The organism is Lentzea sp. CA-135723, from assembly GCF_050936595.1.
In the GTDB taxonomy this organism is placed as follows: Bacteria; Actinomycetota; Actinomycetes; order Mycobacteriales; family Pseudonocardiaceae; genus Lentzea.
Genome location: NZ_JBNJMK010000001.1, coordinates 4205218 through 4431036, shown reverse-complemented (window position 1 = coordinate 4431036; position 225819 = coordinate 4205218). Strand labels below are relative to the sequence as shown.

211 protein-coding genes, 4 tRNA genes and 2 pseudogenes (2 of these 217 cut by a window edge) are annotated in these 225819 nt (G+C 69.2%); 103 read left to right on the top strand and 114 right to left on the bottom strand.

The window, feature by feature from the left end; translation table 11 throughout:
- The 6 genes from ACQEU1_RS19790 to ACQEU1_RS19765 form a co-directional block, all read right to left on the bottom strand.
- Positions 1–341 carry the start of an NACHT domain-containing protein gene (locus tag ACQEU1_RS19790; protein WP_433203558.1) on the bottom strand. The gene continues 1291 nt to the left of window position 1, outside the view, so only the first 341 of its 1632 coding nucleotides appear in the window; it begins with the start codon at positions 339–341; its stop codon lies beyond the left edge, outside the window.
- Positions 342–351: 10 nt separating this feature from the next.
- Positions 352–690 (bottom strand): DMT family transporter, encoded by a 339-nt coding sequence (locus tag ACQEU1_RS19785; protein ID WP_093598737.1) that lies wholly within the window; start codon positions 688–690, stop codon positions 352–354.
- A 284-nt stretch (positions 691–974) separates the two neighbouring features.
- Positions 975–1442 (bottom strand): thioredoxin-dependent thiol peroxidase, encoded by a 468-nt coding sequence (gene bcp, locus ACQEU1_RS19780; protein WP_433203554.1) that lies wholly within the window; start codon positions 1440–1442, stop codon positions 975–977.
- A gap of 27 nt (positions 1443–1469) precedes the next feature.
- Complete coding sequence (locus ACQEU1_RS19775; RefSeq protein WP_433203551.1) at positions 1470–1997, bottom strand: hypothetical protein; 528 nt, start codon at positions 1995–1997, stop codon at positions 1470–1472.
- Between the two features lie 338 nt (positions 1998–2335).
- Complete coding sequence (locus ACQEU1_RS19770; RefSeq protein ID WP_433203548.1) at positions 2336–3364, bottom strand: LLM class flavin-dependent oxidoreductase; 1029 nt, start codon at positions 3362–3364, stop codon at positions 2336–2338.
- A 7-nt stretch (positions 3365–3371) separates the two neighbouring features.
- The gene (locus tag ACQEU1_RS19765) at positions 3372–4127 is read right to left on the bottom strand and encodes a hypothetical protein (RefSeq protein ID WP_433203545.1); all 756 of its coding nucleotides are present in this window, start codon (positions 4125–4127) and stop codon (positions 3372–3374) included.
- A gap of 94 nt (positions 4128–4221) precedes the next feature.
- Here ACQEU1_RS19765 and ACQEU1_RS19760 point away from each other — a divergent pair, with 94 nt between their 5' ends.
- Entirely contained in the window at positions 4222–5319 is a 1098-nt protein-coding gene (locus ACQEU1_RS19760; RefSeq protein WP_433203542.1) for an FAD-dependent oxidoreductase, read from the top strand.
- A gap of 447 nt (positions 5320–5766) precedes the next feature.
- Here the strand turns inward: ACQEU1_RS19760 and ACQEU1_RS19755 are convergent, their stop codons facing one another.
- Both ACQEU1_RS19755 and ACQEU1_RS19750 read right to left on the bottom strand, forming a co-directional pair.
- The gene (locus tag ACQEU1_RS19755) at positions 5767–6381 is read right to left on the bottom strand and encodes a DedA family protein (protein ID WP_433203539.1); all 615 of its coding nucleotides are present in this window, start codon (positions 6379–6381) and stop codon (positions 5767–5769) included.
- 94 nt (positions 6382–6475) lie between these two features.
- Positions 6476–9079, bottom strand: coding sequence for a glycoside hydrolase family 97 catalytic domain-containing protein (locus ACQEU1_RS19750; protein WP_433203536.1), 2604 nt, complete (start codon positions 9077–9079; stop codon positions 6476–6478).
- Positions 9080–9205: 126 nt separating this feature from the next.
- Here ACQEU1_RS19750 and ACQEU1_RS19745 point away from each other — a divergent pair, with 126 nt between their 5' ends.
- Entirely contained in the window at positions 9206–10315 is a 1110-nt protein-coding gene (locus ACQEU1_RS19745) for an ATP-binding protein (RefSeq protein WP_433203533.1), read from the top strand.
- A gap of 13 nt (positions 10316–10328) precedes the next feature.
- Here the strand turns inward: ACQEU1_RS19745 and ACQEU1_RS19740 are convergent.
- A tRNA-Leu gene (locus tag ACQEU1_RS19740) sits at positions 10329–10402 on the bottom strand.
- Between the two features lie 109 nt (positions 10403–10511).
- Here ACQEU1_RS19740 and ACQEU1_RS19735 point away from each other — a divergent pair.
- Positions 10512–10733, top strand: a complete 222-nt coding sequence (locus ACQEU1_RS19735) for a DUF3618 domain-containing protein (RefSeq protein WP_285638153.1) — start codon at positions 10512–10514, stop codon at positions 10731–10733.
- Here ACQEU1_RS19735 and ACQEU1_RS19730 read toward each other — a convergent pair.
- The gene (locus ACQEU1_RS19730; RefSeq protein WP_355298867.1) at positions 10730–11344 is read right to left on the bottom strand and encodes a TetR/AcrR family transcriptional regulator; all 615 of its coding nucleotides are present in this window, start codon (positions 11342–11344) and stop codon (positions 10730–10732) included. The two genes, ACQEU1_RS19735 and ACQEU1_RS19730, sit on opposite strands and share 4 nt — an antisense overlap.
- Before the next feature lie 238 nt (positions 11345–11582).
- Here ACQEU1_RS19730 and ACQEU1_RS19725 point away from each other — a divergent pair, with 238 nt between their 5' ends.
- On the top strand, positions 11583–13844 hold the full coding sequence (locus ACQEU1_RS19725; protein WP_433203529.1) for a glycosyl hydrolase family 95 catalytic domain-containing protein: 2262 nt from the start codon (positions 11583–11585) through the stop codon (positions 13842–13844).
- Positions 13845–13897: 53 nt separating this feature from the next.
- Positions 13898–15529, top strand: a complete 1632-nt coding sequence (locus ACQEU1_RS19720; RefSeq protein ID WP_433203526.1) for an NPCBM/NEW2 domain-containing protein — start codon at positions 13898–13900, stop codon at positions 15527–15529.
- A gap of 15 nt (positions 15530–15544) precedes the next feature.
- On the opposite strand, the gene ACQEU1_RS19715 is transcribed toward ACQEU1_RS19720, so the two are convergent.
- The gene (locus ACQEU1_RS19715) at positions 15545–15763 is read right to left on the bottom strand and encodes a hypothetical protein (protein ID WP_433203523.1); all 219 of its coding nucleotides are present in this window, start codon (positions 15761–15763) and stop codon (positions 15545–15547) included.
- Positions 15764–16316: 553 nt separating this feature from the next.
- Positions 16317–17444, bottom strand: a complete 1128-nt coding sequence (locus ACQEU1_RS19710; RefSeq protein WP_433203520.1) for a carboxylesterase family protein — start codon at positions 17442–17444, stop codon at positions 16317–16319.
- Positions 17445–17556: 112 nt separating this feature from the next.
- Here ACQEU1_RS19710 and ACQEU1_RS19705 point away from each other — a divergent pair, with 112 nt between their 5' ends.
- On the top strand, positions 17557–18591 hold the full coding sequence (locus ACQEU1_RS19705; RefSeq protein WP_433203517.1) for a zinc-dependent alcohol dehydrogenase family protein: 1035 nt from the start codon (positions 17557–17559) through the stop codon (positions 18589–18591).
- Here the strand turns inward: ACQEU1_RS19705 and ACQEU1_RS19700 are convergent.
- Complete coding sequence (locus ACQEU1_RS19700) at positions 18575–20047, bottom strand: flavin-containing monooxygenase (protein WP_433203514.1); 1473 nt, start codon at positions 20045–20047, stop codon at positions 18575–18577. The two genes, ACQEU1_RS19705 and ACQEU1_RS19700, sit on opposite strands and share 17 nt — an antisense overlap.
- Before the next feature lie 115 nt (positions 20048–20162).
- Here ACQEU1_RS19700 and ACQEU1_RS19695 point away from each other — a divergent pair, with 115 nt between their 5' ends.
- Positions 20163–20738: a TetR/AcrR family transcriptional regulator gene (locus ACQEU1_RS19695; protein ID WP_433211597.1), complete on the top strand. Its 576-nt coding sequence runs from the start codon at positions 20163–20165 to the stop codon at positions 20736–20738.
- On the opposite strand, the gene ACQEU1_RS19690 is transcribed toward ACQEU1_RS19695, so the two are convergent.
- The 4 genes from ACQEU1_RS19690 to ACQEU1_RS19675 all read right to left on the bottom strand — a co-directional run bounded on the left by ACQEU1_RS19690 (position 20704) and on the right by ACQEU1_RS19675 (position 25363).
- Positions 20704–21411: a type 1 glutamine amidotransferase gene (locus ACQEU1_RS19690; RefSeq protein ID WP_433203511.1), complete on the bottom strand. Its 708-nt coding sequence runs from the start codon at positions 21409–21411 to the stop codon at positions 20704–20706. The genes ACQEU1_RS19695 and ACQEU1_RS19690 overlap by 35 nt on opposite strands.
- Positions 21404–22651, bottom strand: a complete 1248-nt coding sequence (locus ACQEU1_RS19685; protein ID WP_433203508.1) for a MurT ligase domain-containing protein — start codon at positions 22649–22651, stop codon at positions 21404–21406. Before ACQEU1_RS19685 ends, ACQEU1_RS19690 begins: the two co-directional genes overlap by 8 nt.
- 77 nt (positions 22652–22728) lie before the next feature.
- Entirely contained in the window at positions 22729–23214 is a 486-nt protein-coding gene (locus ACQEU1_RS19680; RefSeq protein WP_433203505.1) for a helix-turn-helix domain-containing protein, read from the bottom strand.
- 115 nt (positions 23215–23329) lie between these two features.
- On the bottom strand, positions 23330–25363 hold the full coding sequence (locus ACQEU1_RS19675; protein WP_433203502.1) for an LCP family protein: 2034 nt from the start codon (positions 25361–25363) through the stop codon (positions 23330–23332).
- Positions 25364–25449: 86 nt separating this feature from the next.
- Between ACQEU1_RS19675 and ACQEU1_RS19670 the strand changes: the two genes are divergently transcribed.
- Positions 25450–28380 (top strand): glycine--tRNA ligase, encoded by a 2931-nt coding sequence (locus ACQEU1_RS19670; RefSeq protein WP_433211594.1) that lies wholly within the window; start codon positions 25450–25452, stop codon positions 28378–28380.
- 58 nt (positions 28381–28438) lie between these two features.
- Here the strand turns inward: ACQEU1_RS19670 and ACQEU1_RS19665 are convergent, their stop codons facing one another.
- The 5 genes from ACQEU1_RS19665 to ACQEU1_RS19645 form a co-directional block, all read right to left on the bottom strand.
- Positions 28439–29227: a chitosanase gene (locus ACQEU1_RS19665; protein WP_433203499.1), complete on the bottom strand. Its 789-nt coding sequence runs from the start codon at positions 29225–29227 to the stop codon at positions 28439–28441.
- Between the two features lie 175 nt (positions 29228–29402).
- Entirely contained in the window at positions 29403–30188 is a 786-nt protein-coding gene (locus ACQEU1_RS19660; RefSeq protein WP_433203496.1) for a chitosanase, read from the bottom strand.
- 115 nt (positions 30189–30303) lie between these two features.
- Complete coding sequence (locus ACQEU1_RS19655) at positions 30304–31764, bottom strand: alpha/beta hydrolase (RefSeq protein WP_433203493.1); 1461 nt, start codon at positions 31762–31764, stop codon at positions 30304–30306.
- Between the two features lie 53 nt (positions 31765–31817).
- Positions 31818–32534, bottom strand: a complete 717-nt coding sequence (locus ACQEU1_RS19650; RefSeq protein ID WP_433203490.1) for a MerR family transcriptional regulator — start codon at positions 32532–32534, stop codon at positions 31818–31820.
- A gap of 170 nt (positions 32535–32704) precedes the next feature.
- Positions 32705–34405, bottom strand: coding sequence for a S8 family serine peptidase (locus ACQEU1_RS19645; protein ID WP_433211591.1), 1701 nt, complete (start codon positions 34403–34405; stop codon positions 32705–32707).
- A 230-nt stretch (positions 34406–34635) separates the two neighbouring features.
- On the opposite strand from ACQEU1_RS19645, the gene ACQEU1_RS19640 reads away from it, so the two are divergent.
- Complete coding sequence (locus tag ACQEU1_RS19640; protein WP_433203487.1) at positions 34636–35733, top strand: sugar ABC transporter substrate-binding protein; 1098 nt, start codon at positions 34636–34638, stop codon at positions 35731–35733.
- Between the two features lie 4 nt (positions 35734–35737).
- On the opposite strand, the gene ACQEU1_RS19635 is transcribed toward ACQEU1_RS19640, so the two are convergent.
- Together ACQEU1_RS19635 and ACQEU1_RS19630 are read right to left on the bottom strand one after the other, a co-directional pair.
- Complete coding sequence (locus tag ACQEU1_RS19635; protein WP_433203484.1) at positions 35738–36442, bottom strand: hypothetical protein; 705 nt, start codon at positions 36440–36442, stop codon at positions 35738–35740.
- A gap of 74 nt (positions 36443–36516) precedes the next feature.
- The gene (locus ACQEU1_RS19630) at positions 36517–36729 is read right to left on the bottom strand and encodes a hypothetical protein (protein WP_433203481.1); all 213 of its coding nucleotides are present in this window, start codon (positions 36727–36729) and stop codon (positions 36517–36519) included.
- Between the two features lie 239 nt (positions 36730–36968).
- Between ACQEU1_RS19630 and ACQEU1_RS19625 the strand changes: the two genes are divergently transcribed.
- From ACQEU1_RS19625 to ACQEU1_RS19605, 5 genes are all read left to right on the top strand, one after another.
- On the top strand, positions 36969–37175 hold the full coding sequence (locus ACQEU1_RS19625; protein WP_030468404.1) for a cold-shock protein: 207 nt from the start codon (positions 36969–36971) through the stop codon (positions 37173–37175).
- A gap of 110 nt (positions 37176–37285) precedes the next feature.
- The gene (locus tag ACQEU1_RS19620; RefSeq protein WP_433203476.1) at positions 37286–38164 is read left to right on the top strand and encodes a glutamate ABC transporter substrate-binding protein; all 879 of its coding nucleotides are present in this window, start codon (positions 37286–37288) and stop codon (positions 38162–38164) included.
- Entirely contained in the window at positions 38161–38775 is a 615-nt protein-coding gene (locus ACQEU1_RS19615) for an amino acid ABC transporter permease (protein WP_433203473.1), read from the top strand. The genes ACQEU1_RS19620 and ACQEU1_RS19615 overlap by 4 nt, the downstream gene beginning before the upstream one ends.
- A complete protein-coding gene (locus ACQEU1_RS19610) occupies positions 38775–39542 on the top strand; it encodes an amino acid ABC transporter permease (RefSeq protein WP_433203470.1) in 768 nt (255 codons plus the stop codon). Before ACQEU1_RS19615 ends, ACQEU1_RS19610 begins: the two co-directional genes overlap by 1 nt.
- A complete protein-coding gene (locus ACQEU1_RS19605; protein WP_433203467.1) occupies positions 39523–40422 on the top strand; it encodes an asparaginase in 900 nt (299 codons plus the stop codon). Before ACQEU1_RS19610 ends, ACQEU1_RS19605 begins: the two co-directional genes overlap by 20 nt.
- Here ACQEU1_RS19605 and ACQEU1_RS19600 read toward each other — a convergent pair.
- A complete protein-coding gene (locus ACQEU1_RS19600) occupies positions 40419–40859 on the bottom strand; it encodes an ester cyclase (RefSeq protein ID WP_285638208.1) in 441 nt (146 codons plus the stop codon). The two genes, ACQEU1_RS19605 and ACQEU1_RS19600, sit on opposite strands and share 4 nt — an antisense overlap.
- 68 nt (positions 40860–40927) lie before the next feature.
- Between ACQEU1_RS19600 and ACQEU1_RS19595 the strand changes: the two genes are divergently transcribed.
- Complete coding sequence (locus ACQEU1_RS19595; protein WP_433203463.1) at positions 40928–41560, top strand: TetR/AcrR family transcriptional regulator C-terminal domain-containing protein; 633 nt, start codon at positions 40928–40930, stop codon at positions 41558–41560.
- Here ACQEU1_RS19595 and ACQEU1_RS19590 read toward each other — a convergent pair.
- From ACQEU1_RS19590 to ACQEU1_RS19575, 4 genes are all read right to left on the bottom strand, one after another.
- Entirely contained in the window at positions 41557–43554 is a 1998-nt protein-coding gene (locus tag ACQEU1_RS19590; protein WP_433203460.1) for an NPCBM/NEW2 domain-containing protein, read from the bottom strand. The two genes, ACQEU1_RS19595 and ACQEU1_RS19590, sit on opposite strands and share 4 nt — an antisense overlap.
- A gap of 125 nt (positions 43555–43679) precedes the next feature.
- Positions 43680–45368, bottom strand: coding sequence for an acyl-CoA dehydrogenase family protein (locus ACQEU1_RS19585; RefSeq protein WP_433203457.1), 1689 nt, complete (start codon positions 45366–45368; stop codon positions 43680–43682).
- Positions 45369–45423: 55 nt separating this feature from the next.
- The gene (locus tag ACQEU1_RS19580) at positions 45424–46392 is read right to left on the bottom strand and encodes a zinc-binding dehydrogenase (protein WP_433203454.1); all 969 of its coding nucleotides are present in this window, start codon (positions 46390–46392) and stop codon (positions 45424–45426) included.
- Positions 46393–46461: 69 nt separating this feature from the next.
- Positions 46462–47928, bottom strand: coding sequence for an aromatic amino acid ammonia-lyase (locus ACQEU1_RS19575; RefSeq protein WP_433203451.1), 1467 nt, complete (start codon positions 47926–47928; stop codon positions 46462–46464).
- A 30-nt stretch (positions 47929–47958) separates the two neighbouring features.
- On the opposite strand from ACQEU1_RS19575, the gene ACQEU1_RS19570 reads away from it, so the two are divergent.
- Together ACQEU1_RS19570 and ACQEU1_RS19565 are read left to right on the top strand one after the other, a co-directional pair.
- Positions 47959–50931, top strand: coding sequence for a DEAD/DEAH box helicase (locus ACQEU1_RS19570; RefSeq protein WP_433203448.1), 2973 nt, complete (start codon positions 47959–47961; stop codon positions 50929–50931).
- A complete protein-coding gene (locus tag ACQEU1_RS19565) occupies positions 50924–51751 on the top strand; it encodes an SWIM zinc finger family protein (protein WP_433203445.1) in 828 nt (275 codons plus the stop codon). Before ACQEU1_RS19570 ends, ACQEU1_RS19565 begins: the two co-directional genes overlap by 8 nt.
- Here the strand turns inward: ACQEU1_RS19565 and ACQEU1_RS19560 are convergent.
- The 4 genes from ACQEU1_RS19560 to ACQEU1_RS19545 all read right to left on the bottom strand — a co-directional run bounded on the left by ACQEU1_RS19560 (position 51748) and on the right by ACQEU1_RS19545 (position 57134).
- Complete coding sequence (locus ACQEU1_RS19560) at positions 51748–53931, bottom strand: esterase-like activity of phytase family protein (RefSeq protein WP_433203442.1); 2184 nt, start codon at positions 53929–53931, stop codon at positions 51748–51750. The two genes, ACQEU1_RS19565 and ACQEU1_RS19560, sit on opposite strands and share 4 nt — an antisense overlap.
- A gap of 1228 nt (positions 53932–55159) precedes the next feature.
- Complete coding sequence (locus ACQEU1_RS19555) at positions 55160–55432, bottom strand: GlsB/YeaQ/YmgE family stress response membrane protein (protein WP_433203439.1); 273 nt, start codon at positions 55430–55432, stop codon at positions 55160–55162.
- A 62-nt stretch (positions 55433–55494) separates the two neighbouring features.
- Positions 55495–55977, bottom strand: coding sequence for a hypothetical protein (locus ACQEU1_RS19550; protein ID WP_433203436.1), 483 nt, complete (start codon positions 55975–55977; stop codon positions 55495–55497).
- A gap of 110 nt (positions 55978–56087) precedes the next feature.
- Positions 56088–57134, bottom strand: a complete 1047-nt coding sequence (locus tag ACQEU1_RS19545; RefSeq protein ID WP_433203433.1) for a DUF2786 domain-containing protein — start codon at positions 57132–57134, stop codon at positions 56088–56090.
- A 62-nt stretch (positions 57135–57196) separates the two neighbouring features.
- Between ACQEU1_RS19545 and folP the strand changes: the two genes are divergently transcribed.
- Genes folP through ACQEU1_RS19530 form a run of 3 tightly spaced genes read left to right on the top strand, consistent with a single transcriptional unit; the run spans position 57197 to position 59307 of the window.
- Entirely contained in the window at positions 57197–58021 is an 825-nt protein-coding gene (gene folP, locus ACQEU1_RS19540; protein ID WP_382445762.1) for a dihydropteroate synthase, read from the top strand.
- 14 nt (positions 58022–58035) lie between these two features.
- Complete coding sequence (locus ACQEU1_RS19535; RefSeq protein WP_433203429.1) at positions 58036–58974, top strand: hypothetical protein; 939 nt, start codon at positions 58036–58038, stop codon at positions 58972–58974.
- A gap of 48 nt (positions 58975–59022) precedes the next feature.
- A complete protein-coding gene (locus tag ACQEU1_RS19530; protein WP_285638247.1) occupies positions 59023–59307 on the top strand; it encodes a hypothetical protein in 285 nt (94 codons plus the stop codon).
- Here the strand turns inward: ACQEU1_RS19530 and ACQEU1_RS19525 are convergent.
- The gene (locus ACQEU1_RS19525; protein ID WP_433203426.1) at positions 59264–60316 is read right to left on the bottom strand and encodes a cytochrome P450 family protein; all 1053 of its coding nucleotides are present in this window, start codon (positions 60314–60316) and stop codon (positions 59264–59266) included. The genes ACQEU1_RS19530 and ACQEU1_RS19525 overlap by 44 nt on opposite strands.
- 84 nt (positions 60317–60400) lie before the next feature.
- Between ACQEU1_RS19525 and ACQEU1_RS19520 the strand changes: the two genes are divergently transcribed.
- From ACQEU1_RS19520 to ACQEU1_RS19510, 3 genes are read left to right on the top strand one after another with little or no spacing between them, the layout of a single operon-like run.
- Positions 60401–62683, top strand: a complete 2283-nt coding sequence (locus ACQEU1_RS19520; protein WP_433203423.1) for a LuxR C-terminal-related transcriptional regulator — start codon at positions 60401–60403, stop codon at positions 62681–62683.
- Between the two features lie 31 nt (positions 62684–62714).
- Complete coding sequence (locus ACQEU1_RS19515; RefSeq protein ID WP_433203420.1) at positions 62715–63215, top strand: exonuclease domain-containing protein; 501 nt, start codon at positions 62715–62717, stop codon at positions 63213–63215.
- Positions 63212–63730, top strand: a complete 519-nt coding sequence (locus tag ACQEU1_RS19510) for a hypothetical protein (protein ID WP_433203417.1) — start codon at positions 63212–63214, stop codon at positions 63728–63730. The genes ACQEU1_RS19515 and ACQEU1_RS19510 overlap by 4 nt, the downstream gene beginning before the upstream one ends.
- Here ACQEU1_RS19510 and ACQEU1_RS19505 read toward each other — a convergent pair.
- From ACQEU1_RS19505 to ACQEU1_RS19485, 5 genes are all read right to left on the bottom strand, one after another.
- Positions 63714–67490 carry a TIGR02680 family protein gene (locus ACQEU1_RS19505; RefSeq protein ID WP_433203414.1) on the bottom strand — a complete coding sequence of 1259 codons (3777 nt, stop codon included), beginning with the start codon at positions 67488–67490 and terminating at the stop codon, positions 63714–63716. The genes ACQEU1_RS19510 and ACQEU1_RS19505 overlap by 17 nt on opposite strands.
- The gene (locus tag ACQEU1_RS19500) at positions 67483–68532 is read right to left on the bottom strand and encodes a TIGR02678 family protein (RefSeq protein ID WP_433203411.1); all 1050 of its coding nucleotides are present in this window, start codon (positions 68530–68532) and stop codon (positions 67483–67485) included. Before ACQEU1_RS19500 ends, ACQEU1_RS19505 begins: the two co-directional genes overlap by 8 nt.
- A complete protein-coding gene (locus tag ACQEU1_RS19495) occupies positions 68529–69932 on the bottom strand; it encodes a TIGR02677 family protein (protein WP_433203408.1) in 1404 nt (467 codons plus the stop codon). Before ACQEU1_RS19495 ends, ACQEU1_RS19500 begins: the two co-directional genes overlap by 4 nt.
- Positions 69933–70013: 81 nt before the next feature.
- Positions 70014–71903, bottom strand: coding sequence for a DNA/RNA helicase domain-containing protein (locus tag ACQEU1_RS19490; protein ID WP_433203405.1), 1890 nt, complete (start codon positions 71901–71903; stop codon positions 70014–70016).
- 103 nt (positions 71904–72006) lie between these two features.
- Positions 72007–73875 carry a DNA/RNA helicase domain-containing protein gene (locus ACQEU1_RS19485; RefSeq protein WP_433203402.1) on the bottom strand — a complete coding sequence of 623 codons (1869 nt, stop codon included), beginning with the start codon at positions 73873–73875 and terminating at the stop codon, positions 72007–72009.
- Between the two features lie 184 nt (positions 73876–74059).
- Between ACQEU1_RS19485 and ACQEU1_RS19480 the strand changes: the two genes are divergently transcribed.
- The 5 genes from ACQEU1_RS19480 to ACQEU1_RS19460 all read left to right on the top strand — a co-directional run bounded on the left by ACQEU1_RS19480 (position 74060) and on the right by ACQEU1_RS19460 (position 80247).
- The gene (locus ACQEU1_RS19480) at positions 74060–74692 is read left to right on the top strand and encodes a hypothetical protein (RefSeq protein ID WP_433203399.1); all 633 of its coding nucleotides are present in this window, start codon (positions 74060–74062) and stop codon (positions 74690–74692) included.
- Between the two features lie 115 nt (positions 74693–74807).
- A complete protein-coding gene (locus ACQEU1_RS19475) occupies positions 74808–76121 on the top strand; it encodes a purine-cytosine permease family protein (protein ID WP_433203396.1) in 1314 nt (437 codons plus the stop codon).
- Between the two features lies 1 nt (position 76122).
- The gene (locus ACQEU1_RS19470; RefSeq protein WP_433203393.1) at positions 76123–77652 is read left to right on the top strand and encodes a hydantoinase/oxoprolinase N-terminal domain-containing protein; all 1530 of its coding nucleotides are present in this window, start codon (positions 76123–76125) and stop codon (positions 77650–77652) included.
- 10 nt (positions 77653–77662) lie between these two features.
- The gene (locus ACQEU1_RS19465) at positions 77663–78724 is read left to right on the top strand and encodes a DUF917 domain-containing protein (protein ID WP_433203390.1); all 1062 of its coding nucleotides are present in this window, start codon (positions 77663–77665) and stop codon (positions 78722–78724) included.
- Positions 78721–80247 (top strand): helix-turn-helix domain-containing protein, encoded by a 1527-nt coding sequence (locus ACQEU1_RS19460; RefSeq protein ID WP_433203387.1) that lies wholly within the window; start codon positions 78721–78723, stop codon positions 80245–80247. The genes ACQEU1_RS19465 and ACQEU1_RS19460 overlap by 4 nt, the downstream gene beginning before the upstream one ends.
- Here ACQEU1_RS19460 and ACQEU1_RS19455 read toward each other — a convergent pair whose 3' ends face one another.
- Together ACQEU1_RS19455 and ACQEU1_RS19450 are read right to left on the bottom strand one after the other, a co-directional pair.
- A complete protein-coding gene (locus tag ACQEU1_RS19455) occupies positions 80248–81303 on the bottom strand; it encodes a sensor histidine kinase (RefSeq protein WP_433203384.1) in 1056 nt (351 codons plus the stop codon). It abuts the gene before it with no gap.
- Positions 81304–81389: 86 nt separating this feature from the next.
- A complete protein-coding gene (locus tag ACQEU1_RS19450) occupies positions 81390–82100 on the bottom strand; it encodes a class I SAM-dependent methyltransferase (RefSeq protein ID WP_433203381.1) in 711 nt (236 codons plus the stop codon).
- A 141-nt stretch (positions 82101–82241) separates the two neighbouring features.
- Between ACQEU1_RS19450 and ACQEU1_RS19445 the strand changes: the two genes are divergently transcribed.
- Positions 82242–83765, top strand: coding sequence for an ABC-F family ATP-binding cassette domain-containing protein (locus ACQEU1_RS19445; RefSeq protein WP_433203378.1), 1524 nt, complete (start codon positions 82242–82244; stop codon positions 83763–83765).
- Here ACQEU1_RS19445 and ACQEU1_RS19440 read toward each other — a convergent pair.
- Positions 83725–84096 (bottom strand): nuclear transport factor 2 family protein, encoded by a 372-nt coding sequence (locus tag ACQEU1_RS19440; protein WP_433203375.1) that lies wholly within the window; start codon positions 84094–84096, stop codon positions 83725–83727. The two genes, ACQEU1_RS19445 and ACQEU1_RS19440, sit on opposite strands and share 41 nt — an antisense overlap.
- A 42-nt stretch (positions 84097–84138) precedes the next feature.
- On the opposite strand from ACQEU1_RS19440, the gene ACQEU1_RS19435 reads away from it, so the two are divergent.
- Complete coding sequence (locus tag ACQEU1_RS19435; RefSeq protein WP_433211588.1) at positions 84139–84594, top strand: MarR family winged helix-turn-helix transcriptional regulator; 456 nt, start codon at positions 84139–84141, stop codon at positions 84592–84594.
- On the opposite strand, the gene ACQEU1_RS19430 is transcribed toward ACQEU1_RS19435, so the two are convergent.
- Positions 84591–85421, bottom strand: a complete 831-nt coding sequence (locus ACQEU1_RS19430) for a DUF4082 domain-containing protein (RefSeq protein ID WP_433203372.1) — start codon at positions 85419–85421, stop codon at positions 84591–84593. The genes ACQEU1_RS19435 and ACQEU1_RS19430 overlap by 4 nt on opposite strands.
- 110 nt (positions 85422–85531) lie before the next feature.
- Here ACQEU1_RS19430 and ACQEU1_RS19425 point away from each other — a divergent pair, with 110 nt between their 5' ends.
- From ACQEU1_RS19425 to ACQEU1_RS19375, 11 genes are all read left to right on the top strand, one after another.
- Positions 85532–87745 (top strand): molybdopterin cofactor-binding domain-containing protein, encoded by a 2214-nt coding sequence (locus ACQEU1_RS19425; RefSeq protein WP_433203369.1) that lies wholly within the window; start codon positions 85532–85534, stop codon positions 87743–87745.
- A 9-nt stretch (positions 87746–87754) separates the two neighbouring features.
- Entirely contained in the window at positions 87755–88213 is a 459-nt protein-coding gene (locus tag ACQEU1_RS19420) for a (2Fe-2S)-binding protein (protein WP_433203366.1), read from the top strand.
- Between the two features lie 90 nt (positions 88214–88303).
- The gene (locus tag ACQEU1_RS19415; protein WP_433203363.1) at positions 88304–89545 is read left to right on the top strand and encodes an SLC13 family permease; all 1242 of its coding nucleotides are present in this window, start codon (positions 88304–88306) and stop codon (positions 89543–89545) included.
- A gap of 2 nt (positions 89546–89547) precedes the next feature.
- Positions 89548–89979 carry a universal stress protein gene (locus tag ACQEU1_RS19410; protein ID WP_433203360.1) on the top strand — a complete coding sequence of 144 codons (432 nt, stop codon included), beginning with the start codon at positions 89548–89550 and terminating at the stop codon, positions 89977–89979.
- Between the two features lie 55 nt (positions 89980–90034).
- Entirely contained in the window at positions 90035–91021 is a 987-nt protein-coding gene (locus ACQEU1_RS19405; RefSeq protein WP_433203357.1) for a hypothetical protein, read from the top strand.
- A gap of 43 nt (positions 91022–91064) precedes the next feature.
- A complete protein-coding gene (locus ACQEU1_RS19400) occupies positions 91065–91850 on the top strand; it encodes a TIGR02452 family protein (RefSeq protein ID WP_433203354.1) in 786 nt (261 codons plus the stop codon).
- A gap of 190 nt (positions 91851–92040) precedes the next feature.
- The gene (locus tag ACQEU1_RS19395) at positions 92041–92562 is read left to right on the top strand and encodes a ribbon-helix-helix protein, CopG family (RefSeq protein WP_433203351.1); all 522 of its coding nucleotides are present in this window, start codon (positions 92041–92043) and stop codon (positions 92560–92562) included.
- 69 nt (positions 92563–92631) lie between these two features.
- Positions 92632–93474: a DUF4097 family beta strand repeat-containing protein gene (locus tag ACQEU1_RS19390; RefSeq protein ID WP_433203348.1), complete on the top strand. Its 843-nt coding sequence runs from the start codon at positions 92632–92634 to the stop codon at positions 93472–93474.
- A gap of 11 nt (positions 93475–93485) precedes the next feature.
- The gene (locus ACQEU1_RS19385; protein ID WP_433203345.1) at positions 93486–94421 is read left to right on the top strand and encodes an ATP-binding cassette domain-containing protein; all 936 of its coding nucleotides are present in this window, start codon (positions 93486–93488) and stop codon (positions 94419–94421) included.
- Positions 94418–95200, top strand: a complete 783-nt coding sequence (locus ACQEU1_RS19380) for an ABC transporter permease (protein WP_433203342.1) — start codon at positions 94418–94420, stop codon at positions 95198–95200. Before ACQEU1_RS19385 ends, ACQEU1_RS19380 begins: the two co-directional genes overlap by 4 nt.
- Positions 95201–95231: 31 nt before the next feature.
- Positions 95232–96407, top strand: a complete 1176-nt coding sequence (locus ACQEU1_RS19375; RefSeq protein ID WP_433203339.1) for a cytochrome P450 — start codon at positions 95232–95234, stop codon at positions 96405–96407.
- A 3-nt stretch (positions 96408–96410) separates the two neighbouring features.
- Here ACQEU1_RS19375 and ACQEU1_RS19370 read toward each other — a convergent pair whose 3' ends face one another.
- The 4 genes from ACQEU1_RS19370 to ACQEU1_RS19355 all read right to left on the bottom strand — a co-directional run bounded on the left by ACQEU1_RS19370 (position 96411) and on the right by ACQEU1_RS19355 (position 100311).
- The gene (locus tag ACQEU1_RS19370) at positions 96411–97112 is read right to left on the bottom strand and encodes an SDR family oxidoreductase (protein ID WP_433203336.1); all 702 of its coding nucleotides are present in this window, start codon (positions 97110–97112) and stop codon (positions 96411–96413) included.
- 51 nt (positions 97113–97163) lie between these two features.
- Positions 97164–98996, bottom strand: coding sequence for a hypothetical protein (locus tag ACQEU1_RS19365; protein ID WP_433203333.1), 1833 nt, complete (start codon positions 98994–98996; stop codon positions 97164–97166).
- Between the two features lie 72 nt (positions 98997–99068).
- Entirely contained in the window at positions 99069–100073 is a 1005-nt protein-coding gene (locus ACQEU1_RS19360; protein WP_433203330.1) for a fatty acid desaturase family protein, read from the bottom strand.
- Between the two features lie 31 nt (positions 100074–100104).
- The gene (locus ACQEU1_RS19355; protein ID WP_433212011.1) at positions 100105–100311 is read right to left on the bottom strand and encodes a hypothetical protein; all 207 of its coding nucleotides are present in this window, start codon (positions 100309–100311) and stop codon (positions 100105–100107) included.
- Here ACQEU1_RS19355 and ACQEU1_RS19350 point away from each other — a divergent pair.
- Both ACQEU1_RS19350 and ACQEU1_RS19345 read left to right on the top strand, forming a co-directional pair.
- A complete protein-coding gene (locus ACQEU1_RS19350; RefSeq protein ID WP_433203327.1) occupies positions 100286–101434 on the top strand; it encodes a 4-hydroxybenzoate 3-monooxygenase in 1149 nt (382 codons plus the stop codon). The genes ACQEU1_RS19355 and ACQEU1_RS19350 overlap by 26 nt on opposite strands.
- 19 nt (positions 101435–101453) lie before the next feature.
- On the top strand, positions 101454–103106 hold the full coding sequence (locus ACQEU1_RS19345) for a methyltransferase (protein ID WP_433203324.1): 1653 nt from the start codon (positions 101454–101456) through the stop codon (positions 103104–103106).
- Position 103107: 1 nt separating this feature from the next.
- Here ACQEU1_RS19345 and ACQEU1_RS19340 read toward each other — a convergent pair whose 3' ends face one another.
- From ACQEU1_RS19340 to sigK, 3 genes are read right to left on the bottom strand one after another with little or no spacing between them, the layout of a single operon-like run.
- Complete coding sequence (locus ACQEU1_RS19340; protein ID WP_433203321.1) at positions 103108–103458, bottom strand: VOC family protein; 351 nt, start codon at positions 103456–103458, stop codon at positions 103108–103110.
- A 52-nt stretch (positions 103459–103510) separates the two neighbouring features.
- The gene (locus ACQEU1_RS19335) at positions 103511–104236 is read right to left on the bottom strand and encodes an anti-sigma factor (protein WP_433203318.1); all 726 of its coding nucleotides are present in this window, start codon (positions 104234–104236) and stop codon (positions 103511–103513) included.
- A complete protein-coding gene (gene sigK, locus ACQEU1_RS19330) occupies positions 104233–104832 on the bottom strand; it encodes an ECF RNA polymerase sigma factor SigK (protein ID WP_433203315.1) in 600 nt (199 codons plus the stop codon). The genes ACQEU1_RS19335 and sigK overlap by 4 nt, the downstream gene beginning before the upstream one ends.
- Before the next feature lie 204 nt (positions 104833–105036).
- Between sigK and ACQEU1_RS19325 the strand changes: the two genes are divergently transcribed.
- Positions 105037–105687, top strand: coding sequence for a fasciclin domain-containing protein (locus tag ACQEU1_RS19325; protein ID WP_433203312.1), 651 nt, complete (start codon positions 105037–105039; stop codon positions 105685–105687).
- 86 nt (positions 105688–105773) lie between these two features.
- Here ACQEU1_RS19325 and ACQEU1_RS19320 read toward each other — a convergent pair whose 3' ends face one another.
- From ACQEU1_RS19320 to ACQEU1_RS19275, 10 genes are read right to left on the bottom strand one after another with little or no spacing between them, the layout of a single operon-like run.
- A complete protein-coding gene (locus ACQEU1_RS19320) occupies positions 105774–106667 on the bottom strand; it encodes a hypothetical protein (RefSeq protein WP_433203309.1) in 894 nt (297 codons plus the stop codon).
- Positions 106668–106689: 22 nt separating this feature from the next.
- Positions 106690–107937: a pyridoxal phosphate-dependent aminotransferase gene (locus ACQEU1_RS19315; protein ID WP_433203306.1), complete on the bottom strand. Its 1248-nt coding sequence runs from the start codon at positions 107935–107937 to the stop codon at positions 106690–106692.
- A complete protein-coding gene (locus ACQEU1_RS19310) occupies positions 107937–109502 on the bottom strand; it encodes an AMP-binding protein (RefSeq protein ID WP_433203303.1) in 1566 nt (521 codons plus the stop codon). The genes ACQEU1_RS19315 and ACQEU1_RS19310 overlap by 1 nt, the downstream gene beginning before the upstream one ends.
- Positions 109499–110608 (bottom strand): Glu/Leu/Phe/Val dehydrogenase dimerization domain-containing protein, encoded by a 1110-nt coding sequence (locus ACQEU1_RS19305; RefSeq protein ID WP_433203300.1) that lies wholly within the window; start codon positions 110606–110608, stop codon positions 109499–109501. The genes ACQEU1_RS19310 and ACQEU1_RS19305 overlap by 4 nt, the downstream gene beginning before the upstream one ends.
- Before the next feature lie 23 nt (positions 110609–110631).
- On the bottom strand, positions 110632–111195 hold the full coding sequence (locus ACQEU1_RS19300) for a type 1 glutamine amidotransferase (protein WP_433203297.1): 564 nt from the start codon (positions 111193–111195) through the stop codon (positions 110632–110634).
- An 11-nt stretch (positions 111196–111206) separates the two neighbouring features.
- Entirely contained in the window at positions 111207–111995 is a 789-nt protein-coding gene (locus ACQEU1_RS19295; RefSeq protein WP_433203294.1) for a hypothetical protein, read from the bottom strand.
- Entirely contained in the window at positions 111992–113041 is a 1050-nt protein-coding gene (gene argC, locus ACQEU1_RS19290; RefSeq protein ID WP_433203291.1) for an N-acetyl-gamma-glutamyl-phosphate reductase, read from the bottom strand. The genes ACQEU1_RS19295 and argC overlap by 4 nt, the downstream gene beginning before the upstream one ends.
- A complete protein-coding gene (locus ACQEU1_RS19285) occupies positions 113038–113889 on the bottom strand; it encodes an ATP-grasp domain-containing protein (RefSeq protein WP_433203288.1) in 852 nt (283 codons plus the stop codon). Before ACQEU1_RS19285 ends, argC begins: the two co-directional genes overlap by 4 nt.
- Entirely contained in the window at positions 113889–114074 is a 186-nt protein-coding gene (locus tag ACQEU1_RS19280) for a hypothetical protein (RefSeq protein WP_433203285.1), read from the bottom strand. Before ACQEU1_RS19280 ends, ACQEU1_RS19285 begins: the two co-directional genes overlap by 1 nt.
- Before the next feature lie 37 nt (positions 114075–114111).
- Positions 114112–115278 (bottom strand): hypothetical protein, encoded by a 1167-nt coding sequence (locus tag ACQEU1_RS19275; RefSeq protein WP_433203282.1) that lies wholly within the window; start codon positions 115276–115278, stop codon positions 114112–114114.
- A gap of 235 nt (positions 115279–115513) precedes the next feature.
- Here ACQEU1_RS19275 and ACQEU1_RS19270 point away from each other — a divergent pair, with 235 nt between their 5' ends.
- The gene (locus ACQEU1_RS19270; protein ID WP_433203279.1) at positions 115514–116245 is read left to right on the top strand and encodes a maleate cis-trans isomerase family protein; all 732 of its coding nucleotides are present in this window, start codon (positions 115514–115516) and stop codon (positions 116243–116245) included.
- Between the two features lie 60 nt (positions 116246–116305).
- Here ACQEU1_RS19270 and ACQEU1_RS19265 read toward each other — a convergent pair whose 3' ends face one another.
- The 4 genes from ACQEU1_RS19265 to ACQEU1_RS19250 all read right to left on the bottom strand — a co-directional run bounded on the left by ACQEU1_RS19265 (position 116306) and on the right by ACQEU1_RS19250 (position 120255).
- Positions 116306–116986 carry a response regulator transcription factor gene (locus ACQEU1_RS19265; protein ID WP_433203276.1) on the bottom strand — a complete coding sequence of 227 codons (681 nt, stop codon included), beginning with the start codon at positions 116984–116986 and terminating at the stop codon, positions 116306–116308.
- Between the two features lie 12 nt (positions 116987–116998).
- Positions 116999–118174 (bottom strand): IS701 family transposase, encoded by a 1176-nt coding sequence (locus tag ACQEU1_RS19260; protein ID WP_433203273.1) that lies wholly within the window; start codon positions 118172–118174, stop codon positions 116999–117001.
- Positions 118175–118508: 334 nt separating this feature from the next.
- The gene (locus ACQEU1_RS19255) at positions 118509–119693 is read right to left on the bottom strand and encodes an MFS transporter (protein ID WP_433203270.1); all 1185 of its coding nucleotides are present in this window, start codon (positions 119691–119693) and stop codon (positions 118509–118511) included.
- Positions 119694–119763: 70 nt separating this feature from the next.
- On the bottom strand, positions 119764–120255 hold the full coding sequence (locus tag ACQEU1_RS19250; RefSeq protein ID WP_433203267.1) for a hypothetical protein: 492 nt from the start codon (positions 120253–120255) through the stop codon (positions 119764–119766).
- Between the two features lie 106 nt (positions 120256–120361).
- Here ACQEU1_RS19250 and ACQEU1_RS19245 point away from each other — a divergent pair, with 106 nt between their 5' ends.
- The 7 genes from ACQEU1_RS19245 (at position 120362) to ACQEU1_RS19215 (ending at position 127744) form a co-directional block, all read left to right on the top strand.
- The gene (locus ACQEU1_RS19245; RefSeq protein WP_433203264.1) at positions 120362–123496 is read left to right on the top strand and encodes a BTAD domain-containing putative transcriptional regulator; all 3135 of its coding nucleotides are present in this window, start codon (positions 120362–120364) and stop codon (positions 123494–123496) included.
- A 266-nt stretch (positions 123497–123762) separates the two neighbouring features.
- Positions 123763–123951: a hypothetical protein gene (locus ACQEU1_RS19240; RefSeq protein ID WP_433203261.1), complete on the top strand. Its 189-nt coding sequence runs from the start codon at positions 123763–123765 to the stop codon at positions 123949–123951.
- Positions 123948–124388 carry a hypothetical protein gene (locus ACQEU1_RS19235; RefSeq protein WP_433203259.1) on the top strand — a complete coding sequence of 147 codons (441 nt, stop codon included), beginning with the start codon at positions 123948–123950 and terminating at the stop codon, positions 124386–124388. Before ACQEU1_RS19240 ends, ACQEU1_RS19235 begins: the two co-directional genes overlap by 4 nt.
- Positions 124378–125223 (top strand): ThiF family adenylyltransferase, encoded by an 846-nt coding sequence (locus ACQEU1_RS19230; protein ID WP_433203256.1) that lies wholly within the window; start codon positions 124378–124380, stop codon positions 125221–125223. The genes ACQEU1_RS19235 and ACQEU1_RS19230 overlap by 11 nt, the downstream gene beginning before the upstream one ends.
- Positions 125216–126298, top strand: coding sequence for a hypothetical protein (locus ACQEU1_RS19225; RefSeq protein ID WP_433203253.1), 1083 nt, complete (start codon positions 125216–125218; stop codon positions 126296–126298). The genes ACQEU1_RS19230 and ACQEU1_RS19225 overlap by 8 nt, the downstream gene beginning before the upstream one ends.
- 17 nt (positions 126299–126315) lie before the next feature.
- Complete coding sequence (locus ACQEU1_RS19220) at positions 126316–126987, top strand: hypothetical protein (RefSeq protein WP_433203250.1); 672 nt, start codon at positions 126316–126318, stop codon at positions 126985–126987.
- Positions 126988–127039: 52 nt separating this feature from the next.
- Positions 127040–127744: a DUF2695 domain-containing protein gene (locus tag ACQEU1_RS19215; RefSeq protein ID WP_433203247.1), complete on the top strand. Its 705-nt coding sequence runs from the start codon at positions 127040–127042 to the stop codon at positions 127742–127744.
- Positions 127745–128209: 465 nt separating this feature from the next.
- Here ACQEU1_RS19215 and ACQEU1_RS19210 read toward each other — a convergent pair whose 3' ends face one another.
- The 3 genes from ACQEU1_RS19210 to ACQEU1_RS19200 all read right to left on the bottom strand — a co-directional run bounded on the left by ACQEU1_RS19210 (position 128210) and on the right by ACQEU1_RS19200 (position 131271).
- Positions 128210–128824 (bottom strand): class I SAM-dependent methyltransferase, encoded by a 615-nt coding sequence (locus tag ACQEU1_RS19210; RefSeq protein ID WP_433203244.1) that lies wholly within the window; start codon positions 128822–128824, stop codon positions 128210–128212.
- Between the two features lie 99 nt (positions 128825–128923).
- Entirely contained in the window at positions 128924–130339 is a 1416-nt protein-coding gene (locus ACQEU1_RS19205; RefSeq protein WP_433203241.1) for an aldehyde dehydrogenase family protein, read from the bottom strand.
- A 44-nt stretch (positions 130340–130383) separates the two neighbouring features.
- On the bottom strand, positions 130384–131271 hold the full coding sequence (locus ACQEU1_RS19200; protein ID WP_433203238.1) for an oxidoreductase: 888 nt from the start codon (positions 131269–131271) through the stop codon (positions 130384–130386).
- 136 nt (positions 131272–131407) lie between these two features.
- Between ACQEU1_RS19200 and ACQEU1_RS19195 the strand changes: the two genes are divergently transcribed.
- Positions 131408–132109, top strand: coding sequence for a TetR family transcriptional regulator (locus tag ACQEU1_RS19195; protein ID WP_433203235.1), 702 nt, complete (start codon positions 131408–131410; stop codon positions 132107–132109).
- A gap of 9 nt (positions 132110–132118) precedes the next feature.
- Here ACQEU1_RS19195 and ACQEU1_RS19190 read toward each other — a convergent pair whose 3' ends face one another.
- Positions 132119–133777, bottom strand: coding sequence for a tannase/feruloyl esterase family alpha/beta hydrolase (locus ACQEU1_RS19190; RefSeq protein WP_433203232.1), 1659 nt, complete (start codon positions 133775–133777; stop codon positions 132119–132121).
- A 153-nt stretch (positions 133778–133930) separates the two neighbouring features.
- On the opposite strand from ACQEU1_RS19190, the gene ACQEU1_RS19185 reads away from it, so the two are divergent.
- From ACQEU1_RS19185 to ACQEU1_RS19175, 3 genes are all read left to right on the top strand, one after another.
- Positions 133931–135466 (top strand): GMC family oxidoreductase, encoded by a 1536-nt coding sequence (locus ACQEU1_RS19185; protein ID WP_433203229.1) that lies wholly within the window; start codon positions 133931–133933, stop codon positions 135464–135466.
- Between the two features lie 266 nt (positions 135467–135732).
- A complete protein-coding gene (locus tag ACQEU1_RS19180; protein WP_433203226.1) occupies positions 135733–135873 on the top strand; it encodes a hypothetical protein in 141 nt (46 codons plus the stop codon).
- A 262-nt stretch (positions 135874–136135) separates the two neighbouring features.
- On the top strand, positions 136136–136786 hold the full coding sequence (locus ACQEU1_RS19175; RefSeq protein ID WP_433203223.1) for a hypothetical protein: 651 nt from the start codon (positions 136136–136138) through the stop codon (positions 136784–136786).
- Between the two features lie 50 nt (positions 136787–136836).
- Here the strand turns inward: ACQEU1_RS19175 and ACQEU1_RS19170 are convergent, their stop codons facing one another.
- Complete coding sequence (locus ACQEU1_RS19170; RefSeq protein ID WP_433203220.1) at positions 136837–138375, bottom strand: hypothetical protein; 1539 nt, start codon at positions 138373–138375, stop codon at positions 136837–136839.
- A gap of 381 nt (positions 138376–138756) precedes the next feature.
- Here ACQEU1_RS19170 and ACQEU1_RS19165 point away from each other — a divergent pair, with 381 nt between their 5' ends.
- A complete protein-coding gene (locus ACQEU1_RS19165) occupies positions 138757–139758 on the top strand; it encodes a hypothetical protein (RefSeq protein WP_433203217.1) in 1002 nt (333 codons plus the stop codon).
- A gap of 406 nt (positions 139759–140164) precedes the next feature.
- Here the strand turns inward: ACQEU1_RS19165 and ACQEU1_RS19160 are convergent, their stop codons facing one another.
- Positions 140165–140398 carry a sigma factor gene (locus ACQEU1_RS19160; protein ID WP_433203214.1) on the bottom strand — a complete coding sequence of 78 codons (234 nt, stop codon included), beginning with the start codon at positions 140396–140398 and terminating at the stop codon, positions 140165–140167.
- Positions 140399–140518: 120 nt separating this feature from the next.
- Here ACQEU1_RS19160 and ACQEU1_RS19155 point away from each other — a divergent pair, with 120 nt between their 5' ends.
- The 11 genes from ACQEU1_RS19155 to ACQEU1_RS19105 all read left to right on the top strand — a co-directional run bounded on the left by ACQEU1_RS19155 (position 140519) and on the right by ACQEU1_RS19105 (position 150917).
- The gene (locus tag ACQEU1_RS19155) at positions 140519–140857 is read left to right on the top strand and encodes a YciI family protein (protein WP_433211585.1); all 339 of its coding nucleotides are present in this window, start codon (positions 140519–140521) and stop codon (positions 140855–140857) included.
- Positions 140854–142071, top strand: coding sequence for an RNA polymerase sigma factor (locus ACQEU1_RS19150; protein WP_433203211.1), 1218 nt, complete (start codon positions 140854–140856; stop codon positions 142069–142071). The genes ACQEU1_RS19155 and ACQEU1_RS19150 overlap by 4 nt, the downstream gene beginning before the upstream one ends.
- A 97-nt stretch (positions 142072–142168) precedes the next feature.
- Positions 142169–143020 carry an SAM-dependent methyltransferase gene (locus ACQEU1_RS19145; RefSeq protein WP_433203208.1) on the top strand — a complete coding sequence of 284 codons (852 nt, stop codon included), beginning with the start codon at positions 142169–142171 and terminating at the stop codon, positions 143018–143020.
- On the top strand, positions 143017–143910 hold the full coding sequence (locus ACQEU1_RS19140; RefSeq protein WP_433203205.1) for an ABC transporter ATP-binding protein: 894 nt from the start codon (positions 143017–143019) through the stop codon (positions 143908–143910). Before ACQEU1_RS19145 ends, ACQEU1_RS19140 begins: the two co-directional genes overlap by 4 nt.
- Positions 143907–144680: an ABC transporter permease gene (locus ACQEU1_RS19135; RefSeq protein ID WP_433203202.1), complete on the top strand. Its 774-nt coding sequence runs from the start codon at positions 143907–143909 to the stop codon at positions 144678–144680. Before ACQEU1_RS19140 ends, ACQEU1_RS19135 begins: the two co-directional genes overlap by 4 nt.
- A 153-nt stretch (positions 144681–144833) precedes the next feature.
- A complete protein-coding gene (locus ACQEU1_RS19130; RefSeq protein ID WP_433203199.1) occupies positions 144834–145295 on the top strand; it encodes a CBS domain-containing protein in 462 nt (153 codons plus the stop codon).
- Positions 145292–146584, top strand: coding sequence for an ArsB/NhaD family transporter (locus ACQEU1_RS19125; RefSeq protein WP_433203196.1), 1293 nt, complete (start codon positions 145292–145294; stop codon positions 146582–146584). The genes ACQEU1_RS19130 and ACQEU1_RS19125 overlap by 4 nt, the downstream gene beginning before the upstream one ends.
- Positions 146585–146616: 32 nt before the next feature.
- Positions 146617–147201 (top strand): TetR/AcrR family transcriptional regulator, encoded by a 585-nt coding sequence (locus tag ACQEU1_RS19120; protein ID WP_433203193.1) that lies wholly within the window; start codon positions 146617–146619, stop codon positions 147199–147201.
- On the top strand, positions 147198–148415 hold the full coding sequence (locus ACQEU1_RS19115; protein ID WP_433203190.1) for a glycosyltransferase: 1218 nt from the start codon (positions 147198–147200) through the stop codon (positions 148413–148415). The genes ACQEU1_RS19120 and ACQEU1_RS19115 overlap by 4 nt, the downstream gene beginning before the upstream one ends.
- Before the next feature lie 37 nt (positions 148416–148452).
- Positions 148453–149952: a molybdopterin-dependent oxidoreductase gene (locus ACQEU1_RS19110; protein ID WP_433203187.1), complete on the top strand. Its 1500-nt coding sequence runs from the start codon at positions 148453–148455 to the stop codon at positions 149950–149952.
- Between the two features lie 314 nt (positions 149953–150266).
- Positions 150267–150917, top strand: a complete 651-nt coding sequence (locus tag ACQEU1_RS19105; RefSeq protein WP_433203184.1) for a fasciclin domain-containing protein — start codon at positions 150267–150269, stop codon at positions 150915–150917.
- A 70-nt stretch (positions 150918–150987) separates the two neighbouring features.
- Here ACQEU1_RS19105 and ACQEU1_RS19100 read toward each other — a convergent pair whose 3' ends face one another.
- From ACQEU1_RS19100 to ACQEU1_RS19090, 3 genes and pseudogenes are all read right to left on the bottom strand, one after another.
- The gene (locus ACQEU1_RS19100; RefSeq protein ID WP_433203181.1) at positions 150988–151371 is read right to left on the bottom strand and encodes an NAD-binding protein; all 384 of its coding nucleotides are present in this window, start codon (positions 151369–151371) and stop codon (positions 150988–150990) included.
- A 43-nt stretch (positions 151372–151414) separates the two neighbouring features.
- Complete coding sequence (locus ACQEU1_RS19095) at positions 151415–151936, bottom strand: anti-sigma factor domain-containing protein (RefSeq protein WP_433211582.1); 522 nt, start codon at positions 151934–151936, stop codon at positions 151415–151417.
- Between the two features lie 99 nt (positions 151937–152035).
- Positions 152036–152173, bottom strand: a pseudogene (locus ACQEU1_RS19090) (hypothetical protein); the annotation flags it as partial.
- 550 nt (positions 152174–152723) lie between these two features.
- Here ACQEU1_RS19090 and ACQEU1_RS19085 point away from each other — a divergent pair.
- From ACQEU1_RS19085 to ACQEU1_RS19060, 6 genes are all read left to right on the top strand, one after another.
- Positions 152724–154277 (top strand): DUF4331 domain-containing protein, encoded by a 1554-nt coding sequence (locus tag ACQEU1_RS19085; RefSeq protein ID WP_433203178.1) that lies wholly within the window; start codon positions 152724–152726, stop codon positions 154275–154277.
- Between the two features lie 68 nt (positions 154278–154345).
- Entirely contained in the window at positions 154346–155641 is a 1296-nt protein-coding gene (locus ACQEU1_RS19080; protein ID WP_433203175.1) for a tetratricopeptide repeat protein, read from the top strand.
- Positions 155638–157008 (top strand): nickel/cobalt transporter, encoded by a 1371-nt coding sequence (locus ACQEU1_RS19075; protein ID WP_433203172.1) that lies wholly within the window; start codon positions 155638–155640, stop codon positions 157006–157008. Before ACQEU1_RS19080 ends, ACQEU1_RS19075 begins: the two co-directional genes overlap by 4 nt.
- An 8-nt stretch (positions 157009–157016) precedes the next feature.
- Positions 157017–157340, top strand: a complete 324-nt coding sequence (locus tag ACQEU1_RS19070) for a hypothetical protein (RefSeq protein WP_433203169.1) — start codon at positions 157017–157019, stop codon at positions 157338–157340.
- Between the two features lie 270 nt (positions 157341–157610).
- Entirely contained in the window at positions 157611–158435 is an 825-nt protein-coding gene (locus ACQEU1_RS19065) for a hypothetical protein (RefSeq protein WP_433203166.1), read from the top strand.
- A 61-nt stretch (positions 158436–158496) separates the two neighbouring features.
- Complete coding sequence (locus ACQEU1_RS19060) at positions 158497–160035, top strand: hypothetical protein (RefSeq protein WP_433203163.1); 1539 nt, start codon at positions 158497–158499, stop codon at positions 160033–160035.
- A gap of 66 nt (positions 160036–160101) precedes the next feature.
- Here ACQEU1_RS19060 and ACQEU1_RS19055 read toward each other — a convergent pair whose 3' ends face one another.
- Both ACQEU1_RS19055 and ACQEU1_RS19050 read right to left on the bottom strand, forming a co-directional pair.
- Complete coding sequence (locus tag ACQEU1_RS19055) at positions 160102–160734, bottom strand: anti-sigma factor family protein (RefSeq protein ID WP_433203160.1); 633 nt, start codon at positions 160732–160734, stop codon at positions 160102–160104.
- Positions 160731–161252 carry a sigma-70 family RNA polymerase sigma factor gene (locus ACQEU1_RS19050; protein WP_433203157.1) on the bottom strand — a complete coding sequence of 174 codons (522 nt, stop codon included), beginning with the start codon at positions 161250–161252 and terminating at the stop codon, positions 160731–160733. Before ACQEU1_RS19050 ends, ACQEU1_RS19055 begins: the two co-directional genes overlap by 4 nt.
- 143 nt (positions 161253–161395) lie before the next feature.
- Between ACQEU1_RS19050 and ACQEU1_RS19045 the strand changes: the two genes are divergently transcribed.
- Positions 161396–162247 (top strand): DUF4394 domain-containing protein, encoded by an 852-nt coding sequence (locus ACQEU1_RS19045; RefSeq protein ID WP_433203154.1) that lies wholly within the window; start codon positions 161396–161398, stop codon positions 162245–162247.
- A 30-nt stretch (positions 162248–162277) separates the two neighbouring features.
- On the opposite strand, the gene ACQEU1_RS19040 is transcribed toward ACQEU1_RS19045, so the two are convergent.
- Positions 162278–163354: an alpha/beta hydrolase gene (locus ACQEU1_RS19040; protein ID WP_433203151.1), complete on the bottom strand. Its 1077-nt coding sequence runs from the start codon at positions 163352–163354 to the stop codon at positions 162278–162280.
- Positions 163355–163694: 340 nt separating this feature from the next.
- Between ACQEU1_RS19040 and ACQEU1_RS19035 the strand changes: the two are divergent.
- Positions 163695–164908: pseudogene (locus ACQEU1_RS19035) on the top strand (IS110 family transposase).
- 127 nt (positions 164909–165035) lie between these two features.
- Here ACQEU1_RS19035 and ACQEU1_RS19030 read toward each other — a convergent pair.
- The 4 genes from ACQEU1_RS19030 to ACQEU1_RS19015 form a co-directional block, all read right to left on the bottom strand.
- Positions 165036–165109 (bottom strand) — tRNA-Lys (locus ACQEU1_RS19030).
- 77 nt (positions 165110–165186) lie between these two features.
- Positions 165187–165798 (bottom strand): lysoplasmalogenase, encoded by a 612-nt coding sequence (locus ACQEU1_RS19025; RefSeq protein ID WP_433203148.1) that lies wholly within the window; start codon positions 165796–165798, stop codon positions 165187–165189.
- A 38-nt stretch (positions 165799–165836) separates the two neighbouring features.
- The gene (locus tag ACQEU1_RS19020; RefSeq protein ID WP_433203145.1) at positions 165837–168104 is read right to left on the bottom strand and encodes a M4 family metallopeptidase; all 2268 of its coding nucleotides are present in this window, start codon (positions 168102–168104) and stop codon (positions 165837–165839) included.
- Between the two features lie 128 nt (positions 168105–168232).
- Complete coding sequence (locus tag ACQEU1_RS19015) at positions 168233–169771, bottom strand: flavin-containing monooxygenase (protein ID WP_433203142.1); 1539 nt, start codon at positions 169769–169771, stop codon at positions 168233–168235.
- A 101-nt stretch (positions 169772–169872) separates the two neighbouring features.
- Between ACQEU1_RS19015 and ACQEU1_RS19010 the strand changes: the two genes are divergently transcribed.
- A complete protein-coding gene (locus ACQEU1_RS19010) occupies positions 169873–170499 on the top strand; it encodes a TetR/AcrR family transcriptional regulator (RefSeq protein ID WP_433203139.1) in 627 nt (208 codons plus the stop codon).
- 89 nt (positions 170500–170588) lie between these two features.
- On the opposite strand, the gene ACQEU1_RS19005 is transcribed toward ACQEU1_RS19010, so the two are convergent.
- The 3 genes from ACQEU1_RS19005 to ACQEU1_RS18995 form a co-directional block, all read right to left on the bottom strand.
- Positions 170589–171371 carry a hypothetical protein gene (locus tag ACQEU1_RS19005; protein WP_433203136.1) on the bottom strand — a complete coding sequence of 261 codons (783 nt, stop codon included), beginning with the start codon at positions 171369–171371 and terminating at the stop codon, positions 170589–170591.
- Between the two features lie 156 nt (positions 171372–171527).
- Positions 171528–172718 carry an amidohydrolase gene (locus ACQEU1_RS19000; RefSeq protein ID WP_433203134.1) on the bottom strand — a complete coding sequence of 397 codons (1191 nt, stop codon included), beginning with the start codon at positions 172716–172718 and terminating at the stop codon, positions 171528–171530.
- Positions 172719–172728: 10 nt separating this feature from the next.
- Positions 172729–173166, bottom strand: a complete 438-nt coding sequence (locus ACQEU1_RS18995; RefSeq protein WP_433203131.1) for a MarR family winged helix-turn-helix transcriptional regulator — start codon at positions 173164–173166, stop codon at positions 172729–172731.
- A 46-nt stretch (positions 173167–173212) separates the two neighbouring features.
- Between ACQEU1_RS18995 and ACQEU1_RS18990 the strand changes: the two genes are divergently transcribed.
- Complete coding sequence (locus ACQEU1_RS18990; protein ID WP_433203128.1) at positions 173213–173782, top strand: TIGR03086 family metal-binding protein; 570 nt, start codon at positions 173213–173215, stop codon at positions 173780–173782.
- On the opposite strand, the gene ACQEU1_RS18985 is transcribed toward ACQEU1_RS18990, so the two are convergent.
- Positions 173765–174454: a class I SAM-dependent methyltransferase gene (locus ACQEU1_RS18985; protein ID WP_433211579.1), complete on the bottom strand. Its 690-nt coding sequence runs from the start codon at positions 174452–174454 to the stop codon at positions 173765–173767. The two genes, ACQEU1_RS18990 and ACQEU1_RS18985, sit on opposite strands and share 18 nt — an antisense overlap.
- A gap of 104 nt (positions 174455–174558) precedes the next feature.
- On the opposite strand from ACQEU1_RS18985, the gene ACQEU1_RS18980 reads away from it, so the two are divergent.
- Positions 174559–174939: a VOC family protein gene (locus tag ACQEU1_RS18980; RefSeq protein WP_433203125.1), complete on the top strand. Its 381-nt coding sequence runs from the start codon at positions 174559–174561 to the stop codon at positions 174937–174939.
- 58 nt (positions 174940–174997) lie between these two features.
- Here ACQEU1_RS18980 and ACQEU1_RS18975 read toward each other — a convergent pair whose 3' ends face one another.
- The 4 genes from ACQEU1_RS18975 to ACQEU1_RS18960 all read right to left on the bottom strand — a co-directional run bounded on the left by ACQEU1_RS18975 (position 174998) and on the right by ACQEU1_RS18960 (position 181773).
- A complete protein-coding gene (locus tag ACQEU1_RS18975; RefSeq protein WP_433203122.1) occupies positions 174998–176659 on the bottom strand; it encodes a cellulose binding domain-containing protein in 1662 nt (553 codons plus the stop codon).
- Between the two features lie 8 nt (positions 176660–176667).
- Complete coding sequence (locus ACQEU1_RS18970; RefSeq protein WP_433203119.1) at positions 176668–178944, bottom strand: cellulose binding domain-containing protein; 2277 nt, start codon at positions 178942–178944, stop codon at positions 176668–176670.
- 446 nt (positions 178945–179390) lie between these two features.
- Positions 179391–180308, bottom strand: a complete 918-nt coding sequence (locus ACQEU1_RS18965; RefSeq protein WP_433203116.1) for an NADP-dependent oxidoreductase — start codon at positions 180306–180308, stop codon at positions 179391–179393.
- A 73-nt stretch (positions 180309–180381) separates the two neighbouring features.
- The gene (locus ACQEU1_RS18960; RefSeq protein WP_433203113.1) at positions 180382–181773 is read right to left on the bottom strand and encodes a PLP-dependent aminotransferase family protein; all 1392 of its coding nucleotides are present in this window, start codon (positions 181771–181773) and stop codon (positions 180382–180384) included.
- Between the two features lie 303 nt (positions 181774–182076).
- Between ACQEU1_RS18960 and ACQEU1_RS18955 the strand changes: the two genes are divergently transcribed.
- Genes ACQEU1_RS18955 through ACQEU1_RS18945 form a run of 3 tightly spaced genes read left to right on the top strand, consistent with a single transcriptional unit; the run spans position 182077 to position 185619 of the window.
- Complete coding sequence (locus ACQEU1_RS18955; RefSeq protein ID WP_433203110.1) at positions 182077–183279, top strand: hypothetical protein; 1203 nt, start codon at positions 182077–182079, stop codon at positions 183277–183279.
- The gene (locus ACQEU1_RS18950) at positions 183276–184814 is read left to right on the top strand and encodes a substrate-binding domain-containing protein (RefSeq protein ID WP_433203107.1); all 1539 of its coding nucleotides are present in this window, start codon (positions 183276–183278) and stop codon (positions 184812–184814) included. The genes ACQEU1_RS18955 and ACQEU1_RS18950 overlap by 4 nt, the downstream gene beginning before the upstream one ends.
- Complete coding sequence (locus tag ACQEU1_RS18945; protein WP_433203104.1) at positions 184801–185619, top strand: hypothetical protein; 819 nt, start codon at positions 184801–184803, stop codon at positions 185617–185619. Before ACQEU1_RS18950 ends, ACQEU1_RS18945 begins: the two co-directional genes overlap by 14 nt.
- A 72-nt stretch (positions 185620–185691) precedes the next feature.
- Here ACQEU1_RS18945 and ACQEU1_RS18940 read toward each other — a convergent pair whose 3' ends face one another.
- A complete protein-coding gene (locus tag ACQEU1_RS18940; RefSeq protein ID WP_433203101.1) occupies positions 185692–186270 on the bottom strand; it encodes a TetR/AcrR family transcriptional regulator in 579 nt (192 codons plus the stop codon).
- Between the two features lie 107 nt (positions 186271–186377).
- Here ACQEU1_RS18940 and ACQEU1_RS18935 point away from each other — a divergent pair, with 107 nt between their 5' ends.
- Positions 186378–186557, top strand: coding sequence for a hypothetical protein (locus ACQEU1_RS18935; RefSeq protein ID WP_433203098.1), 180 nt, complete (start codon positions 186378–186380; stop codon positions 186555–186557).
- Between the two features lie 46 nt (positions 186558–186603).
- Positions 186604–187416, top strand: coding sequence for a DedA family protein (locus tag ACQEU1_RS18930; protein WP_433203095.1), 813 nt, complete (start codon positions 186604–186606; stop codon positions 187414–187416).
- A 137-nt stretch (positions 187417–187553) separates the two neighbouring features.
- Here the strand turns inward: ACQEU1_RS18930 and ACQEU1_RS18925 are convergent, their stop codons facing one another.
- Positions 187554–188597: a zinc-binding dehydrogenase gene (locus ACQEU1_RS18925; protein WP_433203092.1), complete on the bottom strand. Its 1044-nt coding sequence runs from the start codon at positions 188595–188597 to the stop codon at positions 187554–187556.
- A gap of 40 nt (positions 188598–188637) precedes the next feature.
- Positions 188638–189381: an SDR family oxidoreductase gene (locus ACQEU1_RS18920; RefSeq protein ID WP_433203089.1), complete on the bottom strand. Its 744-nt coding sequence runs from the start codon at positions 189379–189381 to the stop codon at positions 188638–188640.
- 86 nt (positions 189382–189467) lie between these two features.
- Here ACQEU1_RS18920 and ACQEU1_RS18915 point away from each other — a divergent pair, with 86 nt between their 5' ends.
- Positions 189468–190049, top strand: coding sequence for a TetR/AcrR family transcriptional regulator (locus tag ACQEU1_RS18915; protein ID WP_433203086.1), 582 nt, complete (start codon positions 189468–189470; stop codon positions 190047–190049).
- 10 nt (positions 190050–190059) lie between these two features.
- On the opposite strand, the gene ACQEU1_RS18910 is transcribed toward ACQEU1_RS18915, so the two are convergent.
- From ACQEU1_RS18910 to ACQEU1_RS18880, 7 genes are all read right to left on the bottom strand, one after another.
- On the bottom strand, positions 190060–191022 hold the full coding sequence (locus ACQEU1_RS18910) for an alcohol dehydrogenase catalytic domain-containing protein (RefSeq protein WP_433203083.1): 963 nt from the start codon (positions 191020–191022) through the stop codon (positions 190060–190062).
- 92 nt (positions 191023–191114) lie between these two features.
- The gene (locus ACQEU1_RS18905; RefSeq protein WP_433203081.1) at positions 191115–191843 is read right to left on the bottom strand and encodes an SDR family NAD(P)-dependent oxidoreductase; all 729 of its coding nucleotides are present in this window, start codon (positions 191841–191843) and stop codon (positions 191115–191117) included.
- Positions 191844–191966: 123 nt separating this feature from the next.
- Complete coding sequence (locus ACQEU1_RS18900; RefSeq protein ID WP_433203078.1) at positions 191967–192854, bottom strand: SDR family NAD(P)-dependent oxidoreductase; 888 nt, start codon at positions 192852–192854, stop codon at positions 191967–191969.
- A gap of 80 nt (positions 192855–192934) precedes the next feature.
- Positions 192935–193867, bottom strand: a complete 933-nt coding sequence (locus tag ACQEU1_RS18895; RefSeq protein WP_433203075.1) for an NADP-dependent oxidoreductase — start codon at positions 193865–193867, stop codon at positions 192935–192937.
- Positions 193868–193893: 26 nt separating this feature from the next.
- Positions 193894–194340, bottom strand: coding sequence for a nitroreductase family deazaflavin-dependent oxidoreductase (locus tag ACQEU1_RS18890; protein WP_433203072.1), 447 nt, complete (start codon positions 194338–194340; stop codon positions 193894–193896).
- Between the two features lie 12 nt (positions 194341–194352).
- Positions 194353–194748 carry an ester cyclase gene (locus tag ACQEU1_RS18885; protein ID WP_433203069.1) on the bottom strand — a complete coding sequence of 132 codons (396 nt, stop codon included), beginning with the start codon at positions 194746–194748 and terminating at the stop codon, positions 194353–194355.
- A gap of 4 nt (positions 194749–194752) precedes the next feature.
- Positions 194753–195343, bottom strand: a complete 591-nt coding sequence (locus tag ACQEU1_RS18880; protein WP_433203066.1) for an NADPH-dependent FMN reductase — start codon at positions 195341–195343, stop codon at positions 194753–194755.
- Between the two features lie 88 nt (positions 195344–195431).
- Between ACQEU1_RS18880 and ACQEU1_RS18875 the strand changes: the two genes are divergently transcribed.
- Positions 195432–195941 carry a MarR family winged helix-turn-helix transcriptional regulator gene (locus ACQEU1_RS18875; RefSeq protein ID WP_433203063.1) on the top strand — a complete coding sequence of 170 codons (510 nt, stop codon included), beginning with the start codon at positions 195432–195434 and terminating at the stop codon, positions 195939–195941.
- A gap of 1 nt (position 195942) precedes the next feature.
- On the opposite strand, the gene ACQEU1_RS18870 is transcribed toward ACQEU1_RS18875, so the two are convergent.
- The 3 genes from ACQEU1_RS18870 to ACQEU1_RS18860 are packed head-to-tail and all read right to left on the bottom strand — an operon-like array spanning position 195943 to position 198307.
- Positions 195943–196638 (bottom strand): CE1759 family FMN reductase, encoded by a 696-nt coding sequence (locus tag ACQEU1_RS18870; RefSeq protein WP_433203060.1) that lies wholly within the window; start codon positions 196636–196638, stop codon positions 195943–195945.
- A gap of 3 nt (positions 196639–196641) precedes the next feature.
- A complete protein-coding gene (locus ACQEU1_RS18865; protein ID WP_433203057.1) occupies positions 196642–197811 on the bottom strand; it encodes a CE1758 family FMN-dependent luciferase-like monooxygenase in 1170 nt (389 codons plus the stop codon).
- A gap of 22 nt (positions 197812–197833) precedes the next feature.
- A complete protein-coding gene (locus tag ACQEU1_RS18860; RefSeq protein WP_433203054.1) occupies positions 197834–198307 on the bottom strand; it encodes a MarR family winged helix-turn-helix transcriptional regulator in 474 nt (157 codons plus the stop codon).
- Positions 198308–198829: 522 nt separating this feature from the next.
- Here ACQEU1_RS18860 and ACQEU1_RS18855 point away from each other — a divergent pair.
- The gene (locus ACQEU1_RS18855) at positions 198830–199456 is read left to right on the top strand and encodes a hypothetical protein (protein WP_433211576.1); all 627 of its coding nucleotides are present in this window, start codon (positions 198830–198832) and stop codon (positions 199454–199456) included.
- Between the two features lie 201 nt (positions 199457–199657).
- On the opposite strand, the gene ACQEU1_RS18850 is transcribed toward ACQEU1_RS18855, so the two are convergent.
- Complete coding sequence (locus tag ACQEU1_RS18850; protein ID WP_433203051.1) at positions 199658–200344, bottom strand: hypothetical protein; 687 nt, start codon at positions 200342–200344, stop codon at positions 199658–199660.
- Here ACQEU1_RS18850 and ACQEU1_RS18845 point away from each other — a divergent pair.
- The 6 genes from ACQEU1_RS18845 to ACQEU1_RS18820 all read left to right on the top strand — a co-directional run bounded on the left by ACQEU1_RS18845 (position 200334) and on the right by ACQEU1_RS18820 (position 204412).
- On the top strand, positions 200334–201158 hold the full coding sequence (locus ACQEU1_RS18845; protein WP_433203048.1) for a transposase: 825 nt from the start codon (positions 200334–200336) through the stop codon (positions 201156–201158). The two genes, ACQEU1_RS18850 and ACQEU1_RS18845, sit on opposite strands and share 11 nt — an antisense overlap.
- A gap of 64 nt (positions 201159–201222) precedes the next feature.
- Complete coding sequence (locus ACQEU1_RS18840; RefSeq protein ID WP_433203045.1) at positions 201223–201693, top strand: hypothetical protein; 471 nt, start codon at positions 201223–201225, stop codon at positions 201691–201693.
- A gap of 393 nt (positions 201694–202086) precedes the next feature.
- Positions 202087–202431 carry a DDE-type integrase/transposase/recombinase gene (locus tag ACQEU1_RS18835; RefSeq protein WP_433203042.1) on the top strand — a complete coding sequence of 115 codons (345 nt, stop codon included), beginning with the start codon at positions 202087–202089 and terminating at the stop codon, positions 202429–202431.
- 150 nt (positions 202432–202581) lie between these two features.
- On the top strand, positions 202582–202851 hold the full coding sequence (locus ACQEU1_RS18830) for a hypothetical protein (RefSeq protein WP_433203039.1): 270 nt from the start codon (positions 202582–202584) through the stop codon (positions 202849–202851).
- A complete protein-coding gene (locus ACQEU1_RS18825) occupies positions 202848–203447 on the top strand; it encodes an RNA polymerase sigma factor (RefSeq protein WP_433203036.1) in 600 nt (199 codons plus the stop codon). The genes ACQEU1_RS18830 and ACQEU1_RS18825 overlap by 4 nt, the downstream gene beginning before the upstream one ends.
- On the top strand, positions 203444–204412 hold the full coding sequence (locus ACQEU1_RS18820; RefSeq protein ID WP_433203033.1) for a hypothetical protein: 969 nt from the start codon (positions 203444–203446) through the stop codon (positions 204410–204412). Before ACQEU1_RS18825 ends, ACQEU1_RS18820 begins: the two co-directional genes overlap by 4 nt.
- A gap of 172 nt (positions 204413–204584) precedes the next feature.
- Here the strand turns inward: ACQEU1_RS18820 and ACQEU1_RS18815 are convergent, their stop codons facing one another.
- On the bottom strand, positions 204585–205136 hold the full coding sequence (locus tag ACQEU1_RS18815; protein WP_433203030.1) for an ImmA/IrrE family metallo-endopeptidase: 552 nt from the start codon (positions 205134–205136) through the stop codon (positions 204585–204587).
- A gap of 81 nt (positions 205137–205217) precedes the next feature.
- On the opposite strand from ACQEU1_RS18815, the gene ACQEU1_RS18810 reads away from it, so the two are divergent.
- Entirely contained in the window at positions 205218–205724 is a 507-nt protein-coding gene (locus ACQEU1_RS18810; RefSeq protein WP_433203027.1) for a hypothetical protein, read from the top strand.
- 254 nt (positions 205725–205978) lie between these two features.
- On the opposite strand, the gene ACQEU1_RS18805 is transcribed toward ACQEU1_RS18810, so the two are convergent.
- Positions 205979–207391, bottom strand: coding sequence for an MFS transporter (locus tag ACQEU1_RS18805; RefSeq protein ID WP_433203024.1), 1413 nt, complete (start codon positions 207389–207391; stop codon positions 205979–205981).
- A 125-nt stretch (positions 207392–207516) separates the two neighbouring features.
- Here ACQEU1_RS18805 and ACQEU1_RS18800 point away from each other — a divergent pair, with 125 nt between their 5' ends.
- From ACQEU1_RS18800 to ACQEU1_RS18780, 5 genes are all read left to right on the top strand, one after another.
- Positions 207517–208398, top strand: a complete 882-nt coding sequence (locus ACQEU1_RS18800; RefSeq protein WP_433203021.1) for a helix-turn-helix transcriptional regulator — start codon at positions 207517–207519, stop codon at positions 208396–208398.
- A 150-nt stretch (positions 208399–208548) separates the two neighbouring features.
- Complete coding sequence (locus ACQEU1_RS18795) at positions 208549–209583, top strand: zinc-dependent alcohol dehydrogenase family protein (RefSeq protein WP_433203018.1); 1035 nt, start codon at positions 208549–208551, stop codon at positions 209581–209583.
- On the top strand, positions 209580–209957 hold the full coding sequence (locus tag ACQEU1_RS18790; RefSeq protein ID WP_433203015.1) for a DUF2255 family protein: 378 nt from the start codon (positions 209580–209582) through the stop codon (positions 209955–209957). Before ACQEU1_RS18795 ends, ACQEU1_RS18790 begins: the two co-directional genes overlap by 4 nt.
- Positions 209958–209977: 20 nt before the next feature.
- On the top strand, positions 209978–211000 hold the full coding sequence (locus ACQEU1_RS18785; RefSeq protein ID WP_433203012.1) for an aldo/keto reductase: 1023 nt from the start codon (positions 209978–209980) through the stop codon (positions 210998–211000).
- A gap of 10 nt (positions 211001–211010) precedes the next feature.
- Positions 211011–211439, top strand: a complete 429-nt coding sequence (locus ACQEU1_RS18780; protein WP_433203009.1) for a (R)-mandelonitrile lyase — start codon at positions 211011–211013, stop codon at positions 211437–211439.
- A 172-nt stretch (positions 211440–211611) separates the two neighbouring features.
- Here the strand turns inward: ACQEU1_RS18780 and ACQEU1_RS18775 are convergent.
- A tRNA-Lys gene (locus ACQEU1_RS18775) sits at positions 211612–211685 on the bottom strand.
- 283 nt (positions 211686–211968) lie between these two features.
- On the opposite strand from ACQEU1_RS18775, the gene ACQEU1_RS18770 reads away from it, so the two are divergent.
- Positions 211969–213105: a L,D-transpeptidase gene (locus tag ACQEU1_RS18770; protein WP_433203006.1), complete on the top strand. Its 1137-nt coding sequence runs from the start codon at positions 211969–211971 to the stop codon at positions 213103–213105.
- On the opposite strand, the gene ACQEU1_RS18765 is transcribed toward ACQEU1_RS18770, so the two are convergent.
- The 3 genes from ACQEU1_RS18765 to orn form a co-directional block, all read right to left on the bottom strand.
- On the bottom strand, positions 213106–214731 hold the full coding sequence (locus ACQEU1_RS18765) for an ABC-F family ATP-binding cassette domain-containing protein (RefSeq protein ID WP_433203003.1): 1626 nt from the start codon (positions 214729–214731) through the stop codon (positions 213106–213108).
- Positions 214732–214788: 57 nt separating this feature from the next.
- A tRNA-His gene (locus ACQEU1_RS18760) sits at positions 214789–214861 on the bottom strand.
- A 66-nt stretch (positions 214862–214927) separates the two neighbouring features.
- On the bottom strand, positions 214928–215533 hold the full coding sequence (gene orn, locus ACQEU1_RS18755) for an oligoribonuclease (protein ID WP_394613282.1): 606 nt from the start codon (positions 215531–215533) through the stop codon (positions 214928–214930).
- Positions 215534–215605: 72 nt separating this feature from the next.
- On the opposite strand from orn, the gene ACQEU1_RS18750 reads away from it, so the two are divergent.
- Entirely contained in the window at positions 215606–217126 is a 1521-nt protein-coding gene (locus ACQEU1_RS18750) for a helicase HerA-like domain-containing protein (RefSeq protein WP_433202999.1), read from the top strand.
- Here ACQEU1_RS18750 and ACQEU1_RS18745 read toward each other — a convergent pair.
- Positions 217058–218323 (bottom strand): MFS transporter, encoded by a 1266-nt coding sequence (locus ACQEU1_RS18745; protein WP_433202996.1) that lies wholly within the window; start codon positions 218321–218323, stop codon positions 217058–217060. The two genes, ACQEU1_RS18750 and ACQEU1_RS18745, sit on opposite strands and share 69 nt — an antisense overlap.
- Before the next feature lie 71 nt (positions 218324–218394).
- Here ACQEU1_RS18745 and ACQEU1_RS18740 point away from each other — a divergent pair, with 71 nt between their 5' ends.
- On the top strand, positions 218395–219330 hold the full coding sequence (locus tag ACQEU1_RS18740) for a GlxA family transcriptional regulator (protein ID WP_433202993.1): 936 nt from the start codon (positions 218395–218397) through the stop codon (positions 219328–219330).
- On the opposite strand, the gene ACQEU1_RS18735 is transcribed toward ACQEU1_RS18740, so the two are convergent.
- The 3 genes from ACQEU1_RS18735 to ACQEU1_RS18725 all read right to left on the bottom strand — a co-directional run bounded on the left by ACQEU1_RS18735 (position 219309) and on the right by ACQEU1_RS18725 (position 221592).
- On the bottom strand, positions 219309–220850 hold the full coding sequence (locus ACQEU1_RS18735) for a PH domain-containing protein (RefSeq protein ID WP_433202990.1): 1542 nt from the start codon (positions 220848–220850) through the stop codon (positions 219309–219311). The genes ACQEU1_RS18740 and ACQEU1_RS18735 overlap by 22 nt on opposite strands.
- On the bottom strand, positions 220847–221329 hold the full coding sequence (locus ACQEU1_RS18730) for a PH domain-containing protein (RefSeq protein ID WP_433211573.1): 483 nt from the start codon (positions 221327–221329) through the stop codon (positions 220847–220849). Before ACQEU1_RS18730 ends, ACQEU1_RS18735 begins: the two co-directional genes overlap by 4 nt.
- 119 nt (positions 221330–221448) lie before the next feature.
- Positions 221449–221592, bottom strand: coding sequence for a hypothetical protein (locus tag ACQEU1_RS18725; RefSeq protein WP_433202987.1), 144 nt, complete (start codon positions 221590–221592; stop codon positions 221449–221451).
- A 29-nt stretch (positions 221593–221621) separates the two neighbouring features.
- Between ACQEU1_RS18725 and ACQEU1_RS18720 the strand changes: the two genes are divergently transcribed.
- Positions 221622–222860 (top strand): helix-turn-helix domain-containing protein, encoded by a 1239-nt coding sequence (locus ACQEU1_RS18720; protein WP_433202984.1) that lies wholly within the window; start codon positions 221622–221624, stop codon positions 222858–222860.
- A gap of 228 nt (positions 222861–223088) precedes the next feature.
- Here the strand turns inward: ACQEU1_RS18720 and ACQEU1_RS18715 are convergent, their stop codons facing one another.
- Together ACQEU1_RS18715 and ACQEU1_RS18710 are read right to left on the bottom strand one after the other, a co-directional pair.
- The gene (locus tag ACQEU1_RS18715) at positions 223089–224399 is read right to left on the bottom strand and encodes a LuxR C-terminal-related transcriptional regulator (protein ID WP_433202981.1); all 1311 of its coding nucleotides are present in this window, start codon (positions 224397–224399) and stop codon (positions 223089–223091) included.
- 29 nt (positions 224400–224428) lie between these two features.
- Positions 224429–225819, bottom strand: the 3' portion of a protein-coding gene (locus ACQEU1_RS18710) for an AMP-binding protein (RefSeq protein WP_433202978.1). 109 nt of this gene lie beyond the right edge of the window; only the last 1391 of its 1500 coding nucleotides appear in the window; its start codon lies beyond the right edge, outside the window — the gene reads right to left on this strand; its stop codon occupies positions 224429–224431.

The window sequence follows — 225819 nt, the reverse complement described above, 5'->3', positions numbered from 1 at the left end:
ATGCGTTGGGCCAGAGCTTCTGGATCGGCGTCGTCTGCCAGGAGGGCCGCGTCGGACAGGTCTGCGGACGACAGCGCCTCCTCCACCGCGGTGAGGGAGGTGGCGATGTCGTTGTCGGGGAAGCGTTCCAGGGCCGATTCGAGTTGTTCGGTCACCTGGTGACCGATGTGTTGGATCAGGGTGTCGAGCTTGGCTCGTTGGGTGGGCTTGGTCAGTTCGGCCGCCGCCAACTCGGTCAGCGACAGGGTTCGCTCGTCGGTGTTGCTTGCCAGCCACTCGGTGGCGGCGCGCATGGCCACGGACTGGCCGAGACGGGAGACGGCCTGGATTTCTAAGCCCACCCAAACGAGATTAGACGGCCGCCTGGGCGTGGGAGGCCACCGACACGACGCAGACGCCTGCGGCGATCAGGGCCATGCCGGCGAGCATCGCCAGGTTGAGGGGGTCGGCGAAGAGCACGCGGCTGGTGATGGCGACCAGGGCTATGCCCGCGCCTGCCCAGATGGCGTAGGTGATGGCCACCGGGACGCCCATTCTGATCACCAGGGATTCCAGGTAGAGGGCGGTGAGGAAGCCCGTTGCGAGGCCGGCCACCGGCCAGGGTTTGGTGAAGCCGTCGGAGTATTTGAGGCAGAGGGTCGCGAAAACCTCCGCGCCTACGGCGAGGGCTAGCAGGATCCACTTGAGCATTGAATTTTCCCAGCACGAAATGCACGCAGCGCTAGGCGTGCGTGTTGAAGACAACGGTTGACGGTTGGGCAGAAAGCCCTGGTCAGCCGCCGCGCGTGGGGAAGTGGACTCGCAAGACGAAATCAGACGGGATGTCGGGACCGCTAGGTGCCGTCAAACGACACACGGTGTATCACCCTCACCGGAACAGAGGCGGCTTTGTTGCACGCCCTCGCCTCGACCATACCTCACGAAGATGCCGCCGTCGCAACCACAACGACGGCGGCATCAGAAAGTGGGGAAAATCAGGCCGGGAGTTCGCGCAGGAGCTTGGCCACGTGGCCGGTGGCGCGGACGTTGTACATGGCCTTGACGATCTTGCCGTCCGGGCCGACGAGGAACGTGGAGCGGATCACGCCCTGGACGGTGCGGCCGTAGTTCTGCTTCTCGCCGAACGCGCCCCACTCGGTGAGGACGGTCTTGTCCGGGTCGCCCAGCAGCGGGAAGGTGAGGCCTTCCTCGTCGCGGAACTTCGCGAGCTTCGCCTGCTTGTCGGGGGAGATGCCGACGACCTCGTAGCCCGAGTCGGCGAGGACGCCCAGGTTGTCGCGGAAGTCGCAGGCCTGCTTGGTGCAGCCCGGCGTGCTCGCGGCCGGGTAGAAGTACACGACCACGGACTTGCCGAGGTAGTCGGAGAGAGAAACCGGCTTGCCCTCGCTGTCGGGCAGCGTGAACGCGGGCGCGGTGTCTCCAGGTTCGAGACGACTGGTCATGCCCCAGAGACTATGCCCGCCGGCGCTCTACGCCTGGCCCTCGAAGATGGTCGGCGCGTTCTGGTCGTGGCCACCCGGCTGGATCGTCAGCGTCATGTGCACCGGTGTCTCCGGCACGGCGAACGCCAGCTGGAGTTGCGTGTCACGGCCAGGTGGGAGCTCGGCGATGGCCGAGGCGAGGCCGTTGAGGCCCTGCACGGAGTCGAGGAGCTCGGCGGCCTGCTGGTCGTCCGCTGTCGCCTTCACAGCGAGCTGGGACGGCCGGTAGGGCGTCTTGGAGCCGTTGTAGACGGTGATCGTGAAGACCGCGGTGCGCTTGGCCGGTGGGATCGCCGTCTCGGACGGTGAGAGGGAACGCGGGGCGGACACCACGACGGAGAGGCCCGAGGTCCACACGCGTTGCGTGCCGAAGGCGGCTGCGGCGGACGCGTTGGGCGTCTCGGCGCGCTGCTCGACTGTCAGGTTCTCGTCGGGGGTGACGGCGACACTGGGGCCCGCACATCCCGCCACGGCCAGCAACAGGCACAGGCCCGCGGCCGTTTTGGCGAACTTCACGAACTCCCCTTTCCCACCCCGGCGGTGGGTGTGAGCGACTCTCGTCAACTGTGACGGTGCCGAAGGGAGTAGTGCGAACGAAAGTGGCCTCTGAAGCGGACCTGGTGCCGGGCCGTGGCCGAAGTGTGATGGGCGGCGTGGGCGGCGCCACAGAGTGCGCCGGCCCCACGCCGTCCTAGTGGTCGAGACCACTGGGTGAAGCTAGGGAGCGCGTCGGGGGGCGTGCGCGCTCACACCGATCATCGCCCACTGTGTGCCACGCGCTACAAGCGGAGCCGTTTATCACCCGTTCAGAGCAGCGTCAGTCGTACGAAACGTGAAGGTCACGCCTGACCGACTCACGTACGTGCGGCTGAACGGCCCAGCGAAGGCGTCCGTTCGGCGATCTCGCTGAGGAGTTCGAACGAACGCAGACGGTCATCGTGCCCGTGCACGATCGCCGTCACCATGAGCTCGTCGGCCGCCGTCGACTCCAGCAACTCGTCCAGCCCGGAGCGGACCGTTGAGGGGGACCCGATGATCTGGTTGGCCATCCGGTCCTCGATCACGAGCCGGTCGATCTCGGTGTACGGGTAGTCCGCGGCCTCCTGCGGCGTGGCGAGCGGCTCCGGCCGGCCCTGGCGCAGCTTCACGAATGAGAGCGCTCCCGGACCTGCGATGAAGCGGGCCTGCTCGTCGGTGTCGGCGACGACCACGGACGCGCACACCATCGCGTACGGCTGGTCGAGCACCTCGGACGGCCGGAAGTGCCGCCGGTACAGCGCCAGCGCGGGCAGCGTGTTCTGGGCGCTGAAGTGGTGGGCGAACGCGAACGGCAGACCCAGCAGCCCGGCGGCCTGCGCGCTGTAGCCGGACGAGCCCAGCAGCCAGATCGGCGGCTTGTTGCCGGCGGCGGGCACGGCGTTGAGCTCGGCGGTGCCCTCGAAGTACTGGATCAGCTCGGTGAGCTCCTGCGGGAAGTTCTCCGCGGACAGCCCGGCCTCCGTGCGCCGCAACGCCCGCGCGGTCTTCTGGTCGGTGCCGGGGGCGCGGCCGATGCCGAGGTCGATGCGACCGGGGTGCAACGCCTCCAGCAGGCCGAACTGCTCGGCCACCACGAGCGGCGGGTGGTTGGGCAGCATCACGCCGCCCGACCCGACCCGGATCGTCTCGGTGGAGTCGGCGACGTGCCCGATGAGGACGGCCGGCGCCGACGAGGCGATGCCGGGCATGTTGTGGTGCTCCGCGTACCAGATGCGCTGGTAGCCGAGGCGTTCCGCGTGCTGAGCGAGTTCCCGCGCGTGCCGCAGCGCGGTCGTGGCGTCCGACCCCGACGTGATGGGCGCGAGGTCGAGAACGGACAGCGGGATCTCACTCAGACGGCTCATGTATCGATCAACACCGATACTTCGTGACTTCTTCCGTGAGCCGGGTAACTCGTTTCGCGGCTTTCTCGTACGTCGTGCCCTGCGGGTGCAGCGTCAGCACCACCACGACGCTGAACAGGCACGTCCCGGACGTGTGCAGAGCGGGCGACTTGGTGTCGAGCTCCCACTGGATCCGCGGCCGCGGCCGGTCCACGCACGGCTTCGTCGGGTCACCGAACCCCGACCAGCCCTGCTTGAACGCGGGGTGCCAGGTGGCCGACGGCAGCCCGAACGACTGGTCGAACCCGTCCGACGCGCACTTCTCGGCCCGCTGCAGGTGCCCCATGATCGTGTAGCGCACCTTCGGCTTCGCGTCCTCCAGCAGGTACCGGTAGACCTTCACCATGTCGGCGGCGCTCACCGCCGTGTAACCCCACATGCCCCGGTTCTCCGGCGGCCGCGTGTCGTCGAGCTTCAGGCGGTCGGCCACCCGCACGACGAGCTGCTCCCAGCCGTTCTCGACCCACAGCTCACTGGCCGCGTTGTCGTCGCTGACGCGCAGCATGGGTTCGATGCGCGGGTCGTCCCCACGCGTCTCCAACTGCTCGATCGCGATGAGGATCTTCACGAGCGAGGCGGATCTGATCTGCTTGTGCACGTCTCGTCCGGTCAACCTGTGCGTGATCCGGTCGTAGACCGCGTAGGACGCCGTGGTGGTGGTTACGGGGGCCGCGAGCGTGGTCGCGGGGGTCGCGAGCAACGCCATCGTCAGAAGTAGGTGCACGCCCCCGGAAGCTAGCGGTGGCTCTCACCTTTTGCCTGATGTTTTGTCGCTCACAGGGGAGAAGAAGTTCGCCCCTCCTTCCGTTGACGTGGTTGTGACGGATGTGGTGGTGATCGGCGCGGGACAGGCGGGGTTGTCCGCCTCCTACTTCCTGCAGCGGCGCGGTGTCGACCACGTGGTGCTGGACGCCAACGACTCTGCCGGCGGGGCCTGGCTGCACCGGTGGCCGAGCCTGCGCATGCGGACCGTGCACGGCATCCACGAGCTGCCGGGGATGCCGTTCGAGCAGCCCTCGCCCGAGGAACGCGCGAACGAGGCCATCCCGGCCTACTTCGCCCGCTACGAGCAGCTCTTCGACCTGCCCGTGGTGCGGCCGGTGAACGTCACGTCCGTGGCGAACGAGGGTTCGTTGGCCGACGAAGGCTCGTTGGCCGACGAGGGTTCGTTGGTCGGTGAGCGGCCCTTGCTCAGGGTCGAGACGTCCGCCGGTGTGTGGACCGCGCGCGGGCTGATCAATGCGACCGGTACCTGGCGGCGGCCGTTCTGGCCGTACTACCCGGGGCAGGAGACGTTCGCCGGTCGTCAGCTGCACACTGCTGATTACCAGGGGCCCGCCGAGTTCGCCGGCAAGAGGGTGGTCGTGGTCGGGGGTGGTGCTTCGGCTACCCAGTTGCTGTTGGAGCTGGCTCCGTTCGCGGCCGAGACCCGGTGGGTCACGCGCCACGAACCGGTGTGGCGTGAGGGGCCGTTCACCGAGGACTACGGGCGGTGGGTGATCGGGATGGTCGAGGAACGGGTGCGGGCCGGGCTCATTCCTCGCAGCGTGGTCAGTGTTACCGGGCTGGCGTTGAACGACGAGACCCGTGCGGGGATCGCTTCCGGGGTGCTGGATCGGAAGCCCATGTTCGACCGGATCACGCCTGACGGGGTGGAGTGGGGTTCTGGCGAGCGGTTCGATGCTGACGTGATTTTGTGGGCTACCGGGTTTCGGCACGACCTGGATCACTTGGCGCCGTTGCGGTTGCGTGGGGCTGGGGGTGGGATTCAGGTGGACGGGACTCGGGTTGTTTCGGATCCTCGGATCCATCTGGTGGGGTATGGGCCTTCGGCCAGCACCATCGGGGCGAATCGGGCTGGGCGGGCGGCTGTTCGGGAGTTGGTCGGGTACTTGGATGGGCTGAAGGTGGCTTAGGGCTGCCGTTTCTGTTGCGGGTGCTGGTTTTGTTGGTGTGGTCGCGTTCCAGCGGGGTTGGTTGCGATTTGTTGGTTGGGCCGTGGTTGCGAGGGTGGTCCGGCAGGTCCTGCCGAAGAGCGGGGTGGCGATTGGGGCTTGACTTCGGGGCCCTTGCGAGGTGCTTGTCGGACCGGAAAAGGCCGGGCTGAAAAGAGGCCCGGCCGAGCCACTAGTGGTAGCACCTCGCACCCAAAGTCAAGCCCCAATCGCAATCGGTGGGCTGTACCGCTGACCGGAGTGGGAACAGCCCGTTCGGGCTCGCCTGCGGCATCGCGTGCCAGGACTCGTAGGTGGTTGGGGTGCGTCGACGGCTGTCCGGTTGGGTGCGCGCGCCTGGTTTGCGTGCGTGGTTGGGTTGCGTTGACGACTGCGGTTGCGTGCGCGCGCTTTGGTGCTTGCGCTTGGTTAGGCCTTGGATTTGGTGCGGTTCTTGGTCAGGCGGGTCGCCACGAAGATGGCTACGGCTACTGCGGCCAGGGCCAGGACGATCTTTGAGCCGATGCCCACGTACTGCTCGACCAGGTGCCAGTTGTCGCCCAGCAGGTAGCCCGCCAGGATCAGGGCCGTGTTCCAGATCAGGCTGCCCGCTGCCGTGTAGGCGAGGAACGGGGCTAATCGCATGCGTTCCACGCCTGCCGGGATGGAGATCAGGCTGCGGAAGACCGGGATCATGCGGCCGAAGAAGACTGCTCGGTAGCCGTTGCGGAGGAACCAGGCCTCGGTTTTGTCCACATCGGACACCCTGACGAGGGGCATTTTTGCTGCTATTGCTCGTACTCGGTCGCGGCCCAGCAGGGCGCCGACCCAATAGAGGAGGAGGGCGCCTGCCACTGAGCCGAAGGTGGTCCAGAGGATGGCGTCCAGCAGGGACATCTTGCCTTGAGCGGCGGTGAAGCCTGCCAAGGGGAGGAAGACTTCGCTTGGTAGGGGTGGGAAGAGGTTTTCCAGCGCGATGGCCAAGGCCGCTCCGGGGGCGCCGGCCGTGTGCATCAGGTCGGTGACCCAGTCGACCAAGTTCATGCTTCCAAGTTACGGATGGTGGTGGGGGCCGACATTGGGGTAAACCGCAAAAGAGGGGTGGGGGAAACCCCACCCCTCTCTCAGGGTTGATCGCCTAGGTGCAGAGGATCCTTGCGTCCGCCCAAGAAGCGTGGTCGTTCTGGGTGCCGTCGTTGCCGTCCAGGACGCGCAGGGTGAGAGTCCTCACGTTGGTCAGGTCTGCGGTCATGTCGGTGACGGGGGAGCGCACGCCCAGCGTGGGCGTTGTGGTGAGCACTGCACCGTCGCCCAGTACCTGAAATGACACGGTGCCGCCTGCTTTTTGGCGGGCCACGTCCAGGCCCGCCTCGTCGTCCACGCCCACGGACGCGGAGAAGGTGGTGCAGCGGGCCGCCAGGTCGTAGGTGATCTCCGAGTTGGCGTGGGTGCCCAGGCCCTTGCCGTAGGTGGTGCGGCGCAGTGCGATTCCTCGGCCGTCGTTGGCAGCTGGGCCGCCGTTGGAGAGGTCCTTTTCCACCGGGCCGTCGCCTCCTGTCGCTGAGGACCAGGGGTGGTCCGAGAGGTAGGACCAGCCGTCCGGTAGTGGGCGCACCACGTGCACGCGGGCTGTTTTCTCCGACTCCGTGCCGTTGTTGAAGGACGCGACCACCGGGATGTCGAAGTAGCCCGCGGTTGCGGGAGGTACGACGGTCCAGTTGCCGGAGATGGCCTGGCCGGGGCGGAGAACCCTTGTGGTGACGGGGGATCCCTGGACCGACCAGCCGGTGGGCACGCGTGGTTCCAGCGTCACGTCGCGGACGTCGGCGGAGGTGGTGAAGAGGCCGGTCAGCGCGTAGCCGCGGGCGGAGGCCGAGACCGAGGTCCGCGGGATGGCGGGGATCGGGCGCGTGCAGGTGCGGGAGCCTGCTCGGCAGGCGATGGCCGTGAACCCGCCGTTGGTGGTCACGTCGAGGGTCAGGGTGTCGCCGGCCCGCATCGTGCGGGACTCCGCTACCAGGCCGGACGGGCCGTCGCGGGTGATCTCCACCAGCCAGCGGCCCGCGGGCAGGGAGAGCGGCACGGAGACGGTGCGGGCCTGGCCCGCGTAGCCGCCGCCGAGGAACCAGCGGTCGCCGGAGCGGCGGGCGAACACCGCGTGGTCTGCCGGGCGGCCGGACAGGAGGCGGGTCTCGTCCCACGTCGTGGGTACCTGGTCCACGAAGCGTTCGGCGATCGGGCGGGCCGCGTAGTCCTCTGGGCGTCCCGCCAGGTTGGCGAGGCCCGACTCGTAGAGCACGGTCAGCGCCAGTTCGTGGGCGTCGGACGTGGTGCGGGACGGGCGGTGCCAGGCCAGCGGCGTGTAATCCATGCCGCCGACCACGCCGCGGGTGAACGGCAGCGCGGTCAGGTGAGCGCCGGTCAGGCCGGAGGACTTCTCGCCGCCGTGGACGGCCTCCATCGTCATCACGTGCGGCCAGGTGCGGTGGACGCCGTGCGGGATGGTCGACCCGTGGAAGTTGACCAGCAGGTGGTGGGCAGCGGTCTCGGCGAGGATCCGGTCGTACCAGCGGTAGCGGTCCTGGCCGTCGGAGTCCATGAAGTCGATCTTCACGCCCGCCACGCCCCAGCGTTCGAACAGGGCGAGCCGCGTGGCGCTTTCCTCGGGGGTGTCGAGCTCGTCGTAGTGGACCCAGAGGTGGATCTTCACGCCGCGGGCGGCAGCGTACGAGATGAGGGACGGGATCCACGACGTCTGTTCCCACGTCGGGTCGTAGTCCCAGTTCGGGTCGAAGTACCACCCCGCGTCGACCAGTGCGTACGGCCAGCCGTGTGCTGCTGCGTAGTCCACGTACTGCTTCTGCATCGCGAGGCTCTGGCCCGCTTCACGGCCGCCCGCGAGCCAGCTCCAGAACACCTTGCCCGGCTTGATCCACGACGTGTCGCGCACCTTCGAGCGCGGCGCCAGGTCGTCCACCAGGGTCGACTCCGACACGTCCGCCAGCGAGCCCACGACGACGGTGCGCCACGGCGACTGCCAGGCGCCGTCCACCGCCACCCGCTCGTCCCAGTACCTGATCGAGTAGAGGCCGGATCCCGCGGTGTGCGCCAGGCGAGCGCCTGAGTGTCGTCCGTCCACAGAGGACTCGGTCAGCAGCGCGTACACACCGTTCGTCTCGAACAGTGCGGGATGGAGGTACTCGGCCGTCTCGGCGGCGGCCGCGTTCGTCTGCGCGAACGGGTTTTCGTAGTCACGCCGGTACTTCGCGATCCACCCGGTCGCGGCGGACGGAACGCGGAACGCCGACGTCTCGCGCAGCACGTCGCCCAGCCCTGCCGGGACCTCGTACCGGTACGCGACACCGTCCGCCGCGGTCCGCACGACAAGATCCAAACGGGCCGCTCCGGAGAACGAGTAGCGCTCCTCCCGGTGGACCACCGAGCGCTGCCGTTGCTTGCCGGACGACGCCGTGTAGTGCTCGACCACCCGCCGTTCGGTCCGTCCGGTCAACCGCAGACCCGACGAAAGATCCGCTCTTTCCGTCACCACGCCCAACGGACTCGGTTCCAGCACCGTGGTGCCGCCGCGCGTCACCGACAGGCTCGGGACGCCGTTCGACAGCGTCACGACAGCTTTCGGCCACGGGGAGTCTTGTGCTGCTGCTGTTGGAGTTATCGCGCTCACTGCGAGCGCGGCGACGAGTGCTCCCGCCACGCGTCGCCGCACGGTGGACAACCGCATGCCCAGTCCTTCCAGACGTCGGTCGCGGCGGCGACACATCCGATGTATACGCGGTCGAGGGCCATTGGTCCACAACCGGGGGAAAGGCCTTTCCGGCATGTAATCGTTTGACTACGATCGTGTTCGATGGCTGACCTGGTGGGGACGTGTGCGATCTGCGGCACCGCGACCGCCACCTCCCGGCGCAGACACGCGAGGTACTGCTCGAACGCCTGCCGGCAACGGGCCTACCGTCAGCGCGTCCACGAACCCGTTACGGCACTGGACAGTTTCATCGGCCGCGACGCCGAACTGGCCCGTCTCGCCAGGCTCACCACCCGCGTGCTGACGCTCGTCGGACCGGCGGGCGTCGGCAAGAGCCGGTTGGTCAGGGAGCTCGCGAAGGACGCGACCTGGGTCGAGCTCGACTCCGCCGGTGACGTCGCGCGGGCGTGCGCGGAGGCGTTGGGCGAACCCGCCGAACCGGTGCTGAGCACGCTCGTGGACGCCCTGGCGGCCCGCAGGACCGTGCTGGTGCTGGACAACTGCGAGCACGTCGCACGGGAGTGCGCGGCGCTGCTGGAACCGCTGCTGCTCGGCTGCCCCGGCCTCACGGTGATCGCGACGAGCCGCGAACCGCTGCGGGTGCCGGGCGAGGTCCTGTTCGCCGTGCAGCCGTTGTCGATCACCGACGCCGTGGAGCTGTTCACCGACCGGGCCCGCGCGAACCAGGTGGGGCTGCGGCTCGGCGACCGGAACGTGATCGCCGCCCTGTGCGACCGCCTGGACCGCCTGCCGCTCGCGATCGAGCTCGCGGCGAGGCTCGTGACGGTGCTGCCCGTCCAGGAGCTCCTGGCGCGCCTGGACGACCGCCTGGAGCTGCTCAACCGCGGCAACCGCACCGCCGCCGTCCGGCACCAGAGCCTGCGCGCCGCGATCGGCTGGAGCTATGAACGGCTGAGCGCCGACGAGCAGCACGTCTTCCGGTGCATCTCGCAGGGGCAGGGAGGGTTCGGCCTGGACGTCGCGGTGCAGGCGTGCGACCTGCCGTCGGACCGGGTGCTGGTGCTGCTGTCGGCACTGGTGGCGAAGTCGCTGCTGACGTTCACCGGGGCCGGCCGGTTCGAGCAGCTGGAGTCCGTCCGGCTCTACGGCCGCGAACGCCTCGCGGAGCAGTTCGCTGGGGATCCACCCGGTGTCCCCGCCGCTAACCTGAGGGCGGTTCGCCGCGGGCCAGCCCCCGCGGCGAATCACTGAAACCGCAGATCAATGAGGTCGGGGGGACTCGAACCCCCACTGGCTGGGACCTAAACCCAGTGCCTCTGCCAATTGGGCTACGACCCCTCGCGGAGAAGCCTATAGGCCCTCCGTGGACTCGCTCTCGCGGGTCGCGCGAAGCCGCGGTCCTGGCCGTCCACTACGGTTGCGGGCAGAACCGCTGCTAGGAGGACATGTGGCTCGCGATCCCGACACCATCCAGCGCGAGATCGAGCAGGCTCGCGCCGCGCTGGCCGCCACCCTGGACGAGCTCAGCGAGCGGGCCAACCCGCAGAAGCTCGTCGAGCAGGGCAAGTCGTCCGTGCTCGACGTGCTGAGCCAGCCCAAGGTCAAGTACACGCTGATCGCGGTCGGCGCCGTGGTCGGCTTCGCGCTGGTCCGCAAGCTGTTCCGCTAGGACACCCGCACCAACGGCAGGAGCACCTGCTCGACGACCTTCTCCACGAACGGCTCGTCGAGCGGGTCCCCGGTCAGCATCAACCGGTAGATCAACGCGGCGCCCGCGATCTCGACGGCCATGCCTCGCGGCGCGTCGGCGCGCAGCTCGCCCCGTTCGGCGGCCCGGTCGAGAATGCCGCGCAGCACGTCGCGTTGCGAGATCAGGAACGTCTCCCGGAACGCCGCCGCCAGCTCCGGCTCGTGCGGCAGCTCGCCCACGAGCGCCTGAGCCGCCTTGCCGATCGGTCCCGAGAGGAACGCGGCGAACGACGAGAGGAACTCGCGCAGGTCCCCGGCCAGTGAGCCGGTGTCCGGTGCCGCGAGGTTCTGCGTGGCGAGCTGGGTGCACGTGTCGATCACGAGATCGAGCTTCGACTCCCACCGCCGGTAGATCGTCGCCTTGCCCGCTCTTGCGCGCGCGGCCACGGCGTCCATGGTGAGCGCCCGGTACCCGACCTCGGCCATCACCTCCAGCGCCGCCTGACGTAAAGCGTCGTCCCTGCTGGCGTCGCGAGGACGACCCCGCTGCGGGGCCCTTCCCTCGTTGAACGCCGTTGTCGACACGGCCATGCCACCTCCTCGTACCAGGGCACGGCTCGTGCGTGTCCTCCCCGCCCCTTTGGCGGCACATCCTAGGCGTCTTGCCCATCTTGCAGGGTGAGCAGCACCCGGTTGTTGTTTCGTGTTGTTGTTGGTTGGGTCTTGCGCGATACGCCTCAGAACTCCTACCTTTCGACTTGTCCAGACCAGGCTGCCTCGCCGCGCAGCTGAACGTGAGTAGTCGTCATGCGCGGGCGAGGAGTGAGCGATGGTCTTTGGCAGACGGGGTTTCATCGGCGGGACCACGGCAGCGGTGCTGCTGGGCCAGTCGGGGGTGGCGACCGGGAAAGAGACCGGGCCATCGGAGGTCTTCACGTGTTCCGGCATGTCGGAACGGGCCTGGCGAGAGTTCATCGGGGCACAGGATCTTGTCTGGAAGCGGCCACCGACCCAGTACGGACAGGCCCCGTTCCTCGGTGACGGGCGGCTCGGCAGCGTCGTCTACGCCGAGGGGAACGTCGTCAGGTTCACCGTGCAGCACGCCGACGTGCAGGATCACCGCGACACCGGCGGCAGCCAGTTCGGCGTGTGCCGGCTTCCTGTCGGGAACCTGAAGATCACGGCGGCCGGCGAGGTCACGGGCGTCGACTGGCGCCTCGACCTGTGGAACGCGGAGCTGCGCGGGACCGTGACCACCTCGCTCGGCGTGATCACGTTCGCCGCCTACGTCCACTCCGAACGCTCGGTGTTCTCGTTGGACGTCACCGCTTCCGGGACCGAGCAGCCCGTGCTCGCGTTCGAGCCGTCAAAGGCGATTCCGCCCCGCGCGGACTTCAACCCGCTGCCGGACGGGTACGTGCTCAACCCGGACCCGGTGACCGCGCCGGACGGCCGCGAGACGCTGGTGACCTGGGCGTTGAACGCGGGTGGGCAGACGGCAACCGCTTTCCGGATCGACCGCTCCGGCCGTGCGCAACGGCTGCTGCTGTCGGTCGCGCACACCTATCCGGCCGTCGGCGCCGCCTCGATGGCGTTGCGGGCCGTGCGACGAGGCGTGTCGCGCGCGTCGCACCGCCGTTGGTGGAACACCTACTACCGGAAGAGCTTCCTGTCGTTCGGGGAACAGCGGCTGCAGGCGTTCTACTGGATCCAGCTCTACAAGGTGGCGTCCGGGTCGCGGGCCGGTGGGCCGGTGATGGCGACGACCGGGCCGTGGCTCGAGAAGACGCCGTGGGCCGCGGCCTGGTGGAACCTGAACGTGCAGCTGGAGTACTGGCTGATCCACGGCTCCGGGCACCTGGAGCTGGACGCGATCACCAGCACCCTGAAGGACAACCAGGAACAGCTGGCGCGCAACGTGAAGGAGCCCTACCGGCACGACTCCGCGGGCGTCGGCCGCAGCACGGACCGGTTCACGTCGAACGCCGGCACGCTGTACGAGCCGGGCACCGGCGGTTCCGGGGTCAAGGAGCTCGGCAACCTCACGTGGGCGTTGCACAACGTCTGGCTGTCGTACCGGCACAGCATGGACGCGCGCATCCTGTCCGATGTCGTGTTCCCGCTGCTGCGCCGCTCCATCAACTACTACCTGCACTTCCTGCGGAAGGGCGACGACGGCAAGCTCCACCTCGACGTCACCACCTCGCCCGAGTACGGCGACGCGCCCGACTGCAACTACGACCTGCAGTTGATCCGCTGGGGCTGCCAGACGTTGGTCGACTCGGCGGCGCTGCTGCGGATCGCCGACCCGCTGGAGCCGCGCTGGCGGGAGGTGCTGCGCGACCTGGTGCCGTACCCGGTGGACGCCAACGGGTTCATGGTCGGCGCCGGTGTCCCGTTCGCCGTGTCGCACCGGCACTTCTCGCACCTGCTGGCGACGTTCCCGTTGATGACGGTGAACTGGGACCAGCCAGAGAACCGCGCCCTGATCGAGAAGTCGTTGCACCACTGGATGTCCCTGGAGCCCGCGCACCGCGGCTACAGCTACTCCGGGTCCGGCTCGATCGCGGCGCGCATGTTCCGCGGCGACGAGGCGTACGCGTACCTCGTCCGGATGTTCGACGTTTCGAAACGCTTCCCGGTGCTGGAGAACACCATGTACACGGAGGCAGGCCCGGTCGTCGAGACGCCGCTGTCGGGTGCGCAGACCATCCACGACTTCGTGTGCCAGAGCTGGGGTGGCGTCGTCCGGGTGTTCCCGGCCGTGCCGTCGGTGTGGCCGGACGTGATGATCGCCGACCACTCGTGCGAGGGCGGCTTCTCGGTGACGGCCCGTCGTGCCGGTGGCCGGACCGAGTTCGTGGTCGTGCGCAGCCGGGCGGGTGAGCCGTTGGTGTTGCGGCACGGGATCTCCGGGCCGGTCACCGTGGTGAGCCCGGTGCGGTACCGCGACCGCGGCGACGGGACGTTGGAGATCCCGTTGCGGCGTGGGCAGGAAGTCCTGGTGCACGTCCGCGGACGCCGTCCTGACCTGGCCGTGCGGCCGGTCGCCATCTCGATCCCCGGCAAGCCCTGGGGCCTTCCCGCCTGACCGACCTGGGCCGGGACAGCCCGGTCCTCCCGCGTGACGAAAAGAGAACTCCCATGCGCGCTCTCGCACTGGCACTAGTGTCCACAATGGTCAGTTTCGGCTTGGCCGCGCCCGCCTCGGCGTTGCCGGACGGGCTAGCCCTCACTCCGCCGATGGGCTTCAACAACTGGAACACCACGGCCTGCCGGGCCGAGTTCAACGAGGCGATGGTCAAGGGCATCGCCGACATCTTCGTCAGCAAGGGCCTGAAGGACGCGGGCTACGAGTACGTGAACATCGACGACTGCTGGGCCGAGAAGACCCGCGATGCCGCGGGCAAGCTCGTCCCGCACCGCACGCGTTTCCCCAACGGCATCAAGGCCGTCGCCGACTACGTCCACTCCAAGGGCCTGAAGTTCGGCATCTACACCAGCGCCGGCACCAAGACCTGCAACAAGGACAACGGCTTCCCCGGCGGCCTCGGCCACGAGGAGTCCGACGCGCAGCAGTTCGCGTCGTGGGGCGTCGACTACCTGAAGTACGACAACTGCAACAACCAGGGCGTGGACGCGAAGCAGCGCTACCGCAAGATGCGTGACGCACTCAAGAAGACCGGCCGTCCGATCGTGTTCTCACTCTGCGAATGGGGCCAGAACAAGCCGTGGGAGTGGGCCTCCGACACGGGACACCTCTGGCGCACCACGGGCGACATCAACGACACCTGGCCACGCACCATGGACATCTACGAGAAGAACGTGGTGCTCGACTCCTACGCGGGCCCCGGCCGGTGGAACGACCCCGACATGCTGGAGGTCGGCAACGGCAAGATGAGCGCCACCCAGTACCGCAGCCACTTCTCGCTGTGGGCCATCATGGCCGCGCCCCTGCTCATCGGCTCTGACCTGCGCAAGGTCTCCGCCGACACGTTCACGATCCTGGAGAACCGCGACGTGATCGCCGTCGACCAGGACAGGCTCGGCGTGCAGGGCAAGCGGATCCGCACCACCGGCACCACGGGCGTCGACGTCATCGTCAAACCGCTGGCGGGCGGCGACAAGGCGGTGGCGCTGTTCAACAAGTCCGGCTCCACGCAGACGATCTCGACCTCGCTGGCCGAGATCGGCATGACCGGCCCGGCGGTGCTGAAGGACCTGTGGACCAAGGCGACCCGCACGACCACCGGCACGATCTCGGCCTCGGTCCCGTCGCACGGCACGGTGATCTACCGCGTGTCGTCAAACGGCCCGCGCCCGACCCCGCCGTCCGGCGTGTCCGACCTGTCCGCGTTCGGCGCGTCGGCCTCGGCCAACGGCTGGGGCCCCGTCGAGATCGACAGGTCCGTCGGCGGCCAGGGCGCCGGTGACGGGCGGCCGCTCGCGATCAACGGCGTCGGGCACGCGCGCGGGTTCGGGGCGCACGCGGCGTCGTCGATCGAGTTCTACCTGGGGCGCAAGTGCTCCTCGCTCACCGTGGACGTGGGTGTCGACGACGAGGTGGCCGCGGGGCGCGGGTCGGTGGTGTTCCAGGTGTTCGCGGACGACGCGAAGGTGGCGGAGTCGGGGCGGCTGACCGGGAGCGATGCGGCGGCGAGGCTGACGGCGTCGCTGGGCGGTGCGGAGACCCTGCGGCTGGTGGTGACCGACGCCGGGGACGGCATCAACTCCGACCACGGCGACTGGGCCTCGCCGCGCATCACCTGCGCGTAGAGGTGGCCGGCTGGGTCAGGTGGCGCTTCGCGTGACCGCCGTGGCCTGTGTCGGGCACCGGCCGGCCGCAGCACCGCGGTCCGTTTCGGTCAGCCGGTGCGGGTTGGCAGGGCGGTGCGGGTCGGCAGGGCGGTGATGGCCGATGTGGTCTGAGTACGTGAGGAGCAGGTCGGCGTACAGCTCGGCGTCGCAGGCCTGCTCCCGCTTGGAGCGGGGGAACGAGGCTGCTCGCACGGGACGGTCTTGTCGAGCTCGCAAGGGATCGCGGCGGCCTCGATCGCGGCGGGCTCGCAGGGATCGGCGGGCTCGCAGGGGATCGCGGCGGCGAGGGGATGCGGGCGCGGCGGCTGGGGCCAAGCGCTCGGGCGCTTCTGCACGTTCGAGGCCGCGGCTGGGCGAGACGAACCGCGAGGTACAACCCGGCGGGTGGGGCGAGGCCGCTGCCGACACCCCAGCTCTCAACACAGCGGTGCTGCGGAAGGCCCCGAGGGCGGCGGTGCTGAGACGGGCGGTGCCGAGGCCGGCGTTGGGGCACCCGAGGTCGGCGGTGGTGGTCGTCGAGGCCGCGGCTGAGCTAGGTGCACGCCGCCCCCCACGCGCTTCCTATTGGCGCATCGTCGGAGCCTCCGGTTTCGTTCCTCGAGTTGTCCACAGCCTAGCCGGAATGCGATCGCCGCAGGTCAGAAGTACTGCGGCCTGTGGACAACTTGAGATCTTGGTCGGTGGGCGGTGCGGGGGAAGCGGGGTGGGCGCGGCGTGTCGGTTGTGACACGCCGCGTTTGGTGCGTTACTCGCCGAATTCGAGTGTGCGGGACGGGAGGGCGGTCAGGCCCTCGCGGGCGAAGCTTGCCCAGGTCGTGCGGATGGTTCGCGACAGGTCGGGGTCCGGCTTGGCGCCCGCCAGCATGCCCGCGCCCAGCCAGGACTCCGGGTCGAACAGGAACGGCAGCTCCATGCAGTGGCAGGAGCCCAGCGGGGCGCCCTCCGGTGCCCACTTGAACAGGTAGGTGGCGACCTCGCCGCCCGCCGCCTCGAAGTCCGCCGCGAAGGCGCGGGCGCCGGCGGCGAAGATCAGCTCGGTCACGGCCTCCCAGTGCTCGCGGCTCGGGACGTACGGGCTGCCGTCGTCCGCGGTGTGGCCGATGAGCAGTTCTACGCGCGAGGCGGCCGCGCCCAGGTCTCCCTCTACTACGGGGGCGAACGGCATGCCGCCGGACGGGGCGAACTGCGGGCCGACTGACGCCATGGCGGCGGCCTGGGCGGCCAGCACGTCCTCGATCGGTGTGGTGGCGTCCACCTCTACGGCTGCCTGCAGGGCCGCGGTCATCGAAGGGCGTTCCGGGCTGCGGGTGCCCAGGGGTGCGCTTTGCATGATCGCGCGGTGGAACAGGGACTCGGTGTCGGTCAGCATCAGGGCGTAGACCGAGTCGGCGCCCGCGGACTGGCCGAAGATCGTGACGTTGGACGGGTCGCCGCCGAACGACGCGATGTTGTCGCGGACCCAGCGCAGCGCCACGAACTGGTCCTGCAGGCCCAGGTTGTCCCGCAGGTAGCCGAAGACGCCCAGGCGGTAGCTGACGCTGACGACCACGACGCCTTCGGACGCGAGCAGCGTCGTCTCGTACTTGACCGACTCGCCGCTGCCCGTCAGGTAGGCGCCGCCGTGGAACCAGACCATCACCGGCAGGCCGTCGGCGCCGGCGGGGGCGGTGACCGAGAGCACCTGGCAGTGCTCGGAGAACTCCAGGCCCGCTACCGAGTTGCCGACCACGGCGACCAGTGCGGACGGCGGCTGCGGGCAGGCCGGGCCGCGGGTGCTACCGCGCACGCCGTCCCAGGCGACCGGACTCGGTGGGGCGAAACGGGAAGACGTCGCATAACGGATGCCACGTGCCTGCACGAGATCGGTGATCACGCTCTCGATAGTAAGCATGAGTAAGCAATTCCACAGTGTCTCGATTCGGCGGAAACCGGAGGACGGGGGGACGATGAAACGGTTGGGCAACGCGACATGAGGAGGGCTCGGAGTGCGGGCTACGACGATCTACGGCACCAAGGACATCCGCGTCGAGGAGGTGCCGGACGCGGCCGTTCAGGAGGCCACCGACGTCGTCGTCCGGGTCGAGCTCGCCTGCATCTGCGGCAGCGACCTGTGGGCGTACCGCGGCGTGGCGAAGCGACAGGAGGGGCAGCGGATCGGGCACGAGTTCCTCGGCATCGTCGAGGAGGTCGGCGCTGACGTGAAGAGCGTCCAGGTCGGCGACCGGGTCATCGCCCCGTTCGTGTGGAGCGACGGCACGTGCGCGTACTGCCAGGCAGGCCTGCAGACGTCGTGCCGGGCCGGTGGGTTCTGGGGCGGCAAGGGCAGCGACGGCGGGCAGGGCGAGGCCGTGCGGGTGCCGCAGGCCGACGGCACGCTGGTCAGGGTTCCCGCGGACGCGCCGGCGCAGCTGCTGCCCGCGTTCCTGAGCCTGAGCGACGTCATGGGCACCGGGCACCACGCCGCCGTGGGCGCGGGCGTCGGGCCGGGCAGCACGGTCGCGGTCGTCGGCGACGGCGCGGTCGGCCTGTGCGGTGTGCTCGCGGCCAAGCGCCTCGGCGCCGAGCGGATCATCGCGATGGGACGCCACGAGGACCGGGCCAAGATCGCCCAGCTCTTCGGCGCCACGGACCAGGTCGCCGAACGCGGTGAGGCCGCGATCGAGCGCATCAAGGAGATGACCGGCGGGCTCGGCGCGTCGGCCGTGCTCGAGTGCGTCGGCACCGAGCAGTCGTGGGAGACCGCGATGGGCATCGTGCGCGACGGCGGCAGGATCGGGTACGTCGGCGTGCCGCACGAGATGCCGGGGCTGCCGCTGGGCAAGCTGTTCGGCCGCAACATCAACATCGGCGGTGGCGTCGCGCCGGTGCGCGCGTACCTGCCCGAGCTGCTCGCGGACGTGCTCGCCGGCCGCATCGACCCCGGCCCCGTCTTCGACCGGACGGTCTCGCTCGACGACGTCGCCCTGGGCTACCAGGCGATGGACGAGCGGACCGCCCTGAAGGTCATCGTGCAGCCGTAGTCAGGACGTAGTCCTCGGCGCGCACGCGCTTGGTCCGCATCCAGTACCGCCAGGTGAATCCCGGCCACACGGTGCGGTTCACGCCCTGCGCGTCGAGGTACCAGCTCTTGCAGCCACCCTGGGTCCACACGCCCTTGGTGAGCTTCTGCTGGATCTCGCGGTTGAACTCCTGCTGGGCCTCCACCCGCACGTCCAGCTCCGCTGCGCGGTGTTGGTCGAGGAGCTGAAGGCACTGGGAGATGTACCGGATCTGGGACTCGATCATGAACACGACCGAGTTGTGCCCGAGTCCGGTGTTGGGGCCCAGCAGGAAGAACAGGTTGGGGAAGCCCGAGACCGTGATGCCGAAGTAGGTCTCGATCCCCTTCTCGCGCCACTGCTTCGCGAGGTCGACACCGCCCTTGCCCTGGATGTCCAGGTAGTCGAACGAGTCGACGACGTGGAACCCGGTGCCGTAGATGATGACGTCGACCTCGTGCTCGACGCCCGCACTGTCCACGATGGACTTCTCGCGCACCTCGGAGACCTTGTCGGTCACCAGGTCGACGCTCGGGTAGCCCAGTGCGGGGTAGAAGTCGTTGGAGATCAGCACGCGCTTGCAGCCCATCGTGTAGTCGGGCTTGAGCTTGCGGCGCAGCTCCGGGTCCGGCACCTGCTTCTTCATGTGCCGCAACGCGATTCCTTGCGCGAACTGCATGATGCGAGGGTTCACCGCGAACCCCAGCGCGGACGACTCGCGGGTCCAGTACACGAAGTTGCGGTACGCCCGTTGCGTGAACGGCAGGGCGCGGAACAGCTTCTGCTCCCAGCCGTTGATCGACCTGTCCGCCTTGGGCATGATCCACGGCGGGGTGCGCTGGAAGATCTTCATCGACGCGACCTGGCCCGCGATCTTCGGCACGAACTGGATCGCCGACGCGCCCGTGCCGATCACCGCCACGCGCTTGCCGGTCAGGTCGTGGTCGTGGTCCCACTGCGCCGAGTGGAACGCCTTGCCGGCGAAGTTCTCGATGCCGGGCAGTTCCGGGACGTTCGGGATGTGCAACGCGCCGACGCCCGCCACCAGCGCCTGGGCCGTGTACGTGTCACCGTGCTCGGTCGTGACGGTCCAGTGCTTCGCCTCGTCGTCCCACTGCGCGCCCGACACCTTGGTGTTGAACCGGATGTGCGGCCGCAGCCGGTACTTCTCGGTGACGCGCAGCAGGTAGTCCTGGATCTCGCCCTGCCGCGCGAACATCCGCGACCACTTCGGGTTCATCTCGAACGAGAACGAGTACATGTGCGAGGGCACGTCGCAGGCGCAGCCGGGGTAGGAGTTGTCCCGCCAGGTGCCGCCGATGTCGGCCGCCTTCTCCAGCACCACGAAGTCGTGCTCACCCCGGCGCTTCAGCTCGATGGCCATGCCGAGGCCGGAGAAGCCGGTGCCGATGACGAGCACTTTCGTCGTCCGGTGCATGGGGGAGTCCCTCCGCTCGCGGTGGCTACTTCGCAGTAGGTTACTCGAAGTAAGTTACGAGCGGTAGACTCCTTTCGTGACTGCTCCGCGGCGCCGCATGCCCAAGGCCCAGCGCATGGCTCAAATGCTCACCGTCGCGGAGGAGATCTTCGCCGAGCAGGGGTATCTGGCCACGTCGATGGACGAGATCGCCGAACGCGTCGGCGTCTCGAAGCCGATGCTCTACGAGTACTTCGGCTCCAAAGAAGGCCTGCTCATCGGGTGCATCCACCGCGCTCGCACCGAGCTGCGGGAGAAGACGGCGGCGGCGATCTCGGGCGCGCGGAACCCCGAGGAGTTCCTCAGGCTCGGGCTGCTCGCGTTCTTCGAGTTCATCGACGAGCACCGCAGGTCGTGGGCGCTGCTGCGGCAGGAGGCGGCCGTGGCCGTGCCGTCGGCGCAGGAGGAGGTCGAGGGCATCCGTCAGCAGCAGACGGACATGATCGGGGCCGTCCTGGCGTCGTTCACGCCGGACATCGACCCGCTGGAGTCCGAGGCGTTCGCGGAGATCGTCGTCGGCGCGACGGAACGGCTCGCGGTGTGGATGGAGCGCAGGCCCAAGGTAGGACCCGCGCTCGCAACCGACTACGTGATGGCCGTGATCTGGCCGGGTGTCGCTATGAAGCTGCCTTCACCCGTTCCGCACGCATAGCGGCGACGGCCGGCAGGTCGATCGGCGCGACCTTCGTGCCTGTGGCCCACTCGATCAGCATGTCCGCGAGCGCCGGGTTGCGCGGCAGCACCGGGCCGTGCAGGTAGGTGCAGACGATCCGGCCCTGCACGGCGCCCTCGACGCTGCCGTCGTTGCCCGTGCCCACCTTCACGTTCGCGAGCGGACGGGCGGCGGGGCCCAGCGTGGTGCGGCCCTGGTGGTTCTCGAAGCCGATCAGCGGGCCCGCGAACAGGCCGTTGATCGGCTCTGCCACGACCTCGCCGATCGCCCGGCTGCCGCCCGCGTGCGACGACGAGTCGATCAGGCCCATGCCGGGGTGCGTGACGTTGTCGGCACGGGTGAAGCTCTCGCCGAAGATCTGGATGCCGGCGCACACGCCCAGCACCACGGCGTTCTTCGTGACGGCGCGCTGCAGGCCGGGGTGCTCGCGGAGGTGCTTCACCGCCAGCGTCTGCGCGGTGTCCTCACCGCCGCCCACGACGTAGATGTCGCACGAGTCCGGCACCGGCTGGCCGTAGTTGATCGGCACGATCTCGGCCTTGATGCCGCGCCACGTCATGCGCTTCTCGAGGACCACGGCGTTGCCGAAGTCGCCGTACGTGCCGAGGAGATCCGGCAGCACGAGCGCGATCTGGATTGTCGACTCACTCATCAGCGGCAGCCCTGGCATTCAAGTCGCGGAACGCGGTGTAGTTGGCGATGACCTCGACCGCGCCCTGGGGCATCTGGTCGATGGCCTTCAGCGGGTCCGGCACGATCGTGTGCTGGACCTCGGCGTACGTGAGGCGCACGGCCAGGTCGGTGGCGCGCTCGCCGGACGCGATGACCGTGCGGCCCTGCAGGCGTTCGAACGGGACGTCCCACAGCCACGACAGGTCGCGGCCGTCGGCCTCCTGGGCGTTGATCACCAGGACGGCCGGGTGGTTGGCCTCCTTGACGACCGTGAGCGTCTCGCTCCAGCCCGCGGGGTTCTTCGAGAGCAACAGGCGCGCGCTGCGGCCGTTGCGGGTGATCGTGCGGTAGCGGCCGCTGACGTTGGAGACACCGCGCAGGCGGCGCACGGCCTCGTCCGCCGGCACGCCCATCGCGTTGGCCGCTGCGGCCGCCATGACGGCGTTGGCCTGGTTGAACTTGCCCGGCAGCGTGAGGCGCAGCTCCAGCTTGCGGTGCTCCGGCGTGATCATGGCCTCGTCGGCGGTGATCCAGTTCGGGTGCGGGCGCGCCAGGTCGCAGCCGGTGCAGTGCCAGTGCTCGCCCTGCCAGCGGATCGGGTTGCCGCAGCGCGGGCAGCTCGCCGAGTCGTGGTGCCAGCCGGTGCCGGTCGCGACCCACACGACCTTGGAGGCGTTCCAAGCCGCGCTCGTCACCATCACGTCGTCGCAGTTGGCGACGATCGTGCAGTTCTGCAGCTTGTTGATCGCGTCGCGCAGCGAGCGTTCGATAGTGCGGACCTCGCCGACCCGGTCGAGCTGGTCGCGCGACAGGTTCAGCACCACCGCGACGGACGGGTTGCTCGCGCCCGCGACGGCGGGGAAGTAGGCCTCGTCGCACTCCAGCACGGCGTACGGCGCGTCCGGCTGCTTCGAGAGCGCCGTGACGTGACCGTCGGGCATGTTCGCGCCGCTGTGGTTCGTGGCGACCTCGCCCAGCGCGCCCACGGCCCTCGCCAGCATCATCGTGCTGGTGGTCTTGCCGTTGGTGCCCGTGACGACGGCGACGGTGCGGCCCTGCGTGAGGCGGCCCAGCGCCTGCGGGTCGAGCTTCAGCGCGACCCGGCCGCCGATCATGCCACCGGCGCCGAGGCCCATCTTCTGCGACAACGTGGAGCTCAGGTTGCCCAGCTTCACGGCGGCTGCGGTCCGCAGAGGGAGGCGGGCGGGGGAATCGTTCACCCTGAAGACTCTACCGGCGTTGGGATTCGCCCCTTTCGGACGGTCGTTGCGTTGGTGTGAACGAAGGTTCGATACGTCTACCGGCTCAGTCCGCGCAGGATCCTGATCAGCTCGACGGTGGGCAACTGGCACAGCTGAGCCATGTTCTCCAACGCCGGCAGGTCGAGGTGGATCTCCGGGGACGTGCCCGGCGACAACGCGTGCAGCCGGCCCGCCGCCCACCGCTTCAACGGCAGGATGCGCGGGTTGTCGCTCGCGGCGATCGCGGTGAGGCTCAGCGACAGGTGCCCGGCAGGGGTGTCGCCGAAGAAGCGTTCGTGCACACGAGCGAGGACTTCGTGCGCCGGAACGTCCAGGGCGTGGCAGATCTCCACCAGGCGCACGACGGAACACTGCCGCGTGCCCAGCTCGTACGTCGCGAGCGTCTGCAGCGAGATCTCGGTCTGCAACCGCTTGTTCAGTTCCTTGCGGGTCCATCCGCGCTGCTTGCGAAGGCTGCGGATCTCATCACCGAGCACGCGCTGGTACGCCGCTGTGTCGATTTGGCCGTTCGCAGTCTGCACTGGTCCCTCCACCCCGTGAGCGGGTCTCACGGTGATGGAAGGCGCTGGTGCTTCGTCGCTTACGCAACTTACTGGGAGAATCCCCCGAACGGGGTATACATCTCTACTCTCAGTATCAGTTTACGCAGCGCACGCCGTCTGCGGAGATGGGCGGAGGGGCCGCGGGGTCAGCCGGTTGCTGACGCGCACCGTCCAGGGCGAGCACTCCCGACCCGGCGAAACCCTGCGATCCGGGACCCGCGTAGTCGGAGCCGAGGAAGACGCGCGCCGCGCCGGCGGGCACGTTGACGTCCTCCTCGGTCTTGATGCCGCCGAGGGCCTCGGCGACGGCGTTGCCACCCGTCTCGCCGCCCTTGCCGTACCGGACGACCGACTTCGTCATGGCGTCGGCGTTGCCCGTCTGACCCCCGGTGAAGCCCTTCGCGGTGAGCGACTGGAGCACCGTGGCCGCGAGACCCGGCTGGCCGGAGGCGTTGCGGACGTCCACGGTGACCGAGGCCTTGTCGAACTTCGGGTCGGCGGGGGCGTTCGACGCGGGTGCCTTGCCGAGGTTCTTGACGAACGTCTTGACCTCGGCGGCGTCCACCTCGACCGCGGAGCCGTCCTCGGGCGTCTGCAGGTCGGGGTTGCCGGTCGGGATGGTCTGGAACGTCATGTTGCCGCCCGTCATGTCCTTCATCTGCAGGGCGAACTTGGTGATGTCCCAGCCGTCGTCGAGCACGATCGCGCCGCTCACGGCCTTGATCATGTCGCTGCGCTTGGTGCTGTCGGTGAGCACGCCCGCCGACAGCATCTTCTTGGCGAGACCCGCCATGAAGACCTGCTGGCGCACGACGCGGTCGAGGTCGCCCATCGGCAGGCCGTGCCGCTGGCGGACGAACGCGAGCGCGTTCTTGCCCTCGATGGTCTGCTGGCCCGCCGGGAAGTTCGCGCCGGAGAAGCTGTCGCGGACCTTGGTGTTGAGGCAGACGTCGATGCCGCCGATGGCCTTGGTGATCTCGTAGAAGCCGACCAGGTTGACCTCGGCGTAGTGGTCGATCGTCGCGCCGGTCAGGTCCTGGATGGTCTGGATGAGGTTGTTCGCGCCTTCCTTGCGCGACTCCATCTCGACGTCGGGCGCGCTCTTGCCGCTGCCCTGGAGCTTCTCGGCGGCCTGGTTCTTGGCGTAGCCGTAGGCCGAGTTGATCTTGTGCCGGCCGAACCCGCCCGCGATCTTCACGTAGGAGTCGCGCGGGAACGACACGGCGTAGGCCTTGCCGCTGTCGTTCGGGATGTGCAGCAGGATCAGCGTGTCGGTGTTGAAACCGCCGTCGTCGCTGCCGCCCGCCTGCAGTTCGTTGAGGATCTCCTGCGGCAGCGGGTTGCCCTTGGAGTCGGTGCGGCTGTCCATGCCGACGAGCAGGATGTCGATCGCGCCGTCGGCGGGCTTCTCCCCGGCGTCGGCGAGGTTCAGGTCCTGCTTGGTCAGGCCGTCGGTCAGCGCCGTCAGGTTCTGCCACGCGATGCCGGTGACCAGCAGGATCGTGGCGGACAGCATGCTGAGGAAGATCTTGGCGCCGGTGGACGCGCCACGCTGGGCGGTGCTCGGCCTGCGGGCCGCGGCGGGCCTGGGACGCGGGCGGGGTGCGGCTTCGGCCTTCGCCTTCGCGGGGGTCGTGCGGACCGTCGGGCGGTCGGCGACCGGACGCGGGCGCGGCGCCGACGACGTGGCGCGGGGCGGGTCGGTGCGGCCGACGGACGCGCGGCGCGGCGGCTCTGAGCGGTTCGCCGACGTGCGGCGGGGAGGCTCGTCGCGGTCCGCGGCGCGGCGCGGGGGCTCGCGGCGGGGAGGCTCCGCGCGCTTCTGGGGCTCCCGGCGCGGAGGTTCGCCGCGGTTCGCCGACTGGCCGCGCGGCGGTTCGGCGCGTTTCTGGGGGTCCCTGCGCGGTGGCTCCGCCCGGCCCGGCTGCCGGCTCGGCGGCTGGTCAGCGGCGCGCGGAGGCGTCTGCGGGCGGCGGGGCTGGCCCCCTTGGGGGCGCGGGGTGGCGGAAGGTCGCCTGGGATTCCCGTTCGGGTCTCCTGGCCGCGGCGGCCGGTTGTCCACACCCACTCCTCTCAGCACATCCGGGTACCCCAAGTAGACGTGCGGGAGGTCCACTCGGTTGTGCACAGGGTGACACAGTGGCGGAGACCACCCGATTCAGACCCCCTGACCAGCGGTTTTATCTGTTTCGTAGACTCGTCGCCGTGTTGACGATGCAGGACGCGCTGCTCGCGCTGACCAAGTACTGGACCGACCGAGGCTGCATCGTGGTGCAGCCGTTCAACACCGAGGTCGGGGCGGGAACGCTGAACCCCGCCACCGTCCTGCGGGTGCTGGGTCCCGAGCCGTGGCGCGTCGCCTACGTGGAGCCGTCCGTGCGGCCCGACGACGCCCGCTACGGCGAGAACCCGAACCGGCTGCAGACGCACACCCAGTTCCAGGTCATCCTCAAGCCCGACCCGGGCGACCCGCAGGAGCTCTACCTCGGCTCGCTGGAGGCGCTCGGCATCGACGTGCGCGCGCACGACGTCCGCTTCGTCGAGGACAACTGGGCCTCGCCCGCGCTCGGCGCCTGGGGCCTCGGCTGGGAGGTCTGGCTGGACGGGCTGGAGATCACCCAGTTCACGTACTTCCAGCAGGCCGGCGGCATGACGCTCGACCCCGTGTCGGTGGAGATCACCTACGGCATCGAGCGCATCATGATGGCGCTGCAGGGCGTCGACCACTTCAAGAAGATCGCCTACGCGCCCGGCATCTCCTACGGCGAGGCGTTCGGCCAGGCCGAGTACGAGATGTCGCGCTACTACCTCGACGACGCCGACGTGGAGGCCAACAAGCGCCTCTTCGAGGAGTTCGCCGCCGAGGCGCGGCGGATGCTCGACGCGCGTCTTCCCGTGCCGGCGCACAGCTTCGTGCTGAAGTGCTCGCACATCTTCAACGTGCTGGACGCCCGCGGCTCGATCTCGACGACCGAGCGCGCGCGTGCGTTCGGCCGGATGCGCGGGCTGGCGCGCGAGGTGGCCGGGTTGTGGGCGGAGCGCCGGGCCGAGCTCGGGCACCCGCTCGGTGTCGCGACGCTGCCGAGGGCCGTGCCGGCGCCGTCGTCCTTCGAGGACGTCGTGGCGCCTTCGACGCTGCTGTTCGAGATCGGCACCGAGGAGCTGCCGCCCGCCGAGGTCCTGCGGACCGTGGACGCGGTGCGGGAAGCCGTTGGTGCCAAGCTTTCCGCCACCCGCCTGACGCACGGCGAGGTGACCGTGCACGGCACGCCGCGCCGGATCGTCGTTGTGGTGCCTGCTGTTTCTCCGCGCGAACCCGATGCCGAGCGGACCGTGCGCGGGCCTCGTGTTTCGGCTGCGTTCGATGGTGACGGGAACCCGACCAAGGCCGTGCAGGGCTTCGCCCGCGGCCAGGGCGTCGAGGTCTCCGCGCTGGGCCGGGTGGTCGAGAACGACGTCGAGTTCGTGGCGTTGACCAGGACCGACGCCGGGCGCGGTGCCGTCGAGGTGCTGAGCGGGCTGCTGGCCGAGGTCGTGCTCGACCTGCGGGCCGAGAAGAACATGAAGTGGAACGACCCGAAGCTGTCGTTCACCAGGCCGATCCGGTGGCTGCTCGCGTTGCTGGGCCAGACGCCGGTTCCCGTCGCCGTGTCGTCGCTGTCCGCCGGGACCTCCACGCGCGTGCACCGCACCGCCGACGCGCCGGTGGTCCCGGTCGCGTCCGCCGACGGGTACCTGGAGTTCCTCGCCTCGCACGGGATTCAGGCCGACGCCTCGGTTCGTGCCGCCGCGATCGTGTCCGCCGCCCAGGAGCTGGCGGCCTCGGTCGGCGGTGTGGTCGAGGTCGACGGGCTGCTGGACGAGGTCACGAACCTCGTCGAGTGGCCCACGCCGATCCTCGGGTCGTTCGAGGAGCGGTACCTGGAGCTGCCGGCGCAGATCCTGACGACCGTGATGCGCAAGCACCAGCGGTACCTGCCGGTCCGTGCGGCGGACGGGTCGTTGCTGCCGCACTTCGTCGCCGTGGCCAACGGGTCGGTCGACGCCGACCTGGTCCGGGCGGGCAACGAGGCCGTGCTGCGGGCTCGGTACGAGGACGCGGCCTTCTTCTGGCGGGCCGACCTGAAGACGCCGCTGGAGGAGATGAAGGCCGGGCTGGCGAAGCTGACGTTCGCGGACAAGCTCGGGTCGATGGCGGACCGGGCCGCGCGGATCGCTTCGCTGGCCGGTCGGTTCGCTGGTGTGGTCGAGGTCGACCGGGAGACGCTGGACCGGGCCGGTGCGCTGGCGAAGTTCGACCTCGGGTCGCAGATGGTGATCGAGCTGTCCTCGCTGGCCGGTGTGATGGCCCGGGAGTACGCGGTGCGCGCGGGCGAGACGCCTGAGGTTGCGGTGGCGCTGTGGGAGATGGAGCTGCCGCGTTCCGCCGGCGACTCGCTGCCCTCGTCGGTGCCCGGGGCGTTGTTGTCTCTGGCGGACCGGTTCGACTTGCTGGCCGGGCTGTTCGGGATCGGTGCTCAGCCGACCGGGTCCTCGGATCCGTTCGGGTTGCGGCGGGCCGCGCTGGGTGCGGTGACGGTGCTGCGGGCGTTCCCTGACCTGCGGGCGATCACTTTGCCGGTGGCGCTTTCGCTTGCGGCTGAGGGACTTTCGGTTTCGGCTGAGGCCTTGGAGACCGCTCGGGAGTTCGCGGTTCGGCGATACGAGCAGGCCTTGCTGGATGCTGGGCACGAGCACCGGTTCGTGCAGGCGGTGCTGCCGCTGGCCGACTCGCCGGTGCTGGCCGATGAGACGCTTTCGCAGCTGGAGGCGTTGGCCGGTAACGAGTCTTTTGACGCGTTGGTGGCGGCGTTGCAGCGGGTTCGGCGGATCGTGCCTGCGGATGTCGAGGCCTCTTACGACGCCTCGGTGTTGGTCGAGCCTGCTGAAGTGGCGCTGCACAAGGCGTTCGACGGGGTGTCTCGGGATGTCGTCGGGCTGGCGGCTTTTGTGGCTGCTGCCGAGGGGCTGACCGGGCCGGTCAACACCTTCTTCGAGGAGGTGCTGGTGATGGCCGAGGACGAGAAGGTCAAGGGAGCGCGGCTCGGCTTGCTGGCCTCGATCCGCGACTTCGCCGCGCCCGTGCTGGACTGGACGCAGCTCTAGAACCCGGACACGCGAAGAGGGGCGCTCCCGCGGGAGCGCCCCTCTTCTGCTGTGGTGCCTAGTTGATGGTGAAGCTGTCGCCGTAGACCTTCCACTTCAGCGGGGTCTTCAGGTCGAAGTTGCCCGCCTTCAGCCAGACGCGCTGCGCGGTCTCGATGCGGGAGACGTCCTCGTGGGCCGCCTCCTGCTTCATGGCCCACACGCGGGCGTCCATGAAGGCGTTGAGCCACGTGGTCTCGTTGCCGCCCTGTGACGGGGGCTTGGCCTTGCCGAGGGCGCGCTTGCGGATGTTGGTGAAGCTCGTCTTGTCGCCGCCGTCGCCGTGCACGACGATCGCGTCGTAGTAGGCGAACTGGCCCAGGGCGCGCACGCCGTCGGCCTTGCCCTGCTTCACGGCCGGGTTGAAGTACACGCGGTCGCGTTCGGACTCCTGTGCCGCCTTGAAGACGGAGTCCTTGGCCGCGGTCTTCCAGTCCTTGGTGAAGTTGGGGTCGAGGCCCGAGTGCGAGTCGGTGCCGTTGACCTTGCGCAGTGCCGGGAGGTACTTCTCCAGGACGTTGCCGGACTTCTTGGTCTTGTACAGCTCGACGAGGTCGAGCATGTCGCCGGTGCCGCTGCAGAAACCGATGATGCCCGCCGTGTAGCCGCGGCCGTCGTCGATGTCCTCGATGTAGCTGAACTGGGACTTCCAGTCCGTGGAGGAGTTCTCCGCGCTGGACACGATCTGCATCGCGATGTCCTTGAGGCGCGGCTCGTCCAGGTTGGCTGCCGAGGCGGTGCCAACGGTGGTGGTGAAGAGAGCGGCGCACGTCAGCAGTGCGGCCGCGAGGCGACCAGTGATTTTCACGAAGTTCCCTCCGGGGCAGGGATTGTGGGGGCCCGGGCGGCGTGGGAGCAACGGTAAGGGGTTCAGACCTTTATTGGCAAGAGTCTTTACTAATTCGCGAAACGGACAATTGCCCATAGCGCCAACAATCCGGCGGAAACGCTTGCCAGGCAAACGCTTCCGCCGGAAGGTCAGGTCACCTGATGTCGAACTGCTGGCCGTAGACGTGCCACTGGAGGGGGCGTTCCAGGTTCAGCTTGCCCTCGTCGAGGAAGCGGCGCTGAGCCGTGTCGACGCGGCTGGTGTCCTCGTGGGCGGGCTCCTGCCTCATGGTCCACGCCCGCGCGTCCAGGAAGGCGTGCAGCCACTGGGTTTCGTCGCCGCCCTGGGCCGGCGGGCGGGCGCCGGTGTTCAGCGCACGCCGGCGGATGGACGAAAAGTCCAGATCGCCCCAACCGTCACCGTGCATCACGATCGCGTCGTAGTAGATGAACTGGCCGAGGGCCTGGACGCCGTCCTGCTTCGCGCGGTTCACGGACGGGTCGAAGTAGACGCGGTCGCGTTCGTGCTCCTGGGCTCCCTGGAACGTGCCGTCCTGGGCCGCCGACTCCCAGTCGCGGGTGAAGTTCGGGTCCAGCCCGTCGTGCGACGGCGTGCCGTTCACGCGTTCCAGGGCCGGGAGGTACTTCTCCAGGACGTTGCCGGGGGACCAGTCGCGGTAGAGGCGGACCAGGTCGAGCATGTCGCCGGTGCCGCTGCAGAAGCCGATGATGCCGGCGGTGTAGCCGCGGCCGTCGTCGATGTCCTCGATGTAACCGAACTGGGCCCGCCAGTCCAAAGAGGAGTTCTCCGCGCTGGACACCAGCTGCATCGCGATGTCCTTGAGCACCGGGTCGTTCAGGTCCGCGGCCTGGGCGGTGCCCGGCGTGATCAACGCCGCCGCGCAGACAAGTGTTGCGGTGAGCCTTGCAAACGTCTTCATGCCGCTCCGTTCCACAGTGGACTCGGCGGCGACGTTGGTGCGGGAGCCAAGCTAGCGTGCGAGCGCTCCCACGACAAGGGCCGGCCCGCGGGAAGCGGACCGGCCCTGTCCGGCATCAGCCAGTTTCAGCTGCGCACCTCGTGTCGTTCGGACGGTCGCCACCGAGCAGGTACGCGGTGACCTTGTCGTTGGCGCACTTGTTCTTGCCGAGCGCGTAGGCGCCGTGACCACCCTGGTCGATGGTGATCAGCGCGGCCCGGTCGCCGAACGCGCGACGCGTCGACTGCGCACCGACGAGCGGCGTCGCGGGGTCGCGCTCGTTCTGCACCAGCAGCACGTTGCGCGGGCCCCTGTCGGACGGCAGGACCTGCTTCTCGACCGGCTTCGGCCAGAACGCGCACGGCTGGATGTTCGCCGCCGCCGCACCGAACATCGGGTGCTTGATCCGGTCGATCGCGACGTTGCGCTCGTACGTGCTCACCGACGTCGGCCAGGCCGAGTCACCGCAGATCACGTTCAGGCGTCCGGCCAGCAGGGCCTGCACGCGCGAGACCGGCGGGTACTCCTCCGGCGGCTGCGGCTTGCCGGTGTCGAAGGCCTGCCAGGACTCGGCCATCTTCTTGAACGTCGCGTCACCCGTGGCGTAGAGCTTCGTGAAGACGGTGAAGCGGAACAGCTTGCCGTCGATGCCCTCCACCGAGGGCTTCTTGTCCAGGCGCGCGGCCAGCTCGAAGAACTTGGCCTTCACCTGCTGCGGCGTCGTGCCCAGGTTGTACTCGGGGTGCGCGGCCGCCCACTTCGCGAAGTCCGGGAACGTGTCCTCGACGCCGCGGCCCATCAGCCGGCCGCCCTCGACGTCCCAGCCGGTCTTCGGCAGGTTGCTGTCGATCACGACGCGGTCGGAGGTCTTCGGGAACAGCGTGGCGTACACGGAACCCAGGTACGAACCGTAGGAGTAACCGAGGAACGAGGCCTTCTTCTCGCCCAGCGCCACACGGGCCGTGTCCAGGTCACGCGCGATGTTCTGCGTCGTGTTGTACGGCAACGCCTCGGCCGAGGCCGACTTCAGGCACTGCTCGGCGATCGTCTTCACCTCGGCCGCGCGCTGCCGCACGTCGGCGGAGTTGTTGGCGTACGGCGGGACGCTGCCGTCCGCCATCTGCTCCTCGGTCATGTCGCACGTCGACGGCGAGCTGTAGCCGATGCCACGCGGGTCCATGCCGATCACGTCGTACGCGTCGAGCACGCTCTGCGGCAGGCCCAGGGCCTTCAGCACGAACGGGAACGTCAGGCCCTCGCTCGGCCCGCCCGGGTTGGTCAGCAGGATGCCCCTGCGCTTCTCCGGGCTCTTGCTGGCCAGCCGCGAGATCATCACCTCGGTCTTGCGGCCGGACGGCTTGCGGTAGTCGAGCGGCACCTGCATGGTCCCGCACTCGAGACCCTCCAGCGCCACGTCGGACGGGCACGCCGCCCACTTGATCTCCACGGCCGGCGTGGTCGCCTGCGACACCCCCGGTGCGATCACCAGCGCTGCCGCCGCGGTCACCACCGCGGCCAGCGACATCGTTTTTCGCATTAGCAAATACCTCCCCGACGACGCGCCCCCTCGGCGCGCCAAACCAATGAAAGTCAGCCGTTCATGCGGACGAGAACGTCCAGCTGGGCCTTGTTGTAGAGCTCGACCATGACCTTGATGACGGTCCGCCTCGCGTGTTCCACGCCGCGCGGCGCGTCGCTGTACAGACCGGCCGGATCCGGGAACGCGGCCCGCATCTCCGCCATGTACGGCATCTCTCTCATGCCGTCCGCCACCCGCTGCCGGGTCTCCTCGTCCGCGTCCTCCGGCAGGTTGTCGAACGCCACGACCGCCGGATCCCGCGAGTAGTCCTTCAACGTCCCCGCGTACTTCGCCAGCGTGTCCGGCGAGAGCAGCTGGGCCAGCACCACCGTGAACGACCGGTCCTGCGGCGACAGGTTCGCTTCCGCGATCATCGCCGCGACGTCCGGCGGCAGATCGGTCGGCGTCTCCTGCCGCAGGACCAGCGCGAGATCCGCGCGGATCTGCTGCAGGCGTTCGATCTGCGCGGCCAGCTCGGCGTCGAGCTCGTGCAACGCCTCACGGGGGTGCTCGTCGCCGTCACCGAGCTCGGCGATCTGCGCGAGCGACAACCCGAGGTCGTTGAGCCGCTTGATCCTCAGCACCCGCACGAGGTGGTCCACGCCGTAGCTCTTGTAGCCGTTGGCGCGGCGTTCCGGCTCGGCCAGCAGCCCCACGTCGTGGTAATGCCGGATCGTGCGCAACGTCGTACCGGCGAGATCGGCCAGCTGGCTGGTGCTCCACCCCACGACGTTCCTCCTCTCCGGCTCGCTGACAGGACCCAGTTGAAACTATGCCGCTACGGCACGGTCAAGGCAGAACGGATCTTTCCGACGAAGGTGGCGCCAGCCGTCCACTTTCGTCGCACGCAAAAGGCCCCCGGCAAGACACCGGGGGCCTTTTGTCGCTGCACGAGGACTTACAGGAACTGGCCACCACGGGTGACAGCGCCGTAAGCGTCCGCGATGCCGTGGCCGTAGAAGCCGTTGAACTTCGCGTCACCCTCGCAGGTGGCGTCGAACTCGGCGGGACGGCCCACGTTGACGTACGACACGGTGCGCGGGTTCGGGCAGGCGCGCTGCGTCGCGGTCTTGAGCAGGACCTTCTCGACCTTCTCGGGGTCTAGGGTGAGGCCCGGGTTCTTCTTGTCCTTCTTGCCGTACTGGCTGACGATCAGCGCGGCGACACCGGCGACGTGCGGGGCGGCCATCGAGGTGCCCTGCAGGAACTGGTAGTAGCCGACCTTGTCGCCCTGCACGGCCTTCTTCACGCCGACGGCCTCACCGGCGGGCGTGATGTTGCCGGCCTCGTCGATCGCGCCGTCGGCGAGAGCGACGTTGCGCGGGTAGGTCGAGAGGATCAGGTTCTCGTTGGTGCGGTACCACGGCGTGCCGAGGCCGTCGCGGAAGTAGCCACCGGGAGCCGAGATCGCGGTCTGCTCGAGGCCGTAGTTCGAGTAGTCGGCCTTGGTGGTCGACGGGCCGAGAGCCGACACCGAGATGACGTGGTTGCCCTCGGTCGGGAGGTTGAGGCAGTTCGCGTTGTCGACCGGACGCGGACGGGCGTGGCCCGGCGGGTAGTTCGGGCTCGCGATGTCCTGGCGCGGCTTGCCCAGGTCCTCGTGGTTGTTGCCGCCCGCACCGATCAGCGTGACGCCCTTCTTGTGCGCGTAGTTCAGCGCGCGCTGGACGGACTTGATGATCGTGCGCTGCTCCAGCTGCTCCTCGGCCGAGGCCGTGGGGTCGTTGGCGCAGTTCATGTACCACGGGTCGACGTAGAACGACATGTTGATGACGTCCAGGCCGATGTCGGCGCCGTAGGTGAGGGCGTCGACGACGGGCTGCAGGAAGAACGAGCCCGCGTCCTGGCCACCGCGGATGTTGACCAGCGACACGTTCGGCGCGACACCGGAGATGCCGAAGCCGTTGGCGGCGGCGCCGATGGTGCCGGCGACGTGCGTGCCGTGGCCGCCGTCGTCCCAGTTGGCCGGGTCGACGCAACCGCGGAACTCGCACGGACCGTCGAACACGCCACCGTCGGCGTCGTTCGGGATGTCGATCGTGAAGTTGCGCGAGAGCTCGTTGTTGAAGTTCGGCGCGATGTCCGGGTGGGTACCGTCCACACCGGTGTCGAGGATGCCGACGTACACGCGCTTGTCGCCGGCCTGCTTGGCCCGCGCGATGTTGGAGCGCACCAGGTTCAGACCCCACAGGTCCCCGTCGAGCGGGTCCATGCCGGCGGTCGAGCCCTGCCCGGCGGGAGCCTTGTTCGGCTTCTCGCTCTTGTTCTCCTTCTCGACGTTGTCCTGCTTGATCTTCGCGGCCTTCGCCGCGGGCGCGTGCCCGATCGGCGTGGTCCGCGCGGCGCCGACGATCTCCTTCGAAGCGGAGACCTTCTCCACGAAGCCGTTCGCGGGCGCCTTGACCGTCAGCAGGCCGACGGCGTCGTTGCTCCGCAGGACCTCGCCGCCCGCCGCTTCCACGGCGTCGATCGCGAAGTCGCGGTTACCGGGTTGTTCCAGAAGGACGGTGTACTCCGTCACCGGGCCCGTGCTGGCCGGCGCGGCCCCCGCCGCCGAAGTGCCCGCGGCGATCAGCGACACCGTTGCCGCCACCGCCATCACGGTTCTGCGCGTTCTCACCTAGCTGTCTCCTCACACCCGGTCAGGGCTGGATCCAACAACATCGGTGCGGCCCCCGATTGCCGCCCAAGTTGGACACACTGACACGAAAATTCGCCCCGCATCAGCACCTTTCGTACGGAATCGAACTGTAGCCGATCGGAAGCGGAGCGTGATGTTATGAGAAGAAATCTTGACTTAACAAGATTCAAGCGCTGGACTTCGCGATTATGCGAAGACGGGTAATGGCATCGTCGGCGTGCCTGCTCTTTCTCCTCTCTGCCTGCGGTAGTGCTGGTCAGGGTTCTCCGACGCTGCCCACGCGTGGTCCCAAACCAATCGTCGGGGTAATCCTTCCCGACCGAACGACTTCCACGCGTTGGGAAGAGCAGGACCGGCCGCTGCTCACACAGGCGTTCAACTACGCGGACATCGAACCGTTCATGGAGAACGCCGAGGGCGACGAGGCGAAGTTCGCGCAGATCGCCGACGAGATGATCCGGCGCAAGGTGAAGGTTCTGATGATCACGCCGTTGTCGGCGGCGGGCGGACTGGCGGTGCAGAAGAAGGCGAAAGCCGCGAACATCCCCGTCATCGACTACGACCGGGTGACGCTCGGCGGGCAGGCGGAGTACCACGTCGGGTTCGACAGCGTGAACGTCGGCCAGCTCCAGGCCGACGGTCTGCTGGAGTGCCTCGGCTCCAAGCCGGGCGCGCAGATCATCGAGATCGAGGGCGCGCCGACCGACCACAACGCCACGCTGTTCACGCAGGGCCAGAAGTCGCGGTTGTCGTCGAAGTACGACAGCGGCGCGCTCAAGCTCGTGAAGTCGCAGCCGGTCGCCGACTGGAACAACGAGCTCGGCGGGCAGCTGTTCGAGCAGATCCTGAACGACAACGGCGGCAAGGTCGACGGCGTGGTCGCGGCGAACGACGGCCTCGCGGGCGCGGTCATCTCGGTGCTCAAGAAGAAGAACCTCAGGGTGCCGGTCACGGGCCAGGACGCCACGATCGACGGTCTGCGGGCGGTGCTCGCGGGCGATCAGTGCGTCACGGTCTACAAGCCGGTGCGGGACGAGGCGGAGGCGGCCGCACGGCTCGCCATCGCCATCGCCAAGGGCGACCTGGACGGTGCCGATGACCTCGCCACCGGCAACCTCCGGGACCCCGTGTCGCGGCGCGACATGAAGTCCGTGCTGCTCGGCGCCACGCTGATCAAGAAGGACTCGGTGCGCGGGCTGGTCACCGAGGGGATCGTGAAGGCGGCCGAGCTGTGCGCCGGCGACCTCGGACCGGTCTGCAAGCAGCAGGACATCGTCGGAGGGTGAGTGCTCACGGCCTGTCCTGGTCGGGCAGGTCGTGACGCCCCGAGATGAACTCCTGCACGGCGATCTTCGCCCGGATGATCGGCTGTCTGATCCGTGCCTCCCGGCGGTAGGCGCGGGTCAGCTTCCGCGAGCCCTCCGGGTACCGCCAGCGCGCCCACGGCGAGCCCGGCCTGGCCAGCCGCACGGCCCCGACCGCGGGCACGACGGGGATCAGCAGGCCGAGCAGGCCCGTCCAGATCTTGCCCTTGAGCAGCGCCACGATCGCGAGGCAGAGGTTCACGCCGATCGCGATCACCCGCAGCGTGAACGTCGACGCGGGCGTGGTCTCCGGGTTGAGCTGGAGCACCTCGTCGTAGCCGAACGGGCGCGCGCCCAGCAGGAACGTGCCGGTGAGGCCGATGGCGAGGAACACGGCGTCCACGGACAGCCGGCCGGCCTTGGTCCAGTACACGTCCCGCAGGTGCAGGATCAGCGCGAACTCGTCCAGCACCAGGGCCGCGCCGACGCCGAGCCCGGCCGCGGCGGCCAGCCTGGCGCCGTGCAGGTCGTCCGGGATCACCAGGGCCGAGACGCTCGACAGGAGCAGCAGCACGGTGCCGAACACGACGTGATGCACGTGCGTGTCGCCGTGCACGATGTTCCCCGGCCACCACCGCACCTTCGCCCTGATCATGCGCACGCTGATGCGGATGAACACGAAGGTGGTCACCAAACCGATGAAGAAGAAGAGCAGTCTCTCGCTGCCGGTCACACCACGGCCCCCTGGGTCAACGACCCTCCAGGTTACCGGTCCCGGTCGGTGTAGATGTTGCCGTGCACGTGCCCGATCTGGAACACCGTGCCGCCCGTGATCGAGGTGGTGGTGTTGGTCCCGGGGGCGCGGGGAGATCGTTTCGCGGGCCGGTCGGCGAGGTGCCGCGCGACGAGAGCGGAGAGGGCTCCTGCGGTGTGCGGGGCGACGGTGACCATGATCGACATCGTCGTCAGCTCGGACACGGGGACCTCCGTGCGGTCGTTCGGGATCTCACGGTAGCAGTGAGATTGATGGCTCGACTGCGACCAGGGAGGCGTGGTTGACTGTCTGCGGTCGTACGTTTCGTGTTCGTGGACAAACCCCGCTCGCGGAACGAGGTCGCGAGTTGTGCGGTTTCTCCAGGTTCCGGAGAAGGCGCTCTTCCGACTTGACCCGGTGGTCGCGAGCGCGATCCGGCACCTGTTAGAGGAGAAGTAGCAAGATGGCAGTACAGGGCACCGTCAAGTGGTTCAACGCGGAGAAGGGCTTCGGCTTCATCTCCCCCGACAACGGTGGCGCCGACGTGTTCGTCCACTACTCCGAGATCCAGATGAACGGCTACAAGGCTCTCGAGGAGAACCAGCGGGTCGAGTTCGAGATCGGTCAGGGCCAGAAGGGCCCGCAGGCCCAGGGCGTTCGCGCCGTCTGAGTCTGACCGATCAGCACAGCTGATCTCACAGCGAAGCCGTCTGTCCTGTATTGGACAGACGGCTTTGTTGCGTCTTGTGCCCGTTCGAACGCGGTCAGTAGCTTCGGGGCATGGGGAGACTGTTCGTAGCCGCGCTGTTGCTCTTCGTGGCCGGGTGTTCTGGTGGGGACGACGCCGTCCCTGGTGCGGGCAAGATCGACGCCCTGCTCGCCAAAGCGCCCGTCTACGCAGGTCAGGTGAACCCCGGCTCGGCGGTGGACCGCATCAGGAAGCGCGGTGAGCTGCTGATCGGCGGCTCCCAGGACGCACCGCTGCTGTCCCAGCTCGACCCGATCAGCGGCGAGCTCACCGGCTTCGACGCCTACCTCGGCAAGCTGCTCGCGCACTACGTCGTCGGCAAGCCCTCGGCGGAGCTGCTCACCGCGACCTCCGAGACGCGCGAACCGTTGCTGGCCAACGGCACCGTCGACGTGATCATCCAGACCTACACGATCACGCCCGCACGGCAGGAGCGCGTGTCGTTCGCCGGGCCGTACTACCAGTCGGGGCAGGTTATCGCGGTGCGCAAGGGCACCACCGGTGTTTCGAAACCCGCTGACCTGGCGGGCAGGACGGTCATCGTCGGCGCGAACACCCCTGGGGTGAAAGCGGTTCAGGACGCCGCGCCCACCGCGAAGATCGTCGAGTTCGGCTCCGACCCCGAGTGCGTGACGGCGCTGAAGCAGGGCCGCGGCGCCGCTTACGTTCAGGACCAGGCGATTCTCGTGGCCGACGCCTCGAAGGACACCGAGCTGGAACTCGTCGGCGAGCCGTTCACCGAGGACCCGTACGGGATCGGCATCAAGCACGGCGACGCCGAGTTCACGGCGTTCGTGAACGACTGGCTGCGCGAGATCGGCAAGTCGGGGCTGTGGCAGGAGGTCTGGCGGCAGACCATCGGCACCGTGGTCGCGGGCGACCCGCCGGCGCCACCCGCGATCGCCTCATGAGCCTGGTCCTCGAAGGGTTTCTGAACACCGTCGCGCTGACCCTGCTGTCGTTCTGCGGTGCTCTCGTCGTCGGCGTGCTGGTCGCCGTCCTGCGGATCGTGCCGGTGCCGTTGTTGCGCGGGGCAGGTGCGGTCTACGTGGAGGTCTGGCGCAACGTCCCGCTGCTCGCGTGGCTGGTGCTGTTCGTGTTCGGACTGCCGGAGGTGGGCGTGCGGATGCCGTTGTTCTGGACGGCTTTCACGGCGATCGCGCTGTACGAGGCGGCGTTCGTGGCGGAGGCGCTGCGGTCGGGCGTGCACTCCGTGGCGTCCGGGCAGGGAGAGGCCGCACGGGCGTTGGGGCTCACGTTCCGGCAGTCGTTGCGGCACGTGATCCTGCCGCAGGCGGTGAAGAACGTCGTGCAGCCGTTGGCGAACATCGCGATCGCGCTGACGATGGCCACGGCGCTCGCCGGTGTCGTCGGCGTGGTGGACATGACCCGTGCGGCGCAACGGATCAACCTGGAGATCGCCCAGCCGTTGCTGGTGTTCACCGGGGTCGGGCTCTGCTACCTGGTGGTGGCGGCGGGCATCGGGTTCGGTGCGCGCGTGCTGGAACGGCGGCTGGCCTGATGTTCGACGCTCCCGGTCCGCGGTTCCGCCGCCGCGTCCGCTGGGTCACGGCGGTGTCCGCCGTCGTGCTGATCGGGCTGGTGGCGCTGGGGCTGCGGCAGTTCGCGCTGAACGGCCAGCTGGAGCCGGCCCGGTGGCGGCCCTACCTGACCTGGCCCGTGTGGCGTTATCTGCTCGAAGGCCTGGGATCGACGGTGGTGGCGGCCGGTGCGACGGGCGTGCTCGCGATGGCCGGTGGGCTGTTGCTCGCGTTGCGGCCCAACCGGTTCACGCGCGCGTACGCCGAGATCATGCGCACGGTCCCGGTGCTGCTGCTCGTGTACGTGATGCTGTTCGTGCTGCCGTCGTTCGGCGTGAACCTGCCGCTGTTCTGGAAACTCGTGGTGCCGCTGGCGTTGTCGCACGCGGCGTCGTACGCGGTGATCTTCCGGGCGGGCGTCGAGGCGGTCGACGCCGGGCAACGCGAAGCCGGGTTGTCGTTGGGCATGCCGGACGGTGTCGTGACACGGGTCGTGGTGCTGCCACAGGCCGTGCGGCACATGACGCCGTTGCTCGTGACGCAAGCTGTCAGCCTGTTGAAGGACACTTCGCTGGGATATGTCGTGTCCTACACGGAGTTGCTGTTCAACGGCCGGGTGCTCGCGAACTACAACGGCCTGCTGATCCAGACCTTCGTCGTCGTCGCGTTCGTCTACCTCGTGGTCAACCTGGCGCTGTCCAGGCTGGCCCACCGGCTGGAGGCATCCCGTGCCCGCACTGCTCGCTGAGGTCACCCGGTCCGGGTTCGTGGAGAGCCTGCACCACGGCAGCGTCGTCGGGCTGCTGCCGTCCGGCGCGGTGGGCGTGTCGGTCGGCTCGATCGAGGACCCGGTGCTGCCGCGGTCGTGCATGAAACCGTTCCAGGCGCTGGCCTGCCTGTCCGCCGGCGCGCCGCTGGCCGGTCCCTCGCTGGCCATCGCGGCGGGGTCGCACACGGGGGAGGACCGGCACGTCGAGCTCGTCCTGCAGATGCTCGGCGAGGTGCCGGTGGAGTCGTTGCGCTGCCCGCCGTCGTGGCCGGAGGACGAGGAGACCCGTCAACGGTTGACGGAACCTTCGCGCGTGCGGATGAACTGCTCCGGCAAGCACGCGGCGATGCTGGCGGCCTGCGTGGCGCAGCAGTGGCCCGCGGAGACCTACTTGGAGCCGTCGCATCCGTTGCAGCAGCAGGTGATGCGGACCTTTGAAGAACTGTCCGGCGAGTCCGTTGTGCACACGGCGATCGACGGCTGTGGCGCGCCGGTGTACGCGTTGTCGTTGCACGGCTTGGCGCGCGCGATGCAAGGCCTTCTGCGCACACCCGTGGCCGATGCGATGCGCGGATTTCCCGAGTACGTCGGGGGAACCGGGCACGTGAACACGGTGATCATGCAGCAGCTGCCCGGCGTGGTGGCCAAGGGCGGTGCGGAAGGCGTGCTGGTGCTCGCGACGGCGGCAGGGCACGCCGTGGCGGTGAAGGTGCTCGACGGCAACCCCCGTGCCACGACGGCGATCGGGCTCACAGCGTTGGCCGCCATGGGGTTCGACGTGTCGCCCGCGAAGGAGTCGCTGTCCGCACCCGTGTCAGGAGGTGGACAGGTCGTGGGGGCGGTTCGGGTGGTCTTCTAGAACTCCTCCGGCACGTCCAGCATCCCGAGCTGGGCCATCACGGTCGCGGTGTCGCCGTAGACCCGTTGGCAGACGAGGACGTCCTTGTCGAACAGGAAGAAACCGACCATCCTGACCTTGAACGACCGTCCGGTCACCTCCTCGCCGGTGAGGCTGCCGAGGTGCGTGCCCTGCAGCTCGAACTCGAGGATCACGGCGTTGTCGGCGTGGTGGACGTCGATGACCTTGTTGCGCTGGTCGGGGAACGCGGCGCGGGTGCGCTGCCAGTAGTCCCAGACCGCGTCCACGCCGTCGAGGACCTGGCCGGACGCCATGATCTCGTAGCGGGGGTGGGGGAACGTGTTCAGGGAGGTGTCGAAGTCGAACTGGTTCTGCGACTCCATGTGCTCCAAGACGATCGCTTCACGCAGCGCTCTGAGCGCCTTGGACTCGGTCATGCCGGCCGACCCTCCTACGTACGCCGTACGTCGCAGGGAAGCTACTCCACGTCGTATGGTCTCCGCCAGTGTCCGCCACCCGTGAACCGTTGACCCGCGACCGCATCGTCGATGCGGCCGTGCGGCTGATCGAACGCGAGGGCGTCGAGGCGGTCTCGATGCGGCGGCTCGCCTCCGAGCTGGGCGCGGGCACGATGTCGCTCTACAACCACGTGCCGAACAAGGCGGTGCTGGTCGACCTCGCGGCCGAGCGGATCATGGCGGACGCCCGGCCGTACCACGTGGACGGCGACGACTGGCGCGACCACTTCCGGGCGCACGCCCGTGCGGTGCGCGAACTGGCGCAGCGGCACCCCCGCGCGTTCGTGCTGCTGGCGACCCGGCGGCTCAGCTCGGAGGCGGGGTTCCGGACGATCGAGTCGGCGCTGATGAACTTCGACCGGGCGGGCTTCCGCGGCAAGATCGCCGTCGGGATGATGCGGGCGATGGTGTCGTACCTGCTGGGGACGTTGATGCGGGAGGTCGCGACGTCGCCGGAGCTCGGCGGGATCGCGCTGTCGCCGTACGCCGGCGTGGACGTGTCGGCGTTCCCGCTGTCCGCCGGGGTGATCGACGAGCTGGGGACCTACGACCACGATCACGAGTTCGAGTTCGGGCTCGAACTCATGATCGCGGCCTTGGAGCGGTTCCAGGAGCGCTAGCAGGCGATCCTGAGGTCGGCCCAGTCGGCGTGGTCGTAGGACTTGCCGTTGCCGCCGTCCTTGACGACCAGACGCGTGACGGTGGCGCCGGAGACGTCGGCCACCAGCGACTTCGCGGCGTCGGTGCCGGTGACCGGGCCGCTGTCGTAGACCATCCGGTCGTCGGCCCAGACCTCGTAGCTCACGAGGCTGAGCGGGTTGACCTTCCTGTCGTCGATGCCGATGGTGGCGGTGAGCCTCGTGCACGCGCCGCCGGTGTAGTACTCGACGTGGGCCGGGGCGTGGGTGCCGAGGCCCTTGGCGTACGTCTTGCCGCGCACCGTGATCGGGCCGCCGTCACCCTGCTTGGCCTCGCCGTTGGTGGTGTCGGTCTCGACCGGTCCGTGGCCATTGGTGGCGCGCAACCACTTCAGGTCGCTGACGAAGTTCTCGCCCTTCGGCGCGGCGCCGGGTACCAGTGCCTCGGCGGCGTACTGCCTGGTCACGGGGTTGTGCTCGTGCGGGCTGTGGAAGGTGAAGCCCGCGGTGATCGCGAACCTGCCCGGCTGCGCGTTCTCCGGAACCCGGACCTTCCACGTGGTCCTGAAGCTCTGCTGACCGGGCAGGACCGCCTTGAAGCTGGTGTTCGTCGTCGCCGTCCAGCCCTGGGGGACCCGCAGGGTGGCCTGGACCAGGGCGATCGGCAGGCGGCCGGTGTTCGTGACGGACGTCGTGTAGGTGACCGTCCTGCCGGGTTGGACGATCGGAAGTGCGCCGGGGTAGAGGACTTCGCCGTCCGCCGCCGTGGTAACGGCCGGCGGGTAGGCGTACCAGTCCCTGGCCGCGCTGACGCGGAACATCGCCGAGCCGTGCGGCGGGAGAGCGGCGCTGATCTCGCCGGCGGAGTGCGTGGTGGTCCTGGCCCAGAGGTCGCGGACCTTGTAGCCGGTCGCCTTGGCGAGGCCCAGTTCCGCGGCGGTGACGGAGATGTTCGTGGCGCTGTCGTTCTCGTTGAACAGCAGGACGGCCTTGTCGCCGTTGCTCAGCGGCTTGACCAGGACGTGGTTGCCGCCGGCGTTGCTGAGCACCTCGGCCTGGACGCCGAGCCTGTCCTGGTTGACGGCGATGACCTCGCGGTTCTCCAGGATCTCGAACGTCTCCGGGGTGACCTCGCGCAGGTCGGCGCCGATCAGCAGGGGAGCGGCCATGATCGACCAGAGGCTGAAGTGGCTGCGGTACTCGACGTCCGTCATGCCGCCGTTGCCGACTTCGAGCATGTCCGGGTCGTTCCAGTGACCGGGGCCCGCGTACTCGGCGAGCTCCATGTTGCGCTTGGCGATCGACACCATGGAGTTCCAGTTGTCGCTGATGTCACCGGTGGTGCGCCAGAGGTGGCCGACGTCCTTCGCCCACTCCCACGGCTTGTTCTGGCCCCACTCGCAGAGGCTGAACACGATCTTGCGCCCGGTGGCGTTGAGGGCGTCGCGCATCCTGGTGTAGCGCAGTTTCGCGTCTACGCCCTGGTTGTTGCAGTTGTCGTACTTGAGGTAGTCGACGCCCCAGCTCGCGAACAGCTTCGCGTCCTGCACCTCGTGGTCGAGGCCGCCCGGGAAACCGCCTTCCTTGTTGCAGGTCTTGGTTCCCGCGCTCGTGTAGATGCCGAACTTGAGGCCCTTGGAGTGGACGTAGTCGGCGACGGCCTTGATGCCGTTGGGAAAACGCGTCGGGTGGGGGACGAGGTCGCCGTCCGCGTTGCGTTCCGGAAGTGCCCAGCAGTCGTCGATGTTGACGTACTCGTAGCCCGCGTCCCTGAGGCCCTTGCTGACGAAGATGTCGGCGATGCCCTTGACCATGTCCTCGTTGAAGTCGTCGCGGCAGTGCGTGCTGTTCCAGTTGTTGAAGCCCATCGGCGGGGTCAGGGCCAGCTCTGGTTTCTCGGCTCGTGCCGTGGGCGTGAGGAGGGTCGTCGCGATGAGGGCGGCTGCTGCGGCTGTGCGCCATCTGCGGTGATCCACTTTGCGCGCGCTCCCTTGTAGCTCGTGGAGTGCGGCGGCAGGCCTTCATGTAAACGTTTGTGGAACGGATGCGTCAAGGGGGCGGAACCTGTCGGCTCCGCCCCCTCGTGTCTCGATCGGTGCTGCTACGGGCGCATCTCGTAGCGGCCGGACAGCGCCTCGACCTGCTGCCAGACGGCGTCGAAGCGGGCCTGGTCGACGTGCGGCTTGCGGAGCTGGCCCACGGCCCACTGCTGCTGGGCCTCGGTGCTGCTCGCCTTGCCGTGCAGGGCGGTCGCGTAGCCGGCGAAGTCGCGGACCAGGACGTCGAAGATCTGGTCCAGCACGTGCTGGTCGGTGCCCGTGATCCTGGCCTGCTCCAGGACGAGCTGGCCGTAGACGACGAGCGTGAAGAGGTGGCCGAGGTTCAGCAGGAAGTCGAGGTCCTTCTGCTGCGCCTCGTCCGGCGCGGCCGTGGTGAGCAGGGTCTTGATGGCCTTGGCCTGCTCGTGGAACAGCGCCACGTTGGGCAGGTGGGCGTGCTCGGTGTAGATCGGCTCCCAGTCGTGGAACTGGATCTTGCCGAGGCCGCGGGCCGGGCCCTGGCGCCAGAAGAAGTCGTCGTCCGTCGCGTCGTGACGGGTCGGGACCTCGTCGTACTGCCTGGGGTTGAAGAGGTAGTTCGGCATGAACTTGAGCACCAGGGCCAGGTTCACGTGCACGGTGCCTTCGAGCTTGGGCAGCGCGCGGATGTCGGCCGTGGCGCGGGTGAAGTAGGTGTCCTTCTCGAAGCCCTTGGCGGCGATGACGTCCCAGAGCAGGTCGATGACCTGTTCGCCCTCGCTCGTGACCTTCATCTTGGTGATCGGGTTGAAGAGCAGGTAGCGGCGGTCGTCCTCGTTCGCCGACCGGAAGTAGTCGACCGACCTGTCCGCGAAGAGCTTCATCGCGGTGAGGCGGGCGTAGGCGTCCACGAAGTTCTGGCGCACGTGCGGGAAGTCCGTGACCGGGTTGCCGTAGAGGATCCGGTTGTGGGCGTGCGTGATCGCCTCGTAGAACGAGTGCTCGCAGATGCCGATGCTCGCCGTGCAGAGGTTGAACTTGCCGACGTTGACGGTGTTGAGCGCGGCGGAGAACGCGTCGGGGCCGCGGTGCAGCACGTCCGCGTCGGTGAGGGGGTAGCCGTTGAGCTTGAACTCGCTCACGAACATCTGGCTGTCGACGACGTTCTTGACCAGTTCGAACTTCTCGTGCTGGCTGTCGACGGCGAAGAAGACGTACTCGTCGGAGCCGGCGATCTTGCCGAAGACGCTGACCATGCCGGCGACGTTGCCGTTGCCGATGTAGTACTTGCCGCCGGTGGCCTCGTAGCCGTTCTCGGTGGGCGTGACGATCATGTCGGTGCTGTAGACGTCGGCGCCGTGCTCCTTCTCGGAGAGGCCGAACGCGAAGACGGCGCCGGAGTCGAGCAGGGCCGCCGCCTTCTGCTTGGCCTCCTCGTTGCCGCTCATCCAGATGGGGCCGAGGCCGAGAACGGTGACCTGCCAGGCGTACCAGTACTGCAGGCCGTAGAAGCCGAGCACCTCGCTGAACGCGGCGTTGCGGGCGGCGTCCCAGCGCTTGGTGCCGTCGACACCGCTCGGCGTGCAGAAGGTGGCGAAGAGCTTCTCGCGCTTCACGAAGTCGAGGAACTCGGTGTACCAGACCTTGTCCTGCGCGTCCGCGATGAGCTGCCGCTTGCCGCGGGCCTCGAACCAGTCGACGGTCGCCCTGAGCAGGCGGCGGGTCTCGTCGTCGAGGTGGGCCGGGTCGTAGTGGTTCGGGTCGAGCAGCACTGTGCGCCTCCTTGCGTCTCTGCGGCCGGACGCTACCAGTGAGTAACTTGTGGGTCTACCTGGGCTGGACCAGCAGGAGCGACTTGCCGAGGGTGCCGCGTTCCTCCAGTGACCGGTGCGCCCGCTCCACCTCCTCCAGCGGGTAGGTCGCGCTGATCACCGGCCGGATGCGCCCCTCCGCCGTGAGGGCGAGCGCGTCGGAGAGAAGTTCCCGCACGACCTCGGGCGCCGGCGCCCCGGCCGCCAGCACGTCGTCCACGCGCACCCGCCGCTGCTCGGCTTCGGCCGGGTCGATGCTGGTGAGCCCGTCCGACGAGCCGTAGGTGACGAACCGCCCGCCTTCGGCCACTGCCTCGAACGTGGCCTGGCCGAGCGCACCGCCCGCACCGTCGTAGGCGACACCAACGCCCCCGGACACCTCGCGAACCTGGTGCTGCCAGCCGTCGGCGGAGTAGTCGAAGGTCACCTCGGCGCCCAGCTCGCGGGCCAGGTCGAGCTTGCGCGCGCCACGAGCGGCGGCGATGACGCGTGCCCCGGCATCGCGCAGCAGCTGGACGAGCAACGACCCCGCGCCGCCTGCCGCCGCCGACACCAGAACCCAGGCACCCGGCACGATCTCCGCCCGGCGCACCAGCAGCAGGGCGGTCGCGCCGTCGTGGATCATGGCCGCGGCCGACGTCGAGGGCAGGCCGGCGGGTACGGCGACGAGGTTCTCGGCCGCGAAGGCGACCTGCTCGGCGTAGGCACCGGCGCCGCGGGCGATGACGCGCCTGCCCACCCAGGCCGGGTCGACGTCCGGTCCGACGGAGAGCACGACGCCCGCGCCGCCGAGGCCGGGCACGTACGGCAGCGTCAGCGGGAAGTACTCCTGGCCCCAGCCGCCGCGCAGCAGGGTGTCCAGGAAGATCACGTCGGCGACCTCCAGGGCCACCACGGCCTGCCCAGGGCCCGCCGCGGGTGTCGCGATCTCCTCCAGCCGGAGCACCGCCGCCCCGCCGAACTCGTGCACGCGAACAGCCCGCATCTGCCACCCCCACCTCGAACAACCTGGTCGCAGCCGACCGTAGGAGCTCCAGATTGGTCGAGGTCAAGCTCAGACGGCCGCGAAGTCGTCCAGCAGGGCGGAGGCCACCTCCACGTCGGGGCTCAGCTGGCGGTCGGACATGTCGGGGTTGAGCTTCGCCTCCGCCGCCTCGAAGGCGGAGCGCAGAGCGGGTGTCGCGGGAACGATGCCGCGCAGCCGCAGCGCGCGGACGGCGGCGACGACCTCGCAGGCGAGCACCAGGCGGAACGCGCCGAGCGAGCGCAGCGCCTGGGAGGCGGACTGGAAGGCGAAGCTGGAGTTCTCCTCCTGGCCGCGCGACACCACGGCGTTGCCGATGCTCGCGGGCTCGGCGAGCGTGCGGACCTCGGCGAGGGCCGAGTTGGCGCTGTACTCCAGGATCATCACGCCCGAGCTGCCGCGCACGCCCTCGGCGAGGAACGGGCGCAGCCCCGTGAAGTTCGGTTCGACCAGGGTGGCCAGACGGGCGGTCGAGATGTGGCCGGTGTGCAGCATCGACAGGCGCAGCCGGTCCAGCGCCTGGCCCAGGTACGCGCTGTGGAACGCGCCGTGGTGGTACGCGGCGTCGTCCTCCGGTCCGAAGTGGTCGGCGACGATCAGCGGGTTCTCGGCGGCGGCGTTGAACTCGACGTCGAGCACACGGCTGAGGTCGGTGGCGGCGTCGACGCACGGGCCGTGGATCTGCGGGAAGCAGCGGTAGCCGAACGGGTCCTGGATGCGGGCAGGCGGGCGCGGCGGCTCGCCGATCAGGCGGCGCATCTCGGCGGCGACCGCGACCTGGCCGGGGTGCGGGCGGCCCAGGTGGACGCGTTCGTCGTAGGCCTCGACGGCGCCGTCGACCGCGAGGAACGACAGCGCGGCCACGACCTGGGTGGCCTTCAGCAGGCGGTGCGCGTCCTGCCAGGCGAGGCCCGCCATGCCGATGGTCAGGGCGTTGCTGCTGATCAACGCCAGCGCGTCACCCGAGTCGAGCTCGATCGGGTCCGGCGTCTGGGTGGAGCCGAGCCAGTAGCGCTCGCCGAGCAGCGTCAGGCCCGTCTCGGCCAGCGCGGTCAGGTCGCCGGTGCCGATCGCGCCGTACTCGTGCACACCGGGGTAGCAGCTGCTGTTCAACGCGGCCTGCAGCGCGTCGGCCACGGCCATCCGCACGCCGGCGCCGCCCGCCAGCAGCTGGTTCAGCCGGACGACCATCATCGCCCGCACCTGCTCCTCGGGGAGCATGCCGCCGAGCCCGCCCGCGTGGCTGCGCAGCAGGCGCAGGCCGTGCTCGGCCCACCCCTCCGTGCTGATGATCTGGTCGCGGTTCGCACCCACGCCCGTCGTACGGCCGTACACCTGTCGTCGCACCACAAGGCGCTGACTGGCCTGCCACGACGCATCGAGGCGTGCGAGTCCATCAGCGTGGAGGGTCACCGGGGCGTGATAGCGCGCAACGCGCACCACGTCGTCGGCGCTCAGGGACTGACCGTCCAGCACGACAGGGGAGTCTTCGACCATGGCACCAATGTGAGCACATAGGGTTCGAAGGTGCTCGTACTGCATGGCCTCTGCACGACCGACGGCGTCCTCGCGCTGTGGGCCGAGGACTCCGGGCTGCCCGCCCGCAGCGAGAGCACCAGACGTGACGCGCCCCACCCGTTCGCCGCGAACGCCGAGTCGCTGGTCGCCGCCCTCGGGCTGGAGCCGCTCAAGGCGACCACCCGCGCGTTGCTGCTGCCGTCGTTCTCGTCCGGTCCGATGGCCTCGCCGGAGCTGGTCCGCGACCCCCTCACGGCCGGGCGAGCCCCGCGCGGCAAGGTGGCGCTGCGGCAGTGGGGCGTGCCCACGGTCCGCCTGCAGGGCACTCCGGAACGTCCCGCGGAGATGCGGCTGAGCGACTCGGCGCGGTTCGTGTTCGACGTCGCCGGGTTCGCCGCCGACCTGGTCGAACGCGGCCGCGTGCTGCCTTCCGTCGCGCCCGATCAGCCACGGGCGCGCTGGGTGCCGGTGCTGTCCGGCACGGACTCGGCGCGGTTCGCCGCGTTGCAGGCCGCGATGCCACCCGCCTGCCGGTGCGAGGAGATCGTCAGCGACCCCGCCGAACTGGTGCGTGCGGCACTCACGACGGCGGTGGACGAGCAGGTGCGCACCCGGCTGGACGGGATGGCGCTCGCTCCCCGGCGGCCGAGGACGACCGCCGAGGCGTGGCTCGCCGCGCTCACCGGCGAGCCCGTGTTCGACGCGGACCCCGTCGAGCTCTACGAACTGCGCGAGCAGCTCGACCGGTGGCGCGACAGCGCGGGCAACGAGAGCCCTGTGCGCACGTGCTTCCGGCTGCGGTCGCCCGAGCAGCGCAACGAGGAGGAGTGGGCCGTCGAGTTCCTGCTGCAGGCCGTCGACGAACCGAGCGTGCTCGTGCCCGCGCAGCAGGTGTGGTTCGCGGACGACGGCGTGCTGCGGCGGTGGATTCCCGCACCTCAGGAGCACCTGCTCGCCGACCTCGGGCGCGCGAGCAAGCTGCACCCGGACCTGGACGAGGCGTTGCGCGGGCAGCACCCGTCCGAGCTGGAGGTCGGCGCGGAGGGCGCGTACCGGTTCCTGACGGCGGCGCCCGCGCTGGCGCAGGCCGGGTTCGGCGTGCTGCTGCCGTCGTGGTGGCAGCAGACGACGAAGCTCGGCCTGAAGCTCACCACGAAGAGCCGCGGCACGGCCGGGACCGTGGCCAAGGAGAGCGAGATCGGCCTGAAGTCCATCGTGGACTACAAGTGGGAGCTCGCCCTCGGCGAGGACACGCTGACCGACGCCGAGCTCGCCGAACTGGCCAGGGCGAAGGTGCCGCTGGTCAAGGTGCGCGGCCAGTGGGTGCAGGTCGACCAGAAGCGGCTCGCCGCCGGGCTCGCGTTCCTGCGGCGAGGTGGTGGCCAGATGACCGCCGCCGAGGTCATGCTCCACAGTGGACTCAGCGAGGCGGACGAGAGCCTGCCGCTGCCGCTGGTGGACGTCGAGGCGGACGGCTGGCTCGGCGACCTGCTCACCGGGAAGGCCGACGAGCAGCTGGAACCCGTGGACCCGCCGGAGAACTTCGGCGCGCGGCTGCGCCCGTACCAGCAGCGCGGCCTGGCGTGGCTCGCGTTCCTCGACAGGATCGGGCTGGGCGCGTGCCTCGCCGACGACATGGGGCTCGGCAAGACCGTGCAGCTGCTGGCGTTGGAGGCGCTGAACCGCCAGCACGGCAAGCGGCCGCCGACGTTGCTGATCTGCCCGATGTCGGTCGTCGGCAACTGGCAGCGCGAGGCGGCGCGGTTCACCCCGGAGCTGAAGGTGCACGTGCACCACGGCGCGGACCGGCTCGACGGCGACGCGCTGCGCGAGGCCGTGGAGAGTCATGATCTCGTGCTCACCACCTACGCGCTGGCCGCTCGTGACGCGGAGGCGTTGGGGGACCTGACCTTCGACCGCGTGGTGCTGGACGAGGCGCAGAACATCAAGAACAGCGCGACCCGGCAGTCGCAGGCCGTGCGGCAGCTCAAGGCACGTCATCGCGTCGCACTCACCGGCACACCCGTCGAGAACCGGCTGGCCGAGCTGTGGTCGATCATGGACTTCGCCAACCCCGGCGTGCTCGGCACGGTCAGCACGTTCCGCGCCCGCTACGCCGTTCCCGTCGAGCGCCACAACGACCAGGAGGCCGCGGCACGGCTGCGCAAGATCACCAACCCGTTCGTGCTGCGGCGGCTGAAGACCGATCCGCGCATCATCAGCGACCTGCCGGACAAGGTCGAGATGCGGCAGCTGTGCAACCTCACCACCGAGCAGGCGTCGCTGTACCAGGCCGTCGTCAACGACATGCTGGAGAAGATCGAGGAAGCGGACGAGGGCATCGAGCGGCGCGGGCTCGTGCTCGCGACGATGTCGAAGCTCAAGCAGGTCTGCAACCACCCCGCCCACTTCCTGGGCGACGGTTCCCGCGTCGCGGGCCGTTCCGGCAAGCTCACGCGGCTGGAGGAGGTGCTGGAGGAGGTGCTCGCCGAGGGCGACAAAGCGTTGTGCTTCACCCAGTTCACCGAGTTCGGCAGCATGCTCGTGCCGTACCTGGCCGCGCGGTTCGACACCGAGGTGATGTTCCTGCACGGCGGCACCTCGAAGGCTTCGCGTGACCGCATGGTCGAGCGGTTCCAGGACAAGCGCGGGCCGTCGCTGTTCCTGTTGTCGTTGAAGGCGGGCGGGACCGGGCTGAACCTCACCGCCGCGAACCACGTGATCCACCTGGACCGCTGGTGGAACCCGGCCGTCGAGGACCAGGCGACCGACCGGGCGTTCCGGATCGGGCAGCAGCGCAACGTGCAGGTGCGCAAGTTCGTGTGCATCGGCACGCTGGAGGAGCGCATCGACGCCATGATCGAGGAGAAGCGCGCGTTGGCGCAGCTCGTGGTCGGTGCCGGCGAGAACTGGCTGACCGACCTGTCGACGTCCCAGCTGCGCGACCTGCTGACGTTGTCGGGGGAGGCCGTCGGTGAGTGAGCACTGGTCCGGCGAGAAGCCCCGCTACGGCAGGACCATCAAGGCGGACAACGGGATCAAGGCGCGGTCGAAACGCGGTGACATCGGTGCGACGTGGTGGTCGCGGCGGTTCATCGAGGTGCTGGAGTCGTTCGGGATGGGCGGCCGGCTGACGCGGGGCCGCAACTACGCGCGGCAGGGCCAGGTGCTGTCGTTGTCGTTGTCCACGAGCATGGCCATCGCGCTGGTGCAGGGGTCGCGGCCGACGCCGTACAAGGCCCGCATCGCGATCAAGTCGTTCACCGGCGCCGAGTGGCAGCGGATCGAGCACGCGCTGGCCGGGAAGGCCTTGTACGCGGCCAAGTTGCTGGCCGGCGAGATGCCCGCGGACATCGAGTCGTTGTTCGCGTCGCTGGGGCTGGGGTTGTTCCCCGCCACGCAGCGCGAGATGCAGATGGACTGCACGTGCCCGGACTGGGAGGTGCCGTGCAAGCACCTCGCCGCCGCCTGCTACCTGCTGGCGGAGTCGTTCGACAACGACCCGTTCGAGATCCTCGCGTGGCGCGGGCGCGGCCGTGAGGAGCTGCTGGAACGGCTGCGGATGCTGCGCGGCACGACGTTGGGTGCCGCGGCGCGCGAGGAGGCACCGCCGTTGACGAGGTGCCTGGACACGTTCTGGCACAGGCAGACCACGACGAACCTGAGCCTGGGCGACCCGACCGCGGTGGTGCGGCCGGACGCGGTGCTCGACCAGCTCGGCTCCGTGCCCGTCGACGTGGGCGGAACCTCGCTGGCCGAGCTCGTGCGTCCGGCCTACCTGGCGTTGAAGCCCGCCGACTAGCGGACCCAGCCGAGGCGGAGGAAGACCGACTCGCCCGGCGCGTCCTCGAGGCCGTCGTTGTCGACGACGCCGACGAGGCGCTGGAGCGGCCACGTGCCGATGACGGCGAGGCCTTCCGGCTTGTCGTGCGTGGCGGCACCGCCGGCCTGGAGCGCGGGGACGAGGTCCTCGGCGAGCTTCTTGGTGACCACCGGCTTCTCCGCGCCCGCGGGAACCGGCTTCAGGTTGCCGATGTCGACGCGGAAGACCTTCTTGGTCCTGGCCGCGTCACCGCGCTGGTTGTCGCGTTCGAGCACCAGCAGCGTGCGGTCGTTCAGTGCCGTGATCTCGGACAGCCCGATCCACGCACCGGCCTGCGGAGCGTCGAGCGGGTACGCGGCGAACGCCCACTCGCCGGTCGCCGGCGTGTACCGGGCCAGCGTGGCCTGGCCCGCCTTGTCGGCCTTCCACTCGCGCTGGACCGCCAGCCACACCTGCTCGTTCTTGCCGCTGCCGGTCGTCGTGACGCCCTCGAACCCGTTGCTGGTGGCCGTCTTCGCGACCGCCTCCGGCAGCGGGATCTCCTTCGTGACGGCACCGTTCGCCGCGACCTCGAGCAGCAGGTTCGGCTTCTGCTTGCCGTCACCCTCGACCGCGACCCAGTAGCCGTTGTTCTTGCGCGCGGCGATGCCCTCACCGTCGTAGCTCGCGGGCTGGCCGTCCTTGGTGAGCGTCAGCTCCTTGCGCACCTTGGCCGGCGCCTGAACGGTGTCGATCGTCAGGATGCGCGTCGGCGTGTAGGCGGCGTCCGTGATGGACACGACGTCGCGGTAGTTGCCGGGAATGCCCGAAAGCCCGGACAGCGCACCGAAGTTGATGCCGTCCGACACGATCGACGGCGTGCCCTGGTTGCGCTGCAACGACACCTGCAGCGGTGTGCGCGTGAGCTTGTAACCGCTGAGTGACGACCGGATGCCGTCCTCGGCCGAGTCCTCCTCCGCCGCGACGACGAGCGTGTTCGTCGCCGGGATCGGCAGCAGCCCCTCCGGCCCCACGCCCGTCGGCAGCGCCTGCAGGAACCGCGGCTTGCGCGGGTTGTTCACGTCGTACACGGCAACGAGGTTCGCCCGCTCCAACCCGACGAACGCGTACCTGTCCCTGTCGAAGGTCGCGACCGCCAGCCCCTCGGGCTCGACGCCCTTGTTGTCCGACCGCCCGTCCGGGTACTGCCCCTGCTTCACGGCGATCTGCTGCAGCTCGTTGCCCGACGAGAACACGACCTTGCCGGACTCGGCGTCGAACACGGTCCACGTGCGCGACCCACCGAGGTAGTCACCCTCGTCCGCGGTACCGAGCGTGTTGTCGTCGAGCCACGCGACGGCATCCGGCTCGCGCGGGACCGTGATGGTCTCGGACGGGTCGAACTTGCCGTCGTCCTCGGTGTCCGTGTTCTTGACGGTCGCCGTGCCCGCCGAGAAGTGCCTCACGACCTTGCCGGACCTGAGGTCCACGATCGCGATGTGGTTGTTCTCCTGCAACGTGACCGCGACCTGGTTGCGGCCGTTGATGCTCACGTACTCGGGCTCGGGGTCGGTCGGCGCGACCTCGGCGATGCCGGCGAGCTCGACCTTGCGCAGCTGCCAGCTCTTCGGGTCCTTCGTGATGTCCACGATGGTGAGGAACCCACCCGGCGCCTGCGGGATCGCGCCGTCGTTGACGTCCTCGTCACGCTCGTTCTCGATGGCGATGGCCGCGTACCGGCCGTCCTTCGAGATGTCGATGGAGTCGGGCTGGCCGCCCAGCTCGTGGGTGGCGATCGTGGTGCGCTTCTCGAGGTCTACCACCAGCAGTCGGCCGGACGGGTTGGTGAACGACTCCGACGTGTTCACCGCGACCAGGGCGAGGTCGCCGATGATGTCGACCGAGGTGGGCTCGCCCGGCATCGCCAGCACGCCGTCCGGGGTCAGCTTCTGGCCGGTCTTCGCGAAGCCGATCCGCTTGCCGGGTGAGTCGGTGTAGACGACCAGCTTGCCGTCCGCGGTGGCGGCGGCGATCTCGGACGCCGTGTGTTCGGCCGCGGAGGTGTTCCGGAACACCGACATCGTGTCGAACCGCTGGAACCGTTGCGGTGCTGATGCTTGGGCTGGGGCGGCGGATGCCAGCAACACGACGGCCACCAGGCCTGTGCACAACCGGACCACTGGTCCTCCTCGTTTGGGGCGGAGGCGCGCATTGTGGCTCACGGAGTGGGCTGGAGGATGAACGTTTGCTGATCATCTGGGGGTTTTGCTGCTTTGGCCGGTGCCGATTCCAGCGTTTGGTCGGGTCGCCAGTGCGGTGGTCCTGTTGGAGGCAAAGACTTTGACGGGCGTGGTCGAGTCATCGCCGCTGGCGCGTCGATAGAGATTGGGGCTTGACTTCGGGGCCCTTGCGAGGTGCTTGTCGGACCGGAAAAGGCCGGGCTGAAAAGAGGCCCGGCCGAGCCACAAGTGGTAGCACCTCGCACCCAAAGTCAAGCCCCAATCTCGTTGGTGCGTGGCTGGGATGGGTGGGTACGTCACCGATACCGCTTGGGCCGAGCCGAGAGGGAGGGACGCCTCGCCTTCGGCATTGCGTTGGGTCTTGGCTGGGCTCGGCTGCGCCATTGCCCTGAGCGCGCGCTCGGTCGGGCTCGCCTTCGGCATCGCGTTCACCTAAAGCCATTGGTACGCGCTTGGCCCGCCTCGCGCGGCTGTTCCCGTCTTGCCCAGGCTTCGGCTTGTGCCTCTGCCGTCGCTCGCCTCGCCTCGCCTTGACTTGCCCAGCCGCGCCTTGCCGCGACTCGCCTTGCCGCGACTCGCCTTGCCGCGACTCGCCTTGCCGCGACTCGCCTTGCCGCGACTCGCCTTGCCGCGACTCGCCTTGCCGCGACTCGCCTTGCCGCGACTCGCCTTGCCGCGACTCGCCTTGCCGCGACTCGCCTTGCCGCGACTCGCCTTGCCGCGACTCGCCTTGCGCCGCCTCGCCTCGCGCGGCCTGGCTCGGCTCGCCGCCTTGCCCTGGGCTGCCACCACCTCGGCTTGCCTCGCCTGGCCCCGCCCTGATTCGGCGCGCCTGGCCTCGGCTCGCCCTGCCTCCTTGCCCCGCCTCGCGCGGCTCGCCGCCTTACCTGGGCTCGCGCCACCTCGGCTTGCCTCGCCTGGCCCCGCCCTCGCTGGCGGCTCGGCTCGCCTGTCTCGGCTAGCCCGCCTCGGCTCGCCCTGCCTCCCCTCGGTGGGCAGGTGCGAAGGCCACCTCGGTGGCCGTCGTGGCGGACTGGGCGCGGGTGGTGGCGCCGCCTTGACCCGTTGGGTGCCTGGCGGGCCTGGCGCTGGGGCTTGGGTGCGCTCGGCGGGCCTGGCGGCTCGGGTCTGGCGGCGGGTGTGCGGGTGGTGGTGTGGCGCCTGGGTGTCAGCGGGGGAGTTTTGGCTTGGAGCGGTTTGCCCAGAGGGTTACGCCGGCTCCTGCCAGGCCCACCTGGAGGGCCAGTTCGATCCAGTCGATTCCCGGGGTGTCCGCCACGCCCAGGACGGTGGCGGCCGCCGTGCCCAGTAGGGCCGCGACTATGCCTACGAGGATGGTCGCCAGCAGGGAGACGTGTTGCCTGCCTGGGATCACCAGGCGGCCCAGGCCGCCGATGATGGCTCCGAAGAGCAGGGCTGTGAACAGGCCGCCGATTTCCACTGGTACCCCCTGAGACTCTGGTGCTTGCTACTCCAGGGTCCGCCGGGGGTGGGGCGGGCGGATCAGGTTCTTCCCTGACTTTGCCCTGAGGCCGACCCCAGCAGGGTCGCCGCCGTGGCGGAGAGTTCGCGGCCCGGTACGTCCGGGTCGCAGCCGATCCGGGCCAGGCGGGCTCGGATGGCGGTGGCCGAGCGCTGCATCTCGTCGGCGATCGACCTGATCAGCTTGGCCGCGTCTGGTTCCGGGTCGGTGAGCCAGGTGAGGCGGAGCGTGTCGTCGAGGGGGTCGGTCCACGGCTGGTTGGCGTTCGCGTGGCGGGACGGGCGGGAGCGCAGGCGGGTGTGGGCTGTCAGGACTCGGGCCAGGAGCTTGCCCACGGTGGCGCCGCCCTCGACCGGGAGGCGGAGGCGGCCGTCCGCCACCACCTCGCCGGAGTCGAGCGAGCCCAGCAGGTCGAGCACCATCGCGTCGGTCGAGTCGGTGGTCGCGCTCAGGCGGTAGCTGACCTCGCCGAGCTTCGTTTCGTTGTGGTAGGTGGATGTCATGGGGGTGACGTTAGGGAGGGGGTCTGACGGGAAATCGGGGGTGGAGCCCTTCGGACGCCTTTGTGGAGGGGGAGTTCACTCGAAGGGGTGGACGAGTCGCGAGGCGAGAACTAGCCCGAGGTCACGGACCTGCGGCCCGGCCCGATGTCGGCCGCGTCCGCCGCGGCACGGCCCGCGCCCCAGCCGGCGGCCGACCGGACGGTCACGCGTGACGTGCGGGTGCGCGTGAACATCTGCTCGAACAGCGTGTCCACGGCCTGCTTGCGTTCGGCGAGGACTGGCAGCAACCGCTCGTCGGCGACCTCGGGGACCTCCTCGACGGCCGTCAGCCGCTCCCCGATCCGCGCCGCGTACGCCACCAGGAACGACTTCCGGAACGGCCGCGAACGCGCCTCACTGCCCTTTCCGGACTTGCCGCCGACGGCGACCATCGCCCGTGTGGCCTGCACGAGCAGAGACGTCGACAAGACCTCCACACTCTCCAGGTCCACCTCGTCGCCCACGAGCGCCACGAACCCGAAGCCGTCGTAGGCCACCGCGCGCGACCGGAACGCCCCGGACACCACGTGCACGAGCTGCGACTTCTCCTTGAAGTAGCTCTTGTCCAGCCACATCCGCCGCGAGGTCGCCAGCGCCGGCAGGTCGGCGTCGAGCATCGCGCGCTCCAGCGCGTGCCGGTTCATCAGCTCCTGCGCCTTGGCCGACAGCGCCTCGGCCTCCTCCGGGAACGCCGTGGACTCGGCCTTCGCCAGCAGGCCTCGCACGCGGTTGAGCACCTTCGGGTCGAGCCCCGCGCGCACGGCGGACATCAGCGCGTCACCTGGCAACGGCAGGATGAGCGGCAACGACGGCAAACGACCGATGAACTTCACCAGCTCGGCAGCGGTGCGTTCGGCGTACGAACGGGTCTCGATGTGCCGCGACGCCCACGCGTCCAGCAGCGGCCCCTCCCACCACACGGAGGCGCCGATCTCGTCCAGCTGAGCCTGCCACCGCGGGTGCACGGTGGTCGCCGCATGCGGCGAACAGGACAAAGCGATCACGTCCACCACGAGAGAGGTGGCGGACTCATCGAGTGAACGCGACACGATCTCGCGAACGTCGTACGGCAGCCAACCGCGCTCCCACAGCGCATCGACCGCTTTCACCAGTTCCACGCCACGCAGTATGAGACGTCCGCCATGTGCAAAGGTCGGGGACCACCTGGTAGACACGGGATGTGATCGAGCTCCAGTTCCGCGGCCGGACGGTCGTCCGCGACCACGCGCTGGTGATGGCGATCATCAACCGCACCCCCGACTCGTTCTACGACAGGGGCGCCACCTACGCCGAGGACGTGGCCATGGAGGCCGTGCACCGCGTGGTGGCGGAGGGCGCGGACATCGTGGACATCGGAGGCGTGAAGGCCGGCCCCGGCGATCTGGTCGACTCCGGCGAAGAGGTGCGTCGCGTCGTGCCGTTCATCGCACGCGTGCGCGCCGCATATCCGGATCTCATCATCAGCAGCGACACGTGGCGTGCGGACGTCGGCAGGCTCGTCTGCGAGGCCGGCGCCGACCTGCTCAACGACACGTGGGCGGGCGCGGACCCGCAGCTGGCGGAGGTCGCCGCGGAGTACGGCGCCGGTTACGTCTGCTCCCACACGGGCGGTGCGCGGCCCCGCACCCGTCCGCATAGGGTGAGCTACCCGAACCTCGTCGCGGACGTCGTCGCGGAGACGACGACGCGCGCGGAACGGGTGGTCGCACTCGGTGTGCCTCGCAAGAGCGTGCTGATCGACCCCACACACGACTTCGGCAAGAACACGTGGCACAGCCTCGCGCTGGTGCGCCACACGGACGCCTTGGTGGCGACGGGGTGGCCGGTGCTGATGGCGTTGTCCAACAAGGACTTCGTCGGGGAGACCCTCGGCGTGGAACTGCACGAGCGCGTCGAGGGCACCCTCGTCGCGACCGCGATCGCGGCGTTGGCGGGCGCCGCGGTCTTTCGCGCGCACGAGGTGGCGCGAACCAGACGAGTACTCGAGTCCGTCGCTCGACTGTGAGCTGGAGGTATCAGGTGGACGACGTCTTCGCCCGGTTTTCGGACGACCGGTGGGACGACTTCCTCGACGAACTCGACAAGATCCGCGTGAGCGTGGTGGATCCCGCGGACCGGCAGCAGCTGAAGGCGACCGCGCGCCGCGACGCACGGGAGGCGGCGGCCCAGCCGTTGCTCGTGCGGATGGCACTCGCGGACCACTACCTGAACCTGCTCGCCGTCGGCGTGTGGGCGGGCGACGAGAGCTGGCGTGCCGAACTGCGCGACCTGGTCGTCTCTCTCGTGCCCGAAGACGACGAGACGCGTGACGACGCCCTGTTGAGCTCTGTCATCGCCGTGGTGCTCGCACAGCTCTTGCAGGACGCACGGCTGCGTGGCGGTTCCGAGGCCGATGTCATCGCACGGTCGGCATGGGAGAAGGCCCAGGAGTGGGCTGCCTACGCGGAGGACCGGCACGTGGAACGCCTCCTGCACCACTCCACGGAGGCCGGTGCGCGCGTGGTGACGGCGTCGGAGGTGCAGGAGGTAGTGGAGCTCGCCACGGCCGCCGCGGACGACCAGCACGCCGAGACGATCGCCGCGCTGGAGACCGAGGGCTTCACGGCGGAGTTCATGAACGGCGTGTGGGTCGTGGAGGGCGAGTTCCGCAACGCCGTGCGGGCCGCTGCGCGCGCGATCACGCTCACGGGCCACGGCTGCGTCCTCGCGCGCAACATCCGGCAATCGACCGTGATGCTGTGGCACGAGAACACACTCGCCATGGCGGACTCCAAGGTTCCGCGCTGGCGCGTCTACCCGATCCTCGCGCCCGTTACGCCGCAATCGAAGTTTTCAGGCGGTGAAGGTCTGCCGTTCACCCGCGAGACACACCCGTTGGCACCCGCTCCAGAAGTCGTGCGCCGGTTGGCCGACGCCGTGGGTGTCAACCTGTCCCATCTGCTGGCTGCATTGCGGTAAAGGGGTGATCTTTGCCTTTCCGCTACCTCGACTCGTTATCTTGGTGTCATGCCCAGATTTGCCGAGTTCGATGTGGAAGGCCTGCGCAAATCCAGCGCTGTCGCCGACTTTCCCTGGTCAGAGACGTGGGTCACGCTGATCCGCGTGGACTCCAAGGGAGTTGTCCGGCAGGCCAAGTCGTTGACCGAGAAAGTTTCTTTGCTGACTGTCGCGTCAGACAAGGACCTCGTCATCGCGTCCTGCCCGGAGATTTACGCTGTCGACGACCTGTCGGCCGCCCGTGCCGCCGTCAAGGCTTCGGTCGCACGCGAAATGATCCCAAGCCTCGGATGAATGACTCCCTCCACTCGGGCTCAGCGGCGAGCACGAGTTCCGGGAAACGCCGAAGGAGCGTTCCGAACGCGATCTCACCCTCGATGCGAGCCAGCCGCGCCCCCACGCAGTAGTGGATGCCGTGACCGAACGCGACGTGTGGGTCTCGACCCAGCTGCAGCACGTCCGGATCGGAATACCGGGAAGGATCCCGGTTCGCCGCTCCTAGTGAGACGGTGACCTGCGAAGATCTCGGAATCGTGACCCCTCCGATCACCACGTCGGCAGTGGCGACACGACCCACCCCCATGGCCAGGGGACCGTCGAGGCGCAGGAACTCCTCGACGGCGTCCGGAACCAGGATCGGGTCCTCGACCAGCGCCCGCCTCAGTGCGGGATCGCGGAGCAGGGCGAACAGGCCGTTGCCGATGAGCTGCACGGTCGTCTCGTGCCCAGCTGTGATGAGCAACACCAGCGTCATCACCAGGTTCGGTTCGTCGCGGAGCTCGGTGATGACGTCGTCACCGGGCTCCTTGGTCGCCAGCAGGCGCTCGACGTACGCGGTGAACCTGCCGAACGCCTCGGCCGTCGTCGCGGGCGCGAGCAGCTCGCCGGAGAGCTTCCGGACCTCATCTCTGTCCTCTTTGGGCAGACCTAGAAGTTCACAGATGACGGTGATGGGCAGGGGATGGGCGAACGTCTCGATGACGTCCACCTCCTCCGCGCCCTGCCACGCGTCGAGGAGCTCGTTGGCGATCTCCTCGACACGTGGCCGAAGGGCTTCCATGCGTCGTGTGGAGAACGCGCGCGCGATGGGCTTGCGCAACCGCGTGTGTTCCGGCGGGTCGGTGTGGTTGAGCATGCCGCCGGGGATGACGGCGCTGCTGAGGCCGGGGTGGCCGAGCGCCTGCACGACGTCGTCGTAGCGGCTGATCACCCAGGACGACTGGCCGTCCGGGGTCTCGACCAGTGCGGGCCCGTGCTCGCGCCACCGGTCGAAGTACGGGGTCGGATCGGTGAAGAAGCTCATGCGCTCATCGTGGTGTTGGCGCTGGTCAGAGGCATGAGTAGGCGATCACCCATTTTGCCGTCGCCCGTCACCTAGCCTGAGGTCATGGGGTGGCCGTTCGTGGGGAGGAACGCCGAACTGACTGCGGTCCGGCGTGCGGTGCGCGGTGCGGGGCTGATCGTGGCGGGGCCGGCCGGCGTGGGCAAGACACGGCTGTTGGACGAGGTGGCGTGCGACGTCCGTTTGCGTGCCACTGCGGCGATGTCGGAGATTCCACTCGGGGTGATGGCGCCTTTCCTGCTGTCGGTGGACCCCTCGCCGTTGGCGATGCTGACCAGCGCACGGTCCGCGTTGCGTGGGCAGGTCGTGGTGGTGGACGACGTTCATCTGCTCGATGACGCCTCAGCAGGGCTGCTGCACCAACTCGTGCAGCACCGCGAAGCCGTCGTGGTGGCGACGCTGCGGTCGGGCGAACGCGCACCCGACCCGGTGGTGGCGCTCTGGAAGGACGAACTGCTGCCGCGCATCGAGCTCGACCCGCTCGGCCGCGCGGCGGTGGTCGAGGTGCTGGAGACGGTGCTCGGCGGGGTGCTGGACAGCGTCACGGCCGATCGGCTGTGGACAGCGTCCGCCGGGAACATGTTGCTGCTGCGAGAGATGCACTTCGCCGCGCAATGGGTGTCGCACGACGGTGTGTGGTCGTTGGACGGTCCGCTGCCGCTGTCGCCACGGCTGATCGAGCTGATCGAGGCGCACCTCGCCGCGGTGCCCGCCGAGGAACGCCGTGTGCTCGAGCTGCTGGCGTTCGGCGAACCGCTGGACCTCACCGCGTCGGAGGCGCTGGACGGGCTCGTGACCGTGACGGACGAGGGGCTGCGGCTCGCGCATCCGTTGTACGGCGAGGTGTTGCGCGCGCAGTGCCCACCTCTGCGCAAGCGCAACCATCAGCGCCACCTGGCTTCACTGCTCGACGATCCGCTCCGAGTGGCCGTGCTGCGTCTGGACAGCGGAACAGCGGATGATCCGGCCCTGCTGCTGAACGCCGCGAACATCGCCAGCGCGACGGGGGGTGTTGTTCTGGCAGAACGACTCGCACGCGCCGCATGGTCGATCGGCGGCGGCGTGGAGGCCGCACGGTTGTTGGCGCTCGTACTGCTGTTCACGGACCGGCATGCGGAGTCCGAGGAAGTCTTCGCGATGGTCGCGACCGACGACGACCCGATCGAGGTCCGCACGATACGGGCCATGAACCTCGGCTGGGGTCTCGGGCGCAGCGAAGAAGCGGCCGCGATGGACGTGATGCCGGCGGCACGGGCGGCGCTGCTGCTGCTCGCGGGCAAGTACGACGAGTCCCGTGCGCTGCTCACGGCATCAGACCCCGGTGAGGCGGCGATCCTCGCGATGATCGACGCGGTGCAGGGCCGGTACACCGGTCCGTTCCCCGTCGTTCCGGCTGTGTCCGAGGTCGGGCTGGGCGCCGAGATGAACCTGTTCGCGGAGGTGTTCGTGCACTCCCTGCACGGCGACCTGCGCCGTGCGGAACGTCTTGCCGTGCAGGCACATCGGGCGAAGGCCGAATGGGACTCCATGCGGGCGAGCTGGGCGGTGTCGTGCGCGGGGCTGGCCAGGGCGGGCGGGCGGCTGCTCGAAGCCCGCCGCCTGCTCACCGAGGCCCGGCCCGCCCAGCCGTTCGTGCGGCTCTGCGAGCTCGCACAGGTGGAGGCGTTGCTCGGCAACGACGCGCGGGAGCTGCTCGCGGAGGCGGAAAGGCACGTGCCGCCCGGGATGCGGATCTACCAGCACAGCTTGTGGACGGCCCGGATCTGTGCGGGTGGCGCGTCCCCGCTCGACGGGGCGGCCGAGGCGCGCGAGCACGGCGAGTTCGCCGCGGAGGCCCTGCTCCTGCACGAGGCGGTGCGACTCGGGCGGGCGGCCGAGGTGGTGGACCGGTTGAGGGAGCTCGCCGCCACCAGCACTGGTCTGCTGGAGCCGGTGTTCGCCGCGCACGCGGAAGCGCTGGTGCGCAACGACTCCGCGAGCTTGGAGGCGGTGGCCGCGCGGTTCGCGGAAACCGGTTTCATGCTGTTCGCGGCCGAAGCGGCCGCGAAGTCGGGCAACCGCGCGCTGGCCGGCCGGTTGACGGCCCTGTGCGAGGGCGCACGGACACCGGCATTGGCAACGCTGACGTTGACACCACTCACGCCTCGTGAGCGCGAAGTGGCCGTGCTCGCTGCACGGGGACTCACGAACAAGGAGATCGCGTCGTCGTTGGTGATCTCCGTGCGGACCGTGGACAACCATCTGTCCAATACCTACTCGAAGCTCGGCATCACGACCCGCGGCGAGCTCGCGTTGGTCCTATCGGATGACGCGGGCGGGCAGGGATAACGTCCGGCACGGGTCCGAACGACATCCCGGCATGGGCAAGGGGTACGCGGTCGTCGACGTCGCCACCACGGGACCTGCTCCGGGAGACAGGGTGATCGAGGTGGCCGTCGTGCACCTCGACCGGGCGGGCCGCCGCACCGACGAGTGGTGCACGCTCGTGGACCCGCGCCGCGACTTCGGCCCCCGGCACGGCATCAGCCCCGCCGACGTGCGCAGGGCACCGCAGTTCGCCGGGATCGCCGGTGAGCTCGCCGCCCGCCTGTCCGGCCGTGTGCTCGCGGCCCACGACCTGGCGTTCTGCCAGGACTTCCTCACCGCCGAGTACGCCCGGCTGGGCCACGACGTCGCCGTCTCGGGGCTCTGCACCGGCCCGCTCGACGTGCCGCAGGGAACCGCGCTGCAGGACGCACGGGCGTCGGCTCGTGTGCTCGTGCGGCGGCTTGACCGCATAGGAGCCGTGGAGCCCGTACGGCTTGAAGTGCCACGGACTGTGCGTGCGTATGCCATGCAACGCAGCGGAGGAGTGCGATGACGGAGGACGTGAGGCGCGTGGCAAAGCTGATCGAGGAACGCAACCGCATCGACGCGGCGTTGTCGGCGTGCATCAGGCGCCCGGCCACGACCGGACACCTCGGCGACTGGATCGCCGCACGAATTCTCGGCATCGCCCTGGAACCGCAGGCCAACGCGAGCATCGACGGACGGCTGCCCGACGGCCGCACGGTGACCATCCGGTGGTACCCGAAGCGGGAGAACATCCTCGACCTCAAGGAAGAGGGCGGGCCGGAGGTCTACCTCGTGCTGACCGGACCGAAGTCGGACGCGGGCAGCTCCGTCGGCACCGCGCGGCCGTTGGTCATCGACGCCGTGTACCTGTTCGAGGCCAAGGACGTCATGGACGACCTGCGCGCGCGTGGACGCAAGATCGGTACGGCGTCCAGCGTGCGCGAAGAGCTGTGGGCGGCCGCGGAGATCTACCCGCAGCCCCACTCCCTGCTCAACGAAGACCAGCGAGAGCTACTGGCGTTGTTCAGTCATCGGCCGTGAGGCTGTGTCCGTCCCATGTGAAGCGCACGGTCGTGACGGCGTCGTCTCCGTCCGTACCGGTCGTGAGCTGGTGGATGGCGATGCCGGTCAGCTCCCGGTAGTCGCACCACTCGTGGTCGGACGTGAGCACCAGGTCCAGGTCGAAGTTGACCAGCAGCTCCAGCAGCTGCCCGCGGTTGGTCGCGTCGACGCCGACGAACACCTCGTCCAGCAGGATCAGCCGGGGTGCGGTCGGGGTCGCGTGGTAGTGCGCGGCCGCCGCGGCGAACAACGGCAGGTGCAGCACGATGGCCTTCTCGCCGCCGGACAACGCGCCGTGCACGCGTTTGGTCACCGGTACCCAGCCCTCGCCCCGGTCGACTTTCACGACGAACTGGTGCCACGTCGTGTAGTCGAGCACCTGGGCGAGTTGTTGTTCCCAGCCCGTTGCGGAGTCGTGTGCGCGTGCTTCTTCCACGCGCTCACGGAAGAACTGGTGCAGCAACGCGCGTTCGTCGTCGTTCAGGTCTGAACGCAGCAGGAGGTCGCGGGCCTCACGGGTGCCTGGAGGCAGTTGCGGATCGACCTGCCAGTCGAGCTGCACGCGGATGCCCGACGCGGTCTGGACGCGTTCCAGCCGGTGGTTCATCGTGCCGACCAGCTCGGACGCGCCCTGGATGCGCTGGGCGATGTGCCGGCGGGTGTCGCCGGTGAGGGTCTGGTCGAAGAGGTCGCGCTCGACGTCCGTGATGTGCGTGCGGATGCGGTCGCGTTCGGCCTTCAACGTCTGCAACAAGGCGTGCGCGCCCATGCGCGCGCCGTCCAGCGTTGCGGTCAGCACGGTCACGTCGTCGTCGGGGTCCAACGACAGTTCGATGCGTCCGGCCAGCTGCTGCTGCGCCTCGTGCACGGCCATGCCGAGCTTGGACTCCGAGTCGCGGATCAGGCGCGGGTCGATGACGACGTCCGGGATCTCCCCGGCGTCGGCGGGCAGGTGGGCGCTGGTCAGGTGGCGATAGCGCGTTTCGGCCGCTTCATGCACCACGGCGGCTTCCGCGGCGCGTGCGGTGTCGGTCTTGCGCTTCTCCTCCAACGTGCCGAGTGTGCGCGCCAGGCCCGTTTGCTTGTCCAGCAACAGGTCGCGTTGCTCGGCGATGTCGAGTGCCTTGGCGCGCAACGAGATGAGCCGCTGGTCGAGGGCGTGGAACTCCGCGCCCGCCGCCCGTTCGACCGTCTCCAGCGTGATGGCGAGGTCGGTGGCCTCCTGCTGCCGGGCCGCCGACGTCTCCTCGGCCTCGTCGGCCAGCGTGCCGGAGAGCGACGCGCGGCCGCCCGCCTCGACCGCCAGCGCCTCGCTGGTGAACGCGTCGTGCCGGTCGTCCAGCCAGCGGTGGCAGGCGCTGCCGAACGCCGTGAGCTCGTCCGCGTCGGGGACCTCGGTGCCGGCCGTGTGCCGGGCGACGGCGGCCTCCGCCTCGGACACCACCCTGGTGGCCGCCGCGACGGCGTCCTCCCGCGCCGCACACCGCAGCTGGGCCTTATCGCGCTGCTCCTCGGCGACCTCCATCGGGTCCTTCGAGGGCTGCCGCGCGAGCTCACCCGCGAGCGTCGCGCGGCGCACGGCGATCTGGTTGCGCGCGGCGTCCACCCCGGACAGATCGGTCGCCAGCTGCTCGATCAGGCCGGTGAGCTCGGCGATCCTGCCGCCGCGGGCGCGCTTGCGGGCGTCGGAGCCGATGTAGGTGGGGAAGGGCTTCGCCCAGGTGCCGTGGGCGTTCGCGAGCCGCCACGTGCCGTCCGCGCCGATCGCGGCCGCGTGCCCGGACGCCGTGTCGCCGAACGCGATGGTCTCCAGGAACCGGTGGCAGCGCTCGTCCTCGGTGACCAGCACCTCCAGCAGCGTCGTGCCGGCAGCCGGGCTGACCAGCAGCGGTTCGCCGAAGCGGTCGTGGTCAGGCACGTCGAACGAGGGGTCCTGCGTGATCCACGCGTCGAGCAGTCCGGACGCCTCCAGCGCGGCCTCGACCGCGGCGCACACAGCCGGCGGGGTGCCCTGGCGGAAGTCGACCAGACGCCACAGCGGAGCGCCCGCGGCAGACGCGCGATAGGCGCCGTCACGCGTGTAAGGCGCAGGCGGTGGCACATCGACCTGGTTGGCGAGCTTCTCCCGGATGGACCGGTACTGCAGCAGCTGGCCGTTCAACGACGTGCGCGTCTCGTCCAGCCGTGCCTCGATGCGGCTGAACTCCTCCCGCGCCATCGCGGCGGCCTCGACGATCTGGCCGTGCTCGTGGATGTTCAGCTCGGCACAGCCGCGTGCCCACGTGTCGAAGTCCGCGAGGAACTTCGCAAACGCTTGCTCGAACGCCTTCTGCGCCACGACCTCGGCTTCGTTGGCCTGCTCCAGCTCGTCGCGGGTCTCATCGAGCCGTCGGCGTGCGGCGTCCCGTGCGTCGACAGCTCTCTTGTGCGCGGCAACGGTGCGCGTGATCGTGGTGATCTCGGCCGAACGCGCCTCGACCGCCGTCGTGAGCAGCTGCCGTGCCGCCCGTGCGTCGGTACCCGACTCGATCTCCTCGAACACGGAGTGCATGCCCGCCGGGTCGGCGGCCTCCCGTGCGAGCGTCGTGGACCGTCGCAGCTCATCAGCGCGTGCGGCCGCATCGGACTTGGCCTGCTGGGACTGCTCCTCGTCGGCAACGGCCCGTGCGCGCAGCTTCGCGGCGTGTGAGGCAGCCTCCGACGCACGCGCGTTCGCGGCGGAAAGCTGCTGACGCAACAGGTCGAGCTGCTTGCCCTCCTGATAACCGGGCAGGTCGGAGATGCCGGAGATCTCCGCGTCGACCGCCCTCGCCTCCCGGCCGAGCGCCGCGAGCTGGTCGAACGCCTCGTCGGTCAGCGTGATCTGACGCTGGTAGCGGCGTTCGCTCATGCGCGCGGCCCTGGTCAGGTCCTCCAGCTGCTCGGTGGACGACTCCAGCGCCCTCGACGCGACGCCGAGCACCCGCTGGGCGTAGACGCGCTGCACGCCCGCGAGCCGTTCCGCGGTGGTGATCTCGTCGTCGAGCCGCCGCAGCCCCTCGCGCTGGCGGTCGAGCCGTTCGAACCCCTCGGCGATCTCGGTCAGGTCGGACTGGTCGAGCGGCGGGAGCGCCTTGGACAGCAACGACGACAGCACGCTCGGGTCGAGCCGTTCGGACAGCTTCGGCGTCCGCAGCTGCAGCAACGCCGTGATGAGCGAGTCGTACCGTTGCTCGGTCACGCCGGGGAACAACGTCGTCCGCACCGTGTCCCGGTAATCGGCCGGTGAGGTGTGCACGACACCGTGCTCGCCGATGGCCGCCGCGAGGTCGGTGGTGGTCAGCGGGCGGCCGGACTCGTTCACCAGCGCCAGGTCGCCGACCCGCTGCGACGTCGTGAAGTAGGTGGCCCCGACGTTCGACGTGTTCGTGGTGGCCTGCAGGCGCGCGCCGCACGTGAACCACTGCTCGCCCTGCTGGAACTCCAGCCACACGTACCCGACGCGCGTGCTGTTGCCCTGGGCGCCCTCGCCCATGAGGTTCCAGTGCATCGTGCGGTCCGCACTGCCGAACGTCGACAAACGGTGCGGACGCAGGTTCGCGTCGAACAGGAACGGCAGCAGCAGCTCGAGCGCTTTGGACTTGCCCGTGCCGTTGGGGCCCCTGAGCAGCAGTCTGCCCTGGTAGAACGAGAAGATCTCGTCGTAGTAGCGCCAGACGTTGATGATGCCGGCGCGGCTGGGTTGCCACCGGTCAGTCATGCAGCTCCTCGACCGCGTACCTGGCTGCGGCGGGCAGCCTGTGAACGGTGCCGTTCTCCGTGCGCGCGAGCCCGAACGCCTCCAGCAGTTCGATCCCGTCCGCCGCGAGCCTGCCCGCACCGCCGTCCGACTGGTAGGCCTTCGCCCACGACCGGAACTTGGTGAGCACCTCGCGTGACTCCTCGACCAGATCTTCTGTCGTCGCGGGCCCTCGTGCCAACCGGTCGAGCAACAACAACGCGGCGACCTTCGCGTTGTTGTCGTCGTCCGGGAACCTCGTGTCGGTGGCGATCGCGTCGGCGTCCACCACCACGTACCCCTCTTTGCGCTCCTCCAGCGTGCAGCCGGCCAGCGTGATGCCCGTCTGCACCACCTTGCGGCCGGCGGGCGAGCCGAGGAACGCGAGCTGCGTCTCCGACAGGTCGTCCTTGTAGAGCACCGGGTCGTCGATGAGCCTGCGCATCACCGAGTGCCGTTGCCAGAGGCTGCGGTGCGCGGTGTCGTAGCGGGTCTCGCGGGTGAGGTCCTCGATCGTGTCCACAGTGGAGGGCGGCACCGGCGCGGCCAGCAGCCGCGTGATCAGCGTCGGGTCGGCGTGGACCTGCTCGTCCAGCTCCACCGCGCCGTGTTCTTCGAGGAACGTCAGCACGTCGTTGAACGCGTTGCGGTCACTCCGTCGCGCTGAGTCGAAGTCCGGGAGAGCCGCCGTCAGGTCGTCGAGCGTCGTCGTCGGTGTGGTCAGCAACTCCGCACACACCAGACACAGCAGGACGTACCTCCTGCGGTCGAACGCCGGACGAGTGCGATCAGGCCGTGAGGTCGTTTTGAACAAACGCGCGTATCCGGCCCGTGGCTCCACCACGACCCGCCAGCCGCAGTAGTAGTCGAACCACTTCGTGATCGGTTCGCGGCGCCTTCTGATGAGGTCGAACCCGTCGTGGTCCTGCCGTGCGGTCAGCAACGGCCGTGCGAGCAACAGCCGCACACCACGTGCGACCTCCTCGCTCTCCAGCCGTGCGAGCTGGTTTCCCGTGCGGCTCATCGGCTCTGCACGTCGATCACGTAGTCAGGCCCGCTCAAGGTGCCCTTCTGGGTGGTCATGGTCGCCCAGCCGCGGGCGTTGCGGAGGTTGATCTGCATCCGGCCGTCACTCGTGCCGGCCGTGCGCGTGCCGGTGCTGTCCGGATCGCTGCCGAGCGCCCGCCCGACCAGGTCGATCAGCCGGTGGAACGTGTCGTGGTCGAGGTTCGTGAGCGTGGAGATCCGGATCGCGCCGTCCGTCTGGATCAGCGACCACGCGTGCTCCAGCTCCGCGCGCTCCCGTTCCGCCTGCTCACGCCGGTTGCGGCGCACCTCGCCGACGTCGCGGACCTTCCCGGTGGCCCCGATGTGCTCCTGCTTGCCGGTCGCCCGCAGCTGCGGCGACACGGGCACCGGCGGCGTGTTCTCCCAGGCCTCGGAGGTGGACAGCAACTCGCCGTCCGCGTGCGCGAGATGAGCGTGCCGCGAGGAGTAGAGCCCGAACGCCGCGTTGAACAACTCGTGCGCCTCGTCCTCGGTCTCGGTCCGCGCGAACCACTCGGCCAACGCCCTGAAGTCAGCGGCGGTGTTCGTAGGCTTCTTGCGCTGCTCACTAATGCGATCGAGCACGCGTAGCAGCTGCACGATCGCTTTGCGCGACACGTCCTGCAACTCGTCCACGCGCGGAGGGTTGTCCACGAACCACGCCCGCAGTTCCTTCCACCGCTCCTTGCGTTCGTGCAGCCACGCGTCGTCGGTCAGGAGCCCGGCCCCGTTGCGCGCCTTCGCGTGCAGCTCCGCCGGGTCGAGTTCCGCCGCCGTTGCGCGAATCTTCACCTTGCGCGCGTCCAGATCCGCGATGAAGTCCCGCAGGTAGGTGACCGTCGTGCGCTTGACGTCCTGGAACGTGGCGAGATCCGCGTGCTCGTCGCGCAGCAGCCGCTGCAGGTCGGCGTTGAACCGCGTGGTGCCCTTGGCAAGCGCGTCGAGGTGCCCTTCGAGCTCCATCAACGCACCGAACGCCCGGCCGTCGCTCAGCGGTTCCGTCAGCTCGTCGAGCCGAGCCGCGATCGCGTCGAGCACCGCCGTCTGCAGCGACCCGTTGGCGGCCAGCGTGGTCACGGCGTGCTTCAGCCCCTCGCACGCCGCCTCGCCGAGCTTCGTCAGCCCGTACCGGTGCTGACCGGCGTCGACCAGCCCCCACCCACGGAGAGCGTGCAGCGACGCCAGCACCTCGTCGTCCGTCACCTGCTCGGCCCAGCCCACGCTGCGGAGCCGTTGCTGCACGTCATCGGCGGTGAGGACGGTCTCCAGGCGCTCGTTCGCCACCCCGAGCACGCGCATCACCGCAGTGTGCAGCTCCGCGTGCGGGGCCGTGGTGAAGCGGAACAGGTCCGCGGGCACCCGTGGAAACGTCGTCACCTGTGCCACCGTAGCTGGTCGCAGTAGGGCTTTCGGGTGACAGGGCGGACGCCGATCTCCGCCACCAGATCCCGGTACCGATCAGGCGGACATCGCGCGCAGGTGGTCCTGGGTCTCGGGGTCTTCCGAGTAGACGCACACCCCGCGCATCCCTCGGGTCAGCAGCACCTTGTACGTGTTCCGGATCAGCCGGGCGAAGTGCAGCTCGTCGGCTTTCTTCACGGCAGGGTCGTGGGAGTGCCGCCGGCTCGCCTCCCAGTGGTCGTCGCGCCAGACGAAGTCCTTTCCGAAGATCACCCCTGCCCAGTCGTACTCGAACCCCTGGGCGGTGTAGATGCAGCCGACCTGCCCGAAGCCCCGCTCGTCGCTCGCCCAGAAGTGCGAGGCGGGCGCGTCCGGGACGCGTTGTTCCGGCTTCGCGTTCCACGGCCGTTCCCAGTCGCCGATCTTCACGTCCGGCACCAGGACCTTCGTTCCGTCCGCGGTGACCGGGTCGCTCCAGCGCCAGCAGTAGCCTGCGGCGATTCGTGCCGTCCCGCCCGACTTGGCCTGCCGGTCGAGCAGCCACGACTCCATCTCCCGCGGCGACTCGGCGCTGCGGACGACGAACTCGTCGTCGCTTCGCGTGACGAGGGACGACCACGGCGTGGCGGTGCCCTTGACGCCGATGAGCTTCGCGACCCACGCGTCGAAGAACTCGGAACCACCACAGCGGAACTGCCCACCGAGCCGGACGACCTGGACGTCGCAGCCGGCCGCCTCCGCCGCGGCCTCGATCTCGGCCTGGGACCCCATCTCGCCCGGCCGCACCGTCTGGTTCTCGTCGAGCAGGAACACCGGAACCCTGGCGGCGTCGATCAGTTCCTCGATCTGCCTGCGCGCCTTTTCCCGCACCGCCCGCGGGGTGTAGCGCTTGACGCTGGTCTCCCGGATGCGATGTGCCTCGTCGCAGATGAGCACGTCGAGCCCGAACCGTTCGACGTCGATGAAGTCGTTGAAGTACTTGAACATCGTCTGCACGCGGCGGTTCCGGTGCCCGGCGTGCTTGCGCATGGTGTTCGTGAACGAGCTGGAGCCGGTCGCGTGCAGAACGGTCCGGCCCTGCCGGGCGAGTTCGCCGAGCAGGCTCAACGCGATGACGCTCTTCCCGGAGCCAGGACCGCCGAGCACGATCACCGCCGTCTGCTTGCGCGAGGCGCGGGCCTTCTCCACCGCCTTGGTGACGAGGCGATAGGCGACCTGCTGCTCGTCCAGGAGCACGAACTGCTCCCGTTCCTGCAGCTCCTTGGCGGCTGCGGTCAGCAACGGCTTCGACGGGGCGTGACGCATGCCGAGGAACTCGTCGGCGGCCTGCCGGGAGCCATCCCTGGTCGCCGCGTCCTCGCTGAGCACCGAGCGGAGCCGGTCGGTGAGCCTGCTCTTGCTGTCGAGCGTGTACAGGTCGCCGAACTCGTCGACCGCGTACTCCGAGATCCGCCAGATCCCCGCCTCACGGGCGTTGTGCAGGTAGGCGACGCCGTGCACGGAGCCGGGCCGCTCCGCGAGAGCCGGCGTCGAGTCGACGAGGTACTCGCAGTACCGCCGGACCTGCTCGACGGGGTGCAGCACCGGCTGCGCGTAGTGATCGATCTTCACCAGGTCGTCGCCGTACGGTTCTGCCTTCGACCACTGCTTGAGCTCGACCAGGACGTAGGAAGGCCTGCCGTCCGCCGGGTTCCGGCCGCACAGCACCACGTCCACGCGCTTGGGACTGTGCGGCAGCTTGTGCTCGAGCAGGACCTCGACATGACCGAGCCCCGCGTCGACCAGGTCACCGAGGAACGCGGGCAGGCTGTTCTGCCACGACCGCACCTCGCCGTCGCTCACCCCGGCCTCGAACTGGATCCGCGCTTGGTCCTCGAGCAGCTTGTGCAGCCGGTTCTCCAGCGCGTCGGCGAGCAACGACTCGGCGCTCTTGCGGACGAGAGCCAACGGACGGTCCCCCCAATGGGCATGCGTGATCCACACGGGTGGAGGCAGCGACGGAATCGGACGAAACCGGTGCCTGGCGGGCCGCGAAACCGAGGCTAACCGATCAAGTGGCGACCTGGCCGACCATCGCCCGAAGGTGCTCCTGCGTCGGCTGGTCGACCGAGAACAAGGTCACTCCGCGCAGTCCTCTGGTCAGCAGGACGCGGTAGGCGTTGCGCACCAGTTCGGGAAACAGATCGGGATCCTCCTTGGCCTTCTTGTCGTGGGACTCGTGCAGTTGCGCCACCCACCTGCCGTCCCGCCACACGAAGTCCTTGCCGAAGATCACTCCCGCCCAGTCGTACTCGAAGCCCTGAGCCGTGTAGACGCAGCCGACCTGTTGTCTCGGACCGTCCTCCGTCGCCCAGAAGACGTGCTTCGGACCGTCCGGCTGACTGTCGTAGAAGTTCCACCAGCGCTTCCAGGTGCCGATCACGATCTCGGGGTTCTCGTGGTCCCGCTTGAACTGCCACGGCCAGCAGAACCCCGCTGTCATGCGTGCTCTTTGACCAGCGACCTTGTTCGCCCGCATCCAGTTCTCCATACCGGTCGGACTGTCGCCCACGTGCACCCGGAACCCACTGGCGGAGTCCACGTCGGACCAGACCGCGGGAGGCTCGTCGACGATGCCGAGCAGGCGGTCCACCCAGCCGTCGAACGCGCTGCATCCGCCGTACCGGAACTGCCCGCGCAGTTCGATCACCTCGACCCGGCAGCCGAGCGCCTCGGCGACCCTGCTGATCTCCTCCACCGAACCGACCTCGTCGGCGCGAACGCGCTGGTTCTCGTCGAGCAGGAACACAGGCACGCGTGCCGCGTTGATCAGCTCGGCGATCTGCGGCCTGTCGTCGTCGTTGCGCCCGCGCGAGCCTGACCGCGTGCTGGTCCTGCGCAGCCGCTGGGCCTCGTCGCTGACGATGACGTCGATCCTGCGACCTTCTTCCAAGGTCTGGAAGTTGTTGTTGTACTTGAACATCGCCCGTACGCCGCTCTTGTTGTCCGGGTCCAGGTGCCGGCGCAGGGTTTCGGTGAACGACTGGGACCCGGTCGAGTGGAAGCCCCTCAGGTCGAGGGCCTCGAACTGGCTCAACAGACTCAGCGCGATGGCGCTCTTACCCGAGCCCGGACCTCCCACGACGACCACGACCGTCTTCTGCGCGTGCCCGTCGGACGCGGCCAGGGCGTTCACGACGCTCCGGTAGGCGGTCTGCTGCTGGTCCACGAGTGGGAACAGCCTGCGGTTGACCACCGCCTCCTTGGCGATCTCGATGAACTTCGCGGAAGGCCGCACCGGAAAGGCGAGGAACCGGTCGGCGGTGGCCCTGTTGTCCTCGTACGGGCGGCGCGCGTCGATGAGCTCGGCCAGTCGCCGTTCGAAGTCCGACCGATCCTCGCCCGTGTAGAGCTCGCCCCAGTGGTCCTGCCGCTGACGCAGCAGCAGTTCGACGTGTGACCGCTTCGCGTTGTGCAGGAACGCGAGCCCGCTGACTAGCCTTTCCTCCTCCGCGATCAACGGGATGGAGTGCCGGACGTAGCGGCAGTAGCCCTGAACCTGGTCCACGGGATGTGCGCGGAGCTGGTCCTTCTCCGACAGCCGGACGAGCCCTCCTTCGACGGAGTGCACGTTCTCCCACTGCTTCAGCTCGACGAACACGTAGGACGGGCGGCCGGTCGCCGGGTTGGTGCCGCACAGGACGGCGTCGATCCGCAACGACGACCGCGGCAGTGTGTACTCCAGCAGCACCTCGCTGTTCCCGAGGCCGGCCGCGACGACCGCCTCGAGCAACGGCGGCAGGCTGTTGCTCCACGCCCGGATCTCACCGGACCTGGTGAAGCCGAACTGGTCGTAGTGGACCGCGGCGATCCGTGAGGCCAGAACTCCTTGCTCTGCCTGCGACAACAGGGTCGCGGCCGGATCTCGTACAAGCGGCAATGTCTCCCCCAGAATCACTCCGCGTGACGCCAGTCACCCGATCAGGTTAGACCCAAACGAGTTAGGCGCGTTCGGTTTTGAAGATCGTGGGGTGACTGCGGGCGGTGATCACCATCGGGTGATCCACGTGGTGGCGTTGATCGACGTGCCGTGTTCGTTGCGCCGATCGGCCTAATCTCCCGCCATGCGGACGAGGCTGACCCCCATGCAGCAGGCGGTGGTGGACGCCGGTCGCCCGTTGCCGCAGCTGACCGATCCGCTGGAGGTCGAGCTCCAGGTCAGCGCGTTCGCCGGGCCCTTCGCCGACAACGAGGAGTTGTGGGAGGTGGTGGTGCGGCACCTGGAGGAGGTGCCGAGCCGGCGCAGTGCCGCTCTGCTCACCGCGCTGGGGCATCTGCTGCCCGGCCGGCCCGGGGTGTGGGCCAAGAAGGCGGCGGAGCACCAGCCCGGGCCGCAGTGGGATCTGGGAGCGCTTTCATTCGGCGAGTGCTGGATCGGGGACCGGTCGATCGACGCCGGGTATTTGGCACTGTTGTGCAGTTATGCGTACGGGGATGTGCCCCATGCGATGGTTTTCATGATCGACGAAATCAGCGGGAGCCTCACCCGGCACGCCTTTCTCACGCGGCAGGTCGAGGAGGCGCTGGCTCGGCTCCGGGACGAGATGCGGCTGGAGCTGATCACTCCGGAGGCGGCTCACTGGCTGCTCAGCCGCAGCTACGACCGGTTCGAGCGGCGGCCCGGGCTCGGGGTCAGCCTGGACGTGCACCAGACTCGGCTGGTGGCGCGCAGGCGTATTGCGCTCGCGATGAATTGAACGGGCTGTGCGCTTCGCAACGTGGTCAATCAGTCGACTGTGCAGATTGTCTGTAGCTCGATCGTGGGTGGGCTATTACTGTCCGGGTTGTCGATCACAGGGCGGAGGGATGGTCGTGGCCGCTCTTCTCGGGCGTGATGATCAGGCCCTCAGCCGGGTGCCGGATCAGGCGCGGCACGGGTGGTTGTCCGTTGCCACGCAGCGGTTCGGGCAGACGACGGCGCTCAGCCAGCTGCTTCTCGGGGCGACGCTCGGGTTCGGGATGTCCTTCTGGGACGCGTTCCTGGCGTTGACGATCGGGGCCGTGCTGCTCAACGTCGTCGCGGTGGGCGTGGGGGTCATCGGGCAGCGGGAAGGGCTTTCCACGGCGCTGCTCAGCCGGTGGACCGGGTTCGGGCACGCCGGGTCGGCGGTGCTCGGGTTGATCATCGCGTTGTCCTGCACTGGGTGGTTCGGGGTGCAGACCGGGCTGGCGGGTTCGGCGCTCGCGAGTGCGGCCGGGGTGTTGCCTGCACCGGTGTGGGCCCTGGCGTTCGGGGTCGTGGCCACGGTCATCGCCGCGTACGGGGTGCGGTGGATGGCGTGGACGTCCTACGTGGCGGTGCCCGCGTTCCTGGCGTTGCTGGGGTGGGTGTTGTTCGTCCACGGCAAGGACGTCGGGGCCGCGTTCAGCGCGCCGCACGACAACTCGATCGGCATGGTGACGGCCATCACGCTGGTGACCGGCAGCTTCATCGTGGGCGCCGCGATCGCGCCGGACATGACCCGCTTTCACCGCAACGGGTGGGACGTCGTCAAGCAGACGGTCCTCGGGATCACGGCCGGCGAGTGGGTCATCAGCCTGGTCGGCGTGCTGCTCGCGCGGGCGTTCGACACGACCGACGTCATGGGCGTCGTCACGGCGTCCGGCGGGTGGATCGGGGCGCTGATCGTCGTGACGGCGGTGCTGAAGATCAACGACTGGAACCTCTACTCGGCCTCGCTCGGCCTGGTGAACTTCTTCGACGCCGTGTTCGGCCTCAGGATCAGCCGTGCGCAGGTGACGGTCATGGTCGGGTGCGCGGGCAGCTTCCTCGCGGCGGCCGGGATCGTGCAGCAGTTCACCCACTTCCTGGTGCTGCTCGGGGTGGTCTTCCCGCCGGTCGCGGGGATCATGACGGCCGAGTACTACGTCGTGCGGCGGTGGCGGAACGAGATGATCTCGACGCGCCCCTTCGTGCCGCGGTCGGCGCCCTCGTGGGTGCCCGCGACGGTGGTCATCTGGCCCGCCTCGGCGATCGTCGCCGAGCTGCTGCCGTTCGGGCAGTCCAGTGTGAACTCGCTGGTGCTCGCGTTCGGCCTGTACGTGTCGGCCGGGCGTCTCGACCTGCTGCGGATGCGGACGCGCCGGGCCACCACGCGCAAGGTCGGGGAAGCGAAGGCCGCCTGACATGCACATCGGGATCGACGTCGGCGGCACCAACACCGATGCCGTTCTCGTGCGCGGCCGCACGGTCGTGGCCGCGGGCAAGGCGACGACGACCGCCGACGTCACGGGCGGGATCGTCGCGGCGGTCAGCGGGCTGCGGCACGCGTTCGAACCGCACGAGGTCACCGCCGTCATGATCGGCACCACGCACTTCGTCAACGCCGTCGTCGAAGGCAGGAACCTCGCGCGCACGGCGGCCGTGCGGCTCGGTCTTCCGGCCACCACGGCACTTCCGCCGTTCGTCGACTGGCCGGAGCAACTCAGGCAGGCCATCGGCGGGCACGGGTACCTCTGCCACGGCGGCCACGAGTACGACGGCAGGGTCATCTCACCGATCAAAGAGGACGAACTGCGCGCGGTGGCCGCCGACCTCGCCGCCAACGACGTGGAGTCCGTCGCCATCTCGTCCGTGTTCTCCTTGGTCAGCAACGAGTTCGAGCGCAGGGCCGCGGAGATCCTCACCGCCGAGGTCCCCGGCCTGCTGGTCAGCTTCAGCCACGAGATCGGCCGGCTCGGCCTGCTGGAGCGGGAGAACGCGACGATCATCAACGCCGCCCTGCGCGTGCTCGCCGGGCAGATCGCCGACGGCCTCGCGGACTCCCTCAAGGCGCAGGGCATCGACGCACCGCTCTACCTCAGCCAGAACGACGGCACGCTGATGGACCTGGACCACGCGCGCCGCCACCCGGTCGCCACCTTCGCGTCCGGGCCGACGAACTCCATGCGCGGCGGCGCGTTCCTGTCGGGGACGGACGATTGCGCGGTGATCGACGTCGGCGGCACGACCACGGACATCGGCGTGCTGCACCACGGGTTCCCGCGCGAGGTGTCGTCCGAGGTGCTGATCAACGGCGTGCGCACCAACTTCCGGATGCCCGACGTGCTGTCGGCGGGGCTCGGCGGCGGCAGCGTGGTCCGCGACGGCGAGGCAGGCCCGGACAGCGTCGGCTTCCGGCTGGCGGACGAGGCGCTGGTCTTCGGCGGCGGCACGCTCACGGCCACCGACGTCGCGGTCGCCGGAGGTCTCGCCGACATCGGCGACCCGAGCCGCGTGCGGCACCTGGACCGGACGTTCGTGCGGGACGCGCTCGACCGGATCAACACCCGGATCGCCGAACGGCTCGACCGCACGCGCACGAGCCCGGAACCGCTGCCCGTGGTGCTGGTCGGCGGCGCCGGCTTCCTCGTCCAGCGGCTCGACGGCGCGAGCAAGATCGTCCGGCCGGAGCACCACGCCTTCGCGGGCGCCATCGGAGCCGCGATCGCGCAGGTCGGCGGCGAGGTCGACCGCGTCTTCACGATGGCGCCGGGCACCCGCGACGAGGTGCTCGACGGGGCCAGGCAGGAGGCCGTGGACCGGGCTGTCGCGGCGGGCGCGCGGGCCGGCAGCGTGCGGATCGTCGAGGTCGAGGAGATCCCGCTCGCCTACCTCCCGGGAAACGCGAGCCGGGTGCGGGCGCGTGCGGTGGGTGATCTGCTGCCCGGCCACTAGTGTCTCGCGCATGCACCTGCTCGGGCCCGACGAGGTGGACCGGCTCGCTCTTGGCGTGGTCGTTCTCGGCAGCGGGGGCGGTGGCGGCGAGCACGAGACCCACGCGTTCGCGGCGATGCTGCGGCACGAGCTCCGGCAGAGCGGTCCTGTCACGATCCTCACGCCCGAGGAGGCCGACCCCGAGGGGCACGGCATCCGGGTCGGCCTGATCGGCGCGCCGACCGTGATGATCGAGAAGCTGCCCAGCGGCCGGGAGGCCGAGGAGGCGCTAAAGGCGTTGCAGGCGCACGACTCCACGCCCGTCACGGCCGTCATCGGGTGGGAGATCGGCGGGTGCAACGGCCTGCTGCCGTTGATCCTGGCCGCCCGGCTGGGGCTGCCGTACGTCGACGTGGACGGCATGGGGAGAGCGTTCCCGCGGATCGACCAGACGACGTACGCGGCGGCCGGGCTGCCCACGACCCCGCTCGCCATCACCGAACCCGGCGGCAACCGCGCGGTGCTCGACGCGACCGGCATCGAGAAGCTCGCCCGCACCGTCATGGTCGACTTCGGCGGCTGGGCGATGATGGTCGCGAAGCCGCTCAAGCTCGCGGACGCGGTCAGATCGGGCATCCCGGGCTCATGTGCGAGAGCGCTCTCACTTGGTGAGATCTGGGCGCGGAAAGAGCTTTCCGTGGAGGAACGGGCCAGGAGATCCGGCGGTTTCCTCCTCGTGCGGGGCAAAGTCGTCGAGGTCTGGCGCGAATCTGTCGGCGACTTCCCGCGGGGAACGGTGGCGCTGCGCCGTCTGGACGCCGACGATGCGTACGTGCGCCTGGAGATGCAGGGTGAGTACCTCGTCGCGCTCGCGGACGGCGAACCGCTGGTCACGACGCCTGACCTGCTGTGCTGCCTGGACGCCGAGACCGGTCAGCCGCTCACGACCGAACGGCTCGGGTTCGGCGCGGTGATCGACGTGGTAGCGCTCCCATCGCCACCCGAATGGGTGCGCGAGGAGCTGCGCGCCAGGGTCGACCCGCGAGCGTTCGGCTACGACCTCGGCTACGTGCCGTTCCGGGGCGCCGAGTGATCGAGGACGTCGGCTCCCTGACCGTCAGGGACCTGCTGGAGATCGGCGTGCTCGGCGGGGCGGAGCTGCTCGCGGGCGAACGCGGCATCGGCACCGAGGTCGGGGACGTGCGGCTGGCGGCCGACCTCACGGCCGTCGAGGCGTGCGCGGCGGGCGACCTGGTGATCCTCACCGGGCACCAGCCGTACCTGGTCGAGGTCGCGCTGCGCCGGGCCTACAGCGCGGACGTGCGCGCGGTCGTGCTGGTGAAGCCCTCGACCGGTGTCTACCACGACCCCTCCGCCGCCACGCTCTCGTTCGCGAACCGCCTCGGCGTGCCGTTGCTGCACGTCACCGCCGACGACCCGCTGCTGGTCGCGGACGCGCTCCGCACGGCCGTGCGGCGCCCGGAGCTGAGCGCGGCCAGGCTGCTCAACGCCGTCACCGCGCGGCTCGTCCGCAGCCGGACCGACCCGCGTTCGGTGATCGCCATCCTGTCCGGCGAGCTGCACGTGAGCTGCGCCGTGATCAGCGCGGACGGCACGGCGATCGAGGGCGTGTCCCCGCCCGGCCTGCCGCCGGACCTGCTGGCCGGGTCCGTCGCCACCACCGCCGAGATCGACGAGGGCTTCGCGGTCGCCGTGCCGGTGGAGATCGACCGGACCGGGCACGTGCACCTGTGGCTCGTCTCGCACGGCCGCGGCCGCAACAGGCGCTGGGCCGAGGCGGTGCTGCAGATCAGCCAGGTCGCGTCGTGGGCGCTCGGGAGCTGGGTCGCGGCCGAACGCCTGGAGACCGAGCGCCAGGCCCGTTCGCGCGGTTCGCTGCTGGCGGAGCTGCTCGCGTCCGGCGACGACGTACCGCCGCAGCTCGTGCAGCAGGCCGTGCTGGCAGGCTGGCGCCTCGACGGCTGGCACACCGGCGTCTACGCGATGCCCGCCACCGACCTGCCCGACACCGCCACCACCGAACGCCTGCGCGTCGAGCTGTCCCGCCGCGGCCTGCACGGCCAGCTGGTCGAGGGCGCGGAGGGCTGGAGCTTCTGGCTCACCAACGACTCCGAGCCGCCGCAGTCGCAGCACCGCGAGCTGACCACGAGGATCGCCCAGGCGCTCGGCTGCTGCCCGCTCGTCGCCGGCGTCGGCCGCCCGCACCACGGCGTCTCCGGCGTGGGCAGGACGCTCGCGGAGGCGCGCGAGGCCGCCGGGATGACCGGCACGGCCAAGGTCGTGCACATCGACGAACTGGGCGTGCGACGGTTGTTGTCGATGGCCGCCGAGACGCCGGCCCTGGTCGACCAGGCCACCCGGCTGCTGGAACCGCTGACGGGCGTGGAGGACGGGCAGCTGCTGCGCACGCTCGCGATCTACCTGGACGAGGAGTCCGTGACGTCGTCGGCGGCCGTGCGGCTCAAGGTCCACCGCAACACCGTGACGCAACGGATCAACCGCGCCGAACAGCTGCTCGGCGTCAGCCTGCTGAACCCGGACGAACGGCTGGCCGTGCACCTGGCCTGCCGGGCGGTGCGCGCCGGCGACGAGTGATCAGGTCGGCACGAACGCGGGCAGCACGGCGTCCACCTCGAAGCCGCCGTCGTCGGTCGGACCGGCCGTGAGGGTGCCGCCGACCATCTCGACGCGGCCGCGCAGCCCGAGCAGGCCCGAGCCGGTGCCGGGCAGCGCGAGCAACGGCGCGGCGGACGGCCTGGTGTTGCGGATGACCGCGCGGACCGTGCTCGGTCCACTGTGGATCGTGATCTCCGTGTGCGCGCCGGGTGCGTGCTTGTGCACGTTCGTCAGCGACTCCTGGACCACCCGGTACATCGTGCGGCGCACGGCGGGGGAGATGGTGTCGGCGTCGCCGTGCTCGGTCAGCGTCACCTCCAGCGCGGAGTCGGCGACGAGGCGGGACAACCGGTCGGGCAGCACGTCCGGGATCCGCGCGGCCTGGCCGGACCGCAGCACGCCGACCAGGTCGCGCAGCTCGGCCAACGCCTGGCAGCCCGCCGTGCGCAACTCCTCGGCGGCGGCGCGCGTTCCGTCGTTCTGCGCGGCCATCCGCAACGCCCCGGCGTGCAGGATCATCAGGTTCAGCCGGTGCGTGACGACGTCGTGCATCTCGCCGGCGAGCCGCGTGCGCTCGGCCGCGCGGACCTTCTCGGTCAGCAGCTCCAGTTCTCGTTCGGCGAGCGCCCGCCCGAGCACCCGCCGCGTGCCCACGTAGAGGCCTGCCAGCCCGGCGATCACGATCAGGCCGGGACCGGCGAGGTTCGGCACCACCCACGCCCCGGCGCCGATCGCCCACGTCACGGGGTGCGCGAACACGAGCCAGCGGTGGCGCGGCGCGTGCGCGGCGACCGAGTACGCCGACACCAGCGACGCGTAGGTCGGGGTGAGCAGCGAGAGGAAGGCGATCACCAGGCTCGACTCGACGGGCCGGGTGCGCCGCCACCACAGCGCCGCCGCCGAGAGCAGGTGGATCGTCACGTAGAACGCGATCGACGTGACCACGAGCCGGGACGGCAGCTCCAGGGTGAACTCGCGCAGGATCCCGAGCGCTGCCACGAGCAGCGCCGGCGTGAGGTCCGCGGCTCGCTTCACGCGGGTGACGATACTGCCGGTTTTGTGCGTTGGATCACCTACGGGAGCAGGGGGATGACCCTACTTTCGCAGGTGGCGACACCCGGTCATTCCGCCTGCCGGACGCGCACGTCCGGTGGCTGCACTTGGGCCTTTCGGAAGAGCGCCGTCCAGAGGAAGTCCTTGCCGAACCGGGGCGAGTCCGGCGGCTCCTCCGTCATGCGGCGAACCTCGACCTCGGCCAGGTCCTGGAAGATCCACCGCAGCTCGTCCGGCGTGTAGCCGACGCCGCCGGCGAGCCCGCCCTGCCGGTACAGGTCGGTGTCCGGGGACGCCGTGCCCTCCTCGGAGGTGAAGCAGGTGAGGGCGAAGTGGCCGCCGGGGACCAGCGCGCGGTCGAGCAGCGCGAGGTAGCCGACGCGGCGGTGCGGCGGCAGGTGGTGGAAGCAGCCGGAGTCGTAGATCAGGTCGTACGAGCCCTCGGTCGCGAACGCGTCGCCGTGCTGGAAGCCGACGCCGAGGCCTGCGGAGCGTTCGCGCGCCCACGTGATCGCGGTGGCCGAGATGTCCACCGCGTCGACCTGGAAACCGCGGCGTGCTAGGAAGAGCGCGTTGCGACCGGGTCCGCAGCCGACATCGAGCGCCCGGCCGGGCGTGAGCACGCCGCTCTCCACGTGCGCGACCAGGTTCTCGTCCGGCTTCGCGACGAAGAACGGGACCTCGCGGGTGCGGTCCGCGTAGAAGCGGTCCCACCAGTCACCGGGCTGCGCGGGCAGCAGGCCGTCGAGCAGAGTCATGACGTCGTCGATCGTGCGCACGTGCCGATTCAAGGTAAACCCCCAGGTAGATGCCTGTGTCAGGCTATCAAGATTGCGGTCTCGTACGGTGTATGGCAACATCTGTCAGGTGATCTACTGACCCCGCCTTCAGCGCGCATCCGTGTCCGATTTCCTTCGGCGGTGTGGGGGTCCCTCGTGTCAGCTCAGTTGACGATCAAGAAAATCACCAGGAACTACGCGTTCAAGCGCGTGCTCGACGCTGTGTCCCTGACGGTCCGGCCCGGCGAGAAGCTCGGTGTGGTCGGCGAGAACGGGTCGGGCAAGTCGACGTTGCTGCGGCTCGTGGCCGGCCAGGACGTGCCGGACGACGGCGAGATCACCGTGGTGGCGCAGGGCGTCGGCTACCTCGGCCAGGTGCTCGACCTGCCGGAGGACGCGACGGTCGGCGACGCGGTGGACGCCGCGCTGGTCGAGGTCCGCCTGCTGGAACAGCGGATCGCGGCCGCGGCCGAAGAACAACGGCTGGACGACCTCGGCGAGTTGCTCACGGCGTTCGAGCTGCGCGACGGCTACGCGGCCGACGCGCGGGTCGAGGCCGCGATGTCCGTGCTGGGCATCGGCGGCCTCGGCCGCGACCGCGCGCTCGGCACCTTGTCCGGTGGCGAGAAGGCCAGACTGGCGCTCGCGGGCGTGCTGAGCGCCGAACCAGAGCTGCTGCTGCTCGACGAACCCACCAACCACCTCGACGACGAGGCGCTCGCGTGGCTGGAGGACCGGCTGCGCAAGCACACCGGCACCCTCGTGGTGGTGACGCACGACCGGCTGCTGCTGGAACGCGTCACGACCGCGATCGCCGAGGTGGAGAACCGCACGATCACCCGCTACGGCAACGGGTACGCGGGGTACGTCGCGGAGAAGCGGGCGGCGCGGCAGCGGTGGGAGCAGGCCTACGCGGAGTGGGTCGGCGAGATCGGGCACTGGACCGCGTGGCGTGGCACGACGGCACATCGCGTCGCGCCGGGACGTCCGATCCCCGACCACAACAAGTGCAAGTACAACGGCGACGGCCGCCGCGTGCAGGCGTCCATCAGGACGCGGGTGCGCAGCGCGTCCGAACGGCTGGAGCGGCTGCGCGCCGATCCGGTGCCGAAGCCGCCGGAACCGTTGCGCCTCAACGCCCCGCTCGGCGCGGCGGTGCGCGAGGGGGTGGTCCTGCGGTTCGGCGGGCTGGAACTCGTGGCTGGGCAACGGATCCTGGTGACGGGACCCAACGGCTCCGGCAAGTCGACGTTGCTCAGGGCGTTGGCCGGCGCGGCGACCGGCAACGTCGGCTTCCTGCCGCAGGAAACCGTTGTGCGCGAACCGAAGCAGACGCTCCTCAGGGCGTTCGGTGGCACCGGGGAACAGCTGGAGTCGCTGGGTTTGTTCCACCGCAACGACTTCGGCACGCCGGTGGGCGCGTTGTCGATCGGGCAACGACGCAGGCTCGCGCTCGCCATGCTCCTGAACCAGGAGTCCGACGTGCTGCTGCTGGACGAGCCGACGAACCACCTGTCGCTCGCCCTGGTCGAGGAGTTGGAGGCGGCACTCGCCGACTACCCCGGCGCGGTGGTCGTGGCGTCGCACGACCGGTTGCTGCGGCAGCGGTGGAAAGGAGAGGAGCTCAGAACGGCTCGTAGCAGTCGTACGTCTCGACAGCGCTGATGAGCCCGTCGCGCGTGTCCACGAACTGGGCGATGTGCGCGACGAGCTCGCGGCCGTCCCGCAGCACCCCGGTCCACCTCAGGCCCAGGATCGCGGTGCCACCCGCGACCAATGCCGAGTGCACGTCGTACTTCTGACTGGTCAGCAACCCGGCGCCCTTCTCCGAGTTGGCGAGCATCTCCTCCAGCGGCGTCCGGGCGCCGCCGGGCTTGATCAGGTTGGGGCGTTCGACGGTCACCGCGTCGGCGGTGAAGTGGCGGCGCAGCGCGGAACCGGACTCCCCGGCTTCGAGCGCGCGGTGCAGCGAGGTGGCGAGGTCGACTGGGTTCATATTCACAACCATAGTTGTACAACCATGGTTGTCAATGTGAGGATGCAGGCTGTGGACCTGATGGGCATCGATCTCGCCACCCTCGCGTACCTCGCGGGCAGCTCCGCGAACGACGAGATCATCAAGCGGCTGCACGAGTGCGGCCACAAGGGCGTGCGGATGTCGCACGGGTACGTGATCCAGCACCTCGTCGACGAGGAACCGAAGGTGGGGGAGCTGGGCGAGCTGCTCGGCGTCACCCAGCAGGCCGCGTCGAAGCAGCTGCTGGAGCTCGAACGCCTCGGCTACGTGCGGCGCGTGCCGGACCGCGCGGACGCCCGGATCCGGCGCGCCCAGCTGACCGACAAGGGCCGGCGGCTGGTGGACGACAGCCGCCGGCTCCGGCGCGAGCTCGACGTGCACGGTGACGACGAGACCAAACGCGCGCTGGTCAGGCTCCTGGTGGCGACCGGGGGCGCGGAGAAGGTGCTGAAGCGCCGGGTCGTGGAAGCCGACTAGGGCTTGAAGACCGGCTGGATCCAGTAGTTGCTGCCGAACCACGTGTCGGTCGGGAAGCCGCCGCCGTAGCTGTACACGCCGGCGTTCGGCGGGATCTTGAACGGCGTCTGCACGATGTTGCCGGTGAAGTAGTTCTCCGTCGACCGGTAGCCACCGGCAGGTGTGTAGTAGGAGACGACGTACTCGGTGCCCGCGGTCACGGGAACCGGTGTGCTGAAGGTGATCCGCTGGCTGTAGGCCGCGCCGGGCGCCTCCTGCTCGGCCAGCAGAGTGCCGTCCGCCCAGAGTCGTGCGGTGACCGGGCCCGTGTAACCGCCGCGCCTGATGATCAGCGCCGTGACGGAGCCCGGGCGGTCGAAGGCGACGCGCATGCCGAGCTCGACGGCCTGCTCGTCGGGGTCGTTGATGGTGGGGCTGTGCGTGTCGTTCAGGTAGAGCGACGTCTCGTACTGCAACGGCGGGACGGTCGTGCCGCCGACGTAGATCGTGCGCGACACGGTGACGGTGCCGGTGGTGGACGCGGTCTTGGCGCGGGCGTGGATCGTCAGCGGGCCGGGGACGGACGGCCACAGCAGGACCGACCAGCGTTCGCCGGTCGCGTCGACCGGTGTCCAGTTGGTCTGGTGGTCGGTCGAGAACTCGACCTCGGTGATGCCGCCGGACTCGCCGTTGACGGCGCCGCCGATCACGAGCAGCGGCTCGTTCAGCGGGACCGAGGCCTGCTCGGTCGGAGCCCAGATCATCGCCATCGGGCCGGCGTCCGCGACGGCGGGAGCGTTGGGAGAGACCAGGAAGAGTGCCAGCAGCAGTACTGCTAATCGTCTCATGTACGGCAGATCGTCCGCCGTGGAGACGCAGTTACGGCGTTGCGCTGTTCGGCCTGAACTCGATCGGCTGACAGTCGTACCCCGGTCCGCCGGATGTCGTTGACGAGTACATGACCTGTGACAACGAAGTCCCGGTCCCCGAGACGCGGGTCCCGGTTCGTCGTCGGCAGTTCCTCACGTTCCTCGTGGCCGCGCCGGTGCTCACCGTCGCGGTTCCCGGTACGGCCGAGGCCGTCATCCCGACGCTGCCGCAACCGGCCGAGATCCTCGATCTCGGCGACATCCTGATTCTGGCCGGTACTCCGACGGCGGGCGCGCTCGCGGTGCTCAGCGTCGGCGAGGACGGCGTCGTGACCCTCGACCTGCCGCGTGCGGAGGTCGGTCAGGGCATCACCACGGCGTGCGCGATGCTCGTCGCGGAGGAGCTCGACCTCGCGCTGGACAAGGTCCGGGTGACCTTGGCCGACGCACGGCCCGAGCTGCTGATGAACCAGCTGACCGGCGGTTCCAACACGATGAGGTCGGTCTACGGGCCGGTCCGCCAGGCGGCGGCCGCCGCCCGCGCCAGACTGCTCGCGGCGGCGGCGAAGCAGCACGGCGTGGCGGCCGACCGACTGTCCACACGCGACGGAGCGGTGATCCTGCCGGACGGGCGGCCGATCCTGTACGGCCTGCTGACGTCCGCGGCCGCGCAGCTCACCGGAGTCTTCGCGGCACAACCGAAACCGGACTCGCAACACCGGATCGTCGGCACCCCGCAGTCGCGCATCGACGCCCGCGCGATGGTCACCGGTCAGTTCAAGTACACGCTCGACCAGGACGTGCCGGGCGCCATGCCCACGGTCGTGCGACGCCCGCCCACGATCAACGGGTCGGTGAAGTCGGTCGACTCGGCGGCGGCACGGGCGATGCCCGGTGTGCTCGCCATCGGGGTCGTGCCGACCGGCGTCGCGGTGGTCGCCGAGACGTTCGGGCAGGCGATGGCGGCTCGCGACGCGCTGAAGGTCACCTGGAACCCCGGCACGATCGACGCGTTGTCGGACAAGGAGATCCGCGACAAGCTGAAGGCCGCCGCGTTGCCGTTCGTGGTGCCTCCGCTGCTGACCCAGCACGTCGACATGGAGTTCGACTTCGCGTTCGTCAGCCACGCGCCGATGGAGACGAACTCGGCGATCGCGGACGTCCGCGAGGACCGTGCGGTGATCTGGGCCGGGCTGAAGTCGCCGATCGTCGCGCGGCAGACCATCGCGGCGGCCATCGGGCTGCCGGAGGCCGCGGTGACCGTGCACGTCATGCAGGGCGGCGGGTCGTTCGGGCGCAGGCTGTTCTTCGACGCCGCGATCGAGGCCGCGCAGATCTCGAAGGCGTTGAAGCGACCGGTGAAGCTCATGTGGGACCGCAAGGACGACATGCGGCACGGCCGGGCCCGCGCGGCCAGCCACCACAAGCTGCGGGCGACGTTCGCGCTCGGCAACGTGCTGACGTTCGAGCACCGCGTCGCGTCCGTCGAGACCGACTTCCGGCACGGCCTCGGCGAGATCCTCACCGCCACCGCCGCGAAGCTGCCGGTCGCGGGCAACCTGTCGTTCGCGCAGACGGTGTTCCTCACGACGTGCAAGGTGCCGTACAACTTCGGCGTCGTCACGTCGTTGCTCAACGAGGTGCCGCTGCGCATGCACACCGGCTCGTGGCGGTCGGTCTACTCGGCCAACACCCGTGGCGCCGAGGAGGTCCTGGTCGACCAGCTCGCCGCGAAGATGGGCAAGGACCCCGTCGCGTTCCGCCGCGAGTTCCTGAAGAGCGCCCGGCAACGCGCGGTGCTCGACAAGGTCGTCGACGAGGGCCAGTGGGGCAAGGCGATGCCGAAGGGCTTCGCGCAGGGCATCGCGTTCCACGACGAGTACAAGTCGTGCACCGCCTGCTTGGTCGAGATCGACGCCCGCGACCCGAAGAACCCACGCGTGGTCAAGGCGACGATCGCGGTCGACGTCGGCCGCCCGATCAACCCGCGCGGCCTGGAGGCGCAGATGCTCGGCGGGCTGACCGATGCCATCTCCACCACGTTGCGCGCCGGTCTGCACATCGACAAGGGCCTGCCGCTGGAAGGCTCCTACTCGCAGTTCCACTACGCCCGGCAGAAGGACGCGCCGCTCGACGTGAAGATCCACGTGATGCCGGCGACCGGGGAACCCGGTGGGGCGGGGGAGCTGGGCGTGCCGGCCGCGGTCGGTGCCATCGCCAACGCCTACGCCCGCGCGACGGGTGTGGTGCCGCGCAGCTTCCCGATCATCTTCCCGGTCGACTTCGAGCCGTTCCCGCGCTGAAGGAGCGTCATGCCCACCTACACGTTCGTCGTCAACGGGGACGAGGTCACCGTCGAGGCTCCGTCCGACCTCGCGCTGCTCTGGGTGCTGCGCGACAAGCTCGGGGTGCGCGGGCCGAAGTTCGGCTGCGGCATCGGGGTCTGCCGGGCCTGCACGTCCCACCTGAACGGGGCCGAGATCCAGCCGTGCGTCACGCCCGTCGGGGAGTGCGCTGGACAGGAGGTCACCACGATCGAGGGGCTCGCGTCCGGGGACGACCTGCACCCGGTCCAGGAGGCGTGGCTGGAGCAGGACGTCGCGCAGTGCGGTTACTGCCAGCCGGGGCAGATCATGGCCGCGGCGGCGTTGCTCCGGACGAAGAAGGAGATAACGGACGAGGACATCGACCGCATCGCGAACGTCTGCCGGTGCGGCACGTACTTCCGGATCCGCAAGGCGATCAAGAGCGCCGCCGCCAAGATGGGCTAGCGGGGTGTGAGATGAGTCTGGTCGCGCGGCCGATACCGCGGACCTAGAGTCAGCGCGGCCGGGAATCCCTTCCGGCGCAGGAGGATTCCCGTGCTCGCGCTGTCCGTTTTGTTGCTGGTGGCCGTTCTGGTGTGCGCGGTCGTCAGACCGTGGGGCTGGCCCGAGGCCGTCGTGGCGGTGCCGGCCGCTGTGGTGGTCGTGGTCGCCGGGGTGCTGCCGGTCGAGCACGCCGTGGACGAGGCGGTGCGGCTGGGACCCGTGATCGGGTTCCTGGCCGCGATCCTCGTGCTGGCCCAGCTCTGCGATGACGAGGGGCTCTTCCACGCGTGCGGCACGTGGATGGCGCGTGCCTCGGGCGGGCGGCCGCGGACGTTGCTGGGCGGTGTGTTCGTCACGGCGTCGGTGACGACGGCGGTGTTGAGTCTGGATGCGACGGTCGTGTTGTTGACGCCCGTCGTGTTCGCCACGGCCGCACAGCTGGGTGTTCGGCCGAAGCCGCACGTCTACGCGTGCACGCACCTGTCCAACAGCGCGTCGCTGCTGCTGCCGGTGTCGAACCTGACGAACCTGCTGGCGTTCGCGTCCAGCGGGTTGAGCTTCACGCGGTTCGCGGCGCTGATGGCGTTGCCGTGGGTGGTGGCGATCGGGCTGGAGTACCTGGTGTTCCGGCGGTTCTTCCGCACCGACCTGGACGCGCCGGTGCACGCGCCGTTGTCGCAGCCCGTCCCCGAACTGCCGGTGTTCGCGCTGACCGTCGTCGGGCTCACGCTGGTCGGGTTCGTGGTCGCGTCGGCCACCGGCGTCGACCCGGCGTGGGCGGCCTGCGCGGGTGCGCTCGTGATGGCGGGCCGGGCGTTGGTGCTCAAGCGGACGACGGTCGGCAAGGTCGTGAAGGCGACTTCGTTGCCGTTCCTGGCGTTCGTGCTCGGGCTGGGGATCGTGGTGCGGGCGGTGGTCGACAACGGCCTCGACGACGTGCTGCGGCACGCGATCCCGGACGGCACCGGGCTGCTCGCGCTGCTCGGGGTGGCCGCGGTCGCCGCCGTGCTCGCGAACGTGATCAACAACCTGCCCGCGGTGCTGGTGCTGCTGCCGCTGGTGGCGCCGTTCGGACCGGGGGTGGTGCTGGCGGTGCTGCTCGGCGTGAACCTCGGGCCGAACCTCACCTACGCCGGGTCGCTCGCGACGTTGCTGTGGCGGCGGATCGTGCACGACCACGACACCGAGGTGAACCTGGCGGAGTTCACGAAGCTCGGGCTGCTCGCCGTGCCTGCCACCCTGGTCGGCGCGGTCGTGGCACTGTGGGCGTCCCTGCAGCTGATCGGAGGATGACCATGACGGTGGTCGTGTGGATCGCCGACGACACCTGGCAGGACTGCGTCGACGCGGCCCGCGGGTACGAGGGTGCGGACTTCGTGTTGCTGCACGTCAGCGACCACGACGTGCCAGGTGCGGCGCACGGTGCGTTCGCCGGGCTGTTCGGGCGTTCGTCGCTGGACCCCGGCACGCGCCTGGACGACCTCGCCGCCGGCCACTCGACGCGGCTGCTGGCGGCCGCCGCCGAACGCCTCGGGGTGCCGTGCGAGGTGCGGACGCGGGTCGGGCGGGTGGAGCACGAGGTCGTCGCGGCGGCGGAGGGCGCGTCGTTGCTGGTGCTGTGCCGCGACAGGGACGTGTCGCACGCCGGTCCGCGCAGCCTCGGCCCGGCTACCCGGTTCGTGGTCGACCACGCTCCTTGTCCGGTGCTGCTGGTCTGGCCTTCGTAAGGATTCGTCCACGCAAACTTGCGTGCACGCACTTTTCGCGCCTAGTCTCTGAGGCATGCGCGCCAAAGGCATCGCGTACGACACCGGTTTCGTGCGCCACGGAGAGATCTCCGTCCCGAAGTTCGACCTCGACGCCGTCCGGCGGGACCTGACCGTGATCAGGGACGACCTGCACTGCACCGCCGTCCACCTCGTCGGCGGTGATCCGGAACGGCTGGAGCGGGCCGCGGAGATCGCCGCCGGCCTGGGGCTGGAGGTCTGGTTCTCGCCCTACCCGCTGGAGCTCACGCCCGACGGGATCCTGGCGCTGTTCACCGACTGCGCGGTGCGGGCCGAGCGGGTCCGGTCCCGCGGCGCCGAGGTGGTGTTCGTGACGGGGGTGGAGCTCAGCGTCATGAACCCGGGTTTCCTGCCCGGCGACGACGTGCTCGGCCGGGTGGGGCAGCTGCTGGGGCAACCGGAACGCATGCGGGAGGCCGGTGAGCGGCTGCGCGAGTTCCTGGCGTCGGCCGTTTCCGCGGTGCGGCAGCACTTCGGCGGTCCCGTCACCTACGCGTGCATCCCGTTCGAGAACCCCGACTGGGACCTGTTCGACATCAAGGCGTTCGAGCTGATCCGCTCGGCCGAGGTCGCCGACGTGTACGCGGAGAGCATCAGGAACGTGGTGGCGCAGGGCAAACCGGTCGCCATCACCGGCTTCGGCACGGCGGCGTGGCGTGGTTCGGGAGCCGTCGCGCCGCGCAGCATGGAGATCGTCGAGCACGACTCGTCCGGCCGTGCGGTGCGCGTCCTGCCCGGCCACGTCCGCGACGAGACCGAGCAGGCCACCTACCTGCGCGAGGTGCTGGAGACGTTCGAGGAGACCGGTGTCGACGCGGCGTTCGTCTACCTGTTCGCCCTGGCCAGCCATCCGCACCGGCCGGACGACCCGAGCCGCGACCTCGACATGGCGGGCCCCGGCATCGTGAAGGTCCTCGACGACGGCACCTGGGAGCCGAAGGAGGCGTTCGCCGCCGTGGCCGAGGTCTACGCCCGGATTTAACTCGCTTGGCCACCTGCTCGCCGCCGGTCACACTCGGCACATCATGAGCAGCAGGTTGCGAGCCATCGCCCACGACACCGTCGCCATCGCGGAGCGCGGCTCCTACACCACCCCGGCGGGCGAGGTGCCCGTCGTCGTCGCCCCGGCCGTCGCCGGAACCCGCCTGCACCTGCCGGACGAGGTGCTCCCGCTGCCCTCGCGGGCCGACCAGGTGCGGGTCGACGTGACCAACGAGTCCACTTTGGACGCGACACGGCGGCTGGGTGGCGAGGTCGCCGCCCTGGTGTTCGCCTCGGCCCGCAGCCCCGGCGGTGGCTTCCTGAACGGCGCGCAGGCGCAGGAGGAGAGCGTCGCCAGGGGATCGGCGCTCTACCTCAGCCTGCGCGCGGCCGGCGACTTCTACGCCCACCACCGCGCCCACGAGGACCTGACCTACACCGACCGCGTGATCTACTCGCCGCGCGTCCCGGTCTTCAAGGACGACAGGGGTGCCCTGCTGCCGCGGCCGTACGAGGTCTCGTTCCTCACCGCCGCCGCGCCGAACCGCACGGCGATCCTGCGCAACCAGCCGGAACGCGCCGACGGCATCGAGGCCGCGTTGCTGCGCCGGGCCGTCCGGGTGCTGCACGTGGCGGCGTCGCACGGGCACCGGCGGCTGGTGCTGGGCGCGTGGGGGTGCGGTGTGTTCGGCAACGAGCCCGAGGCGGTGGCGCGGATCTTCGCGGTGGCGTTGCGGGAGAACCGGTACTTCGAGCACGTGGTGTTCGCGGTGCTGGACCGCGCGAAGGGCACGCCGACGTTCGCGGCGTTCGAGGCCGCGCTCGCCTGAGCCACCAGTGCTTCATCTGAGCCATCGCGGTGCCATCCCGGAGCCGTGATGGCTCTTTGCTGTGTCAGCGGCCTGCCCTCGCACCTCTCGAAACCGCACCGCACTTGCCCTGACCTGCAGTGAGCCAGAATGATGCCACGTTGAGCCAGAATTGCTTGCCGGTGGTGCCACCGTGTGCCATAGTGGTGCCATGGATCTGACCCCGTATGTGGCTTCCCTCGGCCGCGAGCTGCTGACCGCCGTCGAGACCGGCGGCGACGAAGCGAGCGCGCTGGTCGAGCGGTTGACCGTGACGATGGAGTCGGCGATCCGGCTGGCGCTGCTCGAAGCGTTGTCCGCGGCCGCCGACGAGATCACCGCGGACCTCGCACCGGACTCGGTGCAGGTGCTGCTGCGGGGCCGTGACCCGAAGTTCGTCGTGTCGCGCCAGGTGCCGCCGGCACCCGCCGTCACGCCGGAACCCACCCCCGCGGCGCCCGCCGAGGACGTCGCCGCGAGCTTCGACGACGGCAGCACCGTGCGGATCAACGTCCGGCTGCCAGAGCCGCTCAAGGCCGCGATCGACGAGGCGGCGGCCAAGGAGGGCCGCTCGGTCAACGCCTGGCTCGTGCGCGCCGCGACCGCTCAGCTGAGCCCGAAGCGCGAGACCCTCGCCGAGGCCATCACGTCGGAGATCACCGGCTCGACGCGTTTCGTCGGCTGGGTCCGCTAACACCTGCTCTCGCACCACTTCGCCCCGACCTGCGGGGATGCACCACCGACACCTTCTGAGGGGACAGCCATGCCTTCTTACGACACGCCGGAACCGATCTCCGTCCTGCTCGACGTCTACGCGGGCCACGTCCAGATCGTCGCGACCGACCGCGCCACCACGACGGTCGACGTGCGGCCGTCCGACGCGCACGACTCGTCCGACGTCGACGCCGCGCGCAAGACCACCGTCGACTACGGCGACGGCACGCTGATGGTGCGCGGGCCGAAGCGCACGTTCGACTTCTCCAAGAAGACCAGGTCGGTCGACATCACGATCGAGCTGCCGACCGGGTCCAAAGTGGACCTCGACGTGACGGCGGGCAGCGTGCGCACCAGCGGTGTGCTCGGCGTGACCGAGGTCGACATGTCCGCGGGCAACATCCACCTCGACCGCACCGGCGCGTTGAAGGCCGACACCGGCGCCGGCCAGGTCAAGGTCGGCGCGGTCGACGGCAACGCCGAGGTCAAGACCGGCAGCGGGCACCTCCGCGTCGGCACGGTCCGCGGCGCGCTGGTCGTCAAGAACTCCAACGGCCACATCGACGTCGGCACGGTCGAGGGCGACCTGCGGGCCCGCTCGGCCAACGGCGACATCAACGTCGAGCGCGCCGAGGCGTTGGTGGAGGCGCGGACCGCGATGGGATCCATCGAGGTCGGCGAGGTCGTGAAGGACACCGTCACGCTGAACACCGCGATGGGCGGCATCGAGCTCGGCATCGCCCACGGCACCGCCGCGTGGATCGATGCCAAGACCTCGTTCGGCCGGGTCAGCAACACGCTCGAAGGCAGCGACGGTCCCGGCAACGCCGCGCAGACCGTGAAGGTCACCGCTCACACCGCTTTCGGCGACATCGCCGTGCGCCGGGCCTGAGGGGACAGGACATGAACGCGATCACGGCCACCGGCCTGCGCCGCTCGTACGGCGACACCGAGGTGCTCAAGGGCGTCGAGCTGAACGTCCAGCGCGGCACCGTCTTCTCGTTGCTCGGTGCGAACGGCGCCGGCAAGACCACCACCGTCAAGATCCTCTCCACGCTGATCGCGGCGCACGGCGGCAGCGCGTCCGTCGCGGGGCACGACGTGGCGGCCGACCCCGACTCCGTGCGCGCCGCCATCGGGGTCACCGGCCAGTTCTCCGCCGTCGACAACCTCATGACGGGTCGCGAGAACCTCAAGCTCATGGCCGACCTGCACCACCTCGGCAAGGCCGAGGGCAGGCGCAAGGCGGACCACCTGCTGGAGCAGTTCGACCTGGTGGACGCGGCCGACAAGTCCGCCCACACCTACTCGGGCGGCATGCGGCGCAGGCTCGACCTCGCCATGACGCTGGTCGGGACGCCGCAGGTGATCTTCCTCGACGAACCGACCACCGGCCTCGACCCGCGCAGCCGCCGCACCATGTGGGGCATCGTGCGCGACCTGGTCGCGAGCGGCATCACGATCTTCCTGACCACCCAGTACCTGGAGGAGGCCGACGAGCTCGCCGACCGGATCGCGGTGCTGGACCACGGGAGGATCGTCGCCGAGGGCACCGCGGACGAGCTCAAGCGCCGCATCCCCGGCGGGCACGTCCTGCTGCAGTTCCACGACCCGGCGCACGTCGACGCCGCGCTCAGGGTCGTCCGCGACGCCACCCGCGACGGCGAGGCGCTCTCCCTGCGCGTGCCGAGCGACGGCAGCGTGCGCTCGCTCAAGGCGTTGCTCGACCACCTCGACGCCAATGCCGTGCAGGTCGACTCGCTCAGCACCCACACGCCCGACCTCGACGACGTCTTCCTCGCCCTCACCGGCACTCCGGACAAGGTGACCCAGTCATGAGCTACGTCCTGACCGACTCGGCGACGATGGTCCGCCGCAACCTCAAGCGGATGATCCGCTACCCGTCGCTCACGTTCCAGCTGCTGATCATGCCGGTCGTGTTCCTGCTGCTGTTCGTCTACGTCTTCGGCGGCACGCTCGGCGCGGGCCTCGGCGGCCCGAGCGGCGGCAGGGCCGAGTACCTCAACTACGTGACGCCGACGATCATCCTGATGTCGATCACCGCGGCCGTGCAGGGCACGAGCATCTCGATCGCGATGGACATGACCGAGGGCATCGTCGACCGCTTCCGCACCATGAAGATCGCGCGGGTGTCCGTCCTGACAGGACACGTCGTGGGCAGCCTCGTGCAGACCCTGCTCGCCATGACGTTCGTGTTCGGCATCGCCGTCGCGATCGGGTTCCGGCCGCAGGCGAGCGCGCTGGAGTGGCTCGTGATCGCGGCTCTGCTGGTGGGCATGTCGTTCGCGCTGATCTGGTTCTCCGCCGCGCTCGGCCTGGTCAGCAAGTCCGTCGAGTCGTCCAGCAACGTCGGTCTGCCGCTGATCCTGCTCCCGTTCTTCGGCAACGGTTTCGTGCCCACCGACTCGATGCCGACGGTGCTGCGGTGGTTCGCCGAGTACCAGCCGTTCACGCCGTTCATCGACGCCCTGCGCGGGTTGCTGATGGGCACGCCGATCGGCAACAGCGGCTACATCGCCTTCGCCTGGTGCGTCGTCATCGGCCTCGGCGGCTACCTCTGGTCCAAGAAGCTCTTCAACCGCGAATCCACCCGCTGAAGGAGAAACCCCGATGTTGCACGGTCTTCCCATGGATCGCGACGTCACGCCGTTCGACCCGCCCGGCGAGATCACCAGGGTGCGCGCGTCGCGTCCGGTCAGCCCGATGCTCTTCCCCGACGGCCACGAGGGGTGGCTCGTCACCGGCTACGAAGCCGTCCGGCAGGCGTTGTCCGACACCAGGTTCAGCAGCCGGCAGGACCTCGGCATCATCCACGTGCCGTTCCCGACGCCGGGCATGCCCGAGATGACCGAACCCGTCCCGCAGACGCCCGGCCTGTTCATCGCCATGGACCCGCCGGACCACACCCGGTTGCGCCGCAAGCTCACCGGGGCGTTCACGGTCAGGCGGATGAAGGCCCTGGAAGAGGGCATCCACGAGATCACCGAACGGCAGCTGGACGAACTGGCGGCGCTCACCCCGCCGGTCGACCTCGTGCAGGCGTTCGCGCTTCCCGTGCCGTCACTGGTGATCTGCGAGATCCTCGGCGTGCCGTACGCCGACCGCGACAGCTTCCAGCACAACTCCTCGAAGTTCATGGAGAGGCAGGTGAACCTGGAGGACAAGATGGCCGCGTACATGGCGATGAACACGTACCTGTACGAGCTGTGCGCCGCCAAGCGCGCGGAACCGGCCGACGACCTGCTGTCGGACCTGGCGAAGGACGAGGACCTGAGTCTCGAGGAACTCACGGGCATGGCGTTCCTGCTGCTGCTCGCGGGCCACGAGACGACCGCGAACATGTTGGCGCTGGGCACTTTCGCGTTGCTGGAGCACCCGGACCAGCTCGCGGGGCTGCGCGAGCGACCGGAGCTGATCCCCGACGCCGTCGAGGAACTGCTGCGCTACCTCGCGGTCGGCGACATCTTCTTCCGGTACGCGGCGGAGGACATCGAGTTCTTCGGGGAGACGATCCGCGAGGGCTCGATGGTGGTGCTGTCGTTGCTGGCGGGCAACCACGACCCGGCGCGGTTCGAGAACGGGGACTCGTTGGACGTGCACCGCAACGCCCGCGGCCACCTGGCGTTCGGGCACGGCGTGCACCAGTGCCTCGGCCAGCAGCTGGCCCGCATCGAGATGCGCGCCGGGTTCGAGGGGCTGCTGCGCCGGTTCCCGAGCCTGCACCTCGCGGTACCGGCCCGCGAGGTGAAGCTCAGGACGGACATGAACATCTACGGCGTGCACGCCCTGCCCGTCGGGTGGTGACCGTCAGACGGTGAAACCGCCGTCGACGTTGATGCCGGCACCGGTGACGTACGCACCGGCCTCGCCGGCCAGAGCCGCGACCACCGCGGCGATCTCCTCCGCAGACCCGTAACGCCCCAGCGCGGTCAGGCCGCGGATCGCGTCCGCCATCGGGCCGTCCGCCGGGTTCATGTCCGTGTCGGTCGGCCCGGGATTCACGACGTTCGCCGTGATGCCCAACGGGCCCAGGTCGCGCGCGAGCCCCTTCGTCATCCCGATCAGCGCCGTCTTGCTCGCCGAGTACAGGGCGAAGCCGGGGAACGGCGCGTGCACGGCGACGTTGCTGCCGATGCTGATGATCCGGCCACCGTGCACCATGTGCTTCGCCGCGGCGCGCGCGGCGAGGAACGGCGCGCGCACGTTCACGGCCATGGTGTGGTCGAACTCCTCCCTGCCGAGCTCGTCGAGCGGTCCCACCCGGAAGACCGCCGCGTTGTTGACGAGCACGTCCAACCGTCCGAAGTGGACGGCGGTCTGCTCGACCGCCGCCACGACGGCGTCCGGGTCGGCGCTGTCCGCCCGGATCGCGAAACCGTTGTCCGGCTTGGTGTTCTGGTACGTCACGGCGACCAGGGCGCCGAGCTCGGACAGCTTCCGAGCCACCGCCGCCCCGATGCCGCGGCTCCCGCCGGTGACGAGAGCCGCTTTCCCCTCGAGTGATCTCATGCCGTCGAGCCTGCTGGAACGACGGCCGGGAGTCTGGCGGGAATCGGACCGTCAGTTGCCGCCCTTGGTGTAGCCCCACGCCGTGCGGTTGAGGGTGTCCTCGAGACCGGTGAAGCCCTCGTTGGGGTTCAGCACGTCCTCGTGGAAGTCGACGTCCACGTCGTCCGCCGTGCCACCGACGGCGTCCGGGCCCACGCCGAACATGCCCTTGGGGTTGCCGCCCTGGTCCATGATCGCGTCGAGGGCGTTGAACTGGTCGGTGTGCCAGCTGCCGGACATGTGACCGGCCTCGTGCGCCACGATGTTGCCGATCGCCCGGCCGATGAACGTGATCTTGTCGCTGGCGGGCGTGATGTAGCGGTTCAGCGAGGTGCCGGTCTGGGCGGCGGGGGCGCTGAGGATGTCCAGCAGCACCAGCGCGGTCTCCTCCTTGCCGAAGTTGCCCGCGTCGATCGACTGCGCGATGCCGACCGTTGCGATGCCGGACTCGGCGATCGAGCCGCCGACGACGACGCGGCTCACGTTCGGCTGACCCCACGGGTCGGCGTGGTCGCGGCTGTTCAGGATCCGCACGCCGAACCGCCTGTTGGTGCCCTTCGCGGCGAGGTCCTTCTCGATGTTCTCGCGCACGGTGGCGATCACGCCGTCGACGACCTTGTTCTCGTCGGCGTCGGTGAGGCCCCATCCGGGCAGGAACTTCTTCAGCGGCGAAAGGTCCTTGTTGCCCGCCGTCGGCTCGTTGCTGAAGACGCGGGTGTTGACCCTGGCGCCGTTGAAGTCGAGGAAGACCGTGAGCACCTCGGGCCGCGGGTTCAGCTCGGAGCCGGGGCGGTAGGCCTCGACCGTGATGTCGTACCGGCCGTCACCGTTCTCGGCGCCGACGGTGTAGCGGCCGTCCTTTGGTGCCACGAAGTCCGCGACGGCGTTGCCGCCGGCGGGCAGCGGCGACGTGTCCGCGTACAGGAAGCTGAAGTCCTGCGACGAACCGAAGACCTCACGCCCGGCAGGGTCGTGGACGACGACCCTGGTGGCCTTGCCCGCCGCCGACGCGCCGAGCACGTCACCGGCCTTCAGGTCGACCGAGAAGTAGTCCTTGTCAGGCTCGTTCTCGGTGAACGTGACGTCGTACGGGCCCTCGGTGAGGACCTGCTTGCCCGTACCGGGCTTCATCGGGTCGGACGGGATTCCGCCGGCACCGGCCGAGGTGACGAGGACGTAGACGTCCTGACCGGCGGGCACGACCACCTGCAGCCTGCTGTCGGTGATCCCGGCGAGGTTGTCGTTCTGGTTCAGGAGCTGACCGTTCGCGTCGTACGAGACGAGCACCGTGTCCAGGTCGCCGGTGGGCGTGTCGGTCGTGACGACGACGGTCCGGTTCGCCGTGCCCCCGGACAGCTTGTAGAAGTCGTGGTCGCCGGTGCGGGTGCCGCCGCTGCCGTGCGGGCCGTCACCGATCCTGCCGCTGGTCTTCAGCGGCGAGGTGACCGCGCTCGCGAGCGGGATGGCGTCGTTGGTCTCGGCGAACGGCTGGGCGACCGGGATCGCCGGGTCGCCCGCGAGGCCGCCGGTGATGGTGAGCTTCGGGTTCCTGCCCCTGCCGGTGCCGAACCCGGCCACGTGCTCGGCCCTGGAGGGCGCGTCGTTGGCGCCCTGCCCGGTCTCCTTCTCGGTGTAGGTCAGCGGCTGACCCGCGCCCCGCTTCGACGACACCTGTGCGCGGTTCTGCTTGCGGGCCTCCCGCCCGCGCTGCACCGCCGCCCAGTCGACCTGCGCCTCGGCGGGTAGGAACGCGAGCATCGGGTCGGGCTGGATCGGCGTCGCCAAGGGCTCCGCCGCGGACTGTCCCCCGGCCACCAGAGCGAGTGCTACACCTGCGGTGAGCACGCCAAATAGCCTCTTGTGCATGTGAACTCCCCAGTTCGATCTGCCGAACCGAGGAAAGCAGCGCGGGTGGGGTCAGGCGGGGGTTTTGACCGACCTCTGTCCAGTTTCGGACAACGTGGCCCCGACCTCGCGCAGGTGCTCCAGCACGTAGCCGTACGACCGGAACAGGCCGCACTGGGCGTAGGAGATGCCCCGCTGCTCGCAGAAGGTGGAGACGATCACCTGCGCGTGCCGCAGCGCGGGCCGGGGCATGCTCGGGAACAGGTGGTGCTCGATCTGGTAGTTCAGCCCGCCCAGCAGGACGTCGGTGAACCAGCCGCCGCGGATGTTGCGCGAGGTCAGCACCTGCTTGCGCAGGAAGTCGAGCGTGTGCCCGGCCGACAGCACCGGCATGCCCTTGTGGTTGGGGGCGAACGAACATCCCATGTAGAAGCCCCACAACGCCTGGTGCACCAGGACGAACGCGATGGCGTAGACGGGGGAGAGCACCCAGAACACGACCGCGAGGTACACCACGACGTTCGCGATCATCACGATCCGCTCCCGGCCGGAGTGCCGGATCGAGTGCCAGTGCAGCGCGAAGCCTTCGAGGAGCAGCAGCGGGAAGAACAGGAAGGCCTGGCGGGCGGCGATCCAGCGCAGCACGCCGCTCTTCGCCTCGCCCTGCCGCTGGGTGAACGCCAGCACCGAGATGTCGACGTCCGGGTCCTCGTCCTCGTGGTTCGGGTTCGCGTGGTGGCGGTTGTGCTTGCCGACCCACCAGTCGTAGCTGACGCCGACGATGCCGCTGTGGACGTAGCCGACGACCTCGTTCCACCGGCGCGACGCGAAGATCTGCTTGTGGCCCGCGTCGTGGCCGATGAATGCGAGCTGCGTCGTCATCGCCGCGAGCACGGCCGCCACCAGGAGCTGCCACCACGAGTCGCCCAGCAGCGCGAACGCCACCCAGGCCGCCGCGTAGACCGCGAGGTTCACCCCGATGCGGGCGTAGTAGTAGCCGCGTCGTCGTTCGAGGAGTCCGGCCTGCTTGATCAGGCTGGACAGCTGGGCGAAGTCGCTCGCCGGGCGAAGCACCATTTGCGCAGAATGCCTGATGGCGGCGACGAAGTCATGCACGGCCGATGAAGTCGTTACGAAATGCGTGCGGCAGCAACGAAACCGGTACCGGGCAGTTCCGCACGGACACGATGGAGTGATCATGATCTTCATCTTCGGCGAGCCGCACGCGCGCGCCCGCGACGGTGTTGTCCAGTGCTGCCGAAATTGATCGGTAGAGAGGACCAACAGGCGTGGTCGACCACACCACCGTGCTCATCGCGGGCGCGGGGCCGGCGGGGCTCGTGTTAGGCAACTTGTTGCAGGCACAAGGGATTCGGACCCTCGTCGTCGAACGGGCAAGTCGGGCACAGGTGCAAACCCGCGCCAGGGCAGGCTTTTTGGGTCCGAACAGTGCGCGCGTACTGATCGAGAACGGGCTCGGCGCCGGATTGCTCCACAAAGGACAGTCGCACGGTGTCTGCGCTTTCCGGGGCGAGGACGGGGAGTTCGAGCTCGACTACTCCGCTCTCGGACGGGGTGAGGTGCACACCGTCTACCCGCAACAGGACCTCGTCACGGACCTGGTCGCGGAGTACCTGGACCGCGGCGGCGAGATCCGGTTCGGCGCCACCGTCACCGGCGTGGATTCCGGCACCGCCACGATCCGTTACCGCGACGAGCAGGGCGACGGCGTGGTCAGCGGCCGGTTCCTGGCCGGGTGCGACGGGAGCAACGGGATCTCGCGCACGGCGGTGGCGGGCCGGCGTTTCTCCCAGGACCACGGCATCAGCTGGCTCGCCGTGCTCGCCGAGGCACCGCAGAGCATGACCGCGGTGACGTACGCGATCCACGACGACGGCTTCGCGGGCCACATGGCGCGCAGCCCCGAGGTGACGCGCTACTACCTCCAGGTGCATCCCGGCGACGACGCGGAGACCTGGACCGACGAACGCGTCTGGGCCGCGTTGCGCACCCGGCTGCGCGTCGACGACTTCGGGCAGCTCAAGGAGGGCCCGATCACCGAACGCCGGATCGTGCGACTGCGCTCCGAGGTCGTCGACCCGATCCAGCACGACAGGGTGTTCCTCGTCGGTGACGCGGCGAGCCACATCAGCCCGTCCGCCGCCAAGGGCGCCAACCTGGCGATCATGGAGGCCGAGGTGCTGGCGTCCGCGTTCACCTCCGCTCTGCTGCGCGACGACGAACGGCCGTTGGCCGGGTACTCGCGCACCTGCCTGCCCCGCGTCTGGCGGGCGCAGGAGTTCTCGCGCTGGATGATCGACCTCCTGCACGCGCCGGACGACGACTTCCACCGCGCTCTGCGGCGCGCCCGGCTGCACAGCCTGCGCGACTGCCGCGCCCACCAGAACTTCTTCGCCGAGCACTACGTCGGCATCTGAGCCACCGGGAACCGTCACCATGATCTCGACCACAACACCCGTCATCGCCGCTGCCGACCTCGGCCGGTTGACCGCCGCGATCTCCCTCATCGGCAGGCACGACACGCACACCGCGCTCGCCGCCGCCGTGCCGTCGCTGCCGAAGGACCAGCGCGTCGCCGTGACGCGGCACGCGTCCCTGGACCACGCCGCGTTGCTGATCTTCCCGGAAACCCTGGTGGGGCTCACGGACGAGCTCGCGCGCCTCGGCCTCCAGGTCGGCACGATGACCCCGAGCGTCGTCGTCCGCGAACGCCTGAGCGCTCGCTACTCCGTGCCCGTCGCCGACCTGAACGTCGGCATCCTGCGCGCGCCCGTGCCCGACCGCAACGGCTGGCCGTGCGAGCTGGAGATCTTCGTGATGGTGACGCCGCCGGAGCTGGCGCACATCGCCGAGGACGAACGCCGGCACCAGCACGAGAACCACGTCGCGCTGGCCGTGCGCAGGCCGGACCCGGTGCTGCTGCGCGGGTTGCGCACGATGATCGCCGGCGTGATGCGCCCGGACGGCGGCGGCTACAACGGCTACGAGAACAACTCCGTCCTCTACTTCCGCGACGAGCTCAGCGCCGACACCGCGTTCCGCCGCCTGGAGCTGATCGCGGCGGGCCGGTTCCCGCAGCTGCAGGCCGTGCACCAGCGCGAGTCCTGCGCCGGCACCGAGCTGCTGCGCCTGCTGACCGGCGCGTGGGCCACGCAGGCCATCGCGACCGCGGCCGAGCTGATGCTGCTCGACCACCTCGCGACGTTCGAGGACCTGCCCGGTCTCGCGGCCGCCACCGGCACCGAACCCCACAGCCTGGCAAGGCTTCTGCGCTACCTGGCCTCGCTCGGCGTCGTGCACGTGTCCGGCGAGCGGTACGCCCTCACCGACCTCGGCGCGTTGCTGCGCTCGGACCTCACCGGGTCGATGCGCCCGCTGGCGCTGATGTACGGCGGGCCGTTCTACCGGTCGTTCGCGGAGCTCACCGAGTCCGTGCGCAGCGGCGAGGAGTCGTACGCGAAAGCCTTCGGGGCGCACCACTTCGCGCACATGGCGGGTGATCCCGCACTGGCCGAGCTGTTCCACGGGTCCATGGCCGCGAGCAACGCCATGTTCACCGGCGTCACCAAGGTCGTCGACTTCTCCCGTGCGCGCACGGTCGTGGACGTGGCCGGGGGCAACGGCGAGCTGCTCTCCCGGGTGCTGCACGCGAACCCGGCGTTGCGCGGGGTGCTGCTCGACCTGCCGAACGCGCTGGTGGCCGCCGAACCGCGCCTCGCCGACCTCGCGGACCGGGTGTCGTTGGTGCCCGGCGACTTCACCCGCGCGTTGCCCGGCTCCGGTGACATCTACCTGCTGTCGCGCGTGCTGCACGACTGGGACGACGAGCAGTGCCGCACGATCCTGGCGACGTGCGCGCGCAGCATGCCCGCGCACGCCGAGCTCCTGGTGATCGAACGGCTCCTGCCCGAGACGGGTGGGGCCGACTCGCTCGCGATCCCCTGGGACATCCACATGATGTGCAACACCGGCGGCCGCGAGCGCACCGAGTCGCACTACCGCGCGTTGCTCGCCGAGGCCGGGTTCGAGCTCGTCGAGACGAACGCGCTGCCGTTGGACGCGCACGTCATGCGCGCCCGGTTGAAGTAGCTCACCAGGCCACGAGGCAGAAGGGGTGCCCGGCGGGGTCGGCGTAGACGTCGAACGACTCGCCACCGCCGGGCAGCCTGCGCGCACCCAGCTCCAGCACCTGCTCGCCCGCGACCTCCCGGTCTTCCACGCGCACGTCGAAGTGCATGTGCGCGGTTTCGTCCGGCCAGTTCGGCGGTACCCACCCGGCGACGCGCGCGAACGCCACGCCGGGCCGGTCCGGGGCGTCACCGATGACGACCCAGCCGTCGTCGTCCTGCACCCGGACCATGCCGAGCAGCTTCTCGTAGAACTCCGCGAGGGCCCGCGGGTCAGGGCAGTCGATCACCAGGCCGTGCCAACGTCCGATCATGCGCGGCATGGTGCACCTGATTGCGGACAACGACCGCCCTGGTTGCGCGGCCCTAGGCGAGATTCATGGCCATCACCGGAATCGTCGTGGGTCGCTCCGAGCCGCCCGCCGGTTCGACCGTGAGCGCGACCCGTTCGGCGCCCGTCAGTCCCGTGACCACGGTAGGCCCCGAACCCGGCACGACGAGCCCCGCCGAGCGTTCGCCGGCGCTGCCGATCAGCCAGAGCTGGTAGGTCTTGCCCTGGGCGGGTGCCGGCAGGTTCTTGGCGAGGAACAACGCCTCGTCCCTGCTCGCCGAGATGACGGCCGTGCCGGTGGCGCCGTTCGGTGCCGTGCCGCTGATCAGCTTCGCGTCCGGAGTGGACAGCAGGTCCGAGAACCGGCTGTACTCGCTGGAGAGCTGGGCCAGCCTGCGTTCGTCGGCCGTCTCGACGTTCTGGACGGTCACGACGACCACCGCGGCGAGGCAGGCGGCGGCGAGCAGCCCGCCGGCCCACCTGAGTCTCCTGCGGTCGGCGAGCTTGGTGACGGGGACGTGCGGGGAGACCTGGCGCGTCGCGGCCGCGGCGGCGAGCACGCGGGCGCGCAGCTGCGGCGGTGGCGGCGACTCGACGGCGGCACCCAGCCGTGCGGCGGTCGCGGCCAGCTCGGCCACCTCCAGCGAGCACGACTCGCAGTGCGGCAGGTGCGCCTCGAACGCGGCGCGTTCCGTGCCGGACAACGCGTTCACGGCGTAGGCACCGGTGAGCGTGTGCAGATCCGCGGATGTCGTCCTCATCCGGTCACCCCCATGCAGTCTCGGAGTCTGATCAGGCCGTCCCGCATCCTGGTCTTGACCGTGCCGAGCGGGATGCCCAGCAGGCTCGCGACCTCCGGATAGGAGTAGCCCTGGTAGTAGGCGAGCAGGACGGACTCCCGCTGCAGGCCGGTGAGGAAGCTCAGGCACCGGCGCACCTGGCGTTGTTCGAGCCGTCCGTCGACCTGTTCGCTCACCTCGTCGAACGGCCTGGCCGGATCCAGCCGTGCCGCGCGGTCCTCGCGATGGGTCGCGGCCTGCGCGGACCGGACCCTGTCGACGGCTCTGCGGTGCGTCAGCGTGAGGATCCAGGCGGTCGCGGTGCCGCGGCCCGGATCGAACCTGGTCGCCGTCCGCCACACCTCGAGCATCACCTCCTGGAACACCTCCTCCGACTGCGCCTGGTCCCGGACGACCCGTCTGATCAGCCCGAACACCGAGCCGGACACCACGTCGTAGAGCCGCTCGAACGCGGCCTCGTCGCCCCGTGCGACCAGGGCGAGCAGGTCGTCGGCGCTCGGGCCGACGTCACGCGGAGTGCTCTGCAGGCTTTGCAGCGCCCGCTCACGCTCAGGCATCCCAGGTCCTCTCCACAGCGTTGTCCTCAGGTGTTCGCAGCCGAAGCGCTGTTGGATCGGTCCTGAATGAGCAGGCTTCGAACAGGCGGTCACCGAAAATGGCCCGCCGGTCGGTAACGGATCGATAACCGCGCCAATCCGCTCTTCAAGGGGCGGCGAATCACGGGTAGCAACTGCCCGAACACTCCTTGGAGATGTCTCGTCATGAACAAGTCCGTCCGCAACACCGCTCTCGCCATCGGCGTCGCCTCGCTCGCCCTGTTCGGCGCGGCGTGCGGCTCGTCTGACATGGCCAGCAGCGGCAGCTCCTCGACCGCGGCAGCGCCCACCACGACCGCGTCCTCGGCCGCGGCCATGGACCCGGCCCGCGACCTCGTCGGCCCCGGTTGTGCCGACTACGCGAAGCAGGTCCCGTCGGGTGCGGGTTCGGTCGCGGGCATGGCCGCTGACCCGGTCGCCGTCGCGGCGAGCAACAACCCGCTGCTCAAGACCCTGGTCGACGCCGTCTCCGGCAAGCTCAACCCGAAGGTCAACCTCGTCTCGACGCTGAACGGCGCCGAGTTCACCGTCTTCGCACCGGTGGACTCCGCCTTCGCCAAGATCGACGCCGCGACGATCGAGAAGCTCAAGACCGACGACGCCCTGCTGACCAAGATCCTGACCTACCACGTCGTCCCGGGCCAGATCTCCCCGGACAAGATCGTCGGTGACCAGAAGACCGTCGAGACCGGCACCGTGAAGGTGACCGGCACCAAGGACGCGCTGAAGGTGAACGACGCGAACGTGATCTGCGGCGGCGTGCACACCGCCAACGCCACCGTCTACCTGATCGACTCGGTTCTCCTCCCCGCCTGATAGCCACGCGAGGACGAATTCCCGAATTCAGGTGTGAAATACGCGAACCGGGGCCGACGTGAAAGTCGGCCCCGGATTTCGCATTGTCACCGACCCGGCGGAACCGGCCCCGTGAACCGGACCTCGTTCGAGAACGCCACGTCGTGGCTCTTCACGTCGATGTCGATCCGATCACCGTCGGCGATCCGGAACCCGTCGTGGAAGCTGGCCTCGTCCGCCCCCAGCAGCACGTAGTTGACGAGCCCCGGCCGCCGGACCGCGGGGAACGAGAACAGGTGCTCGACCATGTCCCGCACCCGGTAGTACAGCGCGTCGGCCCCGCAGTCGAACGGCCCTTCCCACGCCGTGGCCCCGTCCCGGACGATCGTCACCCGCCCGGTCACGGTCCGCGGCGGCGCGTCCAGGAACAGCCAGGGCGCGACGGCGGTGTCACACAGCTTGCAGTACGGGTTGTAGCCGTTGTCCTTGCGGTGCAGCCCGATGTCGCACAGGTCGTTGCCGAACGTGTAGCCCGCGTAGTGCGGGTACCCGTCGGCGTCGTTGACGTAGACCAGCAGCACCTCGGGCTCCTCGATCAACGCCACCGGGGCGGCCGGCACGGTCAGCGGCTCGCCGGGCAGCCTCGCCCAGTCGCCGAACCCCTTGAAGAACCACTTCGGCGGCACGAACTCGTCGCCCTCGGCGAAGGTCCTCCCGTCCCACTTCTTCTTGTGGGTCCCCATGAACCCGCTCAGCAACGCGTTCCCACTGGCCGCGGGCAGCAACGGCGGCAGGAAGCGCAGCCCGGGGTCGTCGATCGACACCGAGACGGTCTTCGCACCCGAGGTGAGCGACGCCCGCAGTGCGGACGCGGAACCGTTGGCCTCCACGAACGCCTCGGCCACCTGGCCGTCGGCGACGCGGTGCAGGGTCACGGCGGGGCCGCGGTCGAAGCCCACGTAGCGGTGGCCCTCGTAGACGGCCTCGAACAGCACGGACATGAGATTCCTCCCAGGAAGTGATTCAGGCGGTGAGGCCGGACAGGACAGACTCGATCCGGTCGACGGAGGCGCGGATCCACGGCAGGTCAAGGGGATCGGCGGACTCCAGTGCCGCCAGGCGTTCGGCGTCGGACGCGCCGTACAGGTGGCTGGTCGAGGCGCGGACGCGCAGCACCTCCGCGGGTTCGCCGAACGCCGACCCCGCCAGCAGGCCGATCCCCGCCCGGCTGAACCAGGCGGCGAGGTGTTCGCAGCCGTGCACGGAGTGGACCTGGGCGAGCGGTGCGCGCAACGGCTCGAAGTCCGGGTAGAGGTAACAGGTGGCGCGGACGGGTGCGAGCGACGCACCGGCCGCGACGAAGAGCGAACCGACCGCGCGGGCGACCGTCTCATGTAGACGACGGCTCGCCGCCACGCGCTCCAGAACCTCGGCGGGCTCACCGAAGGCGTAGGCGGCCGCGGACTGGACCGGAGCCGGTGTGCTGGACCAGATCTGGCTGGCGATCGACACGAGCCTGGAGTGCAGCGCACGGCCGAGCTCGCCGGCGGGCAGCCGGGCGACGCCGGTGCGCCACCCGCCGACGGCGAGGTTCTTGGTGAGCCCTGTGGTGACCACCGTGCGTTCGGGCGCGGCACGAGCGGGCGAGACCGCGGCCGGACCGTAGACGAGATCGCAGTAGATCTCGTCCGACACGATGACGAGGTCCAGTTCCCTCGCCACAGCGGCAAGACGACGCACCGTCAGCTCGGACGCCACGGTGCCGGTGGGGTTGTCCGGCACCGTCACCACGACGGCGCGCGGGTCCTGCCCGGCCGCACGGGCCGTGACGACCGCCTCGCGCAGCAGGTCCGGGTCCGGCACACCACCCTCACCCACGGCCACCGGCAGCGGCCGCACCCCCGCCAGCACGGCCTGCGACGGGTAGCTCACCCACCCCGGCACCGGCACGACCACGTCGCCGCCGATCGCCAGCAGCAGCGCGAACAGCAGCGGTTTGCTGCCGGGCCCGGCCACGACGAGGTCCGGATCGGTGTCCAGACCACGCCGCGACCAGTACCCGGCCGCGGCCGAGCGCAACGCGGGGCTGCCCTCCACCGGACCGTAGGAGGTCGAACCGGCCGCCTCGGCGAGCCGGGAACGCAGCTCGGGCAGCACCGGCAGGCCGATCTCGCCGCTCGCCAGCGAGATGACCTGCTCGCCGGCCGCACGCCGGCGGGCGAGGTCCGCGTCGGCCGCCAGCGTCGCCGACATCGCCACGGGCCGGGACATCAGGCCGCTCCCGCGTACCGGGCGCGCAGTTCTGCCTTGCGCACCTTGCCGGTCAGGGTCTTGGGCAACGCGGGCAGCAGCTCCAGCCGGTCCGGCAGGAAGCGCGGGTCCTGCCCGGCGTCCAGCAGGTGCGCGCGCACCTCGTCGAGCGACGGCCCGGCACCGCGGGGCACGACCACCGCGCAGATCACCGAGTCGAGCCCGACCAGCGCTGCCTCGACGGCCGAAGGATGGCTGCCGATCACGGCTTCCAGCTCGGTCATCGGGGCCACCCGGCCGTCGCGCAGGATCGCGTCACGGGCCCGGCCGATGATGCGGATGCCGCCCTGGCCGTCGTGCCGCGCGAGGTCGCCGGTGTCGAACCAGCCGTCCGCGTCGAGCTGCTCCGCGAACACCTCCGGCCGCCCGTAGTAGCCGAGCGCCAGCGCCGCCCCGCGCACCCGCAGCCGGCCCACGCCGCTCTCACCGTCCACAGCGGACAGGTCGATGCGGAGCTGCATGGCGTCGATGGACACGCCGTTGCTGTGGGCCGCCCGGTCCGCGGCCGCCGAGGGGCGGGTCATCGTCACCGGACCCATCTCCGACATGCCCCACAACGAGTAGGTGCGCGCGCCGAGGTGGTCGCGCACGTCGTCGACGAGGTCGCCGAGCACCGGCGCCGAACCGATCACGACGTGCTGCAACGTCGGGGTGGCGCGCTTGTCGTGCCGTTGTGCCTCGACCACGTCCGCCACGGTGGCCGGCGGGCCGTAGAGCAACGTCGCGCCGTACCGCTCGACTAGGTCCAGCAGCACCTCGTTGCGCCGCACGTCCTGGAACGTCACGGTGCCGCCGAGCAGCACCCCCGCCAGCACGCCCTGGGCGAACCCCGAGTAGTGGATCAGCGGGGTCGACACCGCGGCGACCCACGTGTCGTCCAGGCAGTAGGCGTCGACGTACCCGCGCACCGCCGCGTGGACCGTGTTCGGGCTGTGCAGCACACCCTTGGCCGGGCCGGTGGTGCCCGACGTGAACAGCACGAGGAACGGGTCGTCCGCGCCGACGGCGAGCCCGTCGAGCGAGACCTCCCGCTCCACGGCCACGAACGACGAGTGGAACGACGCGTCGTCCACCGACAGCACGTGCTCCAATGTGGACAGCTCGGCCCGCAGCCGCGCACCGATCTCCGTCTCCACCGCGATGAACACCGGCGCCGAGGTCAGTTCGAGCCGGTGCCGCAGCTCGGGTTCGGGGCAGACAGGGGAGATGGGGCAGATCACCGCGCCGACGGCCATGCAGGCGAAGATCAGCGGCACCATCTCCCACCGGTTCGGGAGCTGCACGGCCACCACGTCACCGCGCCGCACGCCCAGGCCGAGCAACGCGGCCGCGAACCGGTCGGTCAGCGCGGCCAGCTCGGCGTAGTCGAGCGTGTCGGTGCGCGACTCGGTCACCCGCCTGCCCGCGATCGCGAGCTTGTGCGGGCGTTCGCGGGCCTGCGCGCGCAGGTCGTCGAGGAAGGTCTGCTCCCGCCACCAGCCGAGCGCGCGGTACTCGGCGGCCAGGTCGGCGCTCCTGGCGTTCACCCGCGCTCCTGCCTGCGCACCGCGAGCAGCTCCGGCAACGGGTCGCCCGCGCGGGCGGCGGCGATCTCCAGCAGGTCCCGCGTGTTGCGCGCGACCCGGTCGCTGATCCAGCCGAACACCCAGTCCTTGCGCGCCTGCGCCGGCAGCTCGAACGGCACGACCCGCGTCACGGCGAGAGCGGCGGACCCGGCGCCGCCGATGTTCGCGATCACGCCGGGCACCAGCACGGCACCCGACCCGGCGATCTTCTCCTTCGCCACCACGCTGGAGGCGATGTTCGCGCCCTCCACCACCAGGCCCGCCCGCAGCCGGTGCGCGTTCTCGGCGTTCAGCGCGTGCTTCTGCGCCGCCAGCACGAGGATGTCCGCGTCGACGTCGAGCCACGCGTCCGGCTCCTCGGACACCTTGACGTGCGCGGGCAAGCGCGACCGGTCGATGCCACCGAACTCGTCGGTGATCGCCACCAGGTCGTCGACCGGCAACCGCTCCGCGCTGACGGTGCCCAGCACGTCCGCGACACCGACGACCACGTGCCCGCGCTCCTCCAGGAACCGCGCCACCGCCCGGCCGACCGCGCCGAAGCCCTGCACGACCACGCGGGACGACCCGGTGCGCCCGCTCGCCTCCAGCGCGGTCACGGCCGCGACGCCGACGCCGTGCCCCGTCGCGTCGATCAACGGGTTGTAGTAGGTCTCCCAGTCGATCGGCATGTCGGGCACACCGGTGCGGTGCCGCGGGTCGTAGCCGGACTCCGCGAAGAACACACCCCGGTCGTTCGGCGTCACGCCCATGTCGATGCCGAGGTGGATACCGCCGTGCAGCAACGGTTTCACGGTCCGGCCGAACGTGCGGAACGTCGTCTCGCGGTCGGCGCCGGTGGCGACGATCCCCGCCTTCGCGCCGCCGATCCGCAGTCCGGCCAGCGTGAACTTCTCCGTCATGTCCCTGGCGAGGCCCGCGACCTCGTCCTCCGTCACCCCAGCGGTCATCCGGGTCCCGCCCATCGCGAGACCGTCGACCAGGGAGTCGACGACCACCCAGCCCTTGATGTCGCCACCGCTGCCGTTCAGGTGCACGGTGAAAGCGGGCTGCTCCACAACGCTCATTGCCCAGTCCTTGTCTGCGTAGTTCACGAGTAGAGCTGCGCGAAGCCGCGCAGGATCTCCAGGCCGTCGGCGCGGAACTCCAGGTGCGCCTGGGCACCGAGGACCCGGCCGTCGTCGGAGCGCAGGAACTCCACCGGCGCGTGCTCCGAGTGCCCGATCGAGCGGAAGCCCGCCGGAGCCGCCTGGAGGTACAGGGTGTGCCGGTGGAAGACCGTCACCGTCGGCTTCACGTGCGTGAAGAGCGGTTCGGTCTTGTCCACCTGCACCTCGTACCCGCCGACGCGCTGCGGGCCGTCCGCGAGCTCACCGCCGGCCGCGACCGCGATGATCTGCATGCCGCCGCAGATCCCGAACACGGGAACGGACGCGGTGGTGACGAGATCGATCAACGGCTTGTAGTACTCGGTGTCGTAGGCCCGCACCTTCGTGCCGCTCAGCACGATCGCCTGGTACTGACCCTCCACAGAGGACGGCACCTCGGCGGCGGGCACGGCCTCGGTGTCCGAGCCGAGCTGCTCGAACCGCGCGCGCAACTGCTTGAGCGACAGGGTTCCGTTGTTGACGACTAGCACACGGGGTCGTGCCACGTGCGTGCTCCTCACAGTCGCGTGATGGTGGTTCCGGTGCGGTCGGCGAGCAGGTCCGTGACGGGCGCGCTGCCGATGACGACCCGTGCCACGCCCTGGTCCAGCGCCTCGCCGGCGGCCCGCAGCTTCTTGCGCATCCCGCCGGTCGCGCCGTTGTCGCGGAACGCCGCCGCGGCCTTCGCCGAGATCCGCCGCACCGGCTCACCGTCGACGAGCAGGTGCGCGACGTTCGTGACCAGCACGAGGTCGGTGGCGCCGACCCCGCCCGCGATCGCCGCCGCCGCCCGGTCTCCGTCGGTGTTGACCTCCTGGCCCGCCGCGTTGCGGGCAAGAGGCGTGACGACGTAGGCGTGGCCGGGCTGGAGGTTCTTGAGCGGGCCAGGGTCGACGCCGGTGATCGGGCCGACCAGGTTGTCCAGCTCGACCAGCTGCTTCTCGCGCCACCACCAGCGTTCGCCCTCGCCAGCGCTGACCAGGCCGTCACTGCCGAGCAGCCGTTCGACGGTGATGCCGCGCAGTTCCAGCCGGCTGATCACCTCGCCGGCGATCTCCGCGCTGACGGTCCTGATGTCGGCGATGACCTCCGGCGTGGTCCAGCGGCTCTGGTTGCCGTAGCGGTCGCGCAGGATCTCCAGCTGCTTGCCCTCGCGTTCGCTCAGGCGCTTCAACGGCTTGGACCACCCGTGCACGAGCACCAGCGGCGTGCCCCTGCCGTGCTCGGCGAGGTCGTCCCACCAGGAGCCGTCGAGGTCTTCGAGGCAGCTGCCGCCGAGCTTCACGACGGTCGGCGTGGCGCTCATGCGGGCATCAGCGGCTGCGCCGTCAGTCCCGTCTCCTCCGGCAGGCCGAACCGCTTGTTCGTGACCTGGACCGCCTGTCCCGCGGCGCCCTTGACGAGGTTGTCCAGCGCGGCGAGGACGACGATCCGGCGTTCCTCCTCGTCGAGGAGCACCGTCACGTCGCAGAAGTTGGACCCCAGCACGGCGTGCGGGTCCGGCACCGGGATCAGCGTCTCGTCGTGCCGGCGCACCCGCACGAACCGATGTCCCTTGTAGAACCGCAGATACGCCCGGTGCAGCTCGCGCTGGTCGACGTCCTGCTCGGGGAAGACGTACGAGCTGGTGAGCAGGCCGCGCACGTGCGAGACGCCGTACGCGGACATGCTCAGCGAGCCGATGTCGCCGGAACCGTTGTGGCGCAGGAAGTCCTTCACCTCGGCCGCGTGCCGGTGCCCGGTCGGGGCGTACGGCGTGATGGCGCCGTTGCGGTACGGGTGCAGGTCGGCCGTGCGCAACGACGCACCGCCACCGCTCGACCCGCTCTTCCCGTCCACCACCACGGTCCTGAGGTTCAGGCCGAGGCTCATCGTGAGCGGTGCCAGCCCCAGCGTGAGCGCCGTGGCGTAGCAGCCGGGCAACGAGATGAGCGACGCGTCCGCGAGCCGGTCGCCGAGCAGCTCCGGCACGCCGTAGACGAACCGCTCCGCGAGGTCGGCCCGCCTGCGCACTTTGGGGTACCAGCGGTCGTGCAGCTCCGGCGTGCGGATGCGGAATGCCCCGCTGAGGTCGACCACGACCGGCACCTGGTCCGCGAGCAGCGCGGCCAGCTCGGCCGACACCGGCGCCGGCGTGGAGAGGAAGACGACGTCGGCGTCGATCTTCTCGGTGACCGGCTGCACGGTCACCCCGAGGTCGAGCCGCAGCCCGGGGTGCAGCTCGGCTGGTCGCCTGCCGATGCTCGACGACCCGCCGAGGAACGTCAGCTCCAGCTCCGGGTGCCCGGCGATCAGCCGGATGAGCTCGCCACCGGCCAGCCCGGAGGCGCCGATGACACCTGCCCTGATCATTGCGTCAGCTCCTTGAGATGAGCGCCGATGGCCGACTCGACGTCAGCGCCCGTCGCGGAGGCCACGGCGCGGAACGCGGGCGCGTGGTTGACCTCGTTGACGACGTAGCCGTCGCCGGTGCGGAACAGGTCCACGCCGTAGATGCCCTCGCCGAGCACGCCCACGACCCCGTCGACGATCTTGAGCACGTCGGGGTCGTGCGCGACGGCCCGGTGGTTGTTGCCCAGCGCCGCGTTGTTGCGCCAGTCCGTGCCGCCGCTGCTGAACTCGGCCGCGCCGACCAGCTCCCGGCCGACGACGAGGCACCGCACCGACGTGCCACCACCGATGTACGGCTCCAGCAGGCAGGCCTGCTCGAACGCGTGCCCGAGGTCCTCGACGTAGTCGTAGACGGACTGGGCCACGTCCGAGTCGCGGATCAGCGTGACCCGCTTGCCCATGCCGCCGTAGACGGGCTTGAACACCAGCGGCAGCGCGAGTTCGGCCAACGCCTTCTCGAAGTCCTTGCGGGACAACACGAGCCGGAAGTCCGACACGGGAATGCCCGCCGCGGCCAGCACCACGCGCAGCACGGCCTTGTTCTCACAGGCGTGAACGGCCTTGGCGGAGTTGAGGGTGAGCACCCCGGCCGCCTCGGCGAGCGTGGCGATCAGGCCGCCGCGGGTGTAGCTGCGGCTGCGCACCATCGCCACGTCGTAGCCCGCGAGCGACGGCGCGGCCGGGTCGCCGAGGCACAGCGACTCGTCGTTGATCCAGTCGACCTCCAGGCCGAAGCCGGGGGCCGCCGTCATCAGCCGGCGTTCCTCCCAGCCGATCCGGTCGGCGACGATCGCGATCCGCCCGCCCATCACTGGCCCCAGTCGCGGAGCTGGACCTGGACCATCTGCAGCGTCAGCCGGCCGTCGGCGACGCCCTCGACGCGCAACGTCAGCAGGCACTCGGGGCACGACAGCGTCTCGCCCTCGACGATCGGCGGCACGGTCAGGTCGGTCTCGCACTCGGGGCAGACACCGGACAGGGTGGGAGCGGTCATGACGTGACTCCGTTTTCGTTGGTGCGGCAGGTTTTCTTCACTGGGCGAGGAAGTCGACGGCGGCCTTGCCGATGGCGTCGCGGTCGAGCAACGGGGCTCCGTCGCGCTCCTGGCGCTCGGCGAGCCACGGCGTGAAGGCGTCGACGTCGACGGACAGGCCGGTCTCGGCGAGCGCCCACCGCACCAGCGCGGGCGAGAGGCGCGTGCGGACGCGCAGCTCGCGGACGTTGCCGACGACCTCGGCGGGCAGCGTCTCGTAGGCCTCGGGGTTGGTGAGCTGGCCGGGGAGCTCGTACGCGAACGCGTGCGGCGTCGTCGGACCGGACTGGAACGCCTCGCCGAGCCCGGCGCCCTTCAGCGCGACCCTCGACAGCTCGGTGAGGTGCGACAGGTCGAACCGCGTGTCGCCGTGCACGATCCGCAATGACGTCAGCAGTTCCGCGAGCGGCGCGTTGCCGCCGCGTTCGCCGATGCCGCCGACCGTGGCGGAGATCCACTTCGCGCCGGCGCGGACGGCGGCGAGGGAGTTCGCGACCGCCATGCCCAGCATGTTGTGCGAGTGGATCTCGATCTCGGAGCCCTCGATCGCGGTGATGCCGCCGATCACGTCCTCCATCTGCCAGGGGGACAGGTAGGCGACGGTCTCGGCGAGCCGGAACCGGTCGGCGCCCGCCGCGAAGCCGTCCGCGACGTACGGGACGAGCCGCTCGGCCGGGGTGCGGGCCCCGTCCTCGCCGCTGAACGTCACGTGGAAGCCGCGGTCCTTGGCCTGCGAGATGGCCGAGCGGGCGAGCGTCTGCAGGAACTTGAGGCTGGGCGAGCCGAGCTTCAGCGCCGCGTGCTCGGCCGAGGTGGGGATCGAGTACATGACGTGGTGCACGCCCAGGCGTTCCGCCTCGTCCAGCGCCTGCGCGACCTGCTGGCGGTCGCGCACGACGACGAGCGTCATGCTGCGCTTCGGCCCGACGGCCTCGTGCACGGCCTCGACGAGGTCCGCGTCCTTCGAGCCGGGCCCGGAGACCATGCCGACCTCGACCAGGTCGACACCGGTGCGCACGAGGAGGTCCGCGATCACCGCGGCGTCCCGCGGGCCGAACTCGACTCCGGCCATGTGCGCGGAATCGCGCAGAGTGGCGTCGGAGATGTGGGGGAGAACCGGCGACTCCGCCAAGGTCGAGACGTTTGTGGCGGCTGTTTCCGACATCGCGTTCTGCTCCTTCCGAAAGTTTCGCTTCGAATCGGAGGCAAATACAACTTCGATTGCCGTGATCACCCTGCTGCACGTGGTGAGACGCGGGCAAGGAGGTCCACGCAAGGAATGCGTCATGGAGTGCAAAGAAATGTCAAGTCCGGGAAGAAGTGTGGGGAGGTGCTGAAGTGACGGTCAAATCTGCGCGCGAACCGCCCGTTCACCGTGACGTGAGTCCTACGGTGTTGACATGGATCTTTTCTCGATGCCACGGGTAGGGGTCGTCGTTCCACCGGAGAACCCCACCGCAGAACCGGAGTTCAACCACCTCATCGGCACGACGGCGAATGTGTACGCCGCTCGTTTCCCGAACACTCCAGGAGTCGGGTTGCGGGAAATGCTGGAGACCTACAACGACGTGCTTCCCGAGACCCTCGACGGCTTCGGGGAGATGCGCCTCGATGCCGCAGTGGTGGCGTGCAGCGCGTCGCACTACCTGCTCGGCCCCGACGGCGATCGCGAGTTCTGCGAAGAACTGTCCGCGCGCGCGGGATTTCCGGTGTTCTCGTCGACTCAGGCGATTCTCGCGGCGTGCGCGGCACTCGGCGTGACCCGCTTGACCCTCGTGTCGCCGTACCAGCCGTGGCTGACCGACACGTCGCGCGGCTTCTGGGAGGAGGCGGGGCTCGTCGTGGACGACGTGGTCCTCGTGCCGGCCGAGGGGGACGTGTTCGACCCGTACCGGGTGACGGCCGGCGCCGTGCTGGAGCGGGTGCGCAACCGGGACTTCGCGGCGGGCAGCGCGTTGCTGTGCACCGGGACGGGCATGGGCACGCTCGCCGCGTTGACCGAGCTGGCCCGCGCGGACTCCGCGCGCACGTTGCTGACCTCGAACCTGGCCTCGGCGTGGTGGGCCACGAGGGAAGTGGGTGTGGAGCAGGAGCACCCGTTGTTGCGGCGGTTGGGACGACAGCCGGTGTGACGGCCGCGTGCTGGTAGGTGAGTGCCCGGCGCCTCGGTGAGCCGGGCCTCAGCTCCTCCGTCAGCCCGCGGCCACCGTGCGCGCGTGCCCCAGCCGGTACCCGACCCCGCGGACCGTGATGATCCACCGGTTCGAGCCGAGCTTCGCCCGCAGACTGCTGACGTGCGTGTCGATCGTGCGGCTCGAGCTCGCCCAGTTCGTGCCCCACACGCTCGCCATCAGCTGCTTGCGCGACACCACCGTCTCCGGGTTCGCGGCCAGCGCGTAGAGCAGCTCGAACTCCTTCGACGTGACGTCGACGCGCTGGTCGTGCAGCCGCACCTCACGGGTCCGCTGGTCGATCCGCAACGGTTCGATCGAGATCGTCTCCGGCACCGCCTTGCCGCACCGGGACCGCCGCAGCACCGCCTCGATGCGGGCCCGCAGCTCGCGCATGCCCCACGTCTTCGCGACGCAGTCGTCCGCGCCCTCCCGCAGCGCCAGCACCCGTTCCAGCTCGTCGTCGCGGTGGGTCCGCGCGATCAGCGGCACGTTGCTGACGGCCCGCAGCGAGCGGCACACCTCCAGACCGTCCACATCGGTCAGGTCGAGCGACAGCAGCACCAGGTCGGCGTCGCGGCAGGCCTCCAGCACCTGCCTGCCCGCGTGCACGCTCCTGGCCGCGTACCCCTGCCGGCGCAGCTCGGACACCACCGAGTCCGCCGCGGGACCGTCCTGTTCCACCACGAGGATGTTCTTCATCGTCCAGACCCCTCAGCACGCGGTTCCGGACAGCGCGAGCGGCGGCGCGCACGCGGGCAGGTTCCGGTAGGCGTAGGCGGTGGAGGCCATCGTCATGTGGTGGTGCCAGCCGGGGAACGAACGGCCCTCGAAGTCCAGCGCGCCGAAGTGCTCCTGCAGCTCCGCGATCGTGGCCAGCGCGGCGATCCTGGCGCGGGCGAGCGAGAGGATCTTGCCGACGCGGCCGTTGGTGCAGCTCGTGATCCAGTACCGGCTGGGCTGGCCGAGGCTCTGGTTCGGCCACTCCAGCACGCGGACCGTGCGGGACCGTTCGTCGGCGGCGCCGAAGAGCGGCAGCCTCGCCTGCTTCGCGTAGATCTTCACGGACGCGGACCCGCGGTGACCTGACGGCGGCGTCAGCAGGTGTGCGCGTTGCCCTAGCCGTGACTCCATCAGCTCGCCGACCGTCACGACGGCGGGCGCGCCCGGCCGTCCGGTGACCAGCAGCTGGCTCTGGTGGACCTCGCACGCGAAGTCGAGGCCGCGCCGGACCAGCCCCGCGAGCACCCCGGTGGCGTCCTCGCAGCGCACGAGGTCGAGCGCCCACGGCACGGCGGGAAGCGTCGGGTCGGCGGCCGCGCTGTCGGCGAAGTCCATGACGTAGGAGGCGACGGGGTGGCCGTACTCCGTCGCGGGGATGCGCGCGCGGTCACGTCGTTCGTGGTCGGACTCCCAGACGCCGCGCAGCACGAGGCTCCAGCCCACCGGGAAGCTGCCCACGTCCGTGGCGAGGAAGAAACCCAGGGAGCGCTGGCAGTTGACGGGACGTTCGGTGCCGGCGGCGACGTGCTGGTGCACGCCCACCGAGTGCTCGCCGCGCTTGGGGATGATCAGCTCGGCGGTGGTCCACGCGAACGGTGTCGTGCTCGCGGCGATCTGCCGGGCGACCCTGCGCCGCACCGGTTCCCAGTCCCACGGGCTGGCGTTGATGAACTGGTGCAGGCCGTTCGCGGCCGCCGCCGGGAGTTGTTCGGCGCGGGCTAGGCCCCTGGGTGTTCGCCTGCCATTCCCGTGGACAAGACCTCTGAGGTAAGTGCGGGCCCAACGTCGTTGTTCCGCCCGGGTGAGGGACTCGAATACTCGGTCCACGAAATCTTGCAGGCGCAAGTTCTCGGCTAAGACAACCTCGTTCGACTGGCTTACCGGCATGTGACGCAGACCCCCCACGACGACATATGACGTGCTCACTCAGGCGGATGTCGCTCGCGCGAACGTCCGGCGCGAGCGCGTCAGTACGACTTCACACTACCGGGCAACGCCGCAGTCCTCATGTATCTATGGTTACTTTGCCATTTCGCCGTGTGACCTGCGGAAACTCTTCGAACGAACGGTCGTTCACGTGGCGTCCACACGTTGGTCGTAATGGGTGAAATAACTGCCGGTTCGAGATCCGATCGGGCATTGCGACGACAACAACCGCCGAAAGCCGCGCAATCGTGCGGCTTTCGGCGGCAGTTACTGGAGTGGTGCTGACGTGCTCTTATCAGGCAGTGGCGCGCTGGGCGGGGAAACCGTGCTTGCTCGCGGCGACGATTACGCCGAGTACAGGCAAGGTGAGCACCAGCACCGTCCACGGGAACGAGCCGCTGCCGCTCAAATCGAGCAGCACACCACCGATCACACCGCCACCGGCCATGGCGACGTTCCACAACGTGACGAGCATCGCCTGCGCCGCGTCCGCGGACTCGCCGCCGGCGTCGCCCGCCGCGGTCTGCAGCAGGGTCGGCACGCCACCCCAGCCGAGGCCCCAGAGCGCCGCGGCGACGTAGACGAGCAGCGGGTCCTTCGCGATCGTGGCGAGCAGCAGCGCGGCGACGGCCACGAGCAACGCGCTCGCGATCGAGAACAACCGCAGCCTGCGGTGGATCTGCGCGCCGACGAGCCAGATGCTCACGATCGAGGCGATGCCGAAGATCAGCAGCACCAGGCCGGTCTGGTCGCCCATGCCGAGACCGGCGAGGAACGACGCGATGTAGGCGTACAGGATCGTGTGCGCGAGCACGAAGACGAGCGTCACGAACAGCACCGGCGTCACACCGGGAACCTTCAGCGTGGCCAGCATCTTCGGCCGTTCGCCCGCCTTCGAGCCGGGGTAGTCCGGCACCGCCACCACGATCCAGACCAGCAGGATCACGGTCAGCACGGTCATCGACCAGAACGCCGTGCGCCAGCCGGCGACCTGGCCGAGGAACGTGCCGGCGGGCACGCCGAGGCACAACGCGACGGGGATGCCGGCCATGGCGATCGCGATCGCCCGACCCTGCAGCTGGGGGGCCACCATGCGGCGCGCGTAGCCCGCGAGCAACGCCCACGCGAGACCGGCGGCGACACCGGCGATGAACCTGGCCACCATCGTCACGCTGTACATGGACGACACGGCCGTGACCGTGTTGGCGACGGCGAAGCCCGCCATCGAGGCCAGCAGCAGCTTCTTGCGCCGCCAGCCCGCCGTCATCGACGACAGCGGGATCGCGGTCAGCACGGTGCCGAGGGCGTAGATCGTGACGGTCTGCCCGGTCGCGGACTCGCTCACGCCGAGCGAGCCGCTCATCGCCGGCAGCAGACCGGCGGGCAGCGTCTCGGTGAGGCTCGTGATGAAGACGGCGGTGGCGAGGGACAGCAGGGCGAAGAGGGGCAGCCGCTGTCCGTCCGTCCCCGCTGCTGGCACGGACTCCGTGCCGTAAGTGGTTTCTGGTGTTGCACTCATGTGGCGTGCTCCGGTTCTCCTGCGGACGTGATCATCGGTGGTTCAGGCCACCGTCGACGGGGACGTGGGCGCCGGTGGTGCACGTCGCCTCGGTGGCGAGGAAGAGCGCGACGCGGGCCACCTCCTCCGCGCAGCCCCTGCTGTCGAACGGGGCCACCGCGTTGACGCGGATGCGGCGGTCGGCGAGCGCGGTGACCAGCGCGAGGACGGCCTCGGCCGACGTGGGCGTGGTCAGCACGACCGAGCCGCCGTCGTGCAGGTGCGGCAGCAGCGGTGACGTGCCCGCCACCGCGTCGGTGAACAGGAAGTCGATGCTGTGGCCGGTCAGGGCCGTGCCGATCTCCGCGGGCGCGACGACGTGCGCCGCCGAGCCCACCTCGGACCGTGCCTCGGCGCGCCCGTCCTCGGTGTCCGCGGTCAGCACGAGCCGCGCGCCACCCTCGGCGAGTCGCTTGGCGATGGCCAGGCTGATGTCGCCCGCCGCCACGACGACCGCCGCCCGTGTGCCCGCGTACTTCGTCATGCGTTCCGCTCCCTCCCACGTGTTGGGCCACCGTGCCGGGAGGGGCTTCGGACTCGCTTACGATCGGCTTACGGTCGATCACGACGTGACATCAGGGGAGTGGTGCATGCGGTTCGGGGTGCTCGGCCCGCTCGCGGTGTGGGACGAGGAGGGGGAGCCGGTCACCGTCCCGGAGCTCAAGGTGCGGGCGCTGCTCGCGGCGCTGGTCGCGCAGGACGGCGACCCGGTGGCCGCGGACAGCCTCATCCACCACCTGTGGGGCGACCACCCGCCGGGCAAGCCCGCCGGAGCGTTGCAGGCGAAGATCTCCCAGCTGCGCCGGATCCTCGGGCGGGACCGGGTCGTGCGGCAGCCGCCGGGGTACCTGCTGCGGCTCGACGGGGCGGGGGACCTGGACGCGCTGCGGTTCCGCGAACTGGTGGGGCTGGCACGCTCCACAGTGGACCCTTCTCTGCGGGCGTCGTTGCTCACCGAGGCGCTGGACCTGTGGCGTGGCGCGGCTTTCGCGGACTTCGCGGACGAGGAGTTCGTGCGGTCGGCCGCGCACCGGCTCACCGAGCTGCGCCTGTCCGTCGTCGAGGAGCAGGCGCAGGCGCGGCTGGAGGCAGGTGACCACGCGCTCGCGGTGGGGGAGCTCGCGTCGGTCGTGGCGCTGCACCCGTTGCGCGAAGGCCTGCGAGCCGTGCAGATGCGGGCGCTGTACCTGACCGGGCGGCAGAGCGAGGCACTCACGTCGTACGAGGACCTGCGCGCCCGGCTGGCCGAGGAGCTGGGCATCGACCCGAGTCCCGAGCTGCGGGCGTTGCACCAGGCGGTGTTGCGGCAGGACGCCGAGCTGGGCGCGCCAGGGGAACGTGGCGCCGAGGTCGCCGTCCGGCCCGTGCAGTCGAACCTGCCCAACGCGCTGACGCCGCTCGTCGGCAGGGAGAACGCGTTGGCGCGGCTGGCGGAGCTGCGGTCGACGGCCCGGCTCGTGACGCTCACCGGGCCCGGCGGCGTCGGCAAGTCGAGCCTCGCCGTCGCCGCGGCCGCCGCCGAGCTGGCGGACCGGCCCGGTGAGTTCCCGGACGGGGTGTGGTTCGTCGAGTTCGCGGGTCTGCGGTCGGCCCTGGCGGCGGACCTGGCGCAGGTGATCGCCGCCGTGCTGGGCGTGCGGGACGACGCCTCGCCGCCGGGACCGGGCGGGGAGGTCACGTCCGTGCTGCGGCTCGCGACCGCGTTGCGCGACCGGCGGACTTTGCTGGTGCTGGACAACTGCGAGCACGTCATCGACGCGGCCGCCGAGCTCACCGACCTGTTGCTGCGCACGGCCCGAGGTCTCGCCGTGATCGTCACCAGCCAGGAACCCCTTGGCCTGGCAGGAGAAGGGGTCTTCGGCGTCGAACCGCTGCCGCGCGACGACGCGCACCGGCTGTTCGTGGCGCGGGCCGCCGCGTCCGCGCCGGGGTTCCCGTCCCGGCTTGAGGACTGCGCGCCGGCCGACCTCGCCGCCGTGGCCGAGATCTGCCACCGCCTGGACGGCATCCCGCTCGCCCTGGAGCTCGCGGCGACGCGCGTGCGGGCGTTGGGGGTGCGCGAACTGGCGGTGCGGCTGAGCGACCGGTTCTCGATCCTGACTCTGGGGCAGCGCGGTGCTCCCGCGCGCCAGCAGACGTTGCGCGCGATGATCGACTGGAGCTGGGAGCTGCTCAGCGCGCCCGAACGCATCGTGCTGCGGCGCCTCGCCGTGCCGAGCGACGGCTGCGATCTCGTTGCGGCGGAAGAGGTGTGCGCGGGTGACGGCGTGACGCGGGCGGAGGTGCTCGACCTCGTCACGCGGCTGGTCGACCGTTCGCTCGTGGTCGTGGCGGAGGGTCCTGCCGGGCCTCGCTACCGCCTGCTGGAGTCCGTTTCCGCCTACGCCACCGAACGTCTGCACGAGATGGCGGACTTCACGTCGGCCCGCGACCGCCACCTCCGGCACTACCTCTCCGCGGCCGAGCACGCCGAACCGTTGCTGCGCGGCGCCGACCAACGCGTCTGGCTCACCCGCCTCGACGCCGACGCGGGCAACATGCGCGCGGCGCTGGAGCACGCCGGTGGCTCCGCCGAAGGCGTCCGGCTCGCCACGGCCCTGTCGTGGTGGTGGCTGCTGCGCGGCCGCCTGACCGAGGGCCGCCGCGCGCTGGCCGCCGTGCTCGCCCAGTGCGGTGCCGACGCGCCGGAACTGGCCGCGCTGCACGGCGCGTTCTCCCTGCTCAACGGCGACCACGCGGTGGACGTGGCGTTCGAGGTGCCCGCCCGCGCGTCGTGGCTCTGCGCCTACGGCCTGTTCAGCGCAGGCGACGTGGCGCGGAGCCACGAGGTGAACACCCACGCCCTGACCAGGTTCACCGCCGAGAACGACCAGTGGGGCGTAGCGGCGGCACTGGGCCTGAACGCGATGCTCGCGCTGGTGCGCGGCGACCTGGCGGCCCTGGGCCGGGACGGCCGCCGCAGCGCCGAGCTGTTCCGCGACCTGGGCGACCGCTGGGGCGAGATGCAGACCATCCCGTCGCTCGCCACCCTCGCCGAGATCAAGGGCGACTACGCCTACGCCGCCCGCCTGCAGCACGAGGGCCTCACCATCGCGCAGGAACTGGGCCTGCAGGCGGAGGTGGCCGCCCGCCTCTCCGGCCTGGGCCGCCTCGCCCTGCTCGACCGGGACTGGGACCGGGCCCGCGACCTGCACCAGCGAGCCCACCGCCTGGCCGTCGAACACGGCTACAGCTACGGCCAGATCCACGCCGAGATGGGCCTCGCCCTGGGAGCCCGCCGCTCCGGCGACCTGGACGCCGCCGAACACCACCTGACCCGCATCCGCGACGACCACGCCGACCTCTCCTCGCCGGCGGGCGATCACCTGCTGTGCGCGGAGTTCGGCTTCCTCGCCGAACTCCGCGGCGACCTCGACACCGCCGCATCGCACCACCTGCGCGGCCTGGACCTGGCCCTAGCCCTGGCCGAGCCACGCGCGCTGGCGTTGTCGCTGGAAGGCCTGGCGGGCGCCACGCGTGACCCGGAGCGCGCGGCGCTGCTGCTCGGCGCCGCCGATGCCGCCCGCCGCAGCGTGGATGCGCCGTTGCCGGCGGCCGAACGCGGCGACGTGGACCGGATCACCGCTTCCTCGCGTGCCGCGCTGGGCGATGACGCGTACGCGCGGGCGTTCGACCGAGGCGCGGGGCTGAGCGGCGAGGAAGCAGTCGCGCTCGCGACCTCGTAACCCACCTGGAAGGGTTTCAAGGGACTGGCGCTCGCAGAAGGCACCTGCTTTCCACCTGAGGCAAGAGATCGTTACCAGCCCATCATTGAATTTCCCTATTGCGCCATTCGGGTAAGAGTCCTTTCTGGGCGCGCGATTGGACATGTGGCCGAGGTGCGGAACCGGAATCCGCACTTCCTGTAACGCCACAGCCGCAGTCGCCGACTGACCGGTCGAATCCGCGGTGAAGACCGCCCGGACGACGGGCACGAACCGAAGGAAACTCCATGACCAGCAGAGAAGAGGCCGAGCGGCTCCTCTCCTCCCTCGGTGACGAGGACCTCGTGGAAATCGACTCCAACGGCAAGATCTACGCGGTCGGCAAGTCCCCCGCCGCGGCACCCGGCAAGTCGATCGCGGGTATCTCCGACCAAAGAGGTGAGTACCGGAAGGCGGATCAGTGGACTTCCGGGTGACCCGCTCACTCCTCGTCAGCTCCACGCCGGACGGACGCCTGGCCGCGGAGCGGAAAATCCTCGACGCCCATTTCCCGCAGTTCACCATCGCCGCGAAGACCGGCACGTTCGCGGTGGCGAACGGGCGGCTCGACACCTTCACCGGGCAGCGCTACCGCATCGAGATCACCCTCGAGACGACCTACCCGCACTCGCTGCCCCAGATCCAGCCGGTCGGCTGGACCCTCAGGCCGAACCCCCACATCATCCGCGGCGGACTGTGCGTGATGCGCGAGAACCAGTGGGCGTCGTTCATGTCGGTGGCCTTCCTCGTGGCCAAGTCCGCCCTGTGGCTCAACAAGTACGAGGTGTTCCTCGACAAGGGCATCTGGCCGGGGCCGGAGCAGCACGAACACGGCCCGGTCTACAAGGTGAGGAAGTGGTGGCATGAGCTCTGACACCAGCTTCGACACGTCCCGGATCGACTACCTGGTCAGCGAAGCCGGTCTGCGCGACCGCAAGATCGTCATCGTCGGCCTGGGCAGCGGCGGCGCCGTGGTGCTGGAGCGCCTCGGCATGACCGGCGTCGGGAGGTGGTCGCTCTACGACCCGGACGCGCTGGAGGCGGTGAACCTCGTCAAGCACCCGGCGCGGCGGTCGGACCTCGGACGCCAGAAGACCGAGATCGCCCGGTCCTGGCTGCTCGACCGGAACCCGTCCTGCTCGATCGACCGGATCGGCGGGAACGTGTTCAAGGACGCGGGGTTCCCCGACGACGTCGCGGACGCGGATCTCGTCGTGTGCGCGGTCGACACGCCGCAGGCGCGCAGCTATGTGAACGAAGTCTGCGTGACACGGCGGACGCCCTGCGTCTTCGGTTCCGTCTTCCGCACCGGGATCGGCGGCGAGGTCTACGCCTACCTGCCGGGGGAGTCCGGTTGCCACGAGTGCAAACTGCGGTTCAGCCTGGAACAGGGCCGCGACATCGAGAACTGGCTGGACCTCACCGACGAGGAGACCCGGCGGATCTACGGTGTCGGCGAGGCGGACTTCTCCGCGTCCGGTCTCGCCGCCGACATCTCGATCGTGGCGTCCTACCACGCCCACTACGTGATCTCGCTGCTCGCCGGACGTGGCTCGCGGTACCTCACGGTGCCGTCCTTCAACTGGCTGACCCTGTCGATGCGCCGCGTCGACGGGCTCTTCAACGCCATGTACGACACCTCGCGCCTCCTGCTGCGGTCCCAGGCGGAGTGCCGCCTGAGCTGCGGTGGCGGAGAAGGGGATGGCTGACGTGGGAGTGACAGGACGCCAGGCTCCTCAGGTGATCTTCCCGGTGAGGGTCGCCGAGCGGTTCACGAAGGAGATCAACGCCCACCCGCGCGTCGAGGTGGGCGGGAAGTACGTCGGGTTCATCAGGGGTGTGGCGCGCCACGGCACTCTCGAGGAGCGGCTGCGTGCCGTGCCCGACCTGACGTTCGAGGTCGTCGACTACATCGACGACGGCCCGGCGGCACAGCGGACCGCGTCCTTCCACCGCGGCGATCCGGACTGGCAGACCGCGGAGTTCCGCAGGCTCGAGGCCGCGCAGCCGGACATCGAGCAGCTGGGGAGCTGGCACAGCCACCACCCGAACGGACTCGGCGAGCTGAGCCCGGGCGACGTGCACGGCTACCAGGACACGGTCGACGACCTGGGCCACAACCACGACTACTTCCTGGTCAGCCTCGGAGTCGACCTGAAGGGGTTCGTCACGGCGAGGCACTACCTCTTCATCCGCGGCTGGAAGACGTACGTCGAACTGCCGCTGACAGCGCTCAGGATCTCCGGCGACAGATCGGACCCGGTGGTCTCGCGGGAGACGCGGGAAGAGGCCGTGCCCCGCCACGCCACCGCGCCCTCCGAACAGGTGCCGGACCCGCCGCCACAGGAACAACCGCGCGCAGAACCCCGGCAAGAGCACCACACCGGGCACCTGTCGGTGCCGGGGTGGACGGACTCCCCGCAAGGCCTGGACTGCCTGCGCGCCGAACGAGAACAGCTGCGCAGTCCCGAGTTCGCGAACGTGCGCCTCAGCACCGCCCAAGGCCGCCTGCTGGCACGGGGCTGGCTCAGCACCAAGGCCGGCCGCATGTCGATGTCCTTGCTGTACCCGTCCGGGCTCAAGGGCGACGACGGACTCCTCAAGCTCATCACCCTGGACATCCCCGGCATCGAGGTGACGTTGTCCGGAGCGCAGACGAGAGACCTCAACGCCGCCAAAGTCCTGATAGGACACTTCATCCGGTACGCCGACGCACATCGCGACCTGGTGCAGAAGGACCCGGAAAAGCGTTGGTGGGCACCGAAGTTCACCAACTGGTTCTGAGCGGAAGGGCGACCTGCGTGGAGCACAACGAGCCACCGGACTTCTCCGGCGCCGCCGTCGGGAGCAACATGGACCTGCTGGCGGAGCTCTCCTCACCGTGGACGACCGCGCGTGCCATCACAGCTCCCGGCCTCACCCGCCAGCTGCTGGCGCACGAGCAGGGTTTCGCCGTGCTGCCCTCAGGACAGCTCACCGCGGTGGCGAACACGCTGGCCTTCCTCTTCCAGCACACCAAGGTGTGGTCGCTGCTGTGGGCCGAGTCGGTCGCCGGACCCGCGAACTTCAGGGACACCCGCACCGTGCGCTGGGGAGTGGGCGCCGAGAAGACCAGGGAACTGGCTCTGACCGCGGGACTGAAGGTCAGCGCGGAAGGTGACGTGTGGGTCGCCAAGGCGTCGGCCGAGCTGTCCGCGGAGTGGTCGAAGCTCACCCAGTCCACGGTCCGCATCGACACGGAGACCGAAACCACCAGGGAGCTCGAGTTCGAAGTGCCGGCGGGCGGCATGGACATCGCGTTGTGGCAGCTGGAGTCCCGCCTGACCCGGCGCCTGATCCTCCGCCCTCGCCGGCACCTTCCCCCCGACCCGCTGCCGAGCTGGGTGGACACCGCCATCGCGACACCGGTGCGTTCGATCGTGATGCCGGTCAACCTCACCCGGAGCACGACCCGGACGGCAGCCGGCCTCTGACCGGCCGGATAGGCTCCGCGCACCACACCGCACACGCCGAGGAGCAGACCCGATGACCACGATCTCGTCGTTGTCGGAGGACGAGGCGCGGGAGCTGTGGTCCGGCGACCGGCCAGGACGCGACGAGTACTTCTTCACCACCGTCGCCGCCACCGGGACGGTGTGGGCGTGGGACTTCGAGACCGGCCTGCTGGAGATCGACGACCAGGACAACGCCCTGGTCCCGGTGTGGCCGCACCCCCGCCTGGCCGAGATGGCCGCCGAGGCGATGGGGTTCGAGGACGCCGGCCCGGCCGTCCCGATCGACGTGGACGTGCTGCTGGACGAGGCGTTCGAGCGCTTCCACCGCGAGGGCCACGAGATCGCCGTCCTGCCCACCGACGGCACCTTCACCACGATCCTGTCGCTGGAGCGGTTCCGGGTGAACGTCTTCGAGGCGCGGCTGCACGCCGCCGGCCTGACCGAACCGGCCGCCCGCGCCCGGCGGGACGAGTTCTACGCGGACCAGGTCCGGCGCGCGGACCGGCGGCTCGGCCTGACACCGGACCACCGCCAAGCCCTCGCGGACCACCTGCGGGAACGCCTGGCGAGCGCCGAGTGCGACCACCGGTTCGCCTTCCCGGCCGTGCGGAGCTGGATCGAGGGCAGAGGACTGTCCTGGGACCTGCTCTCCCGGTCCGCGGTGAAGCTGCTGGGCTCCTGCGACTGCGAAATCCTCGACCACCTGCGGCGAAACCCCGGCCAAACCCCGCGGTAGGCGTCACCAGCCGAGCGAAAGCAGAGAAGCAGGTAGAGACGAATCTCTACCTGCTTCTCTGGAGTACGCCGCCAGGGACTCGAACCCCGGACCCGCTGATTAAGAGTCCTCGGGTGTGCTTCGGCTCTGGTGTCGCGTGATGTCGGCGAATGCTGTTTCTGCACCTCAGGTCCGTGAAGCAGAGGTGCCGCCTGCCGCTTCGTGTCATCCGGTGTCGTTGCAGGTCAGGGATCTCGGGCTCCACTCGGGCGCACCTTCGGGGCTGTTGACGACGTGACACGGGCGGTCACGGTGATCATCGCGACGGACGTCGGCCTGACTTTCACGAAGCGTCCGAGGAGCGGCTGATGTCGCTGCGGCGGTTCGTGAATGTCGTGACATCGGCACTGAATGTCGCGGAGCCACTGCTGTCCAGCGACTAGGGGAGGTGGTGTTCAACGTGGTCGAGCCCGCAGGCCCTGCAACTCATCGACTTGGGCGTGGTCGTCGGCAGTAGTAGACGAACGCCGGCGGTGCGTTCGCCCAGATGGTCCGGCCCGTCACGACTTCTTCGAAGCGGCTGTCCAGCAGCCGCCGGAATCGGCGTGCGGGCGGGGTCCAGCGCATGTGCGCGTAGCCGAATGTGGTGAACGTGCCGTCCGGGGCCAAGCCGGCCACGGCACCGTCCAGAACGGCCTCCTGCCGGGCAGCGGCGAAAGCGGTCCAAGGCAGGCCGCTGACGATGATGTCGGCGCGAGGGTGACCGCGTGCGAGCAGGAGCTGTTCGAGATCGCCGGCATCTGCGGTGACCACGTCGACGTTCGGATACCGGGTGTTCAACATGCGCGCGAATCGGTCGTTGATCTCCACCGCCACATGGGTTCCCCGTCCGGCGAGGCGTTGCTCGATGGCGGCCGTGAACGCCCCGGTGCCGGGACCGATCTCGACGACCAGCGGGTCGCCGGCCTCGGGAACCGGCAACGCCACGTGGTTGCTCAACAACCGGCCGCTGGGAGCGATGGCGCCGACGTCGAACGGAGCCCGGACGAACTCCTGGAGAAAGCCGACCCGTCCTCTGGCCTCACAGGTGGTCAGCGTCATCGTTCCTCCTGGTGGAATACGGGCTGGTGGCCGGGCGGGGGAACTCGGTGGTGCCGCGCGGGTTTCGGGTCGGTCCGCGGCGGCGGACCGCCCGGCTGGTCAGGCTGCGAAGATCGCCTGGGTCTCCAGGTAGGCCTCCAGGCCGTAGGCGCCGAACTCCCGGCCGAGTCCGGACTGCTTGAAGCCGCCGAACGGCACTTCGCGCGAGTCGACCATGTTGTTGACCATGACGCGGCCGACCTGCAACCGCCGGGCGAGTGCGGCGCCGCGGGCGGGGTCGGCGGTGGCGACGTAGGCGTGCAGGCCGTAGGTGCTGTCGTTGGCGATCGTGACGGCGTCGTCGTCGTTGTCATAGGTGATGACCGCGAGGACCGGGCCGAAGATCTCCTCCTGTGCGATGCGCTTGTCGTTGGTGGTGGCGATCAGCGTGGGACGCACGTAGTTGCCGCGTTCGAAGCCGTCCGGGTGGCCCAGACCGCCGGCCAGGACCACGCCGCCTTCCTCGATGCCGGTGAGGATGTAGGACTGAACGCGTTCGTACTGGTCGTGGTCCAGGACCGGGCCGATGACGGTTCCTTCGTCGCGCGGGTCTCCGATGGGCAGGCTCTGGACGGCGGCGGCCAGGGCGGTCTTGAACTCGTCCTCGCGGCTGCGGGGGATGAGGATGCGGGTGCCGGCGATGCACGCCTGGCTGTTGTTGAACATGCCGACGCCGATGGCGAAGCCCACGGCGTGGGCGGTGTCGGCGTCGTCGAGGATGATCATCGGCGACTTGCCGCCGAGTTCGAGGGTGACCCTCTTCATCGTGTCGACGGCGTTGCGGGCGATCACCTTGCCGGTGGCGGTGGAGCCGGTGAGGGAGATCTTCGCGACGTCGGGGTGGGCGGTGAGGGTGTTGCCGACCGGGTCTCCCTTGCCGAACACGACGTTGATGACGCCGGGCGGCAGGTCCGCGTCGGCGATCGCGTCGAGCACGGGCTGGGCCTGGAACATGCCGCGCTCGCTGGGCTTGATGACGACGGTGCAGCCGGCGGCGAGCGCGAGGCTGGCCTTCATGGCGATGAACCAGCTGGCGCCGTTCCAGGGAGTGATGAGCACCGCCACGCCGGCGGGCACCTTGTGCACGGTGGCGGGGCCGAGCTTGTGCGTGAACGTCTCCTCGGTGACGAGGTCCCTCGCGTCGCGGAACCAGTCCGCCGACTGGTTGACGATGAACGTGGCGGCCATGAGCGAGGTGCCGAACTCCTCCACCAGGTTGGCGACCATCTCGTCGCGGCGGCCGAGGAAGGCGTCGGCGAGGCGGTCCAGGTACGCGCGGCGCTGTTCGAGGGGCAGCGCGGACCAGACGGGCAGCGCTGCTTTGGCGGCGGCAACGGCGTCGTTGGCGTCCTGCGCGTCGCCGAGGACGCCCTCGGCGATCTGCTCGCCGGTGATGGCGCTGCTCACGACGTAGGTGTCGGTGCCGTGCGAGGGGACGATCTTGCCGTTGACGTACTGGCGGTCGAGGCGTTGCATGATGATTCCTTCGGTGTGAATCGGGATTCCGGAGTTGATGCGCGTCAGGCGGACGTCTTCGCCCTGGAACGGTTGTGGGGCGGCGTCTTCGCGGCGCTGGGCCTGCTGGTGTACTGGCTCATGATCACGCGGTCGTACAGCCGGTCGGAGAGCAGCCAGCGCAGGGTGACGATCATCTTGGCGCTGCGGCCGGGCACGTACCGGGCCTTGGGCCGCTTCGCGTTGATCGCCTTCATGATGCCGTCGGTGACGGTGCTGACCGGTGGCTGCTTCTGGTTCCAGTTCGGGGAGTCGACCATCGCCGAGACCATGTCCCGGTAGGCGCCCTCGCCCGAGTAGCGCTTCGCCTCGGCTGTGGCGATCGGGAACCACTCGCTCTCGGTGCCGCCGGGCTCGACCACGATGACGTCGACCCCGAAGGGCTTGACCTCCATGCGCAGCGCGTCGGAGTAGCCCTCCAGCGCGAACTTCGAGGCGTGGTACCAACCCCCGAGCGGGAACGAGGCCTTGCCGCCGATCGAGGAGACGTTGATGATCCGGCCGGACTTCTGCGCCCGCATGTGCGGCAGGCACAACTGGACCATGCGGCTGACGCCGTAGAGGTTCACATCCATCTGTCGCCGGCCCACGTCGGTGGGCACGTCCTCCAGGGCTCCCATCTGCCCGTAGCCGGCGCTGTTGACCAGCAGGTCGATCCGGCCGCGCTCGGCGACCACCTGCTCGACCGCGGCGACCATCGACGCGTCGTCGGTCAGGTCCACGCCCAAGGCGACGCCGCCGGCGGCGGTGATCTCCTGCATCCGCTCGACCCGCCGGGCCAGTCCGTAGACCGTCCATCCGGAACGGAGCAGGCGCAGAGCCAGATCCCTGCCCATGCCGGACGAGGCGCCGGTGACCAGGGCGACCCGCTTCCCTGTCTGGTCTGCCTTCATCGTGCGTCTCCTCGATCTAGATGCTTAACGCATCGCTTGATGCGTTAACTGGACCGTAGCACGGCTTCCGACTTAACGCATCGCGGTATGTGTTAAGTCACGGGTAGTGCATCGTCGGCCGCGTTATAGTCGGCACATGCGACAACGGGCGAGATCGGCCGAGGACAAGGCGCAACGGTCGGAGGCGCTGCTGGACGCCGCGCAGGAGCTCGCGCTCGAACTGGGAGGCGTGCGGTACCTGACTGTCGCGGCGGTCACCGATCGCGCCGGCCTTCATCGCACCGGGGTGCGGCGCTACTACGCGAGCAAGGAAGAACTGCTGCTCGCCGTCGCCGAACGCGGCTGGAGTCAGTGGCGTGCCGCGCTCAGTGCCCGTCTGGAAGGCGAAAAACGGCTGCGTGCGGGCGACGTGGCCGACGTGCTCGCGGAGACCATCACGTCGCTGCCGGTCTTCGTCGACCTCCTCGGCCACGTCCCGGTAACCCTGGAGGGCAGCGTCGACACCGAACGATCAGGGCAGTACAAGACCACGGCGTTCACCGAGCACGACAAGATCATCGAAATGCTCGAGCGGGCCAGCGTCGTGCCGACTGACCAGCTGCACGCGATGATCGCCGCCGCGTTGCCCCTCGCCAGCGCGTTCTGGCAGGCGGCCCATCCCACGCCGGCTCTGGCCAAGCTGTACGAACAGCAGCCGTCCTGGGGGCACATGGCCATGGAGTTCGAACCCAGGCTGAAGGTTCTGCTCCAGGCGATCGCGGTAGGACTGTCCGAAATGGATCGCAAGGAACGCCGTGCTCGCGCGCGGGCTCAGTCGGAGGCCGCGCACGAGCAGTGACGCGGAAGGCTAGATGTGAGAGGGGTAGAAGTTCGCCGCGTCGTTCGGGTCGCCGCTGCCCTGGTAACGCGGAATCAGCGGATAGGGGTAGGCGGGCCGGGTGGCGACGACCTCACCCGCGTCCGGGTCGAACCGTTCGGCGATGATCGAGTCGGGTGCCGTGCCGTTCTCGACCCAGTTCATGAGGGCAGCCATGCCGCCGGCGATCGTCAGGCCCGGTCCGGGGCCCGCGCAGTTGCTGTGCACATCGCCCTCGACGACGAAGAGCCGCGCGAACGACGCGGTCTCCTCGCTGCCGCCGATGGTCTCGACGACCCTCCGGTAGTAGTCGATCGACCCCTCGACGAAGATCAACTCGTCGACGGCGCCGTGCGAGAGGATCAGTTTCGCGCCGTGGTCGCGCAGTCCCGACAGGTCGGGGTCGTCCGTGTCGACCTCGGAGAGTTCGCGGACTCCGCGGTCGAAGATCTCCTCGAACGTCTCGAACGTGACCGTGCGCCAGTCCAGCTTCGGATCGCCGGTGGCCCACCGAAGCCACGACTCCCCGATGCCGAACGGAACGGGGACGAGTTCGCCGTCGACTTCGCGGGTCAGGCACAGCCCGTGGTGGTAGGCGTTGTTGCCCCAACTCTCCGAACCGGGACGCAGTCCGGCCCACAGGCGTTCCCCGGTGGTCCTCCTGGGGCCGTCCCAGATCTTGCGCATCACCTCGGCGTCGGCCTCGGTGATCACGCCGCTGCCGGTGGAGGTGCCGACGAGCAGCGCGGGATCGAACTCGTGCGAGTCGAACGCTCCGATGATCCCGTCCCTCAACCCGTCCACCGCGCCGTCGCAGGCTTCGACGGCCGCGACGCGGAACGCCTCGAGCTTGGCCGGGGGCAGCGCGTTGCGGTGCTCCTTCATGACCAACGCCGGCCAGAACAGCGCCGGCACGAACCTCGACCAGTTGATGGAGGGATTGGCCGACCAGAGACCGTCGTAGTCGCCCGGATACCGCTGCGCCTGCGCCATGGCCTGGCGTCCGCCGCCGGAGCAGCCCTGGAAGTAGGAGTACTTCGGGGCCTCGCCGTGGATCGCCTCGGTGACCGCCTTGCCGACGAGGGTCATGTCGTGCGTGCCGCGGTAGAGCCAGTCGCGCATCAGCTCACGGTCGAGTTCGCCGGACTCTCCGACGAAAGGCCAGTCCGCGTACCGCGGGTCCCGGTTGCCGCTGTCGGTGGTCGCCGTCGCGAAGCCGTTGCGGATCGCGCCCGGCATCAGCAGGACGCGGTCGTGGGAGAAGAAGAACCACGGTGGATCGGTGCGGCTTCCAGCGCCGCCGAGCCCCAGGAACCGGCGGTTCCACCGCAGTGGCACCCAGACGGTGATCTCGGCGACGTGGCCGGCCGGTGTGGTGTGGCGGACCAGGACGTCGCAGAAGTCCGGGAGGCCGCTGAACAACGGAGGGTCGGGCAGGTCGACCCCGGGCGGCGCCTCCCAGGTCGGCTTCGGCGGCTGGTATCCGCCGGTGCGGTTCACCGTCGCCGAGATCACCTCGATCCCGTCGAGGTGGGTGAGCGACGCCTGGATGACTTCGACGCGACACCGTTCCGTCGCCGAGGCGTTCGCCGGCGCGTCGAAGGCGACCCACGTGTCCAGACCCGTTGGTGCGATTGTCACTTCGGTCATCTCGACCCACTCCTCCTGCGTTTAACGCATGCCGTGATGTGTTAAGTTCACCCTAGCACGGATAGCGCAGCGCGAGATGCGTTAAGCGTGGACCGTGTGCGATCTTGCCTGAGCGGCAGGAAATTTGATCCAGTTCAAGCGCTGAGGAAGCTCATGACTTTTGTCGACGACGTCTACGACTACATCGTGCTGGGCAGCGGAAGCGCCGGGTGCGTGCTCGCGGCGAGACTGAGCGAGAATCCGCGCACGCGCGTATTGCTGGTGGAGCGCGGCGGGGTGATGTCCGCGGTGACCGGGATTCCCGCTGCCTGGCCGACCTTGTTCGACAGTGCGGAGAGCTGGCCGGGTGACACGGTCGCGCAGGAGGCGACCGGAACCGCGGTGCGATGGCCGCGTGGACGGGGACTGGGCGGCTCATCGGGCATCAACGGGATGGTGTTCATCCGCGGCCACGTCTCCAGCTACGACCAGTGGGCTGAGCTCGGCGCGAAGGGCTGGGCCTACGACGACCTGCTTCCCTTCTTCCGGAAAGCGGAAAGCGCTTCCCGGAGCGAGTCCGCCCTGCGGGGCGACTCGGGCCCGATGATCGTGGCGCCTTCGTCACCAGGCCATCCGATCGCACGGGCGGGCCTGGCCGCGGCGGAGGAACTCGGCTATCCCGTGGCAGCGGACATCAGCAGCGGCGTCGAAGCCGGGTTCGGGATGCCCGACACGAACATCGTGAACGGCGAGAGGCAGAGCGCGATGGACGCGTACCTGGCGCCCGCCCTCAACCGAGAGAACCTGGACGTGGTCACCGATGCGCTGGTGCACAGGGTGATCGTGCACGAAGGCCGGGCTGTCGGCGTCGAGTTCTCCGTCGGGACCGAGTTGTTCGAGGTGGCCTGCGCGGAGGAGATCGTGCTGACCGCGGGGACGATCGGGTCGGCGGAGATCCTCTTGCGTTCGGGGATCGGGCCCATGCAGCAGTTGGAGGACCTCGGCATCGAGACCGTCGTCGACCTCCCCGGTGTGGGGGAGAACCTGCACGACCACCCCATGAGCGGTGTCACCTACCGCTCGTCCGAATCGTTGCCGCCCAGCGTCAACAACCACGCCGAGGCGTTCGGACTGCTCGCCGGCGACGGTGGGGAGTCGCCGGACCTCCACTTCATCATGGCGTCGGTGCCGTACCACCTGGCGGCTCAGCAGGGACCCGGAAGCCCGGACCGGGGCTACACGATCGCGGTCGGGTTGATGAAGCCGCGCAGTCGCGGCGTGCTTCGCCTTGCCGGCAAGGACCCCGAGACGCCCTCACTGGTCGACCCCCGGTACCTGACGGATCCACGGGACCGCGAGGTGTTGAAGGCCGGACTGCGCATCGCGCGCCGGCTCGGTGCGGCGGAGGCGTTCCGGGCGTGGCGCGCCGAGGAGGTGCTGCCCGGACCGTTCGTCGACGACGACCTCGACGAGTACCTCCGCGAGAGTCTCATGAGCTACTTCCACTACGTCGGAACCTGCCGCATGGGGACCGATGAGATGGCGGTGGTGGACACCGATCTGCGCGTGCGTGGTGTGGTCGGGCTTCGGGTCGCGGACGCGTCGGTCATGCCGTCCGTCCCGTCCGCCAACACCTACGCCACAGTGCTGGCGATCGCGGAACGCGCGGCAGCACTCATCGCCGCCGACGGCGCGGTTTCGAATTCGTAGGTCTCGGCGATCCGAATGTGGACCGATCGTTCGTGGGTGCCAGAGGTTCAGGCGGGATGCGGAACACTCCCTTCCGGCGCTAGCCGCGCCCGATGCCGAGAGGCGCAGCATTGACGGCTGGGTGAACGAGGGCACGCTCATCCGCTGACGTCTGCTTCGGTGCCGCGCGCGCGAACAGAGCTCGCGTCAGCCCGTTCCGCGTCACCTGGTCAGCAAGCTGCGTTGCGGATGGTGAGGCAAGACGTGCCTGCCAGATCTTGCAGGCCATGATCAGGCGGTACGCCAGGCTGAAGGCCCGCAAGGACTGCATGGGCGCTGACCCGCTCACAGTCACCTATGGGCGCAAGACCGCCGTGAACCGCCGATTCGTGCGCAACGCCAGGCTGGTCGACTCGCTCATGCGCTGAGCACCTCGCCTGGCGTACGGCCTGCTCACGGCCGCAACGCGCAGGGCAGCGCGCCGCACAACACCGCCCTGCGCCACCTCGCCAACGTCTCGTCGGCATCCTGCCCGGCTGCCTCGCCAACCACACGACCTACGACGAGAACCCGCCTGGCGCACCACCTGGCTGAGGCCGACGGCGTGATCCCGGGGATGTCTCGGGCTCGTCATCGGGCTCCTCGGGCGCCACTTCCGGAGTCCTTCACGACGTCGAGCGGGCGGTCACGATGATCATGGCCGCGGTGGTTGGGCTGACGTTCTTGTTCGGCTTCGGCAACGTGCTCAGCCTTGTGCTGCGGCTCGGAGTTCCGGTGTGGGTCGCTCCGCTCATCGCGCCCGCGGTCGACTTGTCGATCTTGGGTTTGTTGCTTGCGACGAGGTACCTCGCGCTCCATGGCGCGCCCGAGGAGGGACTGCGGCCGCTGCGGAGGTTCACACTCTTTGTGAGCGTCGTGACGTTAGCGCTCAACATCGCGGAACCACTGTTGGCTGGTGACTACGGGAAGGCGGCGTTCGACGCGGTCGGGCTGGTGTTGCTGATCGGCTGGGCGGAGGTGGGGCCCGGCATGCTCCAGTCGCTCGCTCAGGTCACTACTCGCCCGCGAGCTGGCGATAGCCAAATCGCGCAGGATCAAGATGAATTCTGCCCAACACCCGGACAGCGGGAATTGGGTGATTTCGACCGCGCTCGTCGAGTAGACGCTGAACATTGGGCTGTCCACATGCGACCGATCTCTGCCGACACCCTCCGGGGCGAACTGGGCATCGGCATGGATCGTGCACGGGATCTCGTGGCCGCCCTTCGAGCAGAACTAGCCACGCTCGTGGTTGAACGCCTTCGCACGCCGCGAGAGCGTGAGTGGTTGGCTGCGCCGTGATGCCGATCTATGTCGCCGGCACCACGGCGAGGAATGCTCCAGCGAGTCTGTCAGCTACCGAAGATGTCCACTGCCTCGGCGAGTCGTCGACTCAATACAGAACGCTGGTACTTCTGGAAGAAGTAAGACTTGTACTCGATCGCGTCGTTGTCGTTGTGCAGCTGCAGGGCGTACTCCTCTTGGGCAACAGTCAGCGTGGTTGACGACATCAGAGAAAGACTGGCCCTGGCTTTCTGCAGGATGTCAATCGTGCTCGGCTCTGCCACTCGTCGCCCAAGTCCAGGAGACCGGAAGTCCTCGTTGACCTCGTAGACCCTCTGGATGTCGAACTTTCCGGCCCATACCTGATGCCTGTAACGCAAGCTGTCGCCCTTGCGGCCGCTAATGTTGAACGACTTTGTTCCACGTCCTATGAAAGACCTGAGTTGCAGGAAGTACAGACTTGCTTCGTCGGTTGCGGTGCCGATTGCGCGCCGACCGTTAAGCGAGAGGGCTGCCGGGCCAAACACCCAGTCAGGCAGCTTGCTTAGATCGGGTTCGCTCAACGAGCGTCGCCAGTGAGGGTCCGGCACATCGTCGATGAGGTTGTCGAGCAGGATTTTTCCGGACATGTCCTCGATCCGTACGGCGAGTACGTGGCGCGCAGGAGACACCATCGCGACGAGAACGGTCTCTGGATCGTTGACGACCTCTCGGGCCCACAACACATTTACCGCGCGATCGCGCGCCTTGCCGGCGTTCTCGACTCGGTGCCTTGCCGATTCAATGTGTTCCAGGCAGTACCGCCTGCCGTCCGCGGTTGCGGGAAAGGGTGTCGCGGACGTGTCTCCACAGGTGACACAGGTTCGGCGTCGAGCGTTGGCTGCGGCGTTGCGCGGCGCGGTCGGGATCGCCTCCGCGTCGGCGATCGCATAGAGCGCCGGTGGAGTGTTGGAGCTGTCGCGCAGGCTTGCCACGGGCGCCTGGAGAAGGCTAGGGCGCAGTCGCATCAGATTGAGGGTTTGGAGCGTGGCGAGAACATGAGGAGCGAGTTCGGCTTCCGAGTAGAGCGGACGTCCGGCCTCACAGTGCGTGTCCCTGGACGCGGTCGAAGCGATCACCGTAGGGCTCGGCGTGATGCGCCAACGCTGCGCCTCGATCGTCACCACCTGGCCAGCAGGTTTACCCAGAGCGGGCGTGGTGAGAACAACGCGCAGGGCGGGGCTGCTCTCGCGCCACTCGAATCCGAGGACGACGCCGGTCAAGTACTGACTGAAGTCCGGGGAGTGACGATCAAGCGTGACATTCACGCCACTGAGCAACTGCCACCGCTCGGCTGGCTCGCTCAAAACGGAGAACAGGTCGTCTGGGAGCTCGTTGGTGTTGCCCTGCAACACCTTCTCCAACGCGACCGATTGACTTCCCCCGACCGCGGCCCGACGTGCTCGGACTGCGGCCTCCACGATCTGAACCAGTGCAGTGGCTTGCTGGGACGCGGCGTCGCCGTACTGGCCGTTCAGCTTGTCGAGCGCGATTGGATGGCGAAGCCCATCGACGCGAGCGAGGATTCGAGCGCTTCGGCGTCGCGCCGAGCTGCCGTTCTTGGTCATGTTCCTTCGTCCGTTCCGGCCTGACTCTCCCACGCAAGCCCTGCCTCGACGACGAACATGCTTCAGTCGAGTGGTCCAGGTTGCTTGCACGCGGGTCCGAATGGACCTTGGCTGACAGCGTCACCGTTCCGTCGTGGGCCGGGGTGACAGCAGCAGGAGCGTTCGCGTCATGACTCCGGCAAAGAGCATAGTGCACTCGTTGGGCAGAGTGATCATAGGCACGGCAGTTTGTGGTTATCGAGGCTGTCATCGCACGTTCGAATGCCAAGCGGGACTGCCAATGGTAGGGAACGGTGCTTACCTGCGATCTATGTTGGCAGTCTGGTGCCTAGCACCGGTCATCTCCGCCGAGGCTGGCGGCCGCGTGCGATGCTCGGGAGCGTGGACGACCTCTACACCCGCTTCCAGATTGCCCGCCCCGAGTACCTCGGGGACGACCACTGGGCGTGCGTTGAGCGGGAAGCGGACCGACTATGGCGCTCGCTGGCCGCGGATGACGGCGCCCAGGCGCTCAGCGACATCAAGTGCCTGGTGGAAAGCATTTCCCGCATCGTGCTGGAGATCGACGGAAACCCAGCAGCACCGAACATCGCGTTCGACGCGGTCGTCACCCAGGCACACACTCTGCTGACCGGGCAGCCGGGGCGCGAGTTGGCCAATCAGTCTACGTTCGGTCAGCTCGCGACTCAGGCAAGCAAGATCGCGAGGAACCTCGGCAACATCAGGAACGAGTTCGGAGGTGGGCACGGTCGTGCGCGGACACCTGATCTCCGCGACGAGATGGTCGCCCTCGCGCTCGACGGCGGACTGCTCTGGTCCCGATGGGCGTTGCGCCGGCTCGGCTACTTCTCGGAAGGGCGTCCGACTCCACTGATCAACGACCTCGTGACGGGTGAGATCTTTCATGGGGGCACGTTGGAGCGGCGTCTGCTCGCGGCGAATCTCCCGAGATTGGATCCGCGGCATCAACGAAGCATCGGTGTAGCAGTCGGCCAGCGTGTGATGCGAGGGACGTTCGTGGTCCGACGTGATGGGCTGGAGCCGTCTCTGGAGTCCGACGACTTGAGCACCTGGCCTCGGGATTACCGCATCGGCCTCACCTACGGTCTGTGGTTCGATCCCACCGGAGGACTGACGCTTACAGCGCGTTCACTTGAGGACGCGCTTCGGGTGTTGGCGCCTGTGCCGGACTGCGCGGCGGACCTTGCCGATTGGGTGGCGAGGATCGCTGAGCGAAGGTTCCCAGGCGGCCTCAGCGACGAGTTCACGGCTTCATTGGCCGCCGAGCAGTTCGTTCGGCGGTGGACCCCGTTTCGACCTGCTGAGGAGCACCCGGCACTGATGGCACTCGCTGAGCTCGTCAAGCCAGAGCCGCCGTTCTGACAGACCTAACGCGAGGCGTTCTGTCGGTCGCCCGTTGATACCCCGAGCTGTGGGTGGCGGCATGGTTGATGAGGATGACGAGCGGTCCGGGTTGTTCGCGGCATGGCGCGAGGACGTCGACAGCGTTCCGTAGCCGGCGATGCTCGTGTTGGCGGTCGTCGTCATCTGGCGGCTGAAACTTGCTCGGCGACCTCGATCAAACAGCGGATGCCGCAGGACGCCGTCCTGCGGAACCTCGCCAACCGCCTCGTCGGCATCCTCCACGATGCCTCTCCAGTCGAACCTCCTACGACGAGACCATCGCGTGGGCGCACCCGCCGTTGCAGCTTGAGCCCTTATTCCCAGGGATGTCCTCGGGCTCCTCGGGCACCGCTTCCGGGGTCCTTCGGGACGTCGAGCAGCGATTTCAGACTGGCGGCGGTCGAGATGCGGTACAGCCTGTGCAGCAGGGAGCGCCGCCCTCGAACATGCCGAACGACCGCCACACGCGCACGAACGTGTCCTGCAGGGCCTCGTCCGCGTCGGAGTAGGACCCAGGCATCCGGTAGCGGTACAGGTGCAACGCGCGCAGGTGCGGCGTCACCAAAGCGCCGAACGCGTCGTGGCCGCCTGTCTGCGCGGCGGCGAGCAGATCGCTCATGTGGCCACAGCGTGCGGTGAGGTCGACAATTTTCGGCGTGGATGTCGAGAACTGCCCGGCCGCTCCGACCAGAGGCGAGCATCCCGAGGAGATGCCGGTGAGAGGAGCGACGTGAAGTACATGATCATGATGTTCGGCGGGCTCGGTGCCACGCTGGAGAGCCGCTCGCCCGACTGGATCACGGGCATGCAGGAGCACATGATGAAGCTCGACCAGGAGCTGCGCGACTCCGGCGAACTGGTGGCGAGCAGCAAGCTCATCGACCCGAGCCAGGCCACGACCGTGCGCTTCCAGAACGGCGTGACGGTGCCGACGGATGGCCCGTTCGCCGAGATCAAGGAGTCGCTCGCGGGCTACTGGATCATCGACACCACCGAGGAACGGGCACTGGAGGTGGCCTCTCGCGTCGTCGAGTACACCGAGTTCCCGATGGAGGTGCGGCAGGTCATGCACCTGTGACTCCACCCGGCGGCTGGGAGGACCTGCTGCGCACGTTGGTGCCGCAGGTCCTCGCCGCGCTCGTGCACCGGTACGGCCAGTTCGACGCGTGCGAGGACGCCGTGCAGGAGGCGTTGGCCGACGCTGTGCGGCAGTGGCCGGTCGAGGGCGTGCCGGACAACCCGCGGTCGTGGCTGCTGACCGCGGCGGGCCGGTCGCTGGTGGACGGGTGGCGCAGCGAGAGCGCACGCCGGCGCCGTGAGCTGACGGTGGCGGCCTTCCAGCCAGTTGTGGTGCCGGACCAGGATGACACCCTGGCGTTGCTGTTCCTGTGCTGCCATCCCGCGTTGGCGGCGCCTTCGCAGCTCGCGTTGACGTTGCGTGCCGTGGGCGGCCTGACCACCGCCGAGGTCGCGACGGCGTTCCTGGTGCCCGAAACGACGATGGCGCAACGGATCAGCCGTGCCAAGCAGTCGATCCGCGCCGCCGGTGCGCGGTTCGAGCTGCCGGTGGAGGAGGAACGCCGGGGGCGGCTGACGATCGTGCTGCACGTCCTGTACTTGATGTTCAACGAGGGCTACACGAGCAGCGGCCGGGTCGAACTGGCCACCGAGGCGGTCCGTCTGACGCGGCTGCTGCACCGGGTGACGCCGCACGACTGCGAAGTCCGCGGGCTGCTGGCGTTGATGGTGCTGACCGAGGCACGCCGACCGGCGCGGACGGACCGTGCCGGGGCGATCGTGCCGCTGGCCGAGCAGGACCGGAACCTCTGGGACGCCACGATGATCGCCGAGGGCGTGACGCTGCTGGAACGAACGCTCGGCACCGGTCCCATCGGCCCGTACCAGTTGCAGGCCGCCATCGCCGCGGTGCACGACGAGGCGGCCACCGCCGAGGACACCGACTGGCGGCAGATCCTCGCGCTGTACGACGTGCTCGCCCACGTCGCGCCTGGTCCCGTGGTCGCGCTCAGCCGCGCGGTGGCGGTGGCCGAGGTGCACGGTCCCCAGGCGGGACTCGCGATCGTCGCCACGTTGGACGAGGTGCTGGCCCGCAATCACCGCTGGGAAGCGGTCCGCGCGCACCTGCTCGAACGATCGGGAGACCTCGTCGCGGCCGCCGGGTCGTACATCCGCGCGGCGACGATGACGGCGAGCGAACCCGAACAACGCTATCTCGCGACGCGTGCGGCTCTGGTTCGAGAAGCCCTGCTCGCTGACAAGCGGTCGCGCTGAGGCTCTGCCTGCCCGGCACACCTGGCGGTAGGCTCTCCCCCGGTGTGCCGGGAAGCCTGGTCGGCGTGGAGTACGACGCCGTCGACGAGGAGCTTTCATGGACGCCGCAGTCGCGGGCACCGCCGTTGGCCCGATGGTCATCGCCGCTGTCGAACAGTACGAGGCCGAACCCCTGCTGCGAGACGACCTGGCGGCACGCCTGCTGCCGCCGGCCGGGCGTCTGACCGCGGCCGCCGCGCGCTGGCAGCCCGTGCGCGAGGCGCTGGTCCGCGCGACCGAGAAATGGATCCCGGGGTTGTGGGCGTCGATGTTGTGCCGCAAGAGGTACATCGACGACCGTGTCGCGTCCAGCGCGGGAACGGTGGTGGTGCTCGGGGCCGGGTTCGACACCCGAGGCTGCCGTTTCACGGACAGGACCGTGTTCGAGGTCGACCTCGCCGTGAACATCGCCCGCAAACGGAAGCGGGTGGAGGCGGTCCTCGGCGAGGTTCCGCGCGGCCTCACCCTGGTGGCGATCGACTTCGAGCGCCAGCGGATCACGGACGTGTTGGCAGAGAACGGGTTCGTGAGCGACGGACCGGTGTTCTTCGTGTGGGAGGCGGTCACGCAGTACCTCACCGAAGGCGCGGTGCGGGCGACCTTCGAGTTCCTCGCTCAGGCTCCCGCCGGGAGCGAGCTGGTGTTCACGTTCGTGCGCAAGGACTTCATCGAAGGAACGGAGCTGTTCGGCGGAGAGTCCGCCTATCGCGAGTTCGTGGTGAAACGTCCTGTGTGGAAGTTCGGCCTGATGCCCGACGAGGTCGCGACGTTCGTCGCGCCCTACGGGTGGGTCGAGACCGATCAGCTCGGCCCGCACGAGTTCACCGAGCGGTACCTCGAACCCGCCGGCCGGTCGATGCCGGTGTCGGAGATCGAGCGCACGGTGCACTGCGTGAAGGTCGACGCATGAGCGCGATCGAGGCGCGCGGGCTCACCAAGCGGTACGGGGAGTTCACCGCCGTGCACGACGTCTCGCTGAACGTCGAGGCAGGGGAGATCTACGGGCTTCTCGGCCTCAACGGCGCGGGCAAGACGACCACGATCCGCATGATGCTGGGCATGGTCCGGCCCACCCGTGGCAGCGTCACCGTGTTCGGCGAGACGGTCCGGCCGGGCGGCCACGCGATGTGGTCACGGGTCGGCTATCTCGTGGAGACTCCGGCGGCGTACCCGGAGCTCACGGTCGTGGAGAACCTGGAGGTCGCGGCTCGCCTACGTGGGCTGCGCGGCGGGCGGCACGTGGCCGAGGTCGTGGAACGGTTGCGGTTGACCCGGTACGCGAGCAACCGCGCCGGCACGTTGTCGCTGGGTAACGTGCAACGGCTCGGGCTGGCGAAAGCGCTGCTGCACCAACCGGATCTGCTCGTCCTCGACGAACCGGCCAACGGCCTGGATCCCGCCGGAGTGGCCGAGATCCGCGATCTGCTGCTGGAGTTGAGCCGTGGGCGTGGCGTCACCGTTCTGCTGTCCAGTCATGTGCTCGGCGAGGTCGCCCGGCTCGCGGCACGCGTCGGGGTGATCCACGACGGTCGCCTGGTCCGCGAGGTGAGCGCCGAGGATCTTCGGAAGCGGCTGAACCTCTGGGTTCGTGACCCGGTGGCGGCGGAGAATGCGTTGCAGAACAAGGGAATCGCATCGATCCGGCACGAGGACGGCCGACTGGAGATCGCCGATCCAGCTGCCGTGGCGGCACCGGAGTCGGTTGCGGTGTTGCTGGTGCAGGCGGGCTGTCCGCCGTACCGGCTCGTGGTCGAGCAGGACGACCTGGAGACGTTCTTCCTGAGGGTGGTGGAGGCGTGATCGCCGTGATCGCGGTGGAGTTGCTGAAGGCGCGCCGGTCGCGCGTGCCGTGGGTAACCGCGATCGCGTTCACGGTCGTAGCGCTGGTCGGTGGGCTGTTCATGTTCATCCTGCAGGACGTCGACCGTGCCCGGACGATGGGCCTGGTCGGTACCAAGGCGGCGTTGGTGGGAGCCACCGCGGACTGGCCGGCGCACTTTTCGTTCCTCGCGCAGAGCACCGCGGTCGGCGGGATGATCGTGTTCGGTCTGGTGCAGATCTGGATCTTCGGTCGCGAGTTCGCCCGCCACACCGCGAAGGACCTCCTCGCGTTGCCCACCGCACGCGTCACGATCATCGCGGCGAAGTTCGCGGTGGTCGCAGCCTGGTGCCTGGTGCTGGTGGTGCAACTGCTGGTGCTGGGACTGGCGATCGGCGCGGTGCTGGGGTTGCCGGGCTGGTCCGCGGACGTCCTGCTGGCTGGTGTTGTCCGGGTCGTCGGTGTCGCGCTCCTGACGATGCTCCTGACGACACCGATCGCGTTGGTGGCGTGTATGGGACGCGGCTACCTGGCTGGTGTCGGCGCGATGATCGCGGCCGTGTTCTGCGCGCAGATCGTCGCAGCGCTCGGCTACGGCCAGTTCTTCCCGTGGTCGGTGCCGGCGCTGGCGAGCGGGCTCGCGGGCGAACCCGAGTCAGGTCTGCCGGGGATCGTGCTGGTGGTCGTGACCGGGGCGGCGGGAGCGGTGGCGACGGCGTGGTGGTGGCGGCAGGCCGATCACGCGGACTAGCGGCGGCCGAGCAGCCGCAGCACCACCGCGGCCAGCACGAAGACCGCGATGAGGAGCAACGACACCGTCAAGCCCGACACGAGTGGCCTCCCGACCGCCGTGCGATCAAGATTGCGAGCAGTCGAATGCTACTCGTGCTCCGGAGGCGTCGCCGTGCGTGCTCGTGACCTGGCTGAGGACTACCCGCTGGTCCATCTGACCGACGACGCTCTGACCGCGGCCCGGCTGATCGCGGAGCAACGACGGCCCGGCGTGGTGGTCGTGGACCCGCACGGCAAACCGGTCACCGTGCTGCCGGGGTCGCAGGTGTTGCGGTTCCTCATCCCCGGCTACGTGCAGGAAGATCCGTCGCTGGCCCGCGTGTACGACGAACGCGACGCCGCCGCGGCCTGCGCGCAGAAGCTGGCCGGCCGCACGGTGAAGGAACTGTTGCCGGCCAAGGAGAAGCGCTACGAGCTGCCCAGGGTCCCCGGTGACGCGACCGTGATCGAGTGCGCCGCGACGATGGCCCGCCTGCACTCGCCGCTGCTGCTGGTGAGCGATGGCGAGGAGATCCACGGCGTGGTGACGACGTCGCACCTGCTCGAAGTCCTGCTCGACGGGCCCGCGACGTGAGCTGGAGCCAGATCCTGTCGGTCGTCGTGTTCGTCGGCGCGTACGTCCTGATCGCGACCGAGCGAGTCCACCGGGTCGCGGCCGCGCTCGGTGGTGCCGCGTTGATGCTGGCACTGCGGCTGACCGACGGGGAGACCGCGTACCACTCGGCCGAGGCAGGCGTCGACTGGAACGTGGTGTTCCTGCTGCTCGGCATGATGATCATCGTCGGGGTGATCAAGCAGACCGGCCTGTTCGAGTTCCTGGCCATCGCGGCGGCCAAACGCGCCAGGGGGAGGCCGTTCGCGGTGCTGGCGCTGTTCGTGGTGATCACCGCGACCGCGTCGGCCGCACTGGACAACGTGACGACCGTACTGCTGATCGCACCGGTGACGTTCCTGGTGTGCGACCGGCTCGGCCTCGACGCGATCCCGTACCTGATCGCCGAGGTGATGGCGTCCAACATCGGCGGCACCGCCACGTTGATCGGTGACCCGCCGAACATCATCATCGCCTCGCGCGCTGGCTTGTCGTTCAACGACTTCCTGGTGCACCTGGCCCCGTTCATCGTGGTGCTGATGGTCGTGTTCGTGCTGGTGTGCCGATGGCTCTTCCGCGACGCGTTCCGCTACGACGAGGACCGGGTGGCCGAGGTGATGCGGCTGTCCGAACGCGAGGCGATCCGCGACCGGACGCTGCTGTGGCAGAGCCTCGCGGTGCTGGCGCTGGTGCTGGCCGGGTTCGTGCTGCACACGACCCTGCACCTGGAACCGTCGGTGATCGCCCTGCTCGGCGCCGGGCTGCTCGTGCTGATCTCCAAGGTCACCACTGAGGACGCGATCGCCGACGTCGAGTGGGAGACCCTGGTGTTCTTCATGGGCCTGTTCGTGATGGTGGGCGCGCTGGTGAAGACCGGCGTCATCGGCGCCATCTCGGAGAACCTGGCCGCCGCGGTCGGCGGCGAGCCGCTGCTCGCGGTGATGGTGCTGCTCGTCGGCTCGGCGCTGCTGTCCGCCGTCGTGGACAACATCCCTTATGTCGCAACGATGTCACCGATCGTGGGCGACCTGGCCGGCGGGCAGGGACCGCACGGCGAGCCGCTGTGGTGGGCGCTTGCCCTCGGAGCGGACCTCGGTGGCAACGCGACGGCCGTGGGCGCGAGCGCGAACGTCGTCGTGCTCGGACTCGCCGCGCGCAACGGCACCCCGATCAGCTTCTGGAAGTTCACCCGCTACGGGCTCGTCGTCGCCACGCTGTCGGTCCTGCTCGCCGCGCCCTACCTCTGGCTGCGCTACTTCGTGCTCGCTTGACCCCGACTAAACAAGTGTTCAATACTCTGAACATGCGTTCAGACCTGACGGCACGCGCCCGGATCCGGGACGCGGCCCTGGCCCGGTTCGGCGCGGACGGCATCGCCGGCACGTCGGTGCGCGCGATCGCCGCCGACGCCGGGGTGTCGGCGGCCTTGGTGGTGCACCACTTCGGGTCGAAGGAAGGGCTTCGCCAGGAGTGCGACGAGCACGTGCTGGCGGGCATGCGGTCGGCCGAAGGCGCTGAGCTGGGCGATCTGCTGCGGGCGGCGACCCCGGTGCGCCGGTACCTCGCACGCGCGCTGCTGGACGGGTCGGAAAGCGCGTCCGCATTGTTCGACGAGATCGTGACGCGCACCGAGAAGTGGCTGGCCGACGGCGAGGTCGAAGGCTGGGTGCGGCCGACCGAGGACTCACGCGCCCGTGCCGTCACCTACGTGTCCTGGCTGCTGGCGCCGCTGGTGCTGGGGGAGCAGGTCGGCAGGCTGCTCGGAGGCGATCCGGCCGAAACCGCCACCGCGGTGCGGGGCGCGCGTGCAGGCCTGGAGATGCTCACCCACGGCCTGTTCGCGGACGATCGATGGCTGTCGGAGTTCACGAAGATCGAGACGCGATGAGAGCGCTTCTCGTGACGCACGGGACGCGCGGGGACGTGCAGCCCTTCCTCGCGCTGGCGGTGGAGTTGCGCGCACGAGGCCATTCCGCGCTGCTCGCGGCCCCCGCGTCCTTCGCCGACGCCGCCGCTGAACACGAGGTGGAGTTCGCGCCCCTGGACGAAGGCCCCAACCGGCTCATGGACGACCCGGTGGTCAAGGAAGCGATCGACGGCGGCTACCGCGGCGTGCGGGGCAAGGTCATCGCCGCCCGGACGATGACGCGGATCAAGCCGCTCATGGCCGACGTGCTGCGTGACGTCGGCGAGGTCGCCCGCACCTCCCGGGCCGACGTGCTGGTCCAATCACCGTCCGTGCCCGCACAGCACGCGGCTCAGATGCTCGGAATCCCAGCCGTGCTCGCGACCCTGCAGCCGGGCTGGGTGCCGACGAAAGCGTTCCCGTGCCCGATGATACCGCTGCCCCGCCTACCCCGTTTCCTCAACCGCGCCACCTACCTGACGGTGACCGCGACCCTGAGGGCATACGCCGGGATCATCACCGAGTGGCGCACCGGGCAGCTCGGCCTGCCGAAAGGCGAGGCCGGGCACGCGATGGTGCTGCAGGCGTTCAGCTCTCTCGTGACCCCGGTCGACCCGGCCTGGCCGGACACCGTGCGCACCACCGGGTTCTGGTACCTGCCCGCGTCACCCTCGTGGTCCGCACCGGACGACCTGGCCGCGTTCCTGGCCGGCGGCCCGACCGTCTACATCGGATTCGGCAGCATGGCCGGCCGGGACGCGGAGCGAGTGGGACGGATCGTCGCGGAGGCGGTCCGGCTCGCGGGCGTCCGAGCGGTCCTGGCCACCGGCTGGGGCGGCATGACCGCAACTCCTTCCCCCGACGTGTTCGTGATCGACCAGGCGCCCCACGACTGGTTGTTCGCGCGGGTGAGCGTGGTCGTCCACCACGGAGGCGGTGGAACTACGGCGGCGGCGCTGGCTGCCGGCGTTCCCCAGGTCGTGTGTCCGTTCGTCGCCGACCAGCCGCACTGGGCCCGGCGCATGCACGCCGTCGGAGTCGCTCCCGCTCCAGTGCCGCAACGGGAGTTGAACGCGCACCGTCTCGCGATCTCGATCAACGACGCGCTGGCAGGTTCGCGAGCTGCCGAGGCCGGGGCGTTGATCAGGGCGGAGAACGGTGTCGGCGCCGCAGTCGACGCGTTGCAGACGTTGTGAGCCAATCCGGTCGACCGCCGGCTACGAATCACCTGGTGTGAAGGCGACACGTTCCATCCTCATCGGCCTTGTGTCCGTCGCGGCGGCGTTGGCGGCAGGGCATCTGGTCGCCGGCTTGGTGAGCCCGCTGGCATCACCGTTCCTCGCGGTCGGCAACACCGCGATCGACCTGACACCTCACCAGCTCAAGGACTTCGCGGTCCGCACGTTCGGCGAGAACGACAAGCTGGTGCTGCTGGGCGGCATGGCGGTCGTGATCGCGGGGTTCGGTGCCCTGGCGGGGCTGGTTTCGCGGAGAAGTCCCTGGCCGGGTGCCGTTCTCGCCGGGGTGCTCGGTCTGGTCGGTGTGGCCGCGGTGCTGGCCCGGCCGACCACGACCGGGTGGTCGGTGGTAGCTCCCCTGGCGAGTCTCGTGGTCGGGGTTGCCGCGTTCTGGCTGCTGTGGTCCCAGGCACCGGCGGAGAAGCCCGGGAGGCGGCGGTTCCTGCTGACGACGGCGGCGGTGGCGGCTGGTGCCGGGGTTGCGGCGATGGGCGGTCAGTTGCTCGCCGGGCGGGTGGACGTCGAGGCTTCCCGGCGAGGGATCACGTTGCGGCCGCGGGAGAAGGCTCCGGAGATTCCGTTCGACGCCGACTTCTCCCGGGAGGGCACGCCGTCGTTCCTCACGCCGAACGAGAAGTTCTACCGGGTCGACACCGCGCTGAGCGTGCCGCGCCTGCGGGCGGAGGACTGGCGGTTGCGGGTGCACGGCATGGTGGACAACGAGATGGTGCTGACCTACGACGACCTGTTGCGGCGTCCGTTGGTGGAGAAGACCATCACGCTGGTGTGCGTGTCCAATGAGGTCGGTGGCCCGTACATCTCCACGTCGAACTTCATCGGCGTCTCGCTGTCCGACCTGTTGAAGGAGGCCGGGGTGCGGTCCGGCGCCGACCAGCTGGCGACGCGCAGCGTGGACGGCTGGACGTGCGGCACGCCGGTCGAGACGATCATGGCGCCCGGTTCGAACGCATTGCTGGCCATCGGCATGAACGGTGAGCCGTTGCCGTTGGAGCGCGGATTTCCGGTGCGGATGGTCGTTCCCGGTCTGTACGGCTACGTGTCGGCGACGAAGTGGCTGGTGGACATGGAGCTCACCACGTTCGACGCGTTCGACCCGTACTGGGCGCAGCGCACGTGGGCGAAGAAGGCCCCGGTCAAGACGATGTCGAGGATCGACCGGCCGAAGTCCTTCGAACGGGTGCCCGCCGGAAGGTTCGTCGCGGCGGGCATCGCCTGGGCCCAGCACACCGGGATCGACCGGGTCGAGGTCCGGGTTGACGGAGGTCCGTGGCAGCAGGCGACGCTGAGCACCGAGGTCAACGTCGACACGTGGCGGATGTGGCGCGTGGAGCTGGATCTCAAGGAGGGCAACCACACCGTGGAGTGCCGTGCCACCGACCGGAAGGGCTACACGCAGACCAACGATCGCGTTCCCCCGATTCCGGACGGTGCGACCGGCTGGCACTCGATGGTGTTCACCTCGGTGGCGGGCTAGGCGTTCTCGGTCGTGCGGCACCGCTCCGGTTTCCGGACTGGTCCTGCCGGAACACGGGGCGGGCGTCGTTTCACTCGATGGTGTCAGCGTGCCGAGGTTGTTGTCCGGCGCGACGGGGGTGGTTTGCTTGTGCCGCAGAAGCGTCCTGCGGCTGCAGGAGTGCTCCGAGTTGACCGTCGACTGTGGACTTCTCCCAGGTGGCAGGCCATTTGTGGATCTTTTGGTAACGGGTCGATAACCAGACCCATCCGTTCCCCGAGGGGTGCCGAATCACGGTCAGCAACTGCCCGAACACTCCTTGGAGATGTCCCGTCATGAAGAAGTCCGTCCGCAACACTGCTCTCGCCATCGGCGTCGCCTCGCTCGCCCTGTTCGGCGCGGCGTGCGGCTCGGCTGACACGGCCAGCAGCGGCAGCTCCTCGACCGCGGCAGCGCCCACCACGACCGCGTCCTCGGCCGCGGCCATGGACCCGGCCCGCGACCTCGTCGGCCCCGGCTGTGCCGACTACGCGAAGCAGGTCCCGTCCGGCTCCGGCTCCGTCGCGGGCATGGCCGCTGACCCGGTCGCGGTCGCGGCGAGCAACAACCCGCTGCTCAAGACCCTGGTGGACGCCGTTTCCGGCAAGCTGAACCCGAAGGTCAACCTGGTCTCGACGCTGAACGGCGCCGAGTTCACGGTGTTCGCGCCGGTGGACTCCGCGTTCGCGAAGATCGACGCCGCGACGATCGAGAAGCTCAAGACCGACGACGCGCTGCTGACCAAGATCCTCACGTACCACGTCGTCCCGGGCCAGATCTCCCCGGACAAGATCGTCGGTGACCAGAAGACCGTCGAGACCGGCACGGTCAAGGTCTCCGGCACCAAGGACGCGCTGAAGGTCAACGACGCCAACGTGATCTGTGGTGGCGTGCACACCGCGAACGCGACCGTGTACCTGATCGACTCGGTGCTGCTCCCCGCCTGACATCTCCAGGGTAGCAGTCACCGCGACTCCGGGAACCGCACTGTGTTGCGGTTCCCGGAGTTTTTCACTTCTACGGGTGGTTCGACTGTCGCGTGTGGACGGTAGTGGTGCCGTCGGACGCGAAGATCGCGCTGTTCTCCGGTTCGCGGATGACGGCCACGATCACGGTGTCGGGGTTCACCGGGCGCACCGCTCTGGTGATCAGGAACGCGTTGAGGTCGTCCGGGACCGCGATGATGACGCGGTCCGCCAGGTCGGCGCCGGCCTCGTCGAGCGCGCATCTGTCCCTGCCGTCCCCGACGACGGCGGTGACACCGTTGGCCGTGGCCTCGGCGACCGCGAGGTAGTCGGTGTCCAGGACAGTCAGCCGCGCGTCCGGCTGCGCGGCCAGCACCGCGTTCACGGCGCAACGTCCTGCGTCGCCGTATCCGATGACGAGAATGTGGTCGGTCACACCCCGGAATTCGGTGTGCCGTCCGGCGCGGATTGCGTCCGATTCAGCGAAGCACGACGGTGAGCACCGGTGCGCCCGTCGGTCCGGGTGATCCACCTGTGGGCTCGATCGTGAGGATGACCTCGCGCACCCCCGCGATTCCCGACACCAATGACGACGTGGCCGACCCCGTCGGTCGCAGGATCCCGGCCGATCGCGCGCCCTGATCGTCCACCAGCCACAGCTGGTACGCGCGATCCGCAGGCAACTTGCGCAGATCGTCCGCCAGGAACAGCATTTCGTCGCGGTGGCGGGACATCGCCACGGTGCCTGCCGGAGTCTCCGCAGCGGCAAGTCGCAGATCCGGTGCGGCGAGCAGGTCGCCGATCTGTGTGCGTGCGGGCGGCTCAGCGGAAGTGCGTGTCGGCGCGGTCGCGCCGCCGTGCACGCCGGCCACCGCTGCCGCGGTGGCGCAGGCGACGGCGATGAGTGCCGCGGCGCGCCGGAAACCCTGCCGCCGGGTGGGAAACGTCGTGATCTCCGATGTCGGAGGCGCCTGTCGAACCGACCGAACGGCGCCGAGCACGCGCGGTCGCAGTGTGCTCGGGGAGATCCAGCAGACGGTCCTGCCGAGCCGGGCGGCTGTCTCTCGCAGTCCGGCCAGTTCGCCGGTGCACGCCGGGCAACGAGCCAGATGTGCCTCGAACTTGCCGCGTTCGGCGTCGGGCAGCGCGCCGAGTGCGTGTGCACCGGTCAGCAGGTGCGGGTTGCTCGCACTGGTAGGTCCCCGGTTCACCTGCCTGCTTCGGAGCGGTCCGATCATCGGATTGCCACCGAAACACCAACGCGACGAGGTCGCCCCAGAGCGCGGTCGAGGCGGCCTTGGTGGTGCGGAGGGACCGGAGGGGCATCACGTCACCCGCATCCGCAACACGCTCGGCGTGAAGAACCGACGCGAGCCCGAACGCGCGTCGGAGGATGTCGACCTTCCTCTGGCCAGGTAGTCACTCCATCGGGTGGGGCGATGTCGTGGCGCCAATCCGGCGGGCGACCCAGGGCGGATCTCCTGTGCGCGGATCCGCCAGATGCGGTTCAGCCGGCTCGGGACGGCGCCGCGCGTGTCCCCGTGCGTCCGCGGTTCAAGCAGACGCACGGGGACAGCTCATTTCGGGGCGGAAGTCCTCGCATGTCGTCTGCGGGGAGCTTGATGCCAGCGTTGTGCAAGAGGGCATTCGAGTGAACCGGGCAAGCCTCGGCTCCATCAGCGGCGAATGAGTCGCGTCCTGTCCGTGTGGCGGTCGTCACTGCGGACGGGCTTCGATCCGAAGGGATGGAGCATGTCAGCACCCCCTCCCACGCGTCGACGACGACGTGTGGCGGTAAGTCTGATCGCGGTCGGGAGCACCTTGCTCGCGGCAGGGCTGATCGGTGGTTCCGGTTCGGCCGGGGCGTCGAGCCACCGGGAAGCGCCGTTGATCGCAGGCGATCCGGCGGTGGACAACACGGACGTCTACGCGTTCGTCAGCCCGGACAAGCCGGACACGGTCACACTGGTGGCGAACTGGTCGCCGTTCCAGGAGCCCAACGGCGGCCCGAACTTCTACCCGTGGGCGACCGATGCCCGCTACGACATCAACATCGACAACGACGGGGACGCCAAGGCCGACCTGACGTACCGGTGGACCTTCCGCACCGAGGACCGTCGCGGCAAGTCGACGTTCCTGTACAACAACGGGCCGGTCACGTCGCTGGACGACGAGAACCTGCTGTTCCGGCAGACCTACACGCTGGAGCTGATCGACCGCGACGGCCGGGACCGCAAGCTGATCCGCTCAGGCAAGGTCGCGCCGTCCAACACCGGCCCTGCGTCGATGCCGGACTACGGCGCGTTGCGCACCCAGGCGATCACCGACGTGCCGGGCGGGGGCAAGAGCTACGTCGGGCAGTCCGACGACGCGTTCTTCCTCGACCTGCGGGTGTTCGACCTGCTCTACGGCGGCAACCTGTCCGAGGTCGGCCAGGACACCCTGCGCGGCTACAACGTGAACACCATCGCGTTGCAGGTGCCGAAGTCGCAGCTGGCGCTCAAGGGCGACGCGACGCGCAACCCGGTCATCGGGGTGTGGAGCGACACCGAGCGCCAGTCGATGATCCTCAGCCCCGGCGAGTCCCACGCGATCGGCCCGTTCGTGCAGGTCTCGCGCCTGGGCAACCCGCTGGTCAACGAGGTCGTGGTGCCGGCTGGGCTGAAGGACAAGTTCAACGCGCTCACGCCGGACCGCGACGGCAAGACGCCGGAGTTGGTCAACCGGGTCACCGACCCGGAGGTGCCCAAGCTGATCCAGGCGATCTACGGCATCCCGGCCCCGGCCACGCCGCGCAACGACCTGGTGGAGATCTTCCTGACCGGCATCACCACCAAGGCGGGCGGGCCGATCAAGGCGGACCTGAACTCGCAGCTCAACAACGCCGACGTGAACCCGAAGAAGTTCACGCCGTCGGAGCAGCTGCGGCTCAACGTGTCCATCCCGCCGGCGGCCTCGCCGAACCGGCTGGGCGTGCTGGCCGGTGACCTGCAGGGCTTCCCGAACGGCCGCAGGCTCACCGACGACGTGGTCGACATCGGCGTGCAGGCGCTGGAAGGCGCCGCGGTGAGCGGCATCGTGCCCGCGCTCGCGACCGGGGACAAGGTCAACGCCAACGACAAGGCGTTCGGCAACGCATTCCCGTACGTGGCGCTGCCGAACAACACCGCGGTCAACTCCGGCGCCGCGGGTGCGGTCCCGCCTGCGGGTGGTGGCGGAGCCGGTGGAGGTCTGCCGGACGGGCTGGTCCTCAACGCCGTCCTCGCGGCGCTGTTGATCGGTTCCGGCGTGTGGCTGCTGAGCCGTCGTCCACTTCGGACCGCGGTGCCTGCGGTCGCGTAAAAGCGTGCCGGGGAACGGAGTCCCGTTCCCCGGCACGTTCCCCCGGCAGCTACCACACGGAGTGCGCCATGAACCGCCGCAAGATCATCGCTGTGCTGGCCATCACCGCCGGCGCGGCGCTGCTCGCCACCACCGCCACCGCGTTGAGCCGCGGCGACGACCCGGTCCCACCGGCGTCCGGCGCCGCGGTCGTGCGCAGCGACGTGCAGCGCACCATCAGCGCCGCACAGGAACGGCTGCGGCGCGTGCCCGAGGACGCCGCGACGTGGGCGTCGCTCGGCACGGCCTACGTCGAGCAGGCCCGCGTCACCGGCGATCCCACCTACTACGGCAAGGCCCAGGGCGCGCTGGAGACCTCCCTGCGGCACAAGCCGGACGGCAACGGCCCCGCTCACCTGGGTCTCGGTGCCCTCGCCAACGCCCGCCACGACTTCGCCGCCGCCCGCGACCAGGCCGAACTCGCCCGCGCCGCGCTGCCCGACACCGCCGAGGTCTACGGCGTGCTCGCCGACGCCCTCACTCAGCTCGGCAAGACCGACGACGCGCGGGCCGCCGTGCAGCGGATGCTCGACCTGGAACCCGGCGTGCCCGCGTTCACCCGCGCCGCCTACGACTTCGAGCAACGCGGCGACGTCGCCTCCGCCCGCCAGGCCCTGACCCGCGCCCTCGAGGCCTCCTCGTCCCCGGCCGACGCGCTGTTCTGCCGCTACCACCTCGGCGAGCTCGCGTTCGACAACGGCGACCTCGACGAGGCCTCCGCCCAGTACGAGCAAGGCCTGCTCGTCGACCCGCTCGACCCCGCCCTGCTGCAAGGACGTGCCAAGATCGCCGCCGCCCGAGGCAAGTCGGCCGACGCGCTCACCGGTTATGCCGACCTCGTGGCCCGCGTGCCCTCACCGCAGTACCTGCACGAGTACGCCCTGATGCTGCGCGCCGCGGGCCGTGCCGACGACGCGACCCGCCAGTTCGACCTGCTGGCTCAGCAGGAACGCCTGCTCGCCGCCGCGGGCAGCACCGACGAACTCGCCACCTCGATCGTCGCCGCCGACAAGGGCGACGCCGCCACCGCGCTGGCCGCCGCCGAACGCGAGTGGAACCGCCGGCAGAACCCGCTGGTCGCGGACGCTCTCTCCTGGGCGCTGCACCTGGCCGGACGGGACGCCGAGGCCCTCGGCTACGCCGACCGCGCCGCCGCCACGGGCTGGCGCAACGCGACGTTCGCCTACCACCGCGGCATGATCCTGCGCGGCCTCGGCCGCACCACGGAGGCCGCGGACGCGCTCGACACCGCGTTGCGCACCAACCCGCACTTCTCCCCGGTGGACGCCCCCGCCGCCCGCACCGCCCTGGACGGCCTGCGATGAAAGCCCTCGCCGTTCTCCTGCTCGCCGGGCTCGCCCTGCTGGCCGTTCCCACGAGCGCCAGCGCGCACCCGCTGGGCAACTTCACGATCAACCACCACCACGCCATCACCGTCCACCCCGACCGGATCGACGTCGTCTCGGTCGTCGACCTCGCCGAGATCCCGACCCTGCAAGAACAACCCGCCCGCCAGACCGACTACGCAGGCCGCGAGTGCGACGCCGTGCTGGGCAGCCTCGCGGTGACCGTCAACGGCACCCGCACCGCGCTGTCGCTGCGCTCGTCGTCGGTTGAGTACCCGCCCGGCGAGGCTGGGCTGGCGACCACTCGCCTGACCTGCCGGCTCACCACCGCGGTGGACCTCAGTTCCGCCGCCACCATCGACGTGCGCGACACCTACCGGCCGGGCCGCGTCGGCTGGCACGAGATGACCGCCACCGGCGATGGCATCGCCCTGATCGACCCGCCCGTACCGGCGAGGAGTTCCAGCGACGAACTCCGCGCCTATCCCGACGACCTGCTGGCCGACCCGCTCGACGTCCGCGCGGTGAGCCTGCGCGTCGAACCCGGCACCACCCCGGCCTCGGGCGTGGCCGCGGCCCAGGGCGGCAGCACGTTGCTCGGCACGGCCACCCGCGCGTTCACCGACCTCGCCGGCAAACAGGACCTCACCCCGTTCATCGGCGTGCTCGCCGTGCTGTTGTCGCTGCTGCTGGGCGCCTCTCACGCGGCGTTGCCCGGACACGGCAAGACGGTCATCGCCGCCTACCTCGCGGGGCGCGACGGCACCGCGCGGGACGCGGTCGTCGTCGGTGCCACCGTCACCCTCACCCACACCCTCGGCGTGCTGGTCATCGGCCTGGTGATCAGCGCTTCCAGCGCACTGGCCGGCGAATCGCTGCTGCGGATCCTCGGCGTCGCCAGCGGCGTCCTGGTCACGGCCGTCGGCGCATACCTGCTGCGGTCCGCTCTCCAACGGCAACCCGTCGCCGTCGGTCACGGGCATGGACACGGCCACGGCCACGGACATGGGCACGGACATGGCCACGGGCACGGGCACCGGGTGGGACGCGGTGGCCTGATCGGCATGGGCGTGGCGGGCGGCCTGGTGCCGAGTCCCTCGGCGCTGGTCGTGCTGCTCGGCGCGATCGCCCTGGGCCGCACCTGGTTCGGCGTCCTGCTCGTCCTGGCCTACGGCCTCGGCATGGCCACCACCCTCACCGCCGTCGGCCTGCTCCTGGTCCGCCTGCGCGACCGGCTCGCCGCCGTCGAACGCTTCCGCGACCGCTTCACCGCCCTGCCCGCCATCACCGCCGGGCTCGTCCTCGTCGTGGGCGTCGGGCTGACCGTCCGAGCCCTGTTCGAATAGGAGTCGCGATGCGCGTCCCGATCCTGATCCTCTGCTGCGCCACCGCCCTGGCCGCCTGCTCGTCGCCACCCGACCCCGGCCCGGTCTTCGACAACGAGAGCGCCGCGGAGCTGACCTGCCTGCGTCACCAACCCCAGCCACCCGGACCGCGCTACACCGACGAGTCGATGCGCAGCACCGGCGAAACCCTGTCCCTGCTGCGCTACTACACCGCGCACGGCCGCAAACCCTTCTGCGACGGCCAGAGCCCCACCGACACCGACAAGCAGTGGGCTCAGCTGTACGTGACGCTGGGTGCCGACCGCGCCAACGTCACCGCCCTGCTCGGCTGAACTCACCCGCAGTTTGTCGCGATGACCTTGACACGAATTTCACACGACGATTATTCGGAACGTGCGCGTTCATTTACCTGAGTGATCACTGTGAGTTGACATCTAACGCCGTACTTGGTGTCGCAAAGTAGTCGAAAATGAGTGTTTCAGATTAATTTAGCGCCCTGAGCTGCGACAACAAAATTACCTCCACTTTCGAGTGAACCGCTGCACGCACCGCTCCGAATGGATCGATGTACGGGTGCTGAGGCGGTGAAAGGGGGTGATTTCGTGAAAGCAACCTGTTCCACAGTGCTGCGACGAACACTGAGCGTGGCCGGATTCCTCATCGGATTCGGTCTCCTCTCGGCGGGCGTCGCGAGCGCCGATGACGGCGATTCACCCGGCCTGCTCGACGGGGTCGGTTCGCTCATCTCGCCGGTGAGCGACGTGGTCGCCCCGGTGACGCGAGAGCTCGCGCCGGTGACGAAGACCGTCGCGGCGGTGGCTGATCCAGTGGTGAAGCCCGTGCTGAAGGCGGTCGAGCCGGTGACCGAACCGGTGCTGGCGCCGCTGGCGCCGGTCGTCGACGCCGTGGTGCGGCCCCTGGACCCGGTCCTGGAGCCGCTCGAGCCGGTGACCGCGCCGGTGCTCGCCCCCGTGGTGGGCACGGTGCAAGACGTACCGCTGGTACCGAGCGTCACGAAACCGTTGGTGACACAGCGATCCGCTCCGGCGGACGTGCCACCGGCGGTCGACGTGCCACCGGTGCCGGCCGTTCCGGAGGCACCCTCGGCGACAGCGGTCGTCCCGGAGACACGCGCTGCGACGCCGCCTGGTCAGTTCGTGGCGGCGAAGTTCCCGCAGCAGCAACAGATCTCCGGGAACGAGGTGGCACCACCGATCGAGGTACCGGCGCCGCCGTCACCCGACGTGCCGTTCGCTTTGCCCGGCACGATGGGGTCGGTGTCGTCGAGTGGATCGACGAGTGCCGCGGTCTCGGACCTCCCGGCAGGATCGGGAGTTCGTCCCGACGCCGAGTCGCTCGTGGTGGTCGAGGATCACCAGATCCACGGGTCGTGGTGCTACTACTACGGCCGAAGTCATCCCAGCTGAGCAGTCCTGTCCTTCCAAGCCGACAGATCACCAAGCTTGACTGACAGGAAGAAGACCAGAAATGCACAGCTATGTGCGCCGCGGCCTGATGGCCGCAGTGTTCTCGGGAGGGTTCCTGCTCGCAGGGACGGCAATGGCCAGCGCTGACACCGGTGGCAACGGACTGCTGGGCGGCGTCGGTGACGCCGTGCACTCGATCGTGAACGGTGGCAACGGCGGCAACTCGGGCAACGGCGGCAACGCCTCCAGCTCGAACAACGCCACCTCCGGCAACTCGGGCAACTCCGGGAACTCCGGTTCCACCGGCGGCAACAGCGCCACGGGCGTCTGCGTGCTCGCCAAGTGCAACACCCAGGTGAGCTCGGGCAACTCCGGTAACACCGGCGCGACGGGTTCGACCGGCGACGCCTCCAACCACAGCAACACGGTGGGCGGCAAGTCCGGCGCCGCGGGCAACGGTGGCGACGCCACCGCAGCCGGCCGTTCGCAGAACGCCAGCGCCAACGCCGGCAACGGCGGCAACTCGGGCAACGGCGGCAACGCCTCCAGCTCGAACAACGCCACGTCCGGCAACTCCGGTAACTCCGGCAACTCGGGTTCCACCGGCGGCAACAGCGCCTACGGCCTGTGCGTGCTGGCGGAGTGCAACACCAGCGTCAGCTCCGGCGACTCGGGTGACACCGGCGCGACGGGCTCGACCGGCGATGCCTCCAACCACAGCAACACCGTGGGTGGCAACTCCGGCCCTGCCGGTGACGGCGGCGACGCGGCGGTCATGACCAAGGACCAGAAGTGGGGCCACCACAGCAACAACGGCTCCACCGAGGCCACCGCGGGCAAGGGCGGCAACTCGGGCAACGGCGGCAACGCCACGAGCTCGAACAACGCCACGACCGGCAACTCGGGAAACTCCGGGAACTCGGGTGACACCGGCGGCAACAAGGCCGTCGTCCGCACGATCGGCTCGGACAAGGGCCACGGCAAGTCCTGGAACCGCAACGAGTCCTGGACCACTGTCACGTCGGGCGACTCCGGCGACACCGGCGCCACGGGCTCGACCGGCGACGCCACGAACCACAGCACCACCGTGGGCGGCAACTCCGGCCCGGCCGGCGACGGCGGCAACGCCTGGGCCATGACCGAGCAGCGCAACTCCTGGAACCACGGCAAGTGGAGCAAGCACAGCAACAACGGCTCCACCGAGGCCACCGCGGGCAAGGGCGGCAACTCGGGCAACGGCGGCAACGCCTCCAGCTCGAACAACGCCACGACCGGGAACTCGGGCAACTCCGGGAACTCGGGCGACACCGGTGGCAACACCGCAGTGGTGAAGACCGAGAACAAGAACAAGAACTGGAACGACCACGGCTGGAAGCACTCCGGCTGGAAGCACAGCTGGAAGCACGACGGCTGGAAGAACCACGGCACCAAGTCCTGGACCGAGGTCACCTCGGGCAACTCCGGTGACACCGGCGCCACGGGTTCGACCGGCGACGCGTCCAACCACAGCAACACGGTCGGTGGCCACTCCGGTCCTGCGGGCGACGGCGGCGACGCCATGGCCTGGACCCACGGCAAGAAGCACTCCGTGAAGGCGTGACCACGAGGTGATCACAAAGGCGGGGCCGGCACCAGCCGGCCCCGCCTTTCTCGTGCGGTCACAGCGTCATCGCTGCGGGAACGTCGAGGACAGGGCGATCGCCCCGGCGGCGTCGCGGACGACGAAACCGGACGCGTTCGCGCGCAGCACCGAGCTGTTCAAGTTGCAGTGCATGACGTTCTCGCCGGTGCCCACGAACGAGCCCGCGGACACCTCGCCACCGTCGGCACGGGTGACGGCGACCTGATAGGCCTGCCCGTCGGCGAACCCCTGGCCGTCGAGCTTGATTTCGACTCCCCAGGTGTGCGGGACGAGCGACGCCTCCGCGGTGACGCCAGGAGCCTGCCGGTCGAGCGCGACCGGTTCGAGCGGCACGTTCGGGCGCAGGTACCACCAGGTCGCGCCCGCGATCACTACGGCGGCAGCGGCGGTGAGGAGGAGCGGGACACGCCTGCGTCGTCCGCGTTGGGCGTCGACCCGCTGCACGACGAGCTCTTCCAGATGTGCGGGCACCGTGACGTCGTCAGCGTCCACGCGGGCCAGCGCGCGTACGACCGGGGCGAACTCGGCGACCGTGCGCTGACATTCCGCGCACTCGTCGAGGTGGTCCTGCACGGCGGCGAGCTCGTGGCCGGTGAGGTGGTTCAGGACGTAGGCGCCGAGCAGCTCGGTCCGCCGTTCGTGCACGAAGTCGTTCACAGCGGCACCCCCATCTCCTCCATCGCCAGCCGCAACGCTTTCAACCCGAAGAAGACCCGGCTGCGCAGCGTCACCTGCGACACACCCTGTTCGGCCGCGACATCCGGGTAGGACCGTCCGCGCAGGTAAGTCTCCACCAGGGCCACGCGGTGGTTGTCGCTGATCCTCAGCAGCGCCTGCTCCACGAGGCGTTGGTCGAGCACCGCGTCGGCGTGGTCAGCGGCGGCTCCTGGCCAATTCGCCGCTGCCGCGACCAGACGCCGGTGGTGCCGGGCACGCGCCCGAGCCTCGTCGACCACGACGTTGCGGGCGATGGCGAACAACCACACCCGCAGGCTCGCGAGGTCCGGGTCGAAGCGGTCGGCGGACCGCCAGGCTCTCAGGAACACCTCCTGCACCACCTCTTCGGCCGCCTGGCGGTCACCGAGCTGCCGCAGGGCGAAGCGGTAGATCTCCGGGCCGTGCGCGGCGTACACGGCTCTGAGGTCCAGCTCCGCCCGCTTGCCGATGATCGCCATGAGCTCCCCGTCGCCACTCCTGAACCGGGTTCGTCACCGGCGTCCGCGCGGATGGGTCTGATTTGTTCGGTTCGTGCTTCAACGCCGGGCCGGGAGGCGTCGTACACACCCGCGTTCCGCGTTCACCGCACTTGGGAGAGACCATGCGCATCGCTCGCACGACCGCCATCGCCGCAGCGGCAGCCCTGCTCGCCGGCATCCTCGGCGCGGCCCCCGCCTCGGCGTCCGGCGACCAGCTCCGCGTCCACCTGCTCACCGACGACGGCGTGCTCAGCACCCGCAGCTGGTCGTCCCCGCTGTTCGCCCAGCACCGCGTCCGCGTCACCGGCCTCAAGGCCCACGACCGGCTCGCCGGCATCGACGTGCGACCGGCCACCGGCGTCCTCTACGCGATCGGCCGCTCAGGCCAGCTCTACACCCTCGACACCCGCACCGGCCGCGCCACCGCCGTCGGCACCCCGCTCGCCCTCACCGGCACCGCCATCGGATTCGACTTCAACCCCACCGTGGACCGCATCCGCCTGGTCACCTCGACCGGCCAGAACCTGCGCCTGGTCCCCGACACCGGCGCCCTCGCCGCGACAGACGGCCCCCTCGCGTACGCACCGGGCGACCGCGCGGCGGGCACCACCCCCAGGGTGTCCGGGGCCGGCTACACCAACAGCGTCGCCGGAGCCACGTCCACCACCCTCTACGACCTCGACAGCGCCAAGGACACCCTCGTCACCCAAGGCACCGCCACGGGCGTCACCCCGGTCGTCTCGCCGAACACCGGCCAGCTCTTCACCATCGGCAAGCTCGGCGTCGACGTCGACAAGACCAACGGCTTCGACATCGCCACCGTCAACGGCCGTCACCACGCCCTGGCCGCCGTGAGCCCCGCACTGAACCTGCTCGGAGGCTCGATCCTGGTGAAGATCAACCTGGAGACCGGTCGCGCCTCGGTCGTCGGACTCGCGGGCGGCGACGTCGTCGGCGTGGCGTTCGCGAAGTAGGCCCTTGGAGCCGCTGACGCCACACTGGCGTCAGCGGCCCGCGAACGCCTGACGCAGGAACTCGAGGATCGCGAAGCGTGCGGTCTGTGCGGGGATCGAACCCCAAACCAGGTCGAAGCAGTGGTCGGCTCGCTTGAGCGCGACGAGCGTCGGCAACTCCGGGGCCACCATGTACGGCGTGATCGTCTCCAACGGCACCCACTGGTCCTGCGCACCGGTGACAACGCAGACGCGTGCCGGTGCCGACTCGATGTGAGCGATGGGAGAACTCCACTCCCAGCGCGACGCCACGTCCTCCGGTGCACCACCGAGGAAGTCCACCAACGGCGACACCTCACGATCGACCGGCGTGATCGGCTTGCGACGCAACACGTCGTAGAGCGACAACAGATCTGTCGGCCCGTACAACGACACAACCGCACACGGCCGTTCGTCGAGGCTCGCCGCAAGCAACGCCAGATGCCCACCCGCGGACGAACCGAACAACGCGATCCGCTGAGGGTCGATGCCGAGCTCGAACGCGTGCTCTTCGACCCAGTGCAGCGCATCGACCACGTCGAACGGCGCCACGTCCCACCGCGCCGGCGGAGCCAGCCGATAACTGATGCAGACGGCCCGATACCGGTTGTCCGCCAACCAGCTCGCATACGCACGCAGCTGCCGCCAGTTCCCGCCCGCCCAGCCACCACCGTGCACCAGCACGACCGCGGGCCCCGCGTCGGTGCGGTCCGCGGGATGCCAGACACCGAGCGGCAGACGAGCGCCGTCCCGAGAAACGAGCTCACGAGTCTCAGGCGCTCGCGCTCGAAGGAACCCGGTGAGGTCCAAAAACGCGGCGACCAGCGACGGGCGGGCACCCATCATCCGCGCCTGCCCCCACTGCGCACCGGCAACGCAGACCTGCGCGCCGGCGACGACCGCGGCGGCGATCGCGAAGACGAGATCCCCGTCGAACGCCGCCACCACCGCCAGCGCAATCGCCAACAGCGCCAACGGAGGCGCAAGGCTCAGCGCGAGAGCACGGACCACCCACAACGCGGGCGCGGGCGACGGCAGCAGCGACACCGCCGCGAGCACTGCGATCAGCACGACGCCGGTTTGGTACACGCTGATCGACCTCCCAGTGGCGCCAGCGCCGAGTCGCGCTGTGGACACCGGTGATTCGGCGGCTTCCGCAACGCGGATTGGTTTGACCGCGAAAGGCGACCGCAGCCGTCAAGGCGTCAGCGTGCGCCAAGATGGCGACTGACGGTCGTCGTCGAGTGAGCACTTGGCCATTGAGGAGTGGGTGAGTCCTTCCCGAGGCGCGTGCGCTTGCCGTTGGCTGGGGATGAGCGACCGCTGAAGGGATGTCGTGCCCGCCATGGCGCTGGTGTGAGCACAGGACCATTGACTGCCGGCGTTCTCCCACTGATCGAAGTGCTGCCGAGGCGTGGAGGTATGTGACGTGTTGTTCGTCGGTGATGATTGGGCTGAGGGTCATCACGACATCGAGATCATGGACGCGACCGGCCGCACGCTGGTCGCGGTCCGCCTGCCCGAGGGCGTGGAGGGCGTCACGCGCCTGCACACGTTGATCGCCGACCACTCAGACGGAGTCGGGCCCGAACAGGTGTTGATCGCGATCGAGACCGATCGCGGCCCGTGGGTGACGGCACTCGTCGCGGCCGGCTATCGCGTGTTCGCGGTGAACCCTCGTCAGACCGGCCGATTCCGCGAGCGGTTCGTCTTATCCGGCGCGAAGAGCGACGCCGCCGACGCGCACGCGTTGGCCGACATGGTGCGCACCGACTCGCACCAGCTCCGCCCGATCGCCGGTGACAGCGACCTGTCCGAGGCCATCAAACTGCTCGCTCGCACGCACCAGACGCTGATCTGGGACCGCCAACGTCAGGTCGCGCGCCTGAGGGCGAAGTTGCGCGACTTCTACCCGGCAGCTCTCGCCGCGTTCGGTGAGGATCTTGCCGCTCCTGACGTGCTCGAGCTGCTGAAGCGTGCCCCGACCCGGACGCCGCGGCCAAGGTCACGAGGGAGCAGATCGTCGCGGTGCTTCAGCGTGCGAGCAGGCGAAAGATCGAAGAGCGAGCTGACCGGATCCACAGGGCTCTGAACTCCGAGCAGTTGCGCGTGCCAGCGGCTCTGCAGCGTGCCTACGCCGTCACGGTGAGGGCGTCGGTGGCGGTGATCGCCGTGCTCGTCGTGGAGATCACCGCCGTCGAGAACGAGATGGTCAAACGTCTGCGCAAGCACGCGGACGCGGAGATCTACCTGTCTCAGCCGGGCATGGGCGAGACCTTGAGCGCCAGGGCGCTGGGCGAGTTCGGCGCCGACCGGACCCGGTACGCCAGCCCGAAGGCCCGCAAGAACTACGCCGGTACCAGCCCGATCACCATCGCCTCCGGCCGCAAGACCACCGTGAACTGCCGGTACGTGCGCAACGCCAGACTGGTCGACTCGCTCATGCGCCAAGCCATGAGCGCACTGAGCGCGTCACCTGGAGCCCGCGCCTACTACGACCGCCAACGTGCCCGCAGCGTGCCGCACAACGCCGCCCTGCGCCACCTCGCCAACCGACTCGTCGGCATTCTCCACGGCTGCCTGACCAGCCGCACCACCTACGACGAGACCACCGCCTGGGCTCACCACGCCGCTGCGGCGTGACCCCTTAATCCCAGGGATGTCCTCGGGCTCGCAAACCATGATCCAGAACCACGAAACGGAGAATTCGGATGAGGACGCGAAAAGCAAAGAAGCAGGTAGAGACGAATCTCTACCTGCTTCTCTGGAGTACGCCGCCAGGGACTCGAACCCCGGACCCGCTGATTAAGAGTCAGCTGCTCTAACCAACTGAGCTAGCGGCGCTTGTTTGTGTGCCGGAGCCTTGCTCGTTCCGACATGAAGAACGTTAGCACGGGGGTTCCACCGAGTTTTCGCGGGGGTCACTCCGTGGACGCCGAGAACCCCGTGTGCAGGAGCCACTGGGCCGCCGCGTAGGTCGGCATGACGCCCGCCGACGCCACTCGTGCCGCGCGTCCCTTGAGGACGAACCGGCTCGCGCCGAGCAGCGCGTCTGACACCGCAAACAGTGCTGCACCAACGAAAACTCGCCGGGCGCCCGTGCCTCGGGCGGTGGAGGCGGCGGCGACCATGGTGCCCAGCGTCAGGGCGTACAGGCCTACCGGCTTGCCCATTGGGCCTGCCGCGCGGGCGAAGACGAGGGCGCCGACCGAAGAGGCGGCGACGATCGGGAGGACCGCCTTGCGGGAGCCCGGGGTGGAGCGGCGGGCCAGGGCCGCCGTGTAGCCGACGTGGGCGGCCAGGAAGCTGAAGAGTCCTGTTCGGAACGCCCGGTCGGAGTCGCCCAGCAGGGCTATGTCGCCTGCCCAGGAGCCGGCCAGGCCCAGCGCCATGGCGGGGTCACGGGGTGGGGTGGCCACGGCCAGGGCCGGCATCAGTGCGGTCTTCGTCACAGGGCGTGTCACGCCAAAGCGACGCACGGTTGCCGCGACCGAGTCCACGATCGCGGCAACCGCGTACAGCTCGTTCTTCATGAGCACCTCTCGCCGTTGAGGTGCTCAGACTAGGAGCCTCAGCTCAGGGTCACCGCCGTGTCGTCGATCACGAACGACGTCTGGAGCGACGCGTCCTCGACGCCGGTGAACTTCAGCGCGACGGTCTGGCCGGCGAACGACGAGAGGTCGAAGGTCTTCAGGACGTAACCCGCGGCCGCGTTGGTGTTGGAAAGCGTTGCCAGCGTGGAGGTTCCGGCCGTCACGGTCAGCTTGTCGTAGACGGTGCTCCCGGTCTCGCGGGTGTCGATGTGGACGTAGAACGTCAGGGACGCCTTGCAGCCGGACGGGATCGTCACCGACTGGGAGAGCGTGTCGGTGTGCGACGAGCCGTAGCCGTTCAGCCACGAGGACCAGGTGCCGGTGCGGGCGGGCTGGCCGTCGGCGCTGTGCTGGCCGATGACGCCCGAGCTGGCGGTCCAGGAGGCGGCGCCGGACTCGAAGCCCGGGTTCAGCAGCTTCTGGCCCGAGCAGTTGCCGCCGGTGCTGCCGACGGTCCAGGAGAACGACGCCGAGCCCGTCTTGCCCGCGCTGTCGGTCGCCGTCACGGTGACGTTCGAGGTGGCGGCGGTGGTCGGGGTGCCGGAGATGGTGCTGCCGTTGACCGAGAGGCCGGCGGGCAGGCCCGTGGCGGACCAGGTGTACGGGGCCGTGCCGCCGCTGGCCGACAGCGGGAGGCTGACCGCGGTGCCGACCTGCGAGGACTGGTTGCCGGGGTTGCTGACCGTCACGCCGCCGGTGGCGCTGCAGGTCGGGTCGGCGGACTGGGCGGGCACGCTGATGGCGTCCCAGGCGGCCTTGACCGTGTTGAACTCAGCGCAGCTGCCGGGGTAGAGGTTCTTGGCCGCGGTGAGGGTCCAGGTGCGGTACTTGAGGTACGAGCTGCCGGAGGTCTTGAGCAGCATGGCGTTGTAGAAGATCTTGATGGCCTTCTCGACGCCCAGGCCCGTGATGGACGTGTTGTTGCACGTCGTGCTGGTCGGCTGGCCGTTGGTCGGGTTGGTGCCCTGCGAGAGCAGGTAGAACCAGTGGTTGCCGGGGCCCGCGGCCGCGTGGACCTCGGTGTTCGGGATGGAGCTCGAGTAGCAGTTCGCGTGGTTCAGCGCGGACGGGTTGTACATGTTGCGGATCGGGCCGCGGCCCACGAGGTTGATCGTCTCGCCGACCAGGAAGTCCGGCGTGTCGTACGGGGAAGGCTCGTTCGCGAACCACTCGGTGGTGGCGCCGAAGACGTCCGCGACGAACTCCTGCGTGCCCGCGCCGGAGATGCCGCCGGGCGTGTGGTCGTCGATGCCGTGGCCGAGCTCGTGCGCGACGACGTCGATCGAGCCGATCCACTGGCCCGCGCTGTTGTGCCCGATCTGGACCTGGCTGCCGTCGTAGTAGGCGTTCTGGTCGTTCAGGCCGACGCGCATCGGCCAGCCGCCGCCGTTGCCGTCGAAACCGTTGCGGCCGAGCCACTGCGAGAGCATCTTCGACTCGGTCTGGGCGGCGAACAGCACGTCGACGCAGCCGGTCTCGCGATTGGTCTGGGTGCCGTTGCCCCAGGTGTCGGTGGTCTTGGTGAACGTCGTGTTGTTCGCCGCGTCCTGGCAGCTCACGTTGGTGAGCGCGGGGTCCTTGAGCGAGTAGTTCGAGCCGGTGTGCGTGGTGGCGATGGTGACGGGGTTCGGGCCGTTCCAGCCGCTGGTGCCGGTGCCGTGCAGGACGCGTTCCTGCTTGCGCAGCACCTTGCCGGTGGCGGCGTCCACGACGACGTCGAGCTTGCTCGGGCCCTCCGCGTCACGGCCGGTCACGGTGACCTTCCAGGCCAGCGAGGGTGCGGCGTCGAGGGCGTAGACGACCTGCTCGGCCGCGCCGACGCCGTCCACAGCGGACATCGTGGTGCGGGCGGTGGCCTCGGCCTGCGCCTTGGTGACGGAAGCCTTGGTCGCGGGCAGGTTGATGGTGGAGCTCTGGCTGACGGAGGTCTGCAGGACCTGGCCCGTCGAGTCGGTGACGACCACGAAGTCGCCGCCCACCACCGGAAGTCCCTTGTAGGTCCGGTCGTACGGCACGTACTTCAGGCCGTTGGTGGACGAGATGACGGCGTGCCGCACGAACGCGTCGTCCGCGCCGGCGTGCAGCTCTGCCGGGCGGTTCGCGACGAGCGTCGAGGCCGCGTCGACGGCCAGCGCCTCCGCGGACGGAACGGGCTGGGCCGGCGCGGCCTGGGAGCCGAGCGGGCTGATCACGGCAGCGACGAGTGACCCCGCCGCGGCCAGCACGAGAGAACGTCTCGCTTGCATTTTTCTCCTCGTTGCAGGGCGAACAGACCGGCCCTCGGTTGCAGGGGGAGCCGGGTGTCCGTCGAGGTGAATGTTCAGTCAGGGCAACGAAAGGATGAGCGGCAGCGAGATCGTTAACAAGTACTAACTTATTCACACAAATCATTCGTGCGCATTTGTAGGACTTGCGCCCGTGCATTCCTTTGTCGGACCTGATGGTCGATTTGCCCCGAGAAGTCGTAGTGCGCCAACGGGAAGCTCGACGCGGCCCGGTGGGCGCTGATCGTCGAGGTCGGCCGCAGCAACGTCGCCTCGCCGTGCTGGTTGAAGTAGTAGCTGTGGGCCGTGGCGCACTGCCCCAGCGAGAACACGGAGTTCTGCGCGACCTTCGCGCGCATCCGCTCGAGGAACTCGTCGTTCGCGCGTCGCGTGACCTCGAAAACCGACGAACCACGCGAACGCATCCCCGTGAACAAACGGCGCATGTGCGCCATCTGGCACTCGATCGTCGTGAAGTACGACAGGCCGCTGTAGGAGTACGGGCTGTTGAGCGACAGGTAGTTCGGGAACCCCGGCACCGTCACGCCCTCGTAGGCCTGGAACCGGTTCTGCCGCCACCACGCGCCGAGGTCCCTGCCGTCCCGCCCGATCACCTCGAACGCCGGGAAGTTGGTGTCCCACAGGTTGAACCCGGTGGCCAGCACGAGGACGTCGACGTCGGTCCGCCCGTCGGCGGTCACGAGACCACGCGCGTCGACACGTTCCACAGTGGACGTTTCAAGCCGCACGTGCGGCCGGGTGAACGTGCGGAAGTAGTCGTTCGAGAACGTCGGCCGCTTGCAGCCGAACGAGTAGTCGGGCGTGAGCTCGCGGCGCAGCAACGGATCGCGGACCTGCCGGTGCAGGTGCGCCCGGCACCAACGCTCGGCGAGCCGGTTCACCACCCGCAGCTGCTTGTACCGCACCACCCCGGAGATCATCATCAGTTCCAGTACCGAGCTGCCGAGCCACCGCACAGCCCGTTGTGCGAACGGCAGCCGCGCGAACAACCTCCGCACGCCAGGTGGAATCGGGTAGTCGGGCTTCGGGCTCACCCAGATCGGCGTGCGCTGGAACACCGTCAACGCCGACGCCTGCCGCGCCAGTTCGGGGATCAGTTGCACAGCGGTCGCGCCCGTGCCGATGACCGCCACCCGCTTACCGGTCAGGTCGATGGGCTCCCACGCCGCCGTGTGCACCACCCGACCCTCGAACGACGAGATGCCCGGGATGTCCGGCGTCTTCGGCATCGACAGGAACCCCGTCGCCGTCACCAGGTACCGCGCGGTGAAGACGGACGAGCCCGCCACGACCTCCCAGTGGTCGCCGCGCCAGCGCGCCCCGGTCACCGTCACGCCGAACCGCATCAACGGCCGCAGCCCGTGCTTCACCGCCACGTGCTCGGCGTACCGCTTGAGCTCCTCACCCGGCGCGAACAGCCGTGACCAGTGCGGATTCGGCTCGAACGAGTACGAGTAGGTCGAGGACGGGATGTCCACGGCGAGCCCCGGATAGCGGTTCACGTGCCACGTGCCGCCGAGGTCGTCCTCGCGTTCCAGGATCAGCAGGTCGCGCAACCCGAGCCGCTGGAGCTCGATCGCCGCGCCCATGCCGCCGAACCCCGCGCCGACGATCACCGCGTCGTGCATCCCGGCCTCCCGACCTGAAACGGAACCGCGTGTCAGTTTCGGAACGGTATGTCAGTTCGGCTCGTGATCACAAGAGCGCGCAGGTCATAGACTCAGTAACCATGACGTCCAGTGCCGAGCCCGTCAGCCGCGCCGAGCGCAAGAAGCAGGAGCTGCGCCGCGAGATCATCGACGCGGCCTTCGACTGCTTCGCCGACCGCGGCTACCACGCCACGGGCATCGCCGACGTGGCCGCGCGGCTCGGCATCGGGCACGGCACGTTCTACCGCTACTTCCAGAACAAGCGGGACATCGTCGACCACGTCGTGGACGATCTGGTCGGCCGCGTCACCGGCGCCCTCACGGCCGAGAACGCCCCGGACGCCGTGTCGACGCTGGCCGAGTACCGCGAGCAGTCCGCGCGCATCGGCGAGTCGCTGCAGAAGATCTTCGGCGAGGACCAGAGGGTGCCGCGCCTGCTGCTGTTCGAGGCGCCCGGCATCGACCGCGCGATGGCCGAACGCATCCTCGACCTGTTCGACCTGGCCGCCTCGCTGACGGCCGCATACCTCACGCACGGCGTGGAACTGGGCTACCTGCGCGCGGACCTCGACGTGGACAACACCGCGCGGGCCATCAACGGCATGATCCTCGGCACCGCGATCTCGTCGCTGCGCACGCCGGAATCCCAGGCGGCGCAGAGCGAAGCGCTCAGGCGGGTCATGTACGACGGCATCGCCGCACGCTAGAACCGTTGGCACGAAAAGAGGTCCCGTCCACCGGTGCATCCGGTGGACGGGACCTCTTTCGTTTCAGAGCAAGGGTGTTGCGAGCCCGATCAGCCGATCAGGCGCGTGCCCTGCCAGCCCCAGCCGCGCGCGGTGGGCTTGTAGCCGTCGGTGTCGTTCCACGCGTACTCGAGCAGCGTGCCGTCGGTCGCGATGACCGTGAAGTGGTCGACGTCGCCACCGGCGATCAGCCGGATCCAGCGGTTGTCCCCGACCTCCGGGTACTCGGACAGGCCGCCCTGCCCGTTGACCCAGAAGGACAGCGAGTTGACCGTGTCGCCCTTGATCTCGATGAAGAGGTATGGGTCGAGACCCGTGACGCTCTTCGTGCTCTGCCAGCCCCAGCCGCGGACGACCTTGGACAGGTTGTTGGAGCCGTCGAACGTCCAGTAGGCGAGCTCGCCCTGGTTGTTGACCTCGATGAACTGGTTCGCCGCGACACCGGTCACGAGGCGCGCGTTGCCCCAGCCCCAGCCGACGACGGCCTCGGTGTACGCGCCACCGTTCCAGGTCCACTTGGACAGCCGGCCGTCACCCTTGACCTCCAGGAACGTCTGGTTGTCGAGGGTCGTGATGGCGCGGGTGCCCTGCCAGCCCCAGCCGCGGACCTGCTTGGCGTAGCTCTCGCCTGCCCGCTGCCAGTGCACGAGCTCACCGGCGGCGTTGATCTCCAGGAACGACTGGCCGTCGGTCGTGAGCGGCTTCGGACCCCGCTCGCGCTCGACGCCCTTGAAAGACGGAACTTCCCCCTGCGCGGAGCTCGGCGCCGCACTGATGACGGTGACCATGGCCGCAAGACCGACCACGGCCGCGATTGCACGCTTCAGACGCATGATTTGACTTCCCCCAAAGAAATCTGTCGTGTCCGACGTGGCCATCTAAGCGGTCGAACGCGCAGGTCACAACCAATTTGTGCGCTATGTGAAACGCCTGCGACACACCGGACGATGGAGGGGGTAGGCCGGACTGCGCGCTCGTCCGGAAATCGCTTACCGCAGCCACGTCCTGGCGGCGACGACGAGCGCGTCGACCCCGGTGGCCAGCGTCGGCTCGATGTCCGGCGCGTACTCGGGGGCGTGGTTCATCGCGACGGGCTGACCGGGTTCGCGCTGGCCGAAGTCCGTGCCGCCGAGGAACCAGAACACCGTCGGCACGCCCGCCGACGCGCCGAACACGCCGACGTCCTCGCTCGCGTTCACCACCGCGCCCGGGATCAGGTTGTTCTTGCCGAAGTGCTCGGCGAACGCGGCCATCGTCCTCGTGGTCGCGTCCGGATCGGACACGAGCACCGGAGTGCCGTCGTACCAGTCGAACCCGGGCTCGCGCGGCGCACCGGACGCGGTGGCCTCCGCCCGCACGATCCGTTCGACGGCGGCCTTCACGATGCCGCGCACGTGCTCGCTGAACGACCGGATGTTCACGCCGATCTCGGCCGTGTCCGGGATGACGTTCTCCTTGGTGCCCGCCTGCAACCGCCCGACCGTGACCACGGCCCGCTCGGACGGCGCGATCTCGCGGGACACGATTCCCTGCAGCCGCACCACGCAATGCGCCGCCATCAGCACCGGGTCGACCGCCGTCTCGGGCGCCGAACCGTGGCCGCCGCGCCCGAACAGCGTCACCCGCACCGAGTCGGAGGCCGCCATCACCGGGCCGGTGCCGTACGCGAGCATCCCGGCGGGCAACGGGCTGACGTGTTGCGCCAGCACGACTTCCGGCGTGCCGAACCGCTCGAAGAGCCCGTCCGCGACCATGGCCCGCGCACCGCGCCCGAGCTCTTCGGCCGGCTGGAACACCACGAGCAACGTCCCCGACCACTCGTCGCGGGACGAAGCCAGCCGTTCGGCCGCCCCGACCAGGCACGTGGCGTGCATGTCGTGCCCGCACGCGTGTGCGACCGGCACGTCCTCACCGTCCGGGCTGGTCGCGCGCGCCGTTGAGGCGTAAGGGAGTCCGGTCGCCTCCAGCACGGGCAACGCGTCGATGTCCGCCCGCAGCATGACGAGCGGCCCGTCACCGTTGCGCAGCACGCCGGCCACACCCGTGCCGCCGATCTCGGTCGTGACCTCGTACCCCAACGGGCGCAACGCGTCCGCGAGCACGCCGGCTGTGCGGAACTCCTGCAACGACAGTTCGGGGTGCGCGTGCAGGTCGCGGTAGAGCGCGTGCAGGTCGGGCACGGGGTTCTCCTCAAGCCTTCTGGGACTCGTCGGCGAGCAGTGCCAACGTGCGCAGTAGTGTCTCGCGGTCGGCCGGGTCCAGCCGGGCGAGCAGACGTTCCTCGCCGCGCTGGATCTCCGCCTGGACCACGCCGTGGCGACGACGGCCCTCGGCGGTGATGCTCACCAGCCGGGCGCGGCGGTCCGCCGGGTCGCGGGTGCGTTCCAGCAGGCCCTCGGTCTCCAGTTCGTCCAGCACGCCGATGATCCGGCTCTTGTCGGCGCCGATGACCTCCGCGAGCGCGACCTGGGTACGCACCGGCTGCCCTTCGAGCGCGTCCAGCACGACGTAGCCCCACATGCTCAGGCCGTGCGCGCGCAGCACCGGCTGCTCGGCGGCGACCAGCGCGCGTTGCAGCGGCGCGATCATCGCCGCGAGGTCACGTCGCCGGCCGTCCACGGTTCGCATGATAGCGACCTTGCGGTAATCATGTGCACGTGCTTATCGTAATCGCATGCACATCAATGACCTGCTCGCCGTTCATCGGACCGCCGTGCTCACCAGCGTCGAGATCGTCTCGAAGGTGTCCACCGACGACCTGGGTGCCCGCACGCCGTGTTCGGAGTGGACACTCGCCGGCCTGCTCGCCCACATGACCGCGCAGCACCGCGGGTTCGCCGCCGCGGCAAGAGGAAACGGGAACGACCTCACGGCGTGGGAGGTGCGCGATGGCGACGACTACGCCGAAGCCGCTCACGACCTGCTCGCGGCGTTCGCGGAACCCGGGGTGCCGCAACGGGAGTTCGACCTGCCGGAGTTCGGGGCGAGCTTCCCGGCGGTCCAGGCCGTCGGTTTCCACTTCATCGACTACGTCGTGCACGGCTGGGACGTCGCCCGCTCGATCGGCGCCGGCTACGACCTCGCGCCCGAACTGGCCGAACCTGCGCTGAGGATCGCGCTGATGGTGCCCGCCGAGGGCCGCCAGGCGCCCGGCGCGCCGTTCGGTCCCGTGATCGACGAGCACGACGACGACCCGCTGCGCCGGATCCTGGCCGCGCTCGGACGGTCACCGGAGTGGTTCTGACCAACCGGACACGATCAGCCGGAACCCCGCGTCCCACTCGTCGAGGTCCAGCAGGTCCGCGTGCTCGGCGTGCCACCGGCCGCTGCGCAGGTCCTCGCGCAGCCGGCGGATGCCGCGGTCGACGGCCACCGGATCGGTCTGCGCCAACGCGGAACAGGCCGCGCGCACGCGTGGGTCGAGGTACGCCTCCGGGCGTCGCCAGTACGCCGGGAACACGCCGTCGGTGAAGTCCCACGGCAACGGCAGCGGCGTCACGGTGTGCGCGCCCAGTTCGTGCGCGATGTCGCCGGCGGACGGCCGAGTCCGTTCCAGCTCGGCGATCTCGGGCACGTACTCGCGGACGAACCAGAAGTCGGCGTGCAGGCCGGTGTCGTAGGCGAGGACGACCTGGCGCGGTGCGATCCGGCGCAGTTCGGCGAGCCCGCCGCGCCAGTCCGTCCAGTGGTGGACGGTCAGCACGCCCAGTGCCGCGTCGACCGCGTTGTCCCTGAGCGGCAACGCCTCCGCGACCGCGCGCACGGCCGGGCACGCGCCCGCCGGCCGTTGCCTGATCATCTCGCTCGACGGTTCGAGAGCCACCAGCGTGCGGCCTCGCGGTTCGTACGACCCGGTGCCCGCACCGACGTCGGCGATCGTCTCCGCCGTGCCCAAGGCCGTGAGGATTTCGGACATCCAGCGTGCATCGGTGCGCCGGCCCAGCGCGTAGCCGGTGCCGATCTCGTCGTACAGCGCTCGTTCCATCTGTGCCCCCAGGTGATCCTTGGCAGGATGCGTGCATGCGCATCAAATTCCAGGTTGTCACGTTCGACGCCGCAGACCTCGGTGCGGAGAGCCACTTCTGGGCGGGTGTGCTCGGGGGCACCGTCGAGGAGGACGGCGACTGGCACATGGTGGTGGTCGGCGGCGAACCCAGGATCGGCGTGCAGCTCGCTCCCGACCACACCCCGCCGACGTGGCCGGACGGGCCGATCAAGCAGCAGATCCACTTCGACCTGTGGGTCGAGGACTTCGCCGAAGCGCACGAGCAGGTCATGGCCCTCGGCGCGACCGTGCTGAAGCCGAAGCGCGGCAACACCACCGGCGACGACTTCCAGGTCTACGCCGACCCCGCGGGCCACCCGTTCTGCCTGTGCTGGCTCGTCGCGGAGCAGAGCTGAGGAAACGGCCGATGCCCGGCGGGACGGCGTCCGCCGGGCATCGGCCGCGCAGGGGTGGTTACGGGGTGACCTTGGCGTTCGTCAGGCCCTTCACCGCACCGGTCGCGGTGTTGGAGGCGTAGACGACGTTCGGCTGCGCCGTGCACTTCGACACCGAGGTGATGTTGATCGCGTACTGACCGACGCCCCCGAGGTCGGAGCGGTTGTTGCGCCAGACGTTGCCGCAGCCGTTGGGCAGGCTCGGCGTGGTGCTGGTGTTGTGCGTCTCGTAGCCGTTGGCGAACGTGCCGGGGCTGCGGAACGTGCCGGTGTTGTCCTCGATCAGGTAGTTGATGCCCTTCACGTCCACCCAGGAGTCGGCAGAGTTCTGGCCGGTGATCCCGGTGCCGTTGAAGGTGTTGCCCCTGATGATGCCGTCGTAGGTGCCTTCCTTGACGTCGATCGCCTCGGCCGCGACGTTCGGGCCGATCCGGTTGTTCAGCACCTGGATCCGGTCGCTCCGGTCGATGCCGCCGTTGTTGCCGTGGCAGGCCCAGTTGGAGTTCGCGGAACCGAGGTACACGCCCTCGCCGTAGCCGGGCTGCACGAGACCGGTGTCGGTGATGGTCGAGTTGCGGATCACGCTGTCACCCGACGAACGCCGGAAGTGGACCGCTTCCTCGTCCAGGTGGTGCACCGACACCGAGTCGATCGTGGTGTGGTGCGAGTTGTCCAGCACGATGCCCTTCTTCGACTCCTGCACGGTGAACCCGGTGAGGTTCCAGTACGGGGAGTTGAAGAGCCACAGGCCGTAGCCCGAGTCCCAGCCCGCCGTGGGGGCGGGGCAGGAGGGGGCCTCGCCGGTCGGGCCGTCGTTGATCAGCACCGCGCTGGACGGGCCGGTCAGCGTGATCGGCTGCGACGACGTGCCGGACTTCCCGTTGGCGAGGAACGAACCGCGGTACGTGCCCGCCGCGAGCTTGATCGTCTGGCCCGCCTGGGCGCCGGCCAGCGCGGCCTGGAGCTCCGCCGCCGTGGCGACGTTGACGGTGCTGCCACCGCCGCTGCCCGGGCTGGTCGTGGCGTTCACGGCCGTGCTCGCCGCCGACCTGTTGCCCGCCGCGTCCGTGGCGCGCACCGAGAACGAGTACGCGGTCGCGGGGGAGAGGCCGGTGACCGTCGCGGACGTGCCGGTGACGGTCGTGGCGACCGCGCCGCCCTGGAGCACCTCGTAGCCGGTGACGCCGACGTTGTCCGTGGAGGCGGTCCACGCGAGCGACACCGAGCCCGAGGTCACGCCGGTCGACCGCGGACCCGTTGGCACCGTGGGAGCTTGCGTGTCCGCCGGAGGGTTGCCGCCGCCACCGCACGCCGCGCCGTTGACGGTGCAGTTCGCGGGAAGGCTGCCGCCCGAGGCGTTGAAGCCGAACTTCGCCGACGCGCCCGGTTTGATCGCGCCGTTGAAGCTCGCGTTCGTGAACTTGTGGTGCTGGCCGGTCGAGGTCCGCACGGAGCTCCACGAGCTGGAGATCGTGGTGCCGGACGGCAGGTCGAACTCGACCGTCCAGCCCGCGCTGGCCGTGTCACCGCTGTTGGTGATCGTGACGTCCGCGCCGTACCCGCCGTTCCACACGGAGGTCTGCGTGATCGTCGCCTTCAGCACGGCCGCGGCCTGGGCCGGTCCGGCGCTCAGCAGGGCCGCTGCTGTCGCGGCGATCGCGCCCAGTGCGAGTGCTCTCATGCCGCGCATCAGTTGCCTCCGCAGGAGTTGCCGTTGACGGTGCAGCCGGTCGGGAGGCCGGAGCCCGAGGCGTTGAAGCCGAACTTCGCCGTGGCGCCCGCCTTGATGGAGCCGTTGAAGCTCGCGTTCGTGAACTTGTAGTGCTGGCCCGAGTTCGTCCGGACCGAGCTCCACGAGCTGCTGACCTTCGTGCCCGACGGCAGGTCGAACTCGACCGTCCAGCCGTTGGTCGCGGTGGCGCAGGCGTTGGTCAGCGTGACGTCGGCGCCGTAGCCGCCGTTCCACACCGAGGTCTGGGTGACCTTCGCGGTGAGGCATGAGCCGGTCGGCGGGTTGGTCGTCGTCGTGGTCGTAGTGGTGGTGGTCGTGGTGGTCGACGTCGTGGTGGAGGTGGTCGTCGACGTGGTGGTGTTGGTCGGCGGGGTGCCGTCGACGGAGTTCAGGAACAGCGACGCCCGCGAGTCGGTCCTGGTGGCGTCGATGCCGTGGCCGTTGGTGAAGTCGCGCTGCTCGTTGCCCGCCCAGTCGGCGATCGGCGTGCCGTTCACGTCCAGGTGCTGGTAGGCGGTGCCGTTCCAGCCGAACTGGTAGATGCGCGACCGGTCCGCGTAGTAGTCGTTGAACGGACCACCGGTCGCGGTCTGCTTGGTCATCTGGTTGTTGAAGAAGACGTTGCGGGGACCGGACGCGCCGGACCACTTCACGGCCTTCTTGCCCGCGCCCCACCAGATCGGGAACCAGTTGGAGTTGTCGGGACCGCCGCCGCCCTCCTCACCGCAGTTGGCGCGGCAGTTGGCCGAGCGGTGCGCGTAGGGGACCTTGACGGTGTTGAGCTCGAACAGGTTGTTGCGCTCCCAGCCACCGTGCAGGTTCAGGTCGGAGTCGAAGTCGTTGCCGATCACCACGTTGCCGGAGGCGGACCACTGGAAGGTGAAGTGGCGCAGGTTGCGGCTCGTGTTGCCGGCGTAGAGCGAGTCCCACACGCGGGAGCCGCGGAAGTAACCGTTGCCGCCCTTGCCCTTGTTCCACGAACCGTCGAGCTCGTTGTTCACGATCTGGAGGTTCTTGGCCTCCTCCGTGACGATCGGGTGCGACCCGGTCATGTCGGCGCGGATGCCCTTGACCCACGAGTTGGCCGCCCACTTGAAGACGATGCCGTGCATCTCGGCGGCGGGCGCCATGTTGCCGTAGTTGTTGACCGAGTCGGCCTGGTTGAGGCCCGGCATCGCCTGTGTGAAGCCGAAGTCCTCGAAGCCGACGCCGACGACGGGGTCGACCAGCGGCGAGACCTTGGAGTCGTACGGGGCGCCGGCGATCGGCGCGGAGCCGTCCGAGACGGAGCTGACCGGGACGTCGAACTCCAGCGGCTTGTCGAGCGTCACCGTGTTGCCGGAGACCGCCGCGACCGTGAAGATCTGCTGCCGCATGTGCATGTTCAGCATCGGCCACTCGGTGCCGGTCGCCTGCTGCTGCTCGTAGAACTTGACCGAGTTCGCCGCGCGGACGTTCACGAACTCGCCGACCTTGATCTTGCTCGCGGACGCGACGGCGATCGTGCGGTCGCCGGTCTTCGCGGCCGTTGCGACCTTCGCGCCGACCTTCCAGTGCACGTTGACCGTGCCCTCGAAGATGTCCTTGCGGTTCTCCGGCGCCGCCGCGTAGTCGCTCGCGTAGCTCGGGTCGACCCCGCGCGACTGCACCCGGAACAGGCCGCGGCCGGGCCACAGCCAGCCGCCCTTGCCCGCGCCGGAGGTCATGCCGTCCTCGTCCCAGTCGGACCCGTCCGGCGTGAGGGCGTCGTAGAGGGTGTTCGCGTCTGGCCGGTACGTGATCTTCGAGGCGTCCTTGCCGGCACCGCGGATGATCAGGTAGTCGGCGTCCACGTGCAGCTCGCGCGACACGGCCAGCTCACCGGCGGGCAGCGTGATCAGGCTGAGCTTGCTGTAGCTCGCGGACGGCGAGCAGGTCGTCTTGATCGAGTCGATGGCCGCCTGCAGACCGGCCGAGTCGTCCTGGCCGTCGTTCGGGCGGACGTTGAACTGGCTCGCCAGCTCCGCCGCGGTGATCTGGCAGGCCGCGCTGGGGTTGACGTCGCCCACGCCGGGCAGGTTCTGCCCGCCCCGGTAACCGGCCTTGCTCCAGTCGTAGAGACCGCTCACCGCGGCCCTGCGGTTGCCCGACGACGTGTCGAGGTTGGTGAGCGCACCCGCACCGGGAGCCGCGCCGGCCGCGTTGACCAGCACGACGATGCCCGCCGCGGCGAGTGTGCCCACGACACCGAGCACGGCTGCTCGTCGTAAGCCTGGATTTCGGGACACACATGCCTCCATGAACTGGTCGACGACGGATGCGTGTGTGGCGGCTCACACTGCGGGGTGGAATTGTTAATAATGAACAGAGTGCTGGTCAATACCTTTGTCCAAACTGGTGAAAAACGTTCGAGCATGTGAAAAATCAGATATGTGAATTAGGGAATTGGCATCGTTTGCAGAAGCCGATTGCCGCCTGCGGTGGAAAGGCGTGCGGGTCGGAACGAGCCTTGCGGCCGCAACTTTTCCCGGTCCTGCGCGGCCTGCTTGGCGCGCGGACGAGATCGGCCTAGGGGGTGCTGACCAGGTTCGCGGGGTGCTCACAGCAGAAAGCCGCAAACCGAGTGAGCTCGGTTTGCGGCGATCGGCGGATTCCTGGTGTGGCCTGCGTTTCCTATTTCCAGGCGTCCTCTGCGGGGCGGTCAGCGGTCGGCGACAACGATTACCGGCTTGCCGTCACGGCGTTTCGCGGTGAACGCGGTCACCGCTTCTTCCAGGGGGTACCGCTCGCCGACGAGCACGCGCAGGCTCCCCTCGCGGACCAGGTTCGCGAGCTCGGTCAGCTGCCGCCGGTCCGCCTCGACGACGAAGAAGACCGTCCGGCCGTCGCGGGGCCGGGCCTCGGTGGGCTCGGCGACGGTGACGAGCGTGCCGCCCGAGCGGACCAGGGCCGCCGAGCGTGCGAGCACCTCGCCGCCGAACACGTCCAGGACGACGTCGACCTCGCCGACGTCCTCCAGCCGTTCGGTGTCGAGGTCGACGAACGCGGTGGCGCCCAGGCTGAGCGCGACGTCGCGGTTGTGGGTCCGGCCGGTGCCGACGACCCTCGCTCCCGCGCGGCGCGCGAGCTGCACGGCGATCGAGCCCACGCCGCCCGCCGCGCCGTGGACGAGGACGGTCTGCCCGGTCTGGATCCCGGCGTGCACGAACAACGCCTGCCACGCGGTCAGGCCGGAGATCGGCAGGGCGGCGCCGACGGTGTGGTCGACGTCGGCGGGCAGCGGCGCCAGGTTGCGGGCCTCGACGGCGGTGAACTCGGCGAGCGAACCGTCGCGGGTCCAGTCGGCGAGCCCGAAGACCCGTTGCCCGACGGTGAGGCCCGTGGTGCCGTAGCCGAGCTCCGCCACGACACCGGACAGCTCGTGCCCCGGCACGCTGGGCGTCCGGTCGCGACCCGCGCGGTCGGTCCAGGTGCCGGGCCAGTCCAGCTCGCCGGGGGTGAAGCCGGCCGCGTGCACGCGCACGACGACGTCGTTCTCCGCCGCGTGCGGGTGGGGGCGTTCGGTCAGGGCGAGTCCGGCGGGACCGGCGCCCTTGTCCTGGACGGTGATGGCCTTCATGGTCCCGAAACTAACCCCGTTCCGTCCCGCGGGCTGGGACCACTTGGTGCCCGCGAACGGGAACCAGTCGGACTCACCGGAGCACGCGCACCAACGCCTCCAGCGCACCCGACCAGGCGCTGGGGGAGGGCGTGGCGAACCCGGCCACCACGCCGTCGCGGTCCGAAGTGGACTCCGGGTGCCGGAACTTGCCGAGCGGCTCGAACACCAGCTGTTCGCGTGCGGCCCGCCGCACGAGCTCCGCGCCGGTCCGGCCGGGCACCTCGAGCAGGACGTGCAACCCGGCGGACATCCCGGCCACCCGCACGTCCGGCCCGAGCGCCTCCACGAGCTGCCGCCGCCGTTTCGCGTACCGCACCCGCATGGCGCGGACGTGCCGGTCGTACGCCCCGGACTCGACGAAGTCGGTCATTGCCAGCTGGTTGACGAACCCGGCCGTCTCCTCCGTCTCGCCCTTCTGCGCGGCCACCGCCCCGACGAGGTGGCCGGGCAGCACCAGCCACCCGAGCCGCAGCCCCGGCGCCAGCGACTTGCTCGCCGTCCCCAGGTAGATCACGTGGTCGTGGTCGAGCCCCTGCAACGCCCCCACGGGAGCCCGGTCGTACCGGAACTCGCCGTCGTAGTCGTCCTCGACGACCACCGTTCCGCGCCGCCGCGCCCAGTCCACGACCGCCGCCCGCCGGTCCGGGTGCAACGCCACGCCAAGCGGAAAGTGGTGCGACGGCGTGAGGAGCACCGCCCCGACCTCCGGCATCCGGTCGAGCTCGGACACCACCGCACCGTCGGCGTCGACCGGCAACGGCACCGCCTCGATCCCGGCCCGCACCAACGTCTGCCGCTGCGTGGGCAGCCCGAACTCCTCGACCGCCACCCGCGAAACTCCAGTGGCGGCAAGGGCATCGGCGACCAGCCGCAACCCTTCCGCGGCACCACTGCACACGACGACGTTGGCAGCCTGCGCGCGCAATCCCCGAGCACGAGCGAGATAACGGGCAAGGGCCTCCCGCAACTCATCCCTGCCGTGCGGATCGCCGTACCCGAACGCCTCGAACGGCGCTGCACCGACCGTGCGCTTCACCGCCCGGATCCACTCGTCCCGCGGAAACGACGACAAGTCCGGCCGGCCCGGCAACAGGTCGTGCACCACCTGAGGCCGCACGACCGGAACCCGAGGCAGCGCACGCTCACCCGACTCGGCCGACCGCCGCGACACCTCGGTGCCCGACCCGTGCACCCCGGTGAGCCAGCCCTCGCTGATCAGCTCCGAGTACACCCGCACCACGGTGTTGCGGCCCAGTCCCAGATCACCGGCCAGCACCCGGCTCGACGGCAACCGCGTTCCCGGCGCCAGCCGCCCGCTGCGGATCGCCTCGCGGAAGGCGTCCATGAGACCGGCGCGGACGTTGCGCCCGAGGTGTCCCAGATGCAGGTCGAGACCAGCCGTCCGGGCGGCGTGCTCATTCACGACGGCCAACGATACGACCGTCGGGGCAGGCCATCCATCGGACGATGATGAAACTGTGGGTACGACTTCGCCGCCGGGCCGTCCCCGACAGCGTGAAATCCACGCGGTCATCCGCCGGTCACAGGCAGTGCCGGCCACCCGCGCCCAACCGTGCCACCTCCTGATTCCTTGCTGTGTCAGGGAATCGGCGTCGGCGATGTCTCGTCGATTCCAGTCGGCGGGGCGTTGTTTGGTCCGTAACGGCCTTCCGCGGCCGCGCGATCTGACCGTCGACTCACCGCCATCGAACCCGAGGAGATCGTCGTGGTGGACCAGCCGGGCGACGGCGCGCTCGTGCGCGTGCGGTGGCCGGATCCCTTTCATCGCAGCAGACGTGCCCGCAGGGTGTACCTGCCGATCGTGATCGCGCTCGCGGCCGGGCTGTGCGTCCTGGTCCCGAACAAGGCGATCTACCTCGGCTGGCAGACCGTGCAGGTCGTCGACGGGAACGTCGGATCGAAGAAGGTGCTGTTCGACGACGAGGTCATCCGGGACCGCTTGCTGACCTCGCACCTGCGGGTCACGGTGACCCCCAAGGGGTCGAGGGCGGGGGTGACCTCCGACCTGAGCGGGGTGGACTTCGTGTTCCCGTCCGGCCAGCCCGCCGCGATCAAGGCGAAGGCGCAGAAGGGCGCGCGGCAGAACAAGCTGCAGTACATGAGCCCCGTCGTGATCGCCACGTTCCGGAAGTACGTGACCGTGCTGGAGAAGGAAGGGGTGGTGACGCCCCAGGTCGCGCCCGCGAACACGCCCTCCTACGGCAAGCCGATCTACTACAACCTCGACGTGGAGAAGCTCGTCGAGCTCATGCGAAAAGGCGCGAAGTGGAAGGACCTGGACCCCGCGCTCGGTGAGAACCGGGTGCTGGTGGAGACCGGCGACCTGTGCGACGCCAACCACGCGGGCGCCTGGCTCGCCATGCTGGCCTACGTCGAGAACGGCAAGAAAGTCGTGACCTCACCCGACAAGGCGGAGGAGACGGCGGGCAAGCTGAAGGACCTGCTGCTCACCAGGGGAATGTCCAAAGAGGACCTGCACGCCCTCTACCGGGTGCCGGAGGGGGAGCAGTCCCCGCTCATCGTCATGTACGAGCACCTCTTCCTGGACCTGCAGCTCGATGCCGTCGATCGCGACGACGTCCCGGACCTCGAGCGGGTCATGCTCTACCCGAACCCGAGCATGGAGTCCCAGCCGCAGCTGGTCTCGTTCACCGAGAAGGGGCACCGGCTCGGCAAGGTCCTGGACGAGGACGAACCGATCCGCCGGCGGGCGCTGGAGCTCGGCTTCCGGCTGGTCGACGACAAGACCGGCCTCGACAGCCGCAAGCTGGCCGAGTACCTGGTTCACGAGGAAGTGCCGGTGCCGGACATGAAGAACGCGGCCACCACGGTCGCTTCACCGGACGAGGCGCTCCTCGAAGTCATGATCAAGAAGGTGCTGGACGGCGTCAGGACGTGCCCCGAATGAAGAGGTTGCTGTCGTGCGCGGTCGTCGTCCTCCTCGTCCTGACGGGGGCGGGGTGTTTCGGCGGCGACTCGTCTGTCCGGGTGCGCGTGCTCGCCAGCCCGGAACTGCGCGACCTGGAACCGCTGCTCGAAGAACTGCGCGAGGAGCGGGGAATCCGGGTCGAACTCGACTACCGGCCGACCGTCGACCTGGGCGACACCCTCGCGGAGGGGACCGGTGGCCACGACTTCGCGTGGCCGTCGTCGGACGGCTACCTCAAGCTGCTGCTGCGCGACCGGAAACCGCCGCGGAACCTGCCGCCCAGCACGCCGATCATGACCTCGCCGGTGGTGATCGGGGTGACCGCCGAGGTGGGTCGCAAGCTCGCCGCACGCGCGCAGACCCCGACCTGGGCGACGGTCGCGGACCTCGCCGCGACCGGAGACCTGCGCTTCGCCATGGGCGACCCCGTGCACAGCGGCACCGGTCTGGCCGCCCTGGTCGGGGTGGCCACCGCCGCGGCGGGCACGGGTCAGGCACTGCGCGCCGACGACGTGAGGTGCGACCGGCTCAGCGGGTTCTGGCAGGGACACGCCGTGGCCACCGACAGCTCCGCCGCGGCGGCCGGCCAGTTCGTGCAGCCGGGACCGCTCAACGGGCTGATCGCGACCGAGTCGGTGCTGCTGAAGCTGAACGCGAGCGGAACCCTGCCCGAACCGCTGCAGATCGTCTACCCGGCGGACGGCATCGTGCTCGCCGACCACCCGTTGCTTCTGCTCAACGACAAGCAGCGCACGACCTACGACACGGTCGTCGAGTGGCTGCGCACCGAACGGGCTCAGCGCTGGATCATGGACAAGACGGCGCGCAGGCCCGTCAACCCGGACGTGCCGCGCAGCGAACGACTGGCCCGGCCGGTCGGCACCGCGCTGTACTACCCGGACGACCTGAGCGTGGTGCGCAAGCTGCAGGAGAACTACCGGAAGCAGGGCACGCCGGACCTCTCGCACCGGTACGTCGTGTTCGTCCTCGACTACTCCGGCTCGATGAGGGAGCAGATCGACGCGCTGCGGTCCGCGTTCCGGGAGCTGACCAGCCCGAGCACGGGCAGCTTCGTCCGGTTCTACCTCGGCGAGCGCATCCGGGTGATCAGGTTCGCGGACCAGGTGCTGGAACAGCGCGACTTCACGTTCCCCGGTGACACCGCCGAACTGGAGAAGACGATCGGCGCCACCGACTTCGGTGAGAACACGGCGATCTGGTCCGCGGTGGACACCGCGTACGCGGCCGGCGCGGACCTCCGCAGGTCCGCCCCCGGCTCCCAGGTGTCGGTGGTGCTGATGACCGACGGCCGCAACAACAACGGCATGTCGGCGACCGACTTCCTGGCCGCACAACGAACCCGCGGCACGGTCGGGCCCCTGCTGGCCATCCGCTTCGGCGACGCGGACCCCGCCGAACTGTCCCGCGTCGCCGGCGACACCGGCGGCTCGGTGGTCGACGCGACGGGCCGGTCGCTCGCGGACGCTTTCAAGGAGACCCGTGGTTGCTTCTGAGAACATCACCGGCCTGACCGACCAGCAGTGGATGGCCCACTGGTGGTTCGAGATGGTCGTCTGGACGATCACAGCCGGTCTGCTGATCGCGTTGCCCGTGACCGCGTTGGTGTACCGGCGCATCGACCGCCGGGCGGCGGAGCGCCGCAGCCACGGTTCCGTCGTGTACGTCTACGTGCCGTTCGTGGAACAGGCCAGGGACGCGGCGACCGCGGCGGTGAAGCACCGCAAGGAGGCGTCGACCACCGCGGACGGCACGGCCGGCCGGTTCGGCCTGAAGCGCAAGACGGCCACCGAGGTCACGCGCGAGTTCACCGAGAACCCGAAACCCGCCGCGATCATGAGCAGGCTCCTGGACATCTTCGACCGCAACGACGAGATCGTGCACGTGTCGCTGGCGTCGGGCGAGGTCAAGGGCGGCCCGGCGCTGCGGGGAAGACTCGACGGATCGGACCGGCCGGGCGCGGTCGCCCTCGAGAACCTGGGCGGCCTCTTCCTGTTCCGAGGCCGGTTCCAGGTTCTGGACGTCGCCGAGGCAGCGCCGGAACAGGAAACGGAGCCGGCCGGAAACCGGAAGGACAACGCCACGGCGAAGACGAAGGCCCTCGAGAAGCCCGTGCTGAAGCAGATCACCCTGGAGGCGCGGTTCGGAGGGGACCTCGCGGGGCGACGCGTCAGGCTGGAGTTCGCAGCGGAGACCGCGCCGTTCCCGGTCTCCGCGGAGTGCGGCTGCCTGGCCTTCGTCGACAGCTGGGACGAGACCGGGACCACCCTGGACGTGACCCCGATCGTCGTCCTGCGTTAGCTCCGAAGCCGCCGGGCTTCAGGGGAGTGGCGCGGGCTCGTCCGGGGTACCAGAAGCCCTGACGCGCCGAGATCACCTGGTCAGCAACTGGTGCACGTGCCACTGCAGCAGGCGTTTCTCGCGCGGCAGGTCGTAGCGTTCCGGTTCGATGACAGCGCAGAGGTGCAGACCGTTGATCAACGCCAGCAGGTGGGCGGCCTGGTCGTCGACGTCCTCGTCGGCCAGGTGCCCCTGCGCCGCCAGTGTGGAGAGCCAGCGGCGCACCGCGGCGACCGACGCCTCATGACCGGCTTTCAGGACGTTGCGCAGAGTGGCGGGCGCGTTCGGGGCCAACGCCGAGCAGTTGAGGTCGAACCAGTTGTCCCGCAACGAGATCTCCTGGTCGGGTTCCGGCAGGAACTGCAGGAGGCAGTCGTAGAGGCGCACGGCAGGGTCTTCGGTGTCGTCCTCGATGGCCAGGTCGGTCAGCAGCGAGGCGACCAACTCGGTCGTCACCGCGAGGTGCAGGGCGGCCTGCGACGGGAAGTAGTGGCGCAACGTCGTGGCGCCCACGCCGGCCTCCCTGGCGACCCCCCGCACGCTCAGGGCGCCGAAGCCGCTCGTGTTCACCAGCCGTAGTGCGGCTCTGACCAGTTCTTCCCTCGTGGACATGCCACCGAGCGTACCGGTACAGATCGGCTCAGCGTGCCGGTACAGTTGCGGCATTTCGTGCTAGTACATATCCTCGGATCGTACTAATCGACAGGAGGGAGACCACGATGACGCAGTCGCTGGTGGAGCCGACGACAGCGCGCTTCGCCCGCCCGGGATGGCCGGAGGTGCTGGCCCTGTCGGGTGTGATGGGCCTGCTGGCGTTCGCCGCCGCCGCCTCCGCAGGGCCGGTCATGTTGGCCCTGCAGCTGCTGTTCATCGCCGTGCTCGCCGTCCTCGTCTCCTAGAAGTGCTGTCACGCAAGGACCCCTGCTCCCCAACGTGAGGAAAACGATGAGCAAGACGTCCGAGATCAACGAGAGCAGCACGCCGGCCGAAGTGGACAAGCCCGAAGCCCCCGCCAAGACCGAGACGCGGCGGACGTGGTGGGGCCGCACCTACACCCAGGAGGAGATCGACGCCGCCCAGCAGCAATGGCGTGACATCCGGCCGTGGGGCAGCCCGATGGAGCGGGCGGACAAGGTGCTGATCGGCCTGCTGATCGCCACGATCACGCTGTCGCTGGTGTCCCTGCCGCTGCGCCCGTTCCTGCTGGGCGAGCACCCGCTCGCGACCGCGGCCGCCACGGGCAGCTCGTCCGCGATCGGCGCGGGCGCCGCCTTCGCCAGGCTCGGTCAGGCGGACCTGTGGCTGGTCATCGCGGCGGGCATCTTCGGAAAGATCAAGTTCGACTGGCTGTACTGGTGGGCTGGCCGCCGCTGGGGCGCGAAGAGCGTGGGGTTCTTCGTGCCGACCGACAGCGCGCAGCGACTCGTCCCGCGACTGAGGTCCTGGCCGGCGTGGGGCAAGTTCGGCCTCGTCGTCGCCGCGTCGGTGCCAGGCGTGCCGTCGATTCTCGTCTTCCTGGTCGCCGGCCTGGCGAGGATGTCGCTCCCCGCGTTCCTGGCGGCGAACGTGCTCGGCGCGGGAATCATGACCGGACTGGTCGCCGGCCTGGGCTACGGGCTCGGCCAGGACGCCGTCGACGTGGTCCTGCTGATCGACCGCTACGCGCTGTGGATCACCCTCGCGTTCGCCGTTGTCATCGGGGTCCAGGCCACTCGGGCGCAGCGCGCCCGCCAGAAGGAACAACAGGCCGCCAAGTAGGACCGGGATGTCCTCGGGCTCGCAACCATGATCTGAAACCACGAACCGGAGAATTCGGGGAGTGCCCGAAAGCAGAGAAGCAGGTGGAGACGAATCTCCACCTGCTTCTCTGGAGGTGCCGGAGCGTGCCACGTCCGTCATGGCTTGATGAGGACCTTGAGGCTCCTGCGGTCGGCCATGTCCTGGTAGGCGGCGGGAACGCCCGCGAAGTCGGTGGTGGCGTCGAAGACCCTGCCCGGTTCGATGGTGCCGTCGAGGATGGAGGGCATCAGCGTCTCGATGTGGGCGCGGGTCGGTGCGGGGCCGCCGGCGAGGCGGATGTTGTGGCGGAAGAGGCTGCCGAAGCCGACCGGTGCCTCCTCGTACTGGGGGACGCCGACGCGGCTGATGACGCCTCCGCGCCGGACGACGCCGAGTGCCTGCTCGTAGGCGAGCCTGGCTCCGACGGCGTCGATCACGACGTGGGTGCCGTGTCCGCCGGTCAGTTCGCGAACGGTCTCGACGCCTTCGGCGCCGCGGGCGGAGACGACGTCGGTGGCGCCGAACTCGCGGCCCAGGTCGGTGCGGGCCTGGTGGCGTCCCATCAGGATGATCTGTTCCGCGCCGAGCCGCCTGGCCGACAGGACGGCGAGCAGGCCGACCGCGCCGTCGCCGATCACGGTGACGCGGGTGCGTTCGCGCACGCCTCCCGCCACTGCCGCGTGGTAGCCGGTGCCGAAGACGTCGGAGAGCGTCAGCAGGGACGGGATGAGCGCGGAGTCCGGCGCGACGGGGAGCTTCACCAGGGTGCCGTCGGCGAGGGGCACGCGGACGGCTTCGGACTGGCCACCTTCTTCCGCCTCGCCGTCCCAGAAGCCCGCCTGCGGGTGGCTGCAGGAGGAGTGCAGGCTTTCGCGGCAGAACTCGCAGGTGTTGTCGGAGATCGCGAACGGGACGACGACGAGGTCGCCGCGCCGGACGGTGCCGACCTCCGAGCCGACGTCCTCGACGACACCGATGAACTCGTGGCCCATCCTTTCGGGACGGCTGCTGGGTTTCATCGAGCCGTAGGGGTGCAGGTCGGTTCCGCAGACGCAGGAGGCGGTGACCCGCACGAGAGCGTCGGTGGGCAGCTTGATGACGGAATCCGGGACGTTCTCGACGCGGACGTCGCCCGCGCCGTACATGAGAGTCGCACGCATGGTGGCGTTTGTCCTTGAGGTTAAAGGGAACGAGCCGCCGTCACGCGGCGAGTCCGCCGTCGATGTTGAAGGTCGAGCCGGTGATGTACCCCGCCTCCGGGCCGGCGAGGAAGGCGGCCAGCGCGGCGACCTCCTCCGCGGTGCCGTAGCGGCCGAGTGCGCCGCGGGACTTGAGCAGGTCGGCGAACTCGCCCTCGTCGGGATTCATGTCGGTGGCGATCGGGCCGGGCTGGATCACGTTGACGGTGATGCCGCGCCCGCCGAGGTCCCGTGCGGTTCCCTTGGAGTAGACGGTAACGGCCGCCTTGGTCGCCGAGTACTCGGCGAACCCGGAGAACATGATCGAGCCGGTGGCGGTGGAGGTGGAGATGTTGATGATCCGCCCGTGGTCGGCCATGACGGCCGCGGCGGAGCGGACGGCGTTGCGCACGCCGCGGTAGTTGATGTCGATCTGCCGGTCGGACGTCTCCAGGTCGATGCTGTCGAACGGGCCGCCGACGGTGACGCCGGCGCTGTTCACGAGGATGTCGAGCCGGCCCAGCTCACCCGCGACCTGCCGCACGGCGGCGTCGACCGCGGCCGGGTCGGCCTGGTCCGCGCGCAGTACCAGGGCCCGGCGGCCGAGAGCCGTGATCTCCTCGGCGACGGACTTCGCCGCGTCCTCGGAGGCGGTGTAGGTGAGGGCGACGTCGGCGCCTTCGCGGGCGAGCCGGAGCGCGACGGCGGCGCCGATGCCCCGTGACCCGCCGGTGACGAGGGCGACCTTGCTGTCGAGTGCTCCCATGGGTCTTCTCCTGTGTCGATGCTGTTATGTACCGATCGGTACGGAACCATCATGGCACGTTCTGTACCGCGAGGTATAGTTGGGGCATGCCCAGGCCGCGTGAGTTCGATGCCGACACCGCTCTCGACCGGGCGGTCGACGTGTTCTGGGAACACGGCTACGAAGGCGCCTCGCTGGCGCACCTGACCGAGGCGATGGGCATCAACAAGCCCTCGATGTACGCCGCCTTCGGCGACAAGCGCCAGCTCTTCGAAAAGGCGGTGCAGCGCTACATCGCGACCGGCCCCGCCTGGGAGATGGAGGCGTTCGAGCTGCCCACCGCCCGTGAGGCCGTCGCGACCTTCCTGCACCGCACCGTCGACGTGGTGACGAGCGACGGGCACCCGCACGGATGCCTTGTGGTGCAAGGCGCCGGCAAGTGCGCTCCGGACAACCGCCCGGTGCGCGACTACGTGGCCCAGCAACGGACCAACGCCCTGACGTTCATCCGCGAACGGTTCGAGCGCGCCGCGGCCGAATGTGATTCCACAATGGACGCGGACCCGGAGGTGCTGGCGCTGTTCACCGCCGCCCTCAGCGAGGGGATCGCGGTGCGGGCCAACGACGGTGTCCCGGCCGAGAAGCTGCACCGCATGGTGGACCTGGCGATCCGGGGCGCGTTCGTCTAGTCGTTGCGGCTCAGGGGATCAGCACCGGCGCAGGGCCCGCGGATCGCGACTCGACGTCCCGATGGGCGCGCACCACGTCCGCGAGTGCGTACCTTGTGATCTCGCGCTTGCCGAACACGCCCTCGCGCAGCGCGTCGAAGAGTTCCTCGGCGGCACCGAGCAGGGCGGCGCGGCTGGGCAGGTGCTCCCCGGTCGAGGAGCGCGTGATCCGCACCCCGGACGCCTGGGTCCTCAGCCGGGAGACGTCGATCTCCCCGGAGGCGTTGCCCAGCAGGTCGAGGGTGCTGCCGCTGGTCAACACGCCCGCGACGTCGTCGAAGACCGCCTGACCCACCTGGTCGTAGACGACGTCCACCGGCTGCACGGCCTGGGACACCAGTCGGAACAGGTCGCCCGTGTTCGCCACGGCGACGTCCTCGACGCCCAGCGCGGTGACCGCGGCGACCTGCTCGGGGCGAGCCACCAGCGCGACCACCTTCGCTCCGAGGTGCTGTGCCCACGGGGCGAGCAACGAACCGACGCCGCCCGTCGCCCCGGTGACCACCGCCAGCGTTCCACTGTGGACCGGAAAGACGCGCCGCACCCGTGCCCACGCGGTGAGTCCCTTGGCCAGCAACGAGGCGGCGACGTCGGACGGGACGTCGTCCGGGACGGGAACGAGCTGGGACGCCGCGATCAGCCGCACCGACCGGTAGGCGCCGGGCGAGAAGAAGTACCCGGCCCGCTGTCCCGGCGAGAACTCGGTGACCCCCGGCCCGACGGCCTCCACCGTTCCCGCCGCCTCGACGCCGATCACGGCCGGCAGTGGCCGGAGCGGGAACGTCCCGTCGCGGAAGTAGGTGTCGACGTAGTTCAGGCCCACGGCTTCCTGCCTCAACCGGACTTCGCCGGGGCCTGGTTCCGGAACGTTCTCGCTCTCCAGTCGCAGGACCTCCGGTCCACCCTGCTGGTGCAGGCGCACGACGTCGCTCACGGTCTCACTCCTCGTCTCGGCGTGTTGTATACCGAACGGTACAGAACTGGTGCGCGCAGTTCTGTACCGAGAGGTAAGGATCACAGCGTCGCTCAGAGCTGCTTCTCGCCGCCGTCGACGTGGATGTTGGAGCCGGTGATGAAGCTGCTCTGGCTCGACGCCAGGAACAGCACAGTGCCGGCGACCTCGTCCGCCGTGCCCATCCGCCCGATCGGCACGCGCGCCGCGAATCCCGCCCTGACGTCGTCGTCCATCCCGGCGACCGCGGGGGTGTGGATCGTGCCGGGGGAGATCGCGTTGACCCGGACGCCTCGCGACTTGAGCTCGTTGGCCCAGGTGCGCACGTAGGAGCGCAACGCGGCCTTGGTGGCCGAATACGTGCCGAACTCCATCAAGCCGTCGTCGGCGCGGACCGAGCAGTTCACGATCACCGACGAGCCCTCGTTCAGGAACGGCAACGCCTTCTGCACGGTGAACAGCGTGCCGCGCACGTTGATGCCGAAGAGCCGCTCGAAATGCTCCTCGGTGGTCTCCGCCAACGTCGCGAAGCCTCCGATCCCCGTGTTGGCGAAGAGCACGTCGACCCCCTTCGCCCGCGCGCGAACGGCGTCGTAGAGGCGGTCCAGGTCGGCCGCGTCCGCCACGTCGCCCGGTACGGCCGTGGCGTTGCCGACGACCTTCAGTGCGGCGTCCAGCTCCTTCTCCCGCCTGCCGGTGATGAAGACGTGCGCGCCCTCGTCGGCCAGGCGGCGCGCGGTGGCCAAGCCGATGCCGCTGCTGCCTCCGGTCACCACTGCCGTCTTGCCTTCGAACAGACCCATGCCATCGACCTCCGGACAAGTTATGTACCAATCGGTACTGAACTTGACCCTAGCAGTTCGGTACCGGCCGGTACCGAACTGCCGTGCTGGAGGGGGCCGGGACACCACGGTGCCGCAGCCCGTTCACGAACTCAGCGCGTGCCGCAGGAGCGAGTCGGACGCGGTCATGAAGCTTTCGACGCGGTCAGGGGTCATGCCGAGCGACGGCCGGATGGGACGGGCCTTGCGGTCGAACATCAGGCCGGTGCGTCCGTCGAGGTCCGCGGTGAACAGCAGCGGGACGATGCGCCGGGCGTAGGTCCGGGCGGACTGGGCGAGCATCCCGACGAGGGTCTCGGTGGCCCTGTGGGCGAAGCTGCCTTCGCCGAGGTAGTTGGCGCGGATGTCGGTCTTGACCAGTCCTGGGTTGAGGCCGAAGTAGGCAGGCCCGGTCTCGGAGCCGGCGCCGTTGACGGTCAGCGCTTCGTTGGCGGCGACCGTGTTCATGTGCGCGGTGTTCTGGTTGTAGCCGGTGAGGGCGTTGAGGTCGTCCGGGTTGCCGTCCTGGTCACCGCCGGGACCGGCCATGACGAACACGCGGGCTCGAGCGGACCGGCCGGCGCCGATGCGCGGGTCGAGGCCGCGCAGCAGGGCGTAGCGGCTCAGGTAGCTGACCGCCATGTCCCGTTCGACACCCTCCGGGGTCTCCTCGCGGGCCTTGGCGGCGGTGATGCCGTTGGTGAACAGGACGACGTCCTCTGCCTCGACCGGCAGCTCCTCGCCGAGGCGGAGTGCCTCGCTCATGGAGGACAGGTCGGCTTTGACGAAGCGCAATCGTTCGTGCGGTGCGTCTCGGAGAGTGCGTCCGACCACGGTCACGTCGGCGCCGAGTGCCAGGGCCTGCTGTGCGACGGCCTGGCCGAGCCCGTTGGTGCCGCCGATGACGGTGAGGCGCTTGCCGGTGAGGTCGAGCCGGGAGAGCGGGGTCGTGTGGACGACGGTGTCGCGGTCGAGCGTTCCGAAGGAGCCCATGGGACGTGTCCTCTCAAGGGGTGGTGGGTCGGTGGCGGCAGGATCGGGCCGTGCTCGGAGGTGGTTTCTCCTGCCGGCGGTCAGTGCGGGTCGGGGCGCAGGCGGATGACGCGCTTGCCGAAGCCGTGGCGGGTGGCGACGTCGACGTAGGCGCGGCGGACGTCCTCAAGGGGGTACTCGGCCTCGATCGGCACGACGAGCTGCCCCTTGACGACGAGGTCCTGCAACGCTTCCCAGATCTCCGGCGCCATCGCGTCGCCGTTGCCCTGCGACTGCACGCCGTGGCGCTGGACGGCGGCGTAGTCGGCGATCGTGTTGATGCGCGCCGGTGCCACGCCGAGCTCGATGGCGAGGTCGACGTAGCCGCCGCCGAAGGTGTCGACGACCGCGTCGATCCCGCCGGGCGCCATCTCCCGCAGCCTGGTGCTCAGGCCCGGCCCGTAGGTGACGGGGTCGACGCCGAGTGCTTCGAGGTGTTGGGCGTTGCCGGGGGAGGCGCCGCCGATGACCCGCGCGCCTCGCAGCCGGGCGAGCTGGGCGGTGAACACGCCGGAGCCGCCCGACGCCGAGGACACGAACACGGTCTCGCCCTCGCCGGGGTCGACGGCCGCGACACCGGCCCACCCGGTCGCGCCGGAGGCGGGAATCGTTGCTGCTGAGGCGAAGTCGAGGCCAGGAGGGATCTTCGCGGTGCCGGCGGAGTCGATCACGGTGAAGTCGGCCATCGCGGCGCGGGGTGCGAAGCCGATCACCGGGTCGCCGACCTCGAAGCCGGTGACGCCCGGTCCGAGCGCGGCGACGACGCCGGAGAAGTCGTGTCCCTGGCCCATCGGGAAGTCCGCGGGCCAGATCTTCGCGTAGAGCCCCTCGCGGATGCCGACCTCGGCCGGGTTGAGCGATGCCACGACGACCTGGACGAGGAGCTGTCCTTCGGCGGGTTCGGGGCGGGGGACGTCGACGACCTGGAGGACCTCGGGTCCGCCGAAGCGGGTGAACCGGACTGCCCTGGGCATGGTGTTCTCCTGAACTGTGAAGGGGATCAGTCGGTGATGCGTTCGAGCACGAAGATCGGCATCTTGCGGTCGGTCTTGGCCTGGTAGTCGACGTACTCGGGCCAGACGACGATCGCCCGCTCCCACCAGGTCTGGTACTCGTCGCCGTCGAGTTCGCGAGCGAGGTAGTCGTGCTTGTGCGGGCCGTCCTGCAGCTCGACGTGCGGGTGCGCCTTGACGTTCGAGTACCAGGCGGGGTTGGTCGGCGCGCCGCCGAGCGAGGCGACGACGGCGTAGTCCCCGTCGTGCTCGACGCGCATCACGGGGTTCTTGCGCAGCTTGCCGCTCTTGGCGCCGACGGTGGTGAGGATGATGATCGGGCCGCCGGCGGGGTTCCTGCCGGTGTCGCCGGCGCCGTCGTTGGCCTCGAACGCCTCGACCTGTTCACGGGCCAGGTCGAACGTTCCGGGTGCCCATTCGCCTTGCAGAGGCATGAGGTTGCTCCTTCAGGAATCGAGTTGTCGTTGTGCCGCACCGGTGTCGACGACGAACCACATGTCGTCGACCCGGCCGTCACGGATGCGGTAGAAGGCGGCCTCGTCGACCTCGAACGAGCCGCCGGTGGGCCTGATGCCCAGCCACTCCTTCGCCGGCGTGCCCCGGTCGAGGAGCCGGGCGGTCAGGCGGTCGCCTGTGACGACGACGTCCCGGGCCGTCCACACGAGATCGGGCACGGCCTCGGTCGCTGTGAACCGCATGGCCGCCATGACCTCGTCACGGCTGACCGGCTGGCCGTTCAGGGTGACCTGGTCGTGGAAGAGTTCGCTCAGCTCGTCGAACCGGCGGCCGTTGAGCACGTCCAGGTAGTGGCGGTAGAACTCACGCAAGTCGTTGTGCGACACGGCTTCAGACCGCCGCGAGCGCGGTGGCTTCGCGCACGGACCTCATGGCGCCGGCCCAGCTCTCCAGCTGGTCGAACATGACCTGGGCGAACGTGGCGTGGATCTCGGCGGGCTGGAAGGCGCTGAAGTTCTCGAAGTCGGTGAACAGCGAGAAGCTGAGCTGCTGCTGGACGTGCGCCACCTGGAGTTCGCTGAGCACGCCGCGCAGGTGCTCGATGGCGCGGGCGCCGCCGACGCCGCCGTAGCTGACGAACCCGGCCGCCTTGTTGTTCCACTCCGCGTACAGGTAATCGATCGCGTTCTTCAGCACGCCGGACGTGGAGTGGTTGTACTCGGGCGTGACGAACACGTAGGCGTCGTACTCGGCGACCTTGCTCGCCCACGCCTTGGTGTGGTCCTGGGTGTAGGTGCCGGGGCCCGCCTTGGCCGACATCGGCTCGTCGAGGTGGGGCAGCGGGTAGTCGAGCAGGTCGAGCACCTCGTAGTCGGCGCCGGTGCGCCCGGCGGCCTGCGCCATGACCCAGTCGGCGACGGTCTTGCCGTTGCGGCCGGGACGGGTGCTGCCGATGACGACGGCGATCTTGAGGTTGGACATGACCATCCTTCGAGGTTCGATTACATGAATGTTCATGTATTACTAGCAGGCCGGGCGCCAGAAGATCCACCGGGGATAGGCTCGGCCGATGACGGAGGAAACCGACTGGTTGACGGCGGACGAGGCGCGCACCTGGCGCGCGTTGCACGCGGCGCTGGTCCTGCTGCCCGTCGCCCTGGACGCGCAGCTGCAGCGGGACGCGCAGCTGAGTTATCTGGAGTACTACGTGCTGGCGGGGCTGACCGAGGTGCCGTCCGGCCGGCGTCGCCTCAGCGAGCTCGCGATCCTGACCAACGCCGAGCTGTCGCGGATCTCGCACCTGGTGGCGCGCTTGGAGAAGCGCGGCCTGGTGGAGCGCCGTGTCGACCCCGACGACGCCAGGGTCACCAACGCCGTGCTCACCGAGGCGGGCAGGGCGAAGATGGAACAGGCCGCGCCGGGCCATGTGGCGACGGTCCGCGAGCTGGTCTTCGACGGCCTCGGCGAGACCGGGCGTGACGAGCTGAAGAACACCGCGTCCCGCATCGTGGCCGCGCTCAGCGCCAGCGACCTGCCGCTCGCGCCGACGATCCGCAAGGCGTTGCGCGAGACGAAGTAGCTCATCTCCGGGTGTCCACCAGCGACTGTCCACCGGCGGCCAGCCGCATCAGGCGGGTGTCGAAGTCGAGGTCCTCGACGGACTTCTCGGCGCGGGTCGCGTTGCCGTTGAACGTGTGCTGGTAGCCCTTCCACGCCGCGTCGGTGATCGCCTCGCCGACCCGTGCCCTGGTGAGTTCGGCGAACTCGACGGCGGCGCGGTCGATGCGCTTGCCCAGCGCGGGATCCGCCCAGTCCTCGGGCGCGGCGAACAGCGACGTCGGTACCGGCATCGCCCGCATGAAGGCGAACAGGGGCCGGAGCTGCTCGTCGACGACCATCGCGTGCCTCGCGGTTCCGGCCGTGGCGCTGAGGATCACGGGCTTGGCGACGATCAGGTCGTTGTCGAGCAGGTCGGCGAACGACTTGAACAGCCCGCTGATCCCGGCCTTGTAGACCGGTGTCGCGACGACCAGCCCGTCAGCGGCGCCGACCTGTTCGATCGCCCGCTGCACGCTCTTGACCGGATCGGCGGACACGATCGACCGGCCGATGTCGGCGGCCATCCCGGCCAGGTCGACGAAAGACGCTGTTACTTCTTCACCTGACGCGCGGAGACGGTCCATCACGGCCGCGGTGGCGCGTTCGGCGAGCATGCGGGTGGTCGAGGGGTCGCTGACACCCGCGCTGACCACCACGACGTTGATCGGCTTGGTCATGGTTCACACCGCCTGGAGGACAGGGCTGTCCTGGTAGGGCGAGACACCGGAGAGGTTGTCGCCGCGGTTGGGGTTGGGACGCGGCTGACGCGGTGTCGCGTCGCCGTACTTCGCCTCGACGAGGCTGCGGTGCGTGGGCGTGGCAGGCACACCGGGAGCGCGGCGGCTGTCGAACTCCTTGCGCAGCACGGGGATCACCTCGGTGCCGAGCAGCTCGAGCTGCTCCATCAGCACACCGTGCGGCAGGCCGAGGATGTCGAGCGCCCAGAGCTGGCGCTGGTAGTCGCCGAAGCCGTCGCGGAAGGTCAGCGTCTTGTCGATGATCTCCTGCGGGCTGCCGATGCTCAGCGGGGTGCCGTTCGCGAAGTCTTCGAGGCTCGCGCCGCGGAAGGCGGGGAAGCTCTCGAAGTACGGCCGGTACTGCGCCCACGCGTCCTGCGACTTCTTCGCGACGAACGCCTGCCCGCCCAGGCCGACGATCGCGTGTGACGCCGGACCGTGGCCGTGGTGCTCGTACCGGGTGCGGTAGAAGTCGACGAGCCGCTTGAAGTGCGCGTTCGGTGCGAGGATGTGGTTGGCGAAGAACCCGTTGCCGTAGAAGGCGGCCTGCTCCGCGATCTCCGGCGTGCGGATCGACCCGTGCCACACGAACGGCGGCACGTCGTCCAGCGGCCGCGGCGTGGAGGTGAAGCCCTGCAACGGGGTCCGGAACTTCCCCTCCCAGTCCACGACGTCCTCGCGCCACAACCGGTGCAGCAGGTTGTAGTTCTCCAGCGCCAGCTCCACACCGTCGCGGATGTTCTGCCCGAACCACGAGTAGACCGGCACGGTGTTGCCGCGCCCGAGCATGACGTCGAGCCGTCCGTCGGCCAGGTGCTGCAGGTAGGCGTAGTCCTCGGCGATGCGCACCGGGTCATTGGTGGTGATCAGCGTCGTCGACGTGGACAACGTGATCTTGCTCGTGCGCCCCGCGAGGTAGGACAGCAGCGCAACGGGCGACGACGCGGCGAACGGCGGGTTGTGGTGCTCGCCGAACGCGAAGACGTCGAACCCCAGCTGCTCGGCGTGCAGCGCCGACTCGACCACGCCCTTGATGCGTTCGTTCTCGCTGGGGGTGTACCCGGTGTTCGGGTCCGGCTCGATGTCGGCCACACCCATGATTCCGAACTCCATGACGATCTCTCCTTCGCGGCGTTCAGTCGCCGGCGGTGTCCAGGTGGCGGCGCAGCGACGCCGTCAGGTTCTCGACGTTCTTGAGCTCCTCCGCGGTCAGCGCGTCGACGAAGAGCTCACTGATCGCCTGCAGGTGCGGAGCGGCGCCCCGGCGGAGCTCGGCGGCCCCGGTCTCGGTCAGCACGATCTCCGCGGCCCGCAGGTCCTTCGCGTTGCCCTCACGGGCGATGAGGTCCTTGGACTCCATCCGCCGCAGGTGGTGCGACAGCCGGCTGCGCTCCCAGTCGCACACCTCCGCGAGCACGGACGACCGCAGCCGCTGACCCGTGGCCTCGTGCAGGGCGAGCAACACCTGGTAGTCGGCGGGCGACAGGATCGACTCCTGCTGCATGCGCCGCGCCATCCGGGTCTTGAGCCGTTCCGCGGTCTCGATGAAGTCCCGCCAGATCCGCAGCTCGTCACCCGACGGCCTGCGTCGTGCCTCCGCCTCGCCCATGCCCGCTCCAATAGTTGACGCGTCAGTTGTTGACGCCTCAACACTAGCGCCGAACGGTTGACGCGTCAATATTGACGCGTCAACCGTTCGGGCTGGGGGTGCGGGCCGGACGTTGGTGGGCTGTGAACGCGCTCCGGACCGATGCCGCGGCCAAGGTGGCCTCGCAGCCTGCGCCCGTAATCCCAGGGCATGATCCAGAGCCGCGAAACGGAGAATTCGGATGAGCACGCGAAAAGCAGAGAAGCAGGTAGAGACGAATCTCTACCTGCTTCTCTGGAGTACGCCGCCAGGGACTCGAACCCCGGACCCGCTGATTAAGAGTCCTCGGGTGGACCCCGCCGAGGATGTCGGGTGATGTCGATGAGTGCCGTTTCAGCACTTCAAGGCCAGGAAGCGCTAGATGCTCTTGTCGCGTCGTGCCACTCCGTGTCGTCGCAGGTCGGGGATCTCGGGCACGCCTCGGGCTCCGCGGTCACTGTTTCCGGGGTCCTTCACGACGTCGAGCGGGCGGTCACGGTGATCATGGCGACGGTTGTCGGGCTGACTTTCCTCTTCGGCTTCGGCAACGTCCTCAACCTTGCTCTGCGGCTCGGCGTTCCGGTGTGGGTGGCCCCGCTCATCGCACCCGCGGTCGATCTTTCCGTCCTCGGGCTCCTGCTCGCGACGAGGCACTTGGCGTTGCACGGCGCGTCGGTCGAGGTTCTGCAGCCGCTAAGGCGTTTCACGCTCTTCGTCAGTGCTGTCACCTTGGCGCTCAACGTGGCGGACCCGCTGCTGTCAGGTGACTACGGGAAAGCCGCGTTCGACGCGGTTGGCCCAGTCCTTCTGATCGGATGGACCGAGGTCGGGCCAGGCATGCTGCAGGCGGTTTCGCAGGCCACTCGATCACAACCCGCTGAGGTTGCCGTTGCTGACATCGTGCGGGACCCGAATGGCACGGTAGAGGTTCAAATCGATCTAGCAGACCTCGACCTGGCACGGCTGGCGGATGCGCGGCACTGGTCAGTGCATAGGCGGCCTATTTCAGCGGGCTCTCTGCGGAGCGAGCTCAAGATCAGCATGGACCGCGCGCGGGACCTGGTCGCGGCGCTGCGCGAAGAGTTGGCCGACGTGATCGCCGAACGTGCTGGTGGCCCCAGGCGAGCATGACGAGCCCTAGAAGAAGCAACGGCGGAACACCGGAAGACAGATCCGCGAGAACCGGCACTGATCCACTTGGGTGCCTGGGCATGGCGGACGTACGCGGCCCGCCGGACGGCGACTCATCGTCCCGCCGGGCGGGCCGCATCATTTGTGTGTGCCTTGAGGTGCCGACAAGCCCTCTGCGCCGCGGACGTGGTGCGATTCGCGTCAGCGTTGCGAGACCGCAGACAAGTGGTGCTGGCTGCTCGCGCCGTCGACGTGCGGAGTGAACGTCATCGTGCGTCGACGCAGGTCGGCGTGGACGGTGCCGGTGCCGTTGTGCCTGCGCAGTTCGTGCCAGATCCGGAAGCCGGTGAGGACGGCCTGCTCCCAGTCCGCGGCGGTGCGGCCGCCGACCTCCAAGTGGCCGGAGGAAGTGGCGATCCAGGCGAGGAGGGAGTTGTCGACGTGGTCGGCGCCACGCAGGTAGTCACGGCTGGCGGCGTAGGCGAACACGGTGACCGCGATGCCCTCCTCTACGACGATCGCGCGCCCGCCGTCCTCGATCTCGTCGGTGGTCGGGTTGCTGCGACGCTTGCGGCGGAGGAGCGAGCGGGTCACCGGTGACCACCCCAGCACGGTCGCATAGGCGAGGTGGAACACGTCGTGGAGTCGGTAGCCGTCGCCGGTGTGGGAGGAGTCGGTGAGCGCGTCGCCGAGCTGCTTCCCGTCGCACTGGACGATCGTGGTGGGGCTGCTCGCGGTCGGGGTGTCGTCGCGGTTTGTGAAGACGTAGGTGAGGGTGTCAGGCAGCTGCTCGTGCTCGGGGTAGCGGCTGTCGAGCCGGTGGTCCGCGGCGGTGGGTATCCAGCGGTGTTCTTGACGGGTGAGGTTGGAGCAGGCGATGTCGCGCATCTGCAGGCCCATCGCGTCGGCGAACCGGGTGAGCCGGAAGAGCCAGGTGGCACGCCTGCGGGCGCACCTGCGGGACTTTTACCCGGTCGCGCTGGCCGCATTCGGCGAGGATCTCGCTGCCGCCGACGTGCTCGAGTTACTCAAGCGCGCTCCGGACCCGGACGCCGCGGCCAAGCTCCCGCGGGAGCAGATCGTCGCGGCGCTGCAGCGAGCAGGCAGGCGAAAGATCGAAGAGCGAGCCGACAGGATCCACTCGGCTCTGAGGGCCGACCAACTGCGCGTGCCCGCGGCTTTGCAACGTGCGTATGCCGTGACGGTGAAGTCGCTGGTGGCGGTGATCGCCGTGCTTGTCGCGGAGATCACCGCCGTCGAGAACGAGATGGTCAAGCGCTTGCGCAAGCACGCGGACGCGGAGATCTACCTGTCCCAGCCAGGCATGGGCGAGACCCTGAGCGCTAGGGCTCTCGGCGAGTTCGGTGACGACCGCACGCGCTACGCCAGCCCGAAGGCCCGCAAGAACTACGCCGGCACCAGCCCGGTCACCATCGCCTCCGGACGCAAGACCACCGTCAACTGCCGATACGTGCGCAACACCAGACTGGTCGACTCGCTCATGCGCCAAGCTATGAGCGCCCTGAGCGCCTCGCCTGGAGCACGTGCCTGCTACGACCGCCAACGTGCCCGCGGCGTGCCACACAACGCCGCCCTGCGCCACCTCGCCAACCGGCTCGTCGGCATCCTTCACGGCTGTCTCACCAGCCGCACCACCTACGACGAGACCACCGCCTGGGCACACCATCTAGCTGCGGCTTGAGACCTAAATCCCAGGGATGTCCCCGGGCTCGCAAACGGGCGCCCTGCGGGATGTGTCGCGGGCGGTGACGGTGATCATCGCGGTGGTAGTGGGACTGACGTTTCTCTTCGGGTTCGGCAACGTTCTGAGTCTCGCGCTGCGGCTGGGGGTGCCGGTGTGGGTGGCCCCGCTGATCGCGCCAGCTGTCGACTTGTCGATCCTTGGACTGCTCTTGGCGACGCGGTACCTGGCATTGCACGGCGCGTTGGCGGAGGATCTCCGGCCCCTGCGCAAGTTCACCCTGTTCGTCAGCGCGGTCTCGCTTGTGTTGAACGTTGCCGAGCCAGTGCTGTCGGGTAACTACGGCAAGGCGGCGTTCGATGCGGTGGGCCCGATGCTGTTGATCGGCTGGGCTGAGATCGGGCCGCAAATCTTGCAAGCGCTCGCTCGGATCGAGATACCTGTAACGCCTTCTGTTGAGCGGCGGCAGAGTGATGGCCAACGCGAGCCAGCTGCTGCGCGGGCAGATGATGATCTCTCGTGCGCGCCGAGCTGATGCTCGGCATTGGTCTGAGCATCGCCGGCCTATATCGGCTGATGCCCTTCGTCGAGAACTGGAGATCGGAGCCGATCGAGCTCGTGAGCTAGTAGAGGTTGTTCGGAGCGAGGTTGCAGCCAAGGTGTGCGCAGCTGTGTAGATGGCCTGGACGCGCTTCGACGCTCCTGGCTTCACGCTTAGGCGGTTGACATCGTGGTCGTTGTTCTCACAATGCTGGGCCGAGCTGCGCCGGTCAAGGTTCTCGAATGACTCAGCACCTACTTCCTGTTCTGCGCGGGGTCGCCGTATGGCGTTGCCCACCGGCGGGACAGGAGCTGACATCGTCGGGTGGGAGGTCGTCGTCCGATCAATGCCCGCTCACAGGCAGGTGACAATCGTTGTCGTGATCTCGTGGCGTGTACCACCCCGGCCGATCTGATCAAGCGGGATTTCTTCTGCGCCGAAACGGAGATCGACACCCGGTGGTGCGACGTCATCACCTACATCAACACCTGGGAAGGGTGGCTGTACCTGGCCACCGTGATCGACCTCGGCTCCCGCAAGGTCGTCGGCTTGGCCACCGCCGATCACCTGCGCACCGACCTGGTCGAGCAGGCCATGCGTAACGCCATCACTCAGCGCCGCCCCGATCGCGGCGTGATCTTCCACTCCAACAGGGGCTGCCAATACACCTCCAGCCAGTACGCACGGGCGGCGACGTGCGCGGGCCGACCGAACGATGACTACAAGGGGTAGCACCGACGCCACCTCGCGCTTCGGATGCGCCTGCCTGACCTCACGCGGCCCTGTATCCACTGGGCACCACCTCCGCGGCGATCTCCACGGTTTTCAGGCCAGAGCCGATATCGAGTCATGACGACCTTGCTGGTACCTGACCCTCGGTGGATGGAGTTGATCTCTACCCATGCGGCTCTGGTGACGTCCTGGAAGGCCCTGCTGCTGGTGGTGGCCGTTCCCTTGATCGCGTGGGGCCGTGAAATGGTGCGCGCGTGGCAGGAGCGTGTAACCGTGCGCATGATCTTGACGACGGGGAAGCCGGGAAGCCTCGTCATCTCCCAGCAGGACGTTGGCAAGAAGAAGTCGTCGTTGATCGTCCTGGTTGGCGACGGAGACCTGGCCCCGGCCAAGCGGGCACTTGAAGGGTGGAAACCGTGATCTTTCCGGATCCGGATGAGGTGCGGGCCCGTATCGCGGACCTCTACCAGCGGTACGTCATACCGGTCCGCCTGCAGGCGCGGCGACTTCTGCGCGACGAGTCCGCGATCGACGATGTTACTCAAGAGGTATTTATAGCCGCCTACAATCAGCTCAAGCGTGAGCTGGCAGGCGAGCCACACATTTTGATCGACACAGGCCAAAGCGCTCAGCTTTCCTGGCTGCGGACCGTAACTCGAAATAAATGTATCGACCGCCTAAGAGTGGACTGCAGAATAGAGCCCACAGAGAATATTGCGTTGGTCGTGCCTCCAACGTCGAATGAGCCACTTCGCCAGGCGCTAGACAAGGACATGTCGCGAAGGCTATGGAGCGTTCTCGTTGAACATGCGACAGCGCGTGAACTTCAAGTAGTTGAGTTGGCCTTTCGTGAGGAATTGACAAGCCGGGAGATCGCGGAGCTCCTGGGGGTCTCAATAGAGACAGTCCGATCCCATAAGAATCACGTCAAGAAAAAGATCGAAAATGTCATTCCGGAGATAATTTTCCCCAGCGATTCCGGGGATGACGCAGAAGGAATTGAGGGCGGACGGTGAGCGACAAAACTCAGGGGAGCGCGATGAATGAGAAGTCTGCAACGATTCGCGACGCACTTAATGGCCTGGATGACACCCTGGCAGGGCAGGATCAGAGCTTCGATGTGGCGGCAGGACTGGCAGGCCTCATGAACCGCATCGATCAAAGGGAATCCGACCCTTTCGTTCGCGCGGATCAACTGGTTCGCGCGAACCGCGCCGCGGAAATTGCGGTAGACCCCCCTAGTCGCGCAGTTCTGGATTTGACACACGCACGAGTAGTGGGCCGCCAGCGCGAAAGCGTCGTGGGTATGGTCGCCATTACCGGCATGGCAGCCTTGATGGGCGTCCTCATCACCATGTCGTCCCTGACGTGGATCGGGACTGTAAGCCTAGTCGCGCTCGCTATCGCGGTTGCAGGTTGCGTGGCCTTCATCCTGAGGTCGTCCGCCTCCTTTGAACGCTCCTTGATCGAATTTGCGCAAGAATACCGCCAAGGCAATGACGAACGGCCGCGCAGGCGAAAAGATAGAGATGCGACGACCGAAGACGCACCAGGCCCAGCAACAGCGAAGGAGCGGAGAGTCCACTCACCTACAGGATCAGCTCGGGGAATGACTGTTATCGAAAACTTCGAAGGGCAGATCCATATCGACGGCTATCAAGGACAGTCACGTAGACCTATTGCGATGGCACGCTTCTGGCCATGGGCTGCGTTGACGATTTCTTTCCTCGGAGCTTCCTGGAGTGCAACACAGGGAATGCTTGAGCCGTTGCATGCCCTGACCAAGGTGCTTGCATATGCAGCCCCAATTCCAGTTGTAATCATATTCCTAATTAGCATGATTCGGGAGGACTGCCGCAGGGCATCCGCATTGAACACCTTGAAAACCATCCTTGGCCACCGGACGGCTAATGAAGAAGCGCCTACTCTCGAAGGCGAGAAACTCGAAATCGACAGGCGTGTCCGGCGGTCGAAGAGTTAATATCGCTGAGGCTGATTGGATCAAGTCCGAGGAGTTGTCAAGTGGCCGGGAACAACAACCGATGGTTGTTCCCGGCCGTAGTCGCACCAACCATCCCAGCTGGATCTTCAGAGCCCATCCCATCGCCCTGATCGGGCGCACAATGAAGTGGGGTGGATGAGAGGCGGGAATGTCACTCTCGGTTGAGGCTACGGACCGGAGCCACAGAAACTTCACGGATTCCGGTCTTTTTTGTTGGAGTGGGTGCGATCGATCTAAGAACCGTCGGGTGGATGGCGAGGTCGTCGGCAGCGGATCGGTAGGGCCGGTCTCCCAAGCGTCTGCTAAGCAGTGTCCATAGCAGCAGTGGCGCCTCGTGTCCGACCGCGACCGGCTCGTTCTTACGCCAGCCCTTGGTCGACAGCTGGACGAACAGGGAGCGCTTCCGGGTCTCGCCAATCAGGTCCAGGGCGAAGGCGCGCATGATCAGCGCCTGTATCGAGACGCCCCAGGTTGCCTTCAGTCGGGCGTAGTCGGTCAATGAGGTCTTCTCGGTGATGCTCTCCTGCACTCGCTGGCGCGGTACAAGCAGTGCGCCAGCAAACCTGTTTGCTTCGCCTTCTGGGTCCGCTGCGCGAGGGCGGAAGGTGTGCAGGACGATGTGGCCAGCTTCGTGGGCGAGGGTGAACCGTGCGCGATCGCCTTGACTGCCGGGGAAACAGCCAATCAATGCGGGTGCTCCCACTCCGCCCCAGTAAGACACTCCAAAATGGCCTCCAGTGGCTGGAGGTTCGTTGGGATCGTCGGTAAGCACGATTGGTCGATCTTGGGTTTGTTGCTCGCGACGAGGTATCTCGCGCTGCACGGCGCGCCCGAGGCGGGACTGCGGCCGTTGCGACGGTTCACCCTGTTCGTGAGCATCGTGACGTTGGCACTCAATGTCGCGGAGCCGCTGCTGGCTGGTAACTACGGAAAGGCTGCGTTCGACGCGGTCGGACCGGTGTCGCTGATCGGCTGGGCCGAGGTCGGGCCAGGCATGCTGCAGTCGCTCGCTCTGATCACTGCTCCGCGACCGGGGGTCGTTCCAGTTGAACCTGCTCAAAGCAGGTTGGAAGCGATCGGTGTAGAGGCAGTACTTGACGATCTCGACCGCGCTCGAGCAGCGGATGCAGAGCACTGGGCCGTTCACATGCGACCTATTTCCGCCGACACCCTTCGCACCGAACCCGGCGTCGGCATGAATCGAGCACGCGACCTCGTTGTCGCGCTTCGCGCCGAAGTCGCTGCCACGGTTTCCGCCCGAGTCTGCGGAACTGTCCAGACCTCGACCTAGCTCTTCCGCGAAGGCTCGGACGGTAGTTGCGACCGCGAGTCGGAAACAGACATCGCAGCCAAGTGATCGTTTCCGCAGGAACGGAATCGCGGCTTGCATGGAGAGCCTGCGCACCGGGCTCGAGGTCGGTGTGGATCGGGCACGGAAACGCCTGGCTGTTGTCCGCGCTGAGTTGGCTGCGATGGTTGCCGAGAGCGTCGGGACAGGTAATGGCCCGTCGGTGGTGAGCAGGTAGGTCCGCAGGAGCGGTGGCGTCACGCGTCGTTGTGAGCCGGTTCTGCACGCCTGCTTGGGATCACCACGAGTAGTACTACAGTGAGCGCGAGTCCGAGTAGGACGGACGATCCGGTGAGGGCTGCGCTGACGTGGCCTGCGACGCCCGCTGTGTCGTTGGCGGAGGTGGCGACGGTGACGAGAATGCCGAGTCCGAGTGCCATGCCGAGCTGGTGTGCGGTGTTGATCAGACCTGAGCCGGCTCCGGCGTCTTCGGTGGACAGGCTCGAGATGCCGGCGTTGGTCATGGGTGCGAACGCGAGGCCTTGGCCGGCGCCGATGAGCAGCATCGGCAGCGCGACGGCGATCAGGTAGGTACCGTCCGGGTCGAGGCGGCTGAGCCAGGCCATTCCGGCGAGGGTGACGACGACACCGGCGAGCAGCAGCACGGGGCCGGAGATGTGGCCGGCCAGGCGGGGGATGGCCATGGCTACGGCGAAGTTGACCGCGGTCATCGGGATGAACCCGAGTCCTGCCTGCAGCGGGCTGAAGCTGAGGGTGTCTTGCATGTACTGGGTAGTGAAATAGAAGAAGCCGATCATTGCGCCCATGTAGAGCAGGCGGGTGGCGTAGGCGCCGCTGCGTTCGCGGTGGCTGAACAGCCGCAACGGCATGATCGGCTGTGGTGCCCGTGCCTCATGCAGTACCAGTGCGATCAGCAAGGCCGCTGCGACGGTGAGCGCGGACAGGGTGAGCGGGTCGGTCCACCCGCGTTCGGTCGACTCCATGATGCCGAAGACCAGGGCGCTCATGCCGAGCGTCGCGCAGACGGCCCCGATGACGTCGAAACGGCCGGACCGGCGCTCGGTCTCGGTGAGCACCCGGCGGGCGGCGAAGATCATGATTGCGGCGATGGGGACGTTGACGAGGAACGCCGCCCGCCAGGAGATCCAGGCGGTCAGTGCTCCGCCGACGAGCATGCCGAGGCTGGCGCCTATGCCGGCGGTAGCGGCGTACCAGGCCACGGCGCGCGAGCGGGCTTCGCCGGTGAAGTGCGCGGTGATCAGAGCGAGCGAGGTCGGGGCCACGATGGCGGCACCGACTCCTTGCAGGCCCCGAGCAGCAACGATCCACCAGCCGGTGGGGGCGACTCCGATCAGGAGCGACGCCGTGCCGAAGAGGGCCAGGCCGATGAGGAACAGCCGGCGCCTGCCGAGCAGGTCGCCCGCGCGGGCGCCGAGGAGCAGCAGGCCGCCGAACACGAGCGTGTAGGCGTCCTGGACCCACGACAGGGTGGCCGGGGTGAGCTCGAGGTCGGCGCGGATGCTGGGCAGTCCGGTGAACACGACGGAGTTGTCGAGCAGGATCATGAAGTAGCTGACGAGGATGATCGCGAGGATCGCGGTCTGGTTGCCCGCGGCTCGAGGCGTGTCCTGCACAGCGGTGGAGTGCATGGGACCTCTCTTCGTGGCGTTTGACATGTCCAGTTGACCGCTGCCGACGCGCACGAGGGAGGACCGGTCTTTCGGGGTAACGCCAGACCCTCCCTCCCGCTCTGAAGGCACCTACCCTGGGTTTCATGGGCCAAACAGACCACCGCGCCGAGGTCCGCGAGTTCCTCCGCTCGCGCCGGGCGCGCATCACGCCCGAGCAGGCCGGGCTGCCCGCATTCGGTGGCAACCGCCGGGTGAAAGGTCTGCGCCGCGAGGAGGTGGCGCTGCTGGCCGGGGTGTCCATCGACTACTACGTGCGCATGGAGCGCGGGAACCTGTCCGGTGCGTCGGAGAGCGTGCTGGACGGGGTGGCGCGTGCGTTGCAGCTCGACGAGGCCGAACGCGAACATCTGTTCACACTGGCCAAGAGCGCGGAGCCGGGCGAGCGGCGCCAGCGGACGCCGGCGACCGCAGTGCGGCCGGTGGTGCAGCAGGTGCTGGACGCGATCTCGGACGCGCCGGCATGGGTGCGCAACGGTCGTCACGACATCGTGGCGATGAACCGCCTCGGCCGGGCTCTGTACGCACCGGTGCTGGCGGATCCGCGTCGCCCGGCGAACACCACGCGGTTCGTCTACCTCGACTCCGCCGCGCGGGACTTCTTCGTGGACTGGGACCGCATTGCCAACGACGCCGCGGCGATGCTGCGGCTGGAGGCTGGGCGCAACCCGTACGACCGCAAGCTGATCGAGTTGGTCGGTGAGCTGTCGACCCGCAGTGAGGTCTTCCGCAGGCGGTGGGCGTCGCACGACGTGCAGTACCACCGCAGCGGCCAAAAGCGCCTCCGTCACCCGGTCGTGGGACAGCTCGACCTGAACTTCGAGTCGATGGAGCTCCCGTCCGAGTCGGGGCTCACGCTCAACGTGTACACGGCCGCCGCGGGCACACCCACCGCGGATGGACTCAGGATGCTCGCCAGTTGGGCCGCCACCCAAGACCTCGACGAGCCTCAGCCAACGAAGTCCTGACCTGCCACAACGCTTCTGAAACCCCTCTGAGGGGGTCTGCTGTTACCTGTAAGAGCAGGTCCTGCCGCGCCGCCGGGTACTGGCGTTTGATCGAGGTCGACCAGGGAAGCCGCCCGACAGCGGCCAGCCGACCACGACAGGAAGAAGTCCATGAAGGCGACGTTGATCTACGGTGCCGGCGACGTGCGAGTCGAGACCGTGCCGGACCCCAAGTTGCTCGAATCCACCGATGCGATTGTGCGCGTGCTCCGCTCGTGTGTGTGCGGCAGCGACCTGTGGCCCTACCAGGCCAAGCCCGCCAAGGAACACGGCGACCGGATGGGCCACGAGTTCCTCGGTGTCGTCGAGGAGACCGGCTCCGAGGTCATCGGGTTGAAGGCGGGTGACGTGGTGGTGGCGCCGTTCGTGTGGGCGGACAACACCTGCGACTTCTGCCGTGAGGGACTGCAGACCTCGTGCCGGCACGGCGGGTCGTGGGGTGCGACGAACGTCGACGGCGGCCAAGGCGAGGCGGTGCGGGTGCCGCAGGCCGCGGGCACGCTGGTGAAGCTGCCCGTCGGCGAGGACTCCGCGCTGCTGCCGTCGCTGCTGACGCTGTCGGACGTGTTCCCGACCGGCCACCACTGCGCCGTCACCGCGGGCGTCACCCCGCGCACCAGCGTGACGGTGATCGGCGACGGAGCTGTCGGCCTTTGCGCGGTGATGGCGGCCAAGCGGCTCGGCGCGGAGCAGATCATCTTGATGGGCCGCCATACCGGCCGCACCGAGCTCGGCCGCGACTTCGGCGCCACCGACGTCGTCGCCGAACGCGGCGACGAAGGCGTGGAGCGGGTCCGCGAGCTCACCGGCGGCGACGGGACCCACGTGGTGCTGGAGTGCGTGGGCCTCAAGCCCGCGATCGAGACCGCGTTCGGCGTCGTGCGCAACGGCGGCAGCGTCAGCCGCGTCGGCGTGCCGCAGTACCCGGACGTGCCCGCGGACTTCGGAGTCTTCTTCCGCAACATCACCCTCACCGGTGGTGTCGCACCCGCCCGCGCCTACATCGAGGAACTGCTGCCCGACATCCTCGACGGCCGCCTCGAACCTGGCCGTGTCTTCGACCGGACCGTCGCGCTCGACGACATCGCCTCGGGCTACCAGGCCATGGCCGACCGCACGGCGCTGAAGGTGCTGGTCCAGCCGTGACCGCCGCCTGGAGCGCCGAGGAACTCGACCGGATCGGTGCCGCCGAGGAACTCGACCTCGCCTCAGTGCGTGCGGATGAGACGTTGCGGCCGTACGTGACCATGTGGGTCGTCCGTGCGGGAGACGACGTCTACGTCCGCAGCGCCTACGGACCGGACAATCCCTGGTACCGCAGAGCCACCGCCTCGGGCATGGGCCGCGTGCGGGCCGGCGGAGTCGAACGCGACGTCACCTTCGCCCACGCCGCCCCGGACGTGCACGGGGAAATCGACAAGGCCTACCACGCCAAGTACGACCGGTACGGGCCCGCCATCGTCGGTTCCGTCGTCGGCGCGAAGGCCGTCCCGGTGACCATCCAGCTCCTGCCGCGCTGACACTCCCGAAAGGACAGACCATGGAACAGCGAACGCTGGGACGCACCGGCGTCTCGGTCAGCACCCTGTGCCTGGGCACCATGATGTTCGGCGACTGGGGCACCAAGGACCACGACGAGAGCATCAAGACCATCCACCGCGCCCTGGACGCCGGCATCACCTTCGTCGACACCGCCGACGTCTACTCGCAGGGCGAGTCCGAGGTCATCGTCGGCAAAGCGCTCAAAGGCCGTCGTGACGACGTCGTGCTCGCCACGAAGTTCTTCATGCCCATGGACGACGACCCCAACCACCGCGGCGCGTCCCGCCGCTGGATCACGACCGCGGTCGAGAACTCGTTGCGGCGCTTGGACGTCGACCACATCGACCTCTACCAGATGCACCGCTGGGACCCGTCGGTCGACCTCGACGAGTCACTCGGCGCGCTCACCGACCTGGTCCGCGCGGGCAAGATCCGCTACTTCGGACACTCCACCTTCCCCGCCTCCACCATCGTCGAGGCGCAGCACACCGCCCACGACCGCGGCCGCGAGCGGTTCGTCACCGAGCAGCCCACCTACTCGATCCTCACCCGCGGTATCGAGAACGAGGTCCTCCCGGTCTGCCAGCGCTACGGCATGGGTGTGCTCTCCTACAGTCCGCTCGCCGGCGGCTGGCTCACCGGCCGCTACCGCAAGGACGACCAGACCGGCCCCATGTCCGAGGCCCGCAAGCGCCTCGCCAACCGGTTCGACCTCGCGCTTCCGGAGAACCAGCGCAAGCTCGACGCCGCCGACGAACTTGCCCAGCTGGCTGACGAGGCCGGATTGAGCCTGATCGAGATGGCCATCGCGTTCGTCCTGCGCCATCCCGCGATCACCAGCGCCATCATCGGCCCGCGCACGATGAACCACCTCGAGTCCCAGCTCGCTGCGGCCGAGATCACCCTGACCGACGACGTCCTGGACCGCATCGACCAGATCGTCGCGCCGGGCGTCACCCTCAACCCTGCCGACAACGGCTGGGTCAGCCCGTCCCTGCAGCCCGCCGCCCGTCGCCGCTGAGGAGCACCCGATGGAACTCGTGAAACCCAGCGGCACCACCAAAGCACCCGCGGACTGGTTCACCGGCGACGTGTGGTGGGACGTCGTCCACGCCGGCCAAGACCCGTCCCGCATGCGCGTCAACCTTGTCCGCTTCGCACCCGGCGCCCGCACCCACTGGCACTCCCACGACCTCGGCCAGACCCTGCACGTCGTCTCCGGCGTCGCGCTCATCGGCACCCGCGACGGCACAACCATCGAAGCCCACCCTGGCGACACGGTCACCTGCCCGTCGGGCGAAGAGCACTGGCACGGCGCAGCCCCGGACCGGTTCATGGAACACCTGGCGATGTGGGAAGCACGCGGTGATGGCATACCGGAAACCCGATGGGGAGAACCCGTCGCCAACGAGCGCTACTTCGGCCCGCGCATCAACGCTGGAACTCAGTCCGGACGCTGACACTCAAGTCTGATGCGCGCATGACGCGCGCGTCGCTGAGGCATGTTGCCTAAACCCAGGGATGTCCTCGGGCTCCCAAACCATGATCCAGAACTACGAAACGGAGAATTCGGATGAGGACGCGAAAAGCAAAGAAGCAGGTCAACTCGAAAGTCGACCTGCTTCTCTGGAGTACGCCGCCAGGGACTCGAACCCCGGACCCGCTGATTAAGAGTCAGCTGCTCTAACCAACTGAGCTAGCGGCGCTTGTTTGTGTGCCGGAGGCTTGCTCGTTCCGACGTGAAGAACGTTAGCACAGGGCTTCCGCGTGCTCCCAATCGGCTGGTCAGTGCCGGTTTGGGGGTGCATCGGGCACGTAACGATCCGGCCACTTGCGCAACTTCGGACCACCCCGTGTCGTCACCTAGTCGGGGGACGCCAAAACGACATCGTGCAGGCAGTCTCGGGAGCGGGCGACAAGCAGATCGGAAGTACGTCGATGGGGATGTGGAGCAGGCGCGGTCGTGGGGTGGTCGCGGCGGGAATCGCTGTGATCCTGATCGCAGGCTGTTCGGGCGGCGGTGACGCGGCCGGTGGCAGCGGTGGCGGCGAGTCGAGTGCGCCTCCTCCGCCGCCCAAGCCCGTCACGTTGACGCTGGCGCTGGCCAACGGCGCGGCCGACGTGTCGCCCGGCCTGCCCGTCATCGCCACGGCGGCGGACGGGAAGCTGACCGACGTCAAGCTGACCAACGCCGACGGCAAGGTCGTCGAGGGAAAGATGAACGCCGAGGCGACGCAGTGGAACAACACCGAGCCGCTCGGCTACTCCAAGGCCTACAAGCTCGTCGCCACGGCCACCGGTGAGGACGGCAAGTCCGAGACCAAGGAGACCAGCTTCACGACGGTGAAGCCGCGCACGCTCACCTACGTCTCGACGAACCCCCAGGACGGCACCACCATCGGTGTGGGGCAGCCGCTCGCCTTCTACTTCGACGAGCCGGTGGCCGACAAGGTCGCGGCCGAGAAGATGCTGGAGATCACCACCGAGCCCAAGGTCGAGGGCGCCTTCTACTGGTTCAACAAGAAGGAGGTGCACTGGCGTCCGCAGGCGTTCTGGAAGTCGGGCACCAAGATCACGATGAACATCAAGGTGTACGGCAAGCACATCGGTGACGGCATCTACGGCCAGGAAGACCGCACGATCACCACTACGGTCGGCGACGAGGTCATCTACGAGGCCGACGGTGGCGCGCACACGGTCAACGTCAAGGTCAACGGCCAGGTCGTGAAGACCATGCCGACCTCGATGGGCAACGCGGCCAACACCACCCCCACCGGCACGTACGTGCTGATGGAGAAGCACGACCACATGATCATGGACTCCACCACGTACGGCCTCGCGCTGGAGAACGGCGGCTACAAGACGCCGGTCGACTGGGCCTACCGCATGTCCAACAGCGGCATCTTCTTCCACAGCGCGCCGTGGTCCATCGGTGACCAGGGCAAGCGCAACGTGAGCCACGGCTGCCTCAACCTGTCGCCCGAGAACGCCAAGTGGGTGTTCGACAACAGCAAGCAGGGCGACGTCGTGACCGTCGTCAACTCCGGTGGCCCCGCCCTGGAGTCGTGGGACGGCTTCGGCGACTGGCAGGTCCCGTGGGCGACCTGGGTCCAGGGCAACCGCTAGCTACGACACCGTCACCTGGCCGCGTTCAACGGTCAGGTGACGGTTCACCTGCACGGCCTCCAGCATCCGCCGGTCGTGCGTGACCAGCAGCAACGTGCCGGGGTAGTTCTCCAGCGCGGACTCGAGCTGCTCGATCGCCGGCAGGTCGAGGTGGTTCGTTGGCTCGTCCAGCACCAGCAGGTTCACCCCGCGGCCCTGCAGCAACGCGAGCGCCGCCCGCGTCCGCTCGCCCGGTGACAGAGACGCCGCGGGACGCATCACGTGCGCCGCCTTCAGACCGAACTTCGCGAGCAACGTCCGCACGTCGGCCGGGTTCATCTCCGGCACGGCTTCTTGGAAGGCGTCCACCAGCGGTAGGTCGCCCAGGAACAGGCCGCGCGCCTGGTCGACCTCGCCGACCACGACGCCGGAGCCCAGGGTCGCGTAGCCCGACGAGAGCTCGACCCGCCCCAGCAACGCCCCGAGCAGCGTCGACTTGCCCGCGCCGTTCGCGCCGGTGATGGCGACCCGGTCCGCCCAGTCGATCTGCAGGTCCACCGGGCCGAGCGTGAACGAGCCCCGCGAGACCACGGCCGCCCGCAGGGACGCCACGACCGCGCCGGAACGGGGTGCGGAGGCGATCTCCATCCGCAGCTCCCACTCCTTGCGGGGCTCCTCCACGACGTCGAGGCGTTCGATCATGCGGTCGGTCTGCCTGGCCTTCGAGGCCTGCTTCTCGGTGGCGTCGGCACGGAACTTGCGGGCGTTCTTGTCGTTGTCGCCCGCCTTGCGCCGTGCGTTCTTCACGCCCTTTTCCATCCACGAGCGCTGCATGCGCGCGCGGGCCTCCAACGACGACTTGGTGTCGGCGTACTCCTCGTAGTCGTCACGGGCGTGCTGACGCGCACGCGCGCGCTCTTCGAGGTACGACTCGTAGCCGCCGCCGTAGAGGTGCACGGCGTTCTGGTGCAGGTCGAGCTCCAGCACACTCGTGACCGTGCGGGCCAGGAACTCGCGGTCGTGCGACACCAGGACGGTGCCGGCGCGCAGGCCCGTGACGAACTTCTCCAGCCGCTCCAGACCGTCGAGGTCCAGGTCGTTGGTCGGCTCGTCGAGCAGGTAGATGTCGTAGCGGCTGAGCAGCAACGACGCCATGCCGGCCCGCGCTGCCTGACCGCCGGACAACGACGTCATCAGCGCGTCCAGGCCGACCGTGAGCCCCAGGTCGGCGACGACCTCCAGCGACCGTTCCTCCAGGTCCGCGCCGCCCAGAGCCAGCCACTGGTCCAACGCCTCGGAGTAGCCCTCGTCGTTGCCCGCGGTCAACGCCTCGGTGGCCACGTCCAGCACGCGTTGCGCCTCGGCGACCCCGGTGCGCCGGGCGAGGAACGAGCGCACGGTCTCGCCCGCCAGCCGCTCCGGCTCCTGGGCGAGGTGGCCGACGTTGGCGGACGGCGGGTTCAGCGACACGCGGCCCGACTCGGCCGGGATCAGCCCGGCCAGGGTTCGGAGCAGCGTCGACTTGCCCGCGCCGTTCACGCCGACGAGCCCGATGACGTCGCCGGGAGCGACGACCAGATCCAGGCCGGAGAACAGGACGCGGTCACCGTGACCGGCGGCGAGGTCCTTGGCGACGAGCGTGGTCATGAAGACTCCCTGAACGTGAAGAAAGGCCCCCGCAGCAGCGAGGGCCTTTCGACAAAGGGTGAGTGACGGGACTTGAACCCGCGACACCTGGGATCACAACCCAGTGCTCTACCGACTGAGCTACACCCACCATTGCCGGTCGTTGACCAGCACGGAAAGCATAGCAACGTCATCCACCGATTAAGAAATCAGGGGGTCATTTGACGTCCTTCAGCAGGTCAGCGGCCACGGCCTGGGCCTGCTCGGTCGACGGCCCGGGCTGCGGCACGAACGCCGTCCGCCGGTAGTACGCGAGCTCCCGGATCGACTCGACGATGTCCGCCAAAGCCCGGTGCGCGAGCCCCTTGCCCGGCTGCGCGTAGTAGATGCGCGGGTACCAGCGCCGGCACAGCTCCTTGATCGACGACACGTCGACCATCCGGTAGTGCAGGTGCGCGTCCAGCGCCGGCATGTCGCGGGCGATGAACCCGCGGTCGGTGGCGATGGAGTTGCCGGCCAGGGGAGCGGTCCGGGGATCCGGCACCCACTCCTTGATGTAGGCCAGCACGGCGGCCTCGGCCTCTTCCAGCGACACCGCGGACGCGCGCACCTCCTCGGTCAGGCCCGACTTGGCGTGCATCTCCATGACGACCTCCGGCATCGAGGCCAGCACGTCATCGGGGGCGTGGATCACGATGTCCACACCCTCGCCGAGCACGTTGAGCTCGGCGTCCGTGACCAGTGCCGCGATCTCGATCAGAGCGTCCTTGCCCAAGTCGAGTCCGGTCATCTCGCAGTCGATCCACACCAGACGATCCATCACGCCCCGAACATTACTGCGCGGAGGCTCAACTTCGAGTGGCGGCGTGCGGCAACCTGGTTACGCTCCTCGTGCATGACGGCTCAGGGTGACATCGCTGCCGGCTACGCGTCCGAGAGCGCGGCCATCGAACTCGGTGCTGTGCTGGTCGACGGACAGGTCGAGCCGACGGCACACGTCCGCATCCCGTTGTCCATGGTCAACCGCCACGGACTTGTCGCAGGCGCAACGGGAACCGGAAAGACCAAGACCCTCCAGCTGCTCGCCGAACAGCTGTCCAACAACGGCGTTCCCGTGCTGATGGCGGACGTGAAGGGCGACCTGTCCGGCCTCTCACAGCAGGGGGCACCCAGTGACCGAACCGCGACCCGAGCCAAGGACACCGGCGACGACTGGGCCGCCACGGCGTTCCCGGTGCAGTTCCTGTCGATCGGCACGGGCGGCATCGGCGTGCCGCTGCGGGCGACGATCACGAGCTTCGGCCCGATCCTGCTGTCGAAGGTGCTGGGCCTGAACGACACCCAGGAGTCCACGCTCGGCCTGATCTTCCACTGGGCCGACTCGAAGGGCCTGCCGCTGCTCGACACCAAGGACCTGCGCAGCGTCATCCAGCACCTGACCAGCGACGAGGGCAAGGCCGACCTCAAGGGCATCGGCGGCGTCTCCAGCTCCACGGCGGGCGTGATCCTGCGGGCGCTGGTCAACCTGGAGGCGCAGGGCGGCGACCGGTTCTTCGGCGAACCCGAGCTCGACCCCGCCGACCTGATGCGCGAACGCGACGGCAAGGGCGTCGTGAGTCTGTTGGAACTCGCGGAGCTGCAGGGCAACCCGGCGCTGTTCTCCACGTTCCTGATGTGGCTGCTGGCCGAGCTCTTCGAGACGCTGCCCGAGGAAGGCGACGTCGAGAAGCCCAAGCTGGTGTTCTTCTTCGACGAGGCGCACCTGCTGTTCTCCAACGCCTCCAAGGCGTTCCTCGACCAGATCACCCAGACCGTGAAGCTCATCCGGTCCAAGGGCATCGGCGTGTTCTTCTGCACGCAGCTGCCGACCGACATCCCGAACGACGTGCTGTCGCAGCTCGGCGCGCGCGTCCAGCACGCCCTGCGCGCGTTCACGCCGGACGACCAGAAGGCGTTGGCGCGCACGGTGAAGACGTATCCGACGACCCCGCACTACGACCTGGAGAAGGCGCTCACGTCGCTCGGCATCGGCGAGGCGATCATCACCGTGCTGAGCGAGAAGGGCGCGCCGACCCCGGTCGCGTGGACCCGGCTGCGCGCGCCCCGCTCGTTGATGGACACCATCGGCAACGACGCCATCAAGCAGGCCGCCCAGGGCAGCGACCTCCACGGCAAGTACGCCGAGACGATCGACCGCGAGTCGGCCTACGAGCAGCTGATGGCGAAAGTCGCGCCACCCCAACAGGAATCGGCCCCGGAACCCCCTCCCGCCGAACGGCGCGAGAAGGAGGAACCGGGGATGGTCGAGAAGGTGCTCGGCAACAGCGCCGTCAAGTCGTTCCTGCGGTCAGCGGGCAGCGCCCTGGCTCGCGAGATCACGCGAGGGCTCTTCGGGACTTCGCGCAAGCGACGCTGACAGCACCGCCGCGCCGATGCACAGCCCGCCCGCGACGTACCAGGCCAGGTCGTAGCTGCCCAGGTGGTCGCGGGTGAGGCCGGCCGCGGACGCCGCGATGGCCGCGCCCAGCTGGTGCGACGCGAACACCCAGCCGAACACGACGGGCCCGGACATGCCGAAGTACTGGCGGCACAACGCCACGGTCGGCGGCACGGTCGCGACCCAGTCCAGGCCGTAGAAGATGATGAACACCAGCATCGACGGGTGCGCCGACTCGCCGAACAGCTGCGGCAGCAGCATCAGCGAGAGGCCGCGCAACGCGTAGTAGCCCGCGAGCAGCAGCCGCGAGTCGACGCGGTCGGTCAGCCAGCCGGACGCGATCGTGCCCACGATGTCGAACACGCCCACCAGCGCGAGCAGCCCGGCGGCGGTCGTCGTCGGCATGCCGTGGTCGTGCGCGGCGGGGATGAAGTGCGTGCCCACCAGGCCGTTCGTGGACGCGCCGCAGATCGCGAACCCGCCTGCCAGCAGCCAGAACGGCCGGGTGCGCGCAGCCGAGGTCAACGCGCTCAAAGCCCGTCGAGCCGCACCACCACCAGGCGGCGGGGGAGTGTCCTCGGAAGCGCCGAGTGGCAGCAGGCCCACGTCCCTCGGGTACTCGCGCAGGAAGAACGCGGCCAGCGGCACGACGGCCAGCGCGGCGATGCAGATGACGAGCGACGCGGGGCGCCAGCCGTAGCTCTCCGACAGCCACGCCACGGTCGGCAGGAACACCAGCTGCCCGGCCGCGCCACCGGCCGTCAGCACGCCCGTGACCAGGCCGCGGTGCTTCACGAACCAGCGCCCGGTGATCGTCGCGACGAACGCCAGCGCCATCGAACCGGTGCCGAGCCCGACCACGACGCCCCACAGCAGGACGAGCTGCCAGGACGCGGTCATGAACACGGTCAGGCCGCTGCCGATCGCGACCATGGTCAGCGCGTAGGTGACGACGATCCGGACACCGAACCTGTCCATCAGCGCGGCCGCGAACGGCGCGGTCAACCCGTACAGCAACAGGTTGATCGAGATGGCGAGCGAGATCGTGCCGGTCGACCAGCCGAACTCCGCCCGCAACGGCTCGATCAACGCTCCCGGAGCCGCGCGGAACGACGCGGCGCCCACCAGGGCGATGAAGGACACGCCTGCGACAACCCAGGCCCAATGGAGTCTCACGCCGACAAGGTTCGGCGATCGCCGAGGCGTCAGCCAGTGGCCCGATGGCCAACATGTGAAAGAATCAGGCCATGCACCGGATCGCCGTTCTCGCCCTGGAGCAGTCGGTGGCGTTCGACATCGGCAGCTCCACGCACATGTTCGCCCGGCTGCACGACCGCTACGAGGTGGTCGTCTGCTCCCCGGACCGCCGCCCGATCCCCACGACCGGCGGCTTCACCATCGCGCCCGAGCACGGATTGGAGGCGCTCCAAGACGCGGACACGGTGCTGGTGCCGGGCACGCACTACCAACCGGCACGCGAGGGCTGGCTGGAGCCGGCGGTCGAAGAGGCCCTCAAGACGACGAACGCGCGGCGGATCATGTCGATCTGCACCGGCGCGTTCGTGCTGGCCGCGGCCGGGCTGCTGGACGGCAGGCCCGCGACCACGCACTGGCGGACCACCGACGAGTTCCGCCGGCTCTACCCGAAGGTGCGGCTCAACCCGGACGTGCTGTTCGTCGACGACGGCGACGTGCTGACGTCGGCGGGCGTCGCGGCGGGCATCGACCTGTGCCTGCACGTCATCAGGTCCGACCACGGCAGCGAGGTCGCGAACTGGATCGCGCGCTACTGCGTCGTCCCGGCGTGGCGGCAGGGCGGTCAGTCCCAGTACGTCGACCGCCCGGTGCCCACCTACCCGGACACGTCGACCGCGCTCGCCCGCGAGTGGGCGTTGGAGCGGCTCCAAGAACCGCTGGACCTGGCCGCGATGGCCGGGCAGGTGCGGATGAGCGTGCGCACGTTCACCCGCCGGTTCCGCGCCGAGACCGGCATGTCGCCCGGCCAGTGGCTGACCCAGCAGCGGGTCGACAGGGCCCGGCACCTGCTGGAGACCACCGACCTGCCGATCGACCAGGTCGCGAGCCACGCCGGTTTCGGCACCGGCGCGGCTCTGCGACAGCAGCTGGCGGCGAGCGTCGGGGTTTCCCCGAGCGCCTACCGTCAGACGTTCCGTTCGGCCTGACCGTCCACACCGGACTCGATCAGGAAGGGGCGCAGCAACTCCGGCACGGCCTCGTCCGCGAGCGCCAGCCCGTGGGACGCGCCGACGTCCGTCACGTGGTAGACGCCCGCACCCGCCGCCGTGGTCGCGCCGATCGTCATCAACCCGCTGCGGCGCTGGAAGAACGACTGGTGGATGCGCCACCCGATGATGCCGGTGCGCTGCAACGCGACGGTGCTGCGCACGAGAGAGTTGTTGCGCGTCACCAGATACCGCTCGTCCAGCGCGTTGCCGAGCGACCGGTAGTTGTCCCAGCCGACCAGCGCGGCGAACGGCAGGATCGCCACCGGGATCGGCCACGCCCACGACGGCGCCCAGATCGCGAGGCCCACGGCGATCACGATCCACGGCAGGGTGTGCCGGATCATGCTGCGGCGCAACGCGGCGAACGGGTGCTTGCGCAGCCGCAACGTCGTCGGGTCGTTGCCGACCTTCAGCACGTCCCGCGAAACCTGGTGCGCCACCGACAACGGCGCGGGCGGCAGCAGCAGGTTGCTCTCGCCCTTGGACCCCAGGCCCGTCGTCACGGCGGCGAGCTTCGCGCCCTTGCCGGCGCGCACCAGCAGCGGTTCCTGGATGTCGACGCCGCGCAGCCGTTGCTCCTCCACCGACACCGAGCGGGTGGTGAGCAGACCCCGTTGCACGCGCAGGGTTTCGTCCGGCTCGCGGGTCAGCCGGTAGTTCCAGAACTGGAGGATGTACAGCGGCACCGAGAGGATCAGCCCGATGACCGCGAGCCCGAACAGGAACGCGGCGAAGAGCGCGAGGCTCGGGTTCTCGAACAGCCACACCCACAGGTCCTGCACCGGGTGCAGGCCGATGTCGTCGGCGTAGTTCGACAGCACGCCGAAGATCGCGCCGATCGCGACGAGACCCGACAACGACAGCGGCGCGTACTTCAGCCACTTCAGGTCGAGCTGCGAGATCACCTCGGACTCGGGCAGCGCGACCGGTTCCGCGGTCTCGCCTTCGGCAGCCGGCTTGGGCGCTACTCCCTTCTGCAGCAACACCAGGCGGAGCCGTTCGGCCTCCTGCTGCGTCACCGCGTCGAGCGTCAGCCCGTCCGTGCCGGGAACGTCCTGCTGGCCCGTGCCGATCCGCACCGCCGACAGCCCGAAGATCCGGTGCCCCGGCTTGGAGGTGAGGTCGACCGTCCTGATGCGATCGCGCGGCACCGCGAGCTGCTTGCGGGTCAGCAGACCGGTGTGCAGCTCGACCTGGTCGTCGGTGATGCGGTACTTCGTGGTGCGCCAGCTGAGGTAGCTGAACGCGAGGATCGCCGCGACCGTCGCGCCGGACGCGATGAGCCGCCACTTCTCGCCGTTGCCGGTGAACAGCAGCACGAAGATCGGCACCAGCATCGCGATGCCCTCGTTGAGCGGCCGCACGACCAGCATCCGCACGTGCAGGCGGTGCCACTCCTGCAACGGCTCGGTGAACTCCGGTGCCGCGGGCAGTCCAGCGGGAACCTCCGCGGTCACGTGGCATCACCCGGCGTGGCCTGGGTGGTGTTCGTCAGCTCGACCACGAGCCGTTGCGCGACCTCGTGCTCCAGGCCCTCGATCTCGACGGGGCCGGCGGCCGACGCCGTCGTCACCGTGACGGTGGAGAGGCCGAGCATCTGCTGGAACGGCCCGCGCTTGGTGTCGATCGTCTGGATCCGCGAGACCGGCGCGACTCTCCACTCCTGGTTCAGCCAGCCGGAGAGCGTGTACACGGCGTCCGGCGTGGTCTCCCAGCGGTGGACGCGGTAGCGCCAGCTCGGCTCGATCGCGGTGTGCAGGAGCCCCACGACACCGGTGGCCACCAGGAGCGCCAGCTCCCACGTCGGCGGCCTGCTCACCAGCAGGAAGACCACGAGCTGAGGCACGAACAGCACCAGCCAGAACGTGGCGGCCTGCATCGTCCACAGCAGGACCGACTTCGGACTCACCTGGTGTGCAGGCGTGCGCAGTTGCAGAGTCACCCCTCAAGGGTGCACCACTCGTACCTGGTGGTGTGGCCAGGTGTGTCAATTGGTGTGTCGGTGGCCGGGGCGGTCCTGCGTGCGAGGGAGGCAGGACCGCCCCGGCCGGTCGATCAGTGCTGGACGGAGGCGGAGGCGTACGGCGGGGTGAACTGCGAGCCCGGGTCGTCCGCCGTGGCCGCGCCCGCCATCGCGACCACGGCCCCCAAGGTGAGGATCACGGCTGCGACGGTTCGAGCGATAGTGTTCAACTTCATGGAAGGGGCTCCTTCGTTAGGTGGCGGCCGTGGATGAGGGCAGGAAGTCGTTGACGAGGTTCGGCACGCGGTTGCGGGCGGTCCGGCTGCAACGGGGTTTGTCGCAAAAGGACCTCGCGTGCCCCGGCGTCTCCATGAGCTACGTGTCGCGGCTCGAGTCCGGCGAACGGGTGCCGTCGCCCACCGTCGTGCGCAGGCTCGCCGAGGTCCTCGGCGTCGACCCCTCCGAGCTGGTGGTCGACGAGGACAGCACCGCCATGCAGGACGAGGCGCTCGCGTGGTGCGAGGCGCTGCTCGCGTACCACGACGGCGACCTCGTGCTGGCCGTCGATCTGCTGGAGACGCTGGGAAAGCGGTCCGACGAGGAGATGTTCGGCTGGTGCGTGCGCTGGACGCGCCTGGTGATGCTCGCGAGGCAGCGCGACCACGAAGGTCTGCTGCTGGCGGCGGCGAAGCTGCGCAAGTCGTGGTCTCCCGGTCCGGCGGTGGACGCGCTCGCAGAGATCCTGCGCGCATCCTCGTTGCGGCGCCTCGGCCGGACGGCCGAATCCGTGAAGGCCGCGAGCGAAGCCGTTGAGCTGGCGGGCGGTGACGGCGAACGGGTGCGTCGCGTGCAGACCCGCGCGCTGATCGCGTTGTGCGCGGAGCTCACGTGTGCCGGCCGGCTCGCGGACGCCGAACAGGTCGTGGACCAGCTTTCCGCGCGGCTGCCCGAACTCGGCCGCGACCGGCTCGCGATCTCCACGTGGTGGGCGCGCGCCAAGGTCGCCGACCGCCTGGGTGACCGGACCGAGGCCGCGCACTGCATCCGCGAGGCCGTCTCGATGCTGGACGACTTCGACGGCGATCCCGAGTACCGCTGCCGCGTCCGGCTCGCCGGGGCGTCCATCGCGTTGCGCACGCCCGGCACGAACCTCGACGACGTGGTCGCGTTGCTGGACCAGGTGGAGACGACGGCCGCGGCCATGCGCCGCCAGGACGGCCTGCTGGCGCACGCCCGCGCGTTGCGGGCCGAGCTCGCGTTGCGCGACGGCGAGATCGATCGGGCCCGTGAGCTCGCGGAGGGAGCGCTCGCCACCGGGCGGCTGGACGCGGAACAGCAGCTGCGGTGCCACCTCCTGCTCGTGCGGGCGGCGGACGAGGTCGAGCCGTCCGGCGGTGGTGAGGCGCGGGCCGCGCTGGCCGGGCTGCTGGAGCACATCAACCCCGAGGGCGTCGACCCACTGCTCTGGCGGGACGTGGCACGCATCGCCCTGCGCAAGCACTAGGCCTGCTCGGCGGTGTTGCCTCGTCATGACCGGCCCTCGCTCGTTAACTGGACACCTTGTTAACGGAGCATGACACAGACCAGTTACCCATCACATCACCCAATTACGCTGTGCATGTCTGGGTAAAACACCCGTGAACCGGCAGTTCCCGGTCAGCGGCAAGCGGCCGAACGGGCGATGGTCAACATGTCCGGAAGGACGAGTTGTCAATAAGTTGACAATGGATGACTAGCTGGTGGTCAGGTTCATCCACCACACGATGGCGCCGGCGCGGCCGTTGACGTCAAGCGTGGTGTAGATGCGTTGCAGGTGGTTCTGCACGGTCTTGGGGGACAGGCCCAGCGACTCCGCGATCATCGCCGTGCTCGCCCCGGCCGCCACCAGCCGCAGCACCTCGATGCCGCGTTTGGTGAGTCCCGCTCGCAACGCGCGGGCGATCCGGGTGTTCGTGTGCTCGGCGGTACCGGTTTCGTGGAGCTCCGCCGCGTTCGGGACGCGCACCACGGCGTCCTCGCGCTTGGGCTCGAAACGCCTGTGCGCCAACTGTTCCACGAGTCGTGACGACAGGTCGTGCTCGCGCATCCGGAGGAGGTCGCGGCCCTCCTGCAGTTCCCACAACCGGTACTGCTCCAGCTGCAGCCGGGCGTGCCGCAGCGCGCGTTCGAGATCGCCCGCCCGTTCGTGCGCCTCGCTCAGCTGCTGGTGCGCGTGCACCGCGACCTCCCGCGCCAGGCAGCTCATCGCCAGCTCGGCGGCCTGGGTGAGCTGCGCGATCTGCTCGGGGTAGCGGGCCCGCGCGCCGCTCAGCCGTGCCTTGGCCATCAACGCCTCCGCGCGGGCCACCGGGCGGTTCCTTCCGGCAAGCAACTGGTCAGCGCGCTGCCAGCTGCGGTGCGCGCGGTCAAGTTCACCCAGATCGATGCGCACGTGTGTCAGCAGGACGTTGACCATCGCCATCCGCACCGGGTCGCCGAGCGTCTTCCAGCGGTCGCGGACCTGAGCGCACAACGCTTCCGCGCGCCGCAGCTTGCGCACGCACGGCTCGCCGTCGAGGCTGCACCGGCTCTCCTCGGTGCGGATCATGCAGTGCTCGTGGTACTGCATGCGCATCACCCGTGCCTGTTCGAACAGCACGGACCCGATCAGCTCGTTGTCCCCGGTGAGCTCCGCGAGACCCAGTGCGCGGGCGAACGAGTTGAAGCTCCGTTCCCGAGAGTCGAGTCGCAGTTCCACCACCGCACGGGAAAAGCTGCACCGCGCCTGGAGTCCGATGTGGCGGTTGGCCGTCGCGATCGCCTGCACCTTGTCGATGGTGTCGAGCGCGCTCGGCCACAGACCCCGCTTGCCCAGCGCCACCGACTGCGTCAGCACGCCCTCCGCGACGCCCTCCACGTCGTCCAGCCACGTGAACGCCGCCACCGCCTTTTCGGCGTACTCCAACGCTTCGCCCGGCCTGCCCTCGTCCAGGGCGATCCGCGCCTCGCGCAGGTTGTGCACGGCGTTGGCACGCGGGTCCGCGGTCCTGCCGGGAACCGTCATGGTGAAGCCCCCTCACTCCGGGGGCGAGCCTACTGGTGGTCGCGGAGTTGACGTTTCAACACTTTTCCGGCCGCGTTGCGGGGCAGCTCCTCGACGAAGAAAACGTCGCGAGGAACGGAGTACCGCGCCAAGTTCGCCTTCACGTGGTCGCGCACCTGTTCGGCCGTAAGTGTTTTTGCGCCTACAACGAACGCGGCGAGGCGCTGGCCCCACTCGTCGTCCGGGACGCCGAGAACCGCGACCTCCGTGACGCCCTCCATCGTCGAGAGGAGGTCTTCGACGTCGTGCGGGTAAACGTTCTCGCCACCTGAGACGATCATCTCGTCGTCGCGTCCCGCCACGAACAGCAGGCCGTTCTTGAGGTAGCCGAGGTCGCCGGTCGACATCAGGCCGTCCAGCGACTCCTTGCTGGTGCCGTTGGTGTAGCCGTCGAAGAGCATCTCGTTGCCGACGAAGATCCGCCCGGTTTCGCCCTGCGGCACGGGTTTGCCGGTGTCGTCCACAATGGCCAGTCTGGTGCCGAGCGGCGGTTTCCCGGCCGTGCCCGGTTCCGCGAGCATCTCCTCTGGCGTCGCGATGCTCGCCCAGCTGACCTCCGTCGAGCCGTAGAGGTTGTAGAGCACCGGGCCGAACTCCTCGAGGGTGCGGGCGGCGACCTTCGGCGGCAGGGCGGAGCCGCTCGACGCGATGATCCGCAGCTTCGGCCGGTGCGCCGTCTCCAGCATGCGTTGCAGCATCACGGGAACGACGAACATGGCGGTGCACCTGTCCGCGTCCTTCAGTGCCTGCGCGGGCTCGAACTTCCGGCGCAGCACCAGGGTCGCGCCGAGCACCAGGCCGAGCTGGAACGCGGCGAGGCCCCAGGCGTGGAAGAGCGGGGAGGTGATGGAGATGACGTCGCCGTGCCTCAGCGGGATGCGCGACAGCAGTGCGGCGGCGGGGGCGAGGCTCGCGGGTTCCGGCCGGCGCGCGCCCTTAGGGGTGCCGGTGGTGCCGGAGGTGAGGATGATCAGCCGGCCGCGCGGAGGTCTGCGGGGCAGTGCCGTGCGCGGGCCGTTCGCGATCAGGCCTTCGAGCTCGTCGGCGAAGAACGCGGGGAGGTCCGGGAGCACGTCGGCGAACTCGCGGTCGGTGACGATCCGGTCGATCCGCTGGTCCCGCGCGACCTGGGCCAGTTGTCCTTTGCTCAGGCCGGTGTTGAGCAGCACGGCGTCGGCGCCGACCTTCGTGCACGCCGTCATCGTCTCGATGAACGCACGGCTGTTGCGCAGCAGCAGCCCGACGCGTTCCTTGGGGCGGAAGGCGTGCGCGAGCCGGCTGGTGCGCTCGTTCACTTCGGCGTACGTGAGCACGCCGTCGTCGTCGATGATCGCGGCACGGCCGGGGTGCCGCCCGGCACCCGTCTGGTACCCCCACGCGA

What these genes read in the sequence shown, in the direction of transcription:
- ACQEU1_RS19785 (WP_093598737.1), bottom strand. Translation starts at nt 690, where the DNA reads ATGCTCAAGTGGATCCTGCTAGCCCTCGCCGTAGGCGCGGAGGTTTTC.
- bcp (WP_433203554.1), bottom strand. Translation starts at nt 1,442, where the DNA reads ATGACCAGTCGTCTCGAACCTGGAGACACCGCGCCCGCGTTCACGCTG.
- ACQEU1_RS19770 (WP_433203548.1), bottom strand. Translation starts at nt 3,364, where the DNA reads ATGAGCCGTCTGAGTGAGATCCCGCTGTCCGTTCTCGACCTCGCGCCC.
- ACQEU1_RS19755 (WP_433203539.1), bottom strand. Translation starts at nt 6,381, where the DNA reads ATGAACTTGGTCGACTGGGTCACCGACCTGATGCACACGGCCGGCGCC.
- ACQEU1_RS19750 (WP_433203536.1), bottom strand. Translation starts at nt 9,079, where the DNA reads ATGCGGTTGTCCACCGTGCGGCGACGCGTGGCGGGAGCACTCGTCGCC.
- ACQEU1_RS19745 (WP_433203533.1), top strand. Translation starts at nt 9,206, where the DNA reads ATGGCTGACCTGGTGGGGACGTGTGCGATCTGCGGCACCGCGACCGCC.
- ACQEU1_RS19730 (WP_355298867.1), bottom strand. Translation starts at nt 11,344, where the DNA reads ATGGCCGTGTCGACAACGGCGTTCAACGAGGGAAGGGCCCCGCAGCGG.
- ACQEU1_RS19725 (WP_433203529.1), top strand. Translation starts at nt 11,583, where the DNA reads ATGGTCTTTGGCAGACGGGGTTTCATCGGCGGGACCACGGCAGCGGTG.
- ACQEU1_RS19720 (WP_433203526.1), top strand. Translation starts at nt 13,898, where the DNA reads ATGCGCGCTCTCGCACTGGCACTAGTGTCCACAATGGTCAGTTTCGGC.
- ACQEU1_RS19700 (WP_433203514.1), bottom strand. Translation starts at nt 20,047, where the DNA reads ATGCACCGGACGACGAAAGTGCTCGTCATCGGCACCGGCTTCTCCGGC.
- ACQEU1_RS19695 (WP_433211597.1), top strand. Translation starts at nt 20,163, where the DNA reads ATGGCTCAAATGCTCACCGTCGCGGAGGAGATCTTCGCCGAGCAGGGG.
- ACQEU1_RS19690 (WP_433203511.1), bottom strand. Translation starts at nt 21,411, where the DNA reads ATGAGTGAGTCGACAATCCAGATCGCGCTCGTGCTGCCGGATCTCCTC.
- ACQEU1_RS19670 (WP_433211594.1), top strand. Translation starts at nt 25,450, where the DNA reads ATGCAGGACGCGCTGCTCGCGCTGACCAAGTACTGGACCGACCGAGGC.
- ACQEU1_RS19660 (WP_433203496.1), bottom strand. Translation starts at nt 30,188, where the DNA reads ATGAAGACGTTTGCAAGGCTCACCGCAACACTTGTCTGCGCGGCGGCG.
- ACQEU1_RS19655 (WP_433203493.1), bottom strand. Translation starts at nt 31,764, where the DNA reads ATGCGAAAAACGATGTCGCTGGCCGCGGTGGTGACCGCGGCGGCAGCG.
- ACQEU1_RS19645 (WP_433211591.1), bottom strand. Translation starts at nt 34,405, where the DNA reads ATGGCGGTGGCGGCAACGGTGTCGCTGATCGCCGCGGGCACTTCGGCG.
- ACQEU1_RS19640 (WP_433203487.1), top strand. Translation starts at nt 34,636, where the DNA reads ATGCGAAGACGGGTAATGGCATCGTCGGCGTGCCTGCTCTTTCTCCTC.
- ACQEU1_RS19625 (WP_030468404.1), top strand. Translation starts at nt 36,969, where the DNA reads ATGGCAGTACAGGGCACCGTCAAGTGGTTCAACGCGGAGAAGGGCTTC.
- ACQEU1_RS19620 (WP_433203476.1), top strand. Translation starts at nt 37,286, where the DNA reads ATGGGGAGACTGTTCGTAGCCGCGCTGTTGCTCTTCGTGGCCGGGTGT.
- ACQEU1_RS19615 (WP_433203473.1), top strand. Translation starts at nt 38,161, where the DNA reads ATGAGCCTGGTCCTCGAAGGGTTTCTGAACACCGTCGCGCTGACCCTG.
- ACQEU1_RS19610 (WP_433203470.1), top strand. Translation starts at nt 38,775, where the DNA reads ATGTTCGACGCTCCCGGTCCGCGGTTCCGCCGCCGCGTCCGCTGGGTC.
- ACQEU1_RS19600 (WP_285638208.1), bottom strand. Translation starts at nt 40,859, where the DNA reads ATGACCGAGTCCAAGGCGCTCAGAGCGCTGCGTGAAGCGATCGTCTTG.
- ACQEU1_RS19580 (WP_433203454.1), bottom strand. Translation starts at nt 46,392, where the DNA reads ATGCGGGCTGTTCGCGTGCACGAGTTCGGCGGGGCGGCGGTGCTCCGG.
- ACQEU1_RS19575 (WP_433203451.1), bottom strand. Translation starts at nt 47,928, where the DNA reads ATGGTCGAAGACTCCCCTGTCGTGCTGGACGGTCAGTCCCTGAGCGCC.
- ACQEU1_RS19550 (WP_433203436.1), bottom strand. Translation starts at nt 55,977, where the DNA reads ATGACATCCACCTACCACAACGAAACGAAGCTCGGCGAGGTCAGCTAC.
- ACQEU1_RS19530 (WP_285638247.1), top strand. Translation starts at nt 59,023, where the DNA reads ATGCCCAGATTTGCCGAGTTCGATGTGGAAGGCCTGCGCAAATCCAGC.
- ACQEU1_RS19525 (WP_433203426.1), bottom strand. Translation starts at nt 60,316, where the DNA reads ATGAGCTTCTTCACCGATCCGACCCCGTACTTCGACCGGTGGCGCGAG.
- ACQEU1_RS19520 (WP_433203423.1), top strand. Translation starts at nt 60,401, where the DNA reads ATGGGGTGGCCGTTCGTGGGGAGGAACGCCGAACTGACTGCGGTCCGG.
- ACQEU1_RS19515 (WP_433203420.1), top strand. Translation starts at nt 62,715, where the DNA reads ATGGGCAAGGGGTACGCGGTCGTCGACGTCGCCACCACGGGACCTGCT.
- ACQEU1_RS19510 (WP_433203417.1), top strand. Translation starts at nt 63,212, where the DNA reads ATGACGGAGGACGTGAGGCGCGTGGCAAAGCTGATCGAGGAACGCAAC.
- ACQEU1_RS19505 (WP_433203414.1), bottom strand. Translation starts at nt 67,490, where the DNA reads ATGACTGACCGGTGGCAACCCAGCCGCGCCGGCATCATCAACGTCTGG.
- ACQEU1_RS19500 (WP_433203411.1), bottom strand. Translation starts at nt 68,532, where the DNA reads ATGAGCCGCACGGGAAACCAGCTCGCACGGCTGGAGAGCGAGGAGGTC.
- ACQEU1_RS19480 (WP_433203399.1), top strand. Translation starts at nt 74,060, where the DNA reads ATGCGGACGAGGCTGACCCCCATGCAGCAGGCGGTGGTGGACGCCGGT.
- ACQEU1_RS19470 (WP_433203393.1), top strand. Translation starts at nt 76,123, where the DNA reads ATGCACATCGGGATCGACGTCGGCGGCACCAACACCGATGCCGTTCTC.
- ACQEU1_RS19465 (WP_433203390.1), top strand. Translation starts at nt 77,663, where the DNA reads ATGCACCTGCTCGGGCCCGACGAGGTGGACCGGCTCGCTCTTGGCGTG.
- ACQEU1_RS19440 (WP_433203375.1), bottom strand. Translation starts at nt 84,096, where the DNA reads ATGAACCCAGTCGACCTCGCCACCTCGCTGCACCGCGCGCTCGAAGCC.
- ACQEU1_RS19435 (WP_433211588.1), top strand. Translation starts at nt 84,139, where the DNA reads ATGCAGGCTGTGGACCTGATGGGCATCGATCTCGCCACCCTCGCGTAC.
- ACQEU1_RS19430 (WP_433203372.1), bottom strand. Translation starts at nt 85,421, where the DNA reads ATGAGACGATTAGCAGTACTGCTGCTGGCACTCTTCCTGGTCTCTCCC.
- ACQEU1_RS19425 (WP_433203369.1), top strand. Translation starts at nt 85,532, where the DNA reads ATGACCTGTGACAACGAAGTCCCGGTCCCCGAGACGCGGGTCCCGGTT.
- ACQEU1_RS19420 (WP_433203366.1), top strand. Translation starts at nt 87,755, where the DNA reads ATGCCCACCTACACGTTCGTCGTCAACGGGGACGAGGTCACCGTCGAG.
- ACQEU1_RS19410 (WP_433203360.1), top strand. Translation starts at nt 89,548, where the DNA reads ATGACGGTGGTCGTGTGGATCGCCGACGACACCTGGCAGGACTGCGTC.
- ACQEU1_RS19405 (WP_433203357.1), top strand. Translation starts at nt 90,035, where the DNA reads ATGCGCGCCAAAGGCATCGCGTACGACACCGGTTTCGTGCGCCACGGA.
- ACQEU1_RS19400 (WP_433203354.1), top strand. Translation starts at nt 91,065, where the DNA reads ATGAGCAGCAGGTTGCGAGCCATCGCCCACGACACCGTCGCCATCGCG.
- ACQEU1_RS19395 (WP_433203351.1), top strand. Translation starts at nt 92,041, where the DNA reads ATGGATCTGACCCCGTATGTGGCTTCCCTCGGCCGCGAGCTGCTGACC.
- ACQEU1_RS19390 (WP_433203348.1), top strand. Translation starts at nt 92,632, where the DNA reads ATGCCTTCTTACGACACGCCGGAACCGATCTCCGTCCTGCTCGACGTC.
- ACQEU1_RS19385 (WP_433203345.1), top strand. Translation starts at nt 93,486, where the DNA reads ATGAACGCGATCACGGCCACCGGCCTGCGCCGCTCGTACGGCGACACC.
- ACQEU1_RS19380 (WP_433203342.1), top strand. Translation starts at nt 94,418, where the DNA reads ATGAGCTACGTCCTGACCGACTCGGCGACGATGGTCCGCCGCAACCTC.
- ACQEU1_RS19375 (WP_433203339.1), top strand. Translation starts at nt 95,232, where the DNA reads ATGGATCGCGACGTCACGCCGTTCGACCCGCCCGGCGAGATCACCAGG.
- ACQEU1_RS19370 (WP_433203336.1), bottom strand. Translation starts at nt 97,112, where the DNA reads ATGAGATCACTCGAGGGGAAAGCGGCTCTCGTCACCGGCGGGAGCCGC.
- ACQEU1_RS19360 (WP_433203330.1), bottom strand. Translation starts at nt 100,073, where the DNA reads ATGGTGCTTCGCCCGGCGAGCGACTTCGCCCAGCTGTCCAGCCTGATC.
- ACQEU1_RS19355 (WP_433212011.1), bottom strand. Translation starts at nt 100,311, where the DNA reads ATGAGCACGGTGGTGTGGTCGACCACGCCTGTTGGTCCTCTCTACCGA.
- ACQEU1_RS19345 (WP_433203324.1), top strand. Translation starts at nt 101,454, where the DNA reads ATGATCTCGACCACAACACCCGTCATCGCCGCTGCCGACCTCGGCCGG.
- ACQEU1_RS19340 (WP_433203321.1), bottom strand. Translation starts at nt 103,458, where the DNA reads ATGATCGGACGTTGGCACGGCCTGGTGATCGACTGCCCTGACCCGCGG.
- ACQEU1_RS19335 (WP_433203318.1), bottom strand. Translation starts at nt 104,236, where the DNA reads ATGAGGACGACATCCGCGGATCTGCACACGCTCACCGGTGCCTACGCC.
- sigK (WP_433203315.1), bottom strand. Translation starts at nt 104,832, where the DNA reads ATGCCTGAGCGTGAGCGGGCGCTGCAAAGCCTGCAGAGCACTCCGCGT.
- ACQEU1_RS19325 (WP_433203312.1), top strand. Translation starts at nt 105,037, where the DNA reads ATGAACAAGTCCGTCCGCAACACCGCTCTCGCCATCGGCGTCGCCTCG.
- ACQEU1_RS19320 (WP_433203309.1), bottom strand. Translation starts at nt 106,667, where the DNA reads ATGTCCGTGCTGTTCGAGGCCGTCTACGAGGGCCACCGCTACGTGGGC.
- ACQEU1_RS19315 (WP_433203306.1), bottom strand. Translation starts at nt 107,937, where the DNA reads ATGTCCCGGCCCGTGGCGATGTCGGCGACGCTGGCGGCCGACGCGGAC.
- ACQEU1_RS19305 (WP_433203300.1), bottom strand. Translation starts at nt 110,608, where the DNA reads ATGAGCGTTGTGGAGCAGCCCGCTTTCACCGTGCACCTGAACGGCAGC.
- ACQEU1_RS19295 (WP_433203294.1), bottom strand. Translation starts at nt 111,995, where the DNA reads ATGAGCGCCACGCCGACCGTCGTGAAGCTCGGCGGCAGCTGCCTCGAA.
- argC (WP_433203291.1), bottom strand. Translation starts at nt 113,041, where the DNA reads ATGATCAGGGCAGGTGTCATCGGCGCCTCCGGGCTGGCCGGTGGCGAG.
- ACQEU1_RS19285 (WP_433203288.1), bottom strand. Translation starts at nt 113,889, where the DNA reads ATGGGCGGGCGGATCGCGATCGTCGCCGACCGGATCGGCTGGGAGGAA.
- ACQEU1_RS19280 (WP_433203285.1), bottom strand. Translation starts at nt 114,074, where the DNA reads ATGACCGCTCCCACCCTGTCCGGTGTCTGCCCCGAGTGCGAGACCGAC.
- ACQEU1_RS19275 (WP_433203282.1), bottom strand. Translation starts at nt 115,278, where the DNA reads ATGTCGGAAACAGCCGCCACAAACGTCTCGACCTTGGCGGAGTCGCCG.
- ACQEU1_RS19270 (WP_433203279.1), top strand. Translation starts at nt 115,514, where the DNA reads ATGGATCTTTTCTCGATGCCACGGGTAGGGGTCGTCGTTCCACCGGAG.
- ACQEU1_RS19265 (WP_433203276.1), bottom strand. Translation starts at nt 116,986, where the DNA reads ATGAAGAACATCCTCGTGGTGGAACAGGACGGTCCCGCGGCGGACTCG.
- ACQEU1_RS19260 (WP_433203273.1), bottom strand. Translation starts at nt 118,174, where the DNA reads ATGCCGGTAAGCCAGTCGAACGAGGTTGTCTTAGCCGAGAACTTGCGC.
- ACQEU1_RS19250 (WP_433203267.1), bottom strand. Translation starts at nt 120,255, where the DNA reads ATGACGAAGTACGCGGGCACACGGGCGGCGGTCGTCGTGGCGGCGGGC.
- ACQEU1_RS19245 (WP_433203264.1), top strand. Translation starts at nt 120,362, where the DNA reads ATGCGGTTCGGGGTGCTCGGCCCGCTCGCGGTGTGGGACGAGGAGGGG.
- ACQEU1_RS19240 (WP_433203261.1), top strand. Translation starts at nt 123,763, where the DNA reads ATGACCAGCAGAGAAGAGGCCGAGCGGCTCCTCTCCTCCCTCGGTGAC.
- ACQEU1_RS19230 (WP_433203256.1), top strand. Translation starts at nt 124,378, where the DNA reads ATGAGCTCTGACACCAGCTTCGACACGTCCCGGATCGACTACCTGGTC.
- ACQEU1_RS19225 (WP_433203253.1), top strand. Translation starts at nt 125,216, where the DNA reads ATGGCTGACGTGGGAGTGACAGGACGCCAGGCTCCTCAGGTGATCTTC.
- ACQEU1_RS19215 (WP_433203247.1), top strand. Translation starts at nt 127,040, where the DNA reads ATGACCACGATCTCGTCGTTGTCGGAGGACGAGGCGCGGGAGCTGTGG.
- ACQEU1_RS19210 (WP_433203244.1), bottom strand. Translation starts at nt 128,824, where the DNA reads ATGACGCTGACCACCTGTGAGGCCAGAGGACGGGTCGGCTTTCTCCAG.
- ACQEU1_RS19205 (WP_433203241.1), bottom strand. Translation starts at nt 130,339, where the DNA reads ATGCAACGCCTCGACCGCCAGTACGTCAACGGCAAGATCGTCCCCTCG.
- ACQEU1_RS19200 (WP_433203238.1), bottom strand. Translation starts at nt 131,271, where the DNA reads ATGAAGGCAGACCAGACAGGGAAGCGGGTCGCCCTGGTCACCGGCGCC.
- ACQEU1_RS19195 (WP_433203235.1), top strand. Translation starts at nt 131,408, where the DNA reads ATGCGACAACGGGCGAGATCGGCCGAGGACAAGGCGCAACGGTCGGAG.
- ACQEU1_RS19190 (WP_433203232.1), bottom strand. Translation starts at nt 133,777, where the DNA reads ATGACCGAAGTGACAATCGCACCAACGGGTCTGGACACGTGGGTCGCC.
- ACQEU1_RS19185 (WP_433203229.1), top strand. Translation starts at nt 133,931, where the DNA reads ATGACTTTTGTCGACGACGTCTACGACTACATCGTGCTGGGCAGCGGA.
- ACQEU1_RS19180 (WP_433203226.1), top strand. Translation starts at nt 135,733, where the DNA reads ATGATCAGGCGGTACGCCAGGCTGAAGGCCCGCAAGGACTGCATGGGC.
- ACQEU1_RS19175 (WP_433203223.1), top strand. Translation starts at nt 136,136, where the DNA reads ATGATCATGGCCGCGGTGGTTGGGCTGACGTTCTTGTTCGGCTTCGGC.
- ACQEU1_RS19170 (WP_433203220.1), bottom strand. Translation starts at nt 138,375, where the DNA reads ATGACCAAGAACGGCAGCTCGGCGCGACGCCGAAGCGCTCGAATCCTC.
- ACQEU1_RS19160 (WP_433203214.1), bottom strand. Translation starts at nt 140,398, where the DNA reads ATGAGCGATCTGCTCGCCGCCGCGCAGACAGGCGGCCACGACGCGTTC.
- ACQEU1_RS19155 (WP_433211585.1), top strand. Translation starts at nt 140,519, where the DNA reads ATGATCATGATGTTCGGCGGGCTCGGTGCCACGCTGGAGAGCCGCTCG.
- ACQEU1_RS19145 (WP_433203208.1), top strand. Translation starts at nt 142,169, where the DNA reads ATGGACGCCGCAGTCGCGGGCACCGCCGTTGGCCCGATGGTCATCGCC.
- ACQEU1_RS19140 (WP_433203205.1), top strand. Translation starts at nt 143,017, where the DNA reads ATGAGCGCGATCGAGGCGCGCGGGCTCACCAAGCGGTACGGGGAGTTC.
- ACQEU1_RS19120 (WP_433203193.1), top strand. Translation starts at nt 146,617, where the DNA reads ATGCGTTCAGACCTGACGGCACGCGCCCGGATCCGGGACGCGGCCCTG.
- ACQEU1_RS19115 (WP_433203190.1), top strand. Translation starts at nt 147,198, where the DNA reads ATGAGAGCGCTTCTCGTGACGCACGGGACGCGCGGGGACGTGCAGCCC.
- ACQEU1_RS19105 (WP_433203184.1), top strand. Translation starts at nt 150,267, where the DNA reads ATGAAGAAGTCCGTCCGCAACACTGCTCTCGCCATCGGCGTCGCCTCG.
- ACQEU1_RS19080 (WP_433203175.1), top strand. Translation starts at nt 154,346, where the DNA reads ATGAACCGCCGCAAGATCATCGCTGTGCTGGCCATCACCGCCGGCGCG.
- ACQEU1_RS19075 (WP_433203172.1), top strand. Translation starts at nt 155,638, where the DNA reads ATGAAAGCCCTCGCCGTTCTCCTGCTCGCCGGGCTCGCCCTGCTGGCC.
- ACQEU1_RS19070 (WP_433203169.1), top strand. Translation starts at nt 157,017, where the DNA reads ATGCGCGTCCCGATCCTGATCCTCTGCTGCGCCACCGCCCTGGCCGCC.
- ACQEU1_RS19060 (WP_433203163.1), top strand. Translation starts at nt 158,497, where the DNA reads ATGCACAGCTATGTGCGCCGCGGCCTGATGGCCGCAGTGTTCTCGGGA.
- ACQEU1_RS19050 (WP_433203157.1), bottom strand. Translation starts at nt 161,252, where the DNA reads ATGGCGATCATCGGCAAGCGGGCGGAGCTGGACCTCAGAGCCGTGTAC.
- ACQEU1_RS19045 (WP_433203154.1), top strand. Translation starts at nt 161,396, where the DNA reads ATGCGCATCGCTCGCACGACCGCCATCGCCGCAGCGGCAGCCCTGCTC.
- ACQEU1_RS19025 (WP_433203148.1), bottom strand. Translation starts at nt 165,798, where the DNA reads ATGAAGAACGAGCTGTACGCGGTTGCCGCGATCGTGGACTCGGTCGCG.
- ACQEU1_RS19020 (WP_433203145.1), bottom strand. Translation starts at nt 168,104, where the DNA reads ATGCAAGCGAGACGTTCTCTCGTGCTGGCCGCGGCGGGGTCACTCGTC.
- ACQEU1_RS19015 (WP_433203142.1), bottom strand. Translation starts at nt 169,771, where the DNA reads ATGCACGACGCGGTGATCGTCGGCGCGGGGTTCGGCGGCATGGGCGCG.
- ACQEU1_RS19010 (WP_433203139.1), top strand. Translation starts at nt 169,873, where the DNA reads ATGACGTCCAGTGCCGAGCCCGTCAGCCGCGCCGAGCGCAAGAAGCAG.
- ACQEU1_RS19005 (WP_433203136.1), bottom strand. Translation starts at nt 171,371, where the DNA reads ATGCGTCTGAAGCGTGCAATCGCGGCCGTGGTCGGTCTTGCGGCCATG.
- ACQEU1_RS18995 (WP_433203131.1), bottom strand. Translation starts at nt 173,166, where the DNA reads ATGCGAACCGTGGACGGCCGGCGACGTGACCTCGCGGCGATGATCGCG.
- ACQEU1_RS18990 (WP_433203128.1), top strand. Translation starts at nt 173,213, where the DNA reads ATGCACATCAATGACCTGCTCGCCGTTCATCGGACCGCCGTGCTCACC.
- ACQEU1_RS18985 (WP_433211579.1), bottom strand. Translation starts at nt 174,454, where the DNA reads ATGTCCGAAATCCTCACGGCCTTGGGCACGGCGGAGACGATCGCCGAC.
- ACQEU1_RS18980 (WP_433203125.1), top strand. Translation starts at nt 174,559, where the DNA reads ATGCGCATCAAATTCCAGGTTGTCACGTTCGACGCCGCAGACCTCGGT.
- ACQEU1_RS18975 (WP_433203122.1), bottom strand. Translation starts at nt 176,659, where the DNA reads ATGAGAGCACTCGCACTGGGCGCGATCGCCGCGACAGCAGCGGCCCTG.
- ACQEU1_RS18965 (WP_433203116.1), bottom strand. Translation starts at nt 180,308, where the DNA reads ATGAAGGCCATCACCGTCCAGGACAAGGGCGCCGGTCCCGCCGGACTC.
- ACQEU1_RS18950 (WP_433203107.1), top strand. Translation starts at nt 183,276, where the DNA reads ATGAAGAGGTTGCTGTCGTGCGCGGTCGTCGTCCTCCTCGTCCTGACG.
- ACQEU1_RS18940 (WP_433203101.1), bottom strand. Translation starts at nt 186,270, where the DNA reads ATGTCCACGAGGGAAGAACTGGTCAGAGCCGCACTACGGCTGGTGAAC.
- ACQEU1_RS18935 (WP_433203098.1), top strand. Translation starts at nt 186,378, where the DNA reads ATGACGCAGTCGCTGGTGGAGCCGACGACAGCGCGCTTCGCCCGCCCG.
- ACQEU1_RS18930 (WP_433203095.1), top strand. Translation starts at nt 186,604, where the DNA reads ATGAGCAAGACGTCCGAGATCAACGAGAGCAGCACGCCGGCCGAAGTG.
- ACQEU1_RS18925 (WP_433203092.1), bottom strand. Translation starts at nt 188,597, where the DNA reads ATGCGTGCGACTCTCATGTACGGCGCGGGCGACGTCCGCGTCGAGAAC.
- ACQEU1_RS18920 (WP_433203089.1), bottom strand. Translation starts at nt 189,381, where the DNA reads ATGGGAGCACTCGACAGCAAGGTCGCCCTCGTCACCGGCGGGTCACGG.
- ACQEU1_RS18915 (WP_433203086.1), top strand. Translation starts at nt 189,468, where the DNA reads ATGCCCAGGCCGCGTGAGTTCGATGCCGACACCGCTCTCGACCGGGCG.
- ACQEU1_RS18905 (WP_433203081.1), bottom strand. Translation starts at nt 191,843, where the DNA reads ATGGGTCTGTTCGAAGGCAAGACGGCAGTGGTGACCGGAGGCAGCAGC.
- ACQEU1_RS18900 (WP_433203078.1), bottom strand. Translation starts at nt 192,854, where the DNA reads ATGGGCTCCTTCGGAACGCTCGACCGCGACACCGTCGTCCACACGACC.
- ACQEU1_RS18895 (WP_433203075.1), bottom strand. Translation starts at nt 193,867, where the DNA reads ATGCCCAGGGCAGTCCGGTTCACCCGCTTCGGCGGACCCGAGGTCCTC.
- ACQEU1_RS18890 (WP_433203072.1), bottom strand. Translation starts at nt 194,340, where the DNA reads ATGCCTCTGCAAGGCGAATGGGCACCCGGAACGTTCGACCTGGCCCGT.
- ACQEU1_RS18880 (WP_433203066.1), bottom strand. Translation starts at nt 195,343, where the DNA reads ATGTCCAACCTCAAGATCGCCGTCGTCATCGGCAGCACCCGTCCCGGC.
- ACQEU1_RS18875 (WP_433203063.1), top strand. Translation starts at nt 195,432, where the DNA reads ATGACGGAGGAAACCGACTGGTTGACGGCGGACGAGGCGCGCACCTGG.
- ACQEU1_RS18870 (WP_433203060.1), bottom strand. Translation starts at nt 196,638, where the DNA reads ATGACCAAGCCGATCAACGTCGTGGTGGTCAGCGCGGGTGTCAGCGAC.
- ACQEU1_RS18865 (WP_433203057.1), bottom strand. Translation starts at nt 197,811, where the DNA reads ATGGAGTTCGGAATCATGGGTGTGGCCGACATCGAGCCGGACCCGAAC.
- ACQEU1_RS18860 (WP_433203054.1), bottom strand. Translation starts at nt 198,307, where the DNA reads ATGGGCGAGGCGGAGGCACGACGCAGGCCGTCGGGTGACGAGCTGCGG.
- ACQEU1_RS18855 (WP_433211576.1), top strand. Translation starts at nt 198,830, where the DNA reads ATGGCGACGGTTGTCGGGCTGACTTTCCTCTTCGGCTTCGGCAACGTC.
- ACQEU1_RS18845 (WP_433203048.1), top strand. Translation starts at nt 200,334, where the DNA reads ATGTCGCGCATCTGCAGGCCCATCGCGTCGGCGAACCGGGTGAGCCGG.
- ACQEU1_RS18850 (WP_433203051.1), bottom strand. Translation starts at nt 200,344, where the DNA reads ATGCGCGACATCGCCTGCTCCAACCTCACCCGTCAAGAACACCGCTGG.
- ACQEU1_RS18830 (WP_433203039.1), top strand. Translation starts at nt 202,582, where the DNA reads ATGGAGTTGATCTCTACCCATGCGGCTCTGGTGACGTCCTGGAAGGCC.
- ACQEU1_RS18805 (WP_433203024.1), bottom strand. Translation starts at nt 207,391, where the DNA reads ATGCACTCCACCGCTGTGCAGGACACGCCTCGAGCCGCGGGCAACCAG.
- ACQEU1_RS18800 (WP_433203021.1), top strand. Translation starts at nt 207,517, where the DNA reads ATGGGCCAAACAGACCACCGCGCCGAGGTCCGCGAGTTCCTCCGCTCG.
- ACQEU1_RS18795 (WP_433203018.1), top strand. Translation starts at nt 208,549, where the DNA reads ATGAAGGCGACGTTGATCTACGGTGCCGGCGACGTGCGAGTCGAGACC.
- ACQEU1_RS18785 (WP_433203012.1), top strand. Translation starts at nt 209,978, where the DNA reads ATGGAACAGCGAACGCTGGGACGCACCGGCGTCTCGGTCAGCACCCTG.
- ACQEU1_RS18780 (WP_433203009.1), top strand. Translation starts at nt 211,011, where the DNA reads ATGGAACTCGTGAAACCCAGCGGCACCACCAAAGCACCCGCGGACTGG.
- ACQEU1_RS18765 (WP_433203003.1), bottom strand. Translation starts at nt 214,731, where the DNA reads ATGACCACGCTCGTCGCCAAGGACCTCGCCGCCGGTCACGGTGACCGC.
- ACQEU1_RS18750 (WP_433202999.1), top strand. Translation starts at nt 215,606, where the DNA reads ATGACGGCTCAGGGTGACATCGCTGCCGGCTACGCGTCCGAGAGCGCG.
- ACQEU1_RS18740 (WP_433202993.1), top strand. Translation starts at nt 218,395, where the DNA reads ATGCACCGGATCGCCGTTCTCGCCCTGGAGCAGTCGGTGGCGTTCGAC.
- ACQEU1_RS18725 (WP_433202987.1), bottom strand. Translation starts at nt 221,592, where the DNA reads ATGAAGTTGAACACTATCGCTCGAACCGTCGCAGCCGTGATCCTCACC.
- ACQEU1_RS18715 (WP_433202981.1), bottom strand. Translation starts at nt 224,399, where the DNA reads ATGACGGTTCCCGGCAGGACCGCGGACCCGCGTGCCAACGCCGTGCAC.